The 230686-nt window shown below is 42.9% G+C and carries 249 protein-coding genes, 7 pseudogenes, 3 riboswitches and 1 other annotated feature (2 of these 260 running past the window's edge); of the genes and pseudogenes, 214 read left to right on the forward strand and 42 right to left on the reverse strand.

Annotated elements, in window-relative coordinates; all coding sequences use genetic code 11:
• The 4 genes in view from FNL97_RS04970 to FNL97_RS04985 are tightly spaced (each overlapping or abutting the next) and all read left to right on the forward strand, a layout consistent with a single transcriptional unit that may run on beyond the window.
• Window positions 1–399: the 3' portion of a nicotinate-nucleotide adenylyltransferase gene (locus FNL97_RS04970; protein ID WP_143415157.1), read on the forward strand. 192 nt of this gene lie to the left of the window's left edge; only the last 399 of its 591 coding nucleotides appear in the window; its start codon lies beyond the left edge, outside the window; the stop codon is at window positions 397–399.
• The gene (gene yqeK / locus FNL97_RS04975; RefSeq protein ID WP_015864565.1) at window positions 368–946 is read left to right on the forward strand and encodes a bis(5'-nucleosyl)-tetraphosphatase (symmetrical) YqeK; all 579 of its coding nucleotides are present in this window, start codon (window positions 368–370) and stop codon (window positions 944–946) included. The genes FNL97_RS04970 and yqeK overlap by 32 nt, the downstream gene beginning before the upstream one ends.
• On the forward strand, window positions 943–1299 hold the full coding sequence (rsfS, locus tag FNL97_RS04980) for a ribosome silencing factor (RefSeq protein WP_015864564.1): 357 nt from the start codon (window positions 943–945) through the stop codon (window positions 1297–1299). The genes yqeK and rsfS overlap by 4 nt, the downstream gene beginning before the upstream one ends.
• Window positions 1296–2039, forward strand: coding sequence for a class I SAM-dependent DNA methyltransferase (locus FNL97_RS04985; protein WP_143415158.1), 744 nt, complete (start codon window positions 1296–1298; stop codon window positions 2037–2039). The genes rsfS and FNL97_RS04985 overlap by 4 nt, the downstream gene beginning before the upstream one ends.
• Window positions 2040–2207: 168 nt before the next feature.
• Here the strand turns inward: FNL97_RS04985 and comER are convergent, their stop codons facing one another.
• On the reverse strand, window positions 2208–3029 hold the full coding sequence (gene comER, locus FNL97_RS04990) for a late competence protein ComER (RefSeq protein ID WP_015864562.1): 822 nt from the start codon (window positions 3027–3029) through the stop codon (window positions 2208–2210).
• 99 nt (window positions 3030–3128) lie between these two features.
• Between comER and FNL97_RS04995 the strand changes: the two genes are divergently transcribed.
• The 4 genes from FNL97_RS04995 to FNL97_RS05010 all read left to right on the forward strand — a co-directional run bounded on the left by FNL97_RS04995 (window position 3129) and on the right by FNL97_RS05010 (window position 7980).
• Entirely contained in the window at window positions 3129–3743 is a 615-nt protein-coding gene (locus tag FNL97_RS04995; protein ID WP_015864561.1) for a helix-hairpin-helix domain-containing protein, read from the forward strand.
• A gap of 96 nt (window positions 3744–3839) precedes the next feature.
• Window positions 3840–4295 (forward strand): ComE operon protein 2, encoded by a 456-nt coding sequence (locus FNL97_RS05000; protein WP_015864560.1) that lies wholly within the window; start codon window positions 3840–3842, stop codon window positions 4293–4295.
• 322 nt (window positions 4296–4617) lie between these two features.
• Window positions 4618–5805: an IS701 family transposase gene (locus FNL97_RS05005; RefSeq protein WP_012748853.1), complete on the forward strand. Its 1188-nt coding sequence runs from the start codon at window positions 4618–4620 to the stop codon at window positions 5803–5805.
• 48 nt (window positions 5806–5853) lie between these two features.
• Complete coding sequence (locus FNL97_RS05010) at window positions 5854–7980, forward strand: DNA internalization-related competence protein ComEC/Rec2 (RefSeq protein ID WP_286173487.1); 2127 nt, start codon at window positions 5854–5856, stop codon at window positions 7978–7980.
• A gap of 43 nt (window positions 7981–8023) precedes the next feature.
• Here FNL97_RS05010 and FNL97_RS05015 read toward each other — a convergent pair whose 3' ends face one another.
• Window positions 8024–8158, reverse strand: a complete 135-nt coding sequence (locus FNL97_RS05015; RefSeq protein WP_015864558.1) for a YqzM family protein — start codon at window positions 8156–8158, stop codon at window positions 8024–8026.
• A 285-nt stretch (window positions 8159–8443) separates the two neighbouring features.
• Between FNL97_RS05015 and holA the strand changes: the two genes are divergently transcribed.
• Window positions 8444–9478 carry a DNA polymerase III subunit delta gene (gene holA, locus FNL97_RS05020; protein ID WP_015864557.1) on the forward strand — a complete coding sequence of 345 codons (1035 nt, stop codon included), beginning with the start codon at window positions 8444–8446 and terminating at the stop codon, window positions 9476–9478.
• 49 nt (window positions 9479–9527) lie between these two features.
• On the opposite strand, the gene rpsT is transcribed toward holA, so the two are convergent.
• Complete coding sequence (rpsT, locus tag FNL97_RS05025) at window positions 9528–9797, reverse strand: 30S ribosomal protein S20 (RefSeq protein ID WP_015864556.1); 270 nt, start codon at window positions 9795–9797, stop codon at window positions 9528–9530.
• 221 nt (window positions 9798–10018) lie between these two features.
• On the opposite strand from rpsT, the gene gpr reads away from it, so the two are divergent.
• From gpr to deoC, 13 genes are all read left to right on the forward strand, one after another.
• Window positions 10019–11137 carry a GPR endopeptidase gene (gene gpr / locus FNL97_RS05030; RefSeq protein WP_015864554.1) on the forward strand — a complete coding sequence of 373 codons (1119 nt, stop codon included), beginning with the start codon at window positions 10019–10021 and terminating at the stop codon, window positions 11135–11137.
• 87 nt (window positions 11138–11224) lie between these two features.
• Window positions 11225–12424, forward strand: coding sequence for a stage II sporulation protein P (spoIIP, locus tag FNL97_RS05035; protein WP_015864553.1), 1200 nt, complete (start codon window positions 11225–11227; stop codon window positions 12422–12424).
• Between the two features lie 14 nt (window positions 12425–12438).
• A complete protein-coding gene (locus tag FNL97_RS05040) occupies window positions 12439–12768 on the forward strand; it encodes a YqxA family protein (RefSeq protein ID WP_015864552.1) in 330 nt (109 codons plus the stop codon).
• Between the two features lie 208 nt (window positions 12769–12976).
• On the forward strand, window positions 12977–14809 hold the full coding sequence (lepA, locus tag FNL97_RS05045; RefSeq protein ID WP_143415159.1) for a translation elongation factor 4: 1833 nt from the start codon (window positions 12977–12979) through the stop codon (window positions 14807–14809).
• 74 nt (window positions 14810–14883) lie between these two features.
• Window positions 14884–16032: a radical SAM family heme chaperone HemW gene (hemW, locus tag FNL97_RS05050; RefSeq protein ID WP_081188081.1), complete on the forward strand. Its 1149-nt coding sequence runs from the start codon at window positions 14884–14886 to the stop codon at window positions 16030–16032.
• Window positions 16033–16108: 76 nt separating this feature from the next.
• Entirely contained in the window at window positions 16109–17143 is a 1035-nt protein-coding gene (hrcA, locus tag FNL97_RS05055; protein WP_015864549.1) for a heat-inducible transcriptional repressor HrcA, read from the forward strand.
• 98 nt (window positions 17144–17241) lie between these two features.
• On the forward strand, window positions 17242–17868 hold the full coding sequence (grpE, locus tag FNL97_RS05060) for a nucleotide exchange factor GrpE (protein WP_062677202.1): 627 nt from the start codon (window positions 17242–17244) through the stop codon (window positions 17866–17868).
• 21 nt (window positions 17869–17889) lie between these two features.
• The gene (gene dnaK / locus FNL97_RS05065; RefSeq protein ID WP_143415160.1) at window positions 17890–19719 is read left to right on the forward strand and encodes a molecular chaperone DnaK; all 1830 of its coding nucleotides are present in this window, start codon (window positions 17890–17892) and stop codon (window positions 19717–19719) included.
• Window positions 19720–19861: 142 nt separating this feature from the next.
• Window positions 19862–21004 (forward strand): molecular chaperone DnaJ, encoded by a 1143-nt coding sequence (dnaJ, locus tag FNL97_RS05070; RefSeq protein WP_015864546.1) that lies wholly within the window; start codon window positions 19862–19864, stop codon window positions 21002–21004.
• Between the two features lie 5 nt (window positions 21005–21009).
• Entirely contained in the window at window positions 21010–21948 is a 939-nt protein-coding gene (gene prmA / locus FNL97_RS05075; RefSeq protein ID WP_041269945.1) for a 50S ribosomal protein L11 methyltransferase, read from the forward strand.
• Between the two features lie 15 nt (window positions 21949–21963).
• Window positions 21964–22713, forward strand: coding sequence for a 16S rRNA (uracil(1498)-N(3))-methyltransferase (locus tag FNL97_RS05080; RefSeq protein ID WP_015864544.1), 750 nt, complete (start codon window positions 21964–21966; stop codon window positions 22711–22713).
• 11 nt (window positions 22714–22724) lie between these two features.
• Window positions 22725–24080: a tRNA (N(6)-L-threonylcarbamoyladenosine(37)-C(2))-methylthiotransferase MtaB gene (gene mtaB / locus FNL97_RS05085; RefSeq protein ID WP_062677203.1), complete on the forward strand. Its 1356-nt coding sequence runs from the start codon at window positions 22725–22727 to the stop codon at window positions 24078–24080.
• A 128-nt stretch (window positions 24081–24208) separates the two neighbouring features.
• On the forward strand, window positions 24209–24880 hold the full coding sequence (gene deoC / locus FNL97_RS05090; RefSeq protein ID WP_143415161.1) for a deoxyribose-phosphate aldolase: 672 nt from the start codon (window positions 24209–24211) through the stop codon (window positions 24878–24880).
• Here the strand turns inward: deoC and FNL97_RS05095 are convergent.
• On the reverse strand, window positions 24877–25809 hold the full coding sequence (locus FNL97_RS05095) for a Na/Pi symporter (RefSeq protein WP_015864541.1): 933 nt from the start codon (window positions 25807–25809) through the stop codon (window positions 24877–24879). The two genes, deoC and FNL97_RS05095, sit on opposite strands and share 4 nt — an antisense overlap.
• 153 nt (window positions 25810–25962) lie before the next feature.
• Between FNL97_RS05095 and rpsU the strand changes: the two genes are divergently transcribed.
• The 21 genes from rpsU to FNL97_RS05200 all read left to right on the forward strand — a co-directional run bounded on the left by rpsU (window position 25963) and on the right by FNL97_RS05200 (window position 43005).
• Complete coding sequence (rpsU, locus tag FNL97_RS05100; protein WP_015864540.1) at window positions 25963–26136, forward strand: 30S ribosomal protein S21; 174 nt, start codon at window positions 25963–25965, stop codon at window positions 26134–26136.
• Between the two features lie 14 nt (window positions 26137–26150).
• Window positions 26151–26600, forward strand: a complete 450-nt coding sequence (locus FNL97_RS05105; RefSeq protein WP_015864539.1) for a GatB/YqeY domain-containing protein — start codon at window positions 26151–26153, stop codon at window positions 26598–26600.
• A 117-nt stretch (window positions 26601–26717) separates the two neighbouring features.
• Window positions 26718–27002, forward strand: coding sequence for a sporulation protein YqfC (gene yqfC / locus FNL97_RS05110; protein ID WP_015864538.1), 285 nt, complete (start codon window positions 26718–26720; stop codon window positions 27000–27002).
• A 21-nt stretch (window positions 27003–27023) separates the two neighbouring features.
• On the forward strand, window positions 27024–28211 hold the full coding sequence (yqfD, locus tag FNL97_RS05115) for a sporulation protein YqfD (RefSeq protein ID WP_015864537.1): 1188 nt from the start codon (window positions 27024–27026) through the stop codon (window positions 28209–28211).
• A 2-nt stretch (window positions 28212–28213) separates the two neighbouring features.
• Entirely contained in the window at window positions 28214–29176 is a 963-nt protein-coding gene (locus tag FNL97_RS05120; protein ID WP_015864536.1) for a PhoH family protein, read from the forward strand.
• 54 nt (window positions 29177–29230) lie between these two features.
• Window positions 29231–31336, forward strand: a complete 2106-nt coding sequence (locus FNL97_RS05125; RefSeq protein ID WP_015864535.1) for an HD family phosphohydrolase — start codon at window positions 29231–29233, stop codon at window positions 31334–31336.
• A complete protein-coding gene (gene ybeY, locus FNL97_RS05130) occupies window positions 31333–31803 on the forward strand; it encodes an rRNA maturation RNase YbeY (RefSeq protein WP_015864534.1) in 471 nt (156 codons plus the stop codon). Before FNL97_RS05125 ends, ybeY begins: the two co-directional genes overlap by 4 nt.
• 3 nt (window positions 31804–31806) lie before the next feature.
• On the forward strand, window positions 31807–32160 hold the full coding sequence (locus FNL97_RS05135) for a diacylglycerol kinase family protein (protein WP_143415162.1): 354 nt from the start codon (window positions 31807–31809) through the stop codon (window positions 32158–32160).
• Window positions 32161–32287: 127 nt separating this feature from the next.
• Window positions 32288–32686, forward strand: coding sequence for a cytidine deaminase (locus FNL97_RS05140; RefSeq protein ID WP_041269712.1), 399 nt, complete (start codon window positions 32288–32290; stop codon window positions 32684–32686).
• A complete protein-coding gene (gene era, locus FNL97_RS05145) occupies window positions 32679–33587 on the forward strand; it encodes a GTPase Era (RefSeq protein ID WP_062677205.1) in 909 nt (302 codons plus the stop codon). The genes FNL97_RS05140 and era overlap by 8 nt, the downstream gene beginning before the upstream one ends.
• 98 nt (window positions 33588–33685) lie before the next feature.
• Window positions 33686–33829 carry a YqzL family protein gene (locus tag FNL97_RS05150; RefSeq protein WP_143415163.1) on the forward strand — a complete coding sequence of 48 codons (144 nt, stop codon included), beginning with the start codon at window positions 33686–33688 and terminating at the stop codon, window positions 33827–33829.
• 29 nt (window positions 33830–33858) lie between these two features.
• Complete coding sequence (recO, locus tag FNL97_RS05155; protein WP_143415164.1) at window positions 33859–34650, forward strand: DNA repair protein RecO; 792 nt, start codon at window positions 33859–33861, stop codon at window positions 34648–34650.
• 126 nt (window positions 34651–34776) lie between these two features.
• Complete coding sequence (gene ccpN / locus FNL97_RS05160; RefSeq protein ID WP_015864528.1) at window positions 34777–35406, forward strand: transcriptional regulator CcpN; 630 nt, start codon at window positions 34777–34779, stop codon at window positions 35404–35406.
• Window positions 35407–35426: 20 nt separating this feature from the next.
• A complete protein-coding gene (locus FNL97_RS05165; RefSeq protein ID WP_015864527.1) occupies window positions 35427–36227 on the forward strand; it encodes a pyruvate, water dikinase regulatory protein in 801 nt (266 codons plus the stop codon).
• 311 nt (window positions 36228–36538) lie between these two features.
• On the forward strand, window positions 36539–36988 hold the full coding sequence (locus FNL97_RS05170) for a YaiI/YqxD family protein (protein ID WP_143415165.1): 450 nt from the start codon (window positions 36539–36541) through the stop codon (window positions 36986–36988).
• Window positions 36989–37025: 37 nt separating this feature from the next.
• Window positions 37026–38831 carry a DNA primase gene (dnaG, locus tag FNL97_RS05175; protein WP_062677208.1) on the forward strand — a complete coding sequence of 602 codons (1806 nt, stop codon included), beginning with the start codon at window positions 37026–37028 and terminating at the stop codon, window positions 38829–38831.
• 31 nt (window positions 38832–38862) lie between these two features.
• The gene (gene rpoD, locus FNL97_RS05180; RefSeq protein ID WP_143415166.1) at window positions 38863–39987 is read left to right on the forward strand and encodes an RNA polymerase sigma factor RpoD; all 1125 of its coding nucleotides are present in this window, start codon (window positions 38863–38865) and stop codon (window positions 39985–39987) included.
• An 81-nt stretch (window positions 39988–40068) separates the two neighbouring features.
• Window positions 40069–40608: a hypothetical protein gene (locus FNL97_RS05185; protein WP_062678758.1), complete on the forward strand. Its 540-nt coding sequence runs from the start codon at window positions 40069–40071 to the stop codon at window positions 40606–40608.
• A 126-nt stretch (window positions 40609–40734) separates the two neighbouring features.
• Complete coding sequence (gene cccA, locus FNL97_RS05190) at window positions 40735–41097, forward strand: cytochrome c550 (protein ID WP_015864522.1); 363 nt, start codon at window positions 40735–40737, stop codon at window positions 41095–41097.
• 85 nt (window positions 41098–41182) lie between these two features.
• Window positions 41183–41887, forward strand: a complete 705-nt coding sequence (locus FNL97_RS05195; RefSeq protein ID WP_062752940.1) for a tRNA (adenine(22)-N(1))-methyltransferase — start codon at window positions 41183–41185, stop codon at window positions 41885–41887.
• The gene (locus tag FNL97_RS05200; protein WP_015864520.1) at window positions 41884–43005 is read left to right on the forward strand and encodes a Nif3-like dinuclear metal center hexameric protein; all 1122 of its coding nucleotides are present in this window, start codon (window positions 41884–41886) and stop codon (window positions 43003–43005) included. The genes FNL97_RS05195 and FNL97_RS05200 overlap by 4 nt, the downstream gene beginning before the upstream one ends.
• A gap of 41 nt (window positions 43006–43046) precedes the next feature.
• On the opposite strand, the gene FNL97_RS05205 is transcribed toward FNL97_RS05200, so the two are convergent.
• Together FNL97_RS05205 and vrrA are read right to left on the reverse strand one after the other, a co-directional pair.
• Window positions 43047–43994 carry a 4-hydroxy-3-methylbut-2-enyl diphosphate reductase gene (locus tag FNL97_RS05205; protein WP_015864519.1) on the reverse strand — a complete coding sequence of 316 codons (948 nt, stop codon included), beginning with the start codon at window positions 43992–43994 and terminating at the stop codon, window positions 43047–43049.
• Between the two features lie 93 nt (window positions 43995–44087).
• Window positions 44088–44618 (reverse strand): VrrA/YqfQ family protein, encoded by a 531-nt coding sequence (vrrA, locus tag FNL97_RS05210; protein WP_097354753.1) that lies wholly within the window; start codon window positions 44616–44618, stop codon window positions 44088–44090.
• 180 nt (window positions 44619–44798) lie between these two features.
• On the opposite strand from vrrA, the gene FNL97_RS05215 reads away from it, so the two are divergent.
• Together FNL97_RS05215 and FNL97_RS05220 are read left to right on the forward strand one after the other, a co-directional pair.
• Complete coding sequence (locus FNL97_RS05215) at window positions 44799–46106, forward strand: DEAD/DEAH box helicase (protein WP_143415167.1); 1308 nt, start codon at window positions 44799–44801, stop codon at window positions 46104–46106.
• Between the two features lie 28 nt (window positions 46107–46134).
• Window positions 46135–47031 carry a deoxyribonuclease IV gene (locus tag FNL97_RS05220; protein WP_062678755.1) on the forward strand — a complete coding sequence of 299 codons (897 nt, stop codon included), beginning with the start codon at window positions 46135–46137 and terminating at the stop codon, window positions 47029–47031.
• A gap of 12 nt (window positions 47032–47043) precedes the next feature.
• Here FNL97_RS05220 and FNL97_RS05225 read toward each other — a convergent pair whose 3' ends face one another.
• The gene (locus FNL97_RS05225) at window positions 47044–47310 is read right to left on the reverse strand and encodes a DUF2624 domain-containing protein (protein WP_015864515.1); all 267 of its coding nucleotides are present in this window, start codon (window positions 47308–47310) and stop codon (window positions 47044–47046) included.
• Between the two features lie 148 nt (window positions 47311–47458).
• On the opposite strand from FNL97_RS05225, the gene FNL97_RS05230 reads away from it, so the two are divergent.
• The 4 genes from FNL97_RS05230 to zur all read left to right on the forward strand — a co-directional run bounded on the left by FNL97_RS05230 (window position 47459) and on the right by zur (window position 49708).
• Window positions 47459–47572 carry a hypothetical protein gene (locus tag FNL97_RS05230; RefSeq protein ID WP_373467249.1) on the forward strand — a complete coding sequence of 38 codons (114 nt, stop codon included), beginning with the start codon at window positions 47459–47461 and terminating at the stop codon, window positions 47570–47572.
• A gap of 96 nt (window positions 47573–47668) precedes the next feature.
• On the forward strand, window positions 47669–48427 hold the full coding sequence (locus tag FNL97_RS05235) for a metal ABC transporter ATP-binding protein (RefSeq protein WP_015864514.1): 759 nt from the start codon (window positions 47669–47671) through the stop codon (window positions 48425–48427).
• Window positions 48428–48442: 15 nt separating this feature from the next.
• A complete protein-coding gene (locus tag FNL97_RS05240) occupies window positions 48443–49276 on the forward strand; it encodes a metal ABC transporter permease (protein ID WP_015864513.1) in 834 nt (277 codons plus the stop codon).
• A gap of 6 nt (window positions 49277–49282) precedes the next feature.
• Window positions 49283–49708, forward strand: coding sequence for a zinc uptake transcriptional repressor Zur (gene zur, locus FNL97_RS05245; RefSeq protein WP_015864512.1), 426 nt, complete (start codon window positions 49283–49285; stop codon window positions 49706–49708).
• A gap of 22 nt (window positions 49709–49730) precedes the next feature.
• Here zur and FNL97_RS05250 read toward each other — a convergent pair whose 3' ends face one another.
• On the reverse strand, window positions 49731–50291 hold the full coding sequence (locus FNL97_RS05250; RefSeq protein WP_015864511.1) for a nucleotidase: 561 nt from the start codon (window positions 50289–50291) through the stop codon (window positions 49731–49733).
• Between the two features lie 260 nt (window positions 50292–50551).
• On the opposite strand from FNL97_RS05250, the gene FNL97_RS05255 reads away from it, so the two are divergent.
• A complete protein-coding gene (locus FNL97_RS05255) occupies window positions 50552–50899 on the forward strand; it encodes a membrane protein (protein WP_015864510.1) in 348 nt (115 codons plus the stop codon).
• A gap of 25 nt (window positions 50900–50924) precedes the next feature.
• Here FNL97_RS05255 and ispG read toward each other — a convergent pair whose 3' ends face one another.
• The 3 genes from ispG to FNL97_RS05270 all read right to left on the reverse strand — a co-directional run bounded on the left by ispG (window position 50925) and on the right by FNL97_RS05270 (window position 53402).
• Window positions 50925–52016, reverse strand: a complete 1092-nt coding sequence (gene ispG / locus FNL97_RS05260; protein WP_015864509.1) for a flavodoxin-dependent (E)-4-hydroxy-3-methylbut-2-enyl-diphosphate synthase — start codon at window positions 52014–52016, stop codon at window positions 50925–50927.
• 89 nt (window positions 52017–52105) lie between these two features.
• On the reverse strand, window positions 52106–52435 hold the full coding sequence (gene yqfZ / locus FNL97_RS05265) for a protein YqfZ (protein WP_062678754.1): 330 nt from the start codon (window positions 52433–52435) through the stop codon (window positions 52106–52108).
• 88 nt (window positions 52436–52523) lie between these two features.
• Entirely contained in the window at window positions 52524–53402 is an 879-nt protein-coding gene (locus FNL97_RS05270) for an IS982 family transposase (RefSeq protein ID WP_143415144.1), read from the reverse strand.
• Window positions 53403–53618: 216 nt separating this feature from the next.
• Between FNL97_RS05270 and FNL97_RS05275 the strand changes: the two genes are divergently transcribed.
• The 3 genes from FNL97_RS05275 to pstA are packed head-to-tail and all read left to right on the forward strand — an operon-like array spanning window position 53619 to window position 56379.
• On the forward strand, window positions 53619–54512 hold the full coding sequence (locus FNL97_RS05275) for a phosphate ABC transporter substrate-binding protein PstS family protein (protein ID WP_143415168.1): 894 nt from the start codon (window positions 53619–53621) through the stop codon (window positions 54510–54512).
• A 60-nt stretch (window positions 54513–54572) separates the two neighbouring features.
• Window positions 54573–55463, forward strand: coding sequence for a phosphate ABC transporter permease subunit PstC (gene pstC / locus FNL97_RS05280; RefSeq protein ID WP_015864506.1), 891 nt, complete (start codon window positions 54573–54575; stop codon window positions 55461–55463).
• Window position 55464: 1 nt separating this feature from the next.
• Window positions 55465–56379 carry a phosphate ABC transporter permease PstA gene (pstA, locus tag FNL97_RS05285; RefSeq protein ID WP_062752923.1) on the forward strand — a complete coding sequence of 305 codons (915 nt, stop codon included), beginning with the start codon at window positions 55465–55467 and terminating at the stop codon, window positions 56377–56379.
• A 28-nt stretch (window positions 56380–56407) separates the two neighbouring features.
• Here the strand turns inward: pstA and FNL97_RS05290 are convergent, their stop codons facing one another.
• On the reverse strand, window positions 56408–57184 hold the full coding sequence (locus FNL97_RS05290; RefSeq protein WP_062752921.1) for a DUF1189 domain-containing protein: 777 nt from the start codon (window positions 57182–57184) through the stop codon (window positions 56408–56410).
• 232 nt (window positions 57185–57416) lie between these two features.
• Here FNL97_RS05290 and sodA point away from each other — a divergent pair, with 232 nt between their 5' ends.
• From sodA to pstB, 4 genes are all read left to right on the forward strand, one after another.
• On the forward strand, window positions 57417–58031 hold the full coding sequence (sodA, locus tag FNL97_RS05295; protein ID WP_015864503.1) for a superoxide dismutase SodA: 615 nt from the start codon (window positions 57417–57419) through the stop codon (window positions 58029–58031).
• Between the two features lie 156 nt (window positions 58032–58187).
• Complete coding sequence (locus tag FNL97_RS05300; RefSeq protein WP_143415169.1) at window positions 58188–59474, forward strand: MFS transporter; 1287 nt, start codon at window positions 58188–58190, stop codon at window positions 59472–59474.
• A 92-nt stretch (window positions 59475–59566) separates the two neighbouring features.
• Window positions 59567–61696 (forward strand): peptidoglycan D,D-transpeptidase FtsI family protein, encoded by a 2130-nt coding sequence (locus FNL97_RS05305; RefSeq protein WP_143415170.1) that lies wholly within the window; start codon window positions 59567–59569, stop codon window positions 61694–61696.
• 229 nt (window positions 61697–61925) lie between these two features.
• Entirely contained in the window at window positions 61926–62738 is an 813-nt protein-coding gene (gene pstB, locus FNL97_RS05310; protein ID WP_062678747.1) for a phosphate ABC transporter ATP-binding protein PstB, read from the forward strand.
• Window positions 62739–62785: 47 nt separating this feature from the next.
• On the opposite strand, the gene FNL97_RS05315 is transcribed toward pstB, so the two are convergent.
• Window positions 62786–63235, reverse strand: a complete 450-nt coding sequence (locus FNL97_RS05315; protein WP_015864499.1) for an endolytic transglycosylase MltG — start codon at window positions 63233–63235, stop codon at window positions 62786–62788.
• A complete protein-coding gene (locus FNL97_RS05320; protein ID WP_373467248.1) occupies window positions 63232–63585 on the reverse strand; it encodes a hypothetical protein in 354 nt (117 codons plus the stop codon). Before FNL97_RS05320 ends, FNL97_RS05315 begins: the two co-directional genes overlap by 4 nt.
• 161 nt (window positions 63586–63746) lie before the next feature.
• Between FNL97_RS05320 and rpmG the strand changes: the two genes are divergently transcribed.
• From rpmG to FNL97_RS05340, 5 genes are all read left to right on the forward strand, one after another.
• Complete coding sequence (gene rpmG, locus FNL97_RS05325) at window positions 63747–63896, forward strand: 50S ribosomal protein L33 (RefSeq protein WP_015864497.1); 150 nt, start codon at window positions 63747–63749, stop codon at window positions 63894–63896.
• An 86-nt stretch (window positions 63897–63982) separates the two neighbouring features.
• On the forward strand, window positions 63983–64552 hold the full coding sequence (locus tag FNL97_RS05330; protein WP_015864496.1) for a 5-formyltetrahydrofolate cyclo-ligase: 570 nt from the start codon (window positions 63983–63985) through the stop codon (window positions 64550–64552).
• Entirely contained in the window at window positions 64545–65324 is a 780-nt protein-coding gene (locus FNL97_RS05335) for a DUF92 domain-containing protein (protein WP_062678746.1), read from the forward strand. Before FNL97_RS05330 ends, FNL97_RS05335 begins: the two co-directional genes overlap by 8 nt.
• A gap of 116 nt (window positions 65325–65440) precedes the next feature.
• Window positions 65441–65617 (forward strand): protein YqgO, encoded by a 177-nt coding sequence (gene yqgO, locus FNL97_RS17915; RefSeq protein WP_162839698.1) that lies wholly within the window; start codon window positions 65441–65443, stop codon window positions 65615–65617.
• A 193-nt stretch (window positions 65618–65810) separates the two neighbouring features.
• On the forward strand, window positions 65811–66980 hold the full coding sequence (locus tag FNL97_RS05340) for a rhomboid family intramembrane serine protease (protein ID WP_015864493.1): 1170 nt from the start codon (window positions 65811–65813) through the stop codon (window positions 66978–66980).
• On the opposite strand, the gene FNL97_RS05345 is transcribed toward FNL97_RS05340, so the two are convergent.
• On the reverse strand, window positions 66977–67849 hold the full coding sequence (locus tag FNL97_RS05345; protein ID WP_062678745.1) for a hypothetical protein: 873 nt from the start codon (window positions 67847–67849) through the stop codon (window positions 66977–66979). The two genes, FNL97_RS05340 and FNL97_RS05345, sit on opposite strands and share 4 nt — an antisense overlap.
• Window positions 67850–68018: 169 nt before the next feature.
• Here FNL97_RS05345 and FNL97_RS05350 point away from each other — a divergent pair, with 169 nt between their 5' ends.
• From FNL97_RS05350 to FNL97_RS05360, 3 genes are all read left to right on the forward strand, one after another.
• Entirely contained in the window at window positions 68019–68240 is a 222-nt protein-coding gene (locus FNL97_RS05350; protein WP_062678744.1) for a YqgQ family protein, read from the forward strand.
• Window positions 68237–69193 (forward strand): ROK family glucokinase, encoded by a 957-nt coding sequence (locus FNL97_RS05355; protein ID WP_143415171.1) that lies wholly within the window; start codon window positions 68237–68239, stop codon window positions 69191–69193. Before FNL97_RS05350 ends, FNL97_RS05355 begins: the two co-directional genes overlap by 4 nt.
• Before the next feature lie 132 nt (window positions 69194–69325).
• The gene (locus FNL97_RS05360) at window positions 69326–70492 is read left to right on the forward strand and encodes a M14 family metallopeptidase (RefSeq protein WP_015864489.1); all 1167 of its coding nucleotides are present in this window, start codon (window positions 69326–69328) and stop codon (window positions 70490–70492) included.
• A gap of 53 nt (window positions 70493–70545) precedes the next feature.
• Here FNL97_RS05360 and FNL97_RS05365 read toward each other — a convergent pair whose 3' ends face one another.
• Window positions 70546–70722, reverse strand: coding sequence for a DUF2759 domain-containing protein (locus FNL97_RS05365; protein WP_015864488.1), 177 nt, complete (start codon window positions 70720–70722; stop codon window positions 70546–70548).
• Between the two features lie 360 nt (window positions 70723–71082).
• On the opposite strand from FNL97_RS05365, the gene FNL97_RS05370 reads away from it, so the two are divergent.
• Together FNL97_RS05370 and FNL97_RS05375 are read left to right on the forward strand one after the other, a co-directional pair.
• A complete protein-coding gene (locus FNL97_RS05370) occupies window positions 71083–71715 on the forward strand; it encodes an MBL fold metallo-hydrolase (protein WP_062678741.1) in 633 nt (210 codons plus the stop codon).
• A gap of 288 nt (window positions 71716–72003) precedes the next feature.
• The gene (locus FNL97_RS05375) at window positions 72004–73137 is read left to right on the forward strand and encodes a class I SAM-dependent methyltransferase (protein ID WP_062678761.1); all 1134 of its coding nucleotides are present in this window, start codon (window positions 72004–72006) and stop codon (window positions 73135–73137) included.
• 48 nt (window positions 73138–73185) lie between these two features.
• On the opposite strand, the gene FNL97_RS05380 is transcribed toward FNL97_RS05375, so the two are convergent.
• Together FNL97_RS05380 and FNL97_RS05385 are read right to left on the reverse strand one after the other, a co-directional pair.
• Window positions 73186–73428, reverse strand: a complete 243-nt coding sequence (locus FNL97_RS05380) for a DUF2626 family protein (protein WP_008879854.1) — start codon at window positions 73426–73428, stop codon at window positions 73186–73188.
• Between the two features lie 184 nt (window positions 73429–73612).
• Complete coding sequence (locus tag FNL97_RS05385) at window positions 73613–74311, reverse strand: helix-turn-helix transcriptional regulator (RefSeq protein WP_062678740.1); 699 nt, start codon at window positions 74309–74311, stop codon at window positions 73613–73615.
• Between the two features lie 200 nt (window positions 74312–74511).
• On the opposite strand from FNL97_RS05385, the gene comGA reads away from it, so the two are divergent.
• The 8 genes from comGA (at window position 74512) to FNL97_RS05425 (ending at window position 78917) form a co-directional block, all read left to right on the forward strand.
• Complete coding sequence (gene comGA, locus FNL97_RS05390) at window positions 74512–75558, forward strand: competence type IV pilus ATPase ComGA (RefSeq protein WP_143415172.1); 1047 nt, start codon at window positions 74512–74514, stop codon at window positions 75556–75558.
• Between the two features lie 92 nt (window positions 75559–75650).
• On the forward strand, window positions 75651–76676 hold the full coding sequence (gene comGB, locus FNL97_RS05395) for a competence type IV pilus assembly protein ComGB (protein ID WP_062678738.1): 1026 nt from the start codon (window positions 75651–75653) through the stop codon (window positions 76674–76676).
• Window positions 76677–76690: 14 nt separating this feature from the next.
• Window positions 76691–76987, forward strand: coding sequence for a competence type IV pilus major pilin ComGC (gene comGC / locus FNL97_RS05400; RefSeq protein WP_015864482.1), 297 nt, complete (start codon window positions 76691–76693; stop codon window positions 76985–76987).
• The gene (gene comGD, locus FNL97_RS05405) at window positions 76971–77414 is read left to right on the forward strand and encodes a competence type IV pilus minor pilin ComGD (protein WP_062678737.1); all 444 of its coding nucleotides are present in this window, start codon (window positions 76971–76973) and stop codon (window positions 77412–77414) included. Before comGC ends, comGD begins: the two co-directional genes overlap by 17 nt.
• Window positions 77398–77721: a competence type IV pilus minor pilin ComGE gene (comGE, locus tag FNL97_RS05410; RefSeq protein ID WP_062678736.1), complete on the forward strand. Its 324-nt coding sequence runs from the start codon at window positions 77398–77400 to the stop codon at window positions 77719–77721. The genes comGD and comGE overlap by 17 nt, the downstream gene beginning before the upstream one ends.
• Window positions 77718–78140, forward strand: a complete 423-nt coding sequence (gene comGF, locus FNL97_RS05415) for a competence type IV pilus minor pilin ComGF (protein ID WP_143415173.1) — start codon at window positions 77718–77720, stop codon at window positions 78138–78140. Before comGE ends, comGF begins: the two co-directional genes overlap by 4 nt.
• A gap of 16 nt (window positions 78141–78156) precedes the next feature.
• Entirely contained in the window at window positions 78157–78543 is a 387-nt protein-coding gene (comGG, locus tag FNL97_RS05420) for a competence type IV pilus minor pilin ComGG (protein WP_015864478.1), read from the forward strand.
• Window positions 78544–78737: 194 nt separating this feature from the next.
• Window positions 78738–78917: a YqzE family protein gene (locus FNL97_RS05425; protein WP_015864477.1), complete on the forward strand. Its 180-nt coding sequence runs from the start codon at window positions 78738–78740 to the stop codon at window positions 78915–78917.
• Between the two features lie 60 nt (window positions 78918–78977).
• Here FNL97_RS05425 and FNL97_RS05430 read toward each other — a convergent pair whose 3' ends face one another.
• The gene (locus tag FNL97_RS05430) at window positions 78978–79769 is read right to left on the reverse strand and encodes a YqhG family protein (RefSeq protein WP_015864476.1); all 792 of its coding nucleotides are present in this window, start codon (window positions 79767–79769) and stop codon (window positions 78978–78980) included.
• Window positions 79756–81423, reverse strand: coding sequence for a DEAD/DEAH box helicase (locus FNL97_RS05435; RefSeq protein WP_143415174.1), 1668 nt, complete (start codon window positions 81421–81423; stop codon window positions 79756–79758). Before FNL97_RS05435 ends, FNL97_RS05430 begins: the two co-directional genes overlap by 14 nt.
• A gap of 236 nt (window positions 81424–81659) precedes the next feature.
• Window positions 81660–81748: riboswitch (glycine riboswitch) on the forward strand.
• 156 nt (window positions 81749–81904) lie between these two features.
• On the opposite strand from FNL97_RS05435, the gene gcvT reads away from it, so the two are divergent.
• From gcvT to FNL97_RS05460, 4 genes and pseudogenes are all read left to right on the forward strand, one after another.
• Complete coding sequence (gene gcvT, locus FNL97_RS05440; RefSeq protein ID WP_143415175.1) at window positions 81905–82999, forward strand: glycine cleavage system aminomethyltransferase GcvT; 1095 nt, start codon at window positions 81905–81907, stop codon at window positions 82997–82999.
• A 22-nt stretch (window positions 83000–83021) separates the two neighbouring features.
• The gene (gene gcvPA / locus FNL97_RS05445) at window positions 83022–84368 is read left to right on the forward strand and encodes an aminomethyl-transferring glycine dehydrogenase subunit GcvPA (protein WP_062678733.1); all 1347 of its coding nucleotides are present in this window, start codon (window positions 83022–83024) and stop codon (window positions 84366–84368) included.
• Complete coding sequence (gcvPB, locus tag FNL97_RS05450; protein ID WP_143415176.1) at window positions 84361–85818, forward strand: aminomethyl-transferring glycine dehydrogenase subunit GcvPB; 1458 nt, start codon at window positions 84361–84363, stop codon at window positions 85816–85818. Before gcvPA ends, gcvPB begins: the two co-directional genes overlap by 8 nt.
• A 260-nt stretch (window positions 85819–86078) precedes the next feature.
• Window positions 86079–86705 (forward strand): annotated as a pseudogene (locus FNL97_RS05460) (ROK family protein); the annotation flags it as partial.
• Between the two features lie 167 nt (window positions 86706–86872).
• On the opposite strand, the gene FNL97_RS05465 reads toward FNL97_RS05460, so the two are convergent.
• Window positions 86873–87247 (reverse strand): rhodanese-like domain-containing protein, encoded by a 375-nt coding sequence (locus FNL97_RS05465; RefSeq protein ID WP_015864470.1) that lies wholly within the window; start codon window positions 87245–87247, stop codon window positions 86873–86875.
• Between the two features lie 164 nt (window positions 87248–87411).
• Here FNL97_RS05465 and lipM point away from each other — a divergent pair, with 164 nt between their 5' ends.
• From lipM to FNL97_RS05490, 5 genes and pseudogenes are all read left to right on the forward strand, one after another.
• On the forward strand, window positions 87412–88248 hold the full coding sequence (lipM, locus tag FNL97_RS05470) for an octanoyltransferase LipM (protein WP_062678729.1): 837 nt from the start codon (window positions 87412–87414) through the stop codon (window positions 88246–88248).
• Between the two features lie 258 nt (window positions 88249–88506).
• Window positions 88507–89292, forward strand: a pseudogene (locus FNL97_RS05475) (ribonucleotide reductase N-terminal alpha domain-containing protein); the annotation flags it as partial.
• A 252-nt stretch (window positions 89293–89544) separates the two neighbouring features.
• Window positions 89545–90438 (forward strand): LAGLIDADG family homing endonuclease, encoded by an 894-nt coding sequence (locus FNL97_RS05480; protein ID WP_244319663.1) that lies wholly within the window; start codon window positions 89545–89547, stop codon window positions 90436–90438.
• A 74-nt stretch (window positions 90439–90512) separates the two neighbouring features.
• Window positions 90513–92300 (forward strand): annotated as a pseudogene (locus tag FNL97_RS05485) (vitamin B12-dependent ribonucleotide reductase); the annotation flags it as partial.
• 128 nt (window positions 92301–92428) lie between these two features.
• Window positions 92429–92812: pseudogene (locus FNL97_RS05490) on the forward strand (LysM peptidoglycan-binding domain-containing protein); the annotation flags it as partial.
• On the opposite strand, the gene FNL97_RS05495 reads toward FNL97_RS05490, so the two are convergent.
• On the reverse strand, window positions 92813–93271 hold the full coding sequence (locus FNL97_RS05495; protein WP_143415177.1) for a hypothetical protein: 459 nt from the start codon (window positions 93269–93271) through the stop codon (window positions 92813–92815).
• A gap of 130 nt (window positions 93272–93401) precedes the next feature.
• Between FNL97_RS05495 and FNL97_RS05500 the strand changes: the two genes are divergently transcribed.
• Entirely contained in the window at window positions 93402–93986 is a 585-nt protein-coding gene (locus tag FNL97_RS05500) for a DUF2332 family protein (protein WP_143415178.1), read from the forward strand.
• A gap of 168 nt (window positions 93987–94154) precedes the next feature.
• Here FNL97_RS05500 and FNL97_RS05505 read toward each other — a convergent pair whose 3' ends face one another.
• A complete protein-coding gene (locus FNL97_RS05505) occupies window positions 94155–95384 on the reverse strand; it encodes a dicarboxylate/amino acid:cation symporter (RefSeq protein WP_143415179.1) in 1230 nt (409 codons plus the stop codon).
• A gap of 591 nt (window positions 95385–95975) precedes the next feature.
• Between FNL97_RS05505 and FNL97_RS05515 the strand changes: the two genes are divergently transcribed.
• The 3 genes from FNL97_RS05515 to FNL97_RS05525 all read left to right on the forward strand — a co-directional run bounded on the left by FNL97_RS05515 (window position 95976) and on the right by FNL97_RS05525 (window position 98853).
• Window positions 95976–97244, forward strand: coding sequence for a DUF445 domain-containing protein (locus tag FNL97_RS05515; protein WP_143415180.1), 1269 nt, complete (start codon window positions 95976–95978; stop codon window positions 97242–97244).
• 206 nt (window positions 97245–97450) lie between these two features.
• Window positions 97451–97879: a transcriptional regulator MntR gene (gene mntR / locus FNL97_RS05520; RefSeq protein ID WP_015864465.1), complete on the forward strand. Its 429-nt coding sequence runs from the start codon at window positions 97451–97453 to the stop codon at window positions 97877–97879.
• An 89-nt stretch (window positions 97880–97968) separates the two neighbouring features.
• Complete coding sequence (locus FNL97_RS05525) at window positions 97969–98853, forward strand: patatin-like phospholipase family protein (RefSeq protein WP_143415181.1); 885 nt, start codon at window positions 97969–97971, stop codon at window positions 98851–98853.
• A gap of 146 nt (window positions 98854–98999) precedes the next feature.
• Here FNL97_RS05525 and FNL97_RS05530 read toward each other — a convergent pair whose 3' ends face one another.
• A complete protein-coding gene (locus FNL97_RS05530) occupies window positions 99000–99359 on the reverse strand; it encodes an SA1362 family protein (protein WP_015864463.1) in 360 nt (119 codons plus the stop codon).
• Between the two features lie 21 nt (window positions 99360–99380).
• Window positions 99381–100325, reverse strand: a complete 945-nt coding sequence (locus FNL97_RS05535; RefSeq protein WP_081188140.1) for a DUF1385 domain-containing protein — start codon at window positions 100323–100325, stop codon at window positions 99381–99383.
• 192 nt (window positions 100326–100517) lie between these two features.
• On the opposite strand from FNL97_RS05535, the gene FNL97_RS05540 reads away from it, so the two are divergent.
• The 30 genes from FNL97_RS05540 to spo0A all read left to right on the forward strand — a co-directional run bounded on the left by FNL97_RS05540 (window position 100518) and on the right by spo0A (window position 126480).
• Window positions 100518–101030 carry a YqhR family membrane protein gene (locus tag FNL97_RS05540; RefSeq protein ID WP_062678720.1) on the forward strand — a complete coding sequence of 171 codons (513 nt, stop codon included), beginning with the start codon at window positions 100518–100520 and terminating at the stop codon, window positions 101028–101030.
• A 68-nt stretch (window positions 101031–101098) separates the two neighbouring features.
• A complete protein-coding gene (locus FNL97_RS18830) occupies window positions 101099–101197 on the forward strand; it encodes a type II 3-dehydroquinate dehydratase (protein WP_169712574.1) in 99 nt (32 codons plus the stop codon).
• A gap of 140 nt (window positions 101198–101337) precedes the next feature.
• Window positions 101338–101412 (forward strand): type II 3-dehydroquinate dehydratase, encoded by a 75-nt coding sequence (locus FNL97_RS18305; protein ID WP_233131614.1) that lies wholly within the window; start codon window positions 101338–101340, stop codon window positions 101410–101412.
• Between the two features lie 134 nt (window positions 101413–101546).
• Window positions 101547–102629, forward strand: coding sequence for an RNA-guided endonuclease InsQ/TnpB family protein (locus FNL97_RS05550; RefSeq protein WP_015863580.1), 1083 nt, complete (start codon window positions 101547–101549; stop codon window positions 102627–102629).
• Between the two features lie 123 nt (window positions 102630–102752).
• Window positions 102753–103814: a M24 family metallopeptidase gene (locus FNL97_RS05555; RefSeq protein WP_062678719.1), complete on the forward strand. Its 1062-nt coding sequence runs from the start codon at window positions 102753–102755 to the stop codon at window positions 103812–103814.
• Window positions 103815–103841: 27 nt separating this feature from the next.
• Window positions 103842–104399: an elongation factor P gene (efp, locus tag FNL97_RS05560; RefSeq protein ID WP_015864459.1), complete on the forward strand. Its 558-nt coding sequence runs from the start codon at window positions 103842–103844 to the stop codon at window positions 104397–104399.
• 406 nt (window positions 104400–104805) lie between these two features.
• A complete protein-coding gene (locus FNL97_RS05570) occupies window positions 104806–105087 on the forward strand; it encodes a YqhV family protein (protein ID WP_015864458.1) in 282 nt (93 codons plus the stop codon).
• A 60-nt stretch (window positions 105088–105147) separates the two neighbouring features.
• Window positions 105148–106074 carry a stage III sporulation protein AA gene (spoIIIAA, locus tag FNL97_RS05575; protein WP_143415182.1) on the forward strand — a complete coding sequence of 309 codons (927 nt, stop codon included), beginning with the start codon at window positions 105148–105150 and terminating at the stop codon, window positions 106072–106074.
• On the forward strand, window positions 106071–106583 hold the full coding sequence (gene spoIIIAB / locus FNL97_RS05580) for a stage III sporulation protein SpoIIIAB (RefSeq protein ID WP_015864456.1): 513 nt from the start codon (window positions 106071–106073) through the stop codon (window positions 106581–106583). Before spoIIIAA ends, spoIIIAB begins: the two co-directional genes overlap by 4 nt.
• Before the next feature lie 64 nt (window positions 106584–106647).
• Complete coding sequence (spoIIIAC, locus tag FNL97_RS05585) at window positions 106648–106854, forward strand: stage III sporulation protein AC (protein ID WP_015864455.1); 207 nt, start codon at window positions 106648–106650, stop codon at window positions 106852–106854.
• 21 nt (window positions 106855–106875) lie between these two features.
• Window positions 106876–107259 (forward strand): stage III sporulation protein AD, encoded by a 384-nt coding sequence (gene spoIIIAD, locus FNL97_RS05590; protein ID WP_062678715.1) that lies wholly within the window; start codon window positions 106876–106878, stop codon window positions 107257–107259.
• A gap of 40 nt (window positions 107260–107299) precedes the next feature.
• Complete coding sequence (gene spoIIIAE / locus FNL97_RS05595) at window positions 107300–108448, forward strand: stage III sporulation protein AE (protein ID WP_172713593.1); 1149 nt, start codon at window positions 107300–107302, stop codon at window positions 108446–108448.
• A 12-nt stretch (window positions 108449–108460) separates the two neighbouring features.
• Window positions 108461–109087 (forward strand): stage III sporulation protein AF, encoded by a 627-nt coding sequence (spoIIIAF, locus tag FNL97_RS05600; protein ID WP_143415184.1) that lies wholly within the window; start codon window positions 108461–108463, stop codon window positions 109085–109087.
• Window positions 109071–109697 (forward strand): stage III sporulation protein AG, encoded by a 627-nt coding sequence (spoIIIAG, locus tag FNL97_RS05605; RefSeq protein ID WP_143415185.1) that lies wholly within the window; start codon window positions 109071–109073, stop codon window positions 109695–109697. The genes spoIIIAF and spoIIIAG overlap by 17 nt, the downstream gene beginning before the upstream one ends.
• Window positions 109698–109720: 23 nt before the next feature.
• Entirely contained in the window at window positions 109721–110293 is a 573-nt protein-coding gene (locus FNL97_RS05610; protein WP_015864450.1) for a SpoIIIAH-like family protein, read from the forward strand.
• 148 nt (window positions 110294–110441) lie between these two features.
• Window positions 110442–110951 (forward strand): acetyl-CoA carboxylase biotin carboxyl carrier protein, encoded by a 510-nt coding sequence (accB, locus tag FNL97_RS05615; protein WP_143415186.1) that lies wholly within the window; start codon window positions 110442–110444, stop codon window positions 110949–110951.
• 15 nt (window positions 110952–110966) lie between these two features.
• Window positions 110967–112319, forward strand: coding sequence for an acetyl-CoA carboxylase biotin carboxylase subunit (accC, locus tag FNL97_RS05620; RefSeq protein ID WP_143415187.1), 1353 nt, complete (start codon window positions 110967–110969; stop codon window positions 112317–112319).
• A 15-nt stretch (window positions 112320–112334) separates the two neighbouring features.
• Entirely contained in the window at window positions 112335–112730 is a 396-nt protein-coding gene (locus tag FNL97_RS05625) for an Asp23/Gls24 family envelope stress response protein (RefSeq protein WP_062752876.1), read from the forward strand.
• A 273-nt stretch (window positions 112731–113003) separates the two neighbouring features.
• Entirely contained in the window at window positions 113004–113402 is a 399-nt protein-coding gene (gene nusB, locus FNL97_RS05630; protein WP_062678709.1) for a transcription antitermination factor NusB, read from the forward strand.
• A gap of 19 nt (window positions 113403–113421) precedes the next feature.
• On the forward strand, window positions 113422–114285 hold the full coding sequence (gene folD, locus FNL97_RS05635) for a bifunctional methylenetetrahydrofolate dehydrogenase/methenyltetrahydrofolate cyclohydrolase FolD (protein WP_143415188.1): 864 nt from the start codon (window positions 113422–113424) through the stop codon (window positions 114283–114285).
• Between the two features lie 12 nt (window positions 114286–114297).
• A complete protein-coding gene (gene xseA / locus FNL97_RS05640; RefSeq protein ID WP_187252128.1) occupies window positions 114298–115665 on the forward strand; it encodes an exodeoxyribonuclease VII large subunit in 1368 nt (455 codons plus the stop codon).
• Window positions 115666–115842: 177 nt separating this feature from the next.
• A complete protein-coding gene (locus FNL97_RS05645; protein ID WP_015864443.1) occupies window positions 115843–117411 on the forward strand; it encodes an SSO2105 N-terminal domain-containing protein in 1569 nt (522 codons plus the stop codon).
• A 227-nt stretch (window positions 117412–117638) separates the two neighbouring features.
• Complete coding sequence (locus FNL97_RS05650) at window positions 117639–117872, forward strand: exodeoxyribonuclease VII small subunit (protein WP_062752874.1); 234 nt, start codon at window positions 117639–117641, stop codon at window positions 117870–117872.
• A gap of 2 nt (window positions 117873–117874) precedes the next feature.
• Window positions 117875–118768 (forward strand): polyprenyl synthetase family protein, encoded by an 894-nt coding sequence (locus FNL97_RS05655; protein ID WP_015864441.1) that lies wholly within the window; start codon window positions 117875–117877, stop codon window positions 118766–118768.
• A 216-nt stretch (window positions 118769–118984) separates the two neighbouring features.
• Complete coding sequence (dxs, locus tag FNL97_RS05660; RefSeq protein WP_143415189.1) at window positions 118985–120877, forward strand: 1-deoxy-D-xylulose-5-phosphate synthase; 1893 nt, start codon at window positions 118985–118987, stop codon at window positions 120875–120877.
• A 3-nt stretch (window positions 120878–120880) separates the two neighbouring features.
• Complete coding sequence (locus FNL97_RS05665) at window positions 120881–121714, forward strand: TlyA family RNA methyltransferase (protein ID WP_143415190.1); 834 nt, start codon at window positions 120881–120883, stop codon at window positions 121712–121714.
• 67 nt (window positions 121715–121781) lie between these two features.
• Window positions 121782–122231 carry a transcriptional regulator AhrC/ArgR gene (ahrC, locus tag FNL97_RS05670; RefSeq protein ID WP_015864438.1) on the forward strand — a complete coding sequence of 150 codons (450 nt, stop codon included), beginning with the start codon at window positions 121782–121784 and terminating at the stop codon, window positions 122229–122231.
• 19 nt (window positions 122232–122250) lie between these two features.
• The gene (gene recN / locus FNL97_RS05675; protein ID WP_143415191.1) at window positions 122251–123972 is read left to right on the forward strand and encodes a DNA repair protein RecN; all 1722 of its coding nucleotides are present in this window, start codon (window positions 122251–122253) and stop codon (window positions 123970–123972) included.
• A 125-nt stretch (window positions 123973–124097) separates the two neighbouring features.
• Window positions 124098–125390: a SpoIVB peptidase gene (gene spoIVB / locus FNL97_RS05680; RefSeq protein WP_143415192.1), complete on the forward strand. Its 1293-nt coding sequence runs from the start codon at window positions 124098–124100 to the stop codon at window positions 125388–125390.
• 310 nt (window positions 125391–125700) lie between these two features.
• A complete protein-coding gene (gene spo0A, locus FNL97_RS05685) occupies window positions 125701–126480 on the forward strand; it encodes a sporulation transcription factor Spo0A (RefSeq protein WP_089097906.1) in 780 nt (259 codons plus the stop codon).
• Between the two features lie 51 nt (window positions 126481–126531).
• Here spo0A and FNL97_RS05690 read toward each other — a convergent pair whose 3' ends face one another.
• Complete coding sequence (locus FNL97_RS05690; protein WP_015864434.1) at window positions 126532–126678, reverse strand: YycC family protein; 147 nt, start codon at window positions 126676–126678, stop codon at window positions 126532–126534.
• Window positions 126679–126787: 109 nt separating this feature from the next.
• On the opposite strand from FNL97_RS05690, the gene FNL97_RS05695 reads away from it, so the two are divergent.
• Window positions 126788–127522: a glycerophosphodiester phosphodiesterase gene (locus tag FNL97_RS05695; RefSeq protein WP_062678703.1), complete on the forward strand. Its 735-nt coding sequence runs from the start codon at window positions 126788–126790 to the stop codon at window positions 127520–127522.
• Between the two features lie 13 nt (window positions 127523–127535).
• Here FNL97_RS05695 and FNL97_RS05700 read toward each other — a convergent pair whose 3' ends face one another.
• Window positions 127536–127784, reverse strand: coding sequence for a DUF2627 domain-containing protein (locus FNL97_RS05700; RefSeq protein WP_015864432.1), 249 nt, complete (start codon window positions 127782–127784; stop codon window positions 127536–127538).
• 141 nt (window positions 127785–127925) lie between these two features.
• Here FNL97_RS05700 and FNL97_RS05705 point away from each other — a divergent pair, with 141 nt between their 5' ends.
• The 17 genes and pseudogenes from FNL97_RS05705 to FNL97_RS05785 all read left to right on the forward strand — a co-directional run bounded on the left by FNL97_RS05705 (window position 127926) and on the right by FNL97_RS05785 (window position 148330).
• Entirely contained in the window at window positions 127926–129992 is a 2067-nt protein-coding gene (locus FNL97_RS05705; RefSeq protein ID WP_143415193.1) for a sigma 54-interacting transcriptional regulator, read from the forward strand.
• Between the two features lie 130 nt (window positions 129993–130122).
• Complete coding sequence (gene yqiS / locus FNL97_RS05710) at window positions 130123–131022, forward strand: phosphate butyryltransferase (protein WP_143415194.1); 900 nt, start codon at window positions 130123–130125, stop codon at window positions 131020–131022.
• Between the two features lie 24 nt (window positions 131023–131046).
• On the forward strand, window positions 131047–132150 hold the full coding sequence (locus FNL97_RS05715; protein WP_143415195.1) for a leucine dehydrogenase: 1104 nt from the start codon (window positions 131047–131049) through the stop codon (window positions 132148–132150).
• A gap of 64 nt (window positions 132151–132214) precedes the next feature.
• Complete coding sequence (buk, locus tag FNL97_RS05720) at window positions 132215–133327, forward strand: butyrate kinase (RefSeq protein ID WP_062678699.1); 1113 nt, start codon at window positions 132215–132217, stop codon at window positions 133325–133327.
• Window positions 133328–133342: 15 nt separating this feature from the next.
• Window positions 133343–134764, forward strand: coding sequence for a dihydrolipoyl dehydrogenase (gene lpdA, locus FNL97_RS05725; protein ID WP_143415196.1), 1422 nt, complete (start codon window positions 133343–133345; stop codon window positions 134762–134764).
• 23 nt (window positions 134765–134787) lie between these two features.
• Window positions 134788–135783: a thiamine pyrophosphate-dependent dehydrogenase E1 component subunit alpha gene (locus FNL97_RS05730; protein WP_015864426.1), complete on the forward strand. Its 996-nt coding sequence runs from the start codon at window positions 134788–134790 to the stop codon at window positions 135781–135783.
• A gap of 13 nt (window positions 135784–135796) precedes the next feature.
• On the forward strand, window positions 135797–136780 hold the full coding sequence (locus tag FNL97_RS05735) for an alpha-ketoacid dehydrogenase subunit beta (protein WP_015864425.1): 984 nt from the start codon (window positions 135797–135799) through the stop codon (window positions 136778–136780).
• A gap of 59 nt (window positions 136781–136839) precedes the next feature.
• Window positions 136840–138144 carry a dihydrolipoamide acetyltransferase family protein gene (locus tag FNL97_RS05740; RefSeq protein ID WP_062678697.1) on the forward strand — a complete coding sequence of 435 codons (1305 nt, stop codon included), beginning with the start codon at window positions 136840–136842 and terminating at the stop codon, window positions 138142–138144.
• A gap of 310 nt (window positions 138145–138454) precedes the next feature.
• On the forward strand, window positions 138455–140500 hold the full coding sequence (locus FNL97_RS05745; protein WP_143415197.1) for a methylmalonyl-CoA mutase family protein: 2046 nt from the start codon (window positions 138455–138457) through the stop codon (window positions 140498–140500).
• Window positions 140493–142688: a methylmalonyl-CoA mutase gene (gene scpA, locus FNL97_RS05750; RefSeq protein ID WP_143415198.1), complete on the forward strand. Its 2196-nt coding sequence runs from the start codon at window positions 140493–140495 to the stop codon at window positions 142686–142688. The genes FNL97_RS05745 and scpA overlap by 8 nt, the downstream gene beginning before the upstream one ends.
• A complete protein-coding gene (meaB, locus tag FNL97_RS05755; RefSeq protein WP_143415199.1) occupies window positions 142685–143785 on the forward strand; it encodes a methylmalonyl Co-A mutase-associated GTPase MeaB in 1101 nt (366 codons plus the stop codon). Before scpA ends, meaB begins: the two co-directional genes overlap by 4 nt.
• A gap of 40 nt (window positions 143786–143825) precedes the next feature.
• A pseudogene (locus tag FNL97_RS05760) lies at window positions 143826–144256 on the forward strand (BrxA/BrxB family bacilliredoxin).
• A gap of 228 nt (window positions 144257–144484) precedes the next feature.
• The gene (locus tag FNL97_RS05765; RefSeq protein ID WP_143415200.1) at window positions 144485–145267 is read left to right on the forward strand and encodes a transporter substrate-binding domain-containing protein; all 783 of its coding nucleotides are present in this window, start codon (window positions 144485–144487) and stop codon (window positions 145265–145267) included.
• A gap of 72 nt (window positions 145268–145339) precedes the next feature.
• Window positions 145340–145999 carry an amino acid ABC transporter permease gene (locus FNL97_RS05770; protein WP_015864417.1) on the forward strand — a complete coding sequence of 220 codons (660 nt, stop codon included), beginning with the start codon at window positions 145340–145342 and terminating at the stop codon, window positions 145997–145999.
• Window positions 145992–146714, forward strand: coding sequence for an amino acid ABC transporter ATP-binding protein (locus tag FNL97_RS05775; RefSeq protein ID WP_015864416.1), 723 nt, complete (start codon window positions 145992–145994; stop codon window positions 146712–146714). Before FNL97_RS05770 ends, FNL97_RS05775 begins: the two co-directional genes overlap by 8 nt.
• A 67-nt stretch (window positions 146715–146781) precedes the next feature.
• Window positions 146782–147759 (forward strand): aromatic acid exporter family protein, encoded by a 978-nt coding sequence (locus FNL97_RS05780; RefSeq protein ID WP_062752854.1) that lies wholly within the window; start codon window positions 146782–146784, stop codon window positions 147757–147759.
• 67 nt (window positions 147760–147826) lie between these two features.
• Window positions 147827–148330 carry a L,D-transpeptidase gene (locus FNL97_RS05785; protein WP_015864414.1) on the forward strand — a complete coding sequence of 168 codons (504 nt, stop codon included), beginning with the start codon at window positions 147827–147829 and terminating at the stop codon, window positions 148328–148330.
• 269 nt (window positions 148331–148599) lie between these two features.
• Here the strand turns inward: FNL97_RS05785 and prli42 are convergent, their stop codons facing one another.
• Window positions 148600–148695, reverse strand: a complete 96-nt coding sequence (gene prli42, locus FNL97_RS17920; RefSeq protein ID WP_015864413.1) for a stressosome-associated protein Prli42 — start codon at window positions 148693–148695, stop codon at window positions 148600–148602.
• A gap of 380 nt (window positions 148696–149075) precedes the next feature.
• Between prli42 and mce the strand changes: the two genes are divergently transcribed.
• The 6 genes and pseudogenes from mce to gnd all read left to right on the forward strand — a co-directional run bounded on the left by mce (window position 149076) and on the right by gnd (window position 155146).
• A complete protein-coding gene (gene mce / locus FNL97_RS05790) occupies window positions 149076–149498 on the forward strand; it encodes a methylmalonyl-CoA epimerase (RefSeq protein WP_015864412.1) in 423 nt (140 codons plus the stop codon).
• A 17-nt stretch (window positions 149499–149515) separates the two neighbouring features.
• Window positions 149516–151066 (forward strand): acyl-CoA carboxylase subunit beta, encoded by a 1551-nt coding sequence (locus tag FNL97_RS05795; RefSeq protein ID WP_041269936.1) that lies wholly within the window; start codon window positions 149516–149518, stop codon window positions 151064–151066.
• Between the two features lie 304 nt (window positions 151067–151370).
• Window positions 151371–152489 (forward strand): tripeptidase T, encoded by a 1119-nt coding sequence (locus tag FNL97_RS05800; protein ID WP_015864410.1) that lies wholly within the window; start codon window positions 151371–151373, stop codon window positions 152487–152489.
• A gap of 81 nt (window positions 152490–152570) precedes the next feature.
• Window positions 152571–153053, forward strand: a complete 483-nt coding sequence (locus FNL97_RS05805) for a chemotaxis protein CheW (RefSeq protein WP_143415201.1) — start codon at window positions 152571–152573, stop codon at window positions 153051–153053.
• Window positions 153053–153498 (forward strand): annotated as a pseudogene (gene mntA, locus FNL97_RS05810) (type VII toxin-antitoxin system MntA family adenylyltransferase antitoxin). Before FNL97_RS05805 ends, mntA begins: the two are co-directional and overlap by 1 nt.
• Window positions 153499–153733: 235 nt before the next feature.
• On the forward strand, window positions 153734–155146 hold the full coding sequence (gene gnd, locus FNL97_RS05815) for an NADP-dependent phosphogluconate dehydrogenase (protein ID WP_041269706.1): 1413 nt from the start codon (window positions 153734–153736) through the stop codon (window positions 155144–155146).
• Between the two features lie 39 nt (window positions 155147–155185).
• Here gnd and FNL97_RS05820 read toward each other — a convergent pair whose 3' ends face one another.
• The gene (locus FNL97_RS05820) at window positions 155186–155803 is read right to left on the reverse strand and encodes a cyclase family protein (RefSeq protein ID WP_143415202.1); all 618 of its coding nucleotides are present in this window, start codon (window positions 155801–155803) and stop codon (window positions 155186–155188) included.
• Between the two features lie 20 nt (window positions 155804–155823).
• The gene (gene zwf / locus FNL97_RS05825) at window positions 155824–157305 is read right to left on the reverse strand and encodes a glucose-6-phosphate dehydrogenase (protein ID WP_216368217.1); all 1482 of its coding nucleotides are present in this window, start codon (window positions 157303–157305) and stop codon (window positions 155824–155826) included.
• Between the two features lie 188 nt (window positions 157306–157493).
• Between zwf and rnz the strand changes: the two genes are divergently transcribed.
• Window positions 157494–158420 carry a ribonuclease Z gene (gene rnz / locus FNL97_RS05830; protein ID WP_089097894.1) on the forward strand — a complete coding sequence of 309 codons (927 nt, stop codon included), beginning with the start codon at window positions 157494–157496 and terminating at the stop codon, window positions 158418–158420.
• Window positions 158421–158442: 22 nt separating this feature from the next.
• Here the strand turns inward: rnz and namA are convergent, their stop codons facing one another.
• Window positions 158443–159465, reverse strand: a complete 1023-nt coding sequence (gene namA / locus FNL97_RS05835; protein ID WP_062678687.1) for an NADPH dehydrogenase NamA — start codon at window positions 159463–159465, stop codon at window positions 158443–158445.
• A 223-nt stretch (window positions 159466–159688) separates the two neighbouring features.
• Between namA and FNL97_RS05840 the strand changes: the two genes are divergently transcribed.
• Window positions 159689–160771 carry an RNA-guided endonuclease InsQ/TnpB family protein gene (locus FNL97_RS05840; protein ID WP_143415203.1) on the forward strand — a complete coding sequence of 361 codons (1083 nt, stop codon included), beginning with the start codon at window positions 159689–159691 and terminating at the stop codon, window positions 160769–160771.
• A gap of 50 nt (window positions 160772–160821) precedes the next feature.
• Here FNL97_RS05840 and proI read toward each other — a convergent pair whose 3' ends face one another.
• Window positions 160822–161679, reverse strand: a complete 858-nt coding sequence (proI, locus tag FNL97_RS05845; RefSeq protein ID WP_082798160.1) for a pyrroline-5-carboxylate reductase ProI — start codon at window positions 161677–161679, stop codon at window positions 160822–160824.
• 43 nt (window positions 161680–161722) lie between these two features.
• Window positions 161723–161953 (reverse strand) — a binding site (T-box leader).
• Between the two features lie 182 nt (window positions 161954–162135).
• Here proI and FNL97_RS05850 point away from each other — a divergent pair.
• Both FNL97_RS05850 and FNL97_RS05855 read left to right on the forward strand, forming a co-directional pair.
• A complete protein-coding gene (locus FNL97_RS05850) occupies window positions 162136–163107 on the forward strand; it encodes an MBL fold metallo-hydrolase (RefSeq protein WP_041269935.1) in 972 nt (323 codons plus the stop codon).
• On the forward strand, window positions 163098–163886 hold the full coding sequence (locus tag FNL97_RS05855; RefSeq protein ID WP_143415204.1) for an SDR family NAD(P)-dependent oxidoreductase: 789 nt from the start codon (window positions 163098–163100) through the stop codon (window positions 163884–163886). Before FNL97_RS05850 ends, FNL97_RS05855 begins: the two co-directional genes overlap by 10 nt.
• Window positions 163887–163912: 26 nt before the next feature.
• Here FNL97_RS05855 and FNL97_RS05860 read toward each other — a convergent pair whose 3' ends face one another.
• Both FNL97_RS05860 and FNL97_RS18835 read right to left on the reverse strand, forming a co-directional pair.
• Window positions 163913–164116 carry a YqzH family protein gene (locus FNL97_RS05860; protein ID WP_233252995.1) on the reverse strand — a complete coding sequence of 68 codons (204 nt, stop codon included), beginning with the start codon at window positions 164114–164116 and terminating at the stop codon, window positions 163913–163915.
• A 6-nt stretch (window positions 164117–164122) separates the two neighbouring features.
• Window positions 164123–164347 carry a CDGSH iron-sulfur domain-containing protein gene (locus FNL97_RS18835; RefSeq protein ID WP_062678567.1) on the reverse strand — a complete coding sequence of 75 codons (225 nt, stop codon included), beginning with the start codon at window positions 164345–164347 and terminating at the stop codon, window positions 164123–164125.
• Between the two features lie 8 nt (window positions 164348–164355).
• On the opposite strand from FNL97_RS18835, the gene FNL97_RS05870 reads away from it, so the two are divergent.
• The 3 genes from FNL97_RS05870 (at window position 164356) to FNL97_RS05880 (ending at window position 165418) form a co-directional block, all read left to right on the forward strand.
• Complete coding sequence (locus FNL97_RS05870) at window positions 164356–164694, forward strand: iron-sulfur cluster biosynthesis family protein (RefSeq protein WP_062678566.1); 339 nt, start codon at window positions 164356–164358, stop codon at window positions 164692–164694.
• Entirely contained in the window at window positions 164684–164923 is a 240-nt protein-coding gene (locus FNL97_RS05875) for a YqkC family protein (RefSeq protein ID WP_015864395.1), read from the forward strand. Before FNL97_RS05870 ends, FNL97_RS05875 begins: the two co-directional genes overlap by 11 nt.
• Before the next feature lie 261 nt (window positions 164924–165184).
• Window positions 165185–165418: a YqkE family protein gene (locus FNL97_RS05880; protein ID WP_015864393.1), complete on the forward strand. Its 234-nt coding sequence runs from the start codon at window positions 165185–165187 to the stop codon at window positions 165416–165418.
• A gap of 165 nt (window positions 165419–165583) precedes the next feature.
• Here FNL97_RS05880 and FNL97_RS05885 read toward each other — a convergent pair whose 3' ends face one another.
• Complete coding sequence (locus FNL97_RS05885; RefSeq protein WP_143415205.1) at window positions 165584–166504, reverse strand: aldo/keto reductase; 921 nt, start codon at window positions 166502–166504, stop codon at window positions 165584–165586.
• Window positions 166505–166625: 121 nt separating this feature from the next.
• Between FNL97_RS05885 and FNL97_RS05890 the strand changes: the two genes are divergently transcribed.
• Both FNL97_RS05890 and FNL97_RS05895 read left to right on the forward strand, forming a co-directional pair.
• Complete coding sequence (locus FNL97_RS05890) at window positions 166626–167186, forward strand: NUDIX domain-containing protein (RefSeq protein WP_062752824.1); 561 nt, start codon at window positions 166626–166628, stop codon at window positions 167184–167186.
• The gene (locus tag FNL97_RS05895) at window positions 167179–168342 is read left to right on the forward strand and encodes an endonuclease Q family protein (RefSeq protein ID WP_143415206.1); all 1164 of its coding nucleotides are present in this window, start codon (window positions 167179–167181) and stop codon (window positions 168340–168342) included. Before FNL97_RS05890 ends, FNL97_RS05895 begins: the two co-directional genes overlap by 8 nt.
• A gap of 136 nt (window positions 168343–168478) precedes the next feature.
• On the opposite strand, the gene FNL97_RS05900 is transcribed toward FNL97_RS05895, so the two are convergent.
• Entirely contained in the window at window positions 168479–169561 is a 1083-nt protein-coding gene (locus tag FNL97_RS05900; protein WP_143415207.1) for an RNA-guided endonuclease InsQ/TnpB family protein, read from the reverse strand.
• A gap of 145 nt (window positions 169562–169706) precedes the next feature.
• Between FNL97_RS05900 and spoIIM the strand changes: the two genes are divergently transcribed.
• From spoIIM to lysA, 19 genes are all read left to right on the forward strand, one after another.
• A complete protein-coding gene (gene spoIIM, locus FNL97_RS05905) occupies window positions 169707–170354 on the forward strand; it encodes a stage II sporulation protein M (RefSeq protein ID WP_015864388.1) in 648 nt (215 codons plus the stop codon).
• Between the two features lie 114 nt (window positions 170355–170468).
• On the forward strand, window positions 170469–170933 hold the full coding sequence (gene fur, locus FNL97_RS05910; RefSeq protein ID WP_015864387.1) for a ferric iron uptake transcriptional regulator: 465 nt from the start codon (window positions 170469–170471) through the stop codon (window positions 170931–170933).
• A gap of 99 nt (window positions 170934–171032) precedes the next feature.
• Entirely contained in the window at window positions 171033–171245 is a 213-nt protein-coding gene (locus FNL97_RS05915) for a YqzK family protein (protein WP_015864386.1), read from the forward strand.
• Between the two features lie 7 nt (window positions 171246–171252).
• The gene (xerD, locus tag FNL97_RS05920; RefSeq protein WP_143416290.1) at window positions 171253–172149 is read left to right on the forward strand and encodes a site-specific tyrosine recombinase XerD; all 897 of its coding nucleotides are present in this window, start codon (window positions 171253–171255) and stop codon (window positions 172147–172149) included.
• A gap of 230 nt (window positions 172150–172379) precedes the next feature.
• Window positions 172380–173561, forward strand: coding sequence for a phosphopentomutase (deoB, locus tag FNL97_RS05925; protein ID WP_015864384.1), 1182 nt, complete (start codon window positions 172380–172382; stop codon window positions 173559–173561).
• A gap of 13 nt (window positions 173562–173574) precedes the next feature.
• Entirely contained in the window at window positions 173575–174417 is an 843-nt protein-coding gene (locus FNL97_RS05930; protein WP_015864383.1) for a purine-nucleoside phosphorylase, read from the forward strand.
• The gene (locus FNL97_RS05935; protein ID WP_143415208.1) at window positions 174414–175715 is read left to right on the forward strand and encodes a pyrimidine-nucleoside phosphorylase; all 1302 of its coding nucleotides are present in this window, start codon (window positions 174414–174416) and stop codon (window positions 175713–175715) included. The genes FNL97_RS05930 and FNL97_RS05935 overlap by 4 nt, the downstream gene beginning before the upstream one ends.
• 122 nt (window positions 175716–175837) lie before the next feature.
• Window positions 175838–177019: a D-alanyl-D-alanine carboxypeptidase family protein gene (locus FNL97_RS05940; protein ID WP_062752816.1), complete on the forward strand. Its 1182-nt coding sequence runs from the start codon at window positions 175838–175840 to the stop codon at window positions 177017–177019.
• 137 nt (window positions 177020–177156) lie between these two features.
• Window positions 177157–177498, forward strand: a complete 342-nt coding sequence (spoIIAA, locus tag FNL97_RS05945; RefSeq protein WP_373467274.1) for an anti-sigma F factor antagonist — start codon at window positions 177157–177159, stop codon at window positions 177496–177498.
• Window positions 177498–177938 carry an anti-sigma F factor gene (spoIIAB, locus tag FNL97_RS05950; RefSeq protein ID WP_015864379.1) on the forward strand — a complete coding sequence of 147 codons (441 nt, stop codon included), beginning with the start codon at window positions 177498–177500 and terminating at the stop codon, window positions 177936–177938. Before spoIIAA ends, spoIIAB begins: the two co-directional genes overlap by 1 nt.
• 13 nt (window positions 177939–177951) lie before the next feature.
• Window positions 177952–178704, forward strand: coding sequence for an RNA polymerase sporulation sigma factor SigF (gene sigF, locus FNL97_RS05955; RefSeq protein WP_015864378.1), 753 nt, complete (start codon window positions 177952–177954; stop codon window positions 178702–178704).
• 147 nt (window positions 178705–178851) lie between these two features.
• On the forward strand, window positions 178852–179475 hold the full coding sequence (locus FNL97_RS05960; protein ID WP_015864377.1) for a stage V sporulation protein AA: 624 nt from the start codon (window positions 178852–178854) through the stop codon (window positions 179473–179475).
• Window positions 179465–179893 (forward strand): stage V sporulation protein AB, encoded by a 429-nt coding sequence (locus tag FNL97_RS05965; RefSeq protein ID WP_089097886.1) that lies wholly within the window; start codon window positions 179465–179467, stop codon window positions 179891–179893. The genes FNL97_RS05960 and FNL97_RS05965 overlap by 11 nt, the downstream gene beginning before the upstream one ends.
• 15 nt (window positions 179894–179908) lie before the next feature.
• Complete coding sequence (locus FNL97_RS05970; RefSeq protein WP_015864375.1) at window positions 179909–180346, forward strand: SpoVA/SpoVAEb family sporulation membrane protein; 438 nt, start codon at window positions 179909–179911, stop codon at window positions 180344–180346.
• A 19-nt stretch (window positions 180347–180365) separates the two neighbouring features.
• A complete protein-coding gene (spoVAD, locus tag FNL97_RS05975) occupies window positions 180366–181382 on the forward strand; it encodes a stage V sporulation protein AD (RefSeq protein WP_062677621.1) in 1017 nt (338 codons plus the stop codon).
• Window positions 181382–181732 (forward strand): SpoVA/SpoVAEb family sporulation membrane protein, encoded by a 351-nt coding sequence (locus FNL97_RS05980; RefSeq protein WP_062677622.1) that lies wholly within the window; start codon window positions 181382–181384, stop codon window positions 181730–181732. Before spoVAD ends, FNL97_RS05980 begins: the two co-directional genes overlap by 1 nt.
• 6 nt (window positions 181733–181738) lie before the next feature.
• Window positions 181739–182317: a stage V sporulation protein SpoVABEA gene (gene spoVAEA, locus FNL97_RS05985; protein ID WP_015864372.1), complete on the forward strand. Its 579-nt coding sequence runs from the start codon at window positions 181739–181741 to the stop codon at window positions 182315–182317.
• The gene (locus tag FNL97_RS05990) at window positions 182298–183770 is read left to right on the forward strand and encodes a spore germination protein (protein WP_171699235.1); all 1473 of its coding nucleotides are present in this window, start codon (window positions 182298–182300) and stop codon (window positions 183768–183770) included. Before spoVAEA ends, FNL97_RS05990 begins: the two co-directional genes overlap by 20 nt.
• A 208-nt stretch (window positions 183771–183978) precedes the next feature.
• Entirely contained in the window at window positions 183979–185298 is a 1320-nt protein-coding gene (gene lysA, locus FNL97_RS05995; protein ID WP_089097883.1) for a diaminopimelate decarboxylase, read from the forward strand.
• A 45-nt stretch (window positions 185299–185343) separates the two neighbouring features.
• On the opposite strand, the gene FNL97_RS06000 is transcribed toward lysA, so the two are convergent.
• The gene (locus tag FNL97_RS06000; protein WP_502707808.1) at window positions 185344–186225 is read right to left on the reverse strand and encodes a DUF1002 domain-containing protein; all 882 of its coding nucleotides are present in this window, start codon (window positions 186223–186225) and stop codon (window positions 185344–185346) included.
• 149 nt (window positions 186226–186374) lie between these two features.
• Here FNL97_RS06000 and FNL97_RS06005 point away from each other — a divergent pair, with 149 nt between their 5' ends.
• From FNL97_RS06005 to FNL97_RS06030, 6 genes are all read left to right on the forward strand, one after another.
• On the forward strand, window positions 186375–186815 hold the full coding sequence (locus FNL97_RS06005; RefSeq protein WP_143415210.1) for a peptidylprolyl isomerase: 441 nt from the start codon (window positions 186375–186377) through the stop codon (window positions 186813–186815).
• Window positions 186816–187111: 296 nt separating this feature from the next.
• A riboswitch (FMN riboswitch) is annotated at window positions 187112–187246 on the forward strand.
• A 376-nt stretch (window positions 187247–187622) separates the two neighbouring features.
• Window positions 187623–188708 (forward strand): bifunctional diaminohydroxyphosphoribosylaminopyrimidine deaminase/5-amino-6-(5-phosphoribosylamino)uracil reductase RibD, encoded by a 1086-nt coding sequence (gene ribD / locus FNL97_RS06010; protein WP_089097881.1) that lies wholly within the window; start codon window positions 187623–187625, stop codon window positions 188706–188708.
• A 15-nt stretch (window positions 188709–188723) separates the two neighbouring features.
• On the forward strand, window positions 188724–189371 hold the full coding sequence (gene ribE, locus FNL97_RS06015) for a riboflavin synthase (RefSeq protein WP_015864366.1): 648 nt from the start codon (window positions 188724–188726) through the stop codon (window positions 189369–189371).
• 21 nt (window positions 189372–189392) lie between these two features.
• On the forward strand, window positions 189393–190586 hold the full coding sequence (locus FNL97_RS06020) for a bifunctional 3,4-dihydroxy-2-butanone-4-phosphate synthase/GTP cyclohydrolase II (protein ID WP_081188212.1): 1194 nt from the start codon (window positions 189393–189395) through the stop codon (window positions 190584–190586).
• A 73-nt stretch (window positions 190587–190659) separates the two neighbouring features.
• Window positions 190660–191124 carry a 6,7-dimethyl-8-ribityllumazine synthase gene (ribH, locus tag FNL97_RS06025; RefSeq protein ID WP_143415211.1) on the forward strand — a complete coding sequence of 155 codons (465 nt, stop codon included), beginning with the start codon at window positions 190660–190662 and terminating at the stop codon, window positions 191122–191124.
• Between the two features lie 123 nt (window positions 191125–191247).
• Window positions 191248–191595: a GNAT family N-acetyltransferase gene (locus tag FNL97_RS06030; protein ID WP_143415212.1), complete on the forward strand. Its 348-nt coding sequence runs from the start codon at window positions 191248–191250 to the stop codon at window positions 191593–191595.
• Window positions 191596–191610: 15 nt separating this feature from the next.
• On the opposite strand, the gene FNL97_RS06035 is transcribed toward FNL97_RS06030, so the two are convergent.
• Complete coding sequence (locus FNL97_RS06035) at window positions 191611–192126, reverse strand: DUF309 domain-containing protein (protein WP_143415213.1); 516 nt, start codon at window positions 192124–192126, stop codon at window positions 191611–191613.
• A 126-nt stretch (window positions 192127–192252) separates the two neighbouring features.
• Between FNL97_RS06035 and FNL97_RS06040 the strand changes: the two genes are divergently transcribed.
• The 4 genes from FNL97_RS06040 to FNL97_RS06055 all read left to right on the forward strand — a co-directional run bounded on the left by FNL97_RS06040 (window position 192253) and on the right by FNL97_RS06055 (window position 194599).
• Complete coding sequence (locus tag FNL97_RS06040; RefSeq protein WP_041269704.1) at window positions 192253–193023, forward strand: segregation/condensation protein A; 771 nt, start codon at window positions 192253–192255, stop codon at window positions 193021–193023.
• On the forward strand, window positions 193010–193600 hold the full coding sequence (gene scpB / locus FNL97_RS06045) for an SMC-Scp complex subunit ScpB (RefSeq protein WP_015864360.1): 591 nt from the start codon (window positions 193010–193012) through the stop codon (window positions 193598–193600). The genes FNL97_RS06040 and scpB overlap by 14 nt, the downstream gene beginning before the upstream one ends.
• A 63-nt stretch (window positions 193601–193663) precedes the next feature.
• Window positions 193664–194083 (forward strand): hypothetical protein, encoded by a 420-nt coding sequence (locus tag FNL97_RS06050; protein WP_015864359.1) that lies wholly within the window; start codon window positions 193664–193666, stop codon window positions 194081–194083.
• 24 nt (window positions 194084–194107) lie between these two features.
• Entirely contained in the window at window positions 194108–194599 is a 492-nt protein-coding gene (locus FNL97_RS06055) for a YpuI family protein (RefSeq protein ID WP_015864358.1), read from the forward strand.
• A 42-nt stretch (window positions 194600–194641) separates the two neighbouring features.
• On the opposite strand, the pseudogene FNL97_RS06060 reads toward FNL97_RS06055, so the two are convergent.
• Window positions 194642–194896, reverse strand: a pseudogene (locus FNL97_RS06060) (DUF2935 domain-containing protein); the annotation flags it as partial.
• A 122-nt stretch (window positions 194897–195018) separates the two neighbouring features.
• On the opposite strand from FNL97_RS06060, the gene FNL97_RS06065 reads away from it, so the two are divergent.
• The 31 genes from FNL97_RS06065 (at window position 195019) to FNL97_RS06220 (ending at window position 224769) form a co-directional block, all read left to right on the forward strand.
• On the forward strand, window positions 195019–196065 hold the full coding sequence (locus FNL97_RS06065; protein WP_062677629.1) for a superoxide dismutase: 1047 nt from the start codon (window positions 195019–195021) through the stop codon (window positions 196063–196065).
• Between the two features lie 201 nt (window positions 196066–196266).
• Window positions 196267–197412 (forward strand): D-alanyl-D-alanine carboxypeptidase family protein, encoded by a 1146-nt coding sequence (locus FNL97_RS06070; protein ID WP_062677615.1) that lies wholly within the window; start codon window positions 196267–196269, stop codon window positions 197410–197412.
• Window positions 197405–198001, forward strand: a complete 597-nt coding sequence (locus FNL97_RS06075) for a nucleoside recognition domain-containing protein (RefSeq protein ID WP_143415215.1) — start codon at window positions 197405–197407, stop codon at window positions 197999–198001. Before FNL97_RS06070 ends, FNL97_RS06075 begins: the two co-directional genes overlap by 8 nt.
• Window positions 198001–198534, forward strand: coding sequence for a spore maturation protein (locus tag FNL97_RS06080; RefSeq protein WP_015864354.1), 534 nt, complete (start codon window positions 198001–198003; stop codon window positions 198532–198534). Before FNL97_RS06075 ends, FNL97_RS06080 begins: the two co-directional genes overlap by 1 nt.
• Before the next feature lie 152 nt (window positions 198535–198686).
• Window positions 198687–199418: a 23S rRNA pseudouridine(2605) synthase RluB gene (gene rluB, locus FNL97_RS06085; protein WP_062677609.1), complete on the forward strand. Its 732-nt coding sequence runs from the start codon at window positions 198687–198689 to the stop codon at window positions 199416–199418.
• Window positions 199419–199520: 102 nt separating this feature from the next.
• On the forward strand, window positions 199521–200045 hold the full coding sequence (resA, locus tag FNL97_RS06090; protein ID WP_015864352.1) for a thiol-disulfide oxidoreductase ResA: 525 nt from the start codon (window positions 199521–199523) through the stop codon (window positions 200043–200045).
• 12 nt (window positions 200046–200057) lie between these two features.
• Window positions 200058–201719, forward strand: a complete 1662-nt coding sequence (resB, locus tag FNL97_RS06095; protein ID WP_143415216.1) for a cytochrome c biogenesis protein ResB — start codon at window positions 200058–200060, stop codon at window positions 201717–201719.
• Complete coding sequence (ccsB, locus tag FNL97_RS06100) at window positions 201703–202890, forward strand: c-type cytochrome biogenesis protein CcsB (protein WP_143415217.1); 1188 nt, start codon at window positions 201703–201705, stop codon at window positions 202888–202890. Before resB ends, ccsB begins: the two co-directional genes overlap by 17 nt.
• 108 nt (window positions 202891–202998) lie before the next feature.
• Complete coding sequence (locus FNL97_RS06105) at window positions 202999–203721, forward strand: response regulator transcription factor (RefSeq protein ID WP_015864349.1); 723 nt, start codon at window positions 202999–203001, stop codon at window positions 203719–203721.
• Window positions 203721–205514 (forward strand): ATP-binding protein, encoded by a 1794-nt coding sequence (locus FNL97_RS06110; protein ID WP_015864348.1) that lies wholly within the window; start codon window positions 203721–203723, stop codon window positions 205512–205514. Before FNL97_RS06105 ends, FNL97_RS06110 begins: the two co-directional genes overlap by 1 nt.
• Before the next feature lie 175 nt (window positions 205515–205689).
• Entirely contained in the window at window positions 205690–206862 is a 1173-nt protein-coding gene (gene nagA / locus FNL97_RS06115; RefSeq protein WP_143415218.1) for an N-acetylglucosamine-6-phosphate deacetylase, read from the forward strand.
• A gap of 17 nt (window positions 206863–206879) precedes the next feature.
• Entirely contained in the window at window positions 206880–207635 is a 756-nt protein-coding gene (nagB, locus tag FNL97_RS06120) for a glucosamine-6-phosphate deaminase (protein WP_143415219.1), read from the forward strand.
• Window positions 207632–208360 carry a GntR family transcriptional regulator gene (locus tag FNL97_RS06125; RefSeq protein ID WP_062677604.1) on the forward strand — a complete coding sequence of 243 codons (729 nt, stop codon included), beginning with the start codon at window positions 207632–207634 and terminating at the stop codon, window positions 208358–208360. The genes nagB and FNL97_RS06125 overlap by 4 nt, the downstream gene beginning before the upstream one ends.
• A 17-nt stretch (window positions 208361–208377) precedes the next feature.
• The gene (nagE, locus tag FNL97_RS06130; RefSeq protein WP_062677603.1) at window positions 208378–209739 is read left to right on the forward strand and encodes an N-acetylglucosamine-specific PTS transporter subunit IIBC; all 1362 of its coding nucleotides are present in this window, start codon (window positions 208378–208380) and stop codon (window positions 209737–209739) included.
• A 94-nt stretch (window positions 209740–209833) separates the two neighbouring features.
• On the forward strand, window positions 209834–210751 hold the full coding sequence (locus FNL97_RS06135) for a DUF7916 family protein (RefSeq protein ID WP_062677602.1): 918 nt from the start codon (window positions 209834–209836) through the stop codon (window positions 210749–210751).
• Window positions 210752–211133: 382 nt separating this feature from the next.
• The gene (locus FNL97_RS06145) at window positions 211134–211748 is read left to right on the forward strand and encodes a PH domain-containing protein (protein ID WP_015864343.1); all 615 of its coding nucleotides are present in this window, start codon (window positions 211134–211136) and stop codon (window positions 211746–211748) included.
• A 254-nt stretch (window positions 211749–212002) separates the two neighbouring features.
• A riboswitch (cobalamin riboswitch) is annotated at window positions 212003–212217 on the forward strand.
• 129 nt (window positions 212218–212346) lie between these two features.
• Window positions 212347–213303: an ABC transporter substrate-binding protein gene (locus tag FNL97_RS06150; protein WP_097354699.1), complete on the forward strand. Its 957-nt coding sequence runs from the start codon at window positions 212347–212349 to the stop codon at window positions 213301–213303.
• Window positions 213269–214321: a FecCD family ABC transporter permease gene (locus FNL97_RS06155; protein ID WP_062677597.1), complete on the forward strand. Its 1053-nt coding sequence runs from the start codon at window positions 213269–213271 to the stop codon at window positions 214319–214321. The genes FNL97_RS06150 and FNL97_RS06155 overlap by 35 nt, the downstream gene beginning before the upstream one ends.
• Window positions 214321–215805: an adenosylcobinamide amidohydrolase gene (locus FNL97_RS06160; RefSeq protein WP_143415220.1), complete on the forward strand. Its 1485-nt coding sequence runs from the start codon at window positions 214321–214323 to the stop codon at window positions 215803–215805. Before FNL97_RS06155 ends, FNL97_RS06160 begins: the two co-directional genes overlap by 1 nt.
• Window positions 215802–216773, forward strand: coding sequence for an adenosylcobinamide-phosphate synthase CbiB (gene cbiB / locus FNL97_RS06165; RefSeq protein WP_143415221.1), 972 nt, complete (start codon window positions 215802–215804; stop codon window positions 216771–216773). Before FNL97_RS06160 ends, cbiB begins: the two co-directional genes overlap by 4 nt.
• Complete coding sequence (gene cobD / locus FNL97_RS06170) at window positions 216730–217800, forward strand: threonine-phosphate decarboxylase CobD (RefSeq protein ID WP_143415222.1); 1071 nt, start codon at window positions 216730–216732, stop codon at window positions 217798–217800. The genes cbiB and cobD overlap by 44 nt, the downstream gene beginning before the upstream one ends.
• Complete coding sequence (locus tag FNL97_RS06175; RefSeq protein ID WP_015864337.1) at window positions 217797–218357, forward strand: bifunctional adenosylcobinamide kinase/adenosylcobinamide-phosphate guanylyltransferase; 561 nt, start codon at window positions 217797–217799, stop codon at window positions 218355–218357. The genes cobD and FNL97_RS06175 overlap by 4 nt, the downstream gene beginning before the upstream one ends.
• The gene (gene cobS, locus FNL97_RS06180; RefSeq protein ID WP_143415223.1) at window positions 218354–219142 is read left to right on the forward strand and encodes an adenosylcobinamide-GDP ribazoletransferase; all 789 of its coding nucleotides are present in this window, start codon (window positions 218354–218356) and stop codon (window positions 219140–219142) included. The genes FNL97_RS06175 and cobS overlap by 4 nt, the downstream gene beginning before the upstream one ends.
• The gene (locus FNL97_RS06185) at window positions 219100–219753 is read left to right on the forward strand and encodes a histidine phosphatase family protein (protein WP_015864335.1); all 654 of its coding nucleotides are present in this window, start codon (window positions 219100–219102) and stop codon (window positions 219751–219753) included. Before cobS ends, FNL97_RS06185 begins: the two co-directional genes overlap by 43 nt.
• Window positions 219687–220103, forward strand: coding sequence for a bifunctional adenosylcobinamide kinase/adenosylcobinamide-phosphate guanylyltransferase (locus FNL97_RS06190; RefSeq protein ID WP_062677593.1), 417 nt, complete (start codon window positions 219687–219689; stop codon window positions 220101–220103). Before FNL97_RS06185 ends, FNL97_RS06190 begins: the two co-directional genes overlap by 67 nt.
• Window positions 220104–220117: 14 nt before the next feature.
• Window positions 220118–220693, forward strand: a complete 576-nt coding sequence (locus FNL97_RS06195) for a cob(I)yrinic acid a,c-diamide adenosyltransferase (protein WP_143415224.1) — start codon at window positions 220118–220120, stop codon at window positions 220691–220693.
• Entirely contained in the window at window positions 220690–221187 is a 498-nt protein-coding gene (locus FNL97_RS06200; protein ID WP_015864332.1) for an ECF transporter S component, read from the forward strand. Before FNL97_RS06195 ends, FNL97_RS06200 begins: the two co-directional genes overlap by 4 nt.
• Window positions 221180–221896, forward strand: a complete 717-nt coding sequence (locus FNL97_RS06205; RefSeq protein ID WP_143415225.1) for an AIR synthase related protein — start codon at window positions 221180–221182, stop codon at window positions 221894–221896. The genes FNL97_RS06200 and FNL97_RS06205 overlap by 8 nt, the downstream gene beginning before the upstream one ends.
• 125 nt (window positions 221897–222021) lie before the next feature.
• Window positions 222022–222570 carry an RNA polymerase sigma factor SigX gene (gene sigX / locus FNL97_RS06210; RefSeq protein WP_081188252.1) on the forward strand — a complete coding sequence of 183 codons (549 nt, stop codon included), beginning with the start codon at window positions 222022–222024 and terminating at the stop codon, window positions 222568–222570.
• The gene (locus tag FNL97_RS06215) at window positions 222548–223690 is read left to right on the forward strand and encodes an RsiX family anti-sigma factor (protein WP_015864329.1); all 1143 of its coding nucleotides are present in this window, start codon (window positions 222548–222550) and stop codon (window positions 223688–223690) included. Before sigX ends, FNL97_RS06215 begins: the two co-directional genes overlap by 23 nt.
• Before the next feature lie 266 nt (window positions 223691–223956).
• Window positions 223957–224769, forward strand: a complete 813-nt coding sequence (locus FNL97_RS06220) for a histidinol-phosphatase (protein ID WP_015864328.1) — start codon at window positions 223957–223959, stop codon at window positions 224767–224769.
• Between the two features lie 48 nt (window positions 224770–224817).
• On the opposite strand, the gene serA is transcribed toward FNL97_RS06220, so the two are convergent.
• The 3 genes from serA to FNL97_RS06235 all read right to left on the reverse strand — a co-directional run bounded on the left by serA (window position 224818) and on the right by FNL97_RS06235 (window position 227639).
• Window positions 224818–226395, reverse strand: coding sequence for a phosphoglycerate dehydrogenase (serA, locus tag FNL97_RS06225; RefSeq protein WP_097354958.1), 1578 nt, complete (start codon window positions 226393–226395; stop codon window positions 224818–224820).
• 184 nt (window positions 226396–226579) lie between these two features.
• Window positions 226580–227083, reverse strand: coding sequence for an inorganic diphosphatase (locus FNL97_RS06230; RefSeq protein ID WP_015864326.1), 504 nt, complete (start codon window positions 227081–227083; stop codon window positions 226580–226582).
• Between the two features lie 307 nt (window positions 227084–227390).
• The gene (locus FNL97_RS06235; protein ID WP_011231729.1) at window positions 227391–227639 is read right to left on the reverse strand and encodes a ferredoxin; all 249 of its coding nucleotides are present in this window, start codon (window positions 227637–227639) and stop codon (window positions 227391–227393) included.
• A 256-nt stretch (window positions 227640–227895) separates the two neighbouring features.
• Between FNL97_RS06235 and FNL97_RS06240 the strand changes: the two genes are divergently transcribed.
• The 3 genes in view from FNL97_RS06240 to FNL97_RS06250 are tightly spaced (at most 17 nt apart) and all read left to right on the forward strand, a layout consistent with a single transcriptional unit that may run on beyond the window.
• Window positions 227896–228948 carry a YpbB family protein gene (locus FNL97_RS06240; protein ID WP_062677590.1) on the forward strand — a complete coding sequence of 351 codons (1053 nt, stop codon included), beginning with the start codon at window positions 227896–227898 and terminating at the stop codon, window positions 228946–228948.
• Entirely contained in the window at window positions 228942–230438 is a 1497-nt protein-coding gene (locus tag FNL97_RS06245; RefSeq protein ID WP_143415226.1) for a RecQ family ATP-dependent DNA helicase, read from the forward strand. Before FNL97_RS06240 ends, FNL97_RS06245 begins: the two co-directional genes overlap by 7 nt.
• Before the next feature lie 17 nt (window positions 230439–230455).
• Window positions 230456–230686 carry the 5' end (the start) of a CPBP family intramembrane glutamic endopeptidase gene (locus FNL97_RS06250; RefSeq protein WP_015864323.1) on the forward strand. Its footprint extends 375 nt past the window's final position, so the window shows 231 of its 606 coding nt (coding positions 1–231); its start codon is at window positions 230456–230458; its stop codon lies beyond the right edge, outside the window.

The raw sequence follows: 230686 nt of genomic DNA on the forward strand, positions 1-230686 counted from the left end.
GCTGACCATCCGCGTTTTCATGTGGAAACGATTGAACTAGAAAGAGAAGGACCGTCGTATACGTATGATACAATTCGTCAACTGCTTTCTATGCACCCAGATCATGAGTTTTATTTTATTATCGGTGCAGATATGGTGGAATATTTGCCACACTGGTATAAAATTGCTGAACTGATCCAGCTAGTAACATTTGTGGGTGTAAAGCGGCCTGGGTTCTCCACTGAAACATCTTATCCGATTATGGAAGTAGAAGTGCCGCAATTTGCGGTATCTTCTTCGATGATTCGTGATCGGGTAAGAAAAGGACAAACAATCCGATATTTAGTGCCGGAATGTGTAAGACTTTATATTGAGGAGAGAAAGCTATATGGAGCGAGAAAAAGCGTTAACTCTCGTTAAAAAACAATTGACAGAACATCGCTATCAACATACAATTGGCGTTATGGAAACGGCAATCGAGCTTGCGGAGCAGTATGGAGCGGATGTGAAAAAAGCGGAATTGGCGGCTATTTTTCATGACTATGCGAAGTTCCGTCCGAAAGAAGAAATGAAACAAATCATTTTAGAGCAAAATATGCCAAAAGACTTGCTTTCTTACAACTCGGAACTTTGGCATGCTCCAGTCGGTGCTTACTTAGTAAGGACGGAAGTTGGAATCGAAGATGAAGATATATTAAACGCGATTCGTTATCATACATCAGGACGGGCAAACATGACATTATTGGAAAAAATTATTTATCTTGCCGATTATATTGAGCCTGGACGTATATTTCCAGGGGTAGACGAAGTACGTGATCTTGCAAAACAAGATTTGAACAAGGCGTTAATAAAAGCGTTGCAAAACACTATTCAATTTTTGTTGAAAAAAAATCAGCTCATTTATCCAGACACGATTCACACATATAATTCGTTGATGATGGAAATAAAGGGGGAATGTGAAGAATGACAGAACAGGAAATATTGCAATTGGTTGTTCGAGCAGCCGATGACAAAAAAGCGGAAAATATCGTTGTCCTAAATATGAAAGGAATTTCTCTTGTCGCTGATTATTTTGTGATTTGTCATGGAAATTCGGAGAAACAAGTACAAGCGATTGCGCGGGAAATAAAAGAGAAAGCAGAGGAACACCATATTCCGGTGAAACGGGTAGAAGGGTTTCATGAGGCAAAATGGGTTTTAGTCGATTTAGGCGATATCGTCGCCCATATTTTTGATAAAGAGGAACGCAATTATTACAATTTAGAACGTTTATGGGGAGATGCACCGTTGGAAGATGTGGAGAGCGTGTTGCAGCAATGACGTATGAGTCATTTGCTTATTGGTACGACACATTAATGAATGAAGCACCATATGATGCATGGCAGTCGTTTGTGCAAAAAAAGCTAAAGCAATATGGACGCCAAGGTGCAAAACGCATTCTTGATGTCGGATGTGGCACAGGAGAATTAGCTGTTCGATTGGCGAAAGAAGGATTTTTGGTCACAGGTGTCGATTTGTCTGAAAATATGCTCGCTATTGCACAAGCGAAAGCGGAAGCTCAACAGGTTACCATTGAATTTTTTCAACAAAATATGACGGAATTAGAAGGATTTTCGTCGTTTGATTGTGTCACTATTTTTTGCGATTCACTCAACTATTTATTAGAAGAAAGTGAAGTTCGGCAAACTTTTTCCCGCATTTATGAACTGTTAAAAGAAGACGGTTTATTGTTATTTGACGTTCATTCAACGTATAAAATGGATCATATTTTTCAAGATGCGATATTTACAAGCAATGACGAGGAAATCAGTTATATTTGGTCTTGCTATCCGTTTTCGTTGCCGCATAGCGTTGAGCATGAATTAACGTTTTTCGTCCGTGGCGATGATGGAAAATATGAACGGCATGATGAACTGCATCGACAGTGCACCTATGAGATTGATCAGTATAAACAATGGCTGACGGAAGCGGGATTTACAGTGCTGGAAATAACCGCGGATTTTACAGATGAAGCGCCAAGCGAAACGTCGGAACGTGTTTTCTTTGTTGCGAAAAAATGAAAAACAGCGGCGCTTCCCTCTTTTTAAATCTTTATGCTTTTCTGCCAAAGCCCGTTAAAGCGATTACACGCTGGCTTCGGCAGAAAAGCTATTGATTGATTTTGACTTCGGTACGGAATAAAACATTTTTTGTTGCTAAGCAGGATTTTTTCTTTTTTTAACGAATAATTAACTACCGAATTGCTTTTTTATTTTTTCGATGTCATCTTTAAATTTTTCATGTGTTTTATCAAATACGCGTTCAAATACCCCTTCGATTTCTTTTTCAAGCACCGCAATTCCTTCTCCAGTAATACCGCCTTTCACGCAAACTTTTTCTCGCAGTGTTGGAAGTGTATAAAGATTCTTTTTCAATAATTCCCCTAATCCAATAATCATATTGCTTGTCAATTCTGTTGCTTGTTCTTTTGTAATCGATGTTTTTGCGGCGGCTGCCTCAATAAATCGTTGAAGCAAATAGCTAAAAAAAGCGGGACCACAACTAGCGATATCAGAAGCGATTCGCGTAATTTCATCATTAATATAGCAAGGAGCAGAAATTTGACGAAATAGCGTTTCTATATAGTTTTGATAGTGTGAAGAACAGCGCTGTCCAACCGTGATTAGCGTGCTTCCAGCAAACGCCCGGTTTGTAATGCTTGGAATAACGCGCACTACGTGGCAAGGGACGGCAGCTTCAAGTTGTTGTACACTAATCGGGCTTGTAATCGATACAAGACAATGTTCCTTTGTCCAAAAGGAAGACAATTGTTGCAAAAGGGGGTGAATATCTAACGGTTTTACACATAAAAACACAATCGTTGCCTTCTGTACCACTTCTTCCGCGCTGGCAGCAACATATATGCCCGGATAGCGGCGCTGGATGTCGAGCGCTTTTTCTAACGTACGATTCGTGATAATAAGCTGGTCTTCTTTGACGGAACCAGATTCAAGAAACGCTTCAATTAAAATCCTTCCCATATTTCCTGTCCCAATCATTCCGATTTCCATGCTTCACTCCCCCCTCCCTGATTGCAGTACGTATAGTCTTTTCAACGATATGTATGAGCGTTTTCTTTATTTTATGACTAATTTGAAAGGATGATGGACATGTGGGAAGCAATAAAAAAGTATGACAAACGATGGTATATTCTGCTCTTGGCAGTGTTCATCGTTGCGGTGGTCATTTTATTTAGAAACAATGAAATGATCGAAAAGGAACAAGGTTCTATACTAGCTTCGGAACAAATGATGATGGAAGTATCGGAGAAAAAGGAAGAGAAAGTGCAATCCAAAACAATTATTGTCGATATAAAGGGAGCAGTTGCCCAACCGGGAGTATACGAAATAAAGGATACGGCGCGTGTCAATGATGTGGTAGCAATGGCTGGCGGATTTACAAAAGAAGCGGATCAAACAAAGGTCAATTTGGCGGCAAAAGTACATGATGAAATGATGATTTATGTACCGGAACGCGGGGAGACGAACATTCCTTCCATAGATTCTTCTGTTGTTTCCTCTAATGATTCCATGAAAATTTATATTAATACAGCATCGGAGGAAGAAATATTGCAACTTCCGGGAATTGGACCGACTAAAGCGGCAGCCATTATTGCCTATCGCGAAGAGCATGGACCGTTTCAAAAAGCAGAAGATTTATTAAATGTTACAGGCATTGGAGAAAAGACGTTGGAAAAAATAAAAGAACACATTGTTGTGCCATAATGTCGTTGACGCTTTGCTGGCTCGCCCATTACACTAAAAATATGTGCACTTTCTGAAGGAAAAATCAATTTGCGATGGACAAGCGGGGGAGGAAGTATGGAACGGATTACATGGGATCAATATTTTATGGCACAAAGCCATTTGTTGGCATTGCGCAGCACTTGTACACGATTGGCGGTTGGCGCCACCATTGTCCGAGATAAACGAATTATTGCCGGGGGATATAACGGTTCCATTGCCGGCGGCGCTCATTGCATTGATGAGGGATGTTATGTTATTGACGGGCATTGTGTTCGCACCATCCATGCGGAAATGAATGCGATTATTCAATGTGCGAAATTTGGCGTACCGACAGAAGGAGCAGAAATGTACGTAACTCATTTTCCTTGTCTACATTGCTGTAAGGCGATTATTCAAAGCGGAATTCGCGCTGTATATTATGCGCAAGATTACAAAAATCATCCGTATGCGCTTGAACTTTTTGAACAAGCGAAAGTCCGGGTAGAACACGTACCATTTAATAAAGAAATATTGTCACTTCTGCAAAAATAATAAATCACGCCTACGGAAAGGGGCGCAAACCATGCGGGGGAATATTGTTTATATAGCGCTTGCTGCTGTTTTTGGGATCATAGCTGGGTGCGGGAGGCCAAACATTTCTTTGGTGTTTATCGTGCTGTATGCTATATTTCTTTTCACGCGAAAAAGGCGCCTCTTTCTTTTTTCTATCATAACGATTTGCCTTTTTTATATGTACTGTAGATGAGCAAATTCACTGACATAAATTGACAACTAAACAAAAAAGGAGACATGAACCCGATTCCTTGGTTAGAATAGATGTACCACCAACTATCCACAAGGAGGTTCATGTCTCATGAATAGATTAGCACATCACCAAGGAATCCACAAGTTTTTCTTCACGCTGGGGTTGACGCTGCAGCTTTCCAAACCGGTCATCAAGCATCTCATTCATATTGTCGATGCCTTGACCACCAAGGGATTCTCGGGAACATTGACTGATATTCATTACTGGAGCTTTCATCCGAATCATCGAACGACGCTCAGTCACTTTTTCACGAAAAGCCCTTGGAACGAGGAAAGGCTGCTTGGGAAGCTTCAAGAGTGGATCCTTTCCCAGGTCGAACGACTGGCCAAACGGAAGAATCAACCCCTTTTTGTTTCGATTGATGATACGATTTGCCAAAAAACAAAGCCTTCGTCACGGGCTGTGCACGCCATTCAAGGGTGCGACTGGCACTACTCGCATAAAGATCATCAATCGGTCTGGGGGCATTCGCTCGTTTGGCTGATGGTGCACACCTTCACGCAGGCGTTCCCATTTGCGTTCCGCCTGTATGACAAGAAAGCGGGAAAAAGCAAGATCGACCTGGCGATCGAGATGCTTTCCTCGCTCAAGGTGAAGCGGGCTCAGCCGGTGTATGTGCTCATGGATTCGTGGTATCCGTCTAAGAAGCTCATCGAAGCCTGTCTGAAACAGGGATTCCATGTCATCGCGATGCTCAAGACGAACCGGATTCTCTACCCGAAAGGCATCGCCATCCAAGCCAAGCAGTTTGCCCGCTATATCGAGTCCAAAGACACCCGCCTCGTCACGGTGGGGCAGGAGCGTTATCGCGTGTATCGCTATGAGGGGGCCATCCATGGCCTCGATGACGCGGTGGTGCTGCTGGCTTGGAAGGCGGATCAGCCGATGGCGCCGGAACATCTTCATTGCATCTTGAGCACCGACCGGGAACTCGGGGACGAAGACATCTTGCGTTACTATGCTCAGCGTTGGACGATCGAGTGCTTTTTCCGGCAGGCGAAAGATCAACTGAAGCTGGATGGATACCGCGTTCGCCACATTCGGGCGGTGAAACGGTATTGGGCGGTGGTGCTGTTGGCCTGCGTGTACAGCATCGCCGAATCCCGCCAAAACCTCTCCACCGGGCTGGAGCTTCTTCGGTCGCGGAAAGACCACAGTGTCGTCGAGTTCATTTATGACGCTGCAAAGCAAGATATTCCCATTGATGTGATCAAAAAACAGCTCCGTATCGCGTAAGGGGTACCCTGTTTGTCTCTCTAACCATGGAAATTATTGTAATGAAAAATGCTCATCTACAGTATGTATTTCGTTTATATCGACCATCATAATAAGACGAAACTGTCTGGCAACATGACGTTATTTACTATTCGTTTTATTGCTCCCATTTCGGTGGATGGGGATCAACTAAAATCGATTGTCAAAGTGGGAAAAGAAAAGCTTCAGCTTATTTACTACATAAAATCGGCACAGGAAAAACAAGAGCTTTCTTCTTTAACTCCTAAAGCAGTATGCACGGTGAAGGGAAGGCTTGAACGTCCGGCGCTACCGCGAAATCCTAATGCTTTCGATTATCGTCGTTATTTACGATTTCATCATATTCATTGGATTCTCAAACCCCAATCAATCTCCTTGCAAGACTGCCACAACACATCCCCAACGTTATATGAATGGCTTCTTTCGCTTCGTGAAAAAGGGCTGCACACGGTAGAAACACATTTTCCATCGGAAACGGTTGGAATTGTCCAAGCGCTTTTATACGGAGAACGAGGGCAATTAGACGAGACGCTTTTGGAAGGATACCAAAAACTCGGATTAATCCATTTATTAGCCATTTCCGGGTTGCATGTCACGTTATTAGTCGGAGCCATGTTTTCCATATTGATTCGCTTTATCACCAAGGAAACGGCAACGATAATCCTATTGATTTTCCTTCCCATTTATATTGTGCTAACAGGTGCTTCTCCTTCCGTTATTCGCGCCTCCTTTACAGCAATGATCTTTTTAGTTTCCGATTACTGGAAATCGAAGTTATCGCCGCTCGATGCATTAAGTATAACGCTAGTCATGATGCTGCTTTTCGATCCGTATATGTTATGGGATGTCGGATTTCAGTTATCGTTTATTGTAACATTTGCTCTTATTTTATCTTCCCAAATGATATTGTCGCATGATTCTGTCTTTTGGCGCCTCTTTTTTACGGCTTTTATTGCCCAGTTGAGCGCCCTTCCGTTTCTTTTATACTATTTTTTCGAAGTTTCGTTATGGAGCATTCCCCTAAATATTATTTTTGTGCCGCTTTATTCCTTCGCCATTATGCCGCTTTCGTTTGCAGCTGTAGGCACGCATTATATACATTCGCTTCTTTCTTTTCCTTTTATTTGGCTGTTGCAAAAAATTATCGTAATCTCTAGCGATGTTGTTGCATTTTTCTCATCTAACCATTCGTTGTCACTCGTTCTTGGCCGGCCTTCTTTCTTTTTTCTTATCTGTTATGCGGCCGCGATTTTTGCTGCATTTGTACAAATGGAGAAGCGGCGTTACTTTAGTATAGGATGGGTCGCCTTCGTTATTACGCTTCATGCATGGAGCCCATATATGGATCGTTACGGTGAGGTCATTTTACTCGATGTCGGGCAAGGGGATTGTATATACATTGAATTGCCGTATCGAAAAGGAGTATATCTTATTGACACAGGAGGAACACTTCCACACCAAAGACAGCCATGGCAGGAACGAAAGCGGAAGTGGGATGTAGGAAAAGACGTTGTCGTTCCATTTTTAAAATCAAACGGAGTGAGATATATCGATAAACTTATTGCGACACATGGAGATTTGGACCATATTGGAGCGGCAGAAGAAATCATTCGGCATTTTTCTGTAAAGCAAATGGTCATTGGCAAAGGAGAAACAAAAAATTCGATACAAGAAAAACTTGTTCAACTTGCTGAACGACAAAATATAGAAGTGGTGAAAATATCAAGGGGTGACAGATGGATAGAGGATGGAATTTCATTTTATGTACTTCATCCATGGAAAACGCATCGTGATGATAATAACCATTCGATTGTATTGTATACAAAGCTCGGTGGATTATCCTGGTTATTTACGGGTGATTTAGAGGAAACGGGGGAAAGGGAGTTAATCAGCGTTTTTCCGCGCTTAGAAGCCGATGTGTTAAAAGTGGCCCATCATGGGAGCGATACGTCTACAACAGAGTTATTTTTAGAAAAAGTACAGCCGAAGATTGCACTTATTTCCGTCGGCAAACATAACCGTTACCATCATCCTTCCCCATATGTTATCGAACGGCTCCGGAAAAGGAATGTCATTATTTTGCGGACAGACCAGCATGGCGCGATTCGCTATATTTATTCGAAAAATCGTGGAACCTTTTCCGTCATGCTGCCATAGCATAACTAATAAAGAAAAGAGACTGCTTATGTAAGCAATCTCTTCACGAACCGAAAAATTTAATCAATGTTGCGATAATAAACATTGTTGCAAAAAAACCGAATGAAACGATAAAACCAACGGCAGAGTCAACAGCATCATTTCGTTTGCATTGTACATCTTTTTCAAATACGTTCATCGTTTACCCCTCCTCGTGCAATCATTTTTAGTATAGACGAAAAAGAAAAAAAAATCTATATCCTCCTTATTCATTTCCTTCATTGACAACAGTTAACACAAATACTTTTTTGCGACCGGGAAAAGATAAAGATAACCCGTTGACAAATAAGGTCCTAGGACTTATTTGTCAACGTTTATATAAAGGGGAATCGGTTTTCCCGCTAACCGATTCCCTTGTAAAAATAAGAAAAACGTTGTATCTTTTCAACATAGAAAGACTGCAGACAGAATGGAGAAGAGAAATATGGTGGTGGACTTTTGGGGAAAAATTAAAAAACGGCGTTTGTCTTCCCTTTATTTATTATATGGAACCGAATCATTTTTATTAACGGAAACGTATGAACTTCTCGTTCGTACGGTATTAACGGAAGAAGAGCGGGAATTTAATGTATCTGTGTACGATTGCGAAGATACTCCTGTGCAAACTGCGCTAGAAGATGCGGAAACATTTCCGTTTTTAGGGGAAAAACGAGTGATTCTTATTAAAAATCCTTATTTTTTTACAGCGGAGAAAGAAAAAGAAGTGGAGCATGACTTAAAAAAATTAGAATCGTACATAATGTCCCCTTCCCCTTTTTCGATTGTCGTCTTCGTTGGACCGTATGAAAAACTAGATGAACGCAAAAAAATAACAAAGCTAATGAAGGAACATGCGGAAGTTTTTGTCGCATCTCCGCTTGCCGAAAAAGAGCTGCGCGAATGGATTGTAGAAAGAGCAGGACAAAGTGGTGTAATGGTGGAAGAACATGCGATTGACACTTTGTTAAAGCTGGCAGGAACGAATTTAATGACACTTGCGAACGAATTGGACAAGCTCATTTTGTTCGTTGGGCCAGGCGGAATGATTCAGCAAGAGACCGTCGAAAAGCTTGTATCGCGTACGTTGGAGCAAAATGTGTTTGTATTAGTGGAGAAAGTGACGAAACGGCAAATCGATGATGCACTGCAAGTATTTTATGACTTGCTGGAGAATAATGAAGAGCCGCTGAAAATTTTGTCGCTTCTTGCCGGTCAATTTCGTCTTTTATATCAAGTGAAATGGCTTGCGGCAAAAGGATATGGGCAACAACAAATTGCTTCCATCTTAAATGTGCATCCGTTTCGGATTAAACTTGCCATGGGACAAGCGGCACTGTTTTCGGAAGAAGAGCTTACGACAGTGATGAGGCAAATTGCTGAGGCTGACTATAAAATGAAGAGCGGAACAATGGACAGGCAGCTTGTTATGGAGCTATTGTTGATGAGATGGAATGAAGGGATCACAAACAATATCCAATGAGACAATTTTATCAGAATAAGAAAAACGACCTGCTGCCAGGTCGTTTTTCTTAAGATGCAATAATGCTGTTCAGTTTTTTCGCTAAGCGGGATTTTTTGCGACTTGCTGTGTTTTTATGAATAAGACCTTTTGTTACTGCTTTGTCTAATTTTTTGGAAGCAATGATGAATGCTTCTTGAGCTTTTTCCACATCTTTTAATTCAACAAACGCTTCAAATTTTTTGATCGCCGTACGCATTGCAGATCTCATTGAAGCGTTATGAGCGCGACGTTTTTCACTTGTTTTTGCACGTTTAATTGCAGATTTAATGTTTGCCACGTTCTCTCACCTCCGTCATCTTGCCATCTCTGTCCTTGGTTGATCATTTCCGTTATTAGGACATGTAAGAACAAGTGTTATTCTATCAAACGAGGTTAAATTATGCAAGAGTATTCAAGCAAAAATACTTTACTGATTGCGAAAATGTTTGCGCAAAACGAATGGAAAATGCAAAAAGCGGTGAAAATAAAGGAAAAATGATACGTTTTAGGAGGAACGATATGAACCGCTCAATCGATTTAAGCATGTATTCGGTACGAACCGATTTAGCGATCGAAGCTCATGAAATAGCTGTGGAAGAGCGTCTCCAACAAAAAAGGGAAAGCGCTTCCCCTATTGAAGGAGTCATTATTCACGATCGCGAAATAGACGGGATTAAATTGTCGCATGTAGAAGTAACGGAAGAAGGAGCAAAATCGATTGGTAAAAAACCGGGAAATTATTTAACCATTGAAGCACAAGGAATTCGTGAACATAATACGGAGTTGCAACAGAAAGTACAAGATATATTTGCAAAAGAGTTCAACGCATTTTTACGAAAATTGGACATTAGAAAAGAATCAAGCTGCCTTGTTGTAGGATTAGGTAATTCGAATGTGACACCGGATGCGTTAGGTCCGCTAACGGTGGAAAATCTACTTATTACAAGACATTTATTTCATCTTCAGCCGGAGAGCGTAGAAGAAGGATTTCGTCCAGTAAGCGCGATTGCTCCAGGTGTGATGGGGACGACAGGGATTGAAACAAGCGATATTATTCACGGAATTGTGGAAAAAACAAAACCAGATTTTGTGATCGTCATTGATGCGTTAGCGGCACGATCGATTGAACGGGTCAACGCAACGATTCAAATTTCTGATACGGGAATTCATCCAGGTTCAGGTGTAGGGAATAAACGAAAAGAATTAAGTAAAGAAACGTTAGGTATTCCTGTTATTTCTATCGGTGTTCCAACGGTTGTCGATGCTGTATCGATTACAAGTGATACGATCGATTTTATTTTAAAACATTTTGGAAGGGAAATGCGTGAAGGGAAGCGGCCGTCTAGTGCTCTCGCTCCAGCGGGATGGACGTTTGGCAAGAAAAAGAGGCTTACAGAGGAAGATATGCCATCAACGGAGCAACGTTCGACATTTCTTGGCATAATCGGCACATTAGAGGAAGAAGAAAAACGCAGACTCATTTATGAAGTGCTTTCTCCACTCGGTCATAATTTAATGGTTACTCCGAAAGAAGTCGATATGTTTATTGAAGATATGGCAAATTTATTAGCGAGCGGATTAAATGCTGCATTGCATGAACAAATTGATCAAGATAATACCGGTTCTTATACACATTAATGAAATAAAATAGAGAAAAAAGAAGTTCTATCTTTCCCGGCTTGCCCATACGTTAAATTAGTAGACAAGCTGGGAAAGGGTGAGAACATGAAAAAGTGGCGTTCTCCGCAAATGATGGTTACGGTACAAGGTGCGAGTCTAAAAAAAGTGATTATTTTAGCGGTATTAGGATGTATGATGATGTTTATGCTAGTAGGAGCGATTACGTCATTAAAACCGGAATACCGCATTTCTTCTTCCTCTGTCAACAATATGACGAACCATTTTTCACAAGAAACGTTTATTCATTTATTTAGTTTTGAAAATCATTATTTTTCGCAACTGTTGCCAAAGGAGCGGCAAAAGCCGAATTATTCAGCATTATTGTTTCGCATGGCCACAAGCATCAACCCCGACGACCCGCGCAGTTTGCTTGGCGGCGAGCTCCCGGGATTTGCGCTGTATGACAGCAAAATTATCGTAGCAGGGGAAGGGACGGATTATACAAACATGCCGTACGAATCTGCTCCGCCGCTGGAGGTAATGCTAGCAGAACGGCAAGCTTCTTTAGAGAACTTGGAAGAAGCAGACAAAAAGAATAATGAAAAACAAATTCCTCCACCGTCCCAAACGACAGGAGGAAAAAAAGTTGTATATATTTATCATACACATACACGTGAATCGTACTTGCCTGCCTTAAAAGGAGTTACAGATCCTGATTTAGCGTTCCATCGTACGGTAAACGTCACAAAAGTGGGAGAAAAACTAGCGGAAGAGATGGAAAAACGAGGAATTGGGGCGGAAGTAAGCACCATTGATATTGTAGGAGAGTTGCAGAAAAAAGGCATGAAATATTACCAAGCGTACGATATGTCTAGAAAAACAGTTGTCGAAGCAATGAGCCGCAATCATGATTTGCAATATTTGATCGATATTCACCGTGATTCACGAAGACGGAAATATACGACCGTTACGATTAATGGAGTGGATTATGCCCGCGTTGCGTTTATTATCGGAGGGGAAAACGCGAAGTACGAAAAAAATTTGCAGCTTGCCACACAGCTCCACCATTTGCTGCAAAAGAAATATCCTGGGCTGAGCCGCGGGATTATCGAAAAAAAAGGAGCGGAAACGAACGGAAAGTTTAATCAAGATTTATCGGAAAATGCGATTTTAATTGAGTTTGGTGGAGTCGACAATACGTTTGAAGAGCTATTCCGGTCTGTATCTGCTGTTGCCGATGTTTTTAGCGAATATTATTGGCAAGCGCAAAAAGTTCAAGCACCCGCACCGGCAGAAAAACGGTAAAGGAGCGGAGTGGTATGGTTAAATTTACGGTTAAATTTTTTTTAGCGGTGATGATTCTTTTTTTTGGAGTGTTGCTCGGCATGGAGCAGGCAAATGAAGGATTGCAAAAGATGAGAGGATATGATGATTCATCGCTGCCTTCTGTATTTCATATTTCAAAAGGCAAAAACGGAGAAGTAGAAGCATCCGTATTAGGAAACAAAGTGATGGCGGAAGATTTGCAAGAAAAGAAAGAAAAAATTGAAAATATGAAAACATTCAATCTGTTTTCCGAGCTTGGCAAACAATTTGCCGGAGCGGTAAGATCATTGATGGAACAGGTGCTTTCCTTTTTCGAAAAATGATAGGAAAACAGCGTGTTATCGGCATGTTTCTATGTGATCAAAAATAAATAGAAAGATGGCGTGAGAACATTGGCGGAATAGTACAAATTTTCGCCAATGTTTTTTCTTTATCATCATGAAAGTTTGCAAAACTATGTCATTGAATCTTGCTTGTTGTGTTGCTATAATCAAAGCTAGTGTAGTTTCGGGAAATAGTGGGAGTGAGAAAATGATGAATCGGGAAGAGAGATTAAAACGACGCGATCGAATTCGCAACTTTTCCATTATCGCTCATATAGATCATGGAAAATCGACGTTAGCAGACCGCATTTTAGAAAAAACCGGAGCGCTTTCGGAGCGGGAAATGAGAGAACAAACGCTAGATTCGATGGAATTGGAACGGGAGCGCGGAATTACGATTAAGCTGAACGCTGTTCAGTTAAAGTATAAAGCAAAAAATGGCGAAGAATATATTTTTCATTTAATCGATACACCTGGGCATGTCGATTTTACGTACGAGGTGTCGCGGAGCCTTGCCGCTTGCGAAGGGGCGATTCTTGTCGTCGACGCAGCACAAGGAATTGAAGCACAGACGCTGGCAAACGTTTATTTAGCGTTGGATAATAACTTGGAAATTTTGCCGGTTATTAATAAAATTGACTTGCCAAGTGCCGATCCGGAACGCGTTCGTCAAGAAATTGAAGAGGTAATCGGGCTTGACGCATCGGAAGCAGTACTTGCTTCTGCAAAGGTCGGCATTGGCATCGAAGAAATTTTAGAAAAAATCGTTGAAAAAATTCCAGCACCGTCCGGTGATCCAGACGCGCCGTTAAAAGCGCTTATTTTTGACTCGCTGTACGATTCATATCGCGGTGTAGTTGCTTATATCCGTGTGATGGATGGAACAGTAAAGCCTGGGCAAAAAATTAAAATGATGTCGACAGGCAAAGAATTTGAAGTGGCAGAAGTCGGTGTGTTTACACCGAAACCGAAGCTGGTCGATGAATTAACGGTGGGCGATGTCGGCTTTTTAACTGCGTCCATTAAAAATGTGAGCGATACGCGCGTCGGTGATACGATTACCGATGCGGAAAATCCGGCAGCAGAACCGCTGCCAGGATACCGTAAGCTAAATCCGATGGTATTTTGCGGCATGTATCCGATTGATACGGCACGTTATAACGATTTGCGCGAAGCGTTAGAAAAATTGCAATTGAACGATGCTGCTTTGCACTTTGAACCGGAAACATCGCAAGCGCTTGGGTTCGGCTTCCGATGCGGCTTTTTAGGATTATTGCATATGGAAATTATTCAAGAGCGCATTGAACGCGAATTTAACATTGATTTAATCACAACAGCGCCAAGCGTTGTATATAAAGTATATTTAACGGATGGTACGGAAGTCCAGGTGGACAATCCGTCCAATATGCCGGATCCACAAAAAATCGATCATGTCGAGGAGCCGTATGTAAAAGCAACCATTATGGTGCCGAACGATTATGTCGGGCCAGTGATGGAGCTATGCCAAGGAAAACGCGGCAACTTTGTTGATATGCAATATTTAGATGAAAAACGAGTAACATTAATTTATGAAATTCCATTGTCGGAAATTGTGTACGATTTCTTTGATACACTAAAATCAAGCACAAAAGGATACGCATCGTTTGACTATGAACTGATTGGTTATAAACCGTCGAAACTCGTGAAAATGGATATTCTTCTTAACGGTGAAAAAATTGATGCGCTTTCTTTCATTGTTCATCGTGATTCTGCTTATGAACGTGGGAAAGTGATTGTAGAAAAATTGAAAGATGTAATCCCTCGGCAACAGTTTGAAGTGCCTGTGCAAGCAGCAATCGGCAATAAAATTATCGCTCGCTCCACGATTAAAGCGTTGCGCAAAAACGTCTTGGCGAAATGTTACGGTGGAGACGTATCACGGAAACGAAAGCTTCTTGAGAAACAAAAAGAAGGAAAGAAACGAATGAAGCAAATCGGCTCGGTGGAAGTTCCACAGGAAGCGTTTATGGCGATCTTAAAAATCGACGATAATAAAAAGTAAGGAAGATCGTATACAAGGCTGTCTCTTCGCTTTTTTGGGATAGCCTTGTTTATTTTTAAGAAAGGATGTTTATCTTGGTAAAATCAGCTTATTTCCATATTCCGTTTTGTGCGCAAATATGTTATTACTGCGATTTTAATAAAGTATTTTTTCATGGACAGCCAGTCGATGAATATTTAGAAGCAATGGAAAATGAAATGAAATGGACGGTGGAAGCATTTCCAACGGATCGGCTTGATACGTTGTTTGTTGGCGGGGGAACCCCGACTGTTTTAGAAATGAAGCAGCTCGACTTTTTCCTGCAAAACATTTATAAGCATTTCCGCTTTTCTATTCATGAAGTAGAGTTTACGTTTGAGGCAAATCCGAATGAGCTTTCCAAAGAAAAACTACAGTTGTTAAAAGAAGCAGGGGTCAATCGCTTAAGTTTCGGTGTTCAAACGTTTGATGATTCATTATTAAAAGCAATTGGACGAACTCATCGTTATGAAGATGTCATGAAAACGATTGCCTTAGCAAAAGAAATTGGTTTTGAAAATATTAGCATTGACTTAATGTACGGACTGCCGCAACAGACGTTAGCACAGTTCCAAGCGGATTTAGAGATCGCCTTTTCTCTTGACATTCAACATATTTCTGCTTATTCACTCATCATTGAACCGAAAACCATTTTTTACAATTTGATGAGAAAAGGAAAACTGCCATTACCAACTGAGGAAGAAGAAGCGCAAATGTATGAAGAAGCGATGCGGCAAATGGAAATACACGGGTACCACCAATATGAAATTAGTAATTACGCGCGTCCTTCCTTTGAAAGCCGCCATAACTTAACGTATTGGAACAATGAAGAATATTATGGAATTGGTGCGGGCGCTCACAGCTACGTAGGCGGCGTTCGGCGTGCGAATATCAAACCGATCAATAAATATATTGAGACAGTTCAAGAAACAGGTTTCCCGTATTTGGAAGTTCACCATGTAACGGTATCGGAACAAATGGAAGAAGAAATGTTTTTGGGGCTAAGGAAAACGGAAGGAGTATCTAAGCAGCGCTTTCTTGAAAAGTTTGGGATGAGCGTCCATGATGTATTTGGCCGAGCGATCGCTGCGGAAAAACAAAAAGGGCTGCTCGAAGAAACACAAACACATATTCGATTGACTCATCGGGGGAAATTGCTAGGAAACGAGGTGTTTCAAGCGTTTATCGCGGAATCTAAACATTGACATTAGCATATGGATTTGATACTGTAATAATAGATTTAGCACTCGGGCTGTTTGAGTGCTAACAGAGGTGATGAGCGTGTTAACGGATCGCCAATTGCTTATTTTACAAGTCATTATCGATGATTTTATTCGTTCGGGACAGCCTGTCGGTTCGCGGACGTTATCGAAAAAACATGAAATTGCTTTAAGTTCGGCGACAATCCGCAACGAAATGGCTGATTTGGAAGAACTTGGATACATCGAAAAAACGCATGTTTCATCAGGCAGGGTACCGTCGGAAAAAGGCTATCGTTATTATGTCGATCATTTGTTGTCCCCGCAACGTTTGACACAGGAAGATATTCAAAAAATCAAATCTATTTTTGCTGAGCGAATTTATGAACTGGAGAAAGTGGTCCAAAAATCAGCGCAAATTTTATCTGATTTAACGAATTATACATCGATTGCCCTTGGGCCAGCTGTGAAAGAGAATAAGTTAAAACGAATTCAAATTATTCCGCTCAATCAACAAACAGCTGTAGCCATTATTGTTACAGATACAGGACATGTGGAAAACCATGTGATTACCGTTCCTGCTTCCGTAAACCCTTCTGACCTCGAAAAAATGGTCAATATTTTAAACGAACGGTTAATCGGGGTTCCGCTTGTAGATTTGAAAGATAAAATTTATAAAGAAGTGGCGGACGTTTTGCGAACGCATATTCATAACTATGACAGCATGTTGAAAACCATTGTAGATACGCTTGACATACCGCAAGAAGAAAAAATGTTCTTTGCCGGGACAACGAATATGTTAAACCAGCCTGAATTTAGCGATATTCAAAAAGTCCGTTCACTAATGAAAATGATTGAGCAGGAAAAAGATTTTTACCGGTTGTTGCGCAAACATAATCGAAAAGGAATTCAAGTAACGATCGGCCGGGAAAATCAATTAAGCGGAATGGAAAACTGCAGCCTCATTACCGCTACGTATTCGATTGGCAATGAACAGCTGGGGACGATCGCCATCCTTGGACCGACACGAATGGAATATTCACGAGTCATTACCATTTTAAATCGTGTCGCTTCTGACTTATCAACCGCATTGACAAAATGGTATCAAAACAATTAACAATGGTCATATTGGATAATGGATGGATTTGCACAATCCATCCTTTCCTTGTGACTATTTATACATAGAATAGACCGCTTTAAAGGGAGGTGAAACCGATGGAAAAAGAGCAGAAAGCAGCACAAGAACAGGCTACATACGAACAGGAACCGTTAAATACGGAACCGCAAGAGGAAAAAGTAGAGCAACATGAAGTAAATGAACATCAAGAGGAAATCGAAATAGAAGGGCAAGAAAAAGCACAAGAAGAGCAAAACGATGAATTGGCGGCGGCAAACGCAAAAATTGCGGAACTAGAAGCGAAAATAAAAGAAATGGAGAACCGCTATCTTCGTTTATACGCCGATTTTGAAAATTTCCGCCGTCGTACAAAAGTGGAAATGGAAGCAGCTGAAAAATATCGCGCCCAAAGCTTGGTTAGCGATCTTTTGCCTGCTTTGGACAACTTTGAGCGTGCGTTAAAGATAGAGGCTGATAACGAACAAGCAAAATCGATTCTGCAAGGAATGGAAATGGTGTATCGCTCCGTGTTGGATGCGCTGAAAAAAGAAGGAGTAGAAGCGATCGAAGCGGTTGGCAAACCGTTTGATCCGAACTTGCATCAAGCCGTGATGCAAGTAGAAGACAGCAATTATGAGCCGAATACAGTTGTGGAAGAATTTCAGAAAGGTTATAAACTGAAAGATCGTGTCATTCGTCCAGCAATGGTGAAAGTAAGCCAATAAAGTAGTAGGAGGGTGATGTTTATGAGTAAAATTATCGGTATTGACTTAGGTACAACCAACTCATGCGTCGCTGTGCTAGAAGGCGGCGAACCAAAAGTAATTCCAAACCCAGAAGGAAACCGAACCACTCCTTCTGTTGTGGCGTTTAAAAACGGCGAACGTTTAGTCGGAGAAGTCGCCAAACGTCAGGCAATTACCAACCCAAACACCATCATTTCGATTAAACGCCATATGGGAACGGATTATAAGGTAGAAATTGAAGGGAAAAAATATACACCACAAGAAATTTCGGCAATTATTCTACAATACTTAAAATCATATGCAGAAGACTATTTAGGCGAACCAGTGACAAGAGCGGTAATTACCGTTCCGGCGTACTTTAACGATGCGCAACGCCAAGCGACAAAAGACGCAGGGCGCATCGCTGGATTGGAAGTAGAACGGATTATTAACGAGCCGACAGCAGCGGCGCTTGCGTACGGTTTGGATAAAGAAGAAGATCAAACGATCCTCGTTTACGACTTAGGCGGCGGTACGTTTGACGTATCGATCCTTGAACTTGGCGATGGGGTATTTGAAGTAAAAGCGACTGCCGGCGACAACCATCTTGGCGGCGACGATTTTGACCAAGTCATCATCGATTACTTAGTAGAGCAATTCAAACAAGAACACGGCATCGATTTATCCAAAGACAAAATGGCGTTGCAACGCCTTAAAGATGCTGCGGAAAAAGCGAAAAAAGAACTTTCCGGCGTAACGCAAACGCAAATTTCATTGCCGTTCATTAGCGCAAATGAAACGGGGCCATTACACTTAGAAACGACATTAACAAGAGCGAAATTTGAAGAGCTATCCGCCCATCTAGTTGAACGGACAATGGGACCGGTACGTCAAGCGTTGCAAGATGCGGGATTGACGCCTTCGGATATCGATAAAGTGATCCTTGTCGGCGGTTCGACGCGCATTCCAGCGGTACAAGAAGCGATTAAACGCGAGCTTGGAAAAGAGCCGCATAAAGGCGTTAACCCAGACGAAGTGGTAGCGATCGGCGCGGCGATTCAAGGCGGTGTCATTGCCGGTGAAGTAAAAGACGTCGTTCTTCTTGACGTAACGCCGCTATCGCTTGGAATTGAAACAATGGGTGGCGTGTTTACAAAATTAATTGAACGCAACACAACGATTCCAACAAGTAAATCACAAATTTTCACTACGGCAGCCGATAACCAAACAACGGTTGACATTCATGTGCTGCAAGGCGAACGTCCGATGGCTGCTGACAACAAAACGCTCGGCCGTTTCCAATTAACAGATATCCCACCTGCACCACGCGGCGTACCGCAAATCGAAGTAACGTTTGACATCGACGCCAACGGTATTGTCCATGTTCGCGCGAAAGATTTGGGCACAAACAAAGAACAATCCATTACGATTAAATCTTCATCCGGTCTTTCTGAAGAAGAGATTCAACGAATGATTAAAGAAGCAGAAGAAAACGCGGAAGCGGACAGAAAACGTAAAGAAGCGGCAGAACTTCGCAACGAAGCCGACCAATTAGTATTCACGACCGAAAAAACATTAAAAGAGGTAGAAGGAAAAGTAGACGAAGCAGAAGTGAAAAAAGCGCAAGAAGCAAAAGACGCGTTAAAAGCTGCGCTTGAGAAAAACGACATCGATGACATTCGCAAAAAGAAAGAAGCGCTTCAAGAAATCGTACAGCAGCTTTCCATCAAGCTATACGAACAAGCGGCAAAACAAGCACAAGCTCAGCAGCAGGCAGGAGCCGGCGGCACTGAGAAAAAAGACGAAAATGTTGTCGATGCAGAATTTGAAGAAGTAAAAGACGACAAATAATAAATCTAAAAAAGTCAAAGTCAGGCCTGTCTTGGCTTTGACTTTTTTGCTAATAAGGAGATGCCGGTTAAATCTATTGCAATAAAAAAGAGATAAATGTAAAATAACCCTTATGTGAGTGAATCGGGAGTGGATGATCATCATGGCGAAACGAGATTATTACGAAATTCTCGGAGTGAGCAAAAACGCGACAAAAGAAGAGATTAAAAAAGCGTACCGAAAACTTTCGAAAAAGTATCATCCAGATATTAACAAAGAACCAGATGCGGCAGAAAAATTCAAAGAAATTAAAGAAGCGTATGAAGTATTAAGCGATGATCAAAAACGTGCGCATTACGATCAGTTTGGGCATGCGGATCCAAATCAAGGGTTCGGCGGGTTCCGCAGCGATGATTTTGACTTTGGCGGTTTCAGCGGCTTCGGTGGTTTCGAGGATATTTTCAGCACCTTTTTTGGCGGCGGCCGCCGGCGCGATCCAAATGCGCCAAGAGCTGGTGCCGATTTACAATATACGATGACATTAACATTTGAAGAGGCGGCATTCGGAAAAGAAACGGATATTGAAATTCCACGGGAAGAAACGTGTGACACATGCCATGGCACGGGAGCAAAACCGGGAACGAAAAAAGAAACATGTTCATATTGTCATGGAACAGGTCAAATCAGCACAGAGCAGTCCACACCGTTTGGCCGCATCGTTAATCGCCGCACATGCCCATATTGCGGCGGGACAGGGCAATATATCAAAGAAAAATGCACAACATGCGGCGGGACTGGCCGCGTGAAAAAACGGAAGAAAATCCATGTCAAAATCCCAGCTGGAATTGATGATGGACAACAATTGCGGGTCGCTGGCCAAGGAGAACCGGGAATTAACGGCGGACCTCCGGGAGATTTATATATCGTTTTCCATGTGGAGCCACATGAGTTTTTTGAGCGTGATGGCGATGATATTTACTGTGAAATACCGCTTACATTTGCTCAGGCTGCGCTCGGTGACGAAATCGAAGTGCCGACGCTTCATGGCAAAGTGAAGCTGAAAATACCAGCAGGCACTCAAACAGGAACAAAATTCCGCTTAAAAGGGAAAGGGGTGCCGAATGTACGCGGCTATGGCTATGGCGACCAACATGTGATTGTCCGCGTTGTGACGCCGACAAAACTGACAGAAAAACAAAAGCAATTATTGCGCGAATTTGATCAATTAGGCGGTTCAAGCATGCATCAAGGACCATACGGCCGCTTTTTTGACAAGGTAAAAAAAGCGTTTAAAGGGGAATCATGAATTTTATGAAATGGTCAGAAATTAGTATCCATACGACGCACGAGGCTGTGGAGGCGATTTCGAATATTTTGCACGAAGCAGGTGCTGGCGGGGTAGTCATTGAAGACCCTAATGATTTAATAAAGGAACGAGATGCTTCTTTCGGCGAAGTTTATGAATTAAATCCAGACGATTATCCGGAAGAAGGAGTAATTATTAAAGCATATTTACCGGTTAATAGCTTTCTTGGTGAAACAGTTGAGGCGATTAAACAGGCGATCAATAATTTATTATTGTATGATATTGATATTGGAAAAAATAAAATCACCATTAGCGAAGTGAATGAGGAAGAATGGGCAACCGCCTGGAAAAAATATTATAATCCTGTCAAAATATCAGAGAAATTTACGATCGTTCCAACATGGGAAACATATGAACCGGTGTCAAGCGATGAGCTAATTATTGAGCTGGACCCAGGCATGGCGTTTGGCACAGGAACACATCCAACGACAGTGATGTGTATCCAAGCGCTTGAAAAATATATGAAACCTGGTGATACAGTCATTGATGTCGGCACAGGTTCGGGAATTTTAAGCATTGCTGCGGCGATGCTCGGAGCAAAATCCGTCCGTGCACTTGATTTAGATCCGGTTGCTGTCGATAGCGCGAGACTAAATGTAAAATTAAATAAAGTGCAGCATATTGTTACCGTTTCTCAAAATAATTTACTCGATCATATTGAGGAACAAGCGAACGTAATTGTTGCGAATATTTTAGCAGAAATTATATTGCGCTTTGTCGATGATGCGTATCGTCTTCTTGAAAAGAACGGATATTTTATCACCTCGGGAATTATTCAGGCGAAAAAGCAAGAGGTAAAAGAAGGGTTAATGAAAGCAGGGTTTGCTATTGAGGAAACGTTAGTGATGGAAGACTGGATTGCATTTATTGCAAGAAAAGCATGAAAAGAAGGTGTCGCTTTGCAACGGTATTTTGTTTCGGACGACCAAGTGAAAAACGACCGTCTTATTATTCAAGGGGATGATTATCATCATATTGTCCGTGTCATGCGTATGGAAAAAGGAAGCGAATTGATCTGTGTTCTTCCTAGCAATAAGGCAGTATTGTGCAAAATTGAACAAATTACCAATGAGCATGTGATCGTTCGTGTAGTAAAATGGATAGATGAACAAACAGAACTGCCGATTCAAATTTATATTGCTCACGGGCTGCCGAAAGGGGATAAACTGGAGTTTGTTATTCAGAAAGGAACGGAGCTTGGCGCTTCATCGTTTATCCCTTTTGTGGCGGCTCGCTCTATTGTTAAATGGGACGCAAAGAAAGCAAATAAAAAGCTGGAGCGTTGGAAAAAGATTGCAAAAGAAGCGGCGGAACAATCACATCGTGGAAAAATTCCTGATGTGCACGCGCCGATGACGATACACGAACTTATAGAATTTGCAAAGACGGTCGATTACCGGGTTTTTGCTTATGAGGAAGAAGCGAAGCAAGGAAACCATCAAACGCTCGCTGCCGTTTTTCAGCAAATGAAGCGCGGACATTCTCTTCTTGCCGTGTTTGGCCCGGAAGGAGGATTTTCCGATGAAGAAGTTGAGCTATTTAAACATCATGGCTTTTTTTCGTGTAGCCTTGGGCCGCGGATTTTACGGACAGAAACGGCGCCGCTTTATCTTTTGGCAGTTGCTTCGTATCAATTTGAACTACAGTGAGGTGAAAACGAATGCCAACAGTTGCATTTCATACGCTTGGATGTAAAGTAAACCATTATGAGACAGAAGCAATTTGGCAGTTGTTTAAAAAAGCCGGTTACGAACGTAAGGATTTTGACAGCCGTGCGGATGTATATGTCATCAATACATGTACAGTGACGAACACAGGCGATAAAAAAAGCCGGCAAGTCATTCGCCGCGCGATTCGAAGAAATCCAGACGCCGTTGTTTGTGTAACAGGATGTTACGCTCAAACATCCCCGGCGGAAGTGATGGCAATTCCGGGTGTGGACATTGTGATCGGCACGCAAGATCGTGGGAAAATTTTGGAATATATCGAACGGTTCCAACGCGAACGCCAGCCGATTAACGGGGTCAGCAACATTATGAAAACGCGCGTATTTGAAGAAATGGACGTTCCGGAATTTACGGATAGAACCCGCGCATCGTTAAAAATTCAAGAAGGCTGCAATAACTTCTGTACATTTTGCATCATTCCATGGGCGCGCGGGTTAATGCGTTCTCGTGATCCGAAAGAAGTTATTCGCCAGGCACAGCAGCTAGTCGATGCCGGTTATAAAGAAATTGTGTTAACGGGCATTCATACAGGCGGTTACGGCACCGATTTGAAAGACTATAGCTTCGCCGCGCTGCTCCGCGATTTGGATGAGCAAGTTGTCGGTTTAAAACGGCTCCGCATTTCGTCCATTGAAGCAAGCCAAATTACAGACGAAATTATCGAGGTGTTGCAACGTTCAGATAAAATTGTCCGTCATTTGCATATTCCGCTTCAATCCGGTTCGAATACGGTGTTAAAACGGATGCGCCGCAAATATACAGTCGAATTTTTTGCAGAGCGGCTTCAACGTTTGCGCGAAGTCTTCCCGGAACTTGCGATCACATCAGACGTGATCGTTGGTTTTCCTGGCGAGACGGAAGAAGAATTTATGGAAACATACCATTTTATTCGCGAACAACGTTTTTCCGAACTTCATGTCTTCCCGTATTCAAAACGGACAGGCACACCGGCAGCGCGTATGCCAAACCAAGTGGATGAAGAAGTAAAAAATGAACGCGTACACCGTTTAATTGCATTGTCCGACCAGCTTGCAAAAGAATATGCATCGCAGTTTGAAGGACAAGTGCTCGAAGTCATTCCGGAAGAACGAGATAAAGAAAACCCTGAAAGCGGGTTGTACATCGGGTATACGGACAACTATCTGAAAGTGAAATTCCCTGCCACGGAAGATATGGTTGGGGAAATCGTAAAAGTGAAAATTACAAAAGCCGGATATCCGTATAATGAAGGGGAATTTGTCCGCGTTGTTACCGATGACATCCCACAATCCGTAAAATTAAGCTCATAACCCAGCTCGTGCAGCTGGGTTTTTGTTTACAAAATAAGAAAATTGTGTAAACTAGTTTTTTTGTTAAAATAATGGTATGATGATAGATGTCAGACTTCTATGCTGCTAATGAAAGGAGATTTGTTAAAATGGAAAATAACATTGCAAAAATGATTGATCATACGTTATTGAAAGCGGATGCAACAAAAGCGCAAATTGTGAAGCTATGCGAGGAGGCAAAACAATACGGGTTTGCTTCTGTTTGTGTCAATCCGACATGGGTGGCAACCGCTGCTGAACTATTAAAAGGCACGGACGTGAAAGTATGTACGGTGATCGGCTTCCCGCTCGGAGCGAACACACCGGAAACGAAAGCATTTGAAACAAAAAATGCAATTGAAAACGGGGCGGCGGAAGTCGATATGGTTATCAATGTCGGCGCGCTTAAAGATGGAAATGACGACCTTGTCGAACGCGATATTCGCGCCGTCGTCGATGTGGCAAAAGGGAAAGCGCTTGTGAAAGTGATTATTGAGGCGTGTCTGCTTACCGAAGAAGAAAAAGTGCGCGCTTGCCAGCTCGCCGTTAAAGCAGGTGCGGATTATGTGAAAACATCGACTGGATTTTCAACAGGTGGTGCTACGCCGGAAGATGTCGCACTTATGCGGAAAACGGTCGGACCAAACATCGGTGTGAAAGCTTCCGGCGGCGTCCGTGATATACAAAGCGCAGAGGCGATGATTCAAGCGGGAGCGACGCGCATTGGGACAAGCTCCGGCGTATCGATCGTCGAAGGAAAAACGGCAAACTCCAATTATTAAGTATGTTTGCCATGGAAAAATAATATAGCTGACTCTATCCAACGAACAAATGGCAGTGCGGCAACAGAACAAATGACATTAAATAGCACGCTGACATGGGCTAACTGTACGTCCGGGGCAGAGCTAAGCTTTACAGCAGCAAAGGCAAGTGGATCGATCAGGAAATAAAAGATCATGACTCCGATAACATTAAACCATAAGTGAGTATAAGCGGTTAATTTCGCTTCATACGTTGAACCGATGCTTGCCAGAAGACCGGTTACACATGTGCCGATATTCGCGCCAAGCAAAATCGCAATGCCAGCTGGAAGTGTGAGAATATGTTCATTCAGAAATCCCATCGAAATCCCAATTGTTGCTGCGCTTGAATGAATAATGGCTGTAAGGATCATGCCGATCATGATTCCGATGAAAGGAGAATGATTCGTTTTTTGCAGCCATTCGTCAACAATGGGATATGTAGATAGCGGTTTTGCGAGTTGACTAAATCCATTCATGGCAAAAAATAAAGAAGCGAGTCCAACGAAGATCATGCCGATGCTATAAGCAGGTCGGTAATGCCCGAAAAACACGAGAATTGCCCCAATGAAAAGCATCGGAATAACGTTGTCTCCAAGGTCAAGAGTCATAATTTCTGTTGTGATCGTAGAGCCGATGTTGCTCCCTAAAATAATACCGATGGATTGTCGAAATGTAAAATAGCCGGTAGAGACGAGGCCAACTGTAATGACCATCACTGCGGTACTGCTTTGCAACAATGCGGTAATAATCGTTCCGGTAAGAAATCCTTGTAAAGGAGTGTTTGTAAAGCGCAGTAACCATTGTTTCAAGCGGTGACCGGATAAAGCATAAAGCCCTGCTTTCATCATGAACATACCGAGAAGGAAAATGCCGGTATAAACGGAAAACCAAATTATTAGCTGTACCACTTGTCCTTTCCCCCTTTCATCATATGTGTATGGGAAGGAAAGGAAGACGATGACAGTTTTTTTATTGACCTGTTAGGCAGCCATGTATTATAATTGACGAGTACACGCATAGTATAAAATGTAATGGTTGTTGCTCGGAGGGAGGGAAGTAGGATGTCAAAAACAATCGTTCGTAAAAACGAATCTATTGACGACGCTCTTCGTCGCTTCAAACGTGCCGTTTCGAAAACGGGTACATTGCAAGAAGTAAGAAAGCGTGAATTTTATGAAAAGCCAAGCGTCAGACGGAAGAAAAAGTCTGAGGCGGCTAGAAAGCGCAAGTATTAAAAGAGGGTGTATATATGAGTCTTCTTAATCGTTTAAATGACGATATGAAGCAGGCAATGAAAAACAAAGAAAAAGATAAACTCTCCGTTCTTCGGATGTTAAAAGCGGCGTTGCAAAATGAAGCGATTAAACTAGGAAAAAGCGAATTATCAGAAGACGAAGAGCTAACCGTTCTTTCTCGTGAATTAAAACAGCGTAAAGACTCCCTCCAGGAATTTGAAAACGCCGGTCGTGCGGACCTTGTTGAAAAAACAAAGGCAGAAATCGAAATTGTTCAATTATATATGCCGAAACCATTGACAGAGGAAGAACTTCTAGAAATTGTCAAACAGACGATTGCAGAAGTAGGAGCTTCTTCCAAAGCAGATATGGGTAAAGTGATGGGAGCGATCATGCCAAAAGTAAAAGGAAAAGCGGATGGCTCTCTCGTCAATAGGCTTGTTCAACAGCAACTTTCACAATAATGACAAACGGGTGTTCCGATTCAATCGGGCACCCGTTGTTTTTGCCGTTTGGGAACAACAAGTGGTGCTATAACCCCCTTTCTTCTCATACATATGAGATGAAAGGGGGTTCTTTTTATGGTGAAAAAATGGCGACAGCATATGAGAAGATGGCTTACAGATAAATTGGAGCTTCCCGCCGACATAGTGATGGACCTTCCCCGAATTACGATGGTTGGGCAAATACATATTTATATCGAAAATCATCGTGGTTTACTGACGTTTAGTGATAAAGAACTGCGCCTGCTCTTAGAGCAAGGGCAGCTTCTTGTTCGCGGTGAAAATTTTGTTATTAAGATGATTTTGCCAGAAGAAATTTTACTCGAAGGAAAAATAAACCAAGTGATTTATATAGATGAATAACGTTTCATAGGAGGAAATACGATGAAAAACCAATGGATGAACTTATTGGTAGGTAGCGTAAGGGTGAAAGCGCAAGGAAAAGGGGTAGAACGATTGATTAATGCGTGTGTGCGCAACGATATTGCGATTTGGAATGTAAAAAAGCATGGCGATCATATTGCGACGTTTTTTATTTTACTAAAGGATGTCAGACGATTGCGCGTTGTCGCCCGCAAAAGTGATTGTAAACTTTATTTTGTTGGAAAAGCGGGATTTCCGTTTTTTCTAAAAAAAATGCTAACGAACTCAGGATTTTTAGTCGGAGTATGCTTCTTTTTTGTTATCGTTTTTTTCCTTTCAAATATGGTATGGGGAATAGAAATTAAAGGCGCAAAACCGGAGACGGAATACCGCATATTGAAAGAACTAAAACAAATGGGAGTGGAAAAAGGAGCATTGCAATTTCTCATCGATGATCCGGAAACGATTCAAAAGAAATTGACCGATCGTATGGATGTCGTTACATGGATCGGTGTGGAACTTAAAGGGACGACGCTTTATTTTCAAGTTGTGGAGAAAAATCAACCGAAAGAGCCTGAAAAAATTGGTGTTCGCCATTTAGTGGCGAAAAAAAAGGCGGTTATTACGGACATGTTTGTTGAAGAAGGGCAATCACTTGTTTCGGTGAACGATCATGTGACAAAAGGGCAGTTATTAGTATCTGGAATCATTGGGAAGGAAGGGCAAACAAAACTTGTGCCAGCGCGAGGAAAAATTTTTGGCGAAACATGGTACAAGTCTACCGTTGTTCTACCGCTTCATGCAAAGTTCGGAGTATTAACGGGAAAATATATGGAAAAACATTATATAGCGATGAAAAATATTTCCATTCCGATATGGGGATTTCAAAAGCCTGCATTTCACTATTATGAAATAGATCAACAGAAAAGGCCGCTCCGCTTTTGGAAATGGGACTTGCCTATTTATTATGAACGCGTCATCTTTCGGGAAAAGGAGGAAGTAGAGCGCAACTATACATGGGAAGAAGCGTTCGCAAAAGCAAAGGAACTTGCTCGCGAGGAATTAAAGGCAAAATTGCCGGAAGATGCATCGATTAAAGGAGAAAAAGTTTTGCATCAGACGAAAGAGAATGGTAAAGTAAGGGTAGAATTGCATTATCAAGTGATTGAAAATATCGCAATACCACAACCAATAGTTCAAGGAGATTGAGAATGTCAGAGGAGTTTGTAACAATCAGTCAGCAATTAGAAAATGCGAACGAAGCGATTGCACTTTTCGGCATTCATGATGCCCATCTAAAACGGATGGAACAAGAATTGGGAGTGTCCATTGTAACACGAGGAGAATCGGTGAGCGTTTCTGGTACCCCCGAACAAGTACAGCTTGTTGATGACCTGCTGCGCCACTTGTTGATCATTGTCCGGAAAGGCATTTCCATTAGTGAACGAGATGTGATGTATGCGATTCAATTAGCGAAAAAAGGAGCGCTCGACTATTTAATTAATTTGTACGAGGAAGAAATCACAAAAAACGCCAAAGGAAAATCCATTCGTGTAAAAACGTTAGGACAGCGCCATTATGTTACCGCCATTAAACAGCATGATCTTGTTTTCGGAATAGGACCTGCCGGAACAGGAAAAACGTATTTGGCGGTGGTGATGGCTGTCCGTGCGTTAAAAAACGGTCAAGTGAAGCGTATTATTTTAACTCGCCCGGCGGTAGAAGCAGGAGAAAGTTTAGGATTTTTACCGGGAGATTTAAAAGAAAAGGTGGATCCATATTTGCGCCCTCTTTACGATGCGCTGCATGATGTATTGGGAGTAGACCATACGCAGCGGTTAATTGAACGAGGAACGATTGAAATCGCGCCGCTAGCATATATGCGGGGGAGAACGCTCGAAGATGCTTTCGTCATTTTAGATGAAGCACAAAATACGACACCGGCACAGATGAAAATGTTTCTAACAAGATTAGGCTTTGGCTCCAAAATGGTCATTACCGGTGATATTTCGCAAGTCGATTTGCCAAAAGGCGTGAAATCAGGACTTGCCGTCGCAAAAGAAATATTGACGGCGGTCAGCGGTGTATCCTTTGTCTTTCTAGAACAAACAGATGTTGTGCGTCATCCGCTAGTGGCTAAAATTATTGAAGCGTATGATGAAGCTGGCATATAGAGAGAAAAGACCCGTTTTCAAAGGGTCTTTTCTTTAAAGTGAGGGGAAAAACCGTTGGAAAGGATTCGTTTTTTTCTGGAGCATGTTAACCATGTTCGTTTTGTTCGTTATCTTTTGTTTCTGTTTTTAGGGCTTTTTCTATTTGCGGTGTTATATGATCAAGCAAAACCGCATCAATATGAACTGCGCCTGTTCGATATTGCCACCGAAACGATTCGTTCGCCAATTACGATTGAAGATAAGGAGACGACAGAAAGGCTAAAAAAGGAAGCGGCAGATAAAGTAACGGATATTTATACATTAAAAAAAGAATATGCCGAAAATCGTGTTGATTTAATTTCGTCGCTATTTACAACCATTGTTGAAATTCAAAATGAAATCAAGGAAGAAAAAAAAGAGCCGACGAAAATGATGGATGCGCTAAAGGAACGTCTGCCGCAAGAATGGTTTTCTTATTTGTCCGCAGATGAATGGGAAAAGTTGCTTCATGCAGCTCCAGAAGACATCGAAACGGCAAAAGAAGCGGCGGTAACGGCTGTCCATTCCATTATGGCCGAGCGCATTACGCAATCAGAATTGGAGAAGGCAAGGGCAAAAGTACAAGATGAATTGAAGTATGTCATGCTTTCGCCTTCATTAAAAGAAATTGTTGTCAAGCTGACAAAACAAGCAATCATTCCAAACGTTATTTACGATCGAACCGCTACAGAAGAAAAGCGAAGACAGGCGATGGATGAAGTAAAGCCGGTAAAAATTTTGCAAGGACAAGTCATTGTCGAGGAAGGACAATTTATTACAAATGAAATTTATCATCAGCTGCAGCTTGTCGGCTTATTGCAAAATGATCGCTCTTTTCAGCCTCTTATCGGTCTTTTTCTTTTCGTGTTATTATTGCTATCGCCTGTTGTTTATTACTTTGGACGAGAGCAGGCGAACAAGAATTTGTTTGTATATACGGCCATTTTTACGATTATGCTTCTTGTGATGAAACTCGTTCGTCTCATTCCGGAAAGTGATGTGTTCTCCACTGGGTATCTTGTGCCGGTTGCTTTCGGCACCATGCTCGTCCGTATTTTCATCGGGGAACGAATCGCAATTATGACAAGTATTCTTTATGCCATATGCGGAAGCTTAATGTTTAACGAGGGAATGGGCGTAAATGGCACTATTCAAGTTTCGTTAGCGATTTATTTGGTGACAAGCGGGTTAGCAGGAAGTTTCTTTTTACATAAACAGCTTCGAAGAGCGAAAATTTGGCAGGCAGGAGTATTTGTCGCTTTCATTAATATGGTTGTTATGCTAGCATTAACCTTGCTTAAAAATGGCCATTATTCGTTAACAGAGATCGGCATGTTTCTGCTGATGGCGTTTGCTTCTGGCATTTTCTCAGCGATTTTAACTATTGGGCTTTTGCCGGTTTTTGAGGCGTGCTTCGGTATTTTGTCATCGATGAAATTAATTGAATTATCGAATCCAAATCATCCATTGCTTCGCAAAATTTTAACGGAAGCTCCTGGGACGTACCATCACAGCATCATGGTTGCTAATTTAGCGGAAGCGGCTTGTGAAGCGATTGGAGCAAACGGTTTATTAGCGCGTGTTGCTTGCTATTATCATGACATCGGGAAAACGAAACGGCCGCAGTATTTTATTGAAAACCAAATAGGCGGTAATCCACATGATCACTTATCGCCACAGTTAAGCAAAAATATTATTCTTGCCCACGTGTCTGATGGGGTGGCCATTTTAAAAAAACACCGCATGCCGAAAGAAATTGTTGACATTGCTGAACAACATCATGGTACAACATTATTAAAATATTTTTATCATAAAGCACTTGAGCAGACGGGCTATGTGTTAGAGGAAGAATTTCGCTATCCTGGCCCGAAGCCGCAAACGAAGGAAGCGGCGATTATTAGCATTGCGGATAGCGTGGAGGCAGCGGTACGATCGCTTTCTAATCCGTCTCAGGAGGAAATTGGAAAAATTGTCCGCAGTATTATTGCGGAGCGATTGCAAGATAATCAATTGAACGAGTGTGATATTACGTTAAAAGAACTTGAAATGGTTGCAAGATCGCTTTGTGAAACACTAAATGGCGTATTCCATTCACGGATTGAATATCCAGAAATTCGAAAGGAAAAGGTGAAACACGCATGATTCTCAACATCGATTTTATCGATGAAACGAACGAAGTTACAAAAGAGCAAATGAATATCATCGAACAGTTGTTAAACTACGCGGCAGAAATCGAACATGTCCCTAGCGGAGCGGAAGTGGGCATTTCGTTTGTAGATAACGAGCGGATTCGCATCATCAATCGCGACTATCGGGGAAAGGATCAGCCGACCGATGTTATTTCCTTCGCTCTCGAGGAAAAAGGCGAAGGAGAGGTGGAGATTGTCGATGCGGATATTCCCCCGCTGCTTGGCGATATTATTATTTCAATTCCAAAAGCAAAAGAACAGGCGAAGGAATATGGGCATTCGTTCATGCGCGAGCTTGGATTTTTGGCGGTGCACGGTTTTTTGCATTTGTTAGGATATGATCATAAAACAGAAGAAGAAGAAAAAATAATGTTTTCAAAACAAAAAGATATTCTAGAACGATATGGGTTAACGAGATAAAATATGAACTGGAAGGACGAAAAAAAGCGGTTTGCTTGCGCATGGGCAGGAGTGATGGCTGCGGTAAAGGAAGAAGTGCATATGCGCATCCATATTGCGCTGGCTGTTGTTGCGATTATTGCTGCAGCAATCTTTCACATTTCCAGGATGGAATGGCTTATTCTTTTGTTAACGATCGGAAGTGTCATTGCTTTGGAATTAATCAATACGGCAATTGAACGTGTAGTTGATTTAGTGACGGCCGACTTCCATCCTTTAGCAAAAGCAGCAAAAGATATCGCTGCAGGCGCCGTTTTGGTCGCTGCGATTGTTTCTGTTATTGTTGGAATCACCATCTTTCTGCCATATCTCGTATAATCAATGAGTGAGAAAATTCTAATTTTTCTGTTATATTTTCATCAAGAATGATGAAATTTACAAAGATTTTTTGTAAAATAAAAGTAAGGAAGCTTATTGCTTCCCAAGTTGTGAAAGGAGAGAAACATTGAAAATAAACGAACTCATAGAAGAAGCAAAAAAAGCAAGAGGATACGCTTATGTTCCTTATTCAAAATTTAAAGTTGGCGCCGCTTTGTTAACAAAAGACGGCAAAGTGTACCGCGGCTGCAACATTGAAAATGCTGCTTATAGCATGTGTAATTGTGCGGAACGAACTGCGCTTTTTAAGGCGTATTCGGAAGGGGATAAAGAATTTGCTGCACTTGCTGTTATTGCTGATACGCCCCGTCCGGTACCGCCGTGTGGTGCATGTCGCCAGGTTATTTCTGAGCTATGTCCAAGTGATATGAAAATAATATTGGCAAATTTAAACGGGGATATCACCGAACTAACAGTGAAAGAACTACTACCAAATGCTTTTTCAGCGGAGGATTTGCATGAATAAGGAAGGATATAAATCAGGATTCGTTTCTATTGTTGGTAGACCGAACGTTGGGAAATCGACATTTTTAAATCGCGTCATCGGTCAAAAAATCGCTATTATGAGTGATAAGCCGCAAACGACGCGTAATAAAATTCAAGGTGTTTACACGACAGATGATGCACAAATTATTTTTATTGATACGCCAGGAATGCATAAACCAAAACATAAACTTGGCGATTTTATGATGAAAGTAGCGCTGAACGCGTTAAGAGAAGTGGACCTCATATTATTCATGATTAATGCAGAAGAAGGGTTTGGACGCGGCGACGCATTTATTATTGAACAGCTTAAAGCAGTAAATACTCCAGTGTTTTTAGTCATCAATAAAATTGACAAAGTTCATCCAGATGATTTATTGCCGCTAATCGATCAGTATAAAGACCTTTATCCATTTGCTGAGATTATTCCGATTTCTGCATTGCAAGGAAACAATATCGAAACATTAGTGGAACAAATCAAAAAATATTTGCCAGAAGGTCCGCAATATTATCCACCTGATCAAATAACAGATCATCCGGAACGGTTTATCATTGCCGAGTTGATTCGTGAGAAAGTGCTTCATTTAACGCGTGAAGAAGTTCCGCATTCCATTGCTGTCGTGGTAGAAACGATTGAGCGGCGCGAAGATAGCGATACAGTGTATGTCGGCGCGGTGATTATTGTAGAACGTGATTCGCAAAAAGGAATTATTATTGGAAAACAAGGACGAATGTTAAAAGAGATCGGGCAGCGGGCACGTATGGATATTGAAGCGCTTCTTGGGACAAAAGTATTTTTAGAACTATGGGTAAAAGTACAAAAAGATTGGCGCAATCGGTTAGCACAGCTGCGTGATTTCGGATTCCGGGAAGAAGAGTATTAATTAGAAAATTTTATGCAACATAAACGTTTCCTAGCGTGGTCAACCTATAATTAGACGGGAAAACAAGCAATGCTGCGGGCGGAAAGAGGTGTGGTTCCATGCTTGAGTTTACTTGGAAGCTATTCAGCCAAACAGGCAACATCGACACATATCTTCTTTTCAAAGAGCTGGAAAGAGAACAACAACCTAGCGGCGATGAGCAAGAAACGGAACTAAAGGAAGTCGATCAACCTATTTTTTGATTTGTGTTTTAGGGTCGGTGGTGATACGATTGTTTGAAAAATGTGAAGCAATTGTCATTCGCGCAATCGATTATGGCGAAACAAATAAAATTGTCACATTCTTCACGAGAGAATGGGGAAAGGTGGCTACGATGGCACGCGGAGCAAAAAAGCCAAGTAGCCGCCTTTCTGCCGTTACACAACCGTTTACGCATGGCTATTACTTAATTCAAAGAAGCCGCGGTGTCGGTGTTTTACATCAAGGAGATATTATCGATTCGATGCGAACGATCCGCGAAGACATTTTCACTGCAGCATATGCCTCTTATATTGTGGAGATGACAGATAAAGTAACAGAAGAACAGCAGCGCAATCCGTATTTGTTCGAGCTGCTTTTGCAGACATTACAATATATGAATGAAGGGCTCGATTTAGAGATTCTTGCTTGTATTTATGAAATGAAAATGTTATCTGTAATGGGGATTCCTCCTAAATTAGACCATTGCGCTGTATGCGGCCGGACAGAAGGAAAGTTTTCTTTTTCCATAAAAGAAGCTGGATTTATTTGCCACTGCTGCGAGAAAACCGACCCGTACCGAATTCCGCTTTCCGCAGCTTCTGTAAGGCTATTGCGCTTATTTTACTATATAGATTTATCGAGGCTTGGTACAATTTCTGTAAAAGAGGAAACAAAAAAAGAGCTTCGCGCTGTTCTTTCGTCCTATTATGATGAATATTCGGGATTGTCGTTAAAAACAAAGCGATTTTTAATGCAAATAGATGAACTAAAAAAGATTGGCTATCCTTATCAAAATCAAACGGAAAATGGAAGCGGCGGATGAAAAAGCGGTCATTAGTTGTCTTTATAAAGACAAAGTTTCCTTCTTTAAAACAGAGTGTAGTATAATAAAATAATAAATGGATGTGAAGATAATATGATCCAGCTTTTTATAAGGTGGTGAGCAGCGATCGAACTGAATAAACGCCAAGAACAAATTTTGCAAATTGTCAAGGATCATGGTCCGATTACAGGTGAAAGTATCGCTGAAAAGTTGAATTTAACAAGAGCGACATTACGCCCGGATTTAGCGATATTAACAATGGCTGGTTATTTAGAAGCACGACCTCGAGTAGGGTATTTTTATACAGGAAAAACCGGATCTCAACTGCTTGCCGATAAAATAAAAAAGATAAAAGTAGGTGACTATCAATCTATCCCGGTCGTTGTTAATGAAAATGTCAGTGTATATGATGCGATTGTCACCATGTTTCTTGAAGATGTCGGCACATTATTTGTCATCGATGATGAATCGCTTTTAGTTGGTGTTTTATCGAGAAAAGATTTATTGCGTGCAAGTATTGGCAAACAGGAGTTAACAACGATTCCTGTCAATATTATTATGACGAGAATGCCGAATATAGCGGTTTGTTATAAAGACGACCCGCTTATTGAAGTAGCGGAACAATTAATTGAAAAACAGATTGATGCGATGCCGGTAGTGCGAAAAACAGAAAAAGGATATGAAGTCATTGGGAGAATAACGAAAACAAATATGACAAAAGCGCTCGTTGCGCTAGCGAAAGACGATTTGTTATAGGATAAAAAAGGAGGAGGAAGATGAATCAGCGCCTTGTTTATGTTGTTTCCGATTCAGGAGGGGAAACGGCGGAACTCGTAGTGAGAGCAGCGGCAAGCCAGTTTTATAATTCTCACATTCAATTAAAGCGCGTGCCGTATGTGGAAGATAAGACGATGCTAGCGGAAGTGGTTGCATTAGCAAAAATGAATCAAGCAATTATTGCGTTTACGCTAGTTGTTCCGGAAATGCGCCAGTTTCTTATTGAGGAAGCTGCACGCGAAGGAGTAGTGGCGTACGATATTATTGGACCGCTTATTGAAAAAATGAGCGATTTATTTAAGTTGACGCCACGATATGAGCCGGGGCAAGTGCGTGTGCTTGATGAGGATTATTTCAAGAAGATTGAAGCGATTGAATTTGCCGTGAAATATGATGATGGACGTGATCCACGGGGAATTTTGCGTGCTGACATTGTGTTAATCGGTGTATCGCGCACCTCTAAAACACCGTTATCCCAATATTTAGCGCATAAGCGATTGAAGGTGGCAAACGTGCCGATCGTACCAGAAGTCGAGCCGCCAGAACAACTTTTTAAAGTACCTCCCGAAAAATGTTTCGGATTAAAAATCAGCCCGGAAAAACTGCTTTCGATTCGCCGTGAGCGCCTAAAATCGCTCGGATTGAACGACCAGGCTATTTATGCGAACATGGATCGCATTAAAGAAGAACTTGCTTATTTTGATGGGATAGTGAAAAAAATTGGCTGTGATGTTATCGATGTAACCAATAAAGCAGTCGAAGAGACAGCAAACATTATTATGAAAAAAAGAAGATTATAGCACATTCACGATAATGTGAACTGTGCTTTTACTTTTTTATAGCATATTTTCACCATTTGTATTATAATAAAAAATTGCGAGAAAAATGAACAATGCAGGTTTAGAGTGCATAAAGAACGAGTAAACTATTTATAGCCAACTTGTCAATAGGAAAGGAGAAATCTTTTTCGACAAAATTCGTTTATTATATAGGAGAAAAAGAAGGATTTTCGAGAACGGTGTAGAATAATAGGAGGTGTGAATCTGATTGCTCGATTGACTTTGATCCGAAGCGGAGCTGGCAATATGATGACAGCAATCAGATCTGGACATTGAGACCGACCGTTTTTGTGGACGCGGATGCTTGCCCAATAAAAAGTGAAATTTTCTCGCTTGCTTGTAAATATAATATACCAAGTGTGTTTATTTCTTCGTACAATCATTTTTCTCCCTTCCAGAAAATGAAATGGGTATATATCGATACAGAAAAAGAAGCGGTGGATTTATATATTTTGAATCATGCCGCAAGAGGAGATGTAGTTGTTACTCAAGACATCGGGTTGGCAAGCATGCTTGTTAACCGTGGTGTACATGTGATTTCTCCGCGTGGAAATGTGTACGAAGAAGGAGAGATGGATAGCGCTCTTTATCATCGTTATCTTCAAGCAAAACAGCGAAGGCAAGGTGTATACCCAAAGGGAATGAAGCGGTTTTCTGATCGCGATCGTTGCCTTTTTCTGCAAAATTTCGAAAAAATTTTGTCGAAACTCGAAGGAAAATAGACATAGGTCGAGAATAATAAGATACGGAGTTGTTTATATGGGATACCGTATTCCCGAGGAAACGATTGAAGCGATTCGTCGTGCTGTTGATATTGTCGATGTAATTAGCGATTATGTCCAATTGAAAAAACAAGGACGTAACTATTTTGGATTATGCCCATTTCATGGGGAAAAGACGCCATCGTTTTCGGTTTCCCCAGAAAAGCAAATTTTTCATTGTTTCGGCTGTGGGGCCGGTGGAAATGTATTTTCGTTTCTAATGGATATTGAAGGAATTTCCTTTATTGAAGCAGTAAAACGATTAGCGATAAAGGCAAACGTCGATTTAGCGGATTTAGAGCTGGACGATGCGAATAAACAAAGCCGTGCTGATACGGGCGAAACAAAAATAATGGTAGAAGCGCATGAGCTTCTGAAAAAATTTTACCATCATTTGCTTGTAAATACAAAGGAAGGACAGGAAGCTTTTGATTATTTACAGGCGCGTGGATGGACAAGGGAAATTATTGATCAATTTGAAATCGGCTATGCCCCTGATTCATGGGATTTTGCCGTCAAACTTTTATCAGGGCGCGGTTTTTCGCTCGAGCTGATGGAAAAAGCCGGGTTAATTATTCGAAAAGAAAACGGCGGTGGCTATTTTGACCGTTTTCGTCATCGAATTATGTTTCCGATTCATAATCATCATGGAGATGCTGTTGGTTTTTCGGGCAGACTTCTTGGAGAAGGTCAGCCGAAATATTTGAACAGCCCGGAAACACCCATTTTCCATAAAGGAAAAATTTTATACAATTTTCATCAAGCGCGTTTACATATTCGAAAACATCAAGAAGCCATTTTATTAGAGGGATTTGCTGATGTCGTTTCCGCTGTGCAAGCAGGCATTGCCCATTCAGTAGCAACGATGGGAACAGCGTTAACGGAAGAGCACGCGCGTATTCTTCGACGCAATGTCGATACCGTTATTATTTGCTATGATGGTGATGCTTCAGGAATAGAAGCGACATTCCGCGCAGCGGAGCTGTTAGCAGATGCAGGCTGTCATGTGAAAATTGCAACAATTCCCGACGGTCTTGACCCAGATGAATATATAAAGAAATATGGTTCAGATCGATTTCGCCGCGATATTATTGATGCCAGCAGTTCGCTGATGGCGTTTAAAATGATGTATTTTCGCAAGGGAAAAAACTTGCAAAACGAAAATGATAAAATTCGCTACATTGAAGAAGTACTTCAAGAAATTAGCAAATTATCGAATCCCATCGAGTGGGATTACTATTTACGGCAGTTGGCTGACGAGTTTTCCCTTTCGTTATCTGCTTTGCAAGAGCAGTTGAATCGTCATCGAAATAATAAAACACATTCTAACAATGCGCAAAGCAAAGCGGCGCCGAGACCGCCGCTACAAAAGAAGCTTCTTCCTGCCTTTCAAAATGCTGAACGAATGTTGCTTGCCCATATGCTTCGCAGTCGTGATGTGGCTATGATTGTTCAGCAGACGATTGCAGGGGCATTCAATATCGAAGAACATCGGGCGATTGCTGCTTATATTTACGCATTTTACGAAGAAGGGAATGAGCCTGATGTCAGTTTGTTGCTTTCGCGTCTTCCTGATGATTTGAAACCTCTTGTGACAGAACTGTCGCTATTGTTGATCACTGATGAAATTTCCAATCAGGAACTGAACGATTATATGCGGCATGTGTTGAATTACCCAAAATGGTTAAAGCTAAAGGAAAAAGAACAAGAAAAAATTGAAGCAGAGCGAAAAAAAGACTTTTTAACTGCTGCGCGCATTGCAAAAGAGATCATCGAAATGAAAAAGATGTTATCATCTTCGTAATATTATGTTATAAGTTAAAGGAGGTAGTGAAATGGCTGAAAAACCAGCTCGTTCAAAACAAGCCGATACAGACGTAACATTTGAACAAGCGAAAGAACAGCTGACAGAGCTTGGTAAAAAACGCGGTATTTTAACATATGAAGAAATTGCTGAACGTTTATCCAGTTTTGATCTTGATTCTGACCAAATGGATGAATTTTACGAATACTTAGCTGATCAAGGGATCGAAGTCATTAGTGAATCTGATTTAGACGCTGATCCTGATATCGATGATTTATCAAAGGAAGAAGAATTTGATTTAAATGATTTATCGGTTCCTCCTGGCGTAAAAATTAACGATCCTGTGCGCATGTACTTAAAGGAAATCGGGCGCGTTCCACTGTTGTCTGCTGAAGAAGAAATTGAACTAGCGAAACGAATCGAACAAGGCGACGAAGAAGCAAAACGCCGCTTAACAGAAGCAAACCTTCGTCTTGTTGTTAGCATTGCTAAACGTTACGTTGGTCGCGGCATGCTATTTCTTGACTTAATTCAAGAAGGAAATATGGGTCTTCTTAAAGCAGTCGAAAAGTTTGATTATCGTAAAGGATATAAATTTAGCACTTATGCAACATGGTGGATCCGTCAAGCAATTACGCGTGCGATTGCTGATCAAGCACGGACCATTCGTATACCAGTGCATATGGTGGAAACGATTAATAAACTTATTCGCGTGCAACGGCAATTACTTCAAGATCTTGGACGTGAACCAACTCCAGAAGAAATTGCTGAAGAGATGGATTTAACTCCAGAAAAAGTACGCGAAATTTTAAAAATCGCCCAAGAACCAGTTTCTCTTGAAACGCCAATTGGCGAAGAAGATGATTCACATTTGGGTGATTTCATTGAAGACCAGGAAGCGACATCGCCATCCGAGCATGCGGCCTACGAGCTGTTAAAGGAACAGCTAGAAGATGTATTAGATACACTTACAGACCGCGAAGAAAACGTGCTTCGTTTGCGTTTTGGGCTAGACGACGGTCGTACGCGGACGCTCGAAGAGGTCGGAAAAGTATTTGGTGTTACCCGCGAACGCATTCGTCAAATTGAAGCAAAAGCGCTTCGCAAGTTGCGTCATCCAAGCCGCAGCAAACGGTTAAAAGACTTTTTAGAGTAACCACTTTCTAAAATAGTTTACTTCTTGTACTATTTGAGAAGTAAACTATTTTTCCTTTCCTTTTCGAGAGGCCGATTAATTATGAACAAACAAAGGCGCGAAATTATTGTACGGGAAATTGAATATTGGAAACGTTCTAGCCTCCTTCCAGAGCAATATTGCGATTATTTGCTGGCATTATATACGGAGGGCGAGTATAAAAAATGCCCAAGCGACATCCTCCGAACTCGTCAACGGGGGATGATCCGTTTCCTTTTAGTGGCATTCATTTGTCTATTGTTGCCAGCAAATGCTCTTGTCATTTATTTTACTGAATTGTCATTCGTTTTGCAAATGCCCCTTTTATTTCTTTTTTTCTTTATATGCGTCATAGTTGCATGGATGTGGAAGGGACAAGGAAATATTGTTCATATCCCGCTTATTAGTGGTGCGTTCATTTTTCTTATTGCATCGATCGAAGTTGGCGAATATTATTTTCCGAAACAAAAAGCGGTTATTGCATCGATTGTTTTCGTAAATTGTTTATTATGGATCTTCGTAGGAAAGCGGTTCCGTTTTCTTTATTTGTTTATATCCGGTGTAATCGGAATAGGGGTTTTAATTGTTTTTCTTTTATTTTAACTTTTTGGCAATTTTGTCGTAGAATGAGATTAGGGGCTTTTCCTTTGCGGTAATTTACAGTAAAATAAAATTGTTTGTAGCGGTTACATTTGCTGAACAATGGTTATACATAAGGGAGGTAAAAAAATGAATCGAAATCCGTTAATCCCATTTTTCATCATTATGCTGATTGGGATCGGACTTACTCTTGGGCTTTCATTTAAGGGGCTCGGCGATGCAAAGGAACTTGCAAAAGAGAAAAAAGGCGGCGAGAAAACAGAGCAAACGGCTGCGGCAAATCCAGAAGAATTTTATCAACAAACATGCAGCGGCTGTCATGGACAAAATTATGAAGGCGGTGCTGGTCCGGCATTAAAAGGTGTGGGCCAACGGCTTTCGGTAGACGAAATTAAAAACGTGATCCAAAACGGTCGCGGCGCCATGCCTGCAGGCCTCGTTCCGCCGGACAAAGCAGATGAAATGGCAAAATGGCTTTCTAAGCTGAAATAAACAAAAAATCCCTTTGCCTTAGGTGAAGGGATTTTTTGTTTATGATACAATATACAGAAGAGTGAAAGGGATGTGAATAGAAAAGGTGAATGAATTTCGTCTGTCCAAACGTCTTGAAACAGTTGCCTCTTTCATTCCAAAAGGTGCAAAGCTAGCTGATATCGGTTCAGACCATGCATATTTGCCGTGTTATGCATATTTGCATGGATATATTACAAAAGCGGTAGCGGGCGAAGTAGCAGATGGTCCGCTTCGCTCCGCCAAACAACAAGTCGAAAGGACAGGACTAAAAGACGTCATTTCTGTGCGAAAAGGCGATGGATTGGAAGTGATTAAACCTGGCGAAGTGGACTGTATTACGATTGCCGGTATGGGAGGCACATTGATTGCTAACATTTTAGAGGCTGGAAAAGACAAGCTTCTCGGCGTAAAGAGGCTGATTTTGCAGCCGAATGTCGGCGCGCATATTGTGCGCAAATGGCTGCTGGACCATGACTGGGAACTGATTGCGGAGCGCATATTGGAAGAAGAGGGGAAAATTTATGAAGTGCTTGTTGCTGAAAAAGGCGATGGAAAAAGGCCATATGAAAATATAGAGACGGAATTATTGTTAGGCCCGTTTTTATTGAAAGAAAAAAATGATGTGTTTTTAAAAAAATGGCGTCATGAACTTGCTCACTGGAAACAGATTTACCGCCAATTAAATGAAAAGGCAGAAACAGAGTCTGCCGTCGCAAAAAAACGAGAACTAGAGAAAAAAATGAAGATGGTTGAGGAGGCATTGCGGTGAACAGAATTCCAAGCGGTCATGAAATCATTCAATTATTTGAGCAATTTGCACCAAAACATTTAGCGATGGAAGGCGACAGAATCGGTTTGCAAATTGGAACGTTAAATAAACCAGTCAAAAAGGTAATGATTGCCTTGGATGTTTTAGAAGAAGTAATCGATGAGGCTGTAGCGGAAGAGGTAGATCTTATTATCGCGCACCATCCACCGCTTTACCGTCCGCTAAAGCAGATCATTACTGATCAAGCGCAAGGACGTATCATTGAAAAATGTATGAAACATCATATTGCCATTTATGCTGCTCATACGAATTTAGATATCGCCAATGGAGGGGTAAATGACTGGTTAGCGGAGGCGTTGGGGCTGGAGCATGTAGATGTATTGATTCCGACGTATGAAGAGCCGCTGAAAAAACTAGTCGTTTATGTTCCGGAGACACATGCCGACCTTGTTCGTGAGGCGATCGGTAACGCGGGGGCAGGCCATATCGGCAACTACAGCCATTGTACGTTCAACGGCCGCGGTATCGGTACTTTTTTACCGCTAGAAGGGGCGAATCCGTTTATCGGGAAATCCGGGACACTGGAGCAAGTGGAAGAGGTGCGTATTGAAACGATTGTCCCGGCTTCCTTGCAAAACAAGGTTATTTCTGCGATGTTAAAAGCACATCCGTACGAAGAAGTGGCGTATGACATATATCCGCTTGAAAATAAAGGAAAAGTATTCGGATTAGGAAGAATTGGCCGCTTGCCGGAAGCGATGACACTTGGGGAGTTTGCAGAGCATGTGAAAAAAGCGTTGGACGTTCCGGCGGTGCGTGTTGTTGGCCATTTGCAAGATATGGTTCAAAAAGTCGCAGTGGTTGGCGGTGATGGAAATAAATATATCTCACAAGCAAAATTAGCCGGCGCTGATGTTTATGTGACGGGGGATGTATATTATCATGTTGCGCACGATGCAATGATGCTTGGGCTAAATATCGTGGATCCGGGACATAATGTGGAGAAAGTAATGAAACAAGGGGTCGCTCGCTTTTTAGAAAATGCGTTTGCTAAACATCAGTTTGCAACGACCGTCTGCATTTCGAAAGTGCATACCGATCCATTTACGTTCGTATAAACATATAGCCGATATTCGCTAAACGAATATCGGCCATTGTTTTATTCTTTTTTTGCTTTTACTTTCGGTAAAATTTTTTGCAGCGGTACTTTCCGCTCGCGTTTCCATGTATTAGGATCATTCGGATCAAACTGCTCTAAAAAATCGATTACTTCTTTTGTAATTGGGGTTGGTGTTGAAGCTCCTGCTGTAACGGCTACTTTTTTTGCGTCTTTAATCCAATTAATATCAATTTCTGTTACATCGGCAACGCGGTACGCTTTCGTGCCAGCAATTTCTTCCGATACTTGCGCAAGGCGATTGGAGTTGTTGCTTCTTGGATCGCCAACGACGATTGTGACATCGGCGTCTTTTGCTTGTTCCGCCACTGCCTCTTGGCGGAGCTGGGTTGCCATGCAAATTTCTTTATGCATTTCGACATGTGGATATTTTTCTTTTACTTTTGCCATAATATCGGCAACATCCCATTGGCTCATCGTTGTTTGGTTTGTCACCATGATGCGGTCGTTTTCAATCGTTAGACGTTCCACATCTTCCATCGTTTCGACAAGATGGATGCGCGTCGGATCAATGCCGACCGCTCCTTCTGGTTCGGGATGGCCCTTTTTGCCAATATAAATAATTTCATATCCGTCCGCCAGCTTTTCTTTAATTAAGTTATGGGTTTTTGTCACGTCTGGACATGTCGCATCGATCGTGACAAGCCCTTTTTCGCGGGCGCGCCTTTTCACTTCGGGCGATACGCCGTGCGCAGTAAAGATCACTGTCCCTTTGTCAATTTTTTCTAGAATCTCTAATCGGTTTTCTCCATCGAGCGTAATAATTCCTTCCTCGGCAAATGCATCGGTAACATGTTTATTGTGAACGATCATTCCGAGAATATAAATCGGTCTTGGCAACGTAGGATCTAATGCTACATTTCTTGCGATTACCATCGCATCAACAACCCCGTAGCAGTAACCGCGAGGGGTAATTTTAATCACTTCCATATTGGTTCCTCCTAAACTCCGACATACGGAGAGACTATCTCTTTCTTTTACATTATATCGGAGAAAGTGGAAGAACACAAAGTATAACACATTTTAAACATATAGTTTTGGCGTAGATGGCTTTGGTGTTTTTGTAGATTGGGATGATTTATTTTCAGATGTTTTCACTTTCGGTACAGTGCGTTTTTTGGATGAAGATGATGTTTTTTTCTTATTTTCTGGAATGTTTTTTTCTGTTTTGTTCTCTTCTTGCTCGGTTGTTTTTAATTCTCTAAATATTTTTACCATAGCTGGAAGGTTTTTTATCAGCGGTCCGTATTGCTGCACCATTGGCATGACGTTTTGTGCAACGCCTAACATTTTTTGGATGTTTGTCAACATGCCGATAAAGCCCCCGCCTGTGTTTGCGCCAGCGCCCGTAGTGGCAGCGGCGTGACGAATCGCAGGTGTTATCCACGGAGATGGAGAAGCGATCGGCCGTCCCCTTGAAAATAATTGCGATAAGAAACCGCCAAAGCCCGGGCGGGGACCGGGTGTTCTCATCATAGGAAAGGAAGGCGGCATTCCTGAAAAAGAGCGTGGCATCGGGGAAAAAGGAAATATCGGTGGCCGGTTGTAAATCATCGCATTTTCCTCCTTTCTAGGCTGAAGTAAGAGAATATCTCTTTCATAAAGTATGCGAAAAAATGGGAAATGTTTTTCGTTTACGGTCTAAGTTGCAGCCTTGTGCAAAAATCAGATATAATGATGAATCGAGTTATTCGGATTTGGTCGTTAAATTGAAGCAGAAGGGAGTAGTGGCGAATGAAGGAAACGTTATTTGAGAGCTTTTCATTTCAGCCATTTATTATTGAAGCGATTAAGGCGCTTCGTTTTTATAAACCAACAGAAATTCAGGAGCGCATCATTCCGAGCATTCTTCGCGGCGAAAGTGTGATTGGTCAGTCACAAACAGGAACAGGAAAGACTCACGCCTATTTATTGCCGATCATTGAAAAAATTGACCCGGATCACGAGGCGGTACAAGCGGTTATTACCGCACCGACGCGGGAGCTTGCAACGCAAATTTACCATGAAATTTTAAAAATTATAAAATTTTGTCCGAGTGATAGACAAATTACGGCACGTTGCTTTATTGGAGGAACAGATAAGCAAAAAGCGATCGAAAAATTGAAAACACAGCCCCATATCGTAGTTGGGACTCCAGGAAGAATTAACGACCTCATTCGCGAACAAGCACTGAATGTTTGGACAGCAACTACACTTGTCGTTGACGAAGCAGACTTAATGTTAGATATGGGATTTATTGTCGATGTCGATCAAATTGCAGCACGCATGCCAAAAGAACTGCAAATGCTCGTCTTTTCTGCGACAATCCCGGAAAAGTTAAAACCATTTTTGAAAAAATATATGGAAAATCCAAAATATGTTCATGTTGCACCAAAGCAAGTCACAGCGGAAAAAATTGAGCACGTTCTTGTGCCGCTTCGCAGCCGTGATAAAGCGAAGCTACTGCACGAAATGTTAGTTGCGTATAATCCGTATTTAGCAATTGTATTTACCAATACAAAAAAAATGGCGGATGAAGTGGCAGATAGACTGATCGAAAAAGGGATGAAAGTCGGGATTTTACACGGTGATCTAACTCCGCGCGAACGTAAAAAAATGATGAGGCAAATTCGCGATTTGGAGTTTCAATATATTGTTGCTACCGATCTAGCTGCCCGCGGCATTGATATTGAAGGAGTAAGCCATGTCATTAACTACGAACTGCCAAAAGATTTACAGTTTTACATTCATCGTGTCGGCCGCACTGCGCGCGCTGGTTACACAGGAATTGCGACGACGATTTATGAACCATCGGATCAAGATGCAATAACCAAATTAGAAAAAATGGGAATTGAGTTTCTTCATCGCGATCTTATCCGTGGAGAATGGGTAGATTTGCCGCCTTGGAATCGGCGAAGCAAGCGGGCCAAGCAAGATGGGGAAATAGAGCAGCTTCTTGCGAAAATGAAAAAATCGAAACAAATCAAGCCAGGTTATAAGAAAAAGTTGCTTGCCGAAATAGAAAAACAAAAAAAGCGGTTGCGGCGTTTAAAGAAACAATAACATGTTAAACAGGAAAGGGAGAAGAGAAATGTTAAAAATTGGATCACACGTGTCAATGAGCGGAAAAAAGATGCTGCTTGCAGCAAGTGAGGAAGCTGTTTCCTACGGAGCAAATACGTTTATGATTTACACGGGGGCTCCGCAAAATACACGGCGTAAAAAAATTGAGGAGCTGAATATTGAAGCAGGGCTTGCCCATATGAAAGAGCATGGCATTGAAGAAATTGTTGTACATGCTCCATATATTATTAATATCGGCAACACAAAAAATCCGGACACGTTTGCTCTCGGTGTAGAATTTTTGCGATCTGAAATCGAACGGACCGAGGCGATTGGCGCAAAACAAATTGTTCTTCATCCTGGAGCGCATGTCGGGGCAGGTCCGGAAGCAGGAATCCGCAAAATTATTGAGGGGTTAAATGAAGTATTAACGCGTGAACAAACGGTGCAAATCGCATTAGAAACAATGGCGGGAAAAGGTTCGGAATGCGGCCGCAGCTTTGAGGAACTCGCCCAAATTATTGATGGTGTCACCCATAACGAAAAATTGTCGGTTTGCTTTGATACGTGCCATACGCATGATGCCGGCTATAACATCGTTGATGATTTTGATGGGGTATTGGAAGAATTCGATCGAATTATCGGGTTAGACCGGCTTAAAGTGCTCCATATTAATGATAGCAAAAATCCGCGCGGAAGCCGGAAAGACCGCCACGAAAACATCGGTTTTGGACATATCGGTTTTGCCGCATTAAACTATATCGTTCATCATCCACAGCTTGCCGACATTCCGAAAATTTTAGAAACACCGTATGTCGGAGAGGATAAAAACAATAAAAAACCGCCATATAAGCACGAAATTGCCATGTTGCGCGCGCAAATATTTGATGAAGAGTTGTTGACAAAAATTATGAATGATGAATAAAAAGGGCAAAAGTCAGATGCCCTTTTTATTGATAAATTTTAAAAATAGTTCATTTGCTTTTTTAGCGGTTTGCGGTGATGTAATTTTGGCAAGTTCTTTCACCCATTTTTTTCGTTCTTGTGGATCAAACACATTAATTTTATTCGTCCGGGCGATATGGAGAATTTTTTTCGCTTGTTCCACCGTTAATGGAATGTCGTAATCATGACTATATGAAACAAGCTCCTCGGGGGTGATCGTTTTTATTTTTTGCTGAATGAGCTGTTGATAAAGGTTCATTTTCGACTCCTCCTCTTCCATAGGCATCATATGAAATGAAGAGCCAAAACGTGTATTGTAATGAAACAAAAACAAAAAAGGAAGGGTGTTTTTTGGCACAGAAACAACATAAAAAGGAGGCTCTCAGCCATATTTTTTCTTTATTTTTTTGGGAGCTTCCCTTGCGTCATTTTCGATCGAGCAGCTTTTAATCCCAAACCGAATTATTGATGGTCGGGTTATCGGGAGTTCGCTTATTTTAGATTATTTAATTCCAGATTAAATCGGCGATTCATTAACATTTACAAATGCCGTTCGATCGGTTATACTACGTTCGTAGTTAAATCGTAATTATTCTGAATTAGCAGGGGAGAACAGAATGAAAACAGAATATGTGTTGAAAATCGAACATGTCTCATTTCGGTACGAAAGAGAGAACGTGTTGGAAGATATCAATTTGGCCGTGCCTAAAGGTGCGTTTTTAGGGATCGTCGGTCCGAATGGTTCAGGGAAATCGACGCTTTTAAAATGCGTATTAGGCGTATTAAAACCGCAGCAAGGCAATATTTATTTGTTTGGGACGCCAATCGAGTCGTTTAAAGATTGGCACCGCATCGGCTTTGTATCACAAAAGGCAAACAGCTTTAATACCGGATTCCCTGCCACTGTGTACGAAGTTGTCGCAAGCGGATTAACGGCTAAACGCGGAATGTTTCGCTTTTTTACAAAAAAAGATAGACAGGCGGTATTGGAGGCAATTGAAGCGGTTGGGATGAGCGATTTTTCCCGCCAAAACATCGGAGAATTATCCGGCGGGCAACAGCAGCGTGTATTTATTGCCCGGGCGATTGTCAGCAAACCTGAATTGCTTATTTTAGATGAGCCGACTGTTGGTGTTGATATTCATCACGTACAAAGTTTTTACAACATGCTTGATGTGCTAAACCGGCGCCTTGGCATTACGCTTGTACTCGTCACGCATGATATTGGGACCATTACCAAAAAAGTGACGCATGTTGCATGTCTAAATAAACATTTATATTTTCATGGGAAAGCCGAAGAATTTGAGAAGCTCGAGGAGCAGGCATTGTCGAAATTTTACGGGCATTCACTTCATGTGCTTTCTCATCAACATTGATGGAGGAATGGCACGATGATTGAAGCAATATGGCAATACGAATTTTTACGCAACGCGTTTATAGCTGGAATATTAATCGGCTTGGCTGCTCCGCTCCTCGGTGTATTTATTGTTGTCCGTCGTCTGTCGTTAATTGCCGATGCGCTCAGCCATGTGACGCTTGCCGGTATTGCGGCAAGTTTGCTGTTGGGCAAAAGCTTTGCTTATTTTACAAACTGGAATCCGCTTTATGTGGGAATGGGGTTTTCCGTTTTAGGTTCACTGTTTATTGAAAAATTGCGAGCAATATATAAACATTATCAAGAATTAGCGATTCCGATCATTCTTTCTGGTGGAATTGGTCTTAGTGTAATTTTTATTTCACTTGCCGATGGATTTAATACGGATTTATTTTCCTATTTGTTTGGCAGTGTAAGTGCAGTGAGCCGTCAAGACGTATGGACGGTATTTATCATTGCTTGTGTTGTCATTGGCATTATTTTATTGTTATATAAAGAATTATTTCTCCTTTCATTTGATGAAGAGTATGCGGCGATCTCTGGCATTCGTGCGAAGCTTATTCATTTTATATTTATCGTTTTAGTAGCGCTCGTGATTGCTGCATCAATGCGGATTGTCGGCGTATTGCTTATTTCTTCGTTAATGACGCTTCCTGTGGCAGCGAGCATTCGGATTGCAAAAGGATTTAAGCAGGCGATTGGTTATTCGATTTTGTTTGGTGAATTATCTGTTATTGCTGGTTTGCTGCTGTCATATCAGCTTGATCTGGCGCCTGGTGGAACGATCGTTATGCTTGCCGTTTTCATTTTGCTTATCGTAATCATGTGGAAAAATTGGAAAAGGGGATGAGGAGCGATGAATGTTGAGGAAGCAATCCGCTTAATGAAAAAAAAGGGATTTAAACACACTGGCAAGCGGGAAGATATGCTGCAGCTATTTGCTAACACCGATAAATATTTAACTGCCAAAGATGTATTAGAAGCATTACGGGACGATTATCCGGGATTAAGTTTTGATACGATTTATCGCAATTTATCGCTATTTGTAGGACTTGGTATTTTGGAAATGACCGAGTTATCAGGAGAAAAACACTTCCGTTTTACATGCAACGCGCCTCATCATCACCATCATTTTATTTGTATAGAATGTGGAAAAACAAAAGAAATTTCGGTTTGCCCGATGGACGATTTAACAGGGCAATTGCATGGATATGAAATATCCGATCATAAATTTGAAATATATGGGAAGTGCCCGGAATGCCAAAGGGATATCTCAACATAAAAGGAGATATCCCTTTGGTCATTTATAGAAGCCGTTCAATATGTTGCTTTGCTTCCAACCAGTCTTTGACGCGAATCACTTGCTTAGGAAGGGGGCCTTGATTATACGGCGTATCAAATAAAATGACGGGAATATTGCATTCTTCGGCAATATCGCAGGCATTGTCGTATTTGTCTTCGAAAAAGGCGGAAATATGATATGTTTTTACCGCTTCAATTTTGTCGTGTGAACCAATTAATTCAATATGATGATAATGAATGCCGTTTATTTGAAACCATCGTTCAGTCAGATCATATAAATGTCTGCCTCGGGCGCTTATATAAAATAATTCATATTTGTTTTTCCAGCTATTGATGACTTCAAGCGCATGTTCCGCCAGCGGAGCACATTCGTAAATCATTGCCTCGTATTTTTCCATCCATCGATCCATTTCTTCTTCCGTTGTATCATACAGTGGAGCTAAATTATATTGGGTAATGTCATTCAGTGTTAAATTTTTCTGAAAAGATTGGTTCAAATATGGAATAAAAGTACTCGGACAAGTAACCGTCCCATCAATATCAATACCAAGCCGCTTTTTCATATTTATTTTTGCACTCCTTTAATCCAAACATCCATGTATATTGTAGCACCATTAGGACAAGTATGCATTATTTTGTGTTCATGATCCGTTGTACAGAAGTAAAGCCCACAGTAATTGTCAGAAAAGATATGGATGGCGATTTGGGACAAATCCAATGCTTCCTATTCGCTTTTTGCCATAGAAAATATTCACATTTATAATTTCGCATAACCGTCTCATACTAATTAATGCTCCTTAATTAAGGAAAGCGAGGGAAGCACATGGTTGAAGATCGCAACCGCACGTATAACGAAAGCTACGTGCAATCAATAGGAAAAGAAGAACCAGAACGTGATTTTATGGAAGAAACGGCGACAGAAATAGCAGAACCAGTTCGCCGCTATGATGAACGGGACGAAAAAGCAGCAAATGGAGCAGGATTAGGCTGGTTAGCGCTTGCTCTTTCGATTATTTCCTTATTTATTTGGCCTGTCTTATTAGGAGCAACAGGCATTATTGTCGGCTTTATCGCACGCCGGCGTGGTGCGGAAACGCTAGGTGCATGGGCCATCGGTATTGGAGTTGTAGCGATTATCGTCCGTCTGTTCATCATGCCGTTTTATGATTAATGTAAAAAGCTTGGCGCATGAAGCGTCAAGCTTTTTGTTTTGCGAAGTATTCTTCCGCTAATTTGTCGACTTCTTTTTTCAATTCTTCAACCATCTTTTCTTCTGGAACTTTACGGACGATTTTGCCATGACGGAATAGCAAGCCTTCGCCGCGTGCTCCGGCGATGCCAATATCCGCTTCGCGCGCCTCGCCAGGCCCGTTGACGGCGCACCCGAGCACCGCGACTTTAATTGGTGCTTTAATTTTTGAAATATATTCTTCAATCTCGTTAGCGATGCTGATTAAATCAATTTCAATGCGTCCGCACGTTGGGCAGGAAATTAATGTAGCCGCATTGGACGCTAATCCGAACGCCTTTAATATTTCTTTTGCGACTTTTACTTCTTCGACCGGGTCGGCGCTAAGCGATACGCGAATTGTATTGCCGATTCCTTTGCTTAAAATGGCACCGAGCCCAGCTGCGCTTTTTACTGTTCCGGCAAATAGCGTACCCGATTCAGTAATGCCGAGATGGAGCGGATAATCAAATGTCCGTGCAGCTTTTTCATATGCTTCAATCGCCAAACGGACATCGGACGCTTTTAACGAAACGATAATATCGTGGAAATCAAGTTCTTCTAAAATGCGAATATGGTATAACGCGCTTTCGACCATGCCGTCAGCGGTAGGATAGCCGTATTTTTCTAAAATCCGTTTTTCTAAGGAACCAGCGTTGACGCCGATGCGGATCGGTATGCCGCGTTCTTTTGCTGCTTTCACGACCGCTTCCACTTTTTCACGGCGTCCAATATTTCCAGGATTGATGCGAATTTTATCGGCTCCGCCTTCAATCGCTTTAAGGGCTAGTTTATAGTCAAAATGAATATCCGCCACCAGCGGAATGTTAATGCGCTTTTTGATTTCCGGAATAGCGTTGGCCGCGCGCTCGTCTGGACAAGCAACGCGGACAATTTGGCATCCCGCTTCCTCAAGCCGCTTTATTTGAGCAACCGTTGCTTCTACATCATGCGTTTTTGTTGTTGTCATGCTTTGGATAATAACCTCGTTATTTCCGCCAATCGTTAAATTGCCAACGCGAACAGGACGAGTTTTTGAACGATGAATAATTTCACCCACGAGAAATTCGCTCCTTTAAGAAACAAGTTCATTTCGCTTTCTGAACTATTGTAACAATGTTTATCGTCACTTGACAAGAAATTCGCAGCTTAACGTTTGTATACCGGTATTTTATATTTTTTTCCAATTTGTAATGTTTGTGCTTTTTCGCCTGGATTTAATGCTTCAAAGTCGGTGATCGCCTTGTCAATAGGAACGGGAATCGACCCGTTTTGCAGCTTTTCCATAATGGACAATAGCGTATCTCCCGGTTTGACGGCTACCATTTGATACGGGATATGAACGTTTGTTTTTCCGTCTGTCATATGTTCAGAGGCTGTTGTTGCTTTTGTTGAAGTGATCAATGTTCCTGTTGTTACATCATGGTAAATGATATAGATAGAAAGACATACGATGAAAGCACTAATTACTTTTTTCACGTATCATTCCCCCAACGGACCTTATTAGTAATTATGTATGTTTGTCCAAAAAAAATATGTGAAATATACCCGTGGTGCTAGTTGAGCTTTAGCGCTCAACTAGCCCAAGTGTAACCAGGGAATAAGCTAACAATATACCGTCTAGTGCCACTTCAAATCCGATAATCGAATTGGCTCGGATCCCCGTGATGCGATAGTGGTCAACCAGAACCGAGAACACCGTCTCGATCACTTTGCGTTTTTGTTGGATCCATTTCTCCCATGCCTCGGACGCACGATGTTTCTGGTTTTTTCGAGACGGAGTCCAAAGCGCCATTTGGTATTCTTCGTACAGCCTTTTTTGCAAGTCACGGCTAATGAATCCTTTGTCCCCAAAGTTATACGGGTGGGGAATTTGGGTCATCACGCTTTCGGCTGCGATTCGATCGTGGCAAGATGCTTCCGTCACCACATACCCCATTGGCAGCCCTTGATCGGTCACTTGAAGGTGTAGCTTCAACCCGTAGTACCATTGCTTTTTGGAAGCGCAATACCCGATGTCGGCGATCTCTTGAAACCGTTTGACGCGATGCATTCTTGCCGTATGGCACAATGGGAGCGGCAAGCTGTCCACGACGGCATAGGCATGATGTTGGCCACGTTTTGCCAGCTCATGGCGGATCCATTTGATAGCGAAGCCAAGCGCCCGGCAGCGGCGGTTATACCGGGAACGTTCGAGAAACGAGCCGTTTGTGAACAAATTTCCCGTGACAAAACGATGCCACGCCCGTTCAGAAGTAAAACCGAGCAGCTTTCCTAAAAGATGAATGGCGATGATGACAGCGTCCTCTTGCTTGACCAAATGGCGATTTCGACGATGAAGATGCACCTGAATGCATGAAAGTTGAGCAGAAACAAAAACGAAAATGGCGGCATATTGCTTTTGAATCTTGGCCCGATCTGTAGTAAAATGAAAGTGCTCTTGCATAGGGATCCTCCTTTTTAATGGTTGGTTGCACTTTCATTTTAAGGGGATCCTCATGCAAGGGCTATTTTTATGCTTGTTTGAGTTTATCTAGCACCACGGGTGTGAAATATGTCTGGCTGTTTTACGGAAAATTAACATTCGATTAATAAAGGCATAAAACTTATCCGTTACAATGAGCTTGTACGTCGGGAACAAAAATAACAGGAGGGTCACTCAATGTGGAAGAAGTCAATGAGATTTGCAATTGCCGCAATGCTACTAACGGGGATGCTTGCGGGGTGCGGAAAATCGGATAACACAACAGGGGAAAATTCCGGAAACACAGAAACAAAGCAAGAAGAATCGTATTCTGGAACGATTACGTTAGCTGGATCAACCGCTCTTCAACCGCTTGCTGAAGAAGCAGCAAATCAATTTATGGAAAAATACCCTGATGTTTCGATTACTGTACAAGGGGGAGGAAGCGGAACAGGCGTTAACCAAGTTGCTGCTGGTGCTGTACAAATCGGAAACTCGGATGTTCCATCTGCAGAAAAGCTGGAAGATAAATCAAAAGCTGGAGAGCTTATCGATCATAAAGTAGCAGGAATTGCTTTTGCCCTTGTAGTGAATAAAGATGTCAATGTTGATTCTTTAACAGTACAACAAATTCAAGATATTTTCTCTGGAAAAATTACAAACTGGAAAGATGTTGGCGGAAAAGACGAAAAAATTAACGTCATTAATCGTCCTGCTTCTTCTGGAACACGTGCTACTTTCGAAAAAACAGTGATGAAAGACGTAAAAATAAACGAAGCGATTGGAACTGTTCAAGATTCCAATGGCGCGGTCGAACAAGCGATTAACTCAACGCCGGGATCGATTAGTTATGTTGCGATGTCCTACTTAATCGGTGAAAAGAAAGATTTAAAAACGTTAAAAATCGATGGTGTAGAACCAACGATCGAAAATATCAAAACGGAAAAGTATCCTTTCTGGTCTTATGAATACATGATTACAAAAGGCGAGCCGAAAGATGCAGTGCGCGGATTTATCGAATACGTGAAAAGCAAAGAATTTGCTCCGAAAGTAAAAGAAATGGGCTACATTCCTATGCCTGAATTAGAGTAATTCCATTAAAGGCTGGCTACATCGTTTAGCCAGTCTTGTGCTTCATGAGGTGATGGAAGAATGAAAGAGAAAAGAAAGCTCAATTATTGGAAAAACGAATATATAGGAAGGATCCTAGTCACTTTTTGTGGTCTCTTGATCGTTATTACTACTCTTTCTATTATTGCGTTTATTTGTGGCAAAGGAATCCAGTCATTTACGGAAAGCGGAATTTCTCTGAAGGAAATGCTGTTCTCGACAGAGTGGAGGCCAAGTGATTCGCAGCCGAAATATGGAGCCGTTATTTTTATCGTCGGGTCAACGCTTGTATCGATTGGAGCGGTGTTGTTAAGCACGCCGATTGCGATCGCTCTTGCTATTTTCATGCATTTTATTTCTCCAAAATTCGGTTCGTCCGTATTAAAACCAGTATTGGAGCTGCTTGTCGGCATTCCGTCCGTCGTTTACGGTTGGTTAGGTGTTACGATTCTTGTTCCGCTTCTTCGTGAATGGTTTGGCGGCGTGGGATTTAGTTTGTTAGCTGGAATTATCGTATTAAGTGTAATGATTTTACCGACGATCACAAGCATCACGTCAGATGCGCTGAATAGTGTTCCGTTTTCTTACTTGGAAGCGTCATACGGACTTGGTTCAACGAGATGGCAGGCGATTAGCCGAGTCATCGTTCCCGCAGCAAAAACGGGAATTTTAACTGGCATCGTCCTTGGGTTAGCGAGAGCGTTCGGCGAAGCATTAGCGGTGCAAATGGTGATCGGAAACACGGTGAAACTTCCTTCAGGATTATATAGCCCAACAGCGACATTAACCGGAATTTTAACGATGGATATGGCTAATACGATAAACGGTACTGCTTGGAACAATGCGTTGTGGACATTGGCGATGATTTTGCTGCTTATTTCCTTTTTCTTTATTGTGCTTATACGCATGATCGGACAAAGAGGGGAACGATAATATGAGATCGAGAGTGGTCGATAAAATTTGGACGGGCATATTTTATGTGATTGCTGCTTTCGTCATTAGTTTGCTTATCTTCTTTTTTGTGACGGTTTTGTCAAAAGGCTGGGGATTTTGGCAGCCAGATTTTCTGTTTGGAAAACCAAGCAATACGCAAGCAGGTGGAGGAGTTGGTCCTCAGCTTATTAACTCGCTTTATATGCTTGTTATTACGTTATTGATTTCTGTTCCATTAGGATTAGGAGCGGGAATTTATTTGGCGGAATATGCCAAACAAGGAAGAATGCTTAATTTTATTCGGTTGTGCATCGAAACGATGGCATCTCTCCCATCGATTGTCGTTGGATTGTTTGGATTATTGGCGTTTGTGACGCTAACAGGATGGGGCTACACGTTAATTGGCGGCGCGTTGGCGATTACCATATTAAACTTGCCAGGATTGACGCGTATATGTGAGAATGCGATTTTAGATGTTCCCTCGAGCATAAAGGAAGCTAGTCTTGGGTTAGGAGCGACGCGGTGGCAAACGTTAGTGAAAGTAATTCTTCCGGCTGCGCTTCCGCAAATCATGACAGGGGTCATTTTAGCAGCGGGGCGAATTTTTGGCGAGGCAGCCGCATTAATTTATACCGCAGGATTAACGACACCGTTATTAAACTTTGCTGCCGATTTATCGAGCAAAGCACACCCATTGAATGTTTTTCGGCCGGCAGAAACGTTAACCGTACACATTTGGAAATTAAATTCAGAGGGAATTGTTCCAGATGCGAAAATAATTGCGGCGAAATCCGCAGCGATACTTGTTATTATGGTTCTTTTGTTTAATATTACCGCTCGTTTTGCCTCCGCTGCATTGCAACGCTATTTTTCGGGGAGTCGCCGAACCAAAAAAAAGATGAGTAACGCTGCATAAAAAGGCCACTATCGTTGCCGATAGCGGCCTATTCGTTTTGCGGTTTTGCGGAAGGAACTTCTTTCATTGCCAAAAATAGCACGGCAATCGAGACGAACCAATGAATAAATGGAGCATATGGCACAACTGTTTGCAGCGCCTCCATAACCGTGAAAAACACTGTTGATAAAGTAACGGCATATGCTGACATAATCCAAGTATGGCGATATTGTAGTTTTTTATCAAGAGTGCTGCGCAAAATTAATCCGAAGAAGGCGAGAATACAGATGCCAATAAATTTGCTCGCGCTTGCGAATAAATAAATAATAAGAAGCGACAACGGAATGAAAACAGGCAGCAGTGACTGCATGGTTTCGATAAAGGAATGGACATCTTCGTCTGTTATTTTTATATCTGGAAACGTAGAATAGCTATAATATTGTGGTTGATGATTGGCGACTAATACAGCTTCGTGTTTTAAAAGCCCGATGGCGTTGCTAAAGCGCTCTACGTCTTCTTTTGTTACTTGGCCGGTGCTGTCAAAAATAATGGTAAAGCCGTGCTGATCAATATGAATGGGCTCTTTTGCAGAAGAATGCAATTGACCGTTTTCAATCGTAAACGAAGGGAGTTCATTTTGTAAAAGAGCGCTTGTATTACGAATTCCTTCGACAAAAGAAGTGGTTAAGTAATAGGCCATCGGCAGGATTGAAAGAAAGGTTAACAAAAATACATATCCAATGGTTTTTCCAATTCCTTGAAAGCGAAAACGTGCGATATCTTTCGGGGAATATAAACTTTTCCATAGCTGCACAAACATATTCATCCTTGACACATCCTTCCTGTCCTCCATTGTTCATTGTATATTGTGCGCGTTGATAATTCAACTAAAGACGCACGTATAAAAAATCTCCCTAGGAACGTTTCTGTTCCTAGGAGTTACAAGCAAATAAATTGAAACATTGTGGCAATTTTGGTAAGCTAATTTTAAACGAACGCACAGTGGTTATACTATATTTTGCGTTCGGATACATAAAAACAAAAAAGGAGGAGTTAATATGGCTTTCGAATTACCGCAATTGCCTTATGCTTATGACGCATTGGAACCACACATTGACAAGGAAACAATGAACATTCACCACACAAAACACCATAACACTTATGTCACAAACTTAAATGCTGCTTTAGAAGGACATGCGGACTTACAAAACAAATCGATTGAGGAACTGCTCAGCAATTTGGAAGCACTTCCAGAAAGCATTCGCACAGCAGTTCGCAATAATGGCGGCGGACATGCTAACCACTCTCTATTCTGGACGATTCTTTCGCCAAACGGCGGCGGTGAGCCAACAGGCGAACTAGCAGATGCGATTAACAAAAAATTTGGCAGCTTTGCTGCGTTTAAAGAAGAATTTACAAAAGCGGCTGCGACTCGCTTCGGTTCTGGTTGGGCTTGGCTTGTTGTCAACAACGGTGAGCTTGAAGTGACAAGCACTCCAAACCAAGACTCTCCATTAATGGAAGGAAAAACGCCAATTCTTGGTTTAGACGTTTGGGAGCATGCATATTACTTAAAATATCAAAACCGTCGTCCAGAATACATTGCCGCATTCTGGAACATTGTCAACTGGGACGAAGTAGCAAGACGCTACAGCGAAGCAAAAGCGAAATAATGAGCTGCTGAAGCGTACGGACTGGGCTAAAAGTAGAGGATGCTTTTAGCCCGGTTTTTTTTGTTTTTGCAAGGGATAAGTGCTTTTTCCGTCCCCGATGCATAGAACAACGAAAATTTGCAACACTACCCTTTAGACGAAAAAGGGGAGTTTATCATGGCAATCATCAAAAAAATTACTGGTCAAGAACAAATTACTCGGGACTTAGTGTTGCTGCTGTGCATCGGCGGTTTTTATGCATTGAGTGTTGCGCTTTCCAATACGTTTGTCAATGTGTATTTATGGAAACAGTCTGGAGAGTTTCGTGATTTAGCGCTATACAATTTGTCCGTTGTTACATTGCAGCCGCTGACGTTTATTTTCGCTGGAAAATTGGCCAAAAAAGTGGACCGCATTATTGTATTGCGTTTAGGCGTATCGTTTTTGGCGATTTTTTTTATTACCGTGTTGCTTGCCGGAAGTCGCGCCCATAACTACTTGATCGTGCTGGGTGCGCTTTTAGGTATCGGCTATGGATTTTATTGGCTTGCTTTTAATGTATTGACATTTGAAATTACCGAACCGGAAACTCGCGATTTTTTTAACGGGTTTTTCGGGATTCTTACTTCTATGGCTGGAATGACTGGCCCGATCGTTGCGGGATATATTATTTCTTCATTGGCAAATACGAAAGGATATACGTTTATCTTTTCTATTTCACTTGGATTGTTTGTTATTGCTGTCATTTGCAGTTTTTTTCTCAAACGACGCCCCGCGAAAGGAAATTATTTATTTCTTCGCATTTTAAAAGAACGGCGTTATAATAAAAATTGGCGGTTGATTACGAACGCTCATTTTTTCCAAGGGTTGCGCGAAGGAACGTTTATGTTCGTTATTTCCGTATTAGTGTATATCACTTCGAAAAGTGAGATGGCATTAGGAAAATTTGGCTTCGTGAACTCGCTGACATCATTTATTGCCTACTATATTGTTTCCAGGTTGATGAAACGGAAATATCGAAAAAAAGCGATTTTATGTGGCGGCTTATTGTTATATGGGGCTGTTTTTCTTATCGTTTTTCATGTCTCCTATCCGCGCTTGATCTTATATGCGATTGCGATTGCCATCGCTTATCCTCTATTCCTCGTTCCGTATTCGTCATTGACGTTTGATGTGATAGGGAGAAGCTGGAAATCGGCAGAAATGCGAATTGAGTATATCGTTGTCCGCGAGTTGTTTTTAAACGGCGGGCGTATCGTATCCATTCTCGCTTTTTTAACTGCGATTACATTGTTTGACGAAAGAACAGGAATATCGATTTTAATGTTAATACTTGGCGCAGGGCATTTCATCATTTATTTATTTGTACGACATATTCATTTAGATGACAGAGGAACGAATGAAGAAAGGCATCCGTTTATTTCACCAAAGTTGGCGAATGAAGAAGGGGGCTCTCCAGCATAGGCAGCCCTCTTTTCCCATGGTTTTTTTCTAGAAAAGTTGCCATCTTTCTTTTACAATAAAAAGTAAGTGCTAAAAGAAGAGGAGGAGGCTAGTTGAAAAAGAAAAAAAGAGCACAAGTGCCGTTTCGATTGAACATACTTTTTTTTGTTGTGTTTTTGCTGTTTTCGGCACTTATTTTACGGCTTGGTGTCGTACAAATCGTTTATGGGGAATATTACCGGAAAGAGGCAGAGCGTACGGAGGATGAAATTGTCAGCACCCCAGTGCCACGCGGAAAAATTTACGACCGTTTTCATCGCGTCATTGTGGATAATATTCCGAGAAATGCCATTACATATACGCGTTCCAAAACGACGAAACCGGAAGATACGCTCGAAGTTGCACGCAAATTGGCTAAATATATCAACAAACCAGTTGACAAAGTTACGGAACGCGATATGAAAGATTATTGGATTTTAACACGAAAAGAAAAAGCAGAGAAAAAAGTAAGTAAAAAAGAACGAGAACGATTAGAAAAACAAGGATTGTCACAAAAAGAAATCGATAAAAAAATATATGAGCTCACATTAGAACGAATTACACCAGATGATTTGCGCGAGATTACAAAAAAAGAATTAGAAATTATCGCAATCAAACATGAGATGGACAGCGGATATGCGCTAACTCCGCAAATGGTGAAGAATGAGGGCGTAACGAATAGAGAGTACGCTGTTGTCAGCGAACACCTCGAGGAGCTTCCAGGGGTAAATACCACGGTTGACTGGAAACGACATTATGTGTATGGCAATACGTTTCGTTCTGTACTCGGCAATGTGACGAAAGATGATGAGGGAGTTCCGCGCGAACGGCTCGACTATTTTTTGGCGCGTGACTACAGCCGCAATGATCGCGTTGGGAAAAGCTACCTTGAAGCGCAATTTGAAGGTGTATTGCATGGCAAAAAGGCAAAAATCAAAAATGTCGTGGACAAGTCCGGCAATGTGACTTCGATAGAGCAAATATATGACGGAGAGCGCGGGAAGGATCTTGTACTGACGATCGACATCGAACTTCAGAAGCAAGTGGAAAAAATCATCGAAGAAGAAATCATGGCTACAAAACGGAGGGGAAATTCCCCTTTGCTTGACCGGGCGTTTGTGGTGATGATGAACCCGAAAACGGGAGAAGTTTTATCCATGGCTGGAAAGCTGCTTGCAAAGGGTGAAAGCGGAAAAAGGCAATTTGTTGATTTTGCTATTGGCAACATCACCTCGGCATATGCCATGGGATCGGCAGTAAAGGGTGCGACGGTGCTGTCGGGCTTTCAAACAGGAGTATTGCGTCCAAATACTTACATCCATGACGAACCATTATATATCAAAGACACGCCCGTTAAAAAATCGTGGCAGACGATGGGGACGATCAATGAGTTGACCGCGCTGCAGCGTTCCTCGAACGTATATATGTTTAAAACGGTGATCGCCATCGGCGGCGGGAAGTATCGCCCACACCGGCCGTTAAGCGTTAATCCGGAAGCGTTCACGACCATTCGCAAGTATTTTAGCCAATTCGGGCTGGGAGTGAAGACGGGAATTGATTTGCCAAATGAGCTTAGCGGTTTTCAGGGAAAAGAAACGGGAGCTGGGAAATTGCTAGACCTTTCCATCGGCCAATACGATATGTACACCCCGCTGCAAATGGCGCAATATGTATCAACGATTGCCAACGGCGGCTATCGGATGAAGCCGCAAATTGTCAAAGAGATTCGCAAGCCGACGGATAGTGCAAAGGAATTGGGGCCGATTGTCCAACGCTTTGAACCGGTTGTATTGAACCGGATCGATATGAAGACGGAGTATATTAAACGGGTGCAGGAAGGATTCCGCCGGGTGATGCAGGAGCCGAAAGGAACAGCGTATGCATATTTCGCCGATGCACCATATAAGCCGGCCGGAAAAACAGGAACAGCGGAAGCTTTCTATGACGGACCGATCCAAAGCAGACGAAATGATCCAACATATAATTTGACATTAGTCGGATATGCTCCTTATAACGATCCGGAAGTTGCATTTGCTGTTGTCGTTCCTTGGGCGACGCAAGGACAGAGCGACGGCATTAACAATAGAATCGGCAGACGAATCTTAGATACGTATTTTAAGCTAAAGGCTGAGAGAGCAAAAGGAAATGTTGCAAACAATACGACAAGCGGAGATATAGAGACAAACACGGACGAAAATGAATAACAACAATGAATAGGAAAAGAAGGCACTGTTTCGTATGGTGCCTTCTTTTTTTAAAATTTTCCTTAACAAAAGCTTAACATTTAATTAAAATGCCGTTAATAGTTCCGGTGTATCCTAAGTATAGAGGCTTAGTGAAAATAAGTGAGCGATAGAAACGTTTTTAGTGAAAACGATAGTGAATTAAAGGCGGGTTTTACCTTTTTATAGCAAAATAAAAGGGGAGACATTTATGGGTGTAACAGTAATAATGGAACGGCCTCATATGAATATAAGAGAAACCGCGAAAAAGGAGATGGTATATCATACAAACCAACTAAACGTATGGTACGGAGAGCATCACGCTTTAAAAAATATTAACTTATCTTTTTATGAAAACGAAATTACGGCAATTATCGGTCCATCTGGTTGCGGCAAATCCACTTACATTAAAACGTTAAACCGAATGATTGAATTATCGCCAAATGTCCGCATTACTGGGGAAATCAGCTATCGCGGCCGCAATATTTTTGATCGTTCTTACCATGTTGAAGAATTGCGCGCGAGCGTCGGAATGGTTTTCCAAAAACCAAACCCGTTCCCTAAATCCATTTATGATAATGTTGCTTACGGTCCACGCATTCATGGAATACGAAATAAAAGCGTGTTAGACGACATTGTCGAGAAAAGTTTACGTGCCGCAGCGCTTTGGGATGAAGTAAAAGATCGCCTTCATGAGCATGCGCATATGCTTTCGGGAGGACAGCAACAACGGCTATGCATCGCTCGCTGTTTAGCGGTTGAGCCGGATGTTATTTTGATGGATGAGCCTACTTCCGCATTGGACCCAGTGTCAACGGCGAAAATTGAAGAATTGATGCAACAGCTGAAAGAAAACTATAGCATTATTATCGTTACACATAATATGCAGCAAGCGGCGCGTATTTCGGATAAAACGGCATTTTTCCTAAACGGGGAAGTCATCGAATTTGGAGATACGCACCAATTGTTTTCGAATCCGAGAGATAAACGAACAGAAGATTATATTACAGGACGATTTGGATAAAAATCGAAAATGGGGTTATTCCCTTGTTTTAGGGAGTAACCCCATTTTTATTTGGATTTGTTCGTGATTAGATCGCCTATTTCTTCGTAACTCATACCGCTATGTACTTTGTAAGTGCCGGCGCGAACGTAGCGAGTCAGCCCATGTGTTTCTAAATAGGTTACAAATGCGTTAGCATCGGAAATAATATGAGCATCTTCTAACTTTTGTGCGAAGTCGTTTGGCACTTCGCCTTTTTGAATCGTAAGAAAGTAAACATATATGGTTTTGGATGAAGGTGGATGGTCGGAAACAGAAGCAGGATTATCCTGTTTAGCTGCTTCTTTTAACCTTTTATATTCTGATTCACTGATTGCAATCAGCCCTTCTTTTTTCAGTGCGTCATGAAGTTTTGTCGCTGTCAATGTGTCGAATTCCATGTAGTAAGCAGCGCCGATTACGGAAGTGGCAAATAACATTCCAAGAGCAATCGCGCGTATTGTCTGCTTCGTCATCATCGTGCCAGTCCCCTTAAAATCATGCGCACTTCTTCTGTTGTAAGGGCGGTTTCGCGGGCGATTTGTTCATAAGAAAGACCTTGCTTATAGAGCGTGAATACACGATTTTTGGTTAAAGTGGATCGATCGCTGTCATGAGCCGAAGCGATATGCGTCGGATTTTCATGATGAATTAACAATTCTTCTTCTAATACTTGCAATCGTTTTTTCAATTGATATGATTCTTGTGCGAATGATAGTGTAAGATGATCAAGCTGTTCTTCCATTTGTTTTATATTGTCTTTTGCGAGAAAAGAAATAAAAAAAAGAAAAATAGAGAAGACGATAAGGCCTATCATGATGTATTCCATTATGCTCATCACCCCATTTCACTATATCATAGGTTTGTTTTTTCGATAAATACTTAATTGATAATTTGTAAAAAGCGTAAATTAGATGTGGAAATCGACATAAAAAAATGCTATCATAGAAAAGTCTGATTATAAGTTATTATAGTTTGGAGGGAAGAAACATGCGTGTTAACGTTACACTAGCTTGCACAGAATGCGGTGAACGTAACTATATTACATCGAAAAATAAACGCAATAATCCTGACCGTCTCGAATTAAAAAAATATTGCCCAAGATGCAAAAAGGCGGTACCTCATCGTGAAACGAAGTAAGCAGTAGGAAATTGATTCCTGCTGCTTTTTGTCTTTTTCTGTTTCATTTACTAGGCGGATGGATGCCGGTGAAGGAGGAAAAGGAGATGGAGGAAAAGAAGCAAATTCGCAAGATGATAAAAGCAAAATTGCAACAATTAACCGATGAAGAAAAACAAGCATATGATAAACAAATCGCGGATAGATTGTATAGGCTTCCGTTATGGAAAAGCGCAAAAACAATCGGCATTACTATTTCCAAGGAAAAAGAAGTGGACACAAAACCAATTATTGAACGAGCATGGCGTGAAGGCAAAACGGTGAGCGTACCGAAATGCGATCCGGCAACAAAAACGATGGTATTTCGGAAAATTCAATCTTTTTCTCAATTAGAGTCTGCTTATTTTGGCCTGTGGGAGCCGATTGAAAAGATCACGGACGAAGTCAAAGGAAATGATATGGATATAATGGTCGTTCCTGGAATATGTTTTTCAAAAAATGGCTATCGCATTGGATATGGAGGGGGGTATTATGACCGCTATTTGCGGCATGTATCCGTTCCAACGATTTCATTAGCTTATTCATTTCAAGTGATGGACTCTCTCCCTGTAGAAGAACATGACATCCCTGTTCAATTGATTATTACAAACGAAGGAGTTATAAGATGTAATGAATGAATGGTTATACGTATTTGCTTCCGCTATTGTGGCGATTGGCGGCTATTTTATTCGTTCCCTTTCCATTTCGGGCGCAATAGCAGCAGTGCTTGTTGGAACAATCGTTGGAAAAGGGTTTTCCTGGAAAGGAATGATATTATTAGGTATATTTTTCGTTAGTTCTAGCATCTGGAGTAAGATTGGCAAAAAGAGAAAACAGCAACTGATGGAGAAAGTAGAAAAAGGAGAATGTCGCGACTATATACAAGTATTTGCAAACGGGGGAGTTCCCGCACTGATCAGTTTTCTTTCCATTTTGAATCCATCGCCGCTTTGGCTTAACCTCTTTATTATTTCCATCGCCGCTGCAAACGCGGATACGTGGGCATCGGAAATCGGCAGTTTAAGCCGGCAAGCTCCGAGGTTATTGCCGAATTTCAAAAAAGCGGAAGTCGGAACATCGGGCGCGGTAACGTTATTAGGTACGATTGCCGCTTTTTTGGGAGCTGCTTTTATCGGCTTTGCAAGTGCTTTTCAATGGGACAACATTTCCATTATGACGGTAGCGTTTTTTGGATGGCTCGGCAGTTTTTTTGATACATTGTTCGGCGCGGCTTGGCAGACTGTTTATCGATGTCCGGTATGCGGTCTCAAAACAGAACGAAAGGAACATTGCGGGCAAAAAACCGTGCACATAAAAGGGAGCCGCTTTGTAAACAATGATGTTGTAAATGTTTTATCGATTGCATGTTCTACGATTATTTATGTTTTTGTTATTTATCTTGGCAAATGATCAAAAACGGTCCATTTTATGGCCCGTTTTTTGCTATTTTATAGTGATTTCATAATTTACAAGCGAATGGGAAAAAACAATAAAGAGGAATTTTGGTAAGGAAGGAGAAAGAGAATATGAACAAATTTGTTTATTTCGTGTTGATGTTTATAGGTAGTATAGTGGTGTATCGCTGCCGCTACCGGATTGTGAACACTATATTGCGTGTTCGCCTTTTACAACAATGGCTTGTACGCTTTGCAATGAATATCCCGCTTGTCCGCAATACAATCAATTCTCAAGTATTTCGATAAGTGTGGTACAATGAAACAGTGGGATGTTTTAATCTCAAGACATATTGGCTATGTGCGGACATTTCGTGCTGCATTTCCCATTGTTTTGCGATATTTTTTCGAAACGAATTCATAGTTTCGTGCATTCCAATGGTTTTGTAGCCAAAAGGAATTATAGGGAGTTTGATTTTGTGGAACGAAGGGAGAGGGGACTTTGAATGGAAAAATGGAATTATTATTTTGGCAGCTTGTTTATTTTTTTATAAAACAGCGTTATCGTATAATTCAGCTGTCCAATCATTCACATGAAATTTGGCTGGAGTCGCTTGAAAATAAACACGTTCCTATTGTTCGGGTTGTGCGTTATGACATCGATTGGAGCCAATGGTTGAAGCGGGATATGGAATATGCTTGGCGCATTGCCGAACAAATTCAAAAACGGCGGATAAGAAGATTCAGGGAAATTGTCAATATTTATGTTTCCACATACCCTCCTGTTGACGATTGGGAGTTTCTTATCGAGAAGCCGCTGCCGCTTTCACAAAAGCGAAATGCTGTTTTTCGAACATTTCTTATTCATTCCGGAAACGTAAATATGTCATTGCAACAGTTAACGGAAATTGTCCAAACACCTATTGTCCTTCCGACAGTAGTGAATGATATTGATCCATTTTTTGAAGCGGAGCGGCTGAAGCAGGATATTTTACGGGAAGCGAGAGAACAGCATGAAAGAGAAAGACGATTGTTTGAATACGGGAAGCCTGTTTTTACATATATTTTTATCGCATTGCAAGTGCTCGTCTTTCTGTTAATGGAATGGAGTGGAGGCAGCACGAATCCGGCGGTTTTGATCCAATATGGCGCAAAATTTAATCCCCTTATTCAAGAAGGGGAGTGGTGGCGCTTTTTTACACCGATTTTTTTGCACATTGGCTTTTTGCATTTATTGATGAATACGTTCGCCCTTTACTATTTGGGTATGACGGTCGAACGTCTTTACGGATCGTGGCGCTTTTTCTTTATCTATCTTATTGCGGGGTTTTTTGGGACGCTGGGCAGTTTTTTATTTACTACTTCTCTTTCCGCAGGAGCATCAGGCGCTATTTTTGGTTTATTCGGAGCGCTTCTTTATTTTGGCACTGTATATCGGCATCTATTTTTCCAAACGATCGGAACCAATATTATCGGTTTGATTATTATCAACCTGTTATTTGGGATAATGGTGCCTGGAATTGATAATGCCGGGCATATTGGCGGATTAATTGGCGGATTTCTCGCTTCGGGTATTGTCCATTTGCCAAACCATCTTGATTGGAAGCGGCAAGTGCGAACATTGCTAGTGACGGTGAGCGCTGCCGCCTTAGGTTTATATATCGGATTCTAACTGGAAATTTGCTGGATCAGCTGAATTTTTTCTCCATCTTTTGTCTCAGTGAGAACCATTAAGTGGGAATAATCTTTGCTTATTAAAATAAGCGGTATTGTACTGCCGATTGGCGAGAGGATGGATCCATCCTCTTTTTTTATGCCGAGAAAATAAGATTTATATATTCCTTCCCAAAGTTTCCCAAGTATTTCTTGCGTTTTTTCCATAGAAAGGTCAGGCAAAGGTTGTTCATTGTAAATAATTAAATCAGGCAAATAGAATGAATAATATTGTTGGCTGTTTATAGAGAAGTGAGATAAGAGCGATTGTGCTTTCTGCTGAAGAAATTCGTTTGTCGTTTTGTTTAATACTTTTTGCCACTCTTTTTCATCCCTTGTTGTTGCACGGTGAAAGGAAGCAAGCGGGCTGTACGGAGAATCGATCACGTACAAGTAATCGCTTGTCATTGTTTGGCTGCTTGTTATTGCATTTCCTTCATGAAGTTCTCCATGGTGAAAAGAAATCGTTTGAAAAAGATGGCTATCTTTTGCTGTCACTTTTTTTTCCTGCACTAATGTTTGGACATTATTCTTCCATTTTGACAGACGATCAACAAGACGCCCATCTGCAAAAAGCAAGGAAATATCTTGACGCAAGTAAGCGTTCCGGTCTAATGAAGACGATGTTGACCAAAGCAATGAATACTTTCCTTCCCGTTTTCGCGGCTGCAATTGAAGCTTTGTTTTTGCATCATGAAACTTTACGTGCGGATTAATCGGGAAAAAGATGATCGTTTCTTTTGTTGGTTGATGGGAGGAAAATGGAAACAATGAAATAATGCATAAAAACGCTGCTATAATCATTGCGATCGGAACTAATTTTCTCATAATAGCCCCCTACACGGACAAGTTTGTCACCAATATATGCACGTAAAGGGGAAAAGATGTATGAATTTGTTTTCCATTGTCCATGATGCGTTCAAGTTTTTTTCTTTCTTGACGAAAATGGACGTTTCTTTATACATTTATATTGAGTAAAAAATGTGCAGGTGAAACAATGAAAACGGTATACGATGTGCAGCAACTTTTAAAACAGTTTGGAACGATTATATATGTAGGGGATCGTTTAGCAGATTTAGAGCTGATGGAGGAAGAATTAAAAGAACTATACCAGTCGCAGCTGATTGATGTGAAAGATTATCAAATGTCGCTTTTTATATTAAGACATGAGGCGCAACTCGAAAGAGAAAAACGAATGAAAAGGAATGACGAAACATGACGGAAAAATGGCTTGTTGGAGTGGATTTAGGCGGAACGACGACTAAAATGGCGTTTGTGACAACAGATGGTGATATCGTACATAAATGGGAGATCGATACCGATATTTCAAACAAAGGGGAAAACATTGTAAAGCATATATCACAATCGCTAGAGGAGACGTTACATCACCTTGGAGAAAGCAAAGATCGGCTTTTAGCCATTGGGATCGGCGCGCCGGGACCGGTGCATATGGAAACAGGGATGCTTTATGAAGCGGTGAATTTAGGGTGGAAAAATTACCCATTAAAAGAGCGGCTTGAGCGAGAAACATCCCTTCCTGTAGCGGTGGACAATGATGCGAATATTGCCGCCCTCGGGGAAATGTGGAAAGGAGCTGGAAGTGGTGCGCGCGACCTTATTTGCGTCACACTTGGTACCGGTGTCGGAGGTGGGGTTATTGCCAATGGTCAAATTGTGCACGGCGTAAACGGTGCCGGTGGAGAAATCGGCCACATGACAATGCTTCCAAAAGGCGGTGCGCCGTGTAATTGCGGTAAAACCGGCTGTTTGGAAACGATTGCTTCTGCCACGGGAATTGTAAGAATCGCAAAAGAAAAATTATCACATTGGGATAAAACGACTTTGCTTCGCGATGAAACCGTAACTGCCAAAGCGGTATTTGACGCGGCGAGAGCGAATGACGAACTAGCGCTCGAGGTTGTGGATGAAGTGATGTTTTACCTCGGACTGGCATTGGCGAATGCAGCGAATGTGTCAAATCCGGAAAAAATCGTTATTGGCGGCGGGGTGTCAAAAGCAGGTAATATATTAGTAGAACGTGTCAGTACTTATTTCCGTCGTTTTGCGTTTCCGCGTGTCGCGGAGGGAGCCACGATTGTATTGGCGACGCTTGGCAATGATGCGGGAGTAATTGGCGGTGCATGGTTGGCAAAAATGTCACTGTCTGTTTGATTACAAAGTGAATATGCAAAAGGTAAACGATTCATCGAAAGGACATCTGCCGATGAATCGTTTTTTATTTTTCATTTTCTACACCGTATGCTCATATGTTGAAGGTAGAACATCTAGGAAGGAGAGACCGCTTTGAATATATATGCTTCTCTAGGTGATACGCTAGCGATGTATAGCAAATGGTTTTCCGTTCCTTACGAATTGTTGGCAGACTCTAATCCACATATAAAAAAGGATGAACTAGAACCAGGTGAAGTTGTACGTATTCCAGGATATGAAACCGTTCATACGTGGGAAGAGTTGGCTAGTTTTTTCCCTGTGCATGAAGAAGCATTGCAACGGATGAAAGGAACGCCTGAAATTATCAGCGGATCAGTGCAGCTGCCAAAGAGAGTGATTTCCCGCGTTGTTCAAGGGCAGAAAACATACGATTTTTCCGCACTACAGCAAGATATTGAAGCACTTTGCCGCTGTTATCCATTCGCGCGAACAAGAACGATCGGATATAGTGTGCTCGGATTGCCATTAATCGAAATAAAAATTGGTCAAGGGCCGATTCGCGTTCATCTGAACGGTTCGTTTCATGCGAACGAATGGATTACAACGGCGATTATCATGACGTTTCTCAACGATTACTTGCTAGCAGTGACAAACAGTGAGCCGCTTCGAGGACATCATATGCTTGATTATTATAAAAAAGTGACATTATCTGTTGTGCCGATGGTGAATCCAGATGGCGTCGACCTCGTTTTACACGGTCCCCCTGAGCAAGAACCGTATCGTAGCGAAGTGATTCGAATGAATGGAGGATTCTCCGATGACTTTTCACAATGGAAAGCGAACATTCGCGGCGTTGATTTAAATAATCAATTTCCGGCGAAATGGGAAGTCGAACGAGCCCGTAAAATTCCAAAAGCACCTGCTCCCCGTGATTTTCCGGGATTTGCACCGCTTACTGAACCGGAGGCAAAGGCGATGGCTGCATTAGCGGAAGAAAGTGATTTTGACATGATTTTAGCGTTTCACACGCAAGGAAAAGAGATATACTGGGGATATGAAGGATTTGAGCCATCTGAGGCGGAAGAAACGGTAAAGGAATTTGCGAAAACGAGCGGTTATCAAGCAGTAAAGTATATTGACAGCCATGCGGGATATCGCGATTGGTTTATTCAAACGTGGAAGCGAAGAGGGTATACGGTGGAATTAGGCGAAGGAGTAAATCCGCTGCCAATTGAACAGTTTACAGAGATTTATGAAGATAGTCTCGGCATTTTTCTAGCAGCGCTGTATATGGCTTGAGGAAAATCATAACATATAAAAAACGCAAGAGGCTTGTAAATGCCTCTTGCGTTTTAATGCGTGCCTGTTGGAATACCATGGTGCAATACGGTCATGATGGTAAACCAGCCAAATACAGCAACAGCTCCAAGTCCGAAAAGAACCCCGAGTATATTTTTGTCACGCAATGAGCGTACAACTCCGTAAAGCGCTAACAGTGCAACTAATGCAAAAATAATGACTGTACCCATTATGTTTCCCCTCCTTTTCGAAATAATCCGTATACAAGATTATGTAGAAAACCGACTAATTCCTTTTCATTGTAATCATTTTTTATTTATTTGTCGAGGATGAAAATATGAATCATCACATGACCATTATAACATGCCTTTTGAAAATATGTAAGCGAATCCACTAACCAATGGCAAATCGATAAATGTTAAGATAAAATAAAAATGATGATGCGATAGGAATTTACTTGTAAATGTACGAAGCGCTTTTTTGTTGAAGCTGGAAAAGTGGATAAACGGTCCGCTTCTTTATCTGCCGCTATCTTCTCCAATGGATTTCCTTCAATTTGTAATCATGTCTAATTATAGGGAGGAATCATGATGGAATGGAAATGTATTCCAGTTGGGCCGATTCAGGCAAATGCGTACATTTTATCGCATGATGATGGAACTTGTGTTATTTTTGATCCGGGAGGCGAAGGGGATAAAATTGTACGCCATATTGAAGAACAAGGATTAACACCACTTGCGATTTTGCTGACACATGCACATTTCGATCATATCGGCGGCATCAATGAAGTGAGAAAGAAATGGGAGCTTCCAATTTATATTCATGAAAATGAAAAAGAGTGGCTGACTGATCCTGCTTTAAACGGATCTGCTTATTTTGGCATCGGTCAAGTGGTTGTTCATCATGAACCCACTTGTTTGCGAGGAGAACAAACATTGCAAATTGGGGATTTTGCTTTTGAACTTTTGGAAACACCTGGACATTCGCCAGGAAGCATCTCTTACTATTGTAAAGAGATTGAAGCGGTGTTTTCGGGAGATGTCCTTTTTCTAGGAAGCATTGGACGCACTGATTTACCAGGTGGAAATCATGAACAGCTATTGCGCAGCATTCACGATAAGCTGCTTACATTGCCGGAAGAAACAGTCGTATTGTCTGGGCATGGGCGCGAAACGACAATTGGAGCAGAAATGGATACAAATCCATTTTTGCATGGATTTTAACGCTCCTTCTTTTCTTTGAAGGGAGGAGATTTTTGACTTTTCAATAGGAAAAGAGGAGAAGATGGTGAATGAAAAAGCAAACGTGTCGAATTCTCTTTAACTACTGCAAAAGCGGCACGTTTTGCTTTTTAAAAACAAAAAACCCTTCTTTAAGAAGAAGGGTTTTTGGGGGATGTTCTATCCATATAATGGGAGGGGATATAGTTAAGCTACTATCTATAACAATATAACAGTATTTTTACTATGTCAATAGTGAAAACAAAAATAGGAGAAGGAAATATGCGAGTGGTGAACCCGATTTATGAAGCAATCAAAACTTCGGAGCTGCGGCGATTATCGTATGCAGATTACATGCAACTTGCTTTATACGATGAACGGTGCGGTTATTATATGCGCAAAAAAACGAAAATAGGAAAAGAGGGGGACTTTTTTACAAACAGCCATGTTTCTGATGTGTTTGGCAAGCTGTTTGCTTCTTTTTTTCTTCGTCTAGTAGAGAGGCAAAATGTGCCGCCGCATATTTGTGAACTTGGGGGTGGAGATGGCAGATTCGCTCGTGCCGTGTTAAATGAGTGGAAAGCAAAAAGTCCAAATACATACAGGCAGCTAACATATACGATGATTGAAACAAGTCCTGCCCATCGGGTAAAACAATTGGAAACACTTGGCGATGTTGCTGAAAAAGTGAAGCAATATAAAGATATAAAAGAATTCCAACAGCATGTATCCTCGTTTTCGGGAATCGTTTTTAGCAACGAGTTTTTTGATGCTTTTCCCGTTCATGTCATCACAAAGGAGAACGGAACAGTGTATGAGTTGTTTGTTACTGTTGATGACCACAAGTTGGTAGAGGAAAAATATCCGTTAGAAAATGAACATATTATTCAATATTTGCACGAAAGACAGCTTTCTTTAGCGGACGGGCAACGTTTAGAAGTGCCGCTTGCGCTGAAAACATTTCTTTTGGAGACAGCCCCATTTTTTCGTCATTGCGTGATGTTTACTATTGATTATGGTTATACGGATGAAGAGCTGCAATTGCCGGCAAGACGGCAAGGAAGCTTGCGAGGGTATTATCGCCATCATCTAATAACAAATCCGCTTATGTATCCTGGAGAAATGGATTTGACTGCTCATATTCAGTGGGATGCGTTACGAATGTATGGCAAACAAGCAGGATGGCAATATGTTTCTATGCTAAGGCAAGACCGCTTTTTGCTCGCTGCAGGAATATTGCTATATTTAGAAGAACATAATGACTCGAATCCATTTTCCGAAAAAAGCCGGCAAAATCGGGCGATTCGTTCATTGATCATGGATGGAGGGATGAGTACGGATTTCCATGTAATGATCCAACAAAAAGGAGTTCGTATTCATTGGGATGATATATGGGTACAGCCAGAGTTTTTATCATTTGCCTGATTGGTCACAAAAAATGAGCAGGAGAAATTATCCTCCCGCTCATTTTTCTTATTCTCCCATGCCAGGGACCATCATAAATGTTGTCCAATACGTAAATGCAGCGAAGAAAATTGTTAAGTATGCTCCGAAAATATAAATGTACATTCTTTCCGTCAATTTCAAAAAACCGAGAAATAGGAAAAACACTGTTTGACCAAAGAAAATTAATGAGGTCGTATGCATATGTCCAAGATAAAACATGACTGCAAAAATGCCGGTCCAAAATGCTAAGACGCGGAACATTCGATCCATTATGTATCCCTCCTTTTTATGACCAAGTCCCTATCTTTAATTATTATAATGTACAATTTATGAGAATGTAAATAATGCTTTCAATAATAAGTCGATACACTGAAAACAAGCTGGACCGCTGTGGCCATAAAAATGCTTTTCTGCCGATTTCGGCAGAAAAGCGATGATCAATCTGCATAAGCGCTTACTTTACTAAATTCGCCCGATATGAACAACAGTCGCAGCCTTTTATCATGTTTTCCATTTCGACTAGTTCAACGTTTGGAAAGAGAACTTCAAACATTCCTTGCAAAAATGCATAATGCATTTGGCAAATGATTTCTGGTTCTTGAAAGGCGATTTCTTTAAATGGACAATTGAAAACTTGTAAATATATTTTACCTTCTTTTTCATTATATTCAAACGTTGGATAAAGTCCCGCCGCTTCTGCTGCTTCTTTCACGATTTCCGCTTTTTCCGCAAACGTTAATTCTTGCACAGATTGGTCATGAGGGATTCGCTGGGCAACGAGTTCTTTTCCGAAATTTTTTCCTGTTTCATATAGCGCTTGCTTTCCAACATCACCAAGCTTTGCCATTGTTTGAATGGCGATTTTTGAGAGAAGTTGGTAATCCCGAAATGGAAAATGAAGTTGAATCACTTTGTCAGATAGACGATAAAGCCGGCTCGGCCGTCCTCCTTTTCCTGTTTTTTGTGTTTCCGAAACGATCATATTTACATCCTCAAGCTTTGTTAAATGAAGGCGGGCGACATTTGGATGGATGTTAAACGCTTCTGCAATTTCTTGGACAGATACCTTCTTATGCTTTTTTGTAATGTATTCATAAATATGGTAGCGTGTTGGATCTGCCAATACGTTTGTAATTTTTAATGTTTGTTCCATATTCCATCACTCCTAGACGGATAAATTACTAAGTTCATTATAATACAACGGCTTTTTCAGAAGAAATGATATTTAGCACTATCATCATAAATATCGTGAAAATTTCATTAAATGTTCATGAAATTTTTTTATTTTTGAAGCAGGAAAATAAAAAAGCAAGTCGAATACATAAACGGAGAAAGGGGGAATAGGATGAGCAAATGAATGAAATTGAATATGTTGCCGATCGTCTCATAAAAGAAGCGAGTTTGCTTCATGTATCTGACATTCATATCGTTCCGCGCAAAGACGATGCGATTGTGCGTTTCCGGTTAGATGGATTGCTGATGGAAAAGGAAGCGCTGACAAAAGAAATGTGCGAGCGGCTTATTACGCATTTTAAATTTTTAGCAGGGATGGACATTGGCGAACGCCGCCGTCCGCAAAGCGGAGCGATGGAAGCAAGGCATCAGGAAGAAATCATTCACTTACGCCTCTCCACATTACCGACATCGTATGATGAAAGCCTCGTTATCCGGCTTCTTCCGCAGAATTTTTTTATTCCTCGATCACAACTTTCTCTATTTGCAAATGCCACGAAAACGTTACTTTCCCTTTTTCGGCAGCCCCAAGGATTAATTATTTTTACAGGACCAACTGGATCAGGCAAAACGTCAACATTATATACGTTATTGCGCATTTGTCAATATGAGTGGCATCGCAATGTCATCACATTGGAAGACCCTGTTGAAAAGCGAATCGACAACATATTGCAAGTGCAAATTAATGAGAAAGCGGGAATTACGTATACAACCGGTTTAAAAGCTGTTTTGCGCCATGATCCGGATGTGATTATGATCGGCGAAATTCGCGACGCCGAGACCGCGAAAATTGCGGTACGCTCAGCAATGACGGGACATTTGATTGCTACGACCATGCATACAAAAAACGCTGTTGGTGCGATTTACCGTTTGCGTGAATTCGGGATTCCGCTTGGAGATATTGAGCAAACATTGCTCGCCGTTGTCGCACAGCGGCTCGTGGATTTAGTATGCCCGTTTTGCGGTGAACATTGCTCCATATTTTGCCGTAAACATCGCTCCATTCGCCGCGCTGCTGTCCATGAACTGCTGTATGGGAATGCTTTGTCGAATGCCATTCAATCCGTACAAACAAAGGAAAAGACGCATCACTACTATACGTTGCAACACGTTATTCGAAAAGGAGTTGCTCTTGGATTTTTGCCAGCACACCTTCTTTACAGGTAGTGTCAAAAGTTTGATAAATAAGGAATTTGGTGGAGAAACGAGGGATGCCATCGCCTCTTGACATTCCATCGGAAAAGGCTAGGGGGGAGAAAATGAATAAACGAAAATGGCCGCTGCGTCAGCAAGGAGCATTTTTAGTACGGCTTGGAGACTTGCTTGAAAAAGGGTATTCATTATCTCAAGCCATTGAATTTCTAGAAATTCAGCAGCCTCTTTCCCGCCGCCGCGACTTACAGCATTGTCTTTCCCATCTTCGTTCTGGACTGCCTTTTTATCAATCGATTGCCCCGCTTCATTTTCATCGGGAAGCAATCGGCTATTTGTTTTTTGCCGAACAACATGGCGATTTGTCACATGGAATCGCGGAAGCAGGGAAAATGCTGTTGCACAAGGCTGAATATTTACAAAGGTTTCGGAAAACCAGCAGCTATCCGCTATTTTTGCTTTTCTTTATGGTATTGATGTTAGCGATCGTGCAACATGTGCTCCTTCCTCAATTTTTTCAGTTTTCCGCATCGTTATCTTCTTCTTCCATTACCTCTATTTTTATTCAAGTTGTTTCGATCATTCCCAATATGTTTGGCGTTTTAGGTGTTTTCGCTATTGCTTGTTTTCTTTTATACATTAGCTGGTTTCAAAAACTCGAAATACCTACACAGATCAACATAATAATGAAAATCCCTTTTATTCGTTCCTTTGCGAAGCTATATTTTACGCATATGTTCGCAATGCAATTAGGCCATTTATTACAAGGTGGTTTATCTATTTATGAATCGCTGCAAATATTTGAGCGGCAAGAGAAACTCCCTTTTTTACGTGAGGAAGGAAAAAGAATGAAACAACAGCTTGTCAAAGGAATATCGTTAGATGCCATTGTCGCGTCACGTGAGTACTACGAACAAGAGTTGGCGCTTGTCGTTCGTCACGGGCAATCAAACGGAGAATTGGCAAAAGAATTAAGCCATTATAGCGAAATTGTTTTTCAAACAATGGAAGATCGTATAGAAACATCGATGAAACTCGTTCAACCGATCTTGCTTTCCTTTGTGGGCATTCTCGTTATTTGCATGTATTTAGCGATTTTGCTTCCGATGTTTTCGATGATGAACAATTTATAGGAGGGAAAATGCCAATGAATGAAAAAGGGTTTACGTTAATCGAAATGTTAATTGTATTAATGGTTATTTCTATTTTATTGCTTATTGTCATTCCAAATATAACGAAACACAATGGAATGATTAATAACAAAGGATGTGAAGCGTTTGTGAACACCGTCCAAGCCCAAGTGAAGGCGTATGAAATGGAACATAAACAAATTCCGACAATACAGCAGCTTATTGATGGAAAGTATATTAAGTCAGACCATTGTCCAAATGGACATAAAATTCAAATTAATAGCAACGGGGAAGTAAGTGAAAGTGGCGCGTAATGATGGCTTCACCTTTATTGAAATGCTTCTTGTTTTAACCGCCATCACGGTATTGATGGCGGTGTCTTTCCCTTCTTTAAACAGCGTTGCGAAACAGAAAACAGAAATGTATATCATTACACAGCTCCGCAATGATTTGTTGTATGCACAACAATATGCAATGACCCATAAAACATCGGTAGCGGTTACGTTTTCGGAAAATCACCCAGAGTATCGTATCACGGAAATAACATCAGAGAAAACGATTTTAAAACGATCGATCCCTAGCGAATGGAAATTTCAGCTGACTACATTGACGATGCCGCTCATTTTTTTAGAAAACGGAAATATCAATAAAGCGGGATCGCTATTGTTAAAAAGAAAAGATAGAACATATAAAATCGTATTTTTGCTAGGAAAAGGGAGGTTTTATGTGCAAAAACTGTAATGGCTTTACCTTAGTGGAAGCGGTTTTTGCTTTGGCGTTATTGCTCGCTATTACAACAGTATTGTTGCCTTTGTTTGCACAAATAATGATGGAGCGTCAAAATATTGCTCTAAAAGCAAAGGCGCAACAAATATTGGATGCGGCATTATACGAAGAAAATATCCACAAAGAAATGACGGTAGTAGATGGACGAACAACATTTGTGATTCATTCGGATTACGAAGAAAACGATATGTGGAAAGTATGCGTACGTTGGACTGACTACGCAAACCGCAGCGCAGAAAGGTGTGGATATGTAAAACGATGATCGGTTCGAAAAATGGGTTTACTTTTTTAGAAATGCTGATCGTCTTGTTGATCGTTTTACTGATTACATCATTGTTGTCGCTTCTTTTAGATGCGCGTTTATTCAAATATGAAAACGTTAATGGATTTCATCGTATCGAGTGGGAAATTTTTGTACAGCAGCTCAAAAGGGAGTTAAATGAATCGAAACAATGGAAAAGCAATGGTACGACGCTATATTTAGAAAAATTTACAGGGGATCAAGTCAGTTTTGACCTATACCGCTCATCGATTCGCAGACAAGTAAACGGCACAGGCAATGAAACGGCGCTGCAATTTGTCGAAAATGTCACATATACATTGACCAATCACGGAATTTTTCTTCATGTAAGAGCGACGGACGGAAAAACATATGAAGCGTTTATTTCTCGACTTTTTTAGCAGGGTGGCGTTTGTGATGCGAAATCAAAGCGGTATGATTTTTCCAATTACAGTCGTGGTTTCTTTTTTCTTTCTGTTAGCATTTTCTCATGTGCTCGAATTGTATCGGGTGGAAATGGAATCAATCGCGTACGAGCAACAATCGTATGAAGTCGATTCGATTATGCAAATGGCGGTTTTTGATGTCAAAAAACAGATTGCATCTTTTCCCGATTTACAAGGGAATGAGGGGGTTTTTGTTTACCCGATTGGCAAAGCAAATTATAAGTGGGAAAAAATTGATGAAACGAAAGTAAAAGCTTTGATTTTTGCCCGTTCCGATGGAGGAATTCGCTATAGCGCTACGTTTATCGTTTTATTTCCATCCCTTGATATTATCGAATGGACGGAGAATAATTCGTGATAAACGGTTTGTAATTCATTATTATCCATTACTTCATCTTGATGAATTGAAAAATTATTCTTCCTTATTATCGAGAAGAAGATATAAGCGTCAGTACAACCAATCGAACGGTGGAGCAAAATGGCCGAAAAGATTGCAAATGTGATTAAAGTAGAAAAAGAATGGAAAAGCTAATGGAAAAGGGGGTGGCATGTATGTCGACAAACGATTACGTAAAGTTTGTCACCCAACAGCTTGTAACCTATATGGATTTGCCGAAAGAAGAGCGCAAGAAAAAGCGGATGCAGCGCAAACAGGAGAAGCCGCCGCTATTATACCGTTGGTTTGGAATGATTCCTATCTCTCTTCGTCTCTTATTTCGGCGCCATTCGTAAAGGAGCGTTCCCATGACGGAAACGCTCCTTTTTCAATAGCAGTTAGCGAAAACAGAACGATTAGGAACGGGGATGCAAGTAAAATAGTCCTCCGTTAATGACGGAAACGATAATTCTTGGTTTATACTGCTCTTCAAGCGCTTCTTTTTCAATATAATAACATTCTGGTTTTTCTTCCATCCCTTCATAAAAATGATCAAGAAGCGCCAAATCTTCTGCCCATCTTTCTTTCGCTTTTTCCGCCCATGTGTGATCATCTTGAAAGATGTGTCTACGAATGTATTGTTCTAAACGTCCAATACCGCTTTTTGGTTTGATGAGCGGGGAAATCGTAAAACAATAATCAGGTATTTTCGGGGTAAGCTTCAGTTTCTGTAATCGGTCATGAAATTGCTCGATAATTGTTCCGCTGATTAAGTGCAATCCGAGTGACAAAATTTGATCTTTCGTTCTGTCACACTGGTAAGAAATTTTCACGTTTAATCCAAGCCAAGGATGAAGTGGAATGTGTGATTGCTGGTAAGTATCTACTTCCTCATACAAGCGAATGAAGCCGCCGCGTTTTTGCGCGGAGCGGAAAATTTGATGCAATCTAGGTGAACCAAAATGCAGCCGTTCTCCTTCTAGTGAGTTTGTTTTCTCCGTTTGTTTTGTAATAAGCGTTAGTTGCATCGGCGCAGGCGTGCCGCCGGTTCGCTCAATATAATGCCAATAAAACGGGCGATTCATTAACTCTTTATCCATTTCAATCGACAATTGCACTTTTATATATTCGTCATCTGCTTCGAGAATGTCGCATTCATTGGCGCGAAAATATCGTTCTAAAAATTGGTGGATCTCATGTTGCTGCATATTGTTCCCCTCCTTTGGCAAGCTGGTCTGCTAGCTCAATCATTGCGGTAATATTCTCCATTTTAATTTTCATTTCTCCTTCGCTTCGAGAGTTCAGGAGTGCGTCTTGCAAATAATGTTCCAAATTCGCAAAGTTCATTTTTGCCAAAATGTCATCCAATTGGCCAACTACCCGTTCAAATAGACGAATTTTTTCATATAACAGCGTTAAAATATGTTCTTCCACTGTATTTTTTACAGCGAAATTGTAAATGTGCACATCGTTTGTTTGGCCGAGCCGGTGAACGCGTCCAATTCGTTGCTCGAGCCGCATTGGGTTCCAAGGCAGGTCATAGTTGATGACATGGCGGCAAAATTGTAAGTTAATTCCTTCTCCGCCCGCTTCTGTTGCGATAAAAACTTGCGCATGATTTTTAAATAACTCTTTCATCCAATCTTTTTTTCCACGTTTAAATCCGCCGCGGAACGGGACGGAAGAGATGCCGTGCTGCTTTAAAAACCATTGCAAATACAGCTGGGTCGCCCGGTATTCGGTAAAAATAATGACTTTGTCATTAATGGATTGAATAAGCTGCAACGCTTTTTCTGCCTTCGAATTGGTTGTAACGGCATTTATTTTTTCCATTAGTTTGTGGAAAGAATCTGGAACCTCTCCTTCGTACTTGTCCATCATGTTTTTTACGGTGAGAAATAGCGCTTCGCGGCTGCTGCACGCTTCCCGCAACATGGTGATAAGTGAAAATTGATTGCCAAATAACAGTGATCCATCATATTTTAACGCTTGTACCGCCTCATACAATTCTCGTTCCTCTTTCGTAAACTCAATAAGCACGGTTTTTACGTGGCGTTTGGACCATTCGATGCCAGTGTCAACGCGGCGGTTGCGAATCATGACTTTATTAATAAGTGCTCTTAAATGTTCATTTGTTTGTAAAGAGCGCGTTTTTCCGTACGTTTTTGCAAAATATTCTGCGTTTCCTAAATGACCGGGCTTTAGTAGGGAAACGAGGTTAAAAATTTCTTCAATCCGGTTTTGAATCGGCGTCGCTGTTAGGAGCAAGCAAAACTTCTTTTTTAAATTTTGAACAAACTCATAGTTTTTTGTTTTATTGTTTTTCAGCTTGTGCGCTTCATCAATGATGACCATGTCGTATTGCTGTTTGTAAATAATTTCCCGATGCGGGCTTTTTTTTGCCGTGTCGATCGAGGATACGACGACATCGCATTGTTCCCACACATGGCTTTTTTTCTGTTGCACGGCAGGAATAAAAAACTTTTCGTTTAGCTCCTTTACCCATTGCGATACAAGAGAGGCAGGGACAAGAATCAGCACTTTTTTTACCAACCCGCGGATCATATATTCTTTTAAAATAAGGCCTGCTTCAATGGTTTTTCCAAGACCGACTTCATCGGCAAGAATCGCTTTTCCATTCATGTTTTCGACGACTTGCCTTGCAACTTCAAGCTGATGAGGAAGCGGAGTCAAGTGTGGCAAATGTTTTGGCGCTTGCAGACCGTCAAACTCAGGTACGCTTAAATGCGCAGCAGCCTCGAGCGCTAATTGATACATTTCCCAGCTCGCCCAAGGCCCGTCCTTTTCGATTCGTTCGATAAATTCTTCCTTCCACGTTTCATCCATCTCGATGTCCATCATTGCATCCAACTCCTTTATTTTCACGAACATTTTATTTATAATTTTTATTAATATACGTATATTATTCGTTTTTTGTTGTTTAATAACATTAAAAAGTTCGGTTATTTTTTTATTTTTTTATTGCTCTTTTCCATTTTTTAATGGTAGTATAATAGTAAAGTTAGAAAGTTAAAATTTATTTTGCGATTTTTTACTAATAGTGTGCCCATTTTCTTGAAAATTATATATGGCCGCGGATGAGAACAAGGGGAGAGACTACGTAATGTAGCGCCGAAGGAGCAAGCGGAAACGCGAATCTCTCAGGCAAAAAGACTCTTGTTTGACGCAGCTCTGGAGAGTGTTCACGACCTTGTGAACCACCAAAGAGGAAACCTATTTTACAATAGGGAAACTTTCAGGTGCCAGGACAGAGCCTCCACTCATCATGGTAGGGAGGAGTCTGTCCTTTTTGCGTTTATGTAAAAAATTAGGAGGGGAAGAAATGCTAAAACGCACGCCGTTATTTGCTGTTTACGAGCGTTATGGTGCCAAAACAATCGATTTTGGTGGATGGGAGCTTCCTGTTCAATTTTCCAGCATTAAAGAAGAACATGAAGCAGTGCGTACACGTGCTGGCTTATTCGATGTATCACATATGGGAGAATTTGTCGTTAAAGGGGACGACAGCCTTGCGTTTTTGCAAAAAATGATGACGAACGATGTATCGAAATTGACAGACGGCCGTGTGCAATATTCGCTTATGTGTTATGAAGATGGTGGAACGGTGGATGACTTATTAATTTATAAAAAAGCGGATGGCCATTATCTCCTTGTTGTCAATGCCGCCAATATTGAGAAAGATTTTGAGTGGCTGCATGGCCACTTATTTGGTGATGTGGAACTTGTAAACATCTCTCAGGAAATTGCTCAACTTGCTTTGCAAGGGCCGCTTGCAGAACAAGTGTTACAAAAATTAACGAATACCGATTTATCGGCAATCAAATTTTTCTCGTTTCAAGATGATATAAATATTAACGGCGTAAAAGTGCTTGTTTCCCGTACCGGTTACACTGGGGAAGATGGTTTTGAAATTTATTGCCGAAGAGAAGATGCCGTAGCGCTCTGGGAATCCATTTTAGAAGCAGGGAAAGAAGAAGGAGTGCTTCCATGCGGACTCGGTGCGCGCGATACGCTTCGTTTTGAAGCGACATTGCCGCTTTACGGACAAGAGCTATCGAAAGACATTACCCCGATTGAAGCCGGTCTTGGATTTGCGGTGAAAACGAACAAAGATGCCGATTTTATCGGAAAAGATGTATTGAAAAAACAAAAAGAAGAAGGAACAGCGCGAAAACTGGTCGGGATCGAAATGATTGACAAAGGCATTCCGCGCCATGGCTATAAAGTGTTTGCCAATGGAGAAGAAATCGGATTTGTCACGACTGGAACGCAATCACCGACATTGAAGAAAAATATCGGCCTAGCGCTTATAAAAACAGAATTTACCGAGATGGATACGGAAGTAGAAGTCGAAATCCGCGGTAAACGTTTGAAAGCGAAAGTAATCGCAACTCCGTTTTATAAGCGGGCAAAGTAAAGAAAAAAAGGGGAGAATGGACGTGCTTCATCGTTATTTGCCGATGACAGAAGAAGATAAGCGGGAAATGTTGAAAGTAATTGGCGTTGATTCGATTGATGATTTGTTTGCAGATATTCCGGAAAGCGTACGCTTTCGCGGCGAGTTAAACATTAAAAAGGCGAAATCGGAGCCGGAACTGTTCAAAGAACTGTCCGCGCTTGCAGAGAAAAACGCGGATACGAAAAAATATACGTCCTTTTTAGGTGCAGGAGTGTATGATCATTATATTCCTGTGATTGTGGATCATGTTATTTCACGTTCTGAATTTTACACAGCATATACTCCATATCAGCCGGAAATCTCGCAAGGCGAACTGCAAGCGATTTTCGAGTTTCAAACGATGATTTGTGAATTGACAGGAATGGATGTAGCGAACTCTTCCATGTACGATGGAGGCACAGCACTAGCGGAAGCAATGCTATTAAGTGCTGCGCATACGAAAAAGAAAAAAGTATTGCTATCGAAAACGGTTCATCCGGAATACCGCGATGTGGTGAAAACATACGCAAAAGGACAGCGGCTTTGTGTCGTAGAAATTCCGTTTCAAAATGGCGTAACCGACTTAGAGGCATTAAAAATGGAAATGGATGAGGAAGTTGCTTGTGTTATTGTTCAATATCCAAACTTTTTCGGACAAATTGAACCGCTAAAAGACATCGAACCGATCGCCCATAGCGGAAAAAGCATGTTCGTTGTTGCGAGCAATCCACTTGCTCTTGGCATCCTTACTCCGCCAGGACAGTTTGGCGCAGATATCGTTGTCGGCGATGCCCAGCCATTTGGCATTCCAATGCAATTTGGCGGACCACATTGCGGCTATTTTGCCGTCAAATCAGCACTAATACGCAAAATTCCTGGACGCCTTGTCGGACAGACGAGCGATGAAGAAGGACGACGAGGCTTTGTGTTGACATTGCAGGCGCGCGAGCAACACATTCGCCGCGATAAAGCGACGTCCAATATTTGCTCGAACCAAGCGCTAAACGCGCTCGCTGCTTCTGTTGCGATGACGGCGCTTGGCAAAAAAGGTGTGAAAGAAATGGCGGCGATGAATATACAAAAAGCGCAGTATGCGAAAAATGAATTCGTCAAACACGGGTTTGATGTGCCGTTTACCGGGCCGTTTTTCAATGAATTTGTTATCCGGCTTCGCAAGCCGGTGGCGGAAGTGAACAAACGCCTTCTTGAAAAAGGAATCATCGGCGGTTATGATGTCGGCCGCGATTATCCGGAATTGCAAAATCATATGTTAATTGCGGTAACCGAATTGCGAACAAAAAAAGAAATCGACACGTTCGTGAAAGAATTGGGGGATTGCCATGCATAAAGATCAGCCGCTTATTTTTGAATTAAGCAAACCTGGGCGCATTGGCTATAGTTTGCCGGAGTTAGATGTTCCGGCTGTCCATATCGAAGATGTCGTACCGGCCGATTATATTCGTACGGAGGAGCCGGAGCTTCCAGAAGTGTCGGAACTCGATATTATGCGCCATTACACCGCATTGTCCAAACGGAATCATGGCGTCGATTCCGGCTTTTATCCGCTCGGTTCTTGTACGATGAAATACAATCCGAAAATCAATGAAAATGTCGCACGTCTCGCTGGATTTGCTCATATTCATCCGCTTCAGCCTGAGGAAACGGTGCAAGGTGCGTTAGAATTAATGTATGACCTGCAGGAGCATTTAAAAGAAATCACCGGGATGGACGCCGTTACGCTACAGCCGGCGGCGGGAGCGCACGGCGAATGGACAGGGCTGATGATGATTCGTGCGTATCACGAGGCAAACGGCGACTTTCACCGGACGAAAGTGATTATTCCTGACTCCGCTCACGGAACGAATCCAGCTTCCGCAACGGTAGCCGGTTTTGAAACCGTTACTGTCAAGTCGAAAGAAGACGGGTTAGTGGACTTAGAAGATTTAAAACGCGTCGTTGGCCCGGATACAGCGGCATTGATGCTTACAAATCCAAATACGCTCGGCTTGTTTGAGAAAAATATTTTAGAAATGGCCGAGATTGTGCATGAAGCTGGCGGAAAGCTGTACTATGACGGCGCTAATTTAAATGCTGTATTAAGCAAGGCAAGACCGGGAGATATGGGGTTTGATGTCGTGCATCTCAACTTGCATAAAACATTTACTGGTCCGCACGGTGGAGGCGGTCCAGGCTCCGGTCCAGTCGGGGTGAAAGCGGACCTTATCCCGTTTTTACCAAAGCCGGTCGTTTCAAAAGGGGAAAATGGCTATTATTTGGACTATGACCGACCGCAAGCGATTGGACGCGTAAAACCTTTCTACGGCAATTTCGGCATTAACGTCCGCGCTTACACGTATATTCGCTCCATGGGTCCAGACGGTTTAAAAGCGGTGACGGAATATGCCGTGTTAAATGCCAACTATATGATGCGCCGTCTCGCGGAATATTACGAGTTGCCGTACGACCGCCATTGCAAGCATGAATTTGTCTTGTCGGGCAAACGGCAAAAGAAACTCGGTGTCCGCACGCTCGATATTGCTAAGCGTTTGCTGGATTTCGGCTTCCATCCGCCGACAGTATATTTCCCGCTTATTGTCGAGGAATGTATGATGATCGAGCCAACGGAAACCGAATCGAAAGAAACGTTAGACGCGTTTATCGATGCGATGATTCAAATCGCTAAAGAAGCGGAAGAAAATCCAGAAATCGTGCAAGAAGCACCGCATACGACCGTTGTCAAACGCCTCGACGAAACGACAGCTGCGCGCAAGCCAATCTTGCGCTACCAAAAACAATAAAACGAATAAAACAAGCGATTCATTCCGCTGGGAATGGATCGCTTGTTTTTGTATATTAATTGTAGACAGAAAAATAAGAAAATAATGAAGGAAGTGAAAAGATGCTCATCGGTTACATACAGGAAATCATGCGCTATCCTGTCAAATCGTTTCAAGAAGAACGTGCACAAAAAACGAGAGTGATGGACTGATGAAGTGTATCTTTTAGTTAATGAAAAGTAATGCCCATACCACAAACACATAGTTCCTTTCTCTGCAAAGAAAACGAAGCAAAGTTGGCGGCGCTCGGTGAAAAATGGTTTGGCGCCGGCAAAGAGTTTGCGAATTTTGTATATGTCAGCGCCGGGATCGGGATCGGCGCCGGAGTCATCATTCACAACCAGCTATACCGCGGGATTGATGGCATTGCCGGCGAAATCGGCCATCATGTCATTGACGTTCACGGCTTTCGTTGCAGCTGCGGCAATAACGGATGTTGGGAGATGTACGCGTCAGAAAAGTATATTCAGCGTCGGCTCGAGCAGGAACATTATCATTCCATGTTAGAAGGCTTTTCCGTAGAGAAAGTACGCGCATTAGCTGAAAGCGGCGACAAGCAAATGGCGCAAATATTGGCGGAGGTCGGCCATTACCTGGGGATTGGCATTTTACATATCATTTATGCGTATAACCCGGAAGCCGTTATTGTCGGCAGTACGATTGGCAAGGCTGGCAAATGGGTGCTGGAGCCGGCACGGGAAGAAGTCGAAAAAAGGATATTAGTGAAAAATGGGAACGGTCCGTTCATTATTCCATCACAGTTATTGGAAAAAAGCTGTGCGATCGGCGCCGTGGCTTCTGTACTAGAAAAAGTAGTGATGCCTTCGGAGTTAGAAGTCATTTCCTAGCAGTCTAAACTGGGTGCCCTAAACGTTTTTTGGGCACCTTATTGTATAATAAATCCTTCACTTTGGCAAAAAGTAAAGCGGAGCCTACTGTTTTCTTTATAATTGACGATGAGAAAAAAGGATAGATGAAAGCGTTTCGCGGCTTCCATCTATCCTTTCTAGCTGCCTTAAGCCTTTTTCTTGATTTTCCCCGTCCATGTTTTAAAACCGCCTTTTAAATGGTACAAATCGCGGTATCCTTTACGGTACAGCATTTGCGCGGCGCGGCCGCTGCGCAGCCCGTTTTGGCAATATAAATAAATTGGCTGATCCTTTCGCAACTCTTTCATGCGCATGCGCAGTTGGGTCAAAGGAATATTGCGCGCTCCTAAAATATGTCCAGCCGCAAACTCATCCGGTTCGCGGACGTCAATTAATTGCGCTTTGCGATAACCGGCGCGGAATTCTTCTTCTGTTAATGCTTTTACTATTTTTCGCTGCATGAGATAGGTGACAACAGAATAGATGATGATTGCGCCGAGAATAATAAGCAATATTTCCACAAGTAGCGCCCCCTTTCCGTTCATTTGCCAACTTCTATTATATAAGCGTTGCTTTTGATAAGCAAAATATTTTCCAAGAGTATAACAGCGTTTTTCTTTCCATGATTCGGATTGTTTGTTAAACTAGTAGACGCAAACTTTAAAATTAAAAGAAGGGTTGAAAGATGGCAAAAGAAATTTGGCGCTTTATCGACTCCGGATACTGTTCTCCTTCGTTTAATATGGCGCTAGATGAGGCGCTTTTAGACTGGCATAGCGAAGGCAAAATTCCGCCGACGATTCGCTTTTATGGTTGGAATCCGCCAACGTTATCGATCGGGTATTTTCAAAAAGTGGAAAAAGAAATTGATTTAGAAGCGGTAAAACGCCATGGTCTCGGGTTTGTCAGACGGCCGACAGGAGGACGAGGCGTTCTTCATGATAAAGAGCTGACGTATAGTGTGATTGTTTCCGAAGAACATCCGGATATGCCAAAAACGGTGACCGAGGCGTATCGGGTGATTTCGCAAGGAATTTTAGAAGGATTTCGTTTTCTCGGCTTAAATGCCTATTTTGCCGTGCCAAAAACGGAAGAGGAGAAAGCGGATTTAAGAAGCCCAAGATCTGCCGTCTGTTTTGATGCGCCGTCATGGTATGAGCTTGTCGTCGAAGGCCGCAAAATTGCCGGCAGTGCGCAGACGCGGCAAAAAGGGGTTATTTTGCAGCACGGCTCGATTTTGCTTGACTTGGATGAAGATTTGCTTTTCAGCTTGTTTAAATATCCAAACGAACGGGTAAAAGAGCGCCTGCAACGCAATTTTAAAAACAAGGCGGTGGCGATTAACGAATTGACCAACCGCAAGATTACGATCGAAGAAGCGAAAGAAGCGTTTTATAAAGGATTTGAAAAAGGGCTTGATATCGTGCTGGAACCATATACGTTATCGCCGGAAGAACTAGAATATGTTCATGAGCTAGCACGAACGAAATATGAAAGCGATGAATGGAATTTCAAACGCTGATTGGCAACATGGAAAATCATTCATTTATCGGCAAAAAAGGCGTAATTTTTTCGTTTCTCTCCTTTTTTCGCCGTTTTCTATTGTTTTTTTTATTTGACAAAATGAAAAACAGTTGACCAAAAAACAATATATAGTATGTTTTTTGTTAAAAAACATACTATATATTGTTTTTTTATGGTTAATATGGTAAGGTAGAAAAGACAGAACACGCAGGCAGAAAAGTAATAAAAAAATAGAAAGAAGAGGAGAGATTGGAGAATGACGGTCGCGTCTTCGGAAAAAATGAAAATTAATATCGAAAAGTTGAATGAGGATATTCGTCTTTTTCCGCAAGTGCATCCAATTACGGAGGATATGAAAATTACGCATAAAGGCGTTTCTCGTTTAGTGATGTTGGATCGCTACTCATTTAAAGATACAGAAAAATTGACGCTGGGAGTCGGCGATTTTGTCGTATTGACGATTAAAGAAGATCCGAAATTCCCGGCTCGCGGTTTGGGCTTTATCGTCGATATTGATTGGGAAGCAAAAAAAGCGAAAGTGCTCGTTGAGGAAGAATATCGACACGTACTCGAAGGAGAAGAAGCAGAGACGGGAACCGTCGTCCGCCCGCTTGATGTGATCGACAAACCGCTCGAAATCTTTTACGAACAAATCGCGAAACGAAATGCAACAGGCTTGGCAGCGGTGGAAAAAACGGAGGAAAAACGGAAAGAGTGGTTTGAAAAGTTTTATCAAGAGCTTGTCAGCTTGAACTTTGTTCCAGCAGGCCGCGTATTGTACGGCGCAGGGTCCGGGAAAGATGTGACGTATTTCAACTGCTATGTCATGCCGTTTATAAAAGATTCGCGTGAAGGGATTTCCGAGCATCGCAAACAAGTAATGGAAATTATGAGCCGCGGCGGCGGCGTCGGCACGAATGGCTCGACATTGCGTCCGCGCAACACGTTAGCGCGCGGGGTGAACGGAAAATCGTCCGGATCGGTCTCCTGGCTTGACGATATTGCGAAATTAACCCACCTTGTCGAACAAGGTGGCTCCCGTTAAAAAGCGCCATGGCGGGAGTAAAATCTCGTGAATTGCTGGAACCCCCTAAAGCCAACTTGACCACAACGTGGCCGGCAACGGCGAGCGTGATGGTTTGAAAACAAGTTGGATGTAACAATGGGCAACCAGCAGCCAAGCATCTCTGGAAACGGAGATGAAGGTTCAACGACTATTGAAACTTCCTACAGCTCCCAATATAATTAAATTAAAATTATAATATTAATCAAGGTGGTTGGTATATTGGGGGCCATGGAAGGAGTAAATCGTAACGCTCGGCAACGACGTTACGAGGCACGAGACAAAGAAGAGATCATGAAGAAAGCAAAATATCTCCATGAACAAGGATATAGCCAAGTTAAAATAGCTGAAATGTTAGGTATAAATAGAGGAACTTTAAAAAGATGGAATGAAGAAATGAAAATGTTTGAAATCAGAAAACCTGGAGAAGCAGGTAAATTAGCAAACAAAAAATATAACTATAATGAAGATTATTTCGCTGATATAAAAACTCCAAATCAAGCATATTTAGCTGGCTATATCCTAGGTGATGGAACAATAGTTAACCGTAAAAAATCAAAGCGTCTTATCTTAACTTTAGCAGAAGAAGATAAACAATTGCTTTATGATATAGCAAAAGAATTAAACATGGAAGAGGCTATCAAATTTAGAAAGAAAAATGCTCCTAATGAGCAAAATAAATATTCACTAGTTATCAACTCAACAAAGATGTGCAATGACTTAATTCGATTAGGGATAACTTCTCAAAAGTCAGGAAGTGAACCTTGGATAGAATTTAACAATGATGCATTGCAATGGAGCTTCTTACGTGGGGTGTTCGATGCTGATGGTAACATAAGAGTATATCAAAGATACTATCCAGACAGAAATAAAACTTATTTGAGAGCACGATTTGGTATTACCGGATCAAGACAATTGTTAGAAGGAATCTTGAAATTCTTGAAATCCAAAGATATTGCACAAAATGTTAATACATTGACCGAAAAAGCAGGTTGTTTTGATCTTTATATTTCAAGCATCGAAGATCTCAGAAAAATATTCCATTACCTTTATCAACATGGAGATATAAAATTGAATCGTAAATATGAAAAGTTCTCTGATCTCTTCTTTGATGATATAGTCTGACCTCCGTTCGAAAGACGGAGAGCTAGGCAGAAATGACCTAGCCCGCTCCATCATATGGAGTGAGTAACAAATAGCGTGGCGCGCAAATGATTATGCTGGCAGACTGGCATCCGGACATTATCGAGTTCATCGTCTCAAAAATGCAAAATCCGCGCATTTTGCGCTATTTAATTGAAAATATGGAAGACGAAGGAATTAAAAAAGCGGCGCAAGATAAACTGAAATTCACGCCGCTTACCGAACGGGAACGAGCAATGTACCAAGCAATCGTCAACTACAAAAACGTTCCGGGCTACGGCGGCTTCAGTGAAGAAATTATTAAAGAAGCAGAAGAAAAATTACGTACAGGCGGCACATACACGGTACATAATCCGGACTTTTTAACAGGAGCAAACATTTCCGTCTGCCTGACAAAAGAGTTTATGGAAGCCGTCGAAAAAGATGAAGAGTACGAACTGCGCTTCCCGGATGTAGAAACTTACTCAGAAGAAGAAATGCGAATTTACAACGAAAAATGGCACGAAGTCGGCGATGTACGCGAATGGGAGAAAATGGGATACCGCGTGCGCGTGTACCGCAAAATTCGCGCCCGCGAGCTTTGGAAGCTGATTAATATTTGCGCGACGTATTCCGCGGAACCAGGCATTTTCTTCATCGATAACGCCAACGAAATGACGAACGCCCGAGCGTACGGTCAAAAAGTGGTTGCGACAAACCCGTGTGGGGAACAACCTCTCGCACCATATTCCGTCTGCAACCTAGCAGCCATTAACCTGGCGAATATGGTCGATAAAGAAAAGAAAGTCGTCGACTATGAAAAATTAAAACGCACCGTCGAAATCGGCGTGAGAATGCAAGATAACGTTATTGACGCAACGCCGTATTTCCTAGAAGAAAACAAAAAACAAGCGCTCGGGGAGCGCCGCATCGGTCTTGGCGTTATGGGACTAGCTGATTTGCTTATTTACTGCGAAAAAGAGTACGGTTCCGAGGAAGGAAACAAACTTGTCGATGAATTGTTTAAGACGATTGCGACGACCGCTTATCGCGCGTCAATTGAACTAGCGAAAGAAAAAGGCAGCTTCCCATTCCTTGTTGGGGAAACGGAAGAAGAAACGCAAAAACTGCGGGAAGCGTTTATTAATACCGGCTATATGAAACGAATGCCGGAAGATATTCGCCAAGATATTTTGAAATACGGCATTCGCAATTCGCATTTGCTTACGGTCGCTCCGACTGGATCCACTGGAACGATGGTTGGGGTCTCCACAGGGCTTGAACCATATTTTTCCTTCTCTTACTACCGCAGCGGCCGCCTAGGCAAGTTTATTGAGGTGAAGGCCGATATCGTTCAAGAATATTTGGACAAACATCCGGAAGCGGATCCGAACAACTTGCCGCATTGGTTTGTCACGGCGATGGATTTATCGCCGGAAGCACATGCGGATGTGCAATGCATCATTCAGCGCTGGGTCGACTCCAGCCTTTCAAAAACGGTAAACGCGCCAAAAGGATATACCGTTGAGCAAGTGCAAAAAGTATATGAACGCTTATGGCGCGGTGGCGCAAAAGGCGGTACGGTCTATGTGGACGGAAGCCGCGATGCGCAAGTATTGACACTGAAAGCGGAAGAAAATACGCCCGAAGAGCAGCTCGAACTGCTCCCGGAAGAGGAAGAGGACAAAGAAACAAAACGCGCCGTTGTTCTCGTTGATACGATTCAAGATTTGCGCGCAACTGATGTAACGATCGGGTCCGAAGTCGGCAACATTTGCCCGGTTTGCCGTGAAGGTACGGTCGAAGAAATCGGCGGCTGCAACACATGCACAAGCTGCGGCGCGCAGCTAAAATGCGGGCTGTAAGCAAGGCAAATCAATAAAACGGAAAGCTGGCTTAGTCAACTGACTGAGCCAGCTTTTTTCATTCATAAGAGCAGAAAAACGAAAATATAGTAGCATGAGGTGTAATTATTGACTGGGGGAGGAAGACGATGCTGATCCATATTGTGCAGAGAGGGGAAAACTTATGGGCGATTGCTCAACGCTACGGGGTGATGCTGGATCAAATCATTGCGGCTAATGGTCTCAAAGATCCCAATCGTCTCGCGGTCGGGCAGGCGCTCGTCATTCCGGTTCCATATCGCTATCATACCGTTCGTCCGGGAGAAACATTATGGGCTATCGCTAGGCGATACGGCGTTTCAATGGATGCGATTGTTCGGGCCAACCGAATCAGCAACCCTTCCGTTCTTTACCCAGGAACGGTTCTTCTTATTCCGCCAAGAACCCACACGGTGCGGCGGGGAGAAACGTTGTCGCAAATCGCCGCGCGGTATGGGATGACCGTGCAAGACATCCTGCAAGTCAATCGGATTTTATAGCTGCTGTAATTCGAGCCGTTTCTTTATTTGATGAATTTCCGCGTCATGTTTTCCGGTTTTTGCGCTTAAATAGTCGATGTCGATTTTCGCATTTCTCCAGTCATTGGAAAGCAGCTCAAACATCCGGCGGTGCTCGGTCAATTCTTCTTCGATTTTTTTGAAATGACTTCTTGTTTCAATAAGGAAATTGTCTAGTTTTTCTTCCCAACGTTGTTGCCGCTCTTCTAACCGCTGCTGTTGCTCTTCCAATCGTTGTTGTCGTTCTTCCAACCGTTGCTGTCGCTCTTCCAACCGCTGTTGCCGTTCTTCCAATCGCTGCTGTCGTTCTTCCAAGCGAAGTTGATTTTCTTCGAGCCGCTGTTGTCCCTCTTCGAGACGACCAAGCCGCTCATGAACCGGCTGTAGCTCTTCTTTTAAAACGGAACGAAATAATTCGATTAATTCTTGCGCCATTTTATGTCCCTCCTAACGGGAATGCTCCTTTCTATTGACTCCATTGTACCATTGCCGGAATGGAATGTCATGATGGATAATGGGAGAAAAGAAGTTTTTGACGAATAGAAAACGAGAGGAGAAGATAAAGATGTCGCTAAAGATTATTTCTGAGCGGTTTCGCCGTTTTGCCATTCGTGAATGCCGTGGGTCTAGTGAACTGTACGAACAGCTGTCATTAAACGTTGCCGAAGATGAAGAGATATTGCGCCTTGCTTCAGCTGCCCGAAGCGGCCAGCCGATTCCGAACTTGTTATTTGGAGCGGTGCACTATTTATGGATGCAAGCGCTTATTTGGCCGGAGCATAAAGAGCGGCGCGAATTATTTCAAAAAGCCGCCCGCTGCCTGCAGCAAACGCCTGTCCGCTTCATAGAAGGAGATGGAATAGCGCTCTTACCTAACATAGTAGCTACAATTCCAGAAGATACTATTATTTGCGTGTTTCACACCCATGTGGCGAACCAAATTCCTGATAAAGCAAAACAGCTTCTCATCAAACAAATTCGGGAGATTGGCCAAATGAGGGATATTTTCCATCTATATAACAATATGTGGGATGCAAAGCTTCATCTCGACTACTTTATCGATGGCATCGAACATAACGAAATTGTCGCAGAAACCGATGGACATGCCCGCTGGTTTCGCTGGGAGCTTGCTGTCGGATCTTTTCGTTAAGTAGAACAAACGGAAATAAAACACATTCTCTTCCACTTTTCAGAACGAAAAACTAACGGGCTGCAACATTTGAAGGGAGGTAGTCGCACTGCTAAGAAGAATAGGCGGTTTCATCTTTTTGTATAATAAAAATACTCAACCATCTCATGAGATGGTTGAGTATTTTTATTACGCGGTCATTTCTTTTGCCGCATGTTTCTTTTCCGTTTCCGTCACAATGACGGCACAAGCCGCGTCGCCAGTGATATTTACCGCTGTTCTTGCCATATCGAGCAGACGGTCGATTCCGATGATGAGAGCGATTCCTTCTACTGGAAGGTTGACGGATTTGAGCACCATAGCAAGCATAATAAGCCCTACCCCTGGTACACCAGCTGTTCCGATACTGGCCAGCACAGCAGTAAGTACGACCGTCACTAGCTGAGTGAATGTTAAATCTAAGCCATAAGCCTGCGCGATAAATATCGTGGCCACCCCTTGCATAATAGCGGTTCCGTCCATGTTAATCGTGGCTCCTAACGGCTGAACGAAACTGCTAATATGTTCAGGAACTTTCAGCTTCGTTTGTGCGACATTCATGGACACTGGCAATGTCGCGTTACTGCTAGAAGTACTGAACGCAACGCTCATCGCTGGAGAAAAATCTTTGAAAAATGTGAACGGATTTCGTTTTGCAAGTATATAAATGGACGAACCATATGTGAAGAGCATATGAACGACTAAAGCAAGCAGCACGACAAACATATATAATCCCATCGCTTTAACCGCGTCGATTCCTTGGCTTCCAACGGCGGAAGCGATCAACCCAAACGCTCCATATGGAGCGAACTTCATAATGACATTCACTAGATACATCATTACTTCGTTGCCTTGTTCAACGATTTTTAATAATCCTTTTGTCTTTTCGCCAAGCATCGTTAGCGCAAAGCCGACAAAAATGGAGAAGGTAATGATTTGCAGCATATTTCCTTCCACAAACGCTTGCACAGGATTTTTGGGAATAATGTTTAATAACGTTTCCGATACAGGAGGAGCTTCTTTTGCTTCAAAGCTAGCGTTTTCCGTATCAAAATCTCCCGCATGCCCCGGCTCAAAAACGTATGCTAATGCAATTCCGATAATGATAGCGATACACGTCGTAATTAAAAAATACGAAATCGTTTTTACGCCAATTCTCCCTAATTTTTTCGGATCTCCCAAACCAGCCGTTCCTAAAACAATAGAAAAGAACACAATTGGTACAACGAGCATATTAATAAGGTTTAAAAATATTTTTCCTAACGGAGTAAAAAGATAAGTATTCAAATGTTGAAATAAATCAGGGGCGGTTAAGTTTAAAACAAGTCCTACAACTAATCCTACAATCAAAGCAATAATGATTTTTGTAGATAATTTCATATTTTCCCTCCTTTAACGATTTATTGAAAAAAGTGTATAAAAGGCAAAAATATTTTATCATTTAATAAGAATATTTTGTATAGTTAAAAATGGAAAATAACATTTACTCAACTTTCGCAGTGAAAAATTTATGAATAATCCTTGATTTGATAGGTTTCTTTGGGTATCTCATATTCACTTGACACTGAAAAAATTCGTCTAAAAAACAAAAAGACACCTCTTTCTTTTGGTAAACTATTGGTGACCAAACCAAAAAACAAAGAAAGAAAGGTGTCACCATTATGATAATGAAAAAAGAGTATTTTGCGCATAGACGATTCGATTTATTCTCGTAACCGTAGTAAATCGGTTGAGCTTCTAGCTAAAGTATTCGATCATTCCACTCGTCAGTTTGTCAATGGTTTTCAACTATTAACGCTCGGATGGTCCGATTTCCAAACTTTGGATGAAGCTAAGGTTTATTTGAGTATGGACATTTTTCAGTGTCAACTGTCCAATTGGATTACTTCTTTACCTCGTTATATCAAGGACTGTCTTCATATTTCTGTGTGCGAAAGTTGAGTAATTTATATCATAAAGGATGTGGGAAGCATGATATCTAAAAAGTCAAAGCAACCAAAGAAATCAAAGCGATTAGCTAGTTTTTCGCTTGTTGTTATGGGAACCGGCTTTGTCGCAACCATTCCTTTCCAAGGATCGTTTCTAGGCGGATTACTACAAGGAGGCTTTGAGGCGGGGCTTGTGGGTGGATTAGCCGACTGGTTCGCCGTTACTGCCTTATTCCGACATCCATTGGGGCTTCCCATCCCCCATACAGCTCTTTTGCCTAAAAATCGGGAAAGAATGACAAAAGCACTCGTTTCTACACTTGAAAATGATTGGCTTTCAAAAGAAAGCATTAGGGATAAAATCAAACAAATCCATTTTACAGAGAAAATGTTGCCCCTCCTTGAGAAAATGCTTCATTCAGACTCAGTTAAAAAAGGGGCTGTGTCACTCGTCGTACAAATGATCAGTCATATCAATCTTGAAAAAATTACCCCTTTTGTTGAAAAAGAAATAAAGTCTTCTTTTTATTCCATTAAAATGTGCACTGTTCTTCAGTCTGCCATCAATCAAGCGCTCATTCGTGAATATGATGAGAAGGCGTTAGATTATCTTCTTGGCAAGGCAGAAGAATGGATAAGGAAAAGTACCACAAAAAATCAACTCGGAAATCTGGCAATACGGGCGCTTGACAATATAAAGTTAGACGGTTTTCTGCAGTTTGCGTTAAAGTCTTTTCAAAATCTATTGAATGAAGAAAAACTCGGCAGTATACTACAAAACTTCCTTCTTAGTGTTGTAAGCAGTTTGCGCCAGACTGATAATCCAAACAGGAAGGCTTTGCTTTTGCATGTTCGTACGGAATTGAAAAACATAAAGGACAATAAGGAACTGTTGGAAGAAATCGAAAATTGGAAGAACCATCTTATTGCTGATTGGGAGCCAGCTGAAAAAATAACAGGAATTTTGCAGAAAGCTCAGCAGAAAGCATTGGCCTTTGTTCAAGACAGCAAGTTTGTGGATATGTATCTTCTTCCCTTTTTAACACGCTTTCTGAACAAACTAAAAGAAGATCCAGTAAAAATCAATATCATCGAGAATTGGATAAAAAAGGAAATTAACAACCTTATTGAAGAGAACCATTCAAAAATAGGCAAGCTGGTACAGGAGAATTTGGATAAGCTGGATGATGAAACGCTTATTCATATGATGGAAAATAAAATCGGAAAAGACCTGCAATGGATTCGGGTGAATGGAGCTATTTGCGGTTTTATTATCGGGATTTTTTTAACGGGAATCAAAGCGCTGATTTAATGGTTCTAGCCAAAAGAATCGGATGGCAAACGAGGAACATTCTGTTCGTAGTGGAAAATTTTATGACAAATTTTTAACAGATGAGCGATATATTGACGAGTTTTTCCCTGAAGAGGAAGTCCAATCTTGTCATTTTAAGCCCTCATGATATAATAATACTGATTGTTATTTTTTTCTTACAATGGTTTTATAGGAGGGAACAGAAATTGCCGACACCAAGTATGGAAGATTATATTGAACAAATCTACATTTTAATCGAAGAAAAAGGATATGCGCGAGTATCAGATATAGCTGAGGCATTGTCCGTACATCCCTCCTCTGTCACAAAAATGGTGCAAAAATTGGATAAAGATGAATATTTAGTTTATGAAAAATACCGCGGTTTAGTGTTAACGGCGAAAGGAAAGAAAATCGGAAAAAGACTTGTATACCGCCACGAATTGTTAGAACAATTTATGCGCATTATCGGTGTGGATGAGGAAAACATTTATCACGATGTCGAGGGAATTGAACACCATTTAAGCTGGAACGCGATTGACCGCATCGGCGATTTGGTGCAATATTTCCAGGAAGATCCAAAGCGCATCGAGACGCTTCGTAACATTCAAAAACGGAACGAACAAGCAGAAGAGTAAGGGAAATCTTACTCTTTTTTATTTGGCGTACTAAATTGGGTTTCTCCCTCTTACATATATACAAACGGCAAATAAGAGGGGGAGGCAGCATGGAGATTGACATCGTATTTTCTGGCGGTGGAATAAAAGGGTTTGCGCTCATTGGTGCTTACGGAGCAATTGAAGCAAAAGGACTTCGCTGGAGACGGCTTGCTGGGACGAGCGCAGGATCACTCATTGCCGCATTGATTGTCGCGGGATATACAAGCAAGGAAATGACCGATTTGTTGGATGAATTGGAGCTAGAGCGTTTCCTTGATGAACGGAAATGCCCGTTTCCATTTCCAGTATGGAAATGGGTGAGGCTTTATTGGCGGATGGGACTTTATAAAGGGGATGCATTTGAACAATGGTTAAAGGAAGTATTGGCAGCACGCGATGTCAAAACATTTGGTGATTTGCCGAAAGAAAGTTTATATATCATTGCGTCAGATGTCACCAATGGACGAATGTGTATTTTGCCAGATGATTTGCCGCAATACGGAATCGACCCAGCAACATTTTCCGTTGCCAAAGCGGTTCGAATGAGCATTAGCATCCCATATTTTTTTGAACCGGTCAAATTACAGACGAAGGAAGGAAAATATATCATTGTAGACGGAGGTGTGCTCAGCAATTTCCCGCTTTTTTTATTTGATGAAGAAAAGAAAGTGAAAAAACGACCTGTTCTTGGCATACAGTTAAGCGCGAAGCTTACGGAAAGGCCAAAGCGAAACATTAACAATGCCATCCAATTGTTTGAAGCTCTTTTTAGCGCAATGAAGGAGGCACACGATACCCGCTACATTTCCCGGAGACATGAAAAAAATATCGTGTTTCTTCCTGTAGAAAATGTTTTTTCCACCGAATTTTCCCTCACCCCAGATATTAGAGACCGCTTAATTCAATACGGAAGAGAAAAAACCGAACAATTTCTCACAAAATGGACGTATTAACTAGAAAAGCGGAGGCACCCCAATTTCGTCTAAAAGCGGTCCGCGTCGTTCGGGCGGCGAAATGTCGCCATTCTGGCTTCGTGAAAAATAGAAGAAAGGCGTCAAAGCGTAATTGATATAGTTTTTCAAAAATAAAAAGAATCAAGCTAAAACGATGCTCGATTCTTTTTTTTGCCTTTTTTTCCTTCGATGACGGTTAAATGAGTGGTTCGTTTTCTTGGCAGGCGTTTCATTTTTAGATTCGTACTTTTTGTTTTTTGTTTTCGAACCGCTTGGGGATGGAGTTTTTTCGATTGGCGAACCGCTTTTAAATACGCGATATGATCTTTATTGACACGTCGTCTGAAAACAAAATGATAGATAACATATATTCCCGCAATCATAAGAGCAATGAACATCGCTTTTCGAAACAGAGCGGTCGGCTGTTCGAAAATGGCGTATATGAAACCGAACACTCCGAAAAAAAGGATAATCCCGACAAGCGGATGAATGGCACCGCGTCGCAATGAATCCACCCCCTTACATTATTACTGAACTGCTTTTGTTTCTGTTTCCACGTTTTTCTCTAAACGAAGCAGCTCTTGAAAGGAAGCAATCGCAACTTCGACTTGGTCATCTGTCGGTTCTTTTGTGGTAAGAAGCTGTAGCCATAAACCAGGGTAACCGAGCCAGCGTAAAACCGGGATATTACGCAATTTATTCGTAAACTGCAATACCTCAAACGAAATGCCAAGTACAACCGGAATAAGAGCAAGCCGGTTGACTACTCTTAACCAGAGAGGGTCTGTTGGAACAAACATATATACAAATAAGCCAACGATGACAGTAAATAAAATAAAGCTACTGCCGCAGCGATAGTGAAGCCGGGATGAACGCTGGACGTTCTCTACCGTAAGAGGAAGTCCTGCTTCGAACGCGTTGATTACTTTATGTTCCGCGCCATGATATTGAAAAACGCGTTTAATGAGTGGGGTTAAAGAAATAAAGTAAATATAAGCTAGCAGCAAAGCAAGCTTAAACGCTCCTTCTACAAAAATTTGTGCCATTTTTGTAGGAAATAACGGTTTTAAGGATGCTGCTAAAAATACAGGAACAAGCGTAAAAATGGTTTTAGCGAATAAAAAGGACAATACCCCGATCACTGCGACGCCAAGTACGAGGGAAAGTTTTGACGAATCCGTTTTTGTTTTTTGCAAAGCTTGTTCTTCGTTTGGATCTAGTTCATAACGCTCGCTGGCAAACTGCAAGTGTTTCGCCCCGTTTGCGCTCGCTTCTATAATCGCGACGATTCCGCGAATAAACGGGATTTTTTTGAGAAACGCAACTGTTGGATTTGTTTGGCGCGGCAAACGAAAGTATTCAATGGAATGATCTTTGCGGCGAATTGCGGTAACAGAATATATTTTTCCAGCAAACATGACCCCTTCTACCACTGCCTGGCCGCCATACACTGGTTTTGTTATGTTTTTCATTGTTGACACCAACCTATTTTTTCTTTACTAATTTTATTCTACAAGAAACATCTAGAAACCTCTAGATTGGTGCAATAATTATTATTTCCAAAAATTTCAATATTTACACATACGATGTTGTGCTTTTTTATCGTTATATTCATGACTTTATTGATAATCGGTCATACTACCTATAAGGAGGTGCAAAGCGAAATGACAGAAAATCAGGCGAAGTATGAGCAAAATAAGAAGGAGCGCCCGATGTCTATTCTTATGAAAGTCGTGATTACTGGGTTTGTCGGTGGAGTATTTTGGAGTCTATTAGGATATTTAGCTTACTTTTTTCACTTTACGGAAATTAGCCCAAATATGATTTTGTTCCCATGGGTTGCCGGTGACTGGAAATACGGAAAGCTTGGAAATTACATCGCCATTTTTCTCATCGGATTATTATCCATATTAGTCGCTCTTATTTATTATGTTGCCTTAAAACAAATTAAAGGAATGTGGGGAGGAATTTTGTACGGCGTCGTTTTATGGCTTATCGTATTTTATGGGTTAAATCCGCTTTTTCCGAATTTGGAAGCTGTTTCACATTTAGAGCGGAATACAATTATTACGACACTTTGTTTATACATTTTATATGGAGTTTTCATCGGATATTCAATTTCATTTGAAATGCAAGAAATGAATCGACAAACACAAACGAAAACAGCAAATAAGTAGTGTGAGGCGGTGCGCTTTTATGATAAAATAATGAATGTTTAAATATTCTTTCGATGATTGAAGCAGTTATGAACATAGCGCATCTTCTTCTCATTAACGGTCCGAACTTGAATCTTCTTGGCAAGCGGGAACCGTATTTTATGGAAGCACAACGCTCCATAACTTAGAACAGGAATGAATATCGTTTGCTGAGGAGCGCGTTGGGTGCAACGTTAACTTGCTTTCAGAGCAGTATTCATGAGATGGATGGAAAATCATTTTAAATGTCGGTGCATCTACACATTATAGCTATGCAATTCATGGCGCGATTGCTAATGTTAGCGCCCCAGTGGTGGAAGTACATATTTCCAATATTCACGCGCGTGAGCCGCTTCGTCATTAGTCTGTCACGAGAACATCCGCCGGAAGCCCACTGCTTTAGCTGTGGGAGGAAGGCGGGGTTTATATTTTCAGTATATATTGAATTTTTTCGTTCAATATAAGTACACTGGATTTAGAAAGGTAGGTGAATCAAGAATGCTCTGCACTCTCAAGATTAAATTAATGCCAACTCTTGAACAGTTTCATGCGCTGCTGGAAACAATGAAACGGTTTAACCAAGCATGCAACTATATTAGCGAGATTGCTTTTCGCTCCAGAACCTTTTCCAAAACGAAAATCCAGCGGCTTTGCTACTATGACGTCAGGGAAAAATTTGGCCTCTCTGCCCAAATGACCGTTCGTGCCATCGGCAAAGTGTCGGAAAGCTATCGTTTGGATAAAAAAACCTTGCATAACTTTAAAGAAACCGGTGCCATCGTGTATGATGAAAGAATCCTGTCCTTTAAAGGGTTAGAGTATGCTTCCATCCTTACCTTGCAAGGAAGAATGGAAATCCCTATGGTCATTAGCCGCTACCATCAAGGTTTGCTGTGCGGCAACCGTGTTCGGGGTCAAGCCGATTTAGTCCTTCAAAACGGTATTTTTTATTTACTGCTCGTGGTGGACGTTCCCGAAGGCCAGCCCAATTCCGAAAACGGATTTATCGGTGTGGACCTTGGCATCATTAATATCGCCGTCGATAGCACCGGTGAGGTATTTTCCGGCTCGAAGGTCAACGGGCTGCGCCGCCGCCATGCGAAACTTCGCGCCAAACTCCAAAAGAAAGGCACCAAGTCAGCGAAACGCCTGCTTAAAAAGCGTTCCAAGAAGGAAAAACTATTTGCCCGTGATGTGAACCACTGCATTAGCAAGAAGATTGTTGAAAAGGCAAAGGCACTCGGATGCGGCATTGCCCTTGAAGATTTAAAGGGCATCCGCCAACGCACCGAGAAAACGGTTAAAAAGCAACAGCGTCGTCAACACTCTTCTTGGTCTTTTTATCAGTTGAGAAAGTTTATTGAGTATAAAGCGGCGATCGCTGGCGTGCCGGTGGTATTGGTTCATCCCAAAAATACTTCCCGCACCTGTCCGGTTTGCGGACATGTGGCCAAAGAAAACAGACCGTCAAGGGATCAGTTTTGTTGTCGAGCTTGTGGGTACGCTGCCCCTGCCGACAACGTGGCTGCGGAAAACATCCGCAGGGCTGCTGTCAACCAGCCGAACGCGGCAGCCAATTAGGCTAGTTGCAAGCCCACGGCTTTAGCCGTTGGGTAGTTGACTGTTTTAATTTTGCCTTTGGATTAGCAGGGTAGCGGATAGCCATTTTAGCGTTATTAGACATATAGGAAGAGGAGAGTGAATATGGAAAAATTAGCAAAATTACGTGCATCGTTTGCCGAACATGGCATTGACGGAATGCTTGTAACCAATCCATATAACCGTCGTTATATTACCGGTTTTACGGGTACGGCAGGCGTCGCTGTCATTAGCCAAGATAAAGCGGTATTTATTACTGATTTCCGCTATGTCGAGCAAGCGTCCAAACAAGTGCAAGGTTTTGAAATTATAAAACATACCGGACCGATTATAGAAGAAGTCGCTAAGCAAGTTGCCCGCCTCAACATTCAAAAGCTCGGTTTTGAGCAAGAAGACATTTCTTATGCAACGTTTAAAGCATATGAAAAAGAGGTTAACGCGAAACTCGTCCCGACTTCCAATGTGATTGAAAAGTTGCGCTTGATTAAGTCGGAATCAGAGATTAAGATATTAAAGGAAGCGGCGGAAATTGCCGATGCGGCATTTGAACACATTCTTTCCTTTATTCGTCCAGGCGTAAAAGAAATTGATGTGGCGAATGAGCTGGAATTTTTTATGCGCAAACAAGGTGCGACTTCCTCTTCATTTGATATCATTGTCGCATCTGGCTACCGCTCTGCATTGCCGCATGGAGTGGCAACTGATAAAGTCATTGAAAAAGGCGAGCTCGTCACCCTTGATTTTGGCGCCTATTACAAAGGATATTGTTCCGACATTACAAGAACAGTCGCAGTGGGCGAAATTAGCGACGAGTTGAAAACGATTTATGACATTGTGCTTGAGGCTCAATTGCGCGGCATGGAAGGGATTAAGCCCGGAATGACCGGAAAGGAAGCGGATGCGCTTACTCGTGATTACATTACAGAAAAAGGGTATGGAGAGTATTTTGGGCATTCGACTGGTCACGGGATTGGATTGGAGATTCATGAAGGACCGGCGCTATCAGTTCGTTCCGATGTTGTGCTCGAGCCTGGAATGGTTGTCACCGTAGAGCCGGGCATTTACATAGCGGGACTTGGCGGCGTGCGCATTGAAGATGATACGGTTGTCACCGAAAACGGTAATGAATCGCTGACTCATTCGCCAAAGGAACTGATCATTTTATAAATTTATCGTGTGGGAGGATTTTAACGGATGATTTCAGTAAACGATTTTCGTACAGGATTAACGATTGAAGTAGATGGCGATATTTGGCGTGTTATGGACTTCCAGCACGTCAAACCTGGTAAAGGTGCGGCATTTGTCCGTTCAAAACTTCGTAACCTTCGTACAGGTGCGATTCAGGAAAAAACGTTCCGCGCTGGTGAAAAAGTAAACCGCGCGCAAATCGATACGCGAAAAATGCAATATTTATATGCCAACGGCGATCAGCACGTATTTATGGATATGGAAACATACGAGCAAATCGAACTTCCGGCGAAACAAATCGAACATGAATTGAAATTTTTAAAAGAAAACATGGAAGTTTACATCATGATGTACCAAGGTGAAACGATTGGGGTAGAACTTCCAAATACTGTTGAATTAAAAGTAGTAGAAACAGAACCGGGCATTAAAGGCGATACCGCTTCTGGCGGTTCGAAGCCAGCGAAGTTAGAAACTGGTCTTGTTGTTCAAGTTCCGTTCTTTGTCAATGAAGGAGACACGTTAATTATCAACACAGCAGATGGCACATACGTTTCCCGTGCCTAACGTTGTTTGCCCCTTGCGCTTGGCGCAGGGGGTTTTTTTGTTTTTCTTTTCGTATAAAAAAGATGCACTGATGAGCATGATGCCAATGAAGACATAATTAATCGATGTCGATATATCTCTTGCTAGCAAAAAATTATGGAACAGACCAAAAATTCCGGGAACTGCAAATATACATCCAATCCAAAAGGTAATTTTCCCGAATGTAGAAAGTTTCGACATAATTTTCCCCCCTTCGTTTTCGATGATTATTTACCATCCCCCTCTTCTTCCATTATAAAACTGTTTTTGAAAATGTGTCCATATACCTCTTCTTAAGAGTTCATTGTCGCAAAAAAATCTCTTCTGAAATTCCCTGTTACGGCATACGCTTGTACTAACCATCTCATTTTTATATTAGGAGGAACAAATGAAACGGTGGCTGCAATTTATCGAACCAGCTGTTTTGTCAATGGCAGGAATGCGGTTGCTGTCGGCTGCGATAGAGATGATCGCTGCTCTTGTCATGCTGCTGTTCAATGATGTCAAAAAAGCGTTGGCCGTCAATGCAATCCTTGCAGTGGTTGGACCGACTATTTTTATCATCACGATGACGATTGGCCTGCTTTCTTTAGCAGACGAGCTTTCTTTTTCGAAATTAGGTTTTATCGCTTTAGGGGTCATTCTTATTCTCATCGGTATTTATAAGTAAGTCATAAATTCGTTTTTTATCCCATACATATGAACTAGTCCATCAGGAAGGAGGAACAAAATGCAAGCCGTATGGGATATACTTCCAAAAACGATTGCTGCGATATTGCAACAACTGCCTCCTTCATGGCATGAGCAAATCGAGGAAATTCGGGTGAGAGTTCTTCGTCCATTAGAAGTGATCGTAAAAGGGAAAGCACATTTTTTGCCATATCAAGTGACTTCCGAAGATGGCATACATTTGCTCAATAAACTAAGCCAATATTCGATTTATGCCATAGAAGAAGAGCTCAAGCGAGGGTTTATTACAGTACAAGGAGGCCATCGTGTTGGACTAGCAGGAAAAGTAGTGACAGACGGCGGAAGCGTGAAAGCGATTCGCCATGTTACTTCTTTTAACATTCGAATTGCTAAGCAAAGAATCGGAATTGCCGAGCCTCTCCTTCCGTATGTGTACAATGGCCGCTGGTATAACACGATGATTATCGGTTCACCGCAAACAGGAAAAACGACACTGCTTCGTGACGCGGCGCGAATGATAAGTATGGGAATTAATGAGAAACACATTCCATCACAAAAAGTTGGCATTGTCGATGAACGTTCTGAAATTGCGGGATGTGTGAAAGGAATTCCGCAATTTGAGCTCGGAAACCGTGTTGACGTACTCGATGCATGCCCAAAAGCAGAGGGAATGATGATGATGATTCGCTCGATGAGTCCAGACATACTAATCGTGGATGAAATTGGCCGTGCCGAAGATAGTGAAGCAATTTTAGAAGCAGTAAATGCAGGGGTATGTATATGGACAACTGTACACGGTAGAAAATGGAAGGATGTGTTTCAACGCCCCACATTGCGTCCGATTATTGAACAAGGTGTATTTGACCGATTTGTGGAATTGACAAACGAATATGGGCCAGGAACAGTAAGGCGCATTACTGATGCAAATGGGGTGGTGCTGTATGAACAGGCGGTGAGGAGCAGATGAAACTTGTCGGTGCGCTTCTTATTCTGCTGACGACAACATGGGCTGGATTTGAGGCAGCAAGAATGTTGCATGAACGCCCAAGACAGCTTCGCCAGTTAAAGGCGGCCCTGCAAGCATTAGAAGCAGAAATTATGTATGCTCATACTCCTTTATCTGAGGCAGCATTACATATTAGCAGGCAAATATCATCGCCGCTGTCCAAGCTGTTTGCACAATTCGCTGCTAAGCTGCAAGTCGGCGAAACGAGTGTGCATCAGGCATGGGAAGAAAGCCTGCAGGCGGTATGGAAGGAGACTGCGTTAAAGCAGGGGGAGTTAGAAATTATGAAACAATTCGGAGAAACGCTTGGACAGTATGATCGCCTGACACAACAAAAACAAATTGCGCTGGCGCTCGCTCATTTGGAGCGCGAAGAGGCGGATGCGCGCGAAAGGCAGGCCCGCTATGAAAAAATGGCGAAAAGTTTAGGGGTTCTTGCGGGATTGTTACTAGTGATTTTATTGATTTGAACTTTTGCTTCATAGAAGTGGGAGTCTTCTCGCCTATTTAAGATAAAACAGGAGGCAGAACAAAATGGGCATTGACGTGGATATTATTTTTAAAATCGCCGGGGTCGGGATTGTTGTGGCGTTTTTGCATACGGTGCTGGATCAAATGGGGAAGAAGGAATACGCTCAATGGGTGACGCTTCTTGGTTTCATTTACATTTTATTTATGGTCGCCTCGATTGTCAGCGACTTGTTTCAAAAAATTAAAGATGTGTTTTTGTTTCAAGGTTAGGGGGGAGCGGCGATTGAAATTTTGCAAATTGTGGGTCTTGGCTTAATTGCAACGTTTTTAGTGGTGTTATTGAAAGAACATAAATCAAGTGTGGCGTTTTTACTGACGGTATTTGTAGGATGTGTTATTTTCCTTTTCCTCATCGATAAAATTAGCGAGATTTTGCGTATGTTACAAAAAATGGCATCTGATACAAAAATAAATATGATTTATTTTGAAACGATTTTAAAAATTGTTGGTATTGCTTACATTGCCGAATTTGCCGCCCAAATTTCGAAAGATGCTGGTCAGGGAGCAATTGCTTCCAAAATCGAACTTGGCGGGAAAATTATTATTTTGGCGCTGGCCATTCCGATTTTGACAGCCATTATTGAAACGGTAATCGGTTTAATTCCTTCGTCATAACGTGAGAATGGGAGGTGATGGATTGAAAGAAAAAGTAGTCATGGTCGTCGGCTTATTTTTCTTCTTTTTATCGCCATTTGTTGTACAAGCTTCTTCGCCGAATGATCAACTTGTGCAAAAGCAAATGGAACAGCTGGATATAAGTGAAATTCGTCAATATTGGGAAGATATTGTGACAAAATACGGAGGATTTTTGCCAGAAAGCCAAAAAGGGTCGATTGCCGAGTTTTTAAGCGGGGAAAAACAATTATCACTAAAAGAATGGCTGATCGCGTTTGGAAAATTTCTTTTTTATGAATTACAAGCAAACGGAAAGCTGCTTGGTACCTTAATTTTATTAACGGTATTTAGCATGGTGCTGCAATCATTGCAAAACGCATTTGAACAACAGACCGTCAGCAAAGTTGCCTACGCGGTTGTTTATATGGTGCTCCTTATTATTGCGTTAAATAGTTTTCGGGTGGCGATGGATTACGCATTGGACGCTGTCCAGACGATGAGTCATTTTATGATTGCGATGATTCCGCTGTTGTTGGCGCTGCTAGCTTCTTCAGGGGGAGTAATATCCGCGGCATTTTTCCATCCTATTATTCTTTTTCTGATGAATACGACGGGAACGATTGTGGAATACGTAACGTTGCCTCTTTTATTTTTAGCTGCGCTTTTAAGCATTGTCAGTACGTTAACCGATCATTATAAAGTAACACAGCTTGCTGAATTGCTCACGAAAGTTGGGATTGGAATACTTGGTGTGATTTTGACGACTTTTCTTGGTGTCATGTCTGTGAAAGGAGCAACGTCAGCGATTGCCGATGGCATTGCATTGCGGACGGCAAAATTTGTGACGGGGAATTTTATCCCGGTCGTTGGAAAAATGTTTACCGATGCAGCGGATACGGTAGTGACAGCTTCGATGTTATTGAAAAATACAGTTGGCATCGTCGGTGTTGCCATTTTATTTATCATCGCGGCGTTTCCGGCGCTTAAAATTTTTGCCATTGCATTTGTTTACAAGATTTCCGCGGCGGTTATGCAGCCGCTTGGGGGAGGCCCGGTCATTTCTTGTCTTAGTATTATGAGCAAAAGCATTGCGTATGTTTTCGCTTCTCTTGCGATCGTATCGCTTATGTTTTTCCTCAGTTTAACTATTATCATTACAGCAGGAAACATCACGATGATGGTTCGTTAGAGGGGGAAAGCAATGCAAATTGTGATCGAATGGGTTACAAATATTCTTATTTTCATTTTATTTGCTACGATGATCGATTTACTGCTTCCATCTAGCAATATGCAAAAATATGTAAAAATGGTCGTTGGACTGATTTTGCTTTTGCTTATGTTGTCTCCGATTTTAAAATTGTTGTCCATCGATCCGGATCGATGGTTCGCCTCGATTATATCAGAAAAGGGGAGTCAACAAGAAATGATGAAAAATGAAATTGAAATGAAGAAAAAAGAAATACAAGCCTCACAACGTGCATATATTTTAGAACAAATGGCTGTCCAGATGAAAAACAAGGTGGATGAGGAGTTGATGAAAGAATATGGATTAAGCGTGGAGGACGTCTCTCTTCAAACAAAAGAAAAAGAGAATTTACAAATTCCAAAAGATATTGAAACGATTGAAGTAGTGCTGACAAAACAGGAGAAGCTGGGAGAAATTCAGCCTGTTATTATTGACACATCAAAGCCGATCAATGAACCAAACCATGATCACCAACTTGAAAAAGAAATACGCACATTTTTAGCAACAACATGGGAAGTAGATGAAAATAAAATTGCCGTGCAAGTAAAGGGGAGGGAATGGGGGGATGCTCGAGGTCATTAAACGATTGTTTTTGTCCACCAAAAAAGAAGCTGGAGAACAGAAGCGAACGCCGTTTTCGTATGTGTTTCTCTTATTATTAGCAGGGATTGCATTAATGGTGATGAGCCACTTCTCTAAAGAAGAAGTTACGACAACAATCAAAGGAAAAGTAGAAGAGCCGCAACAAGCAGAACCAGTATTTGGACAAAAACAAGATACGAAATCAAAAATCATCGCCGCTTATGAACAACGTTACGAAGAACAGCTGAAAACCGCATTGGAAGCTATCGAAGGGGTTGAAGATGTGACCGTCGTCGTCAATATTGACACAACGGAAACGAAAATATTGGAGAAAAATCGCGTCACTCAACAACAAACAACAGAGGAAACGGATCGCGAAGGTGGAAAGCGAAAAATTGAAAACCATTCTACTAATGAACAAGTCATTATCGTTCGCGATGGGGAGAACGAAACGCCGATCGTACTGACAACAAAAAAACCGGAAATTCGAGGGGTATTAGTAGTGGCGAAAGGCGCTGATAACTTACAAATAAAAAAATGGATTGTTGAGGCAGTGACGCGCGTTTTAAATGTTCCAAGCTATCGTGTTGCTGTATTGCCGAAAAAATAATACGTTGTGGGGAGGATGGTTGTATGTTAAAGAGACAAACCGTTTGGCTATTAACGATGCTAAGTTTAGTCGTTGTGTTATCCGTTTATTATGTAACAGCCCCGAAAGACATGAATGACGATATGGCTTTTACGAATAATGAAAATGTGACAAAGCAGCAAGTAAATGATAAAGAAAAGGCAGACGTAGCGGTGGAAGAAATGGAAACAAAAGATGGGAAAGTCACTTCCAGCGTTTCAAGCGATGATGTATTTACTGCTCTTCGCATGCAAATTGAGGATGAACGAAGCCGGTTGCGCGACCAATTAAATGATATTGTTGCTTCCGCAAACGCAACCGCACAGCAAAAAAGCGAAGCAATGGATAAAATTGAAAAGCTAGAGGCGTTAGCGGAAAAAGAGGCGACATTAGAAACATTAATCAAATCAAAAGGTGGGTATAATGATGTATTGGTGCGCGCTGAAGATGATCAAGTGCGTGTGACAATTAAAGCGAAAAAGCATTCTGCGCAATCTGCCAATGATGTGATTCATATGGTAAAAAGTGAAATTCCGGAAGTCGATAATGTGACTGTCGAATTCCAACCAGCTGGATAATGAAAAACAGCTGCTCTACAAAGGGCAGCTTATTTTTATGATAAAAAAAACCGTTTTATTGTATAATCATTATGTGTATAATCGTTATGAATGGATTTTATAATAACGAATTCATCATCTGAACAACGGAAAGAAAGGTGTGGAGAAAATGAAAATCCAAGAAGTTCGCGAACTGATTCGTCTCATTGATCAATCAAACATCGAAGAATTTGTTTACGAACATGATGGAACAAAAGTACATATGAAAAAACCAACTAAAGAAGCACTGGTTCAAGCGACGGTTCAACCAGCAGTGGAACAAGCAGCGAAGCCGGTAATAGAGGAAGTAAAACCGCAAGCGGCAACACAGCCAGTTGCTTCGCCAACAGAAGTGAAACAACAAGAATCACCAAAACAAGAAGTAAAAAATACAGAAAATTTACATAAAATCACTTCGCCGATGGTTGGCACATTTTATGCAGCTCCATCGCCAGACGCACCTCCATACGTGAAAGTGGGCGATAAAGTAAAAACAGATACGATCGTTTGTATTATTGAAGCGATGAAGCTATTTAACGAAATCGAAGCAGAGGTAAATGGAGAGATCGTTGAAGTGCTTGTTGAAAACGGGCAGCTTGTTGAGTATGGACAACCTCTATTTCTTGTGAAACCGGAATAAGGGAGAGAACGAGCGATGATTAAAAAAGTATTAATTGCCAATCGCGGAGAAATCGCCGTTCGAATTATTCGTGCTTGCAAAGAGCTTGGAATTGAAACGGTTGCCGTTTTTTCAGAAGCAGATCGCGATGCGCTTCACGTACAGCTTGCGGATGAAGCGTATTGCATTGGTCCGACAGCATCAAAAGATAGTTATTTAAACTTTACCAATATCATGAGTGTGGCTACGTTGACGGGCTGCGATGCGATTCACCCAGGGTACGGGTTTTTAGCCGAAAATGCCGCGTTTGCTGAGCTATGCCGCGAATGCAATATCACGTTTATCGGTCCAAGCCCGGAAGCGATTACAAAAATGGGAATTAAAGATGTTGCTCGTGAAACGATGCGGGAGGCCGGCGTGCCAATCGTTCCAGGTTCGAAAGGAATTATCGAAAGCGTGGATGAGGCGGTTGCTTTAGCGAACGAAATCGGCTATCCGGTCATCATTAAAGCAACGGCAGGCGGAGGCGGAAAAGGAATTCGCGTGGCAAGAAACGAGCAAGAGCTTGTTAAAGGAATTAACATTACACAGCAAGAGGCAGCCACAGCGTTTGGAAATCCAGGTGTATACATAGAGAAATACATTGAAGACTTCCGTCATGTTGAAATTCAAGTGCTTGCTGATTCATATGGAAATGTGATCCATCTTGGGGAACGTGACTGCTCGATTCAACGCCGTCTACAAAAGCTTGTTGAGGAAGCACCATCGCCGGCGCTTGACGAGGAAACGCGTCAAAAAATGGGACAAGCAGCAGTGCAAGCGGCGCGCGCCGTCAATTATACCGGCGCTGGTACGGTAGAATTTATTTATGACCATAACGAGAAAAAATTTTACTTCATGGAAATGAATACGCGCATTCAAGTGGAGCATCCGGTCACAGAGTTAATTACCGGAGTAGATTTAATTAAAGAACAAATTCGCATTGCTTCAGGAGAAAAGCTGTCGCTTACCCAAGATGAAGTGACGTTTAACGGATGGGCCATTGAATGTCGGATCAATGCGGAAAATCCAGAAAAAAACTTTATGCCATCACCTGGAAAAATCAATATGTACTTGCCTCCGGGCGGTTTAGGTGTACGGGTTGACTCCGCGGCATATCCAGGCTATACGATTCCGCCTTATTACGATTCGATGATTGCCAAATTGATCGTACACGCCCCTACCCGTGAGGAAGCAATCGCCCGCATGAAGCGTGCATTAAGCGAATTTATTATTGATGGTATTCATACAACGATTCCATTCCACATAAAATTATTCGAGCACGAAAAATTCGTAAAAGGCGAGTTTAATACGAAATTTCTGGAGTTATATGATATTATGAAATCATAATGGGAGGTGTGTACGATGTCAGAACATATTTTTGAGATGGAGCAAGAAGAAGGCGGATTAGGAAAAGTGGAAATTGCGCCTGAAGTCATTGAAGTCATCGCCGGCATCGCTGCAAGTGAAGTAGAAGGAATTGCGCAAATGCGGGGGAACTTTGCTGCCGGTGTTGTCGAACGCTTTGGAAAGAAAAATCATGGAAAAGGCGTAAAAGTGGATTTAAGAGAAGAAGGTGTTGCGATCGACATTTATTGTCTCATTCAATTTGGCGTTTCGATTCCAAATGTAGCGAAAAAAGTTCAAGAAAACGTTCGCCAGGCGCTCTTTAACATGACAGGGCTTGAAGCGAGCGAAGTGAATGTTCATATTGTTGGAATTCAGTTTGATGGAGGAAAAGAACAAGAAGCAGAACAATAAGAATGCAGGGCACATTCGCTTAGCGATGGTGCCCCTTTGTATTTTTGCGGAAAGTTTGTTATTGTAATGAACGGGCCTTTTTTATGGAGAGGAAGATGCAGGAAAAAAGATGATTGCCCAATGAAAAACTTCCATTTTGACATAGGAACGATCGGAAAATGAACCGCTAAAAAATGGAGCTAATGATTTGTGTGAATAATAGTATCGTTTATCCGAAAAATATGATATGATCATCATATAAATGTTCGTGTTTGAGGGAAGGAGGCGAAAATGATGAAGCGGCATGAAGCACGAGAAAAGGCGTTGCAGGCACTATTTCAAGTTGATGTAGGTCATATACCTCCAGAGGAGGCGCTGCAAAACGTAACGGGCGATAAAGAGGTCGACCCATTTTTGCGTCAGCTTGTCATGGGGGTTACAGAGCATCAGGAAGAAATTGATGCATTGCTGCGCGCTAACCTTGAAAAATGGAGATTAGAGCGTGTTGCCAACGTTGACCGGGCGATTTTGCGAATGGCGACATATGAAATGAAATATGTCGATGATGTTCCTGTCAAAGTGAGTTTAGATGAAGCAGTCGAATTAGCGAAAAAATTTGGCGATACGAAATCAGGCAGTTTTGTAAACGGCGTGCTTTCAAAAGTGAAAGATGCGTTGCATATTCAAGAATAGAGAGGGGAAATGGAAACAGATGACAGCACAAATCATTAGCGGTGCAGAGTTGGCAAAAGAAAAACGAATGCAATTAGCCAAAGAGGTAGAACAGCTTAAACGTGAAGGAATCGAACCAGGATTGGCAGTGATTCTTGTCGGCGATGATCCTGCTTCTCATTCCTATGTAAAGGGGAAACAAAAAGCGTGTGCGGAAGTAGGAATTCGTTCTACATTGTTGACATTTCCAGCTGCCATTACAGAAGAATTTTTATTGGAGAAAATAAAAGAATTGAATGAAGATCCGTCCGTACACGGCATTTTAGTGCAGCTTCCGCTTCCAAAGCATATTAACGAATTAAAAGTAATTGAAACGATTTCACCTGAAAAAGATGTAGATGGGTTTCATCCTATCAATGTAGGAAGAATGATGGTTGGACAAAAAGCGTTTCTCCCTTGCACGCCATATGGCATTTTAGTGATGGTCAAGTCCATCGGAGTGGATATCGCTGGAAAACACGTTGTGGTCGTTGGCCGCAGCAATATCGTCGGCAAACCGGTCGGACAATTATTTTTGCGCGAACATGCGACTGTCACGTACTGCCATTCAAAAACAAAAGATTTAGCGTCTATTACGCGCCAAGCAGATATTTTAATTGTTGCTGTAGGCAAAGCGCGTCTTATTGGTGCGGAACATGTGAAACAAGGGGCCATCGTCATTGATGTTGGCGTCAACCGGTTAGAAAACGGAAAACTTTGCGGAGATGTCAACTTTGATGAAGTAAAGGAAGTGGCAAGCTATATTACACCGGTTCCAAAAGGGGTCGGACCGATGACGATTACAATGTTGCTTCATAACACGATCGAAGCGGCAAAAGAACGTGCGCATCGGGAAGTTCACTAATAAGCGAGGGTTATGCTTGTGGCAGAAGTAAAATATGTAACCGTTGGAGCGTTGACAAAATATATTAAGCGCAAATTTGAAGTAGATCCGCATTTACGCGACTTATGGATCAAAGGGGAAATTTCTAATTTTAAATATCACTCGCGCGGACATATGTATTTTACGTTAAAAGATGAACAGGCCCGCATTCAAGCGGTCATGTTCGCTGGATATAATCAATATTTAAGCTTTCGTCCGGAAGATGGCATGAAAGTGCTCGTTCGCGGCGAAATTTCGGTGTACGAGCCGAGCGGAAACTATCAAATTTATGTGAAAGAAATGCAGCCAGAAGGAATCGGAAATTTATATTTGGCGTACGAACAACTAAAAAAGCGGCTGGAGGCAGAAGGACTGTTTTCGCCAGAGCATAAAAAGCCGATTCCTGCGTTTCCACGCTATATTGGTGTAGTCACTTCCCCAACCGGTGCGGCGATTCGCGATATTATGACGACGATTCGCCGCCGCTACCCAATTGCGACAGTGATTTTATTTCCGACGCTCGTTCAGGGGGAACAAGCTGCAGAATCCATCGTTCGCTCTATTGAAAAAGCAAACGAGCTTGGCTACATCGATGTGCTTATTGTCGGACGTGGAGGCGGTTCGATCGAAGAGTTATGGGCGTTTAATGAAGAAATAGTCGCCCGTGCGATTTTTGCTTCCGAAGTGCCGATTATTTCCGCGGTTGGACACGAAACGGATTTTACGATTGCCGATTTTGTTGCCGATTTGCGCGCCCCAACCCCAACCGGTGCTGCGGAACTGGCGGTGCCGCATATTGCGGAATTGATGGAACGGATTTCACAACGAAAATTGCGGTTAATGCGCGCGATGAAAGAAAAAATAGCGACAGAATCCGATCGTCTTTTGCGCTTGCAAAAATCGTATGCGTTTCGTTATCCAGAAAAACTATATGAACAAAAGGAACAGCAATTAGACTCTTTGCTAGAACGTCTCGAACGTCATACAGAACGGCTTTTTGATAAAAAACGCGAACGGCTCGAGCAGCTTCGCTTGAAATTGTTGCGGCATCACCCGAACGAACAGTTATCAAGAATGAAAGAAAAACACGAATCTCTTACTAAATCATTGGAAAAAGAGATGCGCTCCCATATTCATCATCAACAGCTTCGTTTTACGTCTCTCGTTTCACATTTGCATGCGCTTAGTCCGCTCAAAATTATGGAGAGAGGTTATAGCTTAGTTTATAATGAAAAAAAGGAACTTGTAAAAAGCATTCGCCAGCTTCAACTAGGAGATACGATTCAAGTGCGTTTGCAAGATGGGCAAATTGATTGTCATGTATGGGGAATGGAGGAGAAGCAGTTTGTTAAACCTCTATAAAATTATGTAAATATCTCCTGTTATTGAACGTAAAGAGGTGGATGTTCTCCATCTTTTCCATCGTCCCTTGTCTTTTAATAAAAAATTCCCTCCCCCTTCCGTATGTAAAAAAGGAAATGAAGAAAAGTTGGCGAATATATGTTCTTAAGTATCCAAACGAAGGGGGAAGGCAAGGGGATGAAAACGGTTCGGGGGATGAAAATCGTTTCTCATGATGAATTACAACTTCGTTCATTAGATGAGTTAATGCGCGTCTTTGGTTCCGCGAAGCGATATGCGTTTAATCGTTTGCTGGAGGGAAGGAACGCAAAAGACATCATCCAGCACCTTCCGCGCCAATTTCGGCTCAACAAACGGTTTGCCGAAGATGCGGTCTTGCTTGCTCAATCGCTGATTTCTTCCCAACGTGAGTTGCTTCCAATGCGCTTGGAGGATGTGCAGGCGAAAATTGAAAAAACCGAAAAGAAAATCGATGAGTACCAACATGGACGAAAAACACCGAAAAAAGTCGATCTTCCAACATGTTTAGCCGGATTACACCGACGATTAGAAAAACTCAAATCCAAAGAAGAGGAGCTAAAGCACCATCTCGACCATGGAACGATTCCACGTGTGATTTTTGGCGGAAAACAAAACTTTTACAAGCGCTTGAAAGGAAACATCACGAACGAAGAATGGAAAGATTTGCGCTCGAATCAGTTGTACGCCAGAGGCGATAAAAGCAAAAAAGGGAATTTGAATATTCGCCTCACCTATGACGACAAGACGTACCAATGTTATGTAGAAATCGCCAATCCACTTGGACAACAGGAAAACAAAACCGCTCCCCGTTTACGATTCCCTGTGTCCGTTCCTGAAAAATATGAAGAGGAAATCATGGATCTCGTCATGGGAGAACAAGTCGGGGTGAATGCAAAAGGAAAGCCGATCATCGAATATCGACCATACACTGTCGAAATCCAACGCAAAAACGGGGAATATTATGTTCATCTCATCTATGAAGAAGAGGTATATGGCAGGGAACTTGCCTATGATGAACCGATTCAAGCGGAACGAATCGCAGGGATGGATATCAATATTGACCGCATCGCTGTAAGCATCGTTTCGAAACAAGGAAACTTCATCCAATCAAAAGTGTTTTACTGCCATGAACTCGAATATGTGAAAGCGAATAAACGAAACAACATCGTTGGAGAAACCGTACGAGATGTGTATGACTGGCTGCTTCAAGAGAATGTGGGGGCAGTGGTCATCGAAAACATTCAACTAAGACAGCGGCACGATACGGACAAACGATTCAATCGCTTGACCCATAATTTCAACAAGAAAAAACTGACTGATACTATCATTCGCCGTGGGATGCGGCTTGGGTTTCGCATCAAAAAAGTGAATCCGGCGTACACCAGCGTCATCGGTCGTTTCAAGTATATGAAGAAGTATGGGTTATCCGTCCATGAAAGCGCCGCTTTGGTGATTGGCAGACGGGGATTAGGGTATCAGGAACGGTTGCCAAAAGAACTCATTCACATCATAAAAACGAAAGTGAAAAACCATTTGATTGCGGTGCTAGGGTCAATGGAAGAATCCTACAAGCAATCGAAAAGCGGCAAGAAACAACGCCAATATATCGCGATGATGTTACGCAAAATCGAGAATTTCAAACAAGAGCATGAATGGTCGTTATGGAATATCTTGCACAAATGTTGTTGGCTGAACCAGGACCAAATTCAACTGAAGGAGGTGTAGACCTGGTTACTAAAATCGTTGTCGTGTACTGACCGAGGGAAGGAATGGTGCACGACAGGTGCCGTCGCTGACAGCGAGCCACGGGGTGTCTTTCACAATAGATGAATGACAAGGGAAATTCCCTTCCTGATGGAACTCGGTGAGAATCCGAGCGGCAAGCGGTGTTTCCTGGTTCCATCGCGATGAGTCGATTTTTATAGATTTTAGTAACCAGGAGAAGCATTTACATGAGTGAGGAAAAAGAGCTTACTTTTGAAGAAGCGATGGCAAAATTAGAAGAAATTGTCGAGAAGTTAGAAGAAGGAAATGTACCGCTTGAACAGGCGATTTCCTTTTTCCAAGAAGGAATGAAGCTTTCCAAACTTTGTCATGATAAATTGCAACATGTGGAAAAACAGATGGAATACATTTTACGAGAGGATGGGCAACTCGCTCCTTTCTCGATTCAGGAGGAGGAATAGCCATGAACCGGGCGGAGGTAGAGCAATTTTTACAACAACAAAAACAGCGTTTAGAAGAATCGTTGCCGCACTATATTGCAAGGCTGAATGCTCCTGGAACGATTAAACGGGCGATGTCTTATTCGCTGGAGGCAGGCGGGAAGCGCATCCGTCCGCTTCTGTTGTTTGCGACGCTGCATTCGTTTGGAAAAGAACCGGATATCGGGCTTCCAGTTGCGTGTGCTATTGAGATGATTCATACATACTCATTGATCCATGATGATTTGCCAAGTATGGATAACGATGATTTGCGACGAGGGAAACCAACGAATCATAAAGTGTTTGGAGAAGCGATGGCTATTTTAGCGGGAGACGGATTGCTCACTTACGCGTTTCAAGTGATTGCGGAAATGAGTGATGCGCGCATCGTTCCGGCGACAAAGATTCGTTTAATCGAAGAACTGGCAAAAGCGGCTGGACCGGAAGGAATGGTGGCAGGGCAAGTTGCCGATATCGAAGGAGAAGGAAAACAGCTGTCGCTTGAACAGCTGGAATATATCCATCGTCATAAAACAGGGAAAATGCTGCAATACAGCGTATTGGCAGGAGCGTTGCTCGCAGATGCGAAAGACGAGCAGCTGCACCATCTCCATACGTTTGCATCCCATCTCGGTCTCGCTTTTCAAATTCGCGATGACATTCTTGATATCGAAGGCTCAGAAGAAAAGATTGGCAAACGGGTTGGCAGCGATATAGAAAATAAAAAAGTGACATATCCATCGCTTTTAACGATTGCTGGGGCGAAAGAAAAGCTATCTTTTCATATCGCAGAAGCAAAACGTTATTTGCAAAAAGCAGAAATAAATGACAGTGTACTAAGTTATATTTGCGATTTAGTCGCTACGCGCGACCACTAAGGAAACGCTCATTGCTGCTTCTTTGCGAATATGTTATAGTGAAATAATAGAGAGTTTTTTCTTGCATGCCGTTATCACAGTTGTGTTAGCGGCTCTTTTTTCTCTTTTTAACGGAAATCGATTTTTTATGTTTAATCATGTATAATAATAACTAACTTCTGTATTATATCAGCTATAACAAAAGCGAACGATAAAAACGAAAGCGAGTGATCTCGTTTGGATGTTACCAAAATTAAAAATCCGCGCTTTTTAAAAAATATGTCAACAAAGCAGTTAATCGAATTAAGTGCTGATATTCGCAAATTTTTAATTGAAAAGCTGTCGAAAACAGGCGGGCATATCGGCCCAAATTTGGGCGTTGTCGAACTGACCATTGCGCTTCATAAAGTGTTTGATAGTCCGAAAGATAAGTTGATTTGGGATGTCGGCCACCAATCATACGTCCATAAAATTTTGACGGGGCGTGCATCCGAATTTGATACATTACGTCAATATAAAGGTTTATCGGGATTCCCAAAGAGAAGCGAAAGCGAACATGACGTGTGGGAAACCGGTCATAGTTCTACATCCTTATCTGCGGCGATGGGGATGGCAATTGCCCGCGATTTAAAAGGAACGGATGAATACATCGTTCCGATTATTGGCGACGGAGCATTAACAGGCGGCATGGCGCTCGAAGCATTAAATCATATCGGACATGAGAAAAAAGATATCATCGTCGTTTTAAACGATAACGAAATGTCCATTGCTCCAAACGTTGGCGCGCTCCATAATGTGTTAGGACGGTTGCGGACAGCGGGCAAATATCAATGGGTGAAAGACGAGCTGGAATTTTTATTAAAAAGAATTCCAGCTGTTGGCGGAAAGTTAGCGGCAACGGCAGAGCGCATTAAAGATAGCTTAAAATATTTGCTTGTTTCAGGCGTTTTTTTTGAAGAATTAGGGTTTACGTATCTCGGTCCTGTTGACGGACATAATTTTGACGATTTGTTTGAGAATTTGCATTATGCCAAAAAAATAAAAGGTCCTGTACTTCTTCACGTTATTACGAAAAAAGGAAAGGGATATAGTCCGGCGGAAAATGATAAAGTCGGAACATGGCATGGTACCGGACCATACAAAATTGAAACAGGTGATTTTCTAAAACCGGTGGATACTGCTCCATCATGGAGCGAACTTGTTAGCGAGACGGTGCGAAAATTAGCTCGCACAGATAAACGGATTGTCGCAATCACACCGGCAATGCCAGTCGGATCAAAATTAGAAGGATTTGCAAGCGAATTTCCTGACCGAATGTTTGATGTCGGAATTGCGGAACAACATGCAACAACGCTTGCTGCGGGGCTTGCGATGCAAGGAATGAAGCCATTTTTAGCAATTTACTCGACGTTTTTGCAGCGGGCGTATGATCAAGTTGTTCATGATGTTTGCCGGCAAAATTTAAACGTTTTTTTCGCCATTGATCGAGCAGGGCTAGTCGGCGCGGACGGTGAAACACACCAAGGTGTGTTTGATATCGCCTTTTTGCGCCACGTTCCGAACCTTGTCATTATGATGCCAAAGGACGAAAACGAAGGGCAGCATATGGTGTATACGGCGATTCAATATGATGACGGACCAATCGCGCTTCGCTTTCCGCGCGGCAACGGACTTGGCGTCAAGCTCGATGAAGAATTGAAGAAAATTCCGATAGGAACGTGGGAAGTATTGCGCGAAGGCCGAGATTTAGCGATTTTAACGTTTGGCACTACGATTTCCATGGCATTAGAGGCCGCAGAGAAGCTTGCTAAAGATAATATTTCTGTAAAAGTAGTGAACGCTCGTTTTATTAAACCGATGGATGAGAAAATATTACATGATTTGTTAGAAAGCAATATCCCAATTTTAACGATTGAAGAAGCGGTGTTGCAAGGCGGCTTTGGCAGCGCTGTTTTGGAGTTTGCCCACGACCATGGCTATCATCAAGCGGTGATTAACCGAATGGGCATTCCTGACCGCTTCATTGAACACGGCAGTGTCAAAGAGTTGTTAAATGAAATTGGTTTAACGACAGCACATATTATTGATCGTGTAAAAACCATTATACCAAGAAAACAAAAAAGGGCATGAGAGATGAAAGGGAAAAAAGAACGTCTGGATGTATTGCTTGTTCAACGAGGTTTAATAGAGACGCGTGAAAAAGCAAAACGCGCGATTATGGCTGGGCTTGTGTATTCGAATGAAGTTCGATTAGACAAGCCTGGCGAAAAGGTGTCCGTAGATATCCCGTTAGCGATCAAAGGCGACGTGCTTCCGTATGTGAGCCGCGGAGGCTTGAAGCTGGAAAAAGCGCTGCGCACGTTTGATGTCACTGTCCAAGATAAAATTATTTTAGATATCGGGGCATCTACGGGAGGATTTACAGATTGCGCGTTGCAGCATGGGGCAAAATTATCATACGCGGTTGACGTCGGCTATAACCAACTCGCATGGAAATTACGCCAAGATGATCGTGTTGTTGTGATGGAACGGACGAATTTCCGCTACGTCACGCCTGATTATTTTACGAAAGGGCTTCCACAATTTGCGACGATCGATGTCTCATTTATTTCATTGAAACTAATATTGCCTGTATTAAAGACCGTGCTTGTCCCTGAAAGCGATGTGATCGCTTTAGTCAAACCGCAATTCGAAGCCGGCAAAGAAAAAGTCGGCAAAAAAGGCATCGTTCGCGACCCGAACGTGCATGAAGAAGTGCTAACGTCGATTATCGATTTTGCGCTTTGCGAAGGGTTTGATGTCATGAACTTATCGTATTCCCCGATTACCGGCGGGGATGGAAATATTGAATTTTTGCTTCATCTTCGCTTCCAGGGCGGCAAAGAAATGGGAGAAAACTTCTTATCGCAATCGGTAAGCGAGGTAGTGAAAGAAGCTCATTTGCAGCTGAAAAGCAATTCTACTTAAGAAAGGGAATAACGGACATGGTTATTCCCGTTTTTTACCGTGAATTTACTTGTGAGAGGTGTCGAATTTGAATAAAGGACAAAGGCATATTAAAATTCGCGAAATTATTATGAGCCACGACATAGAAACACAAGATGAGCTCGTTGATATGCTTAAGAAAGCAGGGTTTAATGTCACGCAGGCGACGGTGTCAAGAGACATTAAAGAAATGCAGCTTGTCAAGGTGCCGATGGCAAATGGCCGTTATAAATATAGCCTTCCTTCCGATCAGCGTTTTAATCCTGTTCAAAAATTAAAACGCGCTTTAATGGATGTGTTTATCAAGCTTGATGGTGCTGGCAATTTGCTCGTTTTAAAAACATTGCCAGGCAATGCGCATGCCATTGGTGTTTTGCTTGATAATTTAGACTGGAACGAAATCGTTGGAACGATTTGTGGAGATGACACTTGTCTTATTATTTGTCGAACAGCGGAAGATGCCGAGAAGGTTTCCAAACAATTATTAGAAATGCTTTAAATGAAGGTGGTGATTCCACTTGCTAGCGGAATTATCCATAAAAAATTTTGCGATTATTGAATCATTGTCCATTTCGTTTGAAAAAGGACTGACGGTGTTAACTGGGGAAACGGGAGCGGGAAAGTCGATTATTATTGATGCGATCCATCTGCTGATCGGAGGACGGGGTTCGGCAGAATTTGTCCGCTACGGAGAAGACAAGGCGGAAATAGAAGGACTTTTTTTACTAGATAATGAAAACCATCCATGTTATGACAAATGTGCCGAAGTCGGCATTGACATTAGCGAAGGCATGGTTGTTTTGCGCCGTGAAATTTTCGCAACTGGAAAAAGCGTATGCCGCGTAAACGGAAAATTAGTGACGACGGCTATATTGCGCGATATCGGTTCTACGCTTGTCGATATTCATGGGCAACATGAACATCAAGAATTAATGAATCCATCTCGGCATCTTCTGCTACTTGATGAATACGGCGGGGCGGAAATTGCGGAGGCTCTTGAGGAATATCGCGCCGTTTATGAGAAGTATGAACAATTGCGGAAGAAACTAAAAAAGTTAAATGAAAATGAGCAGCAAATGGCGCATCGCCTTGATTTATTAACATTTCAGCTAGATGAAATTCAAAAAGCGAATTTACAGCCAAACGAAGATGAACAGTTGATGGAAGAAAAAGTAAAAATTATGAACTTCCAAAAGATTTACGAAGCGCTTAAACATAGTTATGAGGCATTATCCGGCGAGCAGCGCGGTCTTGACTGGATTGGTTTGGCAATGAGCCATTTAGATGATGTCGCTTCTATTGACCCGGCATTAAAAGAAGCGTATGAAACGATTGCGAATAGTTATTATTTATTGGAGGATATTACGTATAAATTACGCGATGAACTCGAACAATTGGAATATGATCCATCCCGCCTTGATTTTATTGAAAGCCGCCTTAGTGAAATCAATCAATTAAAACGAAAATACGGATCGACCATCGAAGATATTTTGCAATATGCAGAAAAAATTACAGAAGAAATCGATACGATTCAACATCGCGAAACCCATATTCACGAACTGCAAAAAGAATTGAAATCGGTGACGGAAGATTTATTAATCGAAGCGAAAAATGTGACGAATGTTCGCAAAAAGTACGCGAAAACATTAATTAACCATATTCATCAAGAATTAAAAGAGCTGTATATGGAAAAAACACAATTTGATATCGTATTTACGAAACGAGAAGGATCGCTTGATGCACCGCTGCTTGATGGTGTACCAGTGAAATTTCATGAAGATGGTGTCGATGATGTGGAATTTTATATTTCCACAAACGTTGGCGAACCGTTAAAACCGTTAGCGAAAATTGCCTCTGGCGGGGAATTGTCGCGCATCATGCTTGCATTAAAAAGCATATTTTCCAAACATCAAGGAGTTACATCGATTATTTTTGATGAAGTCGATACGGGGGTTAGCGGCCGGGTTGCACAGGCGATTGCCGAAAAAATTTACCGCATCTCCATCGATTCGCAAGTGCTTTGCATTTCCCACCTGCCGCAAGTAGCGGCGATGGCTGATACGCATTTGTTTATTGCGAAAGAAACAGATGGAAGCCGCACAAGAACGTCAGTCAAAGAATTATCGGACGAAGAAAAAGTAAAGGAAATCGGCCGGATGATTTCTGGTGTAGAAATTACAGAACTGACGAAAAAACATGCAAAAGAGTTGCTTGAGCTAGCAACAAAAATCAAAGGATGAAACGCTATCCATTATGGGTAGCTTTTTTTATGGGGAAAACGATTATATTTCCACTGTTTAAGGCAAAATTAAAACTGTAGCCGCTTTTTGGAGGGTGTAGGTGGGAGCGAGGAGAGTGACAAAGATTGAATACAGAGGCAATCCGAAAAATAATGGGGGTTTTTCTCCTTGTTTCGTTCATCATGATCGGTATATCGAAACCGGTTAAAGAATATTTTCAAATTCCAAAACAAATCGTGATGTTTGAAGGTGAAGCGATGCGATTTTCTACTGCAGCGCTTCCAGTCCAAGCAACGGTGAAAGACGCTCCCAAATCGATAGAAGTTCACAAACATGCTGATTCGTTTTCCGTAAAAGCAAAACAAAGTGGAGAAAAGAAAATGGTATTAGAAGTTGCCGGAATGCCGGTAAAACAGGTAGATGTAAACGTTTTGCCGACTTTGAAAGTCATCCCTGGAGGGCAATCCATTGGTGTTAAGTTAAATACAGTAGGAGTTCTTGTGGTTGGCTACCATCTCGTCGAAACAGAAAAAGGAAAAAAATCACCAGGCGAAATTGCTGGGATTAAAGTAGGAGATATTATTACAAGGATTAATGGCAAAAAAATTGAAAAGATGAGTGACCTTTCTCCTTTTATTGAGGAAGCAGGAAAAACAGGAAAACCGCTACATCTTCAAGTTCTTCGCGACAAACACTCTTTTACGACGAAATTAGTTCCGTTAAAGGATAAACATGATCATGCTTACCGCGTTGGATTATACATTCGGGATTCTGCCGCTGGTATCGGGACGATGACGTTTTATGACCCTGTTTCCAAAAAATATGGAGCACTAGGTCATGTCATTTCCGATATGGATACGAAAAAACCGATTGTTGTTCAAAATGGCCAAATTATGAGATCAACTGTGACATCGATTGAAAAAGGAAGCAGCGGCAGTCCTGGCGAAAAATTAGCACGGTTTTCCGATGAGGAAGAAGTGATTGGGAATATTACGAATAACAGCCCGTTTGGCATTTTTGGAAAGTTGACGGAACCGGTAGACAATGGAATTATGAATAAACCAATTCCAATTGCGTTATCGAACCAAGTAAAAGAAGGCCCCGCAAAAATGTTAACCGTTGTGGAAAACGATAAAGTCGAGCAATTTGATATTGAAATCGTAAGCACTATCCCACAAAAATTTCCAGCAACAAAGGGACTGGTCATTCGTGTTACGGATCCGCGCTTATTAAAAAAGACGGGTGGCATCGTTCAAGGAATGAGCGGAAGTCCAATTATTCAAGATGGGAAATTAGTTGGCGCAGTTACTCACGTATTTGTCAATGATCCGACATCTGGCTATGGCGTCCATATCGAATGGATGTTAAATGAAGCAGGAATTGATGTATATGGAAAATCAAATAAAAAGGCGAGCTGACATGTAGCTCGCCTTTTTCAATTTTTTATGTAAAAAATTTCGTGAAAAACGTCAATAAATTCAGCGTTTTTGCATAGATATTTGGTGAAACATCATATAAAATGAATGTGTAAAGATTTTTCGACAAAAATGTGGCAATATTTATATTAAAATTGTCCAATCAACTCAATTTCTGTTATAATTTCATGAATTATTTGTTTTTTTAGCATTTTTGAAAAAAGTAAAAGGATTTTTCATCATATTGTCGAATTGTCTTAATGGAATTTTCTACATAGTGAAAATAAATTGGGAGGTAAGGAGGAAGATTTTCTTGAAAATTAAAGTATGTATCGCAGATGATAATCGTGAATTAGTGAGCTTGCTGGAAGAGTATATTTCCAGCCAAAACGATATGGAAGTGATCGGGACTGCCTATAATGGACAAGATTGCTTATATATGCTTGAGGAAAAACAGCCGGACATTTTGCTGCTAGACATTATTATGCCGCATTTAGATGGGTTGGCTGTATTGGAAAAAATCCGCACAAAGCTGGAAAAACAACCAAACGTGATTATGTTAACGGCATTTGGCCAAGAAGACGTGACGAAGAAAGCGGTTGAACTTGGCGCCTCCTACTTTATTTTAAAACCGTTTGACATGGAAAATTTAGTACATCATATCCGCCAAGTGTATGGAAAAACAACACCAATGGTGAAAAAAGCATCGTCTTCCTACCAAGCACGGGATAACAAGCCGAAAAACTTGGATGCAAGCATTACGAGCATTATTCATGAAATTGGCGTTCCGGCGCATATTAAAGGATATTTATATTTACGTGAAGCGATCGCGATGGTATATAACGATATCGAATTGCTCGGTTCCATTACGAAAGTGCTTTATCCAGACATTGCGAAAAAATATAACACAACTGCCAGCCGTGTAGAGCGGGCGATCCGCCATGCGATTGAAGTTGCTTGGAGCCGCGGCAACATTGAATCGATTTCTTCCTTGTTCGGCTACACGGTCAGTATGTCCAAAGCCAAACCGACAAACTCTGAATTCATCGCGATGGTGGCGGATAAGTTAAGATTGGAACATAAAGCTTCTTAATAAAAAAAGGTAGTCTTGCGATGACTACCTTTTTTTCTGGAAATTTTGTTCTTATTGTTGTTCACTTTGCTTTTTTTCTAATTCGAGCAACTTTTGGATTAAAATATGTTGAGGCATATGCATAATCTGCTCGATGGGCATTCCTAACGCTTTCGCTAATTTTTGCGCTGTTTCCAAGGAAATTTGCAGCGGTCTCATCCTATCACCTCACTTGCTTATCAAACAGTATAGCAAACTTTTTTGTTTTCTCGCATATATTTTGATGATCGCTTTTGCATTGGTTCGACAGAAAGGGGTAAACAAACGTATGACAAAAATTTTCGCGCACCGCGGTTCCGCCGGCACACATCCGGAAAATACGATGATCGCTTTTTATGAAGCAGAGAGAGTCGGAGCAGATGGAATTGAATTGGATGTACAACTGACCAAAGATGGGCAAATCGTTGTCATTCATGATGAAACGATCGACCGAACGACAGATGGAACTGGCTGGGTAAAAGATTTTACGTATCGGGAATTGCAGCAATTTAACGCTGTATATAAATTTGCCGATCAATATGATGTTTGCCGCATCCCTCTATTAGAGGAAGTGCTGGCATGGATTTGCTCGACGACACTATTGTTGAATATTGAGTTAAAAAACAGTTTGATTGCGTATGAAACATTAGAGCAAAAAGTCATCGATATGATCCGGCATTATGGCCTGGAAGATCGCATTATTTTATCGTCTTTTAATCATAATAGTATGGCTCTTTGTCGCAGTCTTGCGCCAAATATAGAAACGGCTTTATTATATATGGAGTCTTTATACGATCCGTGGAAATATGTTCGAGTGATGAGAGCGGATGGATTGCACCCTTATCATCGAACGGTGACGGAGCCGTTTGTTCGCCAAGCTCGTCATTATCAAATTGCCATCCGTCCATTTACGATTAATCAAGAGCCACTAATGGAAAAAATGTTCCAATACGGAGTGGATGCCATTTTTACTGATTATCCGCGCAATGCGAAGAATATTCGGGAAAACAAAAAAACGCCCTAAGCGCGAGAACCGTTTAAGGCGTTTTTTTCTTTTTTTGAAATCGTGGTTGGACTTTATTTCGTTTTCGGTCACGATGTAAAATAAACCCCCCGATAAAAGACAAGCCGGCTGCAAACAAAAGAAAGCCGCCCAAAAATTGCAGTGAAAGGGACGGAAATGGAGAATGCAAAATACCAAATAGTGTATCACGCATCCATTTAATGCCTAGTGCGGCTAACAAACCAGGAATGACTAAAATGAGCAGAGCGATGATCCGTACCATTATGATCATGATCCTTTCACAGAGAAAAAGTTGTTTCATCCCTCATCATAACGGTTCCGTTTTATTTGTCAAGCAAAGAAAAAACAATTATGATAAAAGTGCCTGCAAAAACTTGCACACTGAAAAAGAGCGGTGAATAAGATGAAAAGGGTATTGATTGTTGGAGCTGGAAATGGAGGCACAGCACTATTAAAGCTGCTGGAAAAAACAACAATGTTTCAAATTGTCGCAGTAGTTGATATCAATGAGAAAGCTTGCGGTATAAAACTTGCGAAAGAAATGAATATTGCTACTGGAACCGACTGGCGTGCTTTTACGAGTGAAGAAATTGACCTTATAATTGAAGCGACAGGAAAACAGGAAGTGTTGGATGAGATCCGCAAACATTGTTCGCCGAATACGATTGTCGTGCCAGGGACAGTTGCTCATATAATGGCCGAACTTGTCGAAGAAAAAGAAATGTTGATTGCGAAACTGAAAAGCGAAACAACAAGGCGCGGTTTGATTTTTAATTCTGCGCATGACGGAATGATTGTCGTTGACGAGTTTGCTTATATTACGGATATCAATAACAGCGCCGCGGAAATGATTGAAGTGGATAAAGAGGAAGTCATCGGAAAACACATTTTAGAAGTCATTCCAACGAGCGGCCTGCCGCGAGTGTTAAAAACAAAACAAACAGAATTTCATCAAGAATTAAAATTAGAAAATGGCAAAAAAATCATTACAACGAGAATTCCAATGATGGATGAAACGGGTAAACTGTTCGGTGCATTAGCTGTTTTTAAAGATATTACGGAATTAGTAAAGCTAGCAGAGGAAATTACCGACTTGAAAGAAATGCGCATGATGTTGGAGGCGATTATTCATTCTTCAGAGGAAGCTATTTCCGTTGTTGATGAGCATGGAAACGGCATTTTAATTAATCCCGCTTATACGCGCATTACCGGCCTGACGGAAGAAGAAGTCATCGGCAAGCCGGCGACCGCCGATATCGCCGAAGGGGAAAGCATGCATATGCAAGTGCTCAAAACGCGCCGGCCCGTTCGTGGCGTGCGGATGAAAGTCGGGCCGAAAAACCGCGACGTGGTCGTGAATGTAGCGCCAATTATTGTTGATGGCGTATTAAAAGGAAGCGTCGGTGTAATTCATGACGTTTCCGAAATTCAACGCCTTACAGCCGAACTGAACCGGGCAAGACAAATTATCCGCACGTTGGAAGCGAAATACTCATTTGCGGATATTATTGGGACTTCAGAGGAAATAACGGTGGCGATCGAGCAGGCGAAGTTGGCGGCAAAAACACCGGCAACCATTTTGCTTCGTGGTGAATCAGGAACAGGAAAAGAATTGTTTGCCCATGCTATTCATAATGCAAGTGACCGAAAATATAACAAATTTGTCCGTGTGAATTGCGCGGCAATTTCCGAAACACTATTAGAGAGCGAGCTGTTTGGTTATGAAGAAGGGGCATTTTCCGGGGCAAAGCGCGGCGGCAAACGCGGCTTGTTTGAAGAAGCGAACAACGGCAGCATTTTCCTGGACGAAATCGGTGAGCTTTCTGCGAATACACAAGCAAAATTGCTTCGTGTGCTGCAAGAAGGAGAAATCGTCCGCGTTGGCGGCACGAAACCAATCCCAATTAACGTTCGTGTCATTGCGGCAACGAATGTCAACTTGGAAAAAGCAATCGCAGAAGGAACGTTTCGTGAAGACTTATACTACCGGTTAAATCGCATGCCAATTTATATTCCGCCATTGCGGGCAAGGAAGGAAGATATTCCTGCGCTATGCCAACATTTAATTCAAAAACTGAATCAAGACTACGGCCGCAATGTCGAAGGAGTGACACCGGCTGCGCTCGATTATTTATTATCTTACGATTGGCCGGGCAATGTCCGTGAATTAGAGAATGTATTAGGCCGAGCGATGATTTTTATGAAGTTTAACGAAGTGATGATTGATGTCCATCATATTCCGCCGCTTGATATTTCGCGAGGGAGTTCATCCTTTCATAAAAATGAGAAGGAGATGGAAATTCGTCCTCTTGAGGATATGATGGAACAATACGAAGCGATGATTATTGAACAGGCGCTACGCAAATATAACAACAATAAAACCGCGGCAGCACGGGCGCTTGGCATTTCGATTCGAAACTTATATTACAAGTTAGAAAAATACGGGATTGCAAAAAAGAACGTGCAATAAATTGCACGCTATGCAAATTATTGCATAATAAAAACAGAAAATTAAAGCGTTTTCAATACTTTGGTGTTGGCACGTTTTTTGCATATTAATAGAGTGCCTCCACAAATTCATGAAGAGGTTGGTGTATAAGATGAAGCTGCAATCGTTGATTGACAATGCAACGAAATATGCCGATATGACAGTAGCTGTCGCTGCAGCGGAGGACGAAGAAGTAATCGACGCGGTGACAATGGCGCTTGATCGTCATTTCGGAAAATTCATTTTGTATGGGGATCGCGAACAAATTTTGCATCTGTTAAAGCGAAAAAACTACGCGAATTCGGAAAATATTCAAGTCGTTCATACGAATTCTGCTGTACAAGCGGCTGAACTTGCTGTAAAGGCTGTTCACTTAAATGAGGCGAACGTTCTGATGAAAGGGAATATCCCCACCGCAACGCTTTTAAAAGCGGTATTAAACAAAGAGTATGGTTTGCGTACAGGGAAAGTGCTTTCCCATGTCGCGGTATTTGAAGTACCCGGCTACGACCGTTTTATCATTGTGACCGATGCCGCGATGAACATCTCGCCTGATTTGGAGCAAAAAGTGCAAATTGTTATGAACGCGGTTGCTGTGGCACATTCGATTGGCATTGAAATTCCGAAAGTAGCACCGCTTGCAGCGGTGGAAGTAGTAAACCCATCCATGCCAGCAACGATGGATGCCGCAGCATTGACAATGATGCAAAAGCGTGGACAAATTAAAGGATGTATTATTGATGGTCCGCTTGCGCTCGATAATGCTGTTTCGCTAATGGCAGCCGAACATAAGCGCATTCATAGCGAAGTAGCAGGAAAAGCTGATATTTTGCTCGTTCCTGATATTGAAGCAGGAAACATGTTATACAAATCGCTCGTTTATTTTGCCAATGCAAAAGTCGGTGCAATCATCGCAGGTGCAAAAGCGCCAATTGTTCTTACATCACGCGCCGATTCTGCAGAAAGCAAACTTTACTCATTGGCTCTTGCGGTTTGTTCCGCATCCAGATAAAAGACTGCTAAGGAGGAAATGAACATGGAACTTTTTAAATATATGGAACAATACGATTATGAACAATTGCTGTTTTGCCAAGATAAAGAGTCAGGACTAAAAGCGATTATCGCGATTCACGATACAACGCTCGGACCAGCGTTAGGCGGTACGCGCATGTGGATGTATGAATCGGAAGAAGCGGCGATTGAAGATGCGCTTCGGTTAGCGCGCGGCATGACTTACAAAAACGCTGCAGCCGGACTCAATCTTGGCGGCGGAAAAACGGTCATTATCGGCGACCCTCGCAAAGACAAAAATGAAGCGATGTTCCGCGCGTTTGGACGTTTTATTCAAGGATTAAACGGACGTTATATTACAGCGGAAGATGTCGGTACGACGGTGGAAGACATGGATATTATTTATCAAGAAACAGATTATGTCACAGGAATTTCCCCTGAATTTGGTTCTTCCGGAAATCCATCTCCCGCAACCGCCTATGGTGTTTATCGCGGTATGAAAGCGGCGGCAAAAGAAGCATTTGGCAGCGATTCGTTAGAAGGAAAAGTCGTTGCTGTGCAAGGGGTCGGAAACGTTGCATACCACTTATGCCGGCATCTTCATGAAGAAGGCGCAAAACTGATCGTTACCGATATCAACAAAGAAGCAGTACAACGGGCAGTCGAAGAGTTTGGGGCAAAAGCGGTTGACCCGAATGATATTTACGGTGTCGAATGTGATATTTTTGCTCCATGTGCGCTTGGCGGGATTATTAACGACCAAACGATTCCGCAATTAAAAGCGAAAGTCATTGCCGGTTCGGCGAACAACCAGCTAAAAGAGGCAAGACATGGCGATATCATTCATGAAATGGGCATCGTGTACGCGCCAGATTATGTCATCAATGCCGGCGGCGTCATTAACGTTGCCGATGAGTTGTACGGCTACAATCGCGAGCGTGCAATGAAAAAAATCGAACAAATTTACGACAATATCGAAAAAGTATTTGCAATCGCCAAACGTGATGGTATTCCAACGTATAAAGCGGCAGACCGCCTTGCGGAGGAACGGATTGAAACGATGCGCAAGTCCCGCAGCCAATTTTTACAAAACGGCCATCACATTTTAAGTCGACGTCGCGGTCGTTAATTACAACACATGGAGGCGGGAGAATGATTCCCGCTTCCATGGTCAGAAATGGAGGTTACAAACGTTGCAAGAGCAGAAGTTTCGCATTTTAGTCATTAATCCTGGGTCGACCTCGACAAAAATTGGCGTGTTTGAGAATGAGCGTTCGATATTTGAAAAAACAATTCGCCATGACGCGGAAACACTACAGCAATATAAATCCATTACTGATCAATATGAGTTTCGCAAACAAACGATTTTAGACGCGCTTGATGAAGAAGGCATCAATCTTTCCAAATTAAGCGCTGTTTGCGGCCGCGGCGGACTTTTGCGCCCGATTGAAGGCGGAACGTACCGCGTCAATGAGCAAATGCTGGAAGATTTGAAAAAAGGCTATTCTGGGCAGCACGCTTCCAATCTTGGCGGCATTTTAGCGCATGAAATTGCTTCGGCGCTAAATATCCCCGCGTTTATTGTTGACCCTGTTGTTGTCGATGAACTGGAACCAATTGCTCGCATTTCGGGATTTGCCCTGATTGAACGAAGAAGCATTTTCCATGCGTTAAACCAAAAGGCGGTAGCACGCCGCGTCGCGAAACAGCTTGGCAAACCATATGAAGAGTTAAATCTCATCGTTGCTCATATGGGTGGCGGGATTACTGTCGGCGCCCATAAAAAAGGCCGAGTGGTGGATGTAAATAACGGCTTGGACGGGGAAGGCCCGTTTAGCCCAGAGCGCGCCGGTACGGTGCCTGCGGGAGATCTCGTTTCGCTATGTTTCTCGGGAGAGTATTATCGCGATGAGATAATGAACATGCTCGTCGGAAAAGGCGGGTTAGTCGGTTACCTTGGCACGAATGATGCCGTGAAAGTCGAAAAAATGATCGAAGCGGGAGATGAAAAAGCAAAGCTTATCTATAGCGCAATGGCCTATCAAGTGGCGAAAGAAATTGGTGCAGCAAGCGCCGTCTTGGCGGGAAAAGTCGACGCGATTATTTTAACAGGAGGACTTGCATACGGAAAACAATTTGTGAAAGAAATTATTGATCGTGTGAACTGGATTGCCGATGTGTTTGTCCACCCGGGTGAAAACGAGTTGCAAGCGCTTGCGGAAGGGGCGTTGCGCGTGTTGCGCGGCGAAGAAAAAGACAAAGTATATCCGAGCGGGAATGTGGCACACACAACCGTTTTGCGATAGAAAGGAGAAAACGATATGGCAAAAGAATATGATCTTGTCATCCTTGGCGGCGGCACCGGAGGATATGTGGCAGCGATTCGCGCTTCCCAGCTAGGGCTAAAAACAGCCGTTGTTGAAAAAGGCAAGCTGGGCGGAACGTGTCTGCATGCCGGCTGCATTCCAAGCAAGGCGCTGCTGCGAAGCGCGGAAGTATACGCACAAACGAAAAAAAGCGAGGCATTCGGTGTCATTACAAGCGATGTACGCCTTGACTTCGCCAAAGTGCAGGCGCGCAAAGCAGCCATTATCGAACAGCTCCATAAAGGCGTTCAGCACTTAATGAAAAAAGGAAAAATTGACGTTTATGCCGGAACTGGGCGCATTTTAGGCCCATCCATTTTCTCGCCGATGCCGGGGACGATTTCCGTGGAAATGAATGACGGTTCGGAAAACGAGATGCTCGTGCCGAAAAATGTTATCATCGCCACAGGTTCGCGTCCGCGGACGCTGCCAGGCCTTGACATTGACGGCAAATTGGTCATGACATCCGATGAAGCGCTGCAAATGGAAACACTTCCTTCTTCCATTATTATCGTCGGCGGCGGTGTCATTGGCATTGAATGGGCATCGATGCTGAATGATTTTGGGGTGGAAGTGACGGTATTGGAATACGCGGAGCGAATTTTGCCAACCGAAGACCGCGATGTATCCAAGGAAGTAGAAAAGCTTCTTAAGCGCCGCGGCATTACGATTGTCGCAGGGGCAAAAGTCTTGCCGGAAACGTTGGAAAAAGGAAATGGTGTGACGATTAAAGCGGAATATAACGGCGAGCAAAAAACGTTTACCGCCGAAAAAATGCTCGTTTCCGTCGGCCGCCAGGCAAACATTGAAGGAATCGGCATTGAAAATACCGATATTGTCGTCGAAAAGGGATTTATTCAAACGAACGAGTTTTACCAAACGAAAGAATCGCATATTTATGCGATTGGCGATGTCATCGGCGGCTTGCAGCTAGCACATGTAGCATCCCATGAAGGCATCGTTGCTGTCGAGCATATTGCCGGCCAAAATCCATCGCCGATCGACTATACCATGATTTCGAAATGCGTCTACAGCCGTCCGGAAGTCGCAAGCGTCGGCTTAACGGAAGAAGAAGCGAAAGCAAAAGGATATGATGTCAAAGTCGGAAAATTCCCGTTTAAAGCGATCGGCAAAGCGCTCGTGTTTGGCGAAGCGGAAGGATTCGTGAAAATCGTAGCTGATCAAAAAACGAACGACTTGCTTGGCGTTCATATGGTAGGACCTCACGTTACCGATATGATTTCCGAAGCGGGACTCGCTCGCGTGCTGGATGCGACGCCGTGGGAAGTCGCGCATACGATTCATCCGCATCCAACGTTATCAGAAGCGATGGCAGAAGCGGCGCTTGCCGTGGATGGAAAAGCGATTCATTTTTAAGCGAATAAAGGGAGGTTGTTTCGATGGCTGAAAATCGTCACCAAGCGCTAGGCTTAAGCGATGAAACGGTATTGCAAATGTATGAAACGATGTTGTTGGCTCGTAAAATCGACGAGCGTATGTGGTTATTAAACCGCGCTGGAAAAATTCCGTTCGTTATCTCCTGCCAAGGGCAGGAAGCGGCGCAAGTCGGCGCGGCGTTTGCCCTTGATCGTACGAAAGATTATGTTTTGCCTTACTACCGTGATATGGGCGTTGTTTTAACATTCGGGATGACGCCGACGGAATTAATGCTTTCCGCGTTTGCGAAAGCGGAAGATCCAAACTCCGGCGGCCGGCAAATGCCAGGCCACTTCGGGAAAAAGAAAAATCGCATCGTAACCGGCTCATCTCCAGTAACGACGCAAGTGCCGCATGCGGTTGGCATTGCGCTGGCGGCAAAAATGGAGAAGAAAGATTTTATCGCGTTTGTCACGTTTGGGGAAGGTTCATCAAACCAAGGCGATTTCCATGAAGGAGCGAACTTTGCCGGCGTGCATAAATTGCCTGTTATTTTCATGTGCGAAAATAACAAATACGCGATTTCTGTGCCAATTTCAAAACAATTGGCGTGCGAAAAAGTATCGGACCGCGCCATCGGTTACGGTATGCCGGGCTATACGGTAGACGGAAACGATCCGCTTGAAGTGTACAAAGTCGTGAAAGAGGCAGCTGATCGTGCCCGCCGCGGTGAAGGACCGACATTGATTGAAACGGTTTCCTATCGTTTAACCTCGCATTCTTCCGACGATGATCAACGCGCATACCGGTCCGAAGAAGAATTAGAAGAAGCGCGTGCCAAAGACCCGATTATTTCGTTTGCGAAATATTTAAAAGAAGCCGGTGTGTTAACAGACGAACTAGAAAAAGAAATTCATGACCGCGTCATGAAACAGGTGGACGAAGCGACCGATTATGCGGAAAAGGCGCCATACGCGGAACCAGAACATGCCTTAAAGTACGTATATGCAGAGAAGTAAGGGGGAATGGACGATGCCAGTGATTTCCTATATTGATGCTGTGACGATGGCGATTCGCGAGGAAATGGAACGCGACCCGCGCGTCTTCGTATTAGGAGAAGATGTTGGAAAAAAGGGCGGGGTGTTTAAAGCGACACAAGGATTGTATGAACAGTTCGGCGAAGAACGTGTCATTGATACTCCGTTATCTGAATCTGCGATCGTTGGGGTCGGAATCGGTGCGGCGATGTACGGATTGCGCCCAATTGCTGAAATTCAATTTGCTGATTTCATCATGCCTGCGGTCAACCAAATTATTTCGGAAGCGGCGCGGATTCGCTACCGCTCCAATAATGACTGGAACTGTCCGATCGTCATCCGTGCTCCATACGGCGGCGGCGTTCACGGCGCCTTATACCATTCGCAATCAGTGGAAGCGATTTTTGCAAACCAGCCAGGTTTAAAAATTGTCATGCCATCGACACCATATGATGTAAAAGGGTTATTAAAAGCGGCGATTCGCGATGAAGACCCGGTGCTTTTCTTTGAACATAAGCGCGCGTATCGTCTGATTAAAGGAGAAGTGCCGGAAGGAGATTATGTATTGCCAATCGGCAAAGCAGACGTTAAACGCGAGGGCGACGATATTACCGTTATTACGTATGGATTATGTGTTCATTTTGCGCTGCAAGCGGCAGAACGGGTAGCGCAAGATGGCATTTCCGCGCACATCCTTGATTTGCGTACGGTATATCCGCTAGATAAAGAAGCGATTATCGAAGCGGCAAGCAAAACAGGAAAAGTGCTGCTGATTACGGAAGATAACAAAGAAGGAAGCGTCATGAGCGAAGTGGCCGCCATTATCGCCGAACATTGCTTGTTTGATTTAGACGCGCCAATTATGCGCCTTGCCGGCCCGGACGTCCCGGCGATGCCATACGCACCGACGATGGAAAAATTCTTTATGGTGAACCCGGACAAGGTCGAAAAGGCAATGCGCGAGCTAGCGGCGTTTTAAGCAGACGGATTTTTGCGATTCAAAATGCAGATTTGAACGGAGATAGGAGGTTATCCCACGTGGCAATTGAACAACTTACCATGCCCCAGCTCGGGGAAAGCGTCACCGAAGGAACGATCAGCAAATGGCTTGTATCTGTCGGCGACAAAGTAAACAAATACGATCCGATCGCCGAAGTCATGACAGATAAAGTGAATGCGGAAATTCCTTCGTCATTTACGGGCGTGATCAAAGAAATTATCGCGAATGAAGGAGAAACGCTGCCGGTTGGCGCCGTGATTTGTACGATCGAAGTGGAAGGCGAAGGAACAGCAGCGGAAGCAAAACAAGAGGAAGCACCGAAAGCAGAAGAGACAAAAGGAGCAGCTGCTCAAGCGCCAAAAAAAGCGGATCGGGCCAATAAAGGCCGCTATTCGCCAGCTGTTCTTCGCCTCGCTCAAGAACATAATATTGATTTAGAGCAAGTGCAAGGAACGGGACTGGGAGGACGGATTACGCGCAAAGATTTGTTAAAGCTCATCGAATCTGGAAATATTCCGAAAGCCGGTGGGCAGTCGGCCGCTTCGTCCCAGCCTGCACCGCAGCCAACACCAGTGCAAGAAGCGCCGAAAGCAGAACCCGCAGCTGTTCCAAAACAGGCGGCGACAAGCGTTCCTGTTCATGCAGGCGACATCGAAATTCCAGTCACCCCTGTGCGCAAAGCGATCGCCACGAACATGCTTCGCAGCAAACACGAAGCGCCGCACGCATGGACGATGGTCGAAGTCGATGTGACGAACTTAGTGGCATACCGCGACTCGATCAAAGACGAATTCAAAAAACGCGAAGGCTTCAATTTAACATATTTTGCCTTCTTCGTCAAAGCGGTCGCGCAAGCATTGAAAGAATTCCCACAGATCAACTCGATGTGGGCAGGCGACAAAATTGTCCAGAAAAAAGACATCAACATCTCGATCGCAGTGGCGACAGATGATGCGTTATTTGTTCCAGTCATTAAGCACGCCGACGAAAAATCGATCAAAGGCATCGCACGCGAAATCGCCGAGCTGGCCGCAAAGGCGCGCGCCGGCAAACTTCGCCCGGAAGATATGCAAGGCGGCACGTTTACGGTGAACAACACCGGTTCCTTCGGCTCCGTGCAATCGATGGGCATTATCAACTATCCACAAGCGGCGATTTTGCAAGTGGAATCGATCGTCAAACGCCCGGTTGTCAAAGACGGCATGATTGCCATCCGCGATATGGTCAACTTATGTCTATCCCTTGACCACCGCGTTTTGGACGGCTTAATCTGCGGCCGCTTCCTTGCGCGCGTCAAAGAAATTTTAGAAAACATATCCAAAGATAATACGCCGATTTATTAATAGGAAAACCTCACCACAGCTTCGTTTGTGGTGGGGTTTTTCGTGTTATAATACTCCTAATACAAATCTTTTCTAAGAAGAGTTTATCGATAACTACAGCGGAGCTTTTAGAAAGCGGGGATTGCATTGGACCAGCTCTTCCTGATATTTGCCGTTTATTTTGATAAATTATCAAAAGACGGATTGTGTTTTGTTCATTGCTAGAACTCTCCTCATATATTACAATAAAAATATCAGCAATATTTTTAAAAATGAAAAAAGAAAGCGATTTCTAAAGGATGGGAGAAAAGATATAAGGGGGGAGAACGCAGTGAGCGATATTTCAGCGATGAAGCAGCAGTCGTTTCCCATTCCAAGCTTCGAGGAATGGAAACAGGAAGTCGAGAAGTCGTTAAAAGGGAAGCCATTCGAAAAACTTTATTCGACTACATATGAAAATATCACGATTAAACCCATTTATACGCGTCAGGACATAGAGTCGCTTGCTCATGTCGAACAGTATCCAGGTTTTCCGGGCTATGTTCGCGGAACCAAGCCGAACGGATATATTCGCGAGCCGTGGAAGGTCAGCCAGGAAATTTCAGCTAGCAGTCCGACGGAGTGGAATGAAATCGTTAAACACGATTTGGAAAGAGGGCAAACGGAAATCCATATCGTGTTGGAACGGCTAGGTTTTCCGGTAACATCGGTTGACGATATCGAAGCCATGTTTTCCGGCATTTCTTTGGATAAATATTCGCTTCGCATCGATGCGGGGGCACAATCGCTTTCATTTTTGGCATTGCTTGCCGCCTATTTGCAAAAACAGCAAATACCATTTGACGCAGTGCGCGGAACGATTGGGATGGATCCAGTCGGTGCACTTGCGGAAAAAGGCCAGCTTTCAACCCCGCTTGCGGCATTGTACGACGTGATGGCCGATGTGACGAAATGGACAAAAGAAAACATGCAGGGTGTAAAGACGGTCATTGTCCGCGGCGAACCGTACCATAACGGCGGGGCAAACGCGGTTCAAGAATTAGCGTTTGCGTTCGCAACAGCGGTGGAATATATTCGTGCATGCTTGGACAGAGGATTGGTGATTGATGCCATTGCGCCGCAAATCCACTTTTCGTTTGCAATCGGTTCGAACTTTTTTATGGAAATCGCAAAGCTTCGCGCAGCAAGACTTGTTTGGTCCAACATCGTACAGGCGTTTGGCGGCAGCGAATCATCGCAAAAAATCGCCATGCATGCGCGCACGTCTTATTTCACAAAAACGGTTTATGATCCATATGTCAATATGCTTCGCGCGACGGCGGAAGCGTTTGCCGCAACGATTGGCGGCGCTGACAGCCTTCACGTTTCTCCGTTTGACGAAGCGATCGGACGCGCTGATGAATTTTCACGGAGAATTGCCCGCAACACGCAGCTGATTTTGTTGGAAGAAGCACATATTGCTAATGTCATTGACCCAGCCGGCGGTTCGTACTATGTCGAAACATTGACAGCACAAGTGGCGGAAGAGGCGTGGAAGCTGTTCCAGCAAATCGAAGAAAAAGGCGGTATCGTGAAAGCACTTCAAGACGGGTTTATACAAGCGGAAGTAGAAAACGTTGCAGAACAGCGGAGAAACAATGTGAAAAAACGGAAAGAGAAAATTGTCGGCACAAACTTTTACGCCAACTTAGCCGAAGAACCTGTACAAAAAGCGAACGAAAACGACGAAAAACAACTATCTTCTTTAACGCTAAACGAAGAAAACGTCGCGCAATTGCAAGCGGGATTCGGTGAAAAACGATGGATCGAGACAGCTATTTTTATGGCAGTTCGTCGAGCAACCGCTCAGGAAATCGAAGCGGCATTAAAAGCAGATGAAGCATCCGTAAGCGTCAAGCCGATCAAACAATGGCGCTTGGCTGAACCGTTTGAACAACTGCGCAAAGCTTCGGAAGCTCATCTTGAAAAACATGGAGCGCGTCCGACGGTGCATTTAATTAACATTGGCTCCATTCCAAACTATAAAGCACGCGCCGATTTTATTACCGGCTTTTTTGAAGCCGGCGGGATAGCGGTGGAAAAAAGCAAAGGCGTTCATAGCGCTGAGGAAGCGGTGTCAGAAGCAATCAATGCAGGCGGGACGCATTATGTTATTTGCGGCTCGGATGAAAGCTACGCCGATATCGTTCCTGCGATCGCCAAAGCGTTCAAGCAGGAAAAGCCAAACGCCAAGCTGTATGTCGCCGGAAAACAGCCTGCCGATGTTGAACAGACTTTCATCGAGGCGGGGGTCGATGGTTTTATCCATATCGGTTCGAACTGTTATGAAACGATTGTATCGTTTATGAAAGAGATGGGGGTGGCCCTTGATGTGTAAGCAAGTCGATTTTACCAACCTTTCGCTAGAAATCAAAAAACAAGCGGCAGATGAGCAACAATGGAAGCAGGCGATCGAAGAAAAGGTGCGGGCATCCATCGATGACTTATTGTTTCAAACAAATGAACATATCACCGTAAAACCGCTATATACGAAAAAAGATATCGAAGGCTTTGATTTTCTTGATTATATGCCGGGAATTCCACCGTATTTGCGCGGACCGTATCCATCGATGTACGTGAATCGGCCGTGGACGATCCGGCAATACGCAGGGTTTTCGACGGCGGAAGAAAGCAACGCATTTTATCGACGCAACTTAGCGATGGGGCAAAAGGGGCTGTCCGTTGCGTTTGACCTTGCGACCCACCGCGGCTATGACTCCGACCATCCGCGCGTCGTTGGTGACGTCGGCAAAGCGGGAGTGGCGGTCGATTCGATTTTAGATATGAAAATTTTGTTTGACGGCATTCCGCTTGATCAAATATCGGTATCGATGACCATGAACGGCGCGGTGCTGCCAATTATGGCATTTTATATCGTCACCGCCGAAGAGCAAGGCGTCACGCAAGATAAGCTTTCCGGAACGATTCAAAACGATATTTTAAAAGAATATATGGTGCGCAACACGTATATTTATCCTCCGGAAACGTCGATGCGCATTATCGCTGACATTTTTGAATACACTTCCAAATACATGCCAAAGTTTAACAGCATCAGCATTTCCGGATATCATATGCAAGAAGCGGGAGCGCCGGCGGATATTGAATTGGCGTATACGCTTGCGGACGGATTAGAATATGTTCGTACAGGATTAAAAGCAGGAATTGATATTGACTCGTTCGCGCCAAGATTGTCATTCTTCTGGGCAATCGGCATGAACTATTTCATGGAAGTCGCGAAAATGCGTGCGGCGCGCATTATGTGGGCAAAAATGATGAAAACGTTCCATCCGAAAAATCCAAAATCGCTCGCATTGCGGACGCATTCGCAAACATCTGGCTGGAGCTTAACCGAGCAAGATCCATTTAACAACGTTGTGCGTACATGTATTGAAGCGCACGCCGCTGCGCTTGGGCATACGCAGTCGCTTCATACGAACGCGCTCGATGAAGCGATCGCGCTTCCGACTGATTTCTCCGCGCGCATTGCCCGCAATACACAGATTTACTTGCAAGATGAAACAGGCATTTGCAATGTCATTGACCCATGGGCAGGTTCTTACTATGTGGAAACGTTAACGAACGAATTGATGAATCGCGCGTGGAAGCATATTGAAGAAATCGAAAGCCTTGGAGGCATGGCGAAAGCGATTGAAACGGGGCTTCCGAAAATGCGCATCGAGGAAGCGGCGGCAAGACGCCAAGCGAGAATCGATTCTGGTGCGGAAACGATTATCGGCGTCAACAAATATCGCCCGGAAAAAGAAGAACCAATCGAGATTTTAGAAGTCGACAATACAGCGGTTCGGATGCGGCAAATCGAAAAATTAAAACAGCTGCGCGCTTCCCGTGATGAACAAAAAGTGCAGGAAGCGCTTGACGCGATTACAAAAGCGACGGAAACGGGAGAAGGAAACTTGCTCGAGCTTGCCGTACAGGCAGCGCGCGCCCGCGCGACATTAGGCGAAATTTCGTACGCGATCGAAAAAGTAGCGAAGCGACACAAAGCGGTCATTCGCTCGATTAGCGGGGTGTACAGCTCCGAATTCACAAATGAAGAACAATTCGAGCGAGTAAAGAAAATGACTAATGAATTTTATGAATTAGAAGGCCGCCGTCCGCGTTTAATGGTAGCGAAAATGGGGCAAGACGGCCATGACCGAGGAGCGAAAGTGATCGCCACTGCCTTTGCCGACTTAGGATTTGACGTCGATATTGGTCCATTGTTCCAAACTCCGGAAGAAACGGCGCGTCAGGCGGTCGAAAACGACGTCCATGTCGTTGGGATCAGTTCGCTTGCCGGCGGGCATAAAACATTATTGCCGCAATTAGTGGAGGAATTGCGGAAGCTTGGACGCGAAGACATTATTGTCGTCGTCGGCGGCGTTATTCCGCCGCAAGACTATGAATTTTTGTATGAGCATGGAGCGGCGGCGATTTTCGGACCAGGCACGGTCATTCCAACCGCAGCGGAAAAAGTATTGAAAGAAATTTATAAACGTCTCGGCTACGAGGAAGTGAGGCAATGAACGGCGAATGGACGCATCGCCCTGAATGGGTGGAAAAAGAGAGAGAAAATGAGTTTGCGACCGCTTATGTGAAAACCACTGCTTCCGCTTCGCCAAAACGTTGGGTGAAGCGGAAAGAAAGGTCAGTAAAAGAATATGTCGAAGGCGTGTTGAACAATGACCGCACGATTTTAGCCCAGGCAATCACCCTTGTTGAGAGCAATGCGCCCAAGCATATGGACATTGCCCAACAAGTGTTAAACGAACTGCTTCCACATGTCGGAAAATCGATCCGCATTGGCATCACCGGCGTGCCGGGAGCAGGAAAAAGCACGTTTATTGAAGCGTTTGGCACGTTTTTATGCGAACAAGGGCACCGTGTTGCCGTATTAGCGGTTGACCCGAGCAGTTCTTTAACAGGCGGCAGTATTCTTGGCGATAAAACGCGGATGGAGTCGTTAGCGCGCCATCCGCGTGCATTTATCCGTCCGTCGCCATCAGGAGGAGCGCTCGGCGGTGTGCACCGAAAAACGCGTGAGACGATGATGCTTTGCGAAGCGGCAGGATATGATGTTATTTTGGTAGAAACGGTCGGTGTCGGGCAAAGCGAATTTGTCGTACGCGGCATGGTCGATTTCTTTTTAATGCTTGTTTTAACAGGCGCTGGGGACGATTTGCAAGGAATAAAACGCGGAATTATGGAATTAACCGATGCGGTTGTCATTAATAAAGCGGACGGAGACAATAAGCCAAAAGCGCTGGCCGCGCAAAAAGAGTATAATCAGATTCTTCATTATTTGCGCCCAGCAACACCAGGGTGGGAGACAAAAGCATATACGTGTTCGGCTCTTTTAGGAGAAGGCATCGAAGAAATTTGGAACGTGATTCAGAAGTTTGTAGAAACGACGAAACAATCAGGCGTGTTTGACATGCGCCGGCGCCATCAGCAAAAAGATTGGATTTACTCAATGATTAAAGATTATTTAGAAACGAGTTTCTTTTCCCATCCCGCAGTAAAAGAAAAGCTGCCGGTCATTGAAAATAACGTTATTTCCGGAACACAATCCGTTACTTCCGCGGTGCGAGAGCTTATTAAGATATATGAAAGTAGGTCATAATGGAAAAATGTGATACGATAAGAAAAGGAGGTGCTTGAGCATGTTTCAATTTCCGCTATTTAATGATATCGTGGAACAATCGCGCCGCGAAATCGTGGAGGCTGGCTTTGAAGAATTGCGTACACCTGAAGAAGTGGATGCCGCATTTAAGCGACCGGGCACAACGCTTGTAATGATTAACTCGGTATGTGGCTGTGCGGGGGCATTGCCCGTCCTGCAGCGGCGCATGCGATTCATTATGACAAACGTCCAGACCATCTTGTAACCGTATTTGCCGGCCAAGATAAAGAGGCAACAGCGCGAGCAAGGGAATATTTTGAAGGACAGCCGCCTTCTTCTCCATCTTTCGCTTTACTAAAGGACGGCAAGCTTTGTACGATGATTCATCGTCATGAAATCGAAGGGCACGAGCCGATCGAAGTCGTCCAAAAGCTGCAGGCGGCGTTTGATCAATATTGCGATGAAGTATAACGGAGCTGAATTTTTCAGCTCCGTTATTTATTTTGTTATTCTCAAAAAGCAAAAATAATTTATTTATAATTAAAAAATAGATTGCATAATTATTACTATGTGTGTTAATATACAAAACATAGAATATATATTCAAAAAAACAAGTATGTATTTTATTAATCTTCAAAACTTATTTCGCAATATTATAAAAATTATTTAAACTTTTGAGAAGAGAGGGAGAGACACCGTATGAAAAAATCATTGTTGTTTTTTATTGCTAGCATTTTATTAATTGGTTTGCTCTCGGCATGCGGCACAGGCGGAGAACAGAAAAACGGAAGCGGAGAACAAAAGAAAGTGTTAAGAATGGGTACTTCCGCCGACTATGCGCCATTTGAATATATCGATACCACAAAAGGCAATGAAATTATCGGGTTTGATGTCGATTTAGCAAAGATGATTACGAAAGAATTAGGATATGAATTTGAAATTGTCGATATGGACTTTACCGGGTTGATTCCGGCATTGCAGTCAGGAAAAGTAGATTTTGTATTAGCGGGGATGACTCCAACGAAAGAACGCAAGAAAAACGTTGATTTCTCGGATGTGTATTATGTAGCGCGAAACATGATCGTTTCCAAGAAAGGAAGCGGCATTAAAACAGTTGAGGATTTAAAAGGAAAAACGGTTGGTGTTCAAACCGGCTCGATTCAAGAAGGAGAAGCAAATAAAATTGCAAAAAAAGTTGACATGAAAATTGAAAGCCGCAACCGCATTCCGGAGTTAATTCAAGAGATTCAAGCAGGGCGCTTTGATGCAGCAATTATCGAAGATACAGTTGCAAAAGGATATCTAGATAGCAGCAATGGCAAACTAGAAGGTCATACAATCCCGACAGACAAAGAAAAATCAGGATATGCGATTGCTTTCCCAAAAGGAAGCAAGCTTCGCGATGAGTTTAATAAAGTATTGCAAGAAAAGATCAAAAACGGCGAAGTGGACAAGTTGATTAAAAAATGGTTTGACCAATAATTTGTAATGCGTTCAAAAAGGGGGGGCCTTTTTGAACGTTTTCACTATGTTGCAAGGAAGGATGAAGGGTCGGTGAACTTAGATTTTTCACAAATTGTTCCATCAATTCCATTTATATTAGCAGGAATTGCAGTTACATTAAAAATTGTCGTTTTCGCGGTGTTGTTAGGGTTTGTGCTTGGAGTTATTTTAGCGTTAATGAAAATTGGCAGAATGAAGGTTTTGACATGGTTTGCCGATGCGTATACATCCGTATTTCGCGGCACGCCGCTTGTGTTGCAGCTTGTCCTTATTTATTTTGGAATACCGCAGCTTACCGGTGTTGAAATTGACGCATTTCCCGCAGCGGTCATCGCGTTCGGGCTAAACTCTGCCGCCTATGTTTCTGAAATCATCCGCGCCGGCATTTTAGCCGTTGATAAAGGGCAGCGGGAAGCGGCGCTGGCGCTTGGTGTTCCGTACAAGCTAATGATGCGTGATATTATTTTGCCGCAAGCGCTGAAAAATATTTTGCCGGCATTGATGAATGAATTTATTACATTGACGAAAGAATCTGCCGTTGTAACGGTAATTGGAGCGATGGATGTCATGCGGCGTGCTTACATCGTTGGCGGACAAGTGTATCGGTATATTGAGCCGCTGTTGATTGCTGGGCTTATTTACTACGTTTTAGTCATGCTTCTTACGCTGCTTGGCAAAGCGTTAGAAGGGAGATTGAGAAAAAGTGATTAAAGTAGAAGATTTGCATAAATCGTTTGGCAAATTAGAAGTATTAAAAGGAATTACAACAACGATTAAGCAAGGCGAAGTAGTGGCGGTTATCGGTCCATCTGGGTCAGGAAAATCCACGTTTTTACGCTGCTTAAACTTGTTGGAAGAACCGACAAGGGGGAGAATTTGGATCGGTGACGAGGAAATTACAGATAAAAAGACAAACATCATGAAAGTGCGCCAGCATGTCGGCATGGTGTTTCAGCATTTCCATTTGTTTCCGCATATGACCGTGCTTGAAAACGTCACGTATGCGCCGATTAAAGTAAAGGGAATGACAAAGGCCGAAGCGGAAGCGAAAGGAATCGAACTGTTGAAAAAGGTCGGATTGGAACAAAAGGCAAACGAATATCCAAGCCGGCTGTCGGGAGGCCAAAAACAGCGCGTAGCGATTGCGAGGGCGCTTGCCATGTCGCCGGATGTAATGTTGTTTGACGAACCAACGTCAGCGTTGGATCCGGAAATGGTCAAAGAAGTGCTTGAAGTCATGAAGTCGCTTGCCCATACGGGAATGACGATGGCGATTGTTACGCATGAAATGGGCTTTGCCCGCGAAGTTGCCGACCGGGTGTTGTTTTTAGACGGCGGCCAGCTCGTCGAGGACGCGCCCCCGCAAGAATTTTTCACATCTCCGAAAAGCAAGCGGGCTCAAGAATTCCTTGAAAAGATGCTATAATCAAGTACAATAAAAAGATGGTCCCTTGGATCATCTTTTTTACTTTTTTAAGCAGGAGAATGAAAAAATGGTGAAGATTGGATATCGCACAGCGAAAACAGCAATAGGCACCGCGCTTTCAATTAGCATCGCTCAGCTAGCGGGATTACATAATTTTGCTTCTGCCGGCATTATTACGATTTTATGCGTGCAAGTGACGAAAAAAAGATCGTTAAAAGCTGCGTGGGCGCGTTTTGTCGCATGTGTTGTCGCGATGCTGTTTTCATATATTTTCTTTCAAGGAATTGGGTATTATCCGTTTACCGTCGGATTGATGCTGCTCTTTTTTATTCCAACAACAGTGTGGTTAAAAGTAAATGAAGGGATTGCGACAAGTTCGGTTATTATTCTCCATTTGTACGCAGCAAGGAAGTTTACGTGGGAAATTATTTGCAATGAATTGTTGCTTATTTTAATCGGCATTAGTGTTGCCTTATTAATGAATATGTATATGCCAAGTGCGGAAAAGCAATTAAAGGAATATCAGCGCATTGTTGAAGATTTATTTCGCATTATTCTGAAGGAGATCGTTCGTTACTTGCGCACCAATGAAATCGATTGGGATGGAAAAGAATTGACGCTAGCAGGAGATATTTTACAAAAGGCAAAACTGCTTGCGATAAGAAATGTTGAAAATCATATGCTGCGAAGTGAAGAAGGATATTATCATTATTTTCGAATGAGAGAGAAGCAACTGGAAATTATTGAACGAGTATTGCCGCTTGTCACATCACTCACTTATACGGTGGAGCAGCGCAACATTGTCGCCGATTTTATCGACAAATTAAGCGATGCCGTTCATCCGGGAAATACGGCAGACCGCTTTCTTCGTGAACTTCATTGTATGAAAAAAAGGTTTGAAACAATGCCTCTTCCAAAAACGCGAGAAGAATTTGAGGAACGGGCTGCTTTGCTGCACTTGGTGAAAGAACTTGAACAATATTTGATTATAAAAAGTCAATTTCGTGTTTCAGAAGGAAAAAAACGGGCTTCTGCTGCCATGTAACAAATATGTATGCCCACTCCCCTTTTGCCTCACACTATAACAAAGAAAAACAAAGGGTGTGGGAAATATGCGCTTTATATTAACAATGATGCTTATGTTATTTTCATTTTTATCCATCCCCGCTTCCGGGACGGCAGAAACAAAACCGTTTATTATTATCAATAAGGCGGTCAATCAACTTGCCTTTATTCATAACGGAAAAATTGAAGCCGTATATCCTGTCGCCACTGGTTTTAATGAGTCACTAACGCCAGAAGGATTGTTTATGGTTACTGTCAAGGCGGAAAACCCATATTATCGCAAACAAAATATCCCGGGCGGTGCGCCGAACAATCCGCTTGGAACACGGTGGGTTGGATTTAATGCTAGAGGAACGGACGGACGCATATATGGGATTCATGGAACGAATAATCCATCATCCATCGGAAAATATGTATCGAAAGGCTGTGTGCGCATGTACAATCGCGATGTCGAACAATTGTATGAAAAAATCCCGATTGGCACAAAAGTAGTGATTGTTCGCAGCAACGAATCGTTTTATGCAATTGCCAAACGGTATGGCGCACTATGACTATAAAAGGGCAAGCTCCGCAATAATGAAGCTTGCCCTTTTTGCATCTACAAAAAAGTGTTTCGCAAAGCCAAGAAGGCAACATTCACCACACGAAGGATATGGGCAGCCTTTAGGCGAAATTGGGCCGCCTTCGCTTTTCTTATTGTCTAGCTTCGGCGGCTAGCTCTCTTGTGCGAAATAACCTTCGCCCTTTTGAAGTGCAAGCACTTCTGCGGGCGAAGAACATTTCGCTTCGAGAGCTAATCGCGCCGCCTTCGCTTTTCTTATTAAACCCACATGCTGATGCCGGTTAAAATCGTTGTGATGAGCATAGCGATCAGCATTAAATAAACGACTAATTTTTGTGTTTTTTTGCGGGACATTTCCGTTCCTGGTTACTAATATAAAAATCGATTCATCGCGATGGAACCAGCAAAACTGCTTGCCGCTCAGGAAACACCTGGGTTCCATCAGGAAGGGAGTCCTTATGTCTAACCTGCTGTGAAAGATACCCCGTGGATCGCTGTCAGCGACGGCACCTGTCGTGCACCATTCCTTCCATCGATCAGTACACGACAACGATTTTAGTAACCAGGTCCACACCTCCTTATTACAAACGTTCCTGTCTATCATTGTACCGTGATGAAAACAGGGGGACAAGGGAAAAACTTGTCCATGATTGTAAGAGAAAAAGCAGGATTTTTTGTCGAAATAGCGAATATACTTAATGTTCGCAACATTCTACAGCAAAGGGGATTGGACAATGGATGTAAAAAAAGTAGACCATGTTGGAATTGCCGTTAAGTCTATCGAGAAAGCGTTGCCATTTTATGCCGATATTTTGCAGCTGAAGTTGCTTGGCATCGAGGAAGTGGAATCAGAAAAAGTAAAAGTCGCTTTTTTAAAGGCAGGAGAGACAAAAATTGAATTATTAGAGCCGACGTCGCCAGATAGTGCGATCGCTAAGTTTATCGAAAAACGAGGAGAAGGAATTCATCACGTTGCACTTGGTGTTGATCATATTCAAGAACGTATTAATGAATTAAAGGAAAAAGGAATTCGCATGATTCAAGATGCACCAAAACGCGGCGCTGGCGGGGCGCTCGTTGCGTTTATGCATCCGAAATCAACAGGAGGCGTTTTGTATGAACTTTGCGAAAAGACGGATGCGGAGGTGCAGCAATAATGGCAAATACAACAATAATGACAGACATGTATGATAAAATTAATGAGTTATACGACCGCCGCCGCGAAATCGAATTAGGCGGCGGTGACGATAAAATTGAAAAGCAGCACGCCAAAGGAAAACTGACAGCCCGTGAGCGTATTGATTTGCTTCTTGATGAAGGAACATTTGTGGAACTGAATCCATTTATCGAGCATCGTTGTACCGATTTCGGTTTAGATGGAAAAAAAGGCCCAGGAGACGGCGTTGTGACCGGATATGGGAAAATCAACGGCCGCACCGTATTTGTCTTTTCCCAAGATTTTACCGTATTCGGCGGTGCGCTTGGAGAAATGCACGCGAAAAAAATTTCGAATATTATGGATTTAGCCGCAAAAACAGGCGCACCTGTAATTGGTCTCAACGATTCAGGCGGGGCGCGCATTCAAGAAGGGGTCTTGTCGTTAGATGGTTATGGCCATATTTTCTACCGTAACTCGATTTATTCCGGTGTCATTCCGCAAATTTCTGTAATCATGGGGCCTTGTGCGGGTGGTGCCGTATATTCGCCGGCGATCACCGATTTTGTCTTTATGGTGGAAAAAACGAGCCAAATGTTTATTACAGGACCGAAAGTGATCGAAGCGGTGACAGGGGAAAAAATTAGCGCCGAAGATTTAGGCGGCGCCCGCGTCCACAACACGATCAGCGGCAACGCCCACTTTTCCGGTGCAACCGAGGAAGAAGTGCTTAATAAAGTGCGGCAGCTGTTAAGTTATTTGCCGCAAAACAATCAAGAAAAACCGCCGTTTGGCCCGATTCCAAACGGAGACGATTATCGGCCTGATTTAGCGGATATTGTGCCGATTGACGCAGTCCGTCCGTATGATGTGCGCAACGTCATTTTGCAGGTCGTTGATGAAGGTTCGTTTATGGAAGTACAAAAAGATTTTGCTAAAAATATTGTCATCGGTTTTGCTCGCATTAAAGGCGAAGTCGTCGGGCTTGTGTGCAATCAGCCGAAATTTATGGCTGGAGGGCTTGATATTGATTCATCGGATAAAGCGGCGCGATTTATCCGCTTCTGTGACTCATTTAACATCCCGATTATTACATTTGAAGATGTCACTGGCTTTTTCCCGGGCGTCAAGCAGGAACATGGAGGCATCATTCGCCACGGAGCGAAAATTTTGTATGCATATTCCGAGGCGACCGTCCCGAAAATTACCGTCATTTTGCGGAAAGCATACGGCGGCGCGTATGTGGCGCTCAACAGCAAGTCGATTGGCGCCGATGTCGTTTACGCGTGGCCGAATGCGGAAATCGCCGTCATGGGTCCGCAAGGAGCGGCGAATATCATTTTTGCAAGCGAAATCGAAAACAGCCCAAATCCGGAAGAAACGCGGGCGCAAAAGATCGAAGAATATCGCAGTAAATTTGCCAACCCATACGTTGCGGCGAAATACGGCATGGTCGATGATATCATCGATCCGCGTGATACGAGAATCAAACTCATCCAAGCGCTCGAGATGCTTCGGAATAAACACGAGGAACGTCCGAAGAAAAAACATGGAAATATTCCGTTGTAAAACAATGAAACCCGCTGTCACGATCATCTGTGGCGGCGGGTTTGATTGATTCGAATCGTTTTTTATTTTTCAAAAATAGAAAGAGTCACCGCTAACTATTGGCATATTTATGCCGCGAACATTAAAGTGCGTTCCATCTTTTCAGAACGTGATTTGACAGGAGTGTGTTTTTCAGGCTGTCAAGGGGCATCGGCATCGATCATGGAAACTGGGCTTTTTTTATTCTTCAAAAACAATTTTTCGCAATCGTTGGTTAAATCGGGTATACTTTTAAATGAGTACATAAGTAGGAGGAAGAACGAACATGATCAATCAGCAACGTTTAGTCGACGAATTTTTGGAACTCGTGCAAATCGATTCGGAGACAAAGCATGAAGGAGAAATCGCCAAAGTATTAAAGCAAAAATTTGAAGCGCTTGGACTGCATGTCATTGAAGATGATGCAGCGGCGAAAACCGGACATGGCGCTGGAAACTTAATTTGTACGTTAGAAGCGACAAAAGAAGGGGTGGACCCGATTTATTTTACGTCCCATATGGATACCGTTGTTCCTGGAAAAGGAGTGAAGCCGTCCATCCAAGATGGATATGTCGTGACCGATGGAACGACGATTTTAGGAGCGGACGATAAAGCGGGATTGGCGGCGATGTTCGAGGCGATTCGCGTCTTAAAAGAGCAAAACATTCCGCATGGCACGATTCAATTTATCATTACGGTCGGGGAAGAATCTGGCCTTGTCGGAGCGAAAGCGCTCGATCCGTCATTGATTCAAGCAAAATTTGGCTATGCGTTAGACAGCGATGGCAAAGTCGGAAACATCGTCGTTGCCGCGCCGACACAAGCAAAATTGAAAGTCGTTGTTCACGGAAAAACGGCGCATGCCGGCGTCGCTCCTGAAAAAGGCGTATCGGCAATTACGATCGCCGCAAAAGCAATTGCTCAAATGCCGCTCGGCCGCATTGATGAAGAAACAACGGCAAACATCGGCCGTTTTGAAGGTGGAACGCAAACGAACATCGTCTGCGACCGCGTCGATATTTTAGCAGAAGCACGATCCTTAGTGCCGGAAAAGATGGAAGCCCAAGTCGCAAAAATGAAAGAGGCATTTGAAACGGTTGCCGAAGAAATGGGAGGACGCGCCGAAGTAGATGTCGAGGTGATGTATCCAGGATTTAAGTTCGGCGACGGCGACCATGTTGTGGAGGTTGCAAAACGCGCCGCGGCAAAAATCGGGCGTCCGTGCGAATTGCTTCGCAGCGGCGGCGGCAGCGATGCGAACGTCATTGCCGGTTTTGGCATTCCGACAGTGAACTTAGCAGTTGGCTACGAAGATATTCATACGACGAATGAACGCATGCCGATTGAAGAGCTTGTCAAATTAACGGAAATGGTTGTCGCAATCGTTGAAGAAGTGGCAAAATAATAACGGAGCATCCATTGTTTGGATGCTTCTTTCTATTATAGAAATAGAGTAGAGCGATAGACGGTGAGGGGAGACGGTCGAATGAAAAAATTTGTCGTTTTTCAATTGGAGCGTGAACAATATGCGATACCGGTTGAGCTTGTCATTTCCATTGAAAAAATGATGGCTCCAACAATCGTTCCGCAAATGCCAGATTATATGGTCGGAGTCATTCGCATTCGCGGCGAGTTGGTGCCGGTGCTTGATACGCGAAAACTGTTGTACGGTCGTCCTTTTGAAGAAACGGGTAGGACGCGTCTTGTTGTCACCAGGGCCGAAGATATTTCCGTTGCGTTTATTGTCGATGAGGCGAAAGAGATTCTCGATATTCCGGAAGAAGCAGTAAAGCAAGTGAATATGCTTGCGTACGAGCAAACACCATATCTTGTCGGGATCGCCAGCTTGCCGGAGCGGTTGATTACATTAATTGACCCAAACCGATTATTTGCCCATTTGGAAGGGACGAAAGCGATTAAGGAGCATATTTATAGTGCGGCTTTTTCCTTAGAAACGGAGAGAGTCTAATGAATCATGATTTTCAAACCATTGTCCAATTTCTTGTAAAAAAAATAAATCCTTATGTCATCTATCTTTTCGGTTCTGAAGCGCAACAACAAGCGCGGCAAGATAGCGATATTGATCTTGCTTTTTTAAGCGAACGAACATTAAGCCATTACGAACGGTTTATGATTGCCGGGGAGCTTGCGGCAATCTTGAATTGTGACGTTGACTTAGTTGATTTGAAAGAAGCAACGACCGTTTTTCAAGCGCAAGTTGTTGGGAAGGGGAAAGTGCTGTATTGTGCCGATGATGATAAAAAAGCACAATTTGAGATGAAAGTGTTCAAGGAATAGATGATGATAAAAAAGCACAATTTGAGATGAAAGTGTTCAAGGAATATGCGAAATTAAACGAAGAGCGGGCAGAAATTCTCGAGCGGATTCGCAAAAGGGGAGCGGTGTATGAATAATGATGTCATCCTCAACAAAATTAGCGTTATTGAGCGCTGTATCAAAAGAATAAACGAAGAATATGATAACAATCCGAAAAATTTACAGAGTCCTGAAACCAGGACTTCTTTTTTTCAGAAACATTATGTCCGCGGAAAGCTGTTCTAAATGTAATTGAAAAACTTGATATGGTAAAATGAACTGTGGTATGTTCTTTCATGAACAAATAATAAGTATAGAAAGGAACGTTTGATGATGGCAAAACAACAAATTGGCGTCATTGGATTAGCAGTAATGGGAAAAAACCTTGCGTTAAACATTGAAAGCAAGGGATATTCAGTTGCCGTTTATAACCGTTCCCGTGAAAAGACGGACGAATTTTTAAAGGAAGCGAAAGGAAAAAATATCGTCGGTACATATAGCATCGAAGAATTTGTCAATGCGCTTGAAAAACCGCGGAAAATTTTGTTAATGGTGAAAGCGGGCGCACCGACGGACGCAACTATTGAACAATTAAAGCCATATCTAGAAAAAGGCGATATTTTAATCGATGGCGGCAATACGTATTTCAAAGATACACAACGCCGCAACAAAGAATTGGCTGAACTTGGCATTCACTTTATCGGCACGGGTGTTTCGGGCGGCGAAGAAGGCGCGTTAAAAGGTCCATCCATCATGCCTGGTGGCCAAAAAGAAGCGCATGAACTTGTTCGTCCGATTTTCGAAGCGATTGCGGCGAAAGTAGATGGCGAGCCGTGCACGACGTACATCGGTCCGGACGGTGCGGGACATTATGTGAAAATGGTTCATAACGGCATTGAATACGGCGATATGCAGCTTATTGCCGAAGCGTACTTCTTGTTAAAGCATGTGCTCGGCTTAAACGCCCAAGAGCTGCATGAAGTGTTTGCCGAGTGGAATAAAGGTGAATTAAATAGCTATTTAATCGAAATTACGGCAGATATTTTTACAAAGATCGATGAGGAAACGGGCAAGCCGCTTGTTGATGTGATTTTAGATAAAGCCGGTCAAAAAGGAACGGGAAAATGGACAAGCCAAAATGCGCTTGACCTAGGAGTGCCGCTTCCAATCATCACGGAATCAGTGTTTGCCCGCTTTATTTCGGCGATGAAAGACGAACGGGTGAAAGCGAGCAAACTTCTTTCTGGTCCTGCGGTCAAACCGTTTGAAGGCGATCGTGCCCGCTTTATCGAAGCGGTGCGCCGCGCGCTGTACATGAGCAAAATTTGTTCGTATGCCCAAGGCTTTGCGCAAATGAAAGCGGCGTCTGATGAATATAACTGGAATTTGCAGTACGGCAATATTGCGATGATTTTCCGCGGCGGCTGCATCATTCGCGCGCAATTTTTGCAAAAAATTAAAGACGCATACGATCGCGATCCACAGTTGCCAAACTTATTGTTAGACCCGTATTTCAAAGAAATTGTGGAAAATTATCAAGAAGCGCTGCGTGAAATCATTGCAATCGCTGTTATGCGTGGCATTCCAGTTCCGGCATTCTCAAGCGCGTTAGCATATTATGACAGCTACCGGATGGAAACATTGCCGGCGAACTTAATTCAAGCACAGCGCGACTACTTTGGCGCGCACACATATGAACGTGTAGACAAAGAAGGAGTTTTCCATACAGAGTGGTTGAAGAAGTAAAAAAATTCCCCTTATTGCCTCGCAATAAGGGGAATTTTTTTATTGCATGTTTTCAAATAAAATAACACGCGCCGGCGCAGCGTCCGTGCCGACAAGTTTAAGCGGTGCTGCGACCATAAAGTATGAGCCTTCTGGAACGTCTTTTAACCGCAGCCCTTCGATCACGATCACACCTGCGGAAAATAACGTTTTATGCGTCGGATGCCCCGGCTGGCTTCGTTCAATGCCCAAGGCATCGATGCCAACGCCACGAACTTTTTTATCGGCAAGATACCGGGCCGCATCTTCAGCAACATAAATAAATTCAAAATTAAAGGCATCTTCTAGCGAGTTTTTCGTTTTAAACAATACAAAATCATTTTCATGAATATCTAATGAAGCGATATCCTCTTTCGAAATTTTATCGCTCACATGCGTAAGATCGAATAGTTTGCATGTGCTAACGAGGCGGTCGAGAGAAATCGTTTCAAACGTTTCGCCGCCTTTGACCATATGAAGCGGCGCATCGATATGGGTTCCGGTATGTACATCCATGTCAATACGGGATTCCGTGACGTAATCATTTGTCACGCTCGTTAGTTTCGGTTGCTTTTCCGGTTTATTTTTATAGACAGGCATTCCTTCAAAAATTGGTGCGGTCACGTCATAAAATTTCATCGTTTCATTAGCTCCCTTCGTCATTGTTTAGGGTGGCAAATCGGCCACCAATGGAATCCATCTTTTTGCAGTAATTCATCTGAAGCTTTCGGTCCCATCGATCCGGCTTCATAGTTTGGAAAATCGATAGCTTTTGTATTTTCCCATACTTCGGAAATAGGGTCGACAAACTGCCATGAAGCGGCTACTTCATCCCAATGCGTAAAGTTTGTCGCATCGCCGCGCATGCAGTCATATAACAATTTTTCATACGCTTCTGGCGTGTTAATGCCATCGATGCAGTTGTTGCAGTAGTCTAATTTAATTGGTGTTGTTTTCATATATTCGCCGCTTTTTTTACCGTTTAAATGAAGGGTGATGCCTTCATCCGGCTGAATATGAATAATCAATAAGTTTGGCTGGATTTTTTCATTTGTCCGATAATACAAGTTCATTGGCACATCTTTAAATTGGACCACAATTTTTGTTGATTTTTCTGTCATGCGTTTACCTGTGCGAATATAAAACGGCACGCCGGCCCAACGGAAATTATCGATCATCAACTTTCCAGCTACAAACGTTTCTGTATTGGAGTTTGGATCGACGTTATTTTCCTCACGGTAGCTTACGACTTCTTTTCCGTTGACGATTCCTCTGCCGTATTGCCCTCGTACAAAGTATTGGTCTACTTCCTCGTGAGAAATTGGCCGAAGCGCGCGAAGCACTTTTATTTTTTCGTTGCGGATGTCATCGGTTGTCAGTTTAATCGGCGGTTCCATCGCCAAGAGCGCGACCATCTGAAGCATGTGATTTTGCACCATATCGCGAAGCGCTCCGGAATGGTCGTAATAGCGTCCGCGGTCCTCGACACCAAGCGTTTCACTTGACGTAATTTGAATGTTAGAAATAAACCGATTGTTCCAAAGCGGTTCAAAAATTGCGTTTGAAAAACGGATTACTTCGATGTTTTGCACCATTTCCTTGCCAAGATAATGGTCGATGCGGTAAATTTCATTTTCCGAAAACGATTGGCGAATTTCTTCATTTAGTTGTTGTGCGCTTTGAAGGTCATGACCGAACGGTTTTTCAATGACGAGCCGCTTCCAGCCGTTTGTCGCGGTAAGACCTTCCGATTTTAAGCGGGACGTAATCGTGCCAAAAAATTCTGGCGCCATCGCTAAATAAAAAATGCGGTTTCCATCAACATGGTATATTTCATCTAATTGTTGAAGCAATGACTTTAATTGCTGGTAAGAAGCCGTATCGGTTACATCGAATGGATGATAATAAAAATGAGATACGAAGCGCTGATCGCTTAATTCTTGATTAAGCGCATTTTCCACTGATTGACGGACATAGTTGCGAAACTCATCATTGGATAACGGTCGTCGTGCGACACCGACAACGGCAAATTCTTCGGACAGTTTTCCTTTTTCATATAATCGGTAGATAGAAGGAAATAACTTGCGTTTTGCTAAGTCACCAGTTGCACCAAAAATCACAATTAATGATTTCGGATCCATGTTGTTCACGATATGTACCTCGCTTTAGCCAAAATTGTCTCTTCAAGTAATTAATTGTAGAGATTTATGGCGATGAACGCAAACATTTTATGTTTTTTTATGTTTTTGTAAAAGAGTGTTGAAATAAGACGCGAAACATTGATACGCTAACAACAGACAAAAGTTGCTTTACATAAGGAGTGGGTGCGTTGGAATTATTGTTTTTAGGTACAGGAGCTGGAGTACCGGCAAAGGAAAGAAACGTATCATCGATTGCGCTGCAGCTATTAGAAGAACGCGGGGCAACGTGGTTATTTGATTGCGGAGAGGCGACACAACATCAAATTTTACATACGTCCATTCGTCCGAGACGAATTGAAAATATTTTTATCACCCATCTTCACGGTGATCATATTTTCGGATTGCCGGGATTGCTTGGCAGCCGCTCTTTTCAAGGCGGTGATACACCGTTAACCATATATGGCCCGAAAGGAATTCAAGCGTTTATCGAAATATCGCTTTCCGTTAGTTACACACGTTTGAAATACGACCTGCAAGTTGTCGAAATCGAGGAAGGAACGATTTTTGAGGACGAACGATTTTTAGTGATTGCCAAGCAGCTCGATCACGGCATCCCTTCCTATGGCTTTCGGGTTGTGGAAAAAGATTTGCCTGGCACACTTTTAGTAGATAAATTGAAGGCGCTCGGCATTCGTCCTGGTCCTATTTATCAACAAATTAAGCTAGGGAAAACGGTGCAGTTAGACAACGGTACGGTCATTGATGGGCGCGATTTTGTCGGTCCTCCACAAAAAGGGAGAATTGTCACGATTCTTGGCGATACACGCTATTGCGAAGCGAGCGTGGAACTGGCGAAAGAAGCAGATGTGCTCGTTCACGAAGCAACATTTGCGGCAGAGGATAGCGCTTTGGCGCATGATTATTTTCATTCTACCGCTGTCCAAGCGGCGGAAGTGGCGAAACTCGCTGGAGTAAAGAGACTGATTTTAACTCATATTAGTTCCCGCTATCAAGGAACGCTAAGTGAAGAACTGCTAGAACAGGCAAGAGAGTTGTTTCCGAATACGGAGTTGGCCTCCGATTTTTCTTCTTTTATCATTCCGCGAAAAAAATAAAGCTGCCGGAAAATCGGCAGCTTTAGAAACGCCATCCCCGCTCATATTGCACTGGGGCGGAAATCGTCGTCCCCAGCTCTTTTGCGGCGGCGTATGGCCAATATGGGTTGCGTAACAGTTCGCGCGCAAGAAATACTAAATCGGCCCGGCCGTTTCTTAAAATTTCTTCCGCTTGCAGACCGGAAGTAATGAGACCGACTGCGCCAGTTGCAATATTCGCTTCGCGGCGAATCGTTTCCGCAAACGGAACTTGGTAGCCCGGATACACACGGATCTTTGCAGGAACCACTGCTCCAGAGCTTACGTCAATAAGGTCGACTCCTTGTTCTTTCATGCGTTTTGCATATGGAACATAATCTTTGACCGTCAAGCCTTCCGGGTGGTAATCAGAAGCGGAAATGCGCACAAAGAGCGGTCCGTCCCATACTTCTCTTACGGCATCGATAATTTCTCCTAAAAAGCGGTAGCGGTTTTCTGGTGAACCGCCATACTCGTCTTGCCGCCGGTTCGATAGCGGCGACAAAAATTCATTAATTAAATAGCCGTGGGCACCGTGAATTTCGATGATATCAAAACCAGCTTCTTTGGCGCGGCGCGCCCCATTTTGGAACGCTTGAATCGTTTCTTCGATATCTGCTTTCGTCATTTCTTTCGGGGTGCGTGTTTTTTCACTGAATGGAATTGCCGAAGGAGCGATAATTTCTCCATCTACTTCCGATTTGCGCCCGGCATGGGCAAGCTGGATGCCGATTTTAGCTCCATGCTCTTTAACGAGCGAAGCTAATTCACGCAATCCATCTACATGCTCATCGCTCCAGATTCCTAAGTCGCGTGACGAAATTCTTCCTTGAGCAGCAACGGCAGTCGCTTCAACGATAATAAGACCGACTTGGCCGACAGCACGTGTCGGATAATGAATTTTATGCCAATTTCGTACTTTTCCATCTTCTGTATCGCAAGAATACATACACATAGGAGACATAACAATCCGGTTTTTGATAGTAACCCCGCGTATCGTATACGGTGAAAAAAGCATCGTTTCCATTCTCTGTTTTTCCCCCCAAGTAATGTCGTTTTCAATTGAATAATAGCACGTTTACTTGGAGAAGAAAAACGATACGTACTATGCGAAGAGGATTTCACGAGAACATCCGCCGGAAGCCCACTGCTTTAGCTGTGGGAGGAAGGCGGGGTTTATATTTTCAGTATATATTGAATTTTTCGTTCAGTATAAGTACACTGGATTTAGAAAGGTAGGTGAATCAAGAATGCTCTGCACTCTCAAGATTAAATTAATGCCAACTCTTGAACAGTTTCATGCGCTGCTGGAAACAATGAAACGGTTTAACCAAGCATGCAACTATATTAGCGAGATTGCTTTTCGCTCCAGAACCTTTTCCAAAACGAAAATCCAGCGGCTTTGCTACTATGACGTCAGGGAAAAATTTGGCCTCTCTGCCCAAATGACCGTTCGTGCCATCGGCAAAGTGTCGGAAAGCTATCGTTTGGATAAAAAAACCTTGCATAACTTTAAAGAAACCGGTGCCATCGTGTATGATGAAAGAATCCTGTCCTTTAAAGGGTTAGAGTATGCTTCCATCCTTACCTTGCAAGGAAGAATGGAAATCCCTATGGTCATTAGCCGCTACCATCAAGGTTTGCTGTGCGGCAACCGTGTTCGGGGTCAAGCCGATTTAGTCCTTCAAAACGGTATTTTTTATTTACTGCTCGTGGTGGACGTTCCCGAAGGCCAGCCCAATTCCGAAAACGGATTTATCGGTGTGGACCTTGGCATCATTAATATCGCCGTCGATAGCACCGGTGAGGTATTTTCCGGCTCGAAGGTCAACGGGCTGCGCCGCCGCCATGCGAAACTTCGCACCAAACTCCAAAAGAAAGGCACCAAGTCAGCGAAACGCCTGCTTAAAAAGCGTTCCAAGAAGGAAAAACTATTTGCCCGTGATGTGAACCACTGCATTAGCAAGAAGATTGTTGAAAAGGCAAAGGCACTCGGATGCGGCATTGCCCTTGAAGATTTAAAGGGCATCCGCCAACGCACCGAGAAAACGGTTAAAAAGCAACAGCGTCGTCAACACTCTTCTTGGTCTTTTTATCAGTTGAGAAAGTTTATTGAGTATAAAGCGGCGATCGCTGGCGTGCCGGTGGTATTGGTTCATCCAAAAAATACTTCCCGCACCTGTCCGGTTTGCGGACATGTGGCCAAAGAAAACAGACCGTCAAGGGATCAGTTTTGTTGTCGAGCTTGTGGGTACGCTGCCCCTGCCGACAACGTGGCTGCGGAAAACATCCGCAGGGCTGCTGTCAACCAGCCGAACGCGGCAGCCAATTAGGCTAGTTGCAAGCCCACGACTTTAGCCGTTGGGTAGTTGACTTACAACATTTAGCGAGATGGAGCGGCAGCGCGAGGAAAAGAAGAAGAAACAAGCGCTTTTCCTAACTCTTCAGATCGCTCCGTTGCCCGTTTGATACAAGCAACAACCGCTTCCTGGTATCGGTAACGCTCCAGCACTTGAATGCCCGCTTCCGTCGTTCCGCCCGGACTAGTTACTTCTTTGCGCAAGATAGAAGGATGTTTGTTCGTTGCTTGCAACATTTGTGCCGCGCCGATAATTGTTTGCAAAATCAATTCTTTTGCGACAGTGCGGTCAAGTCCGATTTCTTCCGCCGCTTTTTCCATTGCTTCCACTAAATAATAGACATAGGCAGGTCCGCTTCCGGAAAGCCCTGTAACGGCGTGCAAATCATGTTCAGGAACGACCGTGACAATGCCCACCGTCTCAAACAACGTTTTCGCAATCGCCAAATGTGTTTCAGTAGCAAAACGGCCTTGAGAGATGGCAGTGGCAGACTGACCGATCGTTGCTGACGTATTTGGCATGGCGCGAATCACCGCAACGTTTTTACCAATTAGTGAAACGATGGTTTCCGTTGTAACGCCAGCCAGCACGGAAATGATCAGCTGATGTTCGCCAATCATTGGAGCAATGGAAATGATGCCTTCTGCCGCGTCTTTCGGCTTCATCGCTAAAATGACAATATCGGCTTCTTTTACCGCTTTTTCTTTATTGGTTTCGATCCGGACTCCATACGTTTTTTTCATATATTCAAGACGCTTTTGATTACAACGGTTTGTCATAATAATTTGTTCAGGCTGGTACAATGTTTTTGTCATTCCGGAAACAAGTGCTTCTGCCATCGAACCGGCACCGATAAACGTAATGGTCGTTTCTCGTTTCACGGCAATTCCTCCTTTTGATCAAATAAAAAAGACCTTGCATCCTAAAAAGGACGGAAGGTCTTGTTTCCGCGGTACCACCTTTTTTGACTCTTTTGCCGACAAACGGCCAAAAAAGAGTCCACCTCTTCACCGATAACGCCGGTTGAGCGTTTAGGTTTTCCTAACAGCTCATGGGGTAGGTTCAACCACGAAGAGGGTAATGAAACCTTCCAGCCTATGGGTTTCACTCTCTGGATACCATTCATGGTTTACTGGCCCCACTCATTGCCCGTTTGCAATGTTTAATTTTGTTTGCAATTATGCAATGAAAACAGGTGTGTTGTCAATAGGAAAAGATAATTTTTTTTGTGAATTATTCGAAAAAAATGACAAACCGATAAAATCGGTGTAAACTGTTAAATATCATTATTGTCGATTTATTTTATAAATATATCAATTAGAAGGGGATCGTCGATGATGAATGAACATATTTATCGCATCGTCGTGCCGACGCCGTTTCCGGTTGGAAATGTAAACATGTACTTGATTAAAGGAGATAGCTTGACTCTGATTGATGCCGGTGTAAAAACAGAAGAGGCGTGGCGCTCGTTTCAACAGCAGCTTCGTCAAATTGGATATGCTCCTTCCGACATTGATCAAGTTGTCATTACCCATCACCATCCTGACCATGTCGGCTTGCTCGATTATTTACCAGATACAATTCCGGTCATTGGCCATCAGAAAGCAGATCGCTGGCTTCGCCAGGACGAAACATTTTTTCAACAACATCAACGATTTTTTGAACAGTTTTTGTTAGAATGTGGCGTGGATCGTTCGTTTCTCGCAGAACTTCCAAATTTACGGGGCTCGCTCCGCTATGCATGTCATCGTCCGCTTACCGCTACGGTCAAAGAAGGTGATTTGCTGCCGGGCTTGCCGCATTGGAAAGTAATTGAAACACCGGGACATGCCCAAAGCCATGTTGTGTTTTACCGCGAAACAGACGGTGCGATGATTGGTGGAGATCATTTGCTTTTACATATTTCTCCAAATCCATTGATGGAGCCGCCTTTTCCAGGAGAAACGGAGCGCCCGAAACCATTAGTGCAGTATAACGCTTCATTGCTTAAAATGCGGAATTACGACATTTCTTTTGTCATGACGGGACATGGGGAGGATGTAACAGACGTATTTGCATTGATTGAAAAACGGCTCCGTAAACAACGCGAACGTGCCGAGCAAGTGCTCGATATGCTCAAGCAAAGACCGCATACGGTATTTGAAGTTTGCCAAAAGCTATTTCCTACTGTATATCAACAAGAGTTTATATTAACGATGTCTGAAACGATTGGGCAGCTTGATTACTTAGAAGAGAACGGCGCAGTGAGAAAGACAAAAGTAAATGATTATTACATTTATGAAGCGATGGAGGGATCTATTTGCGGATAGAAGGCAAACATATCGTCATTACTGGAGCGTCAAGCGGCATCGGTGAACAGATCGCCTATGAAGCGGCACGCCAAAAGGCGCTTCCGGTGTTGCTTGCCAGAAATGAAGAAAAGTTGAAAGCGGTGGCAAGACAAATTGAACATACATATGGCATTTCGCCACGTTATTATCGGTTGGATGTGAGTGATACAGATGCGGTAGAAACGGTGTTTCAACAATTATTTCGTGATGTCCAAACGGTTGATGTATTAGTAAATAACGCAGGTTTTGGCGTGTTTCGCAATGTGGAAGACATTGATATCGAGGAAATGAAAGACATGTTTGCTGTCAATGTATTTGGTTTAATCGCTTGCACAAAAATAGTATATTTACATATGCAAAAAAGGCGAAGCGGCCATATTATTAATATTGCTTCACAAGCAGGAAAATTGGCAACTCCAAAATCGAGCATATACGCAGCTACCAAACATGCGGTGCTTGGGTTTACGGACAGTTTGCGGATGGAGGCGGAACAGTACGGGATTTTTGTTACTGCTGTGAACCCGGGGCCGATTCGGACGAATTTTTTCCATGTCGCCGACCAATCAGGGGAATATGTAAAAAATGTGGAACGATGGATGCTTTCGCCGGAAAAAGTAGCAAAACAGGTCGTTTCGGTTATGATGACGCCGACAAGGGAAGTAAATATGCCGCGCTGGATGAATATTGGGAGTCAACTCTATCGCTTATTTCCATCCGTGGTCGAGAAAGTCGGGAAACGTGCATTCTTCAAAAAATAACACTCCCTGCTGCATAACAAGGAGTGTTATTTCGTTATATATTCATAAATGACATCATGCACAATTTCGTACATATCCATATCTTCATGGTTTGTTTTTTCTAGTAAAATTTTTTCGCACAACTGTTTCCATTCGAAGTCATGAAGAAACAGAGATTCCGTGTCATGTCCATATTGAAGAAAGCAGTTGCGAATAAGTTTTTTAAGCCATTTTTCGTCCAACAATGCCACTTCCTATCATTGCGATTCGGATGGGGTAGCGCGGACAACAGAGTGGAATTTGCCTTTATGGGAACCGTCGCAAAATGGTACATTATTGGACAGCCCACACCGGCAAAGCGAAAAGGTTTGTTTGGTTACTTTAATTTGCACTTTTGCCATCATCCATTCCTCCTTTTTATTTTTGACAGCAACTTGCCTATGTAGGTAAAATAGGAGCTGAAACAAGAGGAAAAGGAGCATCGTGTAGCGTGAATATTTCTTTTACAGATAAAGCAATCAAACAGCTTACTCCTATTTTAACGGAAACAGGGCGAATGTTAAAGCTGAAATATGATACAGATGGATGTGGATGCCTTGTAAGCGGTGTTATTTCGTTATGGTTAGTCGATCAAGCCGATGATGACGATATCGTTGTCGAGACGAATTTCGTTCCTGTTTTTGTGGAAAAGTCCCGTCTCGTGTTCTATGATGATGTGATGACGATTGACGTTGTCGAAGGGACGAGCAGTTTTTTGCTGAAAAGCCCTGGACAAATTTTAAGTCCACGCATGCCGCTTGTAGAAGTGAGTGAGCAACATGAAAGATAAGCTGAAACAAATCGCCAATGTAGCGAAGCAAAAAACTTGGGTATCATTTTTGCATGAAAACGATCCATACAGTTTGCTGCATTGGTCGATTGCCGGCGTCTATCATGAGCCAAAAGACGTCTGGCTTTTGCAAAATGAAATGACGTTTGAGACAAAAGAATTTGCCACACTAGATGAAGCAATAGCGTGGATGGATGAACACATGCCTAATATTACGGAAATCTTATAAAACCGTAACCCACTTCGGTTACGGTTTTATCATTCATTTTGTTTGCGCCTTCCGCTTTTCGTTATTGCGGGGTGTTTTGGCGTTTTGTTGGATGGATCGCTTTTTCTAATTCTTCTTTTGCGATTGTTTGTTTTATGGTATCAGCAGTTGGTTTTCCTTTTTGTGAGCCGTTTTTTGCCATTTCGTTTAACTCCTTTTCTTGAAAGTGTTTGTTTTTATCATGGAAGAATGAACAACGTTTTATACATTGGAGGGATAAGTGTGAACAAGAAACAAAAAAATCGAGCAGACGAATTGCTTACGCTGAAGGATCGTTTAAATGAGGAATTGTTCGCTAAGCTGAAGGAGAAAAAACGAGAATTGGAACAACAAGAACAGCGCCGAAAAGAAGAGGAAGAAGCGCGGAGACGCGAGGAGCAGCGCAAACGTGAAAAACAAAAAACGTTTGAAGAGCTGCTGAATGAGAGCAATTTGGATTGGCGGAATTTTAAGTAAATCGTTGAATGGAGATATCCTGTTTTATGGGAGAGCGGAGAAATCCGCATACAAAGCGTGATTTTTCTTGCGGCGAATTTTCGGATGCCAATCACGCTGTTTGTTCGCTGTCGGATGTGTATTTGCGGAAAGAGAAAGTTCTCTTTCCGCATCATTGTAAGTATCCTATCGATGCATTTCGTATACGGAAGATTTCGTATGCTGACGGAGCCATTCATATTCTTCCTCTGTTAAGCGTGGGGCGGAAGCGGCGTTTATGTTTTCGATGAGCTGCTCGACGCTGCTCGCTCCTGGAATGATAGCGGCAACAACCGGATCATATAAACAAAACTGCAGCGCCGTTGCGGTGAACGAACGGTGTTCGGCCGTTTTCGCTTTTAACTTTGGAAGCAGCGTCTGCAATTCCTCATATGTATAATCAAGATAACCGTTTTTCTTGACGGAATCGCTCGCCGCCTCTAGCGGCCGCTCTGTGAGCAATCCTTTCGCGACAGGTCCGCGGGCGATGACGCTGATGTTGTGTTCGCGCAAAAGCGGAAACCACTCTTCTGGTCGGCGGTCAAGCAGGCTGTATTGCATCATGACGCTGACGATATTGGAACGTTTTACATATTCACGAATAACGTTTGGACGAATCGAGGAAATGCCGTAATAGCGGATCACCCCTTCTTGTTTTAATTCTTCGAACGCTTCAATCGTTTCGTCGATCGGGTCATCGATCGTACCGCCGTGAAGCTGATATAAGTCAATGTAATCCGTTTGCAGACGGCGCAAGCTTTCTTTTACTTCCGATTTAATGTATTTTTTGGATGGATCCCAAAACCAGCCGTCTTTTCCGTCTTCCCAGCGGTTGCCCACTTTTGTTGCAAGGATGACTTGATCGCGTTTTCCTTTGATTGCTTTTCCGACAAATTCTTCATTTAGTCCGCGGTCATAAAGGTCGGCCGTGTCTAAATAGTTAATGCCCCGTTCTAACGCCTCATGAATAATGCGAATCGCTTTTTTTTCGTCCGTGCCAAGCGACATGCAGCCGAGCCCGATTTCGCTGACATATAAATCCGATAAGCCGATGCGGCGCTTTTGCATGATGCGGATCCTCCTTTAATTAAAATAATCATTTTTTTCATTGTACACCCGAAAGTAAAACTTGCTCAAATGATGTAGTACAATAAGTTGGGAAAGATATTATTAGATGGGAGAGAAGAAAATGGACCATTTAGTGGAAAAAACGATACGCAAAGAAAAAATATTTAGCGGCAAAGTAGTTCAATTGTATGTGGAAGACGTACAGCTGCCAAATGGGAAAACGAGCAAACGGGAAGTTATTAAACATCCAGGAGCGGTGGCCATTATCCCAATTACAAAAGAAGGAAAGCTAGTGCTCGTTCGACAATACCGAAAAGCACTGGAACGGGTATTAGTAGAAATTCCGGCGGGCAAGTTAGAAAAAGGGGAGGAGCCGCTTGCCACAGCACAGCGTGAATTAGAAGAGGAAACAGGCTGCCGCGCCCAGTCGATGCGCCATATCGTGTCATTTTATACATCGCCGGGATTTGCCGATGAGCTGATTCACTTATATATGGCGGAAGGGCTGGAGAAATTGGAAGATGCCGTATCGCTCGATGAAGATGAATTCGTCGATATTTTAGAAGTGACGTTGGAGGAGGCGCTGGAAATGCTTGAAAAACGCGAGATTTATGATGCCAAAACAGCATATGCGCTGCAATATTTGCAATTGCGTCGTGTCCTAGGAGAAGAAAATGCATAACTATTATGTTGATTTACATATCCATATCGGCCGCACCGCTTCCGGAAGGCCAGTAAAAATTACAGGTGCAAAAACATTAACGCTCACAAACATTTTACACGACGCAGTACATGTAAAAGGATTAAATATGGTTGGCATTATTGACTGCCATGTTCCGGAAGTGCTTGATGAGTTGGAACGGGGAATGGAAGAGAAAGGGTGGAAAGAGCACGATGGCGGCGGTGTTGCGATCGATTCTGTCACGTTATTGTTAGGAAGCGAAATCGAAATATATGATGAGCATTGTCAAGGCCCTATTCACGTGCTTATCTTTTTACCGACGATTGCGGCAATGCGTACGTTTTCTGCATGGCTAAAAAAGCGTGTGAAAAACATTTCCCTCAGTTCGCAGCGCATGTACGGAACGGGCCGTGAATTACAGGCGTTTGTAAAACAATTAGGCGGTTTATTTGTTACAGCGCATGCGTTTACTCCGTTTAAAAGTTTGTATGGCAAAGGAGTGAAAAAAAGCTTGACCGAGGTGTTCGACCCTGATGCCATTGATGCGATAGAACTGGGGTTAAGCGCTGATACCGAGATGGCCGACCAAATCGCCGAACTGCATCGCTATCCATACCTTTCCAACTCCGATGCCCATTCGCTGCGAAAATTGGCGCGTGAATACCAAGTGATCCGCATGAACGCTCCAACGTTTGCCGAATTAAAAAAAGCGTTGCGAAATCAGGAGGAAAGAGCGATTATCGCCAACTATGGGTTAAATCCGAAACTAGGAAAGTATCATCAAACGACATGTGAACGATGTTTCAAGCCGATGAGCCCTCGCGAAAAACAATGCCCATCATGCGGCCATCACCGGCAAATTAAAGGAGTGTTTGACCGTCTTAAGGAGCTAAAAACAGGCGGAACGCCACCGGAACGCCCGCCGTATATTTATCAAGTACCGCTTGAGTTTATTCCAGGGCTTGGACCGAAAACATACGAAAAATTGCTCGCCCGTTTCGGTACAGAAATGTACGTACTCCACCAAGCGACAGAAGAAGAACTAAAACAGAGCATAGGGGAAAAACTGGCAAAACTCATTATTCTCGCACGCAGAGGAGAGCTTTCGATCCAAGCAGGGGGCGGCGGAAAATACGGCAAAATCGCTTCGGAATAGAAGCGATTTTTTTGTATTTATGGAGGTTATCTTCTCTTTCTTTTCTTGCAAATCAGTCATACATCGAAGAATATTTCATACAATCTACTAAGAGGGTCAACTACCCAACAGCTAAAGCCGTGGGCTTGCAGCTAGCCTAATTGGCTGCCGCGTTCGGCTGGTTGACAGCAGCCCTGCGGATGTTTTCCGCAGCCACGTTGTCGGCAGGGGCAGCGTACCCACAAGCTCGACAACAAAACTGATCCCTTGACGGTCTGTTTTCTTTGGCCACATGTCCGCAAACCGGACAGGTGCGGGAAGTATTTTTTGGATGAACCAATACCACCGGCACGCCAGCGATCGCCGCTTTATACTCAATAAACTTTCTCAACTGATAAAAAGACCAAGAAGAGTGTTGACGACGCTGTTGCTTTTTAACCGTTTTCTCGGTGCGTTGGCGGATGCCCTTTAAATCTTCAAGGGCAATGCCGCATCCGAGTGCCTTTGCCTTTTCAACAATCTTCTTGCTAATGCAGTGGTTCACATCACGGGCAAATAGTTTTTCCTTCTTGGAACGCTTTTTAAGCAGGCGTTTCGCTGACTTGGTGCCTTTCTTTTGGAGTTTGGCGCGAAGTTTCGCATGGCGGCGGCGCAGCCCGTTGACCTTCGAGCCGGAAAATACCTCACCGGTGCTATCGACGGCGATATTAATGATGCCAAGGTCCACACCGATAAATCCGTTTTCGGAATTGGGCTGGTCTTCGGGAACGTCCACCACGAGCAGTAAATAAAAAATACCGTTTTGAAGGACTAAATCGGCTTGACCCCGAACACGGTTGCCGCACAGCAAACCTTGATGGTAGCGGCTAATGACCATAGGGATTTCCATTCTTCCTTGCAAGGTAAGGATGGAAGCATACTCTAACTCTTTAAAGGACAGGATTCTTTCATCATACACGATGGCACCGGTTTCTTTAAAGTTATGCAAGGTTTTTTTATCCAAACGATAGCTTTCCGACACTTTGCCGATGGCACGAACGGTCATTTGGGCAGAGAGGCCAAATTTTTCCCTGACGTCATAGTAGCAAAGCCGCTGGATTTTCGTTTTGGAAAAGGTTCTGGAGCGAAAAGCAATCTCGCTAATATAGTTGCATGCTTGGTTAAACCGTTTCATTGTTTCCAGCAGCGCATGAAACTGTTCAAGAGTTGGCATTAATTTAATCTTGAGAGTGCAGAGCATTCTTGATTCACCTACCTTTCTAAATCCAGTGTACTTATACTGAACGAAAAATTCAATATATACTGAAAATATAAACCCCGCCTTCCTTCCACAGCTAAAGCAGTGGGCTTCCGGCGGATGTTCTCGTGATAGGGGGAAGAAAAAGATGAGAAGACATCCGGTAAAATCAATGATCGCTGTACATATGCGCGAGCATGCTCCTGTGTATTTATTTGTGATTGTGCTATTTTTAATGGGAGTGATTTTTGGAGCGATTGTTGTCAACAGTTTAAACTTTAGCCAGAAACAAGATTTATACTACTATTTAACGCAATTTTTTGGACAAGTATCAAAAGGAAATATTGCAAGCGCCCACGATATGTTTCAACAAAGTTATTTTCATAATTTAAAATATGTCGCTTTAATGTGGGTGCTGGGCATTTCAATTATAGGATTGCCTATTATTTTAATTTTGCTATTTTTAAAAGGAGTTGTTGTCGGATTTACTGTCGGATTTTTGGTGAACCAAATGGGATGGCAAGGGTTTTTATTATCTTTTGTGTCTGTAATGCCGCAAAATTTAATTATCATTCCAGCTTTTGTAATCATGGGAGTGATTTCTGTTTCCTTTTCATTGCAAATGGTGCGCAATCAATTTATGAAACGGGGACATGAACCAATTTTTCCGATGATTATGCGCTATACGATGGCGATGATGTTGATTAGTGTGAGTCTGCTCGTTTCCTCATCCCTAGAGGCATACGTATCACCGTTATTTATGAAACAAGTAATCGAGATGGTCGGACATAAATAATTATTTCTATTATATAATAACCATTTTTGTTCTTTTATAATAATAATTTTATTTTGATACTTCCCTCTTTCTTTTGTTATAATGGTAGTTGAATGACGTGGGAGGGAATAAAAGATGGAAGATCGAGTCGACCGAATTAAAAAGCAATTGCATACCGCCGGTTATAAATTAACACCGCAGCGAGAAGCAACAGTACGTGTCTTGTTAGAACATGAGGAAGATCATTTAAGCGCAGAAGACGTCTACCTCCTCGTTAAAGAAAAATCTCCAGAAATCGGATTAGCTACTGTATATCGTACACTCGAGCTGTTAACCGAACTAAAAATTGTCGATAAAATCAATTTTGGGGATGGTGTATCTCGCTACGATCTGCGCAAAGAAGGAGCAGCTCACTTTCATCATCATTTAGTTTGTATTGAATGTGGGTCAGTAGCGGAAATTCAAGAAGATTTATTAGAGGAAGTAGAAGAAATTGTGGAACGAGACTGGAAGTTTAAAATTAAAGACCATCGCCTAACGTTTCATGGCATTTGTTATCGTTGCCAACAAAAACATGAGGAAGAACAAAATAAAAAGTAAAAAACCTTTTCCGATGGGAAAGGTTTTTTTATGGTATAAAAGAAAAAAAACATGGCATATCCTCATAGTAAGCATGATTGGAAATGAGGAGGAACGGCCATGAAAACGATATGGCAGATGATAAAAGTATTTCTTTTATTTACGGGGTGTACGATTTTATTTTATTATAGTCTTATATGGTTCAATCGAGAATACGATAATTACCACCGTTATGATGAGCCACAAGGATCAGCGGTGAAAGTTTCAGCCGTCGAAAACTCGACATTGGAATGGATGGATCGACTATTATTTTTCTATCGCAATGGGGAGTAGAGAAATGTTGGAATATGAATTGAAAGATTTTCTGCATTATTTGACGGTAGAGCGAAATTTGGCAAAAAATACGATTATTTCTTATGAAAGAGATTTAAAAAAGTATGCGCATTATTTGCGCCACGTCGAGCAAATTCAATCGTGGAATGACGTGACGCGCCTTCATATTATGCAATTTTTAAAGTTTTTAAAGGAAAAAGGAAACTCTCCAAAGACGATTGCGCGCCATATTGCATCGATCCGTTCGTTTCATCAATTTCTTCTTCGTGAAAAAGTAGCGGAACAAGACCCATCGGTGCATATCGAATCACCGCAAATGGAGCGGACGTTGCCAAAAGTGCTGTCGCTCGAAGAAGTCGAGGCGCTCTTAGAAGCGCCGAAAACGAATACACCAATCGGCGTTCGCGATAAAGCGATGCTAGAATTATTGTACGCGACCGGAATGCGTGTCAGCGAGCTTGTGAACTTAAATCTTTCCGATGTGCATTTGACAATGGGGTTTGTCCGCTGTTACGGGAAAGGGAAGAAGGAGCGCATCGTGCCGGTCGGCAGCATGGCGTTAAACGCATTAAAAGTATATCTTGAAACCGCGCGTCCGAAGCTAATCAACTCGAAAAAAAGGGCAACCGATGCATTATTTTTAAACCATCATGGCGAACGTTTGACACGGCAAGGTTTTTGGAAGATTTTGAAGAAACTCGCGAAAGAAGCAAACATCGAAAAAGAGCTGACACCGCATACACTAAGGCATTCATTCGCCACCCATCTCCTTGAAAATGGCGCCGATTTGCGCGCCGTGCAGGAATTATTAGGCCATGCCGATATTTCAACAACGCAAATTTATACGCACGTTACGAAAACGCGTTTAAAAGATGTGTATAAGCAATACCATCCACGTGCATAGCTTTCTGTTGCTTGCAAGAAACACCCGCTTGTGGCGAGCGGGTGTTTTGTTTTGGCACTCCGCATCTCTGTTTTTCATTGTGCTCTTTTCTGTTTTTTATTGCGCATAATTATGAAAACGTTTTATAATATGGTTGTCAGACTTCTGACCAATATAATGTTGATGTGTGAATAAGTGTTTTGGGAATGATAAAAAAGATAGATCATTTGATGAAGACAGGAGGCATAATAATGGGTTATACATACAAACGGGTATTTTTAATTGTCATGGACTCTGTCGGCATTGGAGAAGCGCCAGATGCCGAAAAGTATAATGATAAAGGTGCGGATACGCTTGGACATATTGCTGAGTATCGTGGCGGATTGCATATGCCAAACATGGCGAAGCTCGGCTTAAGCAACATTCGCGAAATTAAAGGCATTCCGAAAGCAGAAAAACCGCTAGCCTATTACACAAAAATGCAAGAGGCATCCGCCGGAAAAGATACGATGACGGGTCACTGGGAAATTATGGGACTTCATATTGACAAACCGTTCCAAGTGTTCCCAAATGGTTTCCCAAAAGAATTGATTGACGAATTGGAAAAACGAACGGGCCGAAAAGTTATCGGAAACAAACCGGCAAGCGGTACGGCGATTATTGAAGAGCTTGGCAAAGAGCATATGGAAACAGGGGCACTCATCGTTTATACTTCGGCGGATTCCGTATTGCAAATTGCTGCACACGAAGAAGTGGTTCCGCTTGAAGAACTGTATCACATTTGCAAAATTGCTCGTGAATTAACGCTTGATGAAAAATATATGGTCGGCCGCGTGATCGCTCGTCCGTTCATCGGCACGCCTGGCAATTTCCAGCGCACAGCGAACCGGCATGATTATGCGTTAAAACCGTTCGGCCGTACAGTAATGAACGAATTAAAAGACGCGGGATATGAAGTGATCGCAATCGGAAAAATTTCCGATATTTATGATAATGAAGGAGTTACGCAATCGTTGCGGACAAAATCCAATATGGACGGAATGGATAAATTGGTAGACACGCTGAAAATGGATTTCACCGGACTCAGTTTCGTCAATCTCGTTGATTTTGATGCACTGTACGGCCATCGCCGCGATCCAAAAGGATACGGGGATGCGCTTGAGGAGTTTGACGCCCGTCTTTCCGACGTGTTTCCTCTTTTGAAGGATGACGATCTGCTGATCATTACGGCTGACCATGGAAATGATCCAGTCCACCACGGTACAGACCATACTCGTGAATACGTACCGCTTCTTGTCTATAGTCCAAGCATGAACGGCGGAAAAGAGCTGCCGCTTCGTAAAACATTTGCCGATGTTGGCGCAACCATTGCAGAAAACTTTCAAGTGAACATGCCGCCGCACGGAACAAGCTTTTTAGCTGATTTGAAATAGGAGGATGGAAATCATGAATAAACAGGCGATTGAAAAAGCAGCTCGTTATTTGCAAGATAAATTCCCGACACCGCCCCGAATTGGTTTAATTCTTGGATCGGGTCTTGGCGTGCTCGCGGATGAAATCGAACAAGCGGTAAAAATTCCGTATGAACAAATTCCAGAGTTTCCTGTTTCTACAGTGGAAGGGCATGCCGGCCGGCTTGTTTACGGCCAGCTTGAAGGTGCGACCGTTGTCGCCATGCAAGGACGTTTCCACTACTATGAAGGGTACAGCATGGATCAAGTGACATTCCCCATCCGCGTGATGAAAGCGCTCGGCGTCAAAGAGCTAATCGTAACGAACGCGGCAGGAGGGGTGAATGAACGGTTTCAGCCGGGGGATTTAATGATTATTACGGACCATATCAATAACATGGGCACTAACCCATTAATCGGCCCGAATCACCCAGAGCTTGGTGTGCGCTTTCCGGATATGACGGAAGCTTATAGCAAGCGGCTGCGCAGCATTGCAAAAGAGGTAGCGGCGAATCTCCACATTCCGATTCAAGAGGGAGTTTATGTAGCGAATACCGGTCCTTCTTACGAAACGCCAGCAGAAATCCGCATGATTCGCGCGATTGGCGGTGACGCGGTCGGCATGTCGACCGTACCGGAAGTGATTGTTGCGCGCCATGCGCAAATGGAAGTATTGGGCATTTCTTGCATCTCCAATATGGCGGCAGGGATTTTAGATCAGCCGCTTACGCACGATGAGGTCATAGAAACGACGGAAAAAGTAAAAGCAAACTTTTTGCGGTTAGTCAAAGCGATTGTCGCCGAAATGGCAAAAAACGAAAAAGGTGATATTGTATGAGAATGGTGGATTTAATCGCGAAAAAAAGGGATGGTTACGCTCTTACAAAAGAGGAAATTGAATTTATCATTCGCGGCTATACAAACGGGGATATTCCGGATTATCAAATGAGCGCATTTGCGATGGCGGTGTTTTTCCGCGGCATGACCGAAGAAGAAACGGCGGCGCTGACGATGGCGATGGTTCATTCGGGAGATGTCATTGATTTATCGAAAATCGAAGGAATTAAAGTCGATAAACACTCAACCGGCGGCGTCGGCGATACGACAACGCTAGTGTTAGGCCCGCTCGTTGCGTCTGTCGGTGTGCCGGTCGCGAAAATGTCGGGCCGCGGCCTCGGGCATACAGGCGGGACGATTGATAAATTAGAATCGGTTCCTGGTTTTCATGTAGAAATCGATAATGACCAATTTATTGAGCTTGTTAATAAAAATAAAATCGCGATTATCGGCCAGACAGGCAATTTAACACCGGCTGATAAAAAGCTGTATGCGCTCCGCGACGTCACCGCGACGGTAAACAGCATTCCGCTCATCGCTTCGTCGATTATGAGCAAAAAAATCGCCGCTGGTGCGGATGCGATTGTTTTAGATGTCAAAACAGGCGCTGGTGCATTTATGAAAGATTTAGAAGGGGCAAAACAACTCGCAAAAGCGATGGTTGAAATCGGCAAGCGCGTCGGCCGGAAAACGATGGCGGTTATTTCCGATATGAGCCAGCCGCTCGGATACGCAGTTGGCAACGCGCTCGAAGTAAAAGAAGCGATTGATACACTCAAAGGAAAAGGGCCGGAAGATTTACAAGAGCTATGTTTGACGCTTGGAAGCTATATGGTATATTTAGCGGAAAAAGCATCTTCATTAGAGGAAGCGCGTGCGTTATTAGAAACATCGATTCAAGAAGGAAAAGCGCTAGAAACGTTCAAAGTGTTTCTAAAAGCGCAAGGCGGCGATGCATCGGTTGTCGATGACCCATCCAAACTGCCGCAAGCAAAATATCAATGGGAGTTAGAAGCTCCGGAAGATGGATATGTCGCGGAGATTATTGCTGACGAAGTTGGAACAGCCGCGATGCTGCTTGGAGCGGGAAGGGCGACGAAAGAATCGGCGATCGACCTTTCTGTGGGACTTGCCTTGCGTAAAAAAGTCGGCGATCCAGTGAAAAAAGGGGAATCGCTTGTTACGATTTACAGCAATACGGAAAATATCGAAGAAGTGAAACAAAAACTTGCTAAAAGCATCCGAATCTCCCAAATTCCTGTTGCCAAACCAACGCTCATATATGAAACGATTTCATAAAAGGAGGCTGTGATCAGCCTCCATTTTTTTTTGGACAAAATCTGCTGAAATTCATTGCTTCTATTGTATAAAAATATCTTATTTGGAAAAAATGGCATGTATAAAGAATGGAGGTTTGGGAGATGAAGAAGCTATTTATTCGCTTACTTCTTTTTGCGTCTATTTTCATATTGCCAATTTCCGCCAACATCCATGCGGAAGAAAACAAGACAAACACACGAGGGATTCAGCTTGCCAATGATGCAAAATCGGCTATTTTGATTGAACGGGATACCGGAACTGTCTTGTATGAAAAAAACGCCCATAAAAAACTGCCGCCGGCTAGTATGACAAAAATTATGACAATGCTTCTCATTATGGAAGCGATTGATAAGGGAGAGCTTTCTTATAAGGAAAAAGTGCGGGCGAGCGAATATGCCGCATCCATGGGTGGATCGCAAATCTTTTTAGAGCCTGGGGAAGAAATGACGGTGGATGAACTATTGCGTGGAATTGCAATCGGTTCAGGCAATGATGCGTCAGTCGCCATGGCCGAACGAATCGCGGGATCTGAAGAAGCTTTTGTCGAGATGATGAACAAGAAAGCGAAAGAACTTGGTTTGAAAAACACTTCGTTTCAAAATTCGACAGGGTTGCCTGCCGAAGGACATTATAGCAGCGCGTATGACATGGCGATGATGGCGCGAGAATTGCTTAAATATGAAGATATTACGAAGTATACCGGAATATATGAAGATTATTTGCGAGAAAACACGGATAAAAAGTTTTGGCTTGTCAATACAAACCGGCTTGTGAAATTTTATCCAGGAGTGGATGGATTAAAAACAGGATTCACAAGCGAAGCGAAATACTGCTTAACCGCGACGGCGAAAAAGAATGGCATGCGCGTCATTGCTGTCGTATTTGGAGCATCGACGCCAAAGGATCGCAATGCGCAAATTACGAAAATGCTTGATTATGCGTTTAGTCAATACAAAACACATCCAGTTTATAAACGGAACGAAATCATTGCTCGTGTCAATGTAAGTAAAGGAAAGAAAAAAGCGATTGCTCTTGTTACATCAGAGCCAATCTCTGTATTAACGAAAAAAGGACAATCTATCGATCAAATAGAAAAAGTGATCCAAACAAAAGAAAACGTAAAAGCGCCAATTAAAAAAGGAGACGAGCTTGGTGTACTGATTTTAAAACAAGATGGAAAAGAACTGCTGCGGAGTCCAATTGTTGCGAAAGAAAATGTAGCAGAAGCAAGCTGGTGGGATTTATTTAAACGGACGTTGCAAAATTTTACGAAATCCGCATAAACATTGTCAGCTTTTGTAGTAGGTTTTCTACATTTAGCGAATCGACACTAGTTTTGTCATCAAGCAGGATTTTTATCGGAATGTAGCGAAACTTCTCCCTATCCGAAATGAACAAGGGGGAAAACGCTGTGAGTCTGATGATGGACTTTGAAGTAAAACAAGACGTATTAATCATTCGACTTTCAGGAGAGCTTGACCATCATACAGCCGAAGAACTTCGGGAAAAAGTAACGGATACGATGGAAAGAGAGTCGATTCGCCATATTGTGTTTAATTTAGAACATTTGACGTTTATGGATAGCTCCGGACTTGGAGTGATTTTAGGACGTTATAAACAAATTAAAAACCTTGGCGGAGAAATGATTGTATGCTCCATTTCTCCAACGGTAAAACGCCTGTTTGAAATGTCTGGGCTGTTTAAAATTATTCGTTTAGAAAACAATGAACAATTCGCATTAGAGACATTGGGGGTGGCATAATGCGAAACGAAATGCACCTCCAATTCTCCGCACTTAGCCAAAATGAATCGTTTGCCCGCGTTACGGTCGCTGCGTTTGTGGCACAGCTTGATCCGACAATGGATGAACTAACGGAAATCAAAACCGTTGTCTCTGAAGCGGTGACCAACGCGATTATTCACGGATATAATAACGATCCAAACGGAATCGTATATATTTCCGTTGTGATTGAAGACGGAGTCGTACATTTAACCATTAAAGATGAAGGGGTTGGCATTGCCAATATTGAAGAGGCGCGCCAGCCATTGTTTACAACAAAGCCAGAATTAGAGCGATCTGGAATGGGATTTACCATCATGGAAAACTTTATGGATGAAGTCGTCGTGCAGTCGGAAGTGAACAAAGGCACAACCGTTTATTTGAAGAAATATATAACGAAGAGCAAAGCCTTATGTAACTAAGGGAGACATGCCTATGGATGTCGATGTCAAGCAAGATCAGACGCCAATAAAAGATCAAGAAATGAAGGAGCTTATTCGCCGCAGCCAAGAAGGCGACCAAGAGGCGCGCGATGAAATTATTGAAAAAAACATGCGCCTCGTTTGGTCGGTCGTCCAGCGCTTTTTAAACCGCGGCTACGAGCCGGACGATTTATTTCAAATTGGCTGTATCGGCTTGTTAAAGTCTGTCGATAAGTTTGATTTATCGTATGATGTTAAATTTTCCACATATGCCGTACCGATGATTATCGGCGAAATCCAGCGGTTTATTCGCGATGATGGAACGGTAAAAGTGAGCCGTTCTTTAAAAGAAATGGGCAATAAAATCCGGAAAGCGAAAGATGAGCTCTCGAAAAAACAGGGACGAGCACCAACAGTTACGGAAATTGCTGATTATTTGGAGATTTCTCCGGAGGATGTAGTGCTTGCCCAAGAGGCGATCCGTTCACCTGCTTCCATTCACGAAACAGTGTACGAAAACGATGGCGATCCGATCACACTTCTTGATCAAATCGCTGATTCGGATGAAGTATCATGGTTTGATAAAATCGCGTTAAAAAAAGCGATCGAAGAACTAGACGAACGAGAACGGCTCATTGTATATTTACGCTATTATAAAGATCAAACACAATCAGAAGTGGCATCTAGATTAGGCATCTCTCAAGTGCAAGTGTCCCGGCTTGAAAAAAAGATTTTACAGCAAATAAAGGAGAGAATGGATGGGTAGACATCCATTCTTTTTTATTTTTATGAAATTGCTGGTAAACATTGTATCATCGTATGATTCCTTTTTTGCTCCAACATACTAAAGAAAAGCAATATGCTTCGCCTTTTTACACATATGAAAAAACTACAAGGTTAAGGTGTGAGGCAGATGGAAAAAACCGTCTTTATTAAACTCCGGCATCGTGTTCAAGTGAAGCCGGGAGATGTTGTTACGATTGGCGATGTTGCGCAAATCATCGCAAATGATCGCGATGTAGCGGAGCAATTAAAAATAATTCCGCTATATAAAATTCAACCGAGTGATAAAAATATCGTCATTATTGATGTGATGAAAGTAATGCAAGCAATGATGGAAAGGGTTGGTTCATTAGATGTGCAAACAGTTGGACCATCGCAAACCATTATTGAAGTCGTTTATCAAAAGCGGCGTTTTTCCACTCCTTATTTTCTGCTTATATGGCTGTTGCTTTTCGTCGGATCCGCAATGGCCATTATGAATTTTCATGAAGATGTCAGCATGCAAGAAGTGCATCAACGTCTTTATGAGATGATGACCGGAAAAAAAATCGATAAGCCTTTGTTGCTGCAAATTCCTTATTCACTCGGATTAGGGATCGGAATGATTTTGTTTTTTAATCATGTGTTCCGCAAGCGAATTAATGAGGAGCCCAGCCCTCTTGAAGTCGAGATGTTTAATTATCAACAATCGTTAGATCAATACGTCATTTTACATGAAAACAAAGAGAGTATGAGAAAAATTGATGACGATTGAGATTTTAACCGTTATATTTGTCGGCTTCGCGGGAGGGCTTGCTGTTGGAACAGGATTTGTAGCGTTTTTAGTCGTTCTTGGCGTTATTCCCCGCTTAACGCAATTAACAAAAACGATGAAGCGGATTCGTGCTTATGAATGGAGCGCAGTAACTGGCGCGGTGGCAGGAGGATGGCTGAGCATGCGCCACTCTGTTTTATATATATCAAAATATTGGCTGATTCCAATTGGCTTACTGCATGGGGTATTTATCGGAATGCTCGCCGCCGCGCTGACGGAAGTGCTTAACGTATGGCCGATTTTAGCGAAACGCATTGGCGTTGATGATAAAATTGTCATTTTATTGATGGCGATCGTATTTGGAAAAATAGCTGGTTCGTTATTTCAATGGATCTATTTTGTTGATTATTTGCGATAAGGGGGAGAGAAAAACATGAATTTAAAAAAAAATTATCGCCAAGCGGTGAAAGCATTCCAGCCTAAACCCCCATATGTGTTTAACAGCTTAAAAGCGTTTGTTGTCGGCGGCGCGCTTTGTGCGATTACAGAGTGGTTCGCCAATTGGTACAGCCGTTTTCTGTCTATGCCGTTGCTTTCTGCTCAGCAGCTGGCGGTGATGACAATGATGTTTTTGGCGATTGTCCTCACGGGGGCGGGAAAGTATGACGATTTTAGTCAATTTGCGGGTGCAGGCGCTACTATACCGATGACTGGCTTCGCGAATGCGTTAGCAAGTGCCGCGCTCGAGCATCGAAGTGAAGGATGGACGGCGGGAATTGCCAGCCAAATGTTTAAATCAGGCGGTGCGGCGATTGTTTATGGCATTGTCGTTGCTTATCTACTTGGAATTTTATATTACATCATGTTTTAAGAAGAAAGAGGGATTTCCCATGAAGCTCGTTGGAAAGCAAACGTGGGTGTTCGAACATGATATTTACATTCAGGAAACTGGAACGGCAGTAGGACCGTTGGAAGCGGAAGGTCCGCTTCGAGCCAGCTTTGATATTACGCACGATGACTTATATTGTGGGGCAAAGACGTGGGAGTTGGCAGAGCGGCGTTTAATGCAAGAGGCGATTGTCGTTTGCCTGCAAAAAGGAAATATTTCATTCAACGATATCGACATTTTCCTTGCCGGAGATTTGCTGAATCAAAACGTCACTGCCAACTATGTCGCCCAAACGATTCCCACTCCGTTTTTAGGTATGTTTGGAGCTTGTTCTACTTCCATGCAGACAGTAGCTGTCGGCGCCGCGTTAATTGACGGCGGGTTTGCTGAAACAGTATTAGCGGCAACAAGTAGTCATAATGCCACGGCAGAACGGCAATTTCGTTATCCGACCGAATTGGGAGTACAAAAACCGGAAACAGCAACGTTTACTGTGACAGGTGCGGGAGCATTGGTCATGGGACGGAAAAGGGGAAGATGGCGCATTACTGCTGCTACAATCGGAAAAGTGATTGATGAGGGAATGACGAATCCTTTAGATATGGGATCGGCGATGGCACCTGCCGCCGCAAGCACGATTGAACAACATTTTATTGATTTAGGCGTTTCTCCCGAAGATTATGACTTAATTGTAACAGGGGATTTATCAAGAGTAGGAAGCGTTATTGTTAGACAGCTGCTTGCTGAATCAGGCTATGATGTAACGAGCAATTATAACGACTGTGGTTTAATGATTTACTGTCCGGATCAAAAAGTATTTGCCGGAGGCAGCGGATGTGCTTGCTGCGCGGTAGTAACATACGGGCATTTATTGAAAGAAATGGAACGCGGCGCGTTTCAAAAAATTTTCGTTGTCGCAACAGGAGCGCTATTTAGCCCAACGATGATGCAGCAAAAACAGTCGATTCCAGCTATTGCGCATGGTGTTGTGATTGAAGCGGCAAAGGGGGAATCATGATGGATTATGTAATGGCATTCATTGTTGGAGGAGCGATTTGTGCCATTGCCCAATCTTTAATGGATATTGGAAAGATTTCGCAAATGAAAATGATAAGCTTGCTTGTTGCGGTTGGCGCCATTTTGGGAATCAGCGGAATTTACGATCGACTTATTGCGATTGCCGGGGCAGGCGCTTCTCTTCCTATTACCGGTTTCGGTTATTTTCTCATTAAAGGGGTATTGGTACAAAAAGAGTCAAACGGATGGCTGGCCATTGGTGCAGGGATGTTTCAATTTGCCGGCGCCATTTTGTCATTTACCATTGTACTTTCATTTTTTACCGCTCTTATATGTAGGCCGAAAGGGTAATCGATTATGAAAAAAAGGCGAGTCATATTAGTAACAGACGGCGATGAGTTTGCATGCCGGACAATTCAATATATTGCTGAACAAATCGGGGGACGATGCATTTCTCGCTCCCATGGCAATCCGACAAAACTAACCGGTGAAGAACTCGTTGAACTTATTTTACAAACACCGTATGATCCCGTATTCGTCATGTTTGATGATTGCGGAGCCATTGGCGAGGGAGTGGGCGAGCAAGCGCTGAAATATGTGGCAACGCATGAACAAATTGAAGTATTAGGAGCGATTGCCGTTGCTTCCAATACTCATAAACATGAATGGACCAAAGTGCATATAAGCATCGATCGTGACGGAAACATGACGGAATATGGAGTGGATAAAGAGGGAATTCGCGAGCTAGAAATAAGCCGTATTAATGGAGATACTGTATATTGTTTAGACCAATTAAATATTCCTGTTATTGTTGGAATCGGTGATATTGGAAAAATGGGATATCGCGATCATATTAAGTACGGATCACCAATTACACGACAAGCAGTGGAGTTAATCCTTGAAAGGAGTGAGTATCGTGACAGCCAACACCAATAAAGTTCCCATTTCGGAAAAGCTCGTCGACAATGAAAAATTTTTTAAGGAGAAAATTGGAGTTGGAACTAGTTTTGATTTAGGGGTAAGGAAAATTCATGTATTAAATAGGGAAGTACATATTTATTATTGCACCGGCTTATGTGATACGCAATTTTTAATTGAGCTATTAAAACAAATTGTCCGTATTAATGACAACGAACGGCAGACGGCACAGGCAAAGCAAATTATCGAAAACCGCCTCGTTCATCAACAAGTAAGCACTGTCAATAATTTAGATGAGGCTGTTGATCGGTTGTTATCAGGGTTAATCATCATTTTAATTGAAGGAGAATCGACGGGGTTTATCGTTGATGTACGAAGCTATCCGGGGCGGCAGCCGGAAGAGCCAGATACGGAAAAAGTGGTGCGCGGGGCGCGTGATGGTTATGTAGAAAATATTATCATCAATACGGCGCTAACGCGGCGCCGCATTCGTGATGAGCGGCTTCGTTTTGAGATTTTACAAGTAGGGGAACGTTCAAAAACAGATATTTGTATTGCTTACATTAAAGATGTCGCCGATCCAGGGCTTGTTGAACTTGTAAAAAAAGAACTTCAACAAATTAATATCGATGGACTGACAATGGGAGATAAAACAATAGAAGAATTTTTAGTGAAGCAAGGATATAATCCGTATCCGCTCGTCCGTTATACCGAGCGTCCAGACGTTGCTGCCACTCATTTGCTTGAAGGACATGTATTAATTATGGTAGATACGTCACCAAGCGTGATTATAACTCCTACTACGTTTTTTCATCATGTGCAACATGCCGAAGAATATCGGCAATCTCCAGCGGTCGGGACATTTGTACGCTGGGTGCGCTTTTTAGGCATTTTGACATCACTATTTTTATTGCCGCTTTGGGTGCTGTTCGTACTGGAACCATCTTTGTTGCCGGATAAATGGGCGTTTATCGGGCCAAACAAACAGACGAATATCCCAGTTATCATACAAGTTTTAATAGCCGACTTTGGAATTGAGTTTCTCCGCATGGCAGCGATTCATACCCCAACGCCGCTTTCTACCGCAATGGGCTTAATCGCCGCGGTGTTAATCGGAGAAATTGCGATCAATGTCGGATTGTTTGTCCCGGAAGTAATTTTATATATTTCTGTTTCCGCCATCGGTTCGTTTGCGACACCAAGCTATGAGTTGAGCATTGCGAATAAAATATCACGATTGTTTCTTGTCATTGCGGTGGCATTGTTTAAAGTGCCAGGGCTTGTGATCGGCACAACGGTTTATTTGCTTCTGCTGATTCGAATTCGTTCATTAAACACGCCGTACTTATGGCCGTTTATTCCGTTTGATCCGGCCGCTTTTATGCAAATTATCGTCCGTCGTTCTGTAGCGGGAGCAAAAGTAAGACCGAGCATCGTCCATCCGCAAAACCGCCGCAGGCAACCATCATAAATTTGCAAAAAGCCGCTCAAAGGACCGATTATTATTGGCTCATCAACACGCTTAGAAGTTGCAACTTTTTTATAATTATGATACTTTATACGTAATCTTTTTTCTTCAAAAGACAGTTATACCTCATGCTAACTGTCTTTTTTTGCTTTCTGCATGCATAAATTAATGCGGTTTGATAATTTTTATTTTGCGGGAATGAGGGGTTCGTATGTTTTTTCATGGAACAAGCCGTGTCAATGACAAGGGGCATTTAGAAATTGGCGGTGTCGATACCGTTGATTTAGCGAAAGAATATGGAACACCATTGTATATTTATGATGTGGCACTCATTCGTGAGCGTGCGCGGGGGTTTAAAGAAGCGTTTCAAAAACATGGCGTCAAAGCACAAGTTGCCTATGCAAGCAAGGCATTTTCTTCCATTGCGATGGTTCAGTTAGCAGAAGAAGAAGGATTATCGTTGGATGTAGTGTCAGGAGGAGAGCTGTATACAGCATTGCAAGCGGGATTTCCGCCAGAACGCATCCATTTTCATGGAAATAATAAAAGTCGCGACGAATTAATGATGGCCCTTGACCATGGAGTCGGATGCATTGTTGTCGATAACTTTTATGAACTGGAATTGTTGGAACAACTAAGCAAGCAGTACGGAAAAAAAACGGCGATTTTACTAAGAGTCACCCCTGGTGTGGAGGCGCATACGCACGATTATATTTTAACCGGTCAGGAAGATTCAAAATTTGGGTTTGATTTGAACAATGGCCAAGCAGATGAAGCGCTGCAAAAAGCGCTATCTTCCCCGCATTTTTCCGTAATGGGAATTCACTGCCATATCGGTTCGCAAATTTTCGAAACGACAGGATTTGTGTTGGCGGCACAAAAAATTTTCCAAAAAATTGGTCAGTGGAAGGAAACGTACGGATTTATTCCAACGGTTGTCAATCTTGGCGGTGGATTTGGCATTCGCTATACGAGTGATGACGACCCGATTCCTGTCTCGGAATACGTCGACCAAATTGTAGAGGAAGTAAAAAAACAAGCAAGCGAAAAAAATATTCCAATGCCAGAAATCTGGATTGAGCCGGGACGCTCCCTTGTCGGCGATGCGGGAACGACGATTTATTCGATCGGTTCGCGCAAAGATGTGCCGAATGTCCGTCATTACGTTGCGGTAGACGGAGGGATGAGCGACAATATCCGCCCGGCGCTATATGATGCGAAGTATGAAGCGGTGTTAGCGAATCGAGTGTTGGACGAAAAAAATGAGATTGTCGCCATCGCCGGGAAGTGTTGTGAATCAGGAGATATGCTTATTTGGGATTTGCCGCTGCCAAAAGCATCCCCTGGCGATTATTTAGCCGTTTTTTGCACTGGGGCGTATGGCTATTCGATGGCGAACAACTATAACCGCATTCCACGTCCAGCTGTCGTGTTTGTGGAAAATGGAGAAGCACAACTCGTTGTTAAACGGGAAACGTATGAAGATTTAGTGCGGCTTGATGTACCGCTTAAAACAAAAGTGAATAAGTAAGTTTGCAAATAAAAAGCGCCCAAAAAACGTTTGGGCGCTTTTTCCTTATTGATTGTTTTGCGGCTCGGAAGAAGTAAACGCTGATTTAATGGCGTTCCAAATTTCTTTTAAAATGTCGATAATGTTTTGAATAAATGTTTTTCCTTCTTCTGATTGAAGGAACGTGGATAATTTATCTTTCGCTTTGCTTAATTGATCATTGACTTGATTCCAATCGATATTAGCGTTTTTCATTTTATTGAATAACGAAATTAAACTGTTTATTTCATCTTCCGTTAACGTAATTCCGAGGTCTTTTGCGATTTTTTCAATAAGCGCGCGCAAATCGGCATCCGTTTGCGGCGGATTATTTGCGATTTCTTCTTTAATTTTCGCAAGAAGGGCAACCGCTTTATCCGTTCCGATAGATTCCCCAAGTTTTGCGGTTTTGACCATTTCCTCCGTAGCCACTTTTTTTACATCCTCAGGAATGACTTGATCGGAAGAGACTTCGTATGCCTTCATTAATCCGGTTAACGCAGCCGTACCGGACACTGCAAACGGAGCAGTGACATAAATTTTCGCATCTTTCACTCCCGCTGTAATCAGGGCGTTTGTGTACATTTCTTCTGTTACCCATGTGATATTATGAGTTTCTACGTCCAACCCAGAGCCTTTCGCACCGATCGTAATCATCGATGAGGAAATTGCTCTCGTTCCGATTTGCGCTTTTGGAATAAGACCATCGAGATATTTATGTTCTTCCGCGTTAGAAACCGTAATGATTTGTGCATTGTCCGGAGCATTCATTTCATTTAAAATTTGTTGCTTTTGCTGTTCGGTTAAATTTTCGCCTAATGTAATAATCACATCGCCTTCTGCCGCATCTGCTGCTGCCATGGCAGGAAATGTAAATAGCAACGATGCAAGCAGACACCCTATCAACATTCGTTTCACAATGCCAGCCTCCTTTGTAAGGATAACTTGATTATAGCGTTTCTGTTTGCTTTTTTCTACTCATCATTATATTACTTTTTTTATATTAGCAATAATGATATGATAGTGGTGCGTTATCATCAAAAAGGAGCTGTTTATATATGGCGAAAAAAGGATATATCTTAATGGAAAATGGGAAAAAAATCGAGTTTGAACTATTTCCAAATGAAGCGCCGATTACGGTAGCAAATTTCGAAAAATTAGCAAATGAAGGATTTTATAACGGTTTGACGTTCCACCGCGTCATTCCTGGTTTTGTCAGCCAAGGAGGGTGCCCGTATGGCAACGGAACGGGGGATGCCGGCTATACGATTCCGTGCGAAACAGATAACAACCCGCATAAACATGTGACTGGGGCGATTTCGATGGCGCACCGCGGCCGCGATACAGGAAGCTGCCAATTTTTCATCGTTCATGAACCACAGCCGCACTTAGAGGGGGTACATACCGTATTTGGCCAAGTAACATCGGGAATGGACGTTGTAAAATCGATGAAAAACGGCGATGTCATGAAAGAAGTAAAAGTGTTTGATGAGGAATAAGGATGAAAAAGACTAACAGAGGCGCTGTTAAGTCTTTTTTATAAAATGATGGACCGTAAATTTATACATACATGAAAAAGTGGCAAGAGGTGAAATGATGAGGAGGAACAATTGGATACTATTTTTTCTTTTATTAGGAGCAAGCTTTTTGTGGGGAGTTATTTATTGGATGTTTATTGCAAAATAGTGAAAAGCGGTCATTTTTGCGCCGAATCTCCTCACTTTTATTTTCACAATCAAGGAAGAATAGACAAACCGCTTTTGTGTGATATAATAATAAAAAATTCCATATTGTTCGTATCCTTCGGGGCAGGGTGAAATTCCCGACCGGCGGTGATGAAGTGCTGTCACTTCTCAGCCCGCGAGCCGTATAGGCACGATCCGGTGCAATTCCGGAGCCGACAGTATAGTCTGGATGGGAGAAGGATCACAAGATGCACATGGCCGTACTATATTAGATAAGGAGCGGTTTCGTTTGTCGCAACTCCGCTTTCCAAAATATAGAACGCGATATTTAGCGGGGATAGCTATGTGGAGTAGCGAATAAATGGCGTTTTCGCAATATGTGAGTTATTTTTTCCATATTTCAACAAAGAAAGCTGTCTAAGTTATTTTTTGGATAACGTGTCTTTGTATGAATTGTGGCTAAAAACAGACATATTCTTTCACACAACTGAAAAACTTGCTTCCCCGCTTATATAATGCCGTTTTTTAGTACGCAAAAATGCAATCATTGTGATTCTGCATAATCCTGCCCTAGGACTTTGGACCTAGGGTTTTCTTTATGCCAAAAAAGGAGGCAGCGCCATGCGAAACGATGAACAGTATATGCGCCTAGCAATCGAAATCGCCAAAGCAGGAATTGGACAAACGTCTCCTAATCCGGTTGTCGGCGCTGTTGTGGTGAAAGATGGAGAAATTGTCGGATTTGGCGCCCATTTGAAAGCAGGGGAGCCGCACGCGGAGGTACATGCCATCCGTATGGCGGGAGAAAAAGCGAAAGGATCTACCGTTTATGTAACGCTGGAGCCGTGCAGTCATTATGGGAAAACGCCCCCTTGCGCCGATTTATTAGTGGAAACAGGTGTTCAACGCGTTGTCATTGCGACGACAGATCCGAACCCGCTCGTAGCCGGTAAAGGCATCGAAAAACTAAGGAGTGCGGGAATTGACGTGAAGCTTGGGGTGCTGAAAGAGGAAGCGGATGAGTTAAACCGCGTGTTTTTCCACTACATTGCGACAAAAATGCCGTTTGTGACGCTAAAATATGCAAGCAGTCTTGATGGAAAAATTGCAACGACAACCGGAGAAAGCAAATGGATTACATCCGAAGCGGCCCGGGAAGATGTGCATCGCTATCGGGCGGTGCATGATGCGATTCTTGTTGGGGTAAACACCGTTATTGCGGATAATCCAAGTTTAACCGTAAGGCTTCCCGAAGGTGGAAAAAATCCGATACGCATCGTTTTAGATACGCATTTGCGCACGCCGCTTGATGCAAACATTCTCAATGATGGCCAAGCGGAAACGTGGATTGTTGTCGGCAGTGAAATCAGCGTTGAAAAAAGGAAGCGGTATGAGAAAGAAAATGTACAAATTATTTCCATGAAAAAGCCGCATATTGATATAGATGAATTGCTGCGCGTACTTGGTGAGAAACGAATTACTTCCCTTTTTGTTGAAGGCGGATCACACGTGCATGATAGTTTCGTGCGCGCCAAGGCAGTTAATGAAATCGTCGCATACTTTGCTCCGAAGATCATTGGCGGAAAACAAGCGCCAACGCCAATAGGGGGAATTGGTTTTGCCGGCATGGCTGACGTTATGCAGCTAGAAATTCGGCGAGTAGAGACGATCGGGCCAGATATAAAAATCGTCGCAATACCAAAATAAAAGGGTGAGTACACGATGTTTACAGGAATTATTGAGGAAGTCGGTACGATCGAGCAAATGAGACAGTCAGGCGAAGCGATTGTGATGACGATTGGAGCAAAAAAAGTTTTAGAAGACGTTCATCTTGGGGACAGCATCGCGGTCAACGGAGTTTGTTTGACCGTAACGTCGTTTACGGACCGATCGTTTACCGTTGATGTGATGCCGGAAACGGTAAGAGCCACATCGCTGCGCACGTTAACAAAAGGTTCGAAAGTGAATTTAGAACGGGCGATGGCAGCCAACGGCCGTTTTGGCGGTCACTTCGTTTCCGGACATGTCGACGGCATCGGTGAAATCATTCGTAAATGGCCATCGGCGAATGCGGTGTATTATGAAATTAAAATCCCGCAGGAATTGCGGAAATATATGATTTTAAAAGGGTCTGTCGCTGTCGATGGAACGAGTTTAACGATCTTCGGACTCACCGATGACACGTTTACGATTTCACTCATTCCGCATACGCGCACGGAAACGATTTTAGGCGATAAACAACCAGGAGATATTGTCAATATCGAATGTGATGTCATCGGAAAATATGTTGCCCAGTTCATGGAAGGAAAGAAAGAAGAACCGAAGTCGGCGATTACGCTTGAATTTTTAGAACGGCACGGTTTTAAGTAAGCAATAAAGGAGGAGCTGACGATGTTTGACACGATCGAAGAAGCGATTTATGAATTGATGCAAGGGAAAGTCATTATTGTATGTGATGACGAGGATCGTGAAAACGAAGGAGATTTTGTCGCATTGGCGGAAAAAGCGACCCCAGAAGTGATTAATTTTATGATTAAATACGGACGCGGCCTTGTTTGCGTTCCGATTACGGAAGAATTAGCCGATAAGCTTGATTTAGCCCCAATGGTCAATCATAATACGGATTCTCATGGCACTGCTTTTACGGTTAGCATTGATTATAAATCAACGACAACAGGCATTAGCGCTTATGAACGTTCGATGACGATTCAAGCGCTGTTAGATCCGAATGCGAAAGCGAGCGATTTTAAACGTCCTGGGCACGTTTTTCCACTTGTGGCGAAAAAAGGAGGCGTATTGCGGCGCGCCGGCCATACGGAAGCGGCGGTTGATTTAGCACGATTATGTGGTGCAAAGCCGGCTGGTGTGATTTGCGAAATCATTAAAGAGGATGGCACGATGGCGCGTGTTTCGGATTTAAGAAAAATCGCTGATGAATTTGATTTGAAAATGATCACGATTAAAGATTTAATCGAGTATCGGAGCCGAAAAGAAAAATTAGTGAAACGCGAAGTAGAAGTGATGCTTCCAACAGAGTTTGGCAAGTTTAAAGCAATTGGCTATACAAATATTGTTGATGGGAAAGAGCATGTTGCATTAGTGAAAGGCGAAATCATTCCAGATGAACCAATCCTTGTTCGGGTTCATTCCGAATGCTTAACAGGCGATGTGTTTGGCTCCTGCCGTTGTGATTGCGGACCGCAGCTTCATGCGGCGCTCCGCCAAATTGAAGAAGAAGGCCGCGGCGTTTTATTATATATGCGTCAAGAAGGCCGCGGCATCGGGTTAATCAACAAATTGCGCGCGTATAAGCTGCAAGAGCAAGGCTATGATACGGTGGAAGCAAATGAAAGGCTTGGATTCCCTGCCGATTTGCGCGACTATGGGATTGGCGCGCAAATTTTAAAAGATCTCGGCGTGACGAAAATGCGACTATTGACAAATAATCCGCGGAAAATCACTGGATTAAAAGGACACGGCCTTGAAGTCGTTGAGCGTGTTCCACTGCAAATGCCGGCGAACAAGGAAAATGAAAAATACTTGCGGACGAAGTATGAAAAATTAGGACATATGTTGCATTTTTAAAAAACATGTTCGCCATTTTTGCTTTTTTGTATTATGATGAATACGGTGGGCGGAAAAGATAGGAGGATTTGCGATGAAAGTAATGGAAGGAAATTTAGTCGGTACAGGATTAAAAATTGCCATTGTCATTTCCCGTTTTAATGAATTTATTACGAGCAAGTTATTATCTGGCGCCATGGATGGCCTCAAACGGCACGGGGTCAATGAAAACGATGTGACAGTAGCATGGGTGCCAGGAGCGTTTGAAATTCCGCTTATAGCGAAAAAATTAGCCGAATCGAGGCAATATGATGCCGTCATTGCGCTTGGCGCGGTCATTCGCGGGGCGACAAGCCATTACGATTACGTATGCAATGAAGTAGCAAAAGGGGTTTCCCACGCAGCTTTATCAACGGGAACACCGGTTATATTTGGAGTATTAACGACAGATACGATTGATCAGGCGATTGAACGCGCCGGAACAAAGGCAGGAAATAAAGGATGGGAAGCAGCGGTAAGCGCCATTGAGATGGCAAATCTTCTCCGCTCGCTTGCTTGATTTGTGTAAAAATGCATGAAAGAGTTCACAATATAATTAAGAACGTTTATAATACGTAATGAGAAAATGACGAAAGCACTTTTCTATTTTAGAAAAGTCTTTGTCGGTAATGAGGGAGTTTTTATGCTGATTCGTTATCGAAAAAACTATGAGAAAATAGCTATGGGTCTTCTGTCGTTCATGCCGACAGAAAAAGACTTAAAAAAACTGCAGCAAACGATCAAACAGTACGAAACAAACGATGATTGGCAACTGTTTTTATGGAAAGAGAACGAGGATATTATTGGCATTATCGGAGTGCTATTGCTCGATGAGGACACTGTTGAAATTCAACATATTAGTGTAAATCCTTCACACCGTCATCAAGGTATTGGCAAACAAATGGTGAAAGCGTTAAAGGAGATGTATCCTAACCATCGGTTGCAGGCAAATGAATTTACCGCGTCTTTTTTGGATAAATGTGAGTTTTAACGAAAGAGCTGCCGTTCATTGGTTCGGCAGCTCTTTGCTCTTTTTCTTTTGTTCTCGTGCCGCGATCACATCTGAGCGGTCGCGCAATTTATGTTTATGAATTAAAAATACATCGTTCATGTCACTTGCTTTTCCCCAAGAAAGCCCGCGCTCATCGCATATCGCTTGACACATTTTCCGCAATGTTTCATCGCAAACAGGCAGCTCGATGCTTTTATAAGCCTCGTTTTGTGCTATACGTTCGATATAACGTTCCAGCTGTTTGGCAAGCCGCTGTTCATCTAACCCTAACTCGCGAACCGCTTTTTGTTCTTTTTGTAAAAGTGATAGCGCTTTTCGCATCATACGCAGCGCCCCCTGACCGTTGCCGCGGCGATGATGGTACAGCGCTACGGCAATTTGAATAAGCACGACCCATACTTTTTTGTAGCCGTCTTTTTTCCAATGCTCTTCTAATATTTCATGACATTCAAAATAATCACGGTCTGTATGAAAATGAATTAAATAGCGGATATAAGCGTCAGGATACATCGTTTCACAACCTTTCTATTGTTGTATCCGTATTGTATCAATTGTATCATATTAGACGTGAAAAATTTGCTTGGACAATGTTAGATGATCGTCTATACTTAACGATAGCGTAATGAAAATGGTGGGATGAACGTGCAATATAATGTGAAAATTGATGCGTTTGAAGGTCCGCTCGATCTTTTGTTGCATTTAATTAATCGTTATGAAATCGATATTTATGATATTCCTGTTGCGCAAATTACCGAGCAATATATGGCATATATTCATGCGATGCAAGAATTGCAGCTGGATATCGCAAGTGAATATTTGGTGATGGCGGCAACGCTTTTGGCGATTAAAAGCAAAATGTTGCTGCCAAAACATGAAGAAGAAATATTGGATGAAGGTGTGGAACTGCCTGAAAGCGATCCGCGTGAAGAATTAATGCAGCGGTTGTTAGAATACAAAAAATTTAAAGAAGCGGCGCAAGCATTGAAAAAGAAGGAAGAAGAGCGAGCGCTTTTATTTACAAAGCCGCCGAGCGATTTAAGTATGTATGCAGACGAAAAAGAAATGATGAAGCGGCCGCTCGATGTAAATGTTTACGATATGCTTGGCGCGCTGTCAAAACTATTGCGCCGCAAAAAATTGCAAAAACCGCTTCACACGAAAGTTACCCGTCAAGACATTTCGATCGAAAAGAGGATGGAGGAAATTTTGGAGGAGCTGAGGCGTACAAAAACGAGAAAAAATTTTTATGATTTATTTCCATATTATGACCGTGGACACATTGTGGTGACATTTTTAGCGATTTTAGAATTAATGAAAAAAAATGCGATTATTATTGAGCAAGAGCGAAATTTTGCCGATATTTTCATCTCTAGCAACGAAAGGATGGAACAACATGGAGATGAATGAATATAAAGCGATTGTCGAAGGACTGCTATTTGCTGCAGGTGATGAGGGATTGTCGCTTCAGCAAATTGCCGCCGTCTTAGAAATTGAAGAAGAACAAGCACAGGCGATCATTCATATGCTGAAAGAGGAGTATGAACAGCAAAAGCGCGGCATTCAGCTTATTGAATTAGCAGGAGTATTTCAACTGGCGACAAAAAAAGAACATGCCCCATATTTAAAAAAGCTTGTTGAATCGCCAAGTTCGACTTCGTTGTCGCAAGCGGCGTTAGAAACATTGGCGATTATCGCTTACCGCCAACCGATTACAAGAGCGGAAATTGAAGAAATTCGAGGGGTGAAAAGCGATAAACCGATACAAACGCTAATTGCCAAAGCGCTTATAAAGGAAGTCGGGCGTGCGGAAGGAACGGGGCGCCCGATTTTATATGGCACGACGAAGGAGTTTCTTGACTACTTCGGTTTGAAAACGTTGGAGGAACTGCCTCCGCTTCCGGAATTACAGGGAGATGATGAGGTGGAGAAAGAAGCTGATTTGTTTTTCGAAAAATTTGAAGAAAATTTTAACGAATCAACATGAGTATGATAAGATAGGAATAACTTTATATTTTCGTTTTTTTGGCATGATAAGGGGGCTTGTTGTATGTGGATTTGCCGCTTGCAAGGATATGAGCTGGAAAAATCGAAGCCGAATACGTTTGAAGATTATTTCAGCCGCTCGGAAGTAACGTTTCGCGAAGATGGGGTTGAAAAAACGCTTCACGTTCTATATTTGCGCTATTTTGAGGAATTTATTTCATCGTTTACGCCGTATGAACAAAATCCGATTTTTACTGTTTTAGGGCGTGACGTCTATTTCCGCGATATCGTTGCTTTCGTATGTTTATTGCAAAATCCGGCTTTCCGGCACCGTAAGCGAGTATATATTAATGAGGAAGAAGAATTTCGCCGCTATTTTGCGCATATGGAATTTACGAAGCTTCCAGACATATTTGCATCATTGCAGACAAATGGCGAATATCATTTAACATCACCGCTTCTTTTTATTCGCCAGCCATCTTAAAACCGATATGGGGGTCTTGTGAATATGGGGAACTCAATGGCTTTGAATCAAACGAAACAAGTAGAAGCCTTTTTGCAAAAAACCGTTCAGACGATTTCCAATTATTTAAATGAAACAACATTGACCAAACTATTGGCGGAACAAGAAGGAGGCGACAAAGCCTATTATGAATTATTGCTTTCGAATTTACGCCGCCTCGTTGTATATTGCGAGGAGGGGCTTGAGGCGTGCCGTATCATATTAAATGATGAACCATTTCGTAAAGCGGCGGCGGAAAAAACGTTGTATCGTGTCTATCATCTATGTATTGCCGAATATTTTACGCCAAAAAGCGATGCGTGGTATGAAGATAGCCGTTCCGCTTATACGGGACGCAACTCGATTAAGTTTCGTCAAACCCCTCCGCCTTCGTTGAAAGCTTTGTTGTTATCGCTTGAAAGCGAGTTTCAGACAATTCGTGAAGAGCTGGAATTTTATGAAACGGATTATCGGACGAAAATGATACAATCCAATTGAACGCAAGCTGTCCCACATCTGGGGCAGCTTTTTTGATGTTCATCATTCTGTCCTTGGTTTTGTCGGGTCGCAGGCAGGCGGTTTTACTTCATACGTCTTTTGCAAATAATAACATTCTTCTCGTGCCATATGGTTCGCCATAAGCGGCGTCAGGACGCCAAGCACTTCTTTATTTAGCTCCATTTCTTCCAATTCGCGCAAAAAACATTGAAAAATAACCATTTCTAATTGAATGCCCCGGTGAAAGCGATGTAAAGCAGGGAAATCGTATACGTTTGTTCGTAAATATTGTTCCAATGTGTTTTTCACTTGTTCCTCATCTCGATTTATATGTAGGAAAATGGGTGAATGCGGACAAGAACGAGTTTTAGGTAGTGGGCATACGATATGGTGATAAAAATTAAGGGAGGTTTTTCAAGATGAATGAACAAGAACGAATTCAACAATATGTGGCGGAAGTAAAAGAATGGGGAAAACAAGTCGAGCAAATTTTGCTTCAGCGGGGGGAGGACGGCGGCGATTGCCGCGTTGATTCATTGCTTTCCTACATCGAACATCATGGCGATGCATGGACAGAGGACGCCATTTATGAACTTCAGCGCATGGTGGACGAAGTATATGAAAAAGCGCTGGTGTTTCAGCAAAATGAACAGTCGGCCATCAGACAGGAGGAAAGAGAAATAGAAGAAAGACAACAAACGTCCATCGGACAGGAGGAAAACGGGATAGAAGAAAGACAGCAAACGGTCGTCAGACAGGAGGAAAGCGGCACAGAAGAAAGACAACAAACGGCCAGCGAACAGGAAGAAGAAAGCGAGGCAGAAGAAAGACAACAAACATATGTGGCAGCAGGAAGACACGTCCTTCCGCCGCTTCCATACAGCTACGATGCGCTTGAGCCGCATATTTCCAGAGAAATTATGCGGCTGCATCATACAAAGCACCATCAAAGCTATGTGGACGGCTTAAATAAAGCGGAAAAAATGATGAAAAAAGCGCGCGAAACAAATGACTATGAACTGTTGAAGCATTGGGAGCGGGAAGCGGCGTTCCACGGTTCTGGACATTATTTGCATACGATTTTTTGGAATAATATGCATCCAAAAGGCGGCGGCCAACCGCGCGGTGAGTTGCTAGAACAAATAAAACGAGATTTTGGAAGTTTTGAAAGATTTAAGCGTCATTTTACCGAGGCGGCAAAAAGCGTCGAAGGAGTCGGCTGGGCGCTGCTCGTTTGGTCGCCGCGGTCGCACCGCTTAGAAATTTTACAGACGGAAAAGCATCAATTCATGACGCAATGGGATACGATTCCGCTTCTGGTGTTGGACGTTTGGGAGCATGCCTATTATTTACAATATAAAAACGACCGTGCAGCATATATTAACAGCTGGTGGAATGTTGTTCATTGGCGTGATGTGGAAGAACGGTTCGAGCAGGCAAGAAAATTGCGCTGGAAACCGTTTTAATGAAAGGCGAAGGGGCATCCTTCGTCTTTCTTGCGTTAGCGTCATCAACAAGCGAAAGCTATCATGTTTTTCGTTCGTTAACAAGGCGGATTTGTACACTTGCAAATGACGTTTGTGCTGATGAACTTGTACATTTTACAATCATATCTATATTTTTTGGCGCATACACTTGTACAAAACAGCAAAAGGGATGGGGATTACATGAAGATACGGAAACAAATTGCACTGTTCATCGCGGCGGTGATGATGCTTTTTTCATGTATTCCGGATCGGGCAAAGGCAATGAACGGAGTCAGTGCGCAAAGCGCCATTTTGATGGAGCAGAATTCCGGACGCATATTATTTGAAAAAGACGCGCATACGAAGCGGCGCATTGCAAGCATTACCAAAATTATGACGGTGATTTTAGCGATCGAATCAGGCAAAATGGATGACACGGTAACGGTAAGCGCCCGCGCTGTTCATACAGAAGGGTCGTCGATTTATTTAAAGGAAGGAGAAAAAATAAAGCTTCGCGATCTTGTCTATGGGACGATGCTGCGTTCCGGAAATGACGCGGCGGTGGCGATTGCCGAACATGTGGGTGGCAGCGTGGAAGGCTTTGTTTTTTTAATGAACCAAAAAGCAGCGGAAATCGGCATGCGCAATACCCATTTTGCCAATCCACACGGATTAGACGATTCGGAAAATCACTATTCCACTGCCTATGACATGGCGCTTCTTATGCAGTATGCGATGAAAAATAAGGAGTTTCGCAAAATCTCCGGAACAGAAGTATACCGGGCTCCTGCTTCTCCCGGAGAAGATTGGGATCGGGTATGGAGGAATAAAAATAAGCTGCTCACTAGTTTGTATGAGTATTGCACCGGAGGAAAAACCGGCTATACAAAACGGGCAAAGCGAACGCTTGTGACTACCGCTTCCAAAGGCGGAATGGATTTAATTGCGGTAACATTGGATGCACCGGATGATTGGAATGACCATATTGCCATGTATGAATATGGCTTTGGCCATTATATGATTGCAAAAGTAAACCGAAAACGAATGGTGAAAAAAATCCGTGATTCCTTTTACAGAAAAAACATACAAGCAAGCCGTGATTTGCGATATCCTGTGACGGAAGAAGAAATCAAAGAACTGCACGTAAAAATTTATCTTCTTCGTCCGAAAAAAGATTGGAAGAAAGACGAAAGGGGCATTCCGACCGTCGTTGGGAAAGCGGTGCTGTATTTAGGGGATCAAGCGGTGGATGAAGTTCCGCTTTTGTATAAAAAGAGCGTAAGCAAGGAAACGAACCATTCCATTTGGAACGCATTTCATTTTTTAGGTGTGGGAAGCGATGGTTAATCTTATTTGGGTAGCGATGGCCATTATTGGAATTGTTTTTGCGATGATAAACGGTACGATGAATGAAGTGAATGAAGCGATTTTTAAAAGCGCGAAAGAAGCGGTCACAATCAGCATCGGCATGATCAGCATATTAGTGTTTTGGCTTGGATTAATGAAAATTGCCGAGGAAGCCGGCCTTCTTGAGAAGCTTGCTGCTTTTTTCAAACCGCTTGTCCGCCGTTTGTTTCCGGAAGTGCCAGCAAACCATCCAGCGCTTGGCTATATCGTCTCCAACATGATTGCCAATATGTTCGGGCTTGGCAACGCCGCCACTCCAATGGGGATTAAGGCGATGGAAGAATTGAAAAAGCTCAATGGCCATAAAGACGAAGCAAGTCGTTCGATGGTAACGTTTTTAGCAATTAACACATCAAGTATCACCCTTATTCCAGCGACGGTCATTTCGATTCGCATGACATATGATTCGGCATCGCCTGGAGAAATTATTGGGACTACGCTCGTCGCTTCAACCATTTCGACGGTTGGCGCGGTTTTCATCGACCGTTATTATTATTGGAAACGCATGCGGAAAGGCGGGAAGCGGTAATGGCGTTCATCCAACTCCTTTCTACTTGGCTTATTCCAGTAACCATTGCGTTTATTCTTTTATACGGAACCGTAAAAAAAGTGCCGACTTATGAAGCGTTTGTCGAAGGCGGAAAAGAAGGGATACAGATTGCCTTTTCGCTTATTCCGTATTTAGTCGGCATGCTTGTTTCGATTGCCATTTTCCGCGCGTCTGGCGCGCTTGATTATATGATGAACGGGATTAAACCGCTTGCTGATGCGATCGGTCTTCCGGCTGAAGTGGTGCCGCTGGCGATGATTCGCACCATTTCCGGCACCGCTGCGCTTGGGATGACAACCGATTTAATTGCTACATATGGTCCCGATTCGTTTATTGGCAGGCTTGCATCCACCATACAAGGAAGCACGGAAACAACGTTGTATGTTTTAACCGTTTATTTTGGCGCCGTTGGCATTAAAAAGATGGGAGATGCGCTCAAAGTAGGAATTTTAGCAGATATTCTCAGCTTTATCGTTTCCTTTTTTATTGTGCTGTTTGTCTTTGGAAGATAGCTCGCCTATGATTAGGCAGCTTTTTTTTGTCGTTTTCTATCGATATAACTTTTGTATTTGTCGAAAAAGGGCGAGTATGATAAAAATAGTGAGAGAGCGTGCTTGTATCTTTTGGATCGAAAGAGTAAGATGATGAAAGAGGTGAAACAGTGATGGAACGATTGCAAAAAGTTATTGCTCATGCAGGCATCGCATCAAGACGAAAAGCAGAACAACTCATATTGCAAGGAAAAGTAAAGGTAAACGGGAAAGTCGTTACCGAGCTTGGCGTGAAAGTAGGTCCTCAGGATAAAGTGGAAGTAGATGGGATACCGGTAGAAAGAGAGGAGCCAGTATATTATCTTTTTTATAAACCGCGCGGGGTCATTTCAAGCGTAAAAGACGATAAAGGTCGGAAAGTCGTAACCGATTTTTTTAAAGATGTTGATAAACGCATTTACCCGATTGGCCGTCTCGATTATGATACGTCCGGAATTCTTTTGCTTACGAACGATGGGGATTTTGCCAATTTATTAATGCATCCTCGTTACGAAATCGAGAAAGTATATATCGCAAAAGTGAAAGGGATTCCGACACGGGAGCAATTAAAACAGCTTGAAAAAGGAATTATGCTCGAAGATGGCATGACGGCGCCGGCAAAAGTAAAACTGCTTTCTCACAATAAACAAAAACAAACAGCCATTATTGAAATTCGCATCCATGAGGGACGGAATCGCCAAGTGCGCCGAATGTTTGAAGCAATTGGATGCAAAGTGATGAAACTAAAGCGAGAGCGATACGCTTTTCTCGATTTAAAAGGGTTAAACCCTGGTGAATATCGTAAACTTACACCGCATGAAGTAAAGCAGCTGCGCGCGCTTGCGTTGTCAGGCGGTGGAAAATAACCGTTTACATTGTCACATAAATTTCATATAATATGAATTTTCACTATAAATAACACTGTTATAATGGAAAATGGAATATTATGATTTCGAGGGGTTAGGAATATGAAAAAACAACAACGCCTTATCATGCGAACGATTGTTTTGTTGTTATTATTGGCGGCGGTAGGATATACGATTTATTCCAACTTTTTTACAGAAAAAGAAAGGGTAAAAGTTGGTTCGACGGCGCCGGATTTTGTCTTGACCGATTTAAGCGGAAAAGAACACCGTCTTTCGGATTATCGCGGCAAAGGGGTGTTCTTAAACTTTTGGGGAACGTGGTGTAAGCCGTGCGAAAAGGAAATGCCGTACATCAACAGCCAGTATGGCGTATATAAAAAGCAAGGGGTCGAAGTATTGGCGGTCAACGTTGGCGAGCCGAAGTTGAGCGTGCAAAAATTCGCCGATCGATTTGGTTTGACGTTTCCAATTATGATTGACCGTGAAGATCAAGTCATGAACGCATATGATGTCGATCGATTGCCAGCAACCTTTTTAATCGACAAAAACGGCAAAGTCAAAAAAATCATCACAGGAACAATGACGGAAGAAATGGTAAAGCAGTACATGGAAAGCATTAAACCGTAAGGAGTTTTGCCAATGGAACATGTAAAATGCGAATGCGGTCATGTTAATCCACATGGGACTTTTTTTTGTGAATCATGCGGAAAACCGCTTGAGGAAAATACAGAGAAGCGACTTTTGGACATGCGCTATGAAGGGAGCGCGCGCCGTTCCCAAACATATAATAAGACCATTATCGATAAAATTTGGGCGTTTTTCTCTTCCGTGAAGGTCGGAGTGGCGCTTATTGTTATTACACTCATCGCCTCAGCGATCGGAACGATTTTTCCACAGGAAATGTATATTCCGCCGAATGTTAGCCCTGCTGAATATTATGCCGATCAATACGGATGGGCAGGAAAATTATATTATAAGCTCGGATTTAATAACTTGTATAAGTCATGGTGGTATATGCTTTTAATTGCGTCAATCGGTGTATCGCTCGTCATTTGCAGTTTAGACCGTGTGATTCCTCTTTATCGCGCGTTGAAAAAACAAGGCGTCACAAGACATCCGAACTTTTTGCGGAAGCAGCGGTTATTTAGTGTTTCGAAAGTCGATGATGCCGATGATGTGCTAAAACGCGTGAAAGAAAAATTGGCGCAGCGCCACTACCATATTCGTGAAGAAAACGGCAATATTTTAGCGGAAAAAGGCCGTTTTTCCCGCTGGGGCCCTTATGTCAATCATATCGGATTAATTATTTTCTTAATTGGAGCGATGCTTCGCTTTGTTCCGGGAATGTATGTCGATGAGGTACTGTGGATTCGCGAAGGAGAAACAAAAGAGATTCCCGGTACACAAGGAAAATATTTTTTAAAGAGCGAAAAGTTTATTTATGAGACATATGAAAAAGGAAAAGAAAATGAAGTGTTTAATGCGGCGATTGATCGCGTCGGCAACGGCACGGTAGCAAAAAATTACCAAACGAACGTTGTACTCTACAAACGTGTCGGTCCTATTGTCGCCGGTGAAGAACCGAAGCTGCAAAAAATAAAAGAGTATAAGATACGTGTCAACGAACCGTTGAAATATGATCATTACGCGCTATATCAAGTCGATTTTAAACAAAACGAGCCGTATAAAATGGCGTTTCAATTAATGGATAAAACGTCGGGAAAATCGTTTGGCAATGTCGTTATTGATTTGCACAATCCGAAATCTTCCTACGATCTTGGCAACGGTTATCGGGTAGAACTATTAAGCTATTTCCCTGATTTTTATTTTGATGAGGAAGGGAATCCGGCTACAAAATCAAAAATTCCAAACAATCCGGCGTTCGTGTTTAAAATGTTTACCCCTGATAAGCCGAAAGGGGAAGTAAGCTTTGTGGCCATTCAGCAAACGATTGAACCGTTTGGGGATAACAAGTATAAAATGAAGTTTGCTGGATTAGAGACGAGAAACGTATCAGGACTTACTGTGCGCCGCGACTTTACGCTTTGGATTTTAGGCGTTGGCGGAGCGATCTTTATGATTGGCCTCATCCAAGGAATGTATTGGAACCATCGCCGCATCTGGCTGCAGCGCGTCAATGGCGAAGTATGGCTTGCTGCGCATACGAATAAAAACTGGTTTGGTTTAAAAAATGAAATTCGCCGCATCCTTGACGGAACCGGATTAGCGATGCCGGTCGATCAGGCGGATGAGGAGACAAAAGCGGGACAAGGAGGGCAAATGCATGGCGCAGCTCAGTAGCACGTTACTATATATTGCTTTTATTCTTTACTTAATTGGAACGTTTTTTTTCGGCGGCGCGATTCGCGATAATAGAAAGGAACGAACGGGAAAAAATCGCTGGTCACAACTTGGAATTATCACGACGATTATCGGTTTTCTGTCTCAATTAGGCTACTTTATTACACGGTGGATTGCAGCGGGACATGCCCCGGTCAGCAATTTGTTTGAGTTTACTACCTTTTTTGGAATGATGCTTGTCGCCGCCTTTATCATTATTTATTTTATTTATAAAATAAGCATTCTCGGCTTATTCGCACTGCCAGTCGCCTTATTGGTGATCGCTTACGCCAGCATGTTTCCGCGCGAAATTACGCCGCTGATTCCTGCATTGCAAAGCGACTGGCTACATATCCATGTGACCACTGCCGCGGCGGGAGAAGCAATTTTGGCTGTTAGCTTTGTTGCCGGTCTCATTTATTTAATCCGTGTCGTGGACCAGTCCAAGCCAAGCAAGCGAACATTTTGGCTGGAAGTCGTCATGTTCTGCTTAATTACGACGCTCGGCTTTGTGCTTGTATCAACAGCATTCAGCCTTGCGGACTATGAAGCAAAATTTACATGGATCGATAAAAACAAGCAACAGGCGGAAGTCGTTTATCATATGCCTGCATTAGTCGGGCCGCATGAAGGAAAGCTAGTGAAAGAAAGCGCCGATCGTTTTGAGCCGCTTGTTTATATGCCGGCAATTATCAATGCGAAAAAATTAAATACGGTGATTTGGTCGCTAATCGGGGGCGCGATTTTATATGCATTGCTCCGTCTCGTGCTGCGGAAGCGGATCGCCGCTGCCTTGCAGCCGCTTGTCAAAAACGTAAACTTAGATTTAACGGATGAAATCAGTTATCGCGCTGTCGCCATCGGGTTTCCGGTATTTACACTTGGAGCGCTCATTTTTGCGATGATCTGGGCGCAAATTGCGTGGACTCGATTTTGGGGCTGGGACCCGAAAGAAGTATGGGCGCTCATTACATGGTTATTTTACGCCGCGTTTTTGCACCTTCGTTTGTCAAAAGGATGGCACGGTGAAAAATCGGCATGGCTTGCGGTCATTGGTTTTGCGATCATTATGTTTAATTTAGTCGCAGTTAACTTAGTGATTGCCGGGCTGCATTCATACGCCGGAACATGACAACATGACTGGAATAAAAGGATGCCCGAGGCTTGGCATCCTTATTTTACAATGAAGTAGATAATTGTCATGAATTTTTGTACAATAGTGAACAAGGGAGGATGTTCTATGGATAAAGATCAACAAGTCAAAATTTTAGTAGTAGATGATGAAGAACGCATTCGGCGCTTACTAAAAATGTATTTAGAGCGCGAAAACTATATCATTGATGAGGCTGATAACGGCGATGACGCGCTCGAAAAAGCGCTCGAAAACGACTATGATGTCATTTTGCTTGACCTCATGCTGCCAGGGAGGGACGGTATTGAGGTATGTAAAGGAATTCGCGAAAAGAAAGCAACCCCGATTATTATGCTGACAGCAAAAGGGGAAGAATCAAACCGTGTTCAAGGGTTTGAAGTAGGGACAGACGATTATATTGTTAAGCCATTTAGCCCGCGCGAGGTCGTATTGCGCGTAAAAGCGCTGTTGCGGCGTGCGGCGAATACTGCGTATGTTCTTGCTGACACGACCGCAAAAGATGTGCTCGTTTTTCCGCATTTAACAATTGATAACGATGCCCATCGCGTAACGGTTGACGGTCAGGAAGTGAATTTAACGCCGAAGGAATACGAGTTGCTTCTATTTTTGGCAAGATCTCCAGATAAAGTATTTGACCGTGAACAGCTATTGAAAGAAGTATGGCACTACGAATTTTTTGGCGATTTGCGCACGGTAGATACCCATATTAAACGTTTGCGTGAAAAGTTGAATAAAGTCTCCCCAACGGCGGCAAAGATGATCGTAACCGTTTGGGGGGTTGGCTATAAATTTGAGGTAGTGAATGACTAATGTGGCTTTTTCGCAGCGTAGTCGGGAAATTATGGGTTACTATATTATTGCTCGTTTCGTGTGTGTTATTTGTTCTTACGATTCTCTTGTTGAAATTTTTTGAAAATTATTATGTGCAAGAAGCGGAAAAAGAATTAACTCAGCTAGCAACAAAAATATCGGAAGTAATGCATGATTACGAAGACGAAAAACTGGCCCGTTCCATTGCATGGACGCTTGTCGGTAATATGTCTAAAGCTGTTATTTTTGTTGATTCATCGCATTACTGGTATTCTCCTACAAACGATGAATTGCGGGATCTGCCGTTATCATTCATTAAGCAAGATAAAGATTTGCGAAAAGTATTGACAGAAGGAAAAAACGTAAAAAAGAAAACCTATTTGCCAAACGTACAAACCGGCAGAAGTCGATATAGCAGTGATGTGATTATTGTTGGCGTGCCGCTTGAAATGGCAAATGGAAATCGGGGCGGAGTATTTATTTACCAATCATTGCAGGCAATTGAAGATACAACAAGGCAAACGAAAAAGTTAATTTTTCTTGCGGCATTTATCGCCATTGTGTTAACAACATTTTTTGCCTTTTTCTTATCGACCCGTATTACCGCTCCATTGCGGAAAATGCGGCAAGCAGCGTTTGAAGTGGCGCGAGGCAAGTTTGATACAAAGGTGCCAATTTTAACGGATGATGAAATTGGCGGCTTGGCGATGGCGTTTAATCAGATGGGCAGACGGCTGCAGTTTAATATTAATGCCCTAAATCAGGAAAAAGAGCAGTTAGCAAGCATTTTAAGCAGTATGGCCGATGGAGTTATTACATTTAATCGCGATGGCGAAATATTAATTACGAATCCGCCTGCGGAGCGGTTTTTGCAAGCATGGTATTTTGAGCAAGGAAACGGTGCGGAAACGATGGCTCCGCTGCCGCCGCAAGTAAAAGAGTTATTTATTCGTGTTGTCCGCGAGGAGAAAGAGCAATCGATTGAATTGTCGCTACAAGGACGGACATGGGTGATTTTGATGACGCCGCTTTACAGCAAAACGACTGTACGCGGTGCGGTAGCGGTGCTGCGCGATATGACGGAAGAACGTCGCTTGGATAAACTTCGCAAAGATTTTGTCGCCAACGTTTCCCATGAGCTGCGCACGCCGATTGCGATGCTTCAAGGGTATAGCGAAGCGATTATTGATGATATTGCGGCAACGGATGAAGAAAAGAAAGAAATGGCAAAAGTGATTTACGATGAATCGTTGCGCATAGGCCGTCTTGTCAATGACTTGCTTGATTTGGCGCGCATGGAAGCGGGGCATATTACATTAGATTACGAAACCGTTCAGCTCGTTCCGTATATTGAGCGGATTATTCGCAAATTCCAAGGGCTAGCAAAAGAAAAACAAATTGATTTGTCGGCGGAGTTTAAAAATGAGGATATCCAAATTACGATGGATCCAGACCGGATCGAGCAAGTTTTGACGAATTTAATTGATAATGCGATTCGTCATACGGATAAAAACGGAATGGTCAAGATCATTGTTGAGCGAAGCGGAGACGGCGTCACGATTCATGTCCAAGATTCCGGCTCCGGCATCCCAGAAGAAGATTTGCCGTTTGTGTTTGAACGCTTCTACAAAGCGGATAAGGCGCGTACGCGCGGCCGCTCGGGAACGGGATTGGGCCTTGCCATTGCGAAAAATATCGTTGAGGCCCATAAAGGGACGATTTCCGTTCATAGCAAGCTTCATGAAGGAACGACGTTTACGTTTTATTTGCCAAACGGTCCTCATGAAACATAATATGCCCCCTTGTCTAAGCAGCGGGGGCTGTTTTTTTTGATGGCAGAGCGAAAAAGAATAGGGAAGCTAATGAGTAATGATGCGTTTATTTCGAACGATACAAAATATATAGTGGTATAGACAACTAGATGATATGATGTTAATATAATTATATAGAAAGAAGGTGCAATAATCAGTGAAACGATGGTTGCTTAAAAATGCGGTTATATATGCGGAAACAGGAAAAATCGAGCAAGGATATGTGCTGACAGAGGGAGACAAAGTGATTGAAGTAGGGCCGATGTCCTCATGCCCAGCTTCTAGTGAAGCGGAGGTGGTGGAGCTCGACCCAAGTTTCTCCATTGTACCAGGATTTATTGATGTCCATATCCACGGCGCGTCTGGAGCCGATGTAATGGATGCGACAGACGAATCGTTGCGCACAATGGCAAAAACATTGCCAAAGGAAGGAACAACAAGTTTTTTAGCGACGACGATGACCGCACCGATTGCGGATATTGAACGTGCTTTGCAAAACGTTGCGCAATATATATATAGAAGCAATCCACCTGGAGAAGCAGAGGTGCTTGGCATTCATTTAGAAGGTCCATTTATTTCTCCAAAACGCTCGGGAGCGCAGCATCCAAAAAATATTATTGAACCAAATATCGAACTATTTCAAAAATGGCAGAACATCGCGAATGGACATATTCGTCTTGTCACGCTGGCGCCGGAAGAAAAGAATGGATTGGCGCTTGCGGCATACTTAAAAGAAACTGGTGTCGTCGCCTCGATTGGTCATTCCGATGCGGTTTACGAACAAGTAACCGCCGCCATTCAATCAGGAGTGACCCATGCCACTCATTTATTCAACGGCATGCGCGGTATTCATCATCGCGAGCCGGGAGTTGCCGGAGCGGTTCTTATGCACGATGAAGTTGTATGTGAACTAATTGTCGATGGAATTCATGTTGCGCCGGAAATGGTCCGCTTTGCGTACAAAATGAAAGGCTGTGATGGTCTCATATTAATTACGGATGCGATGCGCGCGAAATGTCTCGGCGCCGGTATATATGAACTTGGTGGCCAAGACGTCATTGTTCAAGGAGAAAAAGCAACATTACGAGATGGCACGTTGGCTGGAAGCATCTTAAAATTAGGCGATGCGGTGAAAAACATCATGTCTTTTACAGGCTGTACGCTGGAAGATATTATCCGCATGGCTAGCTGGAATCCGGCAAAGCAGTTAGGCGTTTCAGACAAAAAAGGAAGCATCCGCGCCGGGAAAGACGCTGATCTTGTCGTATTAGACGAACAGCATCATGTTGTGATGACGATATGCCGTGGTAAACTTGCCTATTCAAAATAAAAAAGGGGGATCGGACGATGAAATTAATTGAAGCAGCCAACTACGAAGAGATGAGCCAAAAGGCGGCTGACATCATTATTGCCCAGGTAAAGGAAAAACCTGATTCCGTTCTTGGTCTTGCTACGGGATCGACAATGCTTGGCACATATAAACAATTAGTCGAGGATCATCGCCAAAATGGAACATCTTATCGAAACGTTCGTACGGTCAATTTAGATGAATATATTGGTTTGTCACCCGATCACCCGAACAGCTATCGTTACTATATGAATCAACATTTATTTTCCCATATCGATATCCCGCTTTCGCAAACATATATTCCAAATGGAGCAAGCGATGATGTGGAGGCGGAATGTCAACGCTATGAACAGCTAATTGAAAGTTTGGGAGGAATTGATTTACAGCTGTTAGGAATTGGAAGAAATGGACATATCGGTTTTAATGAGCCGGGGACATCGTTTTCGGCACCGACGCATGTAGTCGAGCTGGCGCCGTCAACACGGCAAGCGAATGCCCGCTTTTTTCCATCTTTAGATGATGTACCGCGCCAAGCGATTACAATGGGAATCGCAACGATTATGAAAAGCCGTCATATATTGTTATTAGCGTCAGGAACGGCGAAAGCGCCAATTATGGCGAAGCTGTTCGAAGAAACCGTGACTACCGATGTGCCGGCATCGGTGCTTCATACTCATCCGAACGTCACGGTAATTGCTGATCAAGATGCATTGTCGCTTGTACCAGATGAAAAACGAAAGGTGTATGCAAAATGATTAGCAAAAACTCACCGCTTCCTATCTACTATCAATTAGAGCAAGGAATTAAAGAAATGATCGAAAAAGGGCAGCTCAAGCCGGGAGAAATGATTCCGTCCGAGCGGGAACTGGCAGAAACATACGATATTAGCCGAATGACTGTTCGACAGGCGATCAATAACTTAGTGAATGATGGATATTTAGTAAGAAAACGCGGCAAAGGGACATTTGTTGCCGCGACAAAAATCGAGCAGCCGCTGAAAGGACTTACAAGTTTTTCGGAAGATATGCGCGCTCGCGGCATGGAGCCTGGAACAAACGTATTGGATTTCAATATTGTTCCTGCCGGCACGTCGTTAGCTCAGCTGCTCGACGTTCGCGAAGGAGCGGATCTTTACGAAATTCGCCGCGTTCGTCTTGCCGACGGGCTGCCGATGGCACTCGAAACATTATATATTCCATGTATGCTTGTTCCTCGTTTAACCCGCGAAATTGTAAGCGGTTCCGTTTATGATTTTATTGAAAAAGAATTAGGGTTGGCCATTCAATCGGGCGTGCAAATAATTGAAGCTTCCGTCGCCCGCAAGATGGAGGCGGAGCTGTTGCAAATAAAGGAAGGTGCGCCTGTATTGCTCATGCAGCGCAGAAGTTATTTAAATAACGGACGGCCTCTAGAAGTCGTCAAATCGGTTTACCGTGGCGACCGCTACAAATTGACGATTGAGATGGAACGTTCAAAATAAAAAGAGGGGGAATTTTTATGTTAGGATTTTTACAGCGGCTTGGAAAAGCGTTTATGCTGCCGGTTGCCGTCCTGCCGGCAGCGGGGTTATTGCTCCGTTTAGGACAGCCGGATTTATTGGATATTCCGTTTATCGCCGCAACAGGGGATGCTGTTTTTGCGAACCTGCCGCTCATTTTCGCGATCGGGGTTGCCGTTGGCTTTGCCAAAGATGGAAACGGCGCAGCGGCGCTGGCCGGGGCGATCGGCTACTTTGTGTTAACAAAGGGGGCCGCTGCTATTGACAAAGATATCAATATGTCCGTGTTAGGTGGAATCATTTCCGGTGTGATTGCCGGTCTGTTGTATAACCGCTACCATAATATTAAATTACCAGATTGGCTAGGATTTTTTGGGGGCAAGCGGTTTGTTCCAATTGTGACCTCGTTTGTCATGCTTATATTGGCACTTGTTTTCGGATATGTATGGCCGCCGATTCAGGACGGCATTAACGCGGTCGGCAAATGGATTGTCGGCGCCGGCGCGATTGGGGTAGGCGTTTTCGGCTTTTTGAACCGGTTGCTCATTCCGGTTGGCTTGCATCACGTCTTAAATAGCTTCGTATGGTTTGTGTTTGGCGAGTACAATGGAAAAACAGGGGACTTATGGCGGTTCTTCGCGGGTGACCCGGATGCCGGAATTTTCATGGCGGGATTTTTCCCGATTATGATGTTTGGTCTTCCAGCCGCAGCGCTCGCCATGATTGCCGCAGCGAAAAAAGAGCGGCGCAAAGAAGTATCCGGTGCGCTCATTAGCGTGGCGCTGACTGCCTTTTTAACGGGAATTACCGAACCGATTGAGTTTTTGTTTATGTTTTTATCGCCATTGCTTTATGTCGTTCACGCCGTATTAACGGGGCTTTCGATGGCGATTGCGACGATGCTCGACATTCATCACGGGTTTACTTTCTCGGCCGGCGCGATTGACTTTTTCTTAAACTATGGAATTGCGCAAAAACCGTATCTATTAATCGTGCAAGGAATTATCTATGCCGTCATTTATTTCGTTGTGTTCTATTTCTTGATTGTCAAATTAGATTTAAAAACGCCTGGCCGTGAAGAAATCGAAGGCGAATTCACGGCAAGCGGCGCAGCGTCATCGGGCGGCTACAAAGGCGTTGCGGTACAGTATATGGAAGCGCTGGGCGGTAAAGATAACCTCACCCAGATCGACAACTGTGTGACCCGCCTGCGCTTAAAAGTAAAAGACATGTCGAAAATCAATGAGGACGAACTGAAACGTTTAGGCGCAAAAGGGGTCATCCGCCTCAATCAAACGGATGTGCAGGTCGTTGTCGGCACGGATGTCGAGTTTGTCGCTAACGAACTGAAAAAGCTATAACCAGGAGGAAAGCGTTCCAGCTCTTTTCGTTAGTGGAAAAGAGCTGGAATGTCTATTTTCATAGAGATGTGATAGATCAAGGGGGGATTTGCCAATGAAGCGGTTGCTAGACTGCAGCGCCTCGGATTTTTGCCGTATGAACGGAAAAGAGCTGAAACAATCGATTCGGGCAGCGGAAGGAAGAACGATCGTCGCAGAAGTAATCAGCTCTGTTGCCCCGCTTTATCCGGCGGTGACGAATGCGGAATTGGCCGCGGCGTTTGGCGCGGATTTAATTCTATTGAACATGTTTGATGTATTCCGGCCGCTGGTAAACGGGTTGGATACGAAGGAGCCACATCAAATGGTGAAGCGTCTGAAGCAGTTAACGGGGCGTCCAATTGGCGTCAATTTAGAGCCTGTTGACCCGAACGCGAGGCAGTTAGAGAGTCTTGCTTCTCTTCCAAAAGGAAGGATGGCAACAGAAGAATCACTGCAAGAAGCAAAACGTCTAGGTTTCGATTTTATCTGCCTAACCGGAAATCCGAAAACAGGTGTGACAAATAATGAAATTATCCGCGCGATCGAAACCGCACGTGCCGTTTTTAGAGAAGACGGTCTCATTATCGCCGGGAAAATGCACGCAGCTGGAGTGGCCGGCGAAACGGGAGCTAGCATTGTATCCGAAGAAATCGTTATGCGTTTTATTCGTGCCGGAGCTGATGTAGTTCTTATGCCGGCGCCAGGAACTGTACCAGGTGTGACCTTAGAAAAAACGGAAAAGCTAGTTCAGGTTGCCCACGAACATGGCGCGCTCGTTATGCTTACGATCGGCACAAGCCAGGAAGGAGCGGATGAACATACGATCCGCCAAATCGCGCTCGCAAGCAAAATGGCAGGAGCCGACCTGTATCATATCGGAGACGCCGGTTATCATGGCATCGCCATTCCGGAAAACATTATGACGTATTCGATTGCCATTCGTGGCAAACGCCATACGTATATTCGTATGGCAAGATCGCCATTGAGATAGTGAACATATATTGATTGTGTCATGATAGAGCTGTTACGAAGAAGGATGATTATTCCTTCTTCATTTTTTGTTGGAAGCAATCTTCGCAAATGATTTTGCCTTCCTGTTGGAGGAATGCCTTGATTTCTACTATTCCTCTGTATGCCGGATATCTCATATGAACATAAATCGGTTCATTTTTTTCAATTGTTTTGTTGCAAACAGAACAAGTTGGACGAATGCGAAACATAAGGCATCTATCCTTTCCAACTAGTGATGCGTTTATTATAGCATGAGAAGTTTCACTATTCTTCAAAAAATAGAAAAATTTTAGGTATATTCCGTTTACTCATGATACAATAAAAGTAATTACCATTTTTTAAATAAGGAGAGGAGCTATACTATGTTTGGAAAAGTCGCCGCCGATGTGCTTGGATTAAGCGATATCGGCTCGGTCATTAAGCCGGAAAACTATGATAAAGTCGATGCCGATGATTACGTGATGCATGAAGATGGGGAAAAGATTTATTTCTTAATTAAATCGAAGTCGGATGAGTATTGCTTTACCAATAAAGCGCTTATTCATTTGGATGGCACGAGCGCAACAAGCAAAAAACGCGTATTGCGCCGCTATGATTATTACAAACATACGATTTCCGACGTGTCGCTCGAAACGGCAGGCACGGTCGATTTAGATGTGGAGATTAAGTTTAAAATCGGCGCCCATGCCTATTCGATTGACGTCCATAAAAAGCATTTAGAAGAACTAAAAGATTTATATAAATCGCTGCTCGCCATCTCTGAGCTTTGCCATGAAAACAAAACGAAGCTCGAGTACGCGCATAAAAGTTTGGAATTGACGGCAAACGTATTCGGGCAAGTGAAAAGTGACACAAATAATTTCGTTGCCGATTTCAAAGCGGTGAATGAACTTGCGTTTCAATGGCTCGTTGACGCGAAAACAAAATATACGGTGAAAGACTTCGGCTTTGTGTTTGAGCGCTATATTAACAATTAAAACGCGAATCTAGTGAGATTCGCGTTTTTTAAAATTTATAAAAAATAATGAAGGTGGAAGCATGAACGAGCCGAAACATATCATTGCTGTTGCTGCTTATGTAGCGAATGAAAATGGCGAGGTTTTATTAGTGAAAACGCATTGGCGCTCGGATACATGCGTTAAAATCGTTTCTTAAAAAAAGCAAAATGATTTTTTTATTGTCAAACACCATGAATTGCTTTAATATAATAACTGTCAATTGTTCGACAATTTTATACACTAGCGGCAAGGTGCCGAACGAGCTGGTGCGCTCTAGTAGGCTTAATAGGGAATCTGGTGAAAGTCCAGAACTGTCCCCGCAACTGTAAATGCTGACGAAATGAAATCGCCACTGTACGGTGGAATGGCAAGCGCCGTTTGCCGTATGGGAAGGTTCAGAGTAGGATGAAGCATGAGTCAGTAGACCTGCCTTGTTCGCTTATAGTTTCCTATCTTCGGGGGGTGAGATGAGGAAACGGCAACGGTGGCTGCCTTCGTGTATACATATTGCCGTTTCTCGCTCATTCCGAGTTAGGAATGAGTTTTTTTATTTTACATAAAGAAGGGGGAACAAAAAATGAAAAAATGGAAACAGTATGTCATGTTGCTCGTATTCATCCTTACATTTGGCTTCTTGTTTGGATGTAATGGAGAGAACGCAAGCAAAGAGCCTGCAAAAAAAGAAGAACCGAAAACGGAACAAGCGGCGTTTCCGGTAACGGTAAAAGATGGATTAGGCGAGGATGTAACAATACAGTCCGAGCCGAAAAAAATCGTTTCATTAATTCCAAGCAACACAGAAATCGCCTATGCGCTGGGATTGGGAGAGAAAATCGTCGGTGTAAGCGATTTTGACAACTATCCGGAAGATGTAAAAAATAAGGAAAAAATAGGCGGCATGGAGTTTAATGTAGAGAAAGTCATTTCGTTGAAGCCAGATTTAGTGCTTGCCCATGCGTCTAGTGCACATAATTCGAAAGATGGTCTTCAGCAATTAAAAGATGCAGGCATTACTGTATTGGTTGTCAATGATGCGAAAACGTTTGATGATGTCTATCATTCGATCGAATTAGTTGGAAAAGCGACAGGAACTGCGGACAAAGCACAAGAAATCATCCAAAATATGAAAACAAAATTAGAAGCTATAAAAGAAAAAGCAAAGCAAATTAAAGAGGAAGATCAAGCAAAAGTATGGGTCGAAATATCACCAGCTCCAGAAATTTATACTGCTGGAAAAGGAACGTTTATTGATGAGATGCTCCAGGCGATCTCCGCGAAAAATGTCGCCGGTGATTTAGAAGGGTGGCCGATGGTTACGGAAGAAAAAGCGGTCGCGTACAAGCCGGATGTCATTATTACAACATACGGCGGAGCGAAGCAAGTGTTGGACCGTCCTGCTTGGAAAGATGTCCCGGCGGTGAAAAACAAACGGGTGTATGATGTAAATACAGACTTAGTAAGCCGTCCGGGTCCACGCTTGATCGAAGGAGTAGAGGAACTTGCAAAAACAATTTACCCGGATATTTTTAAGTAATATATGGATGTATGCAGTTGCAATAACGGTCGTTATTACTTCGCTCTTGCTGGGGATATCGATAGGTTCTCTATCGATTCCCTTTTCTATTATTATCAAGATTATTTTTTCGATCTCGTTTGGGTTGCCGTTGCCCGGCGATGTTCCCGATGATCTCGTGCAAATCGTGATGGCGATCCGCCTTCCACGCGTTGTGCTCGCGTTTCTTGTCGGGGCGTCGCTGGCGGTCGCGGGAGCTGCGTTTCAAGGGCTGTTAAAAAATGCGCTTGCCGATCCGTATACGCTCGGCGTGTCGTCAGGTGCTTCCGTTGGTGCTGTTTTTGTCATTTTCTTCGGTATTCAATTGCCGTTATTTGGTACATTTACGCTTCCTATTGTCAGCATTATATTTGGCCTTGTGACGCTCGTGCTTGTTCTTTTATTTACACGAGCGGTGGAGCGAAAAATGTCTGTAGAGACCATCATCCTAGTTGGAATTATGTTCGGGGCGTTTTTCAGCGCGCTTATTTCCTTAATGATTGCACTAACTGGAGAAGAATTGCGGCAAATTATTGCATGGCTGATGGGGAGCGTAGCGATGCGCGGCTGGAAATATACGATGATGATGCTTCCGTTTTTTCTCATCGGAGTGATCATGCTGCTTTTTAATGCGCGCGAACTGAACGCTTTTGCGTTTGGGGAGTCGGCCGCTATGCATATCGGGGTCGATGTGTTGAAGCGAAAAGTGATGATTTTAACCGGCGCTTCGCTGCTAACCGGCGCGGCGGTGTCTGTTTCCGGAACGATCGGTTTTGTCGGATTGGTCGTTCCACATATGGTTCGCCTCGTCTGTGGTCCGAACCATCGTCTTCTGTTGCCGCTTTCCCTATTGTATGGCGGTGCCTTTCTCGTTCTTACTGATTTATTGGCGCGTACGATTATTTCGCCGAGAGAATTGCCAATCGGCGTAATTACCTCATTGATTGGCGCACCTTTATTTGCACTACTATTTTTTCGAAGAATGCGAAGAAAGACGTGATGAATGTGCTTGAAGTAAACCATGTTTCTTACCACTATCATCGTAAACAAGTGCTTCATGATGTAACGTTTACCGTAGCAAAGGGAGAAGTATTTGGGATTTTAGGGCCAAATGGGAGCGGGAAAACGACCTTATTGAAACTGTTAAGCAAGGAGTTGTTATTACAAAACGGAAGCATAACAGTAAACGGCCGGCCGCTTCGTTCTTTTTCGCAAAAAGAATGGGCGCGCTTTGCCGCGGTGCTTCCGCAAACGGTTGATGCGGCATTCGGATATACGGTAAAAGAAACAGTGGAACTTGGAAGATATGCCCATCAAAGCGGTCTATTTCCGACATGGACGGAAGAAGATGAACAAGCGGTGAAAACAGCAATCGAAGAAGTTGGGCTAATGGAAAAAGCAGAAGAAGGGATTGACCGTTTGAGTGGGGGAGAACGTCAGCGTGTTTATTTAGCAAGAGCGCTTGCGCAGCAGCCTCAGCTTTTATTGCTAGACGAACCGACGAATCATATGGATATTACCCAGCAAATGCGATTATTGGACCAGCTTGTCCGCTCGGCGAAGGAAAAAGAGTTAACGGTTATTGCGATTTTTCATGATATTAACATCGCTAGTTTATATTGTGACAGGCTTTTAATGTTAAAAAAAGGGGAGGTAGTCGCGCTAGGGACGCCGGAAGAGCTGATGGAACCTGAGATTTTCCGTTCTGTATTTCACGCGTCCGTAAGCAGGCAAGCACATCCGACCGTCTCTAAACCGCTTATGGCGTTTTTACGGGAATGCCAATTTCCGATATTACAACATAACGAACTGCGCGAACGATTCGCGTGGACAATGTTGGAAGACTGCGTCGTTGTAACCGCAACCGAGCCGCTTAAGGTGTTATCTTCCGCACTTGTCGGATCAGGCTTTCAATGGGCGACTCATTTTGTCAATCGTCAAGTTTCAAAAGATTATGATTGCGAAGATGCGGAAACGGAAATGAAACATTATTTACGGCGCCGCGGCTTTCCCGTCCAAAAAACGATTGGAATGATGACCGCTGTTTCTGTCGAAGATGCCGTCTGCATGTATGAGAAACATGATGCGTTTTCTGTATGGACCGTTGTTACCGCTGGAGTAGGAAATGCCGTTGATGCCGCACAAGCATGGAAACGAGAGGAATTAAGCCAAAAAGTCGGCACGATTAACATTATGGTATTTATCGACGGAACATTGACAGATGCCGCTTATGTGCAGGCTTTAATGACGGCGACGGAAGCAAAAACAAAAGCATTATACGATGAAAAAATTGTCGATCCTGAAACAAGCACCTATGCAACAGGAACATCGACGGATTGCATCGCGATTGCCGCGACACAAACGGGAGCAAGGTTTCCTTATGCTGGAACGATCACACCGATTGGAAAAGCGATCGGGCGAACCGTTTATGAAGCGACAAAGGAAGCCCTTCGCCGTTATAAACAGCGGAGGGAATCATTGTGAGTCATCTTTTGGCGATTGCTCTGGCGCTTGTGTTGGATTGGTTGTTTGGCGATCCTCGTTGGCTTCCGCACCCCGTGCGTGGAATCGGATCATTCATTTCCTTTTTCGACAAACGGCTTAATCAAGGGCGATATCGGCGCATGAAAGGGATTATTACCGTCGCGGTCGTAGCAGGAATGGTTTACTGCCTGGCGTCTCTTGTTGTATATATCAGTTATTCTCTTTCATGGATATTTGGCGTTATGATGGAAGCGGTCCTTATTTTTACGACGATTGCGACAAAAAGTTTACAAGAAGCTGCCTGGAATGTGCTTATTCCTTTAGAACAAGGAAAAATCGAAAAGGCTCGCCGCGAATTAAGCATGATTGTCGGCCGGGATACAGAAAATCTTGACGAATCGGAAATTGTGCGCGCCTGTGTGGAAACGGTGGCGGAAAATACGAGCGATGGCATTACCGCGCCGTTGTTTTACGCTTTCATCGGAGGCGCACCATTGGCGCTTTTTTATCGGGCCGTAAATACGTGTGATTCGATGCTCGGCTATAAAAATGAGGCGTATCGCGAATTCGGTTGGGCGTCAGCGCGTTTGGATGATGTGGTCAATTATGTGCCTGCTCGTCTTACGGCGATGGTGATGATATTTATCCATAGCGGAAAGCGACTTCGTCATTGCTTGCGGGTGCTTTTTCGCGACGCTCGCAAACATCCAAGCCCAAACAGCGGATGGCTAGAATCGGCGATGGCGGCGCTTTTAGGCGTGCAGCTTGGCGGAACGAACACATATAACGGAATCGTTTCGCACCGGCCGACGATCGGCGATCCGCTCGTTCCGCTAAAAAAAGAACATATTCGCCATGCAGTGCGGATTATGCTCGTTACGGTTTTATCGTTTGCGATATTGCTGTTCATAGGAGGGATATTGATTGAATTTGCCAGCACATGGAGCAAATCCCCGCCAATTATATGAGCATCTTGGGATTCCAATTCCAGAAACTTACGTTGATTTTAGTGTCAACACAAATCCATATGTATTGCCGCTGTCGCTTTGGCCGAAACAAGCTGATTTTTGCGGTTGGGCGATGGAATATCCAGACCCGGATGCTTCTTTATTAGTTGATTTACTTGCGCGTATCGAAGGAATCGCACCAGAGCAAGTGCTGATTTCCAACGGCGCTTCGGAATGCATTCATTTGCTAGGACAATTATTTTCACGGAAACGAATTGGAATTGCGGAACCGACGTTTTCTGAATATCGCCGCGCTTGTGAGGCGCACCATTGTAAGATCGTTTCGATTGTCTCGAATGAGGAAAGCAACTGGAAATATAATCTAAGTGAGTTAACAACGTTATTAGGGGATGTTGATGCTTTCTTTTTATGCCATCCAAACAATCCAACCGGAACGGTGATGACGGAAGAAGATCTATATGCGTTGCTTGTGGCAGCGGAGAAGGCAGAGACATTTGTTGTCATCGATGAAGCGTTTTATCATTTTTGGATCGAAGGCTTTACCGCATTGCAGTGGGTGAACGACTTTTCCCATCTGATCGTTTTGCGTTCATTAACGAAAATCCATCATTTAGCCGGGGCGCGTATCGGCTATATGGTTGCCAATAAGGAAGTCATTGCGCAAGTAAAAGCATTGCAGCCGCCATGGAGCGTAAGTAGACTTGCCCAGCAGCTGGCGTTGCATTTTTTGCCGATGAACGAGTTTGTCGCACAAACAAAGCGGATGATTGCCAGTGAACGGGAGCGAATAACGACGATATTAAGCGAATATGGGTATTATGTTTCGCCATCGGTCGTTAATTTTTATTTATTACGGTTGCCAAATCGTTCCACAGAAGCGCTGCTTTATCATTTATTACAAAAAGGGATTGTACCGCGCCATACGATGAATTTCCGCGGCCTTGACGGCCATTATTTGCGTTTAGCGGTGAAGACGGAGGAAGAAAACGATCAATTGCTGCATGTGCTGAGGCGGTGGGCGCAATGATCGTGTTTATTAGCGGGGGTGTCCGAAGCGGAAAAAGCCGAATTGCTGAAACTTATGTACAAAAGCTGGCAACTCCAGAAAGTTCTTTACACTATATCGCAACGGCACGAGCGTTGGATAACGAAATGAAACAGCGGATTGATCATCACCAAAAGCGGCGAAAAAAACAACCGATGAAGTGGATCACATGGGAACAGTCGGTGCGGCTTGATAAACTGATTCCTGTTTTTACAAAAAGCGATGTCGTCTTGCTTGATTGTATAACGAACTGGCTTGCTAACGAATTGTTTGCTGATGAAAGCTGGCAAAAGGAAGCAAACTGTTTTCATAAGGCAAGACAAATGTGGATTGTGTTACAGCAATTAGAAAAAGCGTGCAAGGCGTTAATCATTGTCTCGAATGAATTATTTTCTGGAGGAGTGCCGGATGATTTAGGGACATATCATTTTATGAAAACGCTTGGGTGGCTTCATCAACAAATTGTCGCAAACGCTCAAATCGCCATTTTGGCGCAGAATGGCATAGCTGTTGTGAAAAAAGGAGAATCATTGTCATGAAAGCGGCTTGGAGCGGGTTTTTATTGTCTGTTCAATTTTTGACGGTGATTCCTATTCGGAAGCAGATTGATTGGAACGCTGCCACGGCACGCTGGTCTGTCCGCGCATTTCCGCTTGTCGGTGCGCTGATTGGCGTTATCGAAGCAGTTACGTATTTCATGTTTTCTTCGTTTTCTTCTCTTTCGCCATTGTTTCTTGCGCTTTCCCTCATGTGGCTATCTATTTGGATTGCAGGCGGATTGCACGCGGACGGTTGGATGGATGTAAGCGATGCGTTTTTTTCGTATCGGGATGTAAAGCGGCGTCAAGAAATCATGAGCGATTCGCGCGTCGGGGCATTTGCGGTATTATCGATTTTGTTTTTGCTTTCATTTCGCTTTTTATTTATGTTTGAAACAATATGTTCCGATTTTGATATATTCCTTATTGCCGTTATTCCGGTGTTGTCGAGAACGGCGATGGCATGGCTGCTTATTTATGGAAAACCAGCAAAACAAACTGGCATGGCCGCTGCTTTTCGGGAACATGCCGATCGTTACGATGCGCATGTTGCAATGATTATTGGCAACTGTTTGCTCGCGTGTTTATGCGCCATCCATTTTTCTGTTTGGAAAACCGTTATATTTTTAGCGTGTGGGACAATATTTGCTGTTTTCGTTGCACGTTTGTTTTTTGAAAAACAATTTGGCGGCATTACCGGTGATGCGCTTGGGGCGTTTGTCGAAGGAGTGGAGACGTGGCTATGGTGTATGATTTGGCTATTACGTTCATACGTCATGGTATGACGCCGGAAAATGAAGCAAGACGATATATCGGGCATACGGATGTACCGCTTGCAGAGCAGGAAAAAGCGCGGCTTCTTAAAGCAGACTTGCAGCTTTTTGCGCCTGTTGATTTGCTTGTATCAAGCGATTTGCTGCGGTGCCGGCAAACGTGTGAGCTGTTGTTTCGAAGTTATTCCGGTGCGAAATTCGAAATGGCGCAATGGCGGGAAATGCATTTTGGCGACTGGGAAGGAAAAACGTTTTTGGAGTTGAAAGAAATAAAAGAGTATCAAAAATGGTTGAATTCCCCGCTTTCGACTGTTCCTCCCAACGGGGAAGGCTATCAACAATTTCAAACAAGAGTGGAGCAAGCGTTGGAACAAACGATCATACTTGCCGAGAAAACAAATGCGAAACATGTCGCCGTCGCCACGCATGGCGGCCCGATTCGTTACGTATTGGAGCGCTATGCTCCGCAAGAACGGTCGTTTTGGGAATGGGCGGTGCCATTTGGCGGCGGGTATACACTGCAATCGACGCTCGAGAGGTGGAAGGAGAAAAAACGATGCATTTCATTGTCGGAGGTGCTTTTCAAGGAAAACGAAAATGGGCGTGCACTTACTACCGAATAACAGAACGGAAAGATGTCGTTTGGTATAACGGATATGAATGCGAATATGGCGAGCCAGATGCGAATATACTCGAACGAATCGTTGTGATGGAAGGATTGGAAGCAGCGATTCGGTGTATTCCAGATTTAGCTTATTGGAAACGCATGTTTCAAATATGGCATGAGTGGGAACGACAAAGTTCTGGACGAACGGTTGTGTGGATTGGTTCCGACATTACGCAGGGGGTTGTCCCGGTGGAAAAAGAAGAACGATTATGGCGCGATGTAACCGGCTGGTGTTACCAGCAATTGGTTCAGCTTTGCGACCGCGTCGATCGTGTTTGGTGCGGATTAGCAGAACGAATGAAATAAGGGGGAGAAACGATATGAGACTATATACGAGAACAGGTGACAAAGGAAAAACGAGTTTAATCGGCGGACGTGTCGATAAAGATCATCTGCGTGTGGAGGCGTACGGGACGCTAGATGAAGTAAATTCATTTGTCGGGCAGGCGATGACGCTGTTAAATGATGAGAAATTTCAAGACATTTACGCTGAATTGCAAAAAATTCAACATGAATTATTTGATTGCGGCGGCGACTTGGCCATTGTGAATGGGAAGATTCCGTACAAAGTAACGGCAGATATGGTGACATTTTTGGAAACGCGCATCGATGAATATGTGAAAGAAGCTCCGCCGCTTGAAAAATTTATTTTGCCTGGCGGCTCTAAAGCTGCTGCGGCGCTTCATGTCGCCCGCACGGTAACAAGAAGAGCGGAACGGTGCATCGTGTCATTAAGCAAAGAGGAGCCGATTAATGAAATTGTATTGCAATACGTGAATCGTTTATCTGATTACTTTTTTGCTGTCGCCCGCGTCATTAACGCGCGTTTGGGAGTAAAAGACGTCGAATATGAACGGAGTGCGATCGTGTTTCGGGATAAGGAGGAGGAAAAATGATAGAGAATCGGAAACGATTTGCCATGATAATTGTGTTGATTAGTTTATCGGTGATCGGTTCGTTGTTGAAGCTGCCGACCTCGCTTGGCAGCATTGCCTTAGATAGCGCTCCCGCACTTGTTGCAGCAGCGATTCTTGGCCCGAGTATTGGCGCGTTCGTTGCCGCATTCGGCCATTTGGCATCGGCGTTTTTTGCCGGAGTTCCGTTAGGAGCGTTCCATATGCTGGTCGCTGTGGAAATGGCAGTGCTTGTATACGGATTTGCTTGGTTATATCGGCAGAAATGGACAAAGGCTGCTCTTTTCTTTTTCTTTGTCGGCAACTCTTTTTTGGCTCCGCTTCCATTTGCTTTATGGATGGGAAAAGCGTTTGTTTTGGCGGTTATTCCTTCTTTGACGATCGCAACCGTTGCGAACATCATCGTTTCTTTGCTTGTTATCCCGGTACTTTGGAAATGGAACATTATTGAATCGGAGAAGATGCCACGTGCGTGATGTATTGTTTATACCTTTTTATGATGGCATAGAGTTAGTGGTTGCGGCGGATGGTTCGGCAGCAATTGGAGAGAAAGAGAAGGATGTTGTACACGCTCCATATGATGTCGTTGCGTATTTTGCTGCGCGCGTTGCATTCATGGAAGTATTGAGCGTTGGGGCGAAGCCGCATGCCGTGGTGCTGCAAAATTTTGTGCATGATGAAGCGTGGGAAACACTTTGCAATGGCATCCGCAGGACGTGTCAAGAATTGCATATAGACATTCCGGTCATCGGGAGCAGTGAAACGAATTTTCCAACGTTGCAGTCCGCTGTTGGAATAACGGTTGTCGGTACGGTACAAACAGAGCGAAAACGGGTCGGAATAACACCAAAAGATGCAAAATTTGCGGTAATCGGCGAGCCGCTTGTTGGAGATGAAGTATTGAAGCGTAAGGAACGTATGCTTTCTCTTTCGTTATTTCAAGCACTATTGAGACAAACGTATGTTTATGAAATTGTTCCGGTTGGTTCAAAAGGAATTTATTATGAATTGCAACAGTTGCTTCAGGACAACGGTCTTTCCTCTTTCTCTTGTTCCTGCTCGTTGCCGCTTTTTGCTTCATCCGGTCCGGCTACTTCTGTATTAATAAGCTATGATCCTCATATGGAAGAAGAAATAAAGAAGATGGTAAAAGATTTATTTTTTTCGATCGAATTGCGCTTATAGATTAGTAGAGATGAAAGGGAAGAATATTCCGTAAATATTCTTCCTTTTTTTGCGAAGAAACTTTATGATAGTTGTAACGAAACGATTGTTCTATCGACAGATGTAGTAGAATGGGAGGAGAAAGGATGGACTCCGTTTTTGAGGAGTTGTACGAAAAGTATCATGATGACATTTTTAATTTTTTATTTTATATGGTACGAAATCGAGAACAGGCAGAAGATCTTGTTCAAGAAGTATACATAAAAGTATTGCGTTCGTATAAGCGATTTAAGGGGGAAAGCAGCGAAAAAACGTGGCTGCTATCGATTGCTCGCCATGTGGCAATCGATTTTTTTCGCAAACAAAAAAGCTGGCGGCGGAGAGTGTCAGAAAAATTCGATTGGAACGATGATCAGCTTTGTGATATGCAGCCACTCCCGGAGGAAATTGCGATTCAAAAAGAAGAAATTCAACGGATGTACCGTTGTTTAGAGCGTTGTACCATTGATCAGCAACTTGTCATTGTACTCCGCTTTATTCAGTCACTATCGATCGCAGAAACAGCAGAAACGTTAGGATGGACGGAAAGCAAAGTAAAAACAACGCAACACCGGGCATTAAAAGTATTAAAAAAGTATATGGAGGAAGAAGCGGCGAAAGGGGGAAAACAACATGAAAAAATTTCGGTGGAATGACGAATGCCTCCAATATACGTTGCAACAAATGCCGATGATCAAAGATCATCGTTCGAAAGAAGAAGTGTACCGACAATTGATGAAAGCAAGAAAAACAGCACGTTTGAAAGCGTGGTTTCTTCCATCGTTTGCTTCGATCGTTGCAGTCATGATCGTTGTTGTCATTAGTGTGCACAGCCTCCCGTTTACCAAACAGACAGAAGAAAAATCGGATAAATCTGTCATTACGTTGCAAGCTGATCAGCGTTCCAATATGAGTCAACCGCTTTTGTCAGCAAACCAATACAGCGAGTTTCCATCGCACATTGTTACAAAAGAAGCTTTGAATGATCAAGATGTTGCTGTACTAGGGCTTCCCGACCAGCAGTCTCAAATCGTGATTCCGATTAGTGTGCCAGTCCCAAAGCATGAGTCGGTAAAACGGCAGCTAGAAACGGCCAAAACACAAATTGATGAACAAAAATGGGGAGTCTCGAAACATTTGCTTAATGGGGTAACGATGGTGCCTTCTCGTGAAAGCAAACGAGTTTGGCTTGTTTATGTTTCGAAACAACATCCGGTTTTTTTGGAAGGAAGAGTGAGTGAGTCGCTGTTTTTATCCAGTATTGAAGAAACCATTCGATGGATGGGTGGCAAGAAAATTCGCTTTTTTACGGGAAATAAAGAAGGGATGAAACTAAGTCATAAAGGATATATAGAATCGATGGAAATTCCAAAAAAGAAGCGGGCGTATTATTTATATCAGCTCAGTTCGTCGCATCCTGTATATCTCGTTCCGTCCCCCCAACATTTCCCAACATTTCACAACGCGTTAAGACAAATGCAAAAAGATGCTAGTGCATCACTGCGATCAACGATTCCGCGGGGAGTGCAAATTGAGAAAGTAGATGTGCAACAGGATCACGTCGTTGTTCAATTTACTGAGGATTCAAAGCTTGATGTATCGCCATCGTTATGCTGGATGGTGGAAGCAATTTTACTTACCGCTAAGGAGTTTGGTTTTCGCTCGGTGACGTTTATGGGGGGAAATGTAAAACAGATCGGTCCATATATATTTGGCAAGAAGATTGATGTACCCGTTGGCCCAAATCCGATGATGGCGACTTTGCATACAAGATAAGGGAGTCAGTATTTTTTAATGTCAATGAAGTTCTATTTGTTTTTTTTTGACATAATACTATATGGTGTAAAAATAACAAGGAGGGATGAGCGACGATGGGTGATGTGGTGAGACGATTGCTTGTAGTGGCGGGAATGGCCGTTTGCATTCGGTTATTATTTATGGTAGGGTTAACTGGTTAACGTTTCGAAAATTCGTGAAAATCGTTGTCCTCTCGCATTTTCATACGATATAATGATAGAAACATAGTGGGAGGCGATTTGTGAATGTTAACAGACTACCATAACCATCTAGAACGCGGAACGCTGACATTGGACTATTTGCGGCAATTTACCGATGAAGCGGCGCGGAAAGGAATTCAACATTTCGGTATATCCGAACATGCCTATCATTTTTATCAAACGAAAAATATTTTATCGAATCCATGGGTAGACGAACGTCGCTATTATGATATGGCAGATTATGTCCGTCTTTTCCATGAGGCGTGGGATGCCGGAATTGATGTAAAAATGTCTATCGAAATGGATTATACGCCAGGAAAACATGAAGAGATGGCGGCGTTTATTCGATCATATGAGTTTGATTATGTCATCGGTTCCATTCACTGGATCGATGATTTCGGCATTGACTTAGCGGAATATCGAAAGGAATGGGAACGCCGGGATTTGTACGATACATATCGCAAATATTTTGACCAAGTCGTTACTTTAGCCGAGTCGAACTTATTTGATATTATCGGTCATATAGATCTGGTCAAAATATTTAAATATGTTCCGGAGGATGAGGAATTTTTATTAGAGCAATATGATCGTGCCACGACAGCGCTTGCGAATTCCAAAACATGTGTGGAAATCAGCACTGCTGGACTCCGCAAGCCAGTCGGTGAGCTATATCCGGATAAGCGGCTGTTGCAAATGTGCTATGATAAGGGAATTCCGATTGTGCTTTCGTCTGATGCGCACGTTCCAGAGCACGTGGGGGCGGATTACGACAAGGCGATTGCGCTGGCGAAAAGCGTCGGCTATACGGAGCTGATGACGTTTCAAAAAGGGGAGCGTAAAGCGGTGCCGCTTGGATAAGAGAAAAGCAACGGAAAAAGGAATGGGAAATTCCCATTCCTTTTTTGCTTATGAAACTTCTAATCTTTTTACCGTTTCAATATCTTCAATTTCAGCTAATTTCTGAAGTAAAGCGTCATCAATCGGTTTATCTAACGAAAGCATCATAATTGCCTTTCCACCTGCCTGCTCGCGTCCGACTTGCATTGTAGCGATATTTACTTGATGTTCGCCGAGGACGTTTCCGACCTTTCCGATCATTCCTGGTCGGTCTTGATGCTGGATGTAAAGAAGATGTTCATCTGGTGCAAAATCAATCGTAAATCCATCGAAGTGAACGATGCGGTCTCCATAGTTTGGAATGTGCGAGCCTTTAATCGTAAACGTTCTGTTTTCCCCGTGTACGGTAAGGGAAATGCAATTTGCGTAACCATGTGTTTCATCGGAAAATTTTTCTCCATACGTAATGCCGCGTTCTTTTGCGATCATGGCGGCATTCACTTCGTTAACCGTCGAAGCGACGCGCGGCCGTAAAAATCCAGCGAGCAAGCTGCGAGTGATATATGTTGTTTCTAAATCGGCAACCGTTCCCGCATAGGTTACAGATAGTTCTTGGACAGGAATATTCATATATTGTGATGCGATCGTGCCCATTTTTTTCGCTAAATTGTAGAATGCTTGAATTTTTTCATATACGTCTTTAGACAATGATGGTAGATTAATAGATGATGTAACTGGTTTTCCTTCTAAAAAGTGTAATATTTCCTCGGCAACTTGTGTAGCAACATTGAGCTGCGCCTCTATAGTCGAAGCGCCAAGGTGAGGGGTGACAATCACATTATCAAACGCAAAAAGCGGATGATCGCCTGGCGGTTCTTGTTCGAATACGTCGAGAGCTACCCCTGCAACATGGCCGCTTTGAAGAAATGGAATTAATGCTTGTTCGTCAATAATACCGCCGCGGGCACAGTTGATAAGGTATACGCCCTTTTTCGTTTTGGCCAAATTTTTTTCGCCAAGAAGCCCCTTTGTTTCTTTAGTTAATGGGGTGTGTACGGTAATAATATCAGAGCAAGCAAGCACTTCATCAAGTGTATGGATCGATACACCAAGTTTTTCCGCCCGTTCTTTTGTTAAAAATGGATCATATACGTGAACCGTCATGCCGAATGCGCGCGCACGTTTGGCTACTTCGGATCCGATGCGGCCAAATCCGATAATTCCTAAATGTTTTCCTTGCAACTCTGTTCCAACGAACGCGGAACGATTCCACTCCCGGGATTTCACAGAAACATGTGCTTGCGGAATATGGCGCACAAGCGCAGCCATCATAGCAAATGTGTGTTCAGCAGCAGAAATCGTATTTCCGTTTGGAGCATTAATAACGACAATCCCGCGCTTCGTTGCTGCTTCCACATCAATATTGTCAACTCCCACACCAGCGCGCCCGATGATTTTTAAATTTGGCATTTTGGAAAGGAGTTCTTCTGTCACTTTCGTAGCGCTGCGAACAAGCAAGGCGTCAAATTCATGAAGTTGTTCTTCTACTTCTGTTACCTTTTTTTGTACGATTTCAATTTGTTCGGATTTTCGTAGTGGGGCTAATCCTTCTTCGCTAATTGCGTCGGAAACTAAAATGCGAAACACGGTGGTGAGCTCCTTTCTTTTTTCAAGGATTTTAAATTTTTGATAATTTAACATAATAAATTACCATCTGTCAATGATATGATAAGAAGTCATACCAATGTAAACGTTTTTATTATGAAATGTTCGGATTTTCCTGAATAAGAAACGCCCAAGCCGTCAACCGTTCACTTGGGCGTCTTTTCTGTTATTTATTTTTTTGTTCGTTGTAGCGAGCGATGCATTCATCAATTAGTTTAGCGGCAGCTTCTGGACCTTCCCACGAGCCGATTTCCGTCCGTTTCCCTTCCAAGTCTTTATAGCGTTCGAAGAAATGGGCGATTTCTTTTAATTTATGCTGCGGAAGATCTTCGATGCTGCGTACTTCATCGAAACGCGGATCTTCGACAGGAACACCGATTAATTTCGCATCCTCTTCACCGCTGTCAATCATATTTAAATAACCGATGACACGTGTGTCGATCACACAGCCAGGGAACGTTGGATTTGTGGTGATGACTAAAATGTCAAGCGGGTCGCCGTCTAAAGCGAGCGTGTTTTGCAAATATCCATATTCTGCCGGATAAAACATTGGAGAGTATAAGACGCGGTCTAGTTTGAAAATGCCCCGTTCTTTGTCAAATTCGTACTTGTTTTGGCTTCCTGTCGGAATTTCGATAAATGCTTCGACAACTTTATTTTCAAATGCCACAACATTTTCCTCCCTTTATATGTATGTATGTATGTGTTTCTATTATAGAATAGATGGTAGAAGTATAGCAACTATGTAAATATAACTCAATGTTTCGTTCTTTCGATCAACAAATTTTTCAACAGTCGACAAAATCTCATTAAAATATGATGGTGGATTTCAGCAAAACATGATTGGATGATCTTGTTTTTGTGCAGGAGCGGGTAATCGATCCGTTATTGCTTAAGTGGACGGCAATAGAGGCTTCATTCAGATCATTTCCATAAAAAACCCTCTTGCATTTTGCATACAAGAGGGTGTATTTTTATTAATCAAATTTATTTGGATCGCCATCAAACGGTTCGTCTGCAACCTTAATCGATTCCGTTGGGCAGCCTTCGAATGCATCCATCATGTCATCGATAAGAATTTCTGGCACTTCCACGATGCCTTGGTTGTCATCTAGTGTTACGTATGCAATGCCATCTTCATCGTAGTCATAAATATCCGGAGCTGCGGCACCGCACGCACCACATGCAATACATGTTTCCTTATCAACAATCGTATATTTTGGCATAAATAAAAACCTCCTCAAATTCTATTTCAAACGGACTGTCATCTCCGTGTTGCATACTCGGAAATGAACTTTCACTTCTTATAATAAGACTGTTTCCACAACTTTTCAATACAAAAAATATTACACCGATATTTTTAAACATACATTTCCCATTATGCATTTTTTCTAGATGAGAAAAACTTTGTGTGAGAAACGAAGAGAGTATTTCTGCTACAATGGATGTATATCAAAGTGTTTCAATAAAGGAGCGGCGCGAATGAAAGGTGGGTATGCTTCGTTTCTTGTTTTATTTTGTTTGCACCGTTTCAGCGGGGAGCGGTCTTTATCCGCGATATATCATCTATTTACCGGAAAAAAGTCGTCACAAACGTTACAAGATAGTAAATGGTTTCAGTTAGAACCATTTTTCGGAGTGTGGAAAGAAGTTACGTTAAACGATGTCGAGGCAGCAACGCAACAGTTGTTCGAAAACGGCTTGATTTCCCCTGTACAAAACCGTTCTTATATACTGACGGAAGCTGGAAAAAAGCAGTTAGACGAACAGTTGCATCAAGTGTTTTTTCCGGTTCATATAAACGGATGGCGGTATCACGCCACAGAAAAAACGTTTTGGTATCGGTTGTCCTTGCTTGTTCAAACGTTATCGAACGTGCTCCATCGAACCCGTTTTGAACCGATTCATCGCCATGAGGAAACGTTGATTTGGGTAAAGAATTACTTATTATCGCAAAAAAGGACAGTGCATGAATTAGCGCAAACGCTTTATAAAGAAATATATGACATTCTTTCTTCCGTTTCGGAAGAAGAGGCGACGGTGTTTACATTGCGCTTAACGAGTTTTGAGCGAATTGGCTGGACAAATGAGCAAATCGCTTCCTATTTGCAAAAAGATCCAGTATACGTTCGGTTTCAATTCCAAAATGTATTGCATTATATGATGGCTAGAGCGGAATCAAAACGTTCATCCGTTTTATATGAATTGATGCATGATTTATCGCCGCCGATACCATTAACGTTTTCGACACAAAAAACGTATGAATGGCTATTGCGTGGAAAATCGATCGAAGAGATCGCTAAGCTGCGCCGTTTAAAAAGAAGCACCATTGAAGACCATGTGGTGGAAATTGCGGCGAATATTCCTCATTTTTCTATTCAACCGTTCATCAATGAGAAAAGAGCGGCAAAAATTATTGAAACGGTACGAAAATTACGGACGCGGAAATTAAAGGTGATTCGTGACGCTATCGATGACGATGTCAGCTACTTTGAAATTCGCCTCGTATTAGCAAAGGAAGGAGAAATGTGGTGACATTAGAACAGTTGCTTCAAGAAAAATTCGGCTACTCCTCTTTTCGAAAAGGACAACGGGAAATTATTGAAGACATTTTGCGCGGATATGATGTATTAGCAATGTTGCCGACTGGTGGGGGAAAATCACTTTGTTATCAGCTTCCCGCATATGTATTGCAAGGCAGCGTGTTAATTATTTCACCGCTCGTTTCGCTGATGGAGGACCAAGTGCAGCAGCTTCGCCAACGTGGAGAAAAGAGAGTCATCGCATTTAATAGTTTTTTAGAAACAGAAGTAAAGATCAAAGCACTTGAGCGGCTTCATGAATTTCGGTTTATTTATGTTTCCCCGGAGATGCTGCAGTCGGAACGATTGCTTCGCGCTTTAATGAATATCCGTATTTCCTTATTTGTAGTTGATGAAGCACATTGCATTTCCCAGTGGGGTTACGATTTCCGTCCTGATTTTTTAAAGCTGGGAGAAATTCGTAAGCGTCTTGGCACTCCAACTTGTCTGGCGTTAACAGCCACCGCACCGCCTGAAGTGATGGATGATATTGTACATATTTTGCAGCTCCAGCCTCTTCGTCGGCATATTCATTCTGTTGACCGGCCTAATATCGCCATCAAAGTGGAGAAAACGGACTTTATCCATGAGAAAGTAAGCAGGCTGCTTGATTATGTAAAAATGCTAGAAGGACCTGGGTTAATTTATTTTTCAAGCAGGCAATGGGCGGAAACGATGGCGCAGAAGCTGCAAGAGGAAGGAATTGAGCGAGTCGCCTATTATCATGGAGGAATGGATTCCGAACAGCGAATGCTTGTTCAGCAACAATTTTTACGTGACCAATTGGAAATTGTATGCTGTACGAATGCATTTGGCATGGGAGTAAATAAAGAAAATATTCGTTTTGTCATTCATTTTCACATGCCTGGTCAGATTGAGGCTTATTTACAGGAAATCGGCAGAGCCGGCCGCGATGGAAAAAAGAGCATTGCCATTTTACTATATACCAATGGTGACGAGAGCATGGTACAATCTCTTATGGAAACGGAATTGCCGGACGATGTGCAAGTAAAACAATTATGCGAAAGCTTATTATATGGTGTAACTCCGGATCGTTTAGAACAGCAAATGAATGCATGCTCGTTAACAGATGTGCAAAAACGGATTTTAACGTATTTTTTCGAAGCGGAAGGAATCATTTCTTCCAAGCGGTTGCTTACGGAACGGGATGTTGCCTGTTTATATCAGACATTGATGAAGTATATCGAGACGCGCAGGCAATGGAAGCGAAAAAAGCTGCGGGAAATGATGAGTTGGGTGTTGCATCGTTCATGCCGGCGTGAGGCGATCGTTCAGGCGTTTCAACAGTCATTGGAGAGAAAGCCAGATTTATGCTGCGACCGATGCGGATTTCCGCTCGAGAGCTACTTGCGCATGGAGAAAGAGGATAAAGATCTGCATTTCCATGGCTGGAAAGCGGAATTAAAGCGAATTTTCTTTTAAAGCGAGGCGTGTCTAGAATGAGGCGGCAAAGTGAACAAATCCGCATGATGGACGATCGTGAAGTACTCATTCATTTATATTTTACTCAGTTATTGTTAATTGTCGTATCAGCAATCATCGGATTTTTTCTTTTTGATCTTTCGACATTCCAAAAAATTTGGCATTTTGATGTTGCCACGGTGTTAAAGTATGGCGGCGGAAGTGCAATGATTGTATTGGCCATCGATTTTTTATTGATGCGTTATTTG

The sequence above is a fragment of the Geobacillus sp. E263 genome (assembly GCF_007197795.1).
GTDB lineage: Bacteria > Bacillota > Bacilli > Bacillales > Anoxybacillaceae > Parageobacillus_B > Parageobacillus_B toebii.

What these genes read in the sequence shown, in the direction of transcription:
- yqeK (WP_015864565.1), top strand. Translation starts at nt 368, where the DNA reads ATGGAGCGAGAAAAAGCGTTAACTCTCGTTAAAAAACAATTGACAGAA.
- rsfS (WP_015864564.1), top strand. Translation starts at nt 943, where the DNA reads ATGACAGAACAGGAAATATTGCAATTGGTTGTTCGAGCAGCCGATGAC.
- FNL97_RS04985 (WP_143415158.1), top strand. Translation starts at nt 1,296, where the DNA reads ATGACGTATGAGTCATTTGCTTATTGGTACGACACATTAATGAATGAA.
- comER (WP_015864562.1), bottom strand. Translation starts at nt 3,029, where the DNA reads ATGGAAATCGGAATGATTGGGACAGGAAATATGGGAAGGATTTTAATT.
- FNL97_RS04995 (WP_015864561.1), top strand. Translation starts at nt 3,129, where the DNA reads ATGTGGGAAGCAATAAAAAAGTATGACAAACGATGGTATATTCTGCTC.
- FNL97_RS05000 (WP_015864560.1), top strand. Translation starts at nt 3,840, where the DNA reads ATGGAACGGATTACATGGGATCAATATTTTATGGCACAAAGCCATTTG.
- FNL97_RS05005 (WP_012748853.1), top strand. Translation starts at nt 4,618, where the DNA reads ATGAATAGATTAGCACATCACCAAGGAATCCACAAGTTTTTCTTCACG.
- FNL97_RS05010 (WP_286173487.1), top strand. Translation starts at nt 5,854, where the DNA reads ATGCTCATCTACAGTATGTATTTCGTTTATATCGACCATCATAATAAG.
- FNL97_RS05015 (WP_015864558.1), bottom strand. Translation starts at nt 8,158, where the DNA reads ATGAACGTATTTGAAAAAGATGTACAATGCAAACGAAATGATGCTGTT.
- holA (WP_015864557.1), top strand. Translation starts at nt 8,444, where the DNA reads ATGGTGGTGGACTTTTGGGGAAAAATTAAAAAACGGCGTTTGTCTTCC.
- gpr (WP_015864554.1), top strand. Translation starts at nt 10,019, where the DNA reads ATGAACCGCTCAATCGATTTAAGCATGTATTCGGTACGAACCGATTTA.
- spoIIP (WP_015864553.1), top strand. Translation starts at nt 11,225, where the DNA reads ATGAAAAAGTGGCGTTCTCCGCAAATGATGGTTACGGTACAAGGTGCG.
- FNL97_RS05040 (WP_015864552.1), top strand. Translation starts at nt 12,439, where the DNA reads ATGGTTAAATTTACGGTTAAATTTTTTTTAGCGGTGATGATTCTTTTT.
- lepA (WP_143415159.1), top strand. Translation starts at nt 12,977, where the DNA reads ATGATGAATCGGGAAGAGAGATTAAAACGACGCGATCGAATTCGCAAC.
- grpE (WP_062677202.1), top strand. Translation starts at nt 17,242, where the DNA reads ATGGAAAAAGAGCAGAAAGCAGCACAAGAACAGGCTACATACGAACAG.
- dnaK (WP_143415160.1), top strand. Translation starts at nt 17,890, where the DNA reads ATGAGTAAAATTATCGGTATTGACTTAGGTACAACCAACTCATGCGTC.
- dnaJ (WP_015864546.1), top strand. Translation starts at nt 19,862, where the DNA reads ATGGCGAAACGAGATTATTACGAAATTCTCGGAGTGAGCAAAAACGCG.
- prmA (WP_041269945.1), top strand. Translation starts at nt 21,010, where the DNA reads ATGAAATGGTCAGAAATTAGTATCCATACGACGCACGAGGCTGTGGAG.
- mtaB (WP_062677203.1), top strand. Translation starts at nt 22,725, where the DNA reads ATGCCAACAGTTGCATTTCATACGCTTGGATGTAAAGTAAACCATTAT.
- deoC (WP_143415161.1), top strand. Translation starts at nt 24,209, where the DNA reads ATGGAAAATAACATTGCAAAAATGATTGATCATACGTTATTGAAAGCG.
- rpsU (WP_015864540.1), top strand. Translation starts at nt 25,963, where the DNA reads ATGTCAAAAACAATCGTTCGTAAAAACGAATCTATTGACGACGCTCTT.
- FNL97_RS05105 (WP_015864539.1), top strand. Translation starts at nt 26,151, where the DNA reads ATGAGTCTTCTTAATCGTTTAAATGACGATATGAAGCAGGCAATGAAA.
- yqfC (WP_015864538.1), top strand. Translation starts at nt 26,718, where the DNA reads ATGGTGAAAAAATGGCGACAGCATATGAGAAGATGGCTTACAGATAAA.
- yqfD (WP_015864537.1), top strand. Translation starts at nt 27,024, where the DNA reads ATGAAAAACCAATGGATGAACTTATTGGTAGGTAGCGTAAGGGTGAAA.
- FNL97_RS05120 (WP_015864536.1), top strand. Translation starts at nt 28,214, where the DNA reads ATGTCAGAGGAGTTTGTAACAATCAGTCAGCAATTAGAAAATGCGAAC.
- ybeY (WP_015864534.1), top strand. Translation starts at nt 31,333, where the DNA reads ATGATTCTCAACATCGATTTTATCGATGAAACGAACGAAGTTACAAAA.
- FNL97_RS05135 (WP_143415162.1), top strand. Translation starts at nt 31,807, where the DNA reads ATGAACTGGAAGGACGAAAAAAAGCGGTTTGCTTGCGCATGGGCAGGA.
- era (WP_062677205.1), top strand. Translation starts at nt 32,679, where the DNA reads ATGAATAAGGAAGGATATAAATCAGGATTCGTTTCTATTGTTGGTAGA.
- FNL97_RS05150 (WP_143415163.1), top strand. Translation starts at nt 33,686, where the DNA reads ATGCTTGAGTTTACTTGGAAGCTATTCAGCCAAACAGGCAACATCGAC.
- FNL97_RS05165 (WP_015864527.1), top strand. Translation starts at nt 35,427, where the DNA reads ATGAATCAGCGCCTTGTTTATGTTGTTTCCGATTCAGGAGGGGAAACG.
- dnaG (WP_062677208.1), top strand. Translation starts at nt 37,026, where the DNA reads ATGGGATACCGTATTCCCGAGGAAACGATTGAAGCGATTCGTCGTGCT.
- rpoD (WP_143415166.1), top strand. Translation starts at nt 38,863, where the DNA reads ATGGCTGAAAAACCAGCTCGTTCAAAACAAGCCGATACAGACGTAACA.
- FNL97_RS05185 (WP_062678758.1), top strand. Translation starts at nt 40,069, where the DNA reads ATGAACAAACAAAGGCGCGAAATTATTGTACGGGAAATTGAATATTGG.
- cccA (WP_015864522.1), top strand. Translation starts at nt 40,735, where the DNA reads ATGAATCGAAATCCGTTAATCCCATTTTTCATCATTATGCTGATTGGG.
- FNL97_RS05205 (WP_015864519.1), bottom strand. Translation starts at nt 43,994, where the DNA reads ATGGAAGTGATTAAAATTACCCCTCGCGGTTACTGCTACGGGGTTGTT.
- vrrA (WP_097354753.1), bottom strand. Translation starts at nt 44,618, where the DNA reads ATGATTTACAACCGGCCACCGATATTTCCTTTTTCCCCGATGCCACGC.
- FNL97_RS05215 (WP_143415167.1), top strand. Translation starts at nt 44,799, where the DNA reads ATGAAGGAAACGTTATTTGAGAGCTTTTCATTTCAGCCATTTATTATT.
- FNL97_RS05220 (WP_062678755.1), top strand. Translation starts at nt 46,135, where the DNA reads ATGTTAAAAATTGGATCACACGTGTCAATGAGCGGAAAAAAGATGCTG.
- FNL97_RS05225 (WP_015864515.1), bottom strand. Translation starts at nt 47,310, where the DNA reads ATGAACCTTTATCAACAGCTCATTCAGCAAAAAATAAAAACGATCACC.
- FNL97_RS05235 (WP_015864514.1), top strand. Translation starts at nt 47,669, where the DNA reads ATGAAAACAGAATATGTGTTGAAAATCGAACATGTCTCATTTCGGTAC.
- FNL97_RS05240 (WP_015864513.1), top strand. Translation starts at nt 48,443, where the DNA reads ATGATTGAAGCAATATGGCAATACGAATTTTTACGCAACGCGTTTATA.
- zur (WP_015864512.1), top strand. Translation starts at nt 49,283, where the DNA reads ATGAATGTTGAGGAAGCAATCCGCTTAATGAAAAAAAAGGGATTTAAA.
- FNL97_RS05250 (WP_015864511.1), bottom strand. Translation starts at nt 50,291, where the DNA reads ATGAAAAAGCGGCTTGGTATTGATATTGATGGGACGGTTACTTGTCCG.
- FNL97_RS05255 (WP_015864510.1), top strand. Translation starts at nt 50,552, where the DNA reads ATGGTTGAAGATCGCAACCGCACGTATAACGAAAGCTACGTGCAATCA.
- FNL97_RS05270 (WP_143415144.1), bottom strand. Translation starts at nt 53,402, where the DNA reads ATGCAAGAGCACTTTCATTTTACTACAGATCGGGCCAAGATTCAAAAG.
- FNL97_RS05275 (WP_143415168.1), top strand. Translation starts at nt 53,619, where the DNA reads ATGTGGAAGAAGTCAATGAGATTTGCAATTGCCGCAATGCTACTAACG.
- pstC (WP_015864506.1), top strand. Translation starts at nt 54,573, where the DNA reads ATGAAAGAGAAAAGAAAGCTCAATTATTGGAAAAACGAATATATAGGA.
- pstA (WP_062752923.1), top strand. Translation starts at nt 55,465, where the DNA reads ATGAGATCGAGAGTGGTCGATAAAATTTGGACGGGCATATTTTATGTG.
- FNL97_RS05290 (WP_062752921.1), bottom strand. Translation starts at nt 57,184, where the DNA reads ATGAATATGTTTGTGCAGCTATGGAAAAGTTTATATTCCCCGAAAGAT.
- sodA (WP_015864503.1), top strand. Translation starts at nt 57,417, where the DNA reads ATGGCTTTCGAATTACCGCAATTGCCTTATGCTTATGACGCATTGGAA.
- FNL97_RS05300 (WP_143415169.1), top strand. Translation starts at nt 58,188, where the DNA reads ATGGCAATCATCAAAAAAATTACTGGTCAAGAACAAATTACTCGGGAC.
- pstB (WP_062678747.1), top strand. Translation starts at nt 61,926, where the DNA reads ATGGGTGTAACAGTAATAATGGAACGGCCTCATATGAATATAAGAGAA.
- FNL97_RS05315 (WP_015864499.1), bottom strand. Translation starts at nt 63,235, where the DNA reads ATGATGACGAAGCAGACAATACGCGCGATTGCTCTTGGAATGTTATTT.
- FNL97_RS05320 (WP_373467248.1), bottom strand. Translation starts at nt 63,585, where the DNA reads ATGGAATACATCATGATAGGCCTTATCGTCTTCTCTATTTTTCTTTTT.
- rpmG (WP_015864497.1), top strand. Translation starts at nt 63,747, where the DNA reads ATGCGTGTTAACGTTACACTAGCTTGCACAGAATGCGGTGAACGTAAC.
- FNL97_RS05330 (WP_015864496.1), top strand. Translation starts at nt 63,983, where the DNA reads ATGGAGGAAAAGAAGCAAATTCGCAAGATGATAAAAGCAAAATTGCAA.
- FNL97_RS05335 (WP_062678746.1), top strand. Translation starts at nt 64,545, where the DNA reads ATGAATGAATGGTTATACGTATTTGCTTCCGCTATTGTGGCGATTGGC.
- yqgO (WP_162839698.1), top strand. Translation starts at nt 65,441, where the DNA reads ATGAACAAATTTGTTTATTTCGTGTTGATGTTTATAGGTAGTATAGTG.
- FNL97_RS05345 (WP_062678745.1), bottom strand. Translation starts at nt 67,849, where the DNA reads ATGAGAAAATTAGTTCCGATCGCAATGATTATAGCAGCGTTTTTATGC.
- FNL97_RS05350 (WP_062678744.1), top strand. Translation starts at nt 68,019, where the DNA reads ATGAAAACGGTATACGATGTGCAGCAACTTTTAAAACAGTTTGGAACG.
- FNL97_RS05355 (WP_143415171.1), top strand. Translation starts at nt 68,237, where the DNA reads ATGACGGAAAAATGGCTTGTTGGAGTGGATTTAGGCGGAACGACGACT.
- FNL97_RS05365 (WP_015864488.1), bottom strand. Translation starts at nt 70,722, where the DNA reads ATGGGTACAGTCATTATTTTTGCATTAGTTGCACTGTTAGCGCTTTAC.
- FNL97_RS05370 (WP_062678741.1), top strand. Translation starts at nt 71,083, where the DNA reads ATGGAATGGAAATGTATTCCAGTTGGGCCGATTCAGGCAAATGCGTAC.
- FNL97_RS05380 (WP_008879854.1), bottom strand. Translation starts at nt 73,428, where the DNA reads ATGGATCGAATGTTCCGCGTCTTAGCATTTTGGACCGGCATTTTTGCA.
- FNL97_RS05385 (WP_062678740.1), bottom strand. Translation starts at nt 74,311, where the DNA reads ATGGAACAAACATTAAAAATTACAAACGTATTGGCAGATCCAACACGC.
- comGA (WP_143415172.1), top strand. Translation starts at nt 74,512, where the DNA reads ATGAATGAAATTGAATATGTTGCCGATCGTCTCATAAAAGAAGCGAGT.
- comGB (WP_062678738.1), top strand. Translation starts at nt 75,651, where the DNA reads ATGAATAAACGAAAATGGCCGCTGCGTCAGCAAGGAGCATTTTTAGTA.
- comGC (WP_015864482.1), top strand. Translation starts at nt 76,691, where the DNA reads ATGAATGAAAAAGGGTTTACGTTAATCGAAATGTTAATTGTATTAATG.
- comGE (WP_062678736.1), top strand. Translation starts at nt 77,398, where the DNA reads ATGTGCAAAAACTGTAATGGCTTTACCTTAGTGGAAGCGGTTTTTGCT.
- comGF (WP_143415173.1), top strand. Translation starts at nt 77,718, where the DNA reads ATGATCGGTTCGAAAAATGGGTTTACTTTTTTAGAAATGCTGATCGTC.
- comGG (WP_015864478.1), top strand. Translation starts at nt 78,157, where the DNA reads ATGCGAAATCAAAGCGGTATGATTTTTCCAATTACAGTCGTGGTTTCT.
- FNL97_RS05425 (WP_015864477.1), top strand. Translation starts at nt 78,738, where the DNA reads ATGTCGACAAACGATTACGTAAAGTTTGTCACCCAACAGCTTGTAACC.
- FNL97_RS05430 (WP_015864476.1), bottom strand. Translation starts at nt 79,769, where the DNA reads ATGCAGCAACATGAGATCCACCAATTTTTAGAACGATATTTTCGCGCC.
- FNL97_RS05435 (WP_143415174.1), bottom strand. Translation starts at nt 81,423, where the DNA reads ATGATGGACATCGAGATGGATGAAACGTGGAAGGAAGAATTTATCGAA.
- gcvT (WP_143415175.1), top strand. Translation starts at nt 81,905, where the DNA reads ATGCTAAAACGCACGCCGTTATTTGCTGTTTACGAGCGTTATGGTGCC.
- gcvPB (WP_143415176.1), top strand. Translation starts at nt 84,361, where the DNA reads ATGCATAAAGATCAGCCGCTTATTTTTGAATTAAGCAAACCTGGGCGC.
- lipM (WP_062678729.1), top strand. Translation starts at nt 87,412, where the DNA reads ATGGCAAAAGAAATTTGGCGCTTTATCGACTCCGGATACTGTTCTCCT.
- FNL97_RS05480 (WP_244319663.1), top strand. Translation starts at nt 89,545, where the DNA reads ATGGAAGGAGTAAATCGTAACGCTCGGCAACGACGTTACGAGGCACGA.
- FNL97_RS05495 (WP_143415177.1), bottom strand. Translation starts at nt 93,271, where the DNA reads ATGGCGCAAGAATTAATCGAATTATTTCGTTCCGTTTTAAAAGAAGAG.
- FNL97_RS05500 (WP_143415178.1), top strand. Translation starts at nt 93,402, where the DNA reads ATGTCGCTAAAGATTATTTCTGAGCGGTTTCGCCGTTTTGCCATTCGT.
- FNL97_RS05505 (WP_143415179.1), bottom strand. Translation starts at nt 95,384, where the DNA reads ATGAAATTATCTACAAAAATCATTATTGCTTTGATTGTAGGATTAGTT.
- FNL97_RS05515 (WP_143415180.1), top strand. Translation starts at nt 95,976, where the DNA reads ATGATATCTAAAAAGTCAAAGCAACCAAAGAAATCAAAGCGATTAGCT.
- FNL97_RS05525 (WP_143415181.1), top strand. Translation starts at nt 97,969, where the DNA reads ATGGAGATTGACATCGTATTTTCTGGCGGTGGAATAAAAGGGTTTGCG.
- FNL97_RS05535 (WP_081188140.1), bottom strand. Translation starts at nt 100,325, where the DNA reads ATGAAAAACATAACAAAACCAGTGTATGGCGGCCAGGCAGTGGTAGAA.
- FNL97_RS05540 (WP_062678720.1), top strand. Translation starts at nt 100,518, where the DNA reads ATGACAGAAAATCAGGCGAAGTATGAGCAAAATAAGAAGGAGCGCCCG.
- FNL97_RS18830 (WP_169712574.1), top strand. Translation starts at nt 101,099, where the DNA reads ATGAACATAGCGCATCTTCTTCTCATTAACGGTCCGAACTTGAATCTT.
- FNL97_RS05550 (WP_015863580.1), top strand. Translation starts at nt 101,547, where the DNA reads ATGCTCTGCACTCTCAAGATTAAATTAATGCCAACTCTTGAACAGTTT.
- FNL97_RS05555 (WP_062678719.1), top strand. Translation starts at nt 102,753, where the DNA reads ATGGAAAAATTAGCAAAATTACGTGCATCGTTTGCCGAACATGGCATT.
- efp (WP_015864459.1), top strand. Translation starts at nt 103,842, where the DNA reads ATGATTTCAGTAAACGATTTTCGTACAGGATTAACGATTGAAGTAGAT.
- FNL97_RS05570 (WP_015864458.1), top strand. Translation starts at nt 104,806, where the DNA reads ATGAAACGGTGGCTGCAATTTATCGAACCAGCTGTTTTGTCAATGGCA.
- spoIIIAA (WP_143415182.1), top strand. Translation starts at nt 105,148, where the DNA reads ATGCAAGCCGTATGGGATATACTTCCAAAAACGATTGCTGCGATATTG.
- spoIIIAB (WP_015864456.1), top strand. Translation starts at nt 106,071, where the DNA reads ATGAAACTTGTCGGTGCGCTTCTTATTCTGCTGACGACAACATGGGCT.
- spoIIIAC (WP_015864455.1), top strand. Translation starts at nt 106,648, where the DNA reads ATGGGCATTGACGTGGATATTATTTTTAAAATCGCCGGGGTCGGGATT.
- spoIIIAE (WP_172713593.1), top strand. Translation starts at nt 107,300, where the DNA reads ATGGTCGTCGGCTTATTTTTCTTCTTTTTATCGCCATTTGTTGTACAA.
- spoIIIAF (WP_143415184.1), top strand. Translation starts at nt 108,461, where the DNA reads ATGCAAATTGTGATCGAATGGGTTACAAATATTCTTATTTTCATTTTA.
- spoIIIAG (WP_143415185.1), top strand. Translation starts at nt 109,071, where the DNA reads ATGCTCGAGGTCATTAAACGATTGTTTTTGTCCACCAAAAAAGAAGCT.
- FNL97_RS05610 (WP_015864450.1), top strand. Translation starts at nt 109,721, where the DNA reads ATGTTAAAGAGACAAACCGTTTGGCTATTAACGATGCTAAGTTTAGTC.
- accB (WP_143415186.1), top strand. Translation starts at nt 110,442, where the DNA reads ATGAAAATCCAAGAAGTTCGCGAACTGATTCGTCTCATTGATCAATCA.
- accC (WP_143415187.1), top strand. Translation starts at nt 110,967, where the DNA reads ATGATTAAAAAAGTATTAATTGCCAATCGCGGAGAAATCGCCGTTCGA.
- FNL97_RS05625 (WP_062752876.1), top strand. Translation starts at nt 112,335, where the DNA reads ATGTCAGAACATATTTTTGAGATGGAGCAAGAAGAAGGCGGATTAGGA.
- nusB (WP_062678709.1), top strand. Translation starts at nt 113,004, where the DNA reads ATGAAGCGGCATGAAGCACGAGAAAAGGCGTTGCAGGCACTATTTCAA.
- folD (WP_143415188.1), top strand. Translation starts at nt 113,422, where the DNA reads ATGACAGCACAAATCATTAGCGGTGCAGAGTTGGCAAAAGAAAAACGA.
- xseA (WP_187252128.1), top strand. Translation starts at nt 114,298, where the DNA reads ATGCTTGTGGCAGAAGTAAAATATGTAACCGTTGGAGCGTTGACAAAA.
- FNL97_RS05645 (WP_015864443.1), top strand. Translation starts at nt 115,843, where the DNA reads ATGAAAACGGTTCGGGGGATGAAAATCGTTTCTCATGATGAATTACAA.
- FNL97_RS05650 (WP_062752874.1), top strand. Translation starts at nt 117,639, where the DNA reads ATGAGTGAGGAAAAAGAGCTTACTTTTGAAGAAGCGATGGCAAAATTA.
- FNL97_RS05655 (WP_015864441.1), top strand. Translation starts at nt 117,875, where the DNA reads ATGAACCGGGCGGAGGTAGAGCAATTTTTACAACAACAAAAACAGCGT.
- FNL97_RS05665 (WP_143415190.1), top strand. Translation starts at nt 120,881, where the DNA reads ATGAAAGGGAAAAAAGAACGTCTGGATGTATTGCTTGTTCAACGAGGT.
- FNL97_RS05690 (WP_015864434.1), bottom strand. Translation starts at nt 126,678, where the DNA reads ATGAGACCGCTGCAAATTTCCTTGGAAACAGCGCAAAAATTAGCGAAA.
- FNL97_RS05695 (WP_062678703.1), top strand. Translation starts at nt 126,788, where the DNA reads ATGACAAAAATTTTCGCGCACCGCGGTTCCGCCGGCACACATCCGGAA.
- FNL97_RS05700 (WP_015864432.1), bottom strand. Translation starts at nt 127,784, where the DNA reads ATGGTACGGATCATCGCTCTGCTCATTTTAGTCATTCCTGGTTTGTTA.
- FNL97_RS05705 (WP_143415193.1), top strand. Translation starts at nt 127,926, where the DNA reads ATGAAAAGGGTATTGATTGTTGGAGCTGGAAATGGAGGCACAGCACTA.
- yqiS (WP_143415194.1), top strand. Translation starts at nt 130,123, where the DNA reads ATGAAGCTGCAATCGTTGATTGACAATGCAACGAAATATGCCGATATG.
- FNL97_RS05715 (WP_143415195.1), top strand. Translation starts at nt 131,047, where the DNA reads ATGGAACTTTTTAAATATATGGAACAATACGATTATGAACAATTGCTG.
- lpdA (WP_143415196.1), top strand. Translation starts at nt 133,343, where the DNA reads ATGGCAAAAGAATATGATCTTGTCATCCTTGGCGGCGGCACCGGAGGA.
- FNL97_RS05730 (WP_015864426.1), top strand. Translation starts at nt 134,788, where the DNA reads ATGGCTGAAAATCGTCACCAAGCGCTAGGCTTAAGCGATGAAACGGTA.
- FNL97_RS05735 (WP_015864425.1), top strand. Translation starts at nt 135,797, where the DNA reads ATGCCAGTGATTTCCTATATTGATGCTGTGACGATGGCGATTCGCGAG.
- scpA (WP_143415198.1), top strand. Translation starts at nt 140,493, where the DNA reads ATGTGTAAGCAAGTCGATTTTACCAACCTTTCGCTAGAAATCAAAAAA.
- meaB (WP_143415199.1), top strand. Translation starts at nt 142,685, where the DNA reads ATGAACGGCGAATGGACGCATCGCCCTGAATGGGTGGAAAAAGAGAGA.
- FNL97_RS05765 (WP_143415200.1), top strand. Translation starts at nt 144,485, where the DNA reads ATGAAAAAATCATTGTTGTTTTTTATTGCTAGCATTTTATTAATTGGT.
- FNL97_RS05780 (WP_062752854.1), top strand. Translation starts at nt 146,782, where the DNA reads ATGGTGAAGATTGGATATCGCACAGCGAAAACAGCAATAGGCACCGCG.
- FNL97_RS05785 (WP_015864414.1), top strand. Translation starts at nt 147,827, where the DNA reads ATGCGCTTTATATTAACAATGATGCTTATGTTATTTTCATTTTTATCC.
- prli42 (WP_015864413.1), bottom strand. Translation starts at nt 148,695, where the DNA reads ATGTCCCGCAAAAAAACACAAAAATTAGTCGTTTATTTAATGCTGATC.
- mce (WP_015864412.1), top strand. Translation starts at nt 149,076, where the DNA reads ATGGATGTAAAAAAAGTAGACCATGTTGGAATTGCCGTTAAGTCTATC.
- FNL97_RS05795 (WP_041269936.1), top strand. Translation starts at nt 149,516, where the DNA reads ATGACAGACATGTATGATAAAATTAATGAGTTATACGACCGCCGCCGC.
- FNL97_RS05800 (WP_015864410.1), top strand. Translation starts at nt 151,371, where the DNA reads ATGATCAATCAGCAACGTTTAGTCGACGAATTTTTGGAACTCGTGCAA.
- FNL97_RS05805 (WP_143415201.1), top strand. Translation starts at nt 152,571, where the DNA reads ATGAAAAAATTTGTCGTTTTTCAATTGGAGCGTGAACAATATGCGATA.
- gnd (WP_041269706.1), top strand. Translation starts at nt 153,734, where the DNA reads ATGGCAAAACAACAAATTGGCGTCATTGGATTAGCAGTAATGGGAAAA.
- FNL97_RS05820 (WP_143415202.1), bottom strand. Translation starts at nt 155,803, where the DNA reads ATGAAATTTTATGACGTGACCGCACCAATTTTTGAAGGAATGCCTGTC.
- zwf (WP_216368217.1), bottom strand. Translation starts at nt 157,305, where the DNA reads ATGGATCCGAAATCATTAATTGTGATTTTTGGTGCAACTGGTGACTTA.
- namA (WP_062678687.1), bottom strand. Translation starts at nt 159,465, where the DNA reads ATGGAAACGATGCTTTTTTCACCGTATACGATACGCGGGGTTACTATC.
- FNL97_RS05840 (WP_143415203.1), top strand. Translation starts at nt 159,689, where the DNA reads ATGCTCTGCACTCTCAAGATTAAATTAATGCCAACTCTTGAACAGTTT.
- FNL97_RS05850 (WP_041269935.1), top strand. Translation starts at nt 162,136, where the DNA reads ATGAATGAACATATTTATCGCATCGTCGTGCCGACGCCGTTTCCGGTT.
- FNL97_RS18835 (WP_062678567.1), bottom strand. Translation starts at nt 164,347, where the DNA reads ATGCTCCTTTTCCTCTTGTTTCAGCTCCTATTTTACCTACATAGGCAA.
- FNL97_RS05875 (WP_015864395.1), top strand. Translation starts at nt 164,684, where the DNA reads ATGAAAGATAAGCTGAAACAAATCGCCAATGTAGCGAAGCAAAAAACT.
- FNL97_RS05885 (WP_143415205.1), bottom strand. Translation starts at nt 166,504, where the DNA reads ATGCAAAAGCGCCGCATCGGCTTATCGGATTTATATGTCAGCGAAATC.
- FNL97_RS05890 (WP_062752824.1), top strand. Translation starts at nt 166,626, where the DNA reads ATGGACCATTTAGTGGAAAAAACGATACGCAAAGAAAAAATATTTAGC.
- FNL97_RS05895 (WP_143415206.1), top strand. Translation starts at nt 167,179, where the DNA reads ATGCATAACTATTATGTTGATTTACATATCCATATCGGCCGCACCGCT.
- FNL97_RS05900 (WP_143415207.1), bottom strand. Translation starts at nt 169,561, where the DNA reads ATGCTCTGCACTCTCAAGATTAAATTAATGCCAACTCTTGAACAGTTT.
- spoIIM (WP_015864388.1), top strand. Translation starts at nt 169,707, where the DNA reads ATGAGAAGACATCCGGTAAAATCAATGATCGCTGTACATATGCGCGAG.
- fur (WP_015864387.1), top strand. Translation starts at nt 170,469, where the DNA reads ATGGAAGATCGAGTCGACCGAATTAAAAAGCAATTGCATACCGCCGGT.
- FNL97_RS05915 (WP_015864386.1), top strand. Translation starts at nt 171,033, where the DNA reads ATGAAAACGATATGGCAGATGATAAAAGTATTTCTTTTATTTACGGGG.
- deoB (WP_015864384.1), top strand. Translation starts at nt 172,380, where the DNA reads ATGGGTTATACATACAAACGGGTATTTTTAATTGTCATGGACTCTGTC.
- FNL97_RS05930 (WP_015864383.1), top strand. Translation starts at nt 173,575, where the DNA reads ATGAATAAACAGGCGATTGAAAAAGCAGCTCGTTATTTGCAAGATAAA.
- FNL97_RS05935 (WP_143415208.1), top strand. Translation starts at nt 174,414, where the DNA reads ATGAGAATGGTGGATTTAATCGCGAAAAAAAGGGATGGTTACGCTCTT.
- FNL97_RS05940 (WP_062752816.1), top strand. Translation starts at nt 175,838, where the DNA reads ATGAAGAAGCTATTTATTCGCTTACTTCTTTTTGCGTCTATTTTCATA.
- spoIIAA (WP_373467274.1), top strand. Translation starts at nt 177,157, where the DNA reads ATGATGGACTTTGAAGTAAAACAAGACGTATTAATCATTCGACTTTCA.
- spoIIAB (WP_015864379.1), top strand. Translation starts at nt 177,498, where the DNA reads ATGCGAAACGAAATGCACCTCCAATTCTCCGCACTTAGCCAAAATGAA.
- sigF (WP_015864378.1), top strand. Translation starts at nt 177,952, where the DNA reads ATGGATGTCGATGTCAAGCAAGATCAGACGCCAATAAAAGATCAAGAA.
- FNL97_RS05960 (WP_015864377.1), top strand. Translation starts at nt 178,852, where the DNA reads ATGGAAAAAACCGTCTTTATTAAACTCCGGCATCGTGTTCAAGTGAAG.
- FNL97_RS05965 (WP_089097886.1), top strand. Translation starts at nt 179,465, where the DNA reads ATGACGATTGAGATTTTAACCGTTATATTTGTCGGCTTCGCGGGAGGG.
- FNL97_RS05970 (WP_015864375.1), top strand. Translation starts at nt 179,909, where the DNA reads ATGAATTTAAAAAAAAATTATCGCCAAGCGGTGAAAGCATTCCAGCCT.
- spoVAD (WP_062677621.1), top strand. Translation starts at nt 180,366, where the DNA reads ATGAAGCTCGTTGGAAAGCAAACGTGGGTGTTCGAACATGATATTTAC.
- FNL97_RS05980 (WP_062677622.1), top strand. Translation starts at nt 181,382, where the DNA reads ATGGATTATGTAATGGCATTCATTGTTGGAGGAGCGATTTGTGCCATT.
- spoVAEA (WP_015864372.1), top strand. Translation starts at nt 181,739, where the DNA reads ATGAAAAAAAGGCGAGTCATATTAGTAACAGACGGCGATGAGTTTGCA.
- lysA (WP_089097883.1), top strand. Translation starts at nt 183,979, where the DNA reads ATGTTTTTTCATGGAACAAGCCGTGTCAATGACAAGGGGCATTTAGAA.
- FNL97_RS06000 (WP_502707808.1), bottom strand. Translation starts at nt 186,225, where the DNA reads ATGTTGATAGGGTGTCTGCTTGCATCGTTGCTATTTACATTTCCTGCC.
- FNL97_RS06005 (WP_143415210.1), top strand. Translation starts at nt 186,375, where the DNA reads ATGGCGAAAAAAGGATATATCTTAATGGAAAATGGGAAAAAAATCGAG.
- ribD (WP_089097881.1), top strand. Translation starts at nt 187,623, where the DNA reads ATGCGAAACGATGAACAGTATATGCGCCTAGCAATCGAAATCGCCAAA.
- ribE (WP_015864366.1), top strand. Translation starts at nt 188,724, where the DNA reads ATGTTTACAGGAATTATTGAGGAAGTCGGTACGATCGAGCAAATGAGA.
- FNL97_RS06020 (WP_081188212.1), top strand. Translation starts at nt 189,393, where the DNA reads ATGTTTGACACGATCGAAGAAGCGATTTATGAATTGATGCAAGGGAAA.
- ribH (WP_143415211.1), top strand. Translation starts at nt 190,660, where the DNA reads ATGAAAGTAATGGAAGGAAATTTAGTCGGTACAGGATTAAAAATTGCC.
- FNL97_RS06030 (WP_143415212.1), top strand. Translation starts at nt 191,248, where the DNA reads ATGCTGATTCGTTATCGAAAAAACTATGAGAAAATAGCTATGGGTCTT.
- FNL97_RS06035 (WP_143415213.1), bottom strand. Translation starts at nt 192,126, where the DNA reads ATGTATCCTGACGCTTATATCCGCTATTTAATTCATTTTCATACAGAC.
- FNL97_RS06040 (WP_041269704.1), top strand. Translation starts at nt 192,253, where the DNA reads ATGAACGTGCAATATAATGTGAAAATTGATGCGTTTGAAGGTCCGCTC.
- scpB (WP_015864360.1), top strand. Translation starts at nt 193,010, where the DNA reads ATGGAGATGAATGAATATAAAGCGATTGTCGAAGGACTGCTATTTGCT.
- FNL97_RS06050 (WP_015864359.1), top strand. Translation starts at nt 193,664, where the DNA reads ATGTGGATTTGCCGCTTGCAAGGATATGAGCTGGAAAAATCGAAGCCG.
- FNL97_RS06055 (WP_015864358.1), top strand. Translation starts at nt 194,108, where the DNA reads ATGGGGAACTCAATGGCTTTGAATCAAACGAAACAAGTAGAAGCCTTT.
- FNL97_RS06065 (WP_062677629.1), top strand. Translation starts at nt 195,019, where the DNA reads ATGAATGAACAAGAACGAATTCAACAATATGTGGCGGAAGTAAAAGAA.
- FNL97_RS06070 (WP_062677615.1), top strand. Translation starts at nt 196,267, where the DNA reads ATGAAGATACGGAAACAAATTGCACTGTTCATCGCGGCGGTGATGATG.
- FNL97_RS06075 (WP_143415215.1), top strand. Translation starts at nt 197,405, where the DNA reads ATGGTTAATCTTATTTGGGTAGCGATGGCCATTATTGGAATTGTTTTT.
- FNL97_RS06080 (WP_015864354.1), top strand. Translation starts at nt 198,001, where the DNA reads ATGGCGTTCATCCAACTCCTTTCTACTTGGCTTATTCCAGTAACCATT.
- rluB (WP_062677609.1), top strand. Translation starts at nt 198,687, where the DNA reads ATGGAACGATTGCAAAAAGTTATTGCTCATGCAGGCATCGCATCAAGA.
- resA (WP_015864352.1), top strand. Translation starts at nt 199,521, where the DNA reads ATGAAAAAACAACAACGCCTTATCATGCGAACGATTGTTTTGTTGTTA.
- resB (WP_143415216.1), top strand. Translation starts at nt 200,058, where the DNA reads ATGGAACATGTAAAATGCGAATGCGGTCATGTTAATCCACATGGGACT.
- ccsB (WP_143415217.1), top strand. Translation starts at nt 201,703, where the DNA reads ATGGCGCAGCTCAGTAGCACGTTACTATATATTGCTTTTATTCTTTAC.
- FNL97_RS06105 (WP_015864349.1), top strand. Translation starts at nt 202,999, where the DNA reads ATGGATAAAGATCAACAAGTCAAAATTTTAGTAGTAGATGATGAAGAA.
- FNL97_RS06110 (WP_015864348.1), top strand. Translation starts at nt 203,721, where the DNA reads ATGTGGCTTTTTCGCAGCGTAGTCGGGAAATTATGGGTTACTATATTA.
- nagB (WP_143415219.1), top strand. Translation starts at nt 206,880, where the DNA reads ATGAAATTAATTGAAGCAGCCAACTACGAAGAGATGAGCCAAAAGGCG.
- FNL97_RS06125 (WP_062677604.1), top strand. Translation starts at nt 207,632, where the DNA reads ATGATTAGCAAAAACTCACCGCTTCCTATCTACTATCAATTAGAGCAA.
- nagE (WP_062677603.1), top strand. Translation starts at nt 208,378, where the DNA reads ATGTTAGGATTTTTACAGCGGCTTGGAAAAGCGTTTATGCTGCCGGTT.
- FNL97_RS06135 (WP_062677602.1), top strand. Translation starts at nt 209,834, where the DNA reads ATGAAGCGGTTGCTAGACTGCAGCGCCTCGGATTTTTGCCGTATGAAC.
- FNL97_RS06145 (WP_015864343.1), top strand. Translation starts at nt 211,134, where the DNA reads ATGTTTGGAAAAGTCGCCGCCGATGTGCTTGGATTAAGCGATATCGGC.
- FNL97_RS06150 (WP_097354699.1), top strand. Translation starts at nt 212,347, where the DNA reads ATGAAAAAATGGAAACAGTATGTCATGTTGCTCGTATTCATCCTTACA.
- FNL97_RS06160 (WP_143415220.1), top strand. Translation starts at nt 214,321, where the DNA reads ATGAATGTGCTTGAAGTAAACCATGTTTCTTACCACTATCATCGTAAA.
- FNL97_RS06175 (WP_015864337.1), top strand. Translation starts at nt 217,797, where the DNA reads ATGATCGTGTTTATTAGCGGGGGTGTCCGAAGCGGAAAAAGCCGAATT.
- cobS (WP_143415223.1), top strand. Translation starts at nt 218,354, where the DNA reads ATGAAAGCGGCTTGGAGCGGGTTTTTATTGTCTGTTCAATTTTTGACG.
- FNL97_RS06185 (WP_015864335.1), top strand. Translation starts at nt 219,100, where the DNA reads ATGGTGTATGATTTGGCTATTACGTTCATACGTCATGGTATGACGCCG.
- FNL97_RS06190 (WP_062677593.1), top strand. Translation starts at nt 219,687, where the DNA reads ATGCATTTCATTGTCGGAGGTGCTTTTCAAGGAAAACGAAAATGGGCG.
- FNL97_RS06195 (WP_143415224.1), top strand. Translation starts at nt 220,118, where the DNA reads ATGAGACTATATACGAGAACAGGTGACAAAGGAAAAACGAGTTTAATC.
- FNL97_RS06200 (WP_015864332.1), top strand. Translation starts at nt 220,690, where the DNA reads ATGATAGAGAATCGGAAACGATTTGCCATGATAATTGTGTTGATTAGT.
- sigX (WP_081188252.1), top strand. Translation starts at nt 222,022, where the DNA reads ATGGACTCCGTTTTTGAGGAGTTGTACGAAAAGTATCATGATGACATT.
- FNL97_RS06215 (WP_015864329.1), top strand. Translation starts at nt 222,548, where the DNA reads ATGAAAAAATTTCGGTGGAATGACGAATGCCTCCAATATACGTTGCAA.
- FNL97_RS06220 (WP_015864328.1), top strand. Translation starts at nt 223,957, where the DNA reads ATGTTAACAGACTACCATAACCATCTAGAACGCGGAACGCTGACATTG.
- FNL97_RS06235 (WP_011231729.1), bottom strand. Translation starts at nt 227,639, where the DNA reads ATGCCAAAATATACGATTGTTGATAAGGAAACATGTATTGCATGTGGT.
- FNL97_RS06240 (WP_062677590.1), top strand. Translation starts at nt 227,896, where the DNA reads ATGAAAGGTGGGTATGCTTCGTTTCTTGTTTTATTTTGTTTGCACCGT.